Genomic DNA, 225,911 nt, shown 5'->3' on the forward strand with positions numbered 1-225,911 from the left:
GTCCCATCAGGCGCGTCCTCCCGTGCGGGTCCGGGCGGGGCCGGACTGGTCGACGGCACGCTCACCGATGCCGAGGTTGAAGCCCTGCACGACGAAGCCGAGCGTGGACACCAGGATGATCACGACCGAGATCGCGTACCAGAGGCGGCGTCGGCCGACGAAGTCGACCGACACGCGGCCGGTGTAGAGGTGCTGTCCGAAGCTGCTGAGACGTCCCATCAGGCGCGTCCTCCCGTGCGGGTCCGGGCGGGGCCGGACTGGTCGACGGCACGCTCACCGATGCCGAGGTGGGCGGCGTCGAAGCCGGAGAGCTTGTGCCCCTTGCCGAAGAACCGCGTGCTCGCGAGCAGCGACATCAGCGGCTTGGTGAAGAGGAACACGACGATGACGTCGATGATCGTCGTCAGGCCGAGCGCGAAGGCGAACCCGCGCACCACGCCGATCGCGAAGATGAACAGGATCACGGCGGCGAGCAGCGAGACGCCGTCGGCCGCCAGGATCGTGCGCCGGGCGCGCTCCCATCCGGACTCCACCGCCAGCCGGAGCGACTTGCCGTCGCGTACCTCGTCGCGGATGCGTTCGAACAGGACGATGAAGGAGTCGGCGGTGATGCCGATGGCGACGATGAGGCCCGCGATGCCGGGCAGCGTCAACGTGAACCCGAGCGACTGCCCGAGCAGCAGCACCATGGCGTAGCTGACGGCCGCGGCCATGAGCAGCGAGCCGATGGCCACGAGGCCGAGACCCCGGTAGTAGAGCAGCAGGTATCCCATGACCAGCACCAGGCCCACGCCGCCGGCGAGCAGACCCGCCTGCAGCTGGCTGCCGGCGAGCGAGGGACCCTCCACGGAGACGCCGTTGACTTTGAAGGTCAGGGGCAGCGCACCGTAGGTGAGCTGGTTGGCGAGCACCTTGGACGACGTCGAGGTGAAGGTGCCCTGGATCTGGGACTGCCCGTTGCGGATGACTGCCTGCGACGTCGGCGCGCTGAGCACCTCGCCGTCGAGGACGATCGCGAAGCTCTTCTGCTGCGGGGTGAGCGCCGTGGTGACGGCCTCGAACGCCTTGGAGCCGGCGTCGCGCATCGCGATGGAGACGACCCACTGCGACCGCTGGCTGTCGTAGACCTGCTCGGCCTTCTTGACCTGCGACCCCTCGATCACCGAGGGGCTGAGGACGAAGACCTGCCCGTTGGTCGGGTCGCACGTGACGAGCGGGCGGCTCGGCACGTCCTCGACCTGGTTGCCGTCCGGGGAGCACTGGAACCCGGCGGCCAGCTGCTGCAGCGCGGCGACGCCGTCGGCGTACTGCTTGGGCAGCGTGGCGGGCGAGTCGGTCTCGGCGGCGATCATCTGGTCGAGCGAGAGCTTCGTCCAGTCGACGTCGGCCACCGCCTTCTCCGCCTTGGCGCGTGCGGCCTCGTCCAGCGGCTGGCCGGTGGCACCCTGCGCCTGGCCCCAGACGAGCCGGAAGCGCAGCTGGGCGGTCTTGCCGACCTGGTCGACGATGTTGCCGCGCCGCTCGCCGGGGATCTCGATGATCACCTGGTTGCCGCCCTGCGTCGTGACCTCCGCCTCGGAGACGCCGGTGGCGTTGACGCGCTGGTCGATGATGTCGCGCGCCTCGCGCAGCTTCTCCGGGGTCACGTCGCCGGACGACGCCTCGGCCTGCAGGGTGATGCGGGTGCCGCCCTGCAGGTCGAGGCCGAGGCGCGGCTTCCAGACGCCGCCGTCGTCGTGCTTCAGGTCGACGCCGACGAGCAGCCCGTAGAGGGCGACGACGAGGGCGAGGAACAGCAGGAGGGTGCGACGAGGACGCGGGGTCCCGGGTCGGTGCGCGGGCTTGGCCATCAGTCGTTCGGGCTCTCGGGTTCGGGGGTCGGGCTCAGGTCGACGACCTTCGCGACGGCCTGGCGGTTGACGGTGATCACGGTGTCCGGGGCGATGCGCAGCTGTGCCTCGAGGTCGCCGAGGGAGACGAGCTCGCCGTAGATGCCGCTGGCGAGCATGACACGACGGCCGGGCTCGAGGGCGTCCTGGGTGGCCTGGTAGTCCTTCTGCCGGGCCCGGGCCGGTCGCATGACCAGCAGGTAGAAGATCACGAGCAGGAGGACGATCGGCAGGAGGCTGTAGAGGTCGGTCACGGGAGATGCTCCGTCAGGGTGGGATGTCGTCCGCAGGGCGGACCTGGCTCAGGGCCAGGAGGAAGTTTAGACACGCAACCAAGCACCGTGGCCCTTCCCATGCTTCCACGAGGGCGTGTCGGGACGGACGTCTGCCCCGCCGTGGGGATGCCCTACGCGTCGTCGAGCGGGAGCTGCTCGGGGTCGGCCGGTGCGGCCAGCCCGAGGTGGCGCCACGCGGCCGGTGTCGCGATGCGCCCGCGCGGGGTGCGCGCGAGGAAGCCCAGCCGGACGAGAAACGGCTCGGCCAGCTCCTCGACGGTCTCGCGCTCCTCACCGACGGCGACGGCGAGCGTGCTGATGCCGACCGGCCCCCCACCGAAGCTGCCGCAGAGCGCCTGCAGCACGGCACGGTCGAGCCGGTCGAGGCCGAGGTCGTCGACCTCGTACAGGGCGAGGGCCTTGCGGGCCTCGGGGTGGCCGACGGTGCCGTCGCCGCGGACCTGGGCGTAGTCGCGGACGCGTCGCAGCAGCCGGTTGGCGATGCGCGGGGTCCCTCGGGAGCGTGAGGCGATCTCGCGGGCGCCGTCGTCGGAGATGGTGAGGTCGAGCAGCCGGGCCGACCGTTCGACGATGCGTTGCAGCTCGGCCGCCTCGTAGTAGTCGAGCTGGGCGGTGAAGCCGAACCGGTCGCGCAGCGGTCCGGGCAGGAGCCCGGCGCGGGTGGTGGCGCCGACGACGGTGAACGGCGGGATCTCGAGGGGGATCGCCGTCGCGCCCGGGCCCTTGCCGACGACGACGTCGACCCGGAAGTCCTCCATCGCCATGTACAGCAGCTCCTCCGCGGGCCGCGACATGCGGTGGATCTCGTCGATGAAGAGGACGTCGCCCTCGTCGACCCCGGACAGGATGGCGGCGAGATCGCCGGCGTGCTGGATGGCGGGACCGCTGGTGAGCCGCAGGTGCGCGCCGAGCTGGTGGGCGATGATCATCGCGATCGTGGTCTTGCCCAGGCCCGGAGGACCGGAGAGCAGGACGTGGTCGGGCGTGCGCCCTCGCTGCTGCGCCGCCTCGAGCACGAGCGAGAGCTGCTCGCGGACCCGCTCCTGGCCGACCAGCTCCTCGAGGGTGCGCGGCCGCAGCGCGGCGTCGAAGGCGCGGTCGTCGGGCGTGGCCTCGGCGAGGACGGCGTCGAGGTCGGTGAAGGAGTCGCGGTACTCGTCGTGCACGCCGCTCACGCCTTCGACAGGGATCGCAGGGCGAGGCGCAGCAGCTGCCCGACGTCGGGCTCGTCGCCTGCGGAGTCGGCCACGGCGTCGATGGCTCGCTCGGCGTCGCGCGCGGACCAGCCGAGGCTCTGCAGCGCCTCGAGCACCTGGGCCCGCCACGGCTCACCGCCACCGGTGCCGCCGGACGTCGCGACGGGTGCGGGGCCGACGCGGTCCTTGAGCTCGACGACGATCCGCTCGGCGCCCTTGCGGCCGATGCCCGGAACCGACGTGAGCACCGCGTGGTCGGACTCGGCGATGGCGCGACGCAGCCGGTCGGGGGCGAGGACGGCGAGCATGGCGAGGGCGACCTTGGGCCCGATGCCGCTGGCGGTCTGCACCAGCAGGAACATGTCGCGCTCGTCGGCGTCGGCGAACCCGTAGAGGGTCAGGGAGTCCTCGCGGACGACCAGCGTGGTGGCGAGCTGGGCCTGCTCCCCCAGCCGCAGCCGGGCGATGGTGCCGGGCGTGCAGTGCACGAGGTGCCCGAGCCCGCCGACGTCGATGACGGCGGAGTCGAGCGAGAGGGCGGCCACCTGGCCGCGGACGTGGGCGATCACCGGAGGGACTCCTTGCGCTGGGCGGCGGCGTGGGCCTGCTGCAGACGGTTCTGCGCCCCGCCACGCCAGATCTGGCAGATCGCGAGCGCGAGCGCGTCGGTGGCGTCGACCGGCTTGGGCGCCTCCGCGAGGCGCAGCAGCCGCACCACCATGGCCGCCACCTGCGCCTTGTCGGCGCGGCCGCTGCCCGTGACGGCGGCCTTGACCTCGCTGGGCGTGTGCAGCTTGACGTCGACACCGTGCCGCGCGGCCACGAGCATCGCGACCGCGCTCGCCTGCGCGGTGCCCATGACGGTGCTGACGTTGTTCTGGCTGAACACCCGCTCGACGGCCACGACGTGCGGCCGGTGCAGACGCACCGCCTCCTCCAACCCCTGCTCGAGCCGGTGCAGACGACGAGCGGTGTCGAGGTCGGCCGGTGTGCGCAGCACGTCGACGTGCACCATCTCCAGCGGCCGACCGACGGAGCCCTGCACCACACCGAGACCGAGCCGCGTCAGCCCGGGATCGACCGCGAGCACGCGCGTGGGGGAACGCATGTTCGAACGATAACGCGCCGCCGCCGCGCCGGCTCGGACGCCACGCCGGGGTGGGTCGGGTGTGGCTGCAGTCGGCGGTGCTGCTGGTGCGCTGGGCGCGGGGGGCGTGCTGGTGGGCTGCCTGCGGGGGCTTTGTGCTTGCTGGTGCGCTGCCTTAGTGGGTCTGGTCGTGCTGGTGCGCTGCCTGCGGGGGTCTGTGCTTGCTGGTGCGCTGCCTCGGCTTTCGCTGTGCCTGGTCTCCGAAAGGGCCTCGACCGGGCAGCTGGCGACGGCGCTGGTCTGGGGTCTCGGGCTGTGGCTCGCGCTGTGGGACGCAAGATGCTGCGTTCGTGCGCTGGGACTCGAAGGGTTCTGCGTTTGCGACGGGATCCCGTCGCGAACGCAGAAGCGTTCGACCTGGTTCGCGTGAATGCAGAATCTTGGGTGCCCTTTGCGTTGGGGAGACGAAGGATTCTTCCTTCTCGTGGACCGTTCCACGAGAAGGAAGCATCGTTCACACGTCTGGCCCCCTCGTCGGTGGATGCGCCACCTGTAGAGCGCTCAGAAGGTGGCAGATCCACCGACGGGACTCTCAAACGAAGAATCCTGGCCCGAGAACGCGGAGAAGAAGAATCGTGCGTCACCCACGGGCCCAGGCCAGACCCCGCGACCCGAAACCATCTCCAGGCCCGCTGCCGGTCGAGGCCCTTTCGGAGACCACCTCCAGCGAACGCCGAGGCAGCGCACCAGCAACGTCACGACGACCGCAGGCGACGCAGCAGCAGGTCGAGACCCCCTGCGCCAGCGCAGCAGCAAGGTCACGACCCCCGCAGGCAGCGCAGCACCGAGCCACGCCCCCGCAAGAAGACCCCCGACGTCAGTCCTCGTCGAGCTCCGCGAGCACGTCGTCGCTGATGTCGACGTTGGAGAAGACGTTCTGCACGTCGTCCAGGTCCTCGAGGGCGTCGACGAGCTTGATCACCTTCTTGGCGCCGTCGACGTCGACGGGCACCTCGACCGAGGGGACGAACGAGGCCTCGGCGGAGTCGTAGTCGAGGCCGGCGTCCTGGAGGGCGCTGCGGACGGCGACCAGGTCGGACGCCTCGCTGATCACCTCGAAGCTCTCGCCGTGGTCCTTGACCTCCTCGGCGCCGGCGTCGAGCACGGCCATCAGGATGTCGTCCTCGCTGGTGTCCTGCGCGGGCACCTGCACAACGCCCTTGCGGTGGAACAGGTAGGCGACGGAGCCGGGGTCGGCGAGGGTCCCGCCGTTGCGCGACACCGCGGTGCGCACCTCCATCGCGGCCCGGTTCTTGTTGTCGGTGAGGCACTCCACGAGCAGCGCGACGCCGCTCGGCCCGTAGACCTCGTACATGATCGTGGTGTAGTCGACCGCGTCGCCGCCGATGCCACCACCGCGCTTGACCGCGCGGTCGATGTTGTCGTTCGGGACCGACGACTTCTTCGCCTTCTGGATGGCGTCGTACAGGGTCGGGTTGCCGTCGGGGTCGGGCCCGCCGGTGCGCGCCGCCACCTCGATCGTCTTGATCAGCTTGGCGAACATCTTGCCGCGCTTGGCGTCGATCGCGGCCTTCTTGTGCTTGGTCGTCGCCCACTTGGAGTGGCCTGACATCCCGTGCCCCTTTCCGCGCCACCTCGGCAGGTGGCGGATCCCTACATGTCCACGAGGTCCAGGAACAGGCGGTGCAGGCGCAGGTCGTCCCCCACCTCCGGGTGGAACGACGTCGCCAGCAGGGCACCCTGCCGGACCGCGACGATCCTATCGGCTCGCTCGTCGGTGTCGTCCGTCGCCGCGTCCAGCACGACCGGGACGCGGGCGAGCACCTCGACGTCGGGGCCGGTCTGCTCCACCCACGGCGCCCGGATGAACACGGCGTGGACGGGGTCCGGGAACGTCGTGAACGGCACCTGCGCCTCGAAGGAGTCGACCTGGCGACCGAAGGCGTTGCGGCGCACGGTGACGTCGAGCCCGCCGAACGTGGTCTGGCCGTCGGCACCGTCGACGATGCGGTCGGCGAGCATGATCATGCCCGCGCACGTGCCGAACGTCGGCAGTCCCTCGGCGATCCGGCGGCGGAACGCGTCGGCCACGCCGAACACGTCGGCCAGCTTGATCATCGTGGTCGACTCACCTCCCGGGATGACGAGGCCGTCGACCCGGTCGAGCTCCTCCTCGCGGCGCACGGCGACGACGTCCGCCCCCAACGCCTGGAGAGCCTGCACGTGCTCGCGGACGTCGCCCTGGAGGGCGAAGACGCCGATGGTCGGGGAGGTCACTGGGACAGCCTAGTGACGCCGGCGCTCGGGACGTCGGAGAGGACCCAGCAGGCGGGGGCGGGCGCTGAGCGCCTCACACCCCCGCCGCTCCCTCACGGCATCCCTCCCGATCGGGTCTGGGGTCGGGAGCCCGCGCACCGGCAGATGTCGCGCTCCCTCGCTCCACGCCGGACACTCCAGCCGAGCGGAACGCCATGAGTCTACCCAGGGGACCCGCCGAGGTGACCAGCGGTCGGCGTCCCTCGTCAGAACAGCGCGACGTAGAAGGAGGTGGCGACCGGCGACCATGCGACGTTGCCCGCCTCGTCCGTCGCCTGCGCGACCCGCAGCGTGTACGTCCGCAGCAGGCCGCTGTAGACGAGGCTGGGACTGCGCACCCCGGCGGTCCATCGGTCGCCCGAGAGCTGCGCGTCGTGCAGTGTCTCGGGCGAGGCGAACGTCGCGCCCGTCGTGTCGCGCAACCAGCCGCTCCACAGCCCAGACCGCTCCAGGCTCCAGCGGACCTGAGCGACCCCGCTCGCGTCGTCCTCGACGGTCCCGCAGCCGACGGAGCCGCTGCCGCAGACCGAGCCGAGACCGGCGAGCAACGTCCCGCTGAGCAGCGTGCCCCCGCCGTTCGGGTAGGAGAGGGTGACGCGCGGCGGCGTCCCGTCCAGCCAGGTGCGGTCTTCAGCCGTCGCCTCGTTACCGGCGCGGTCGGTCGCCCGCACGCGGACCGCGCGGCCAGCGCCCTCGCGCAGGTCGAGTCCGCCGTCGTACCGGTGCCACGCCCCGTCGCCCTCGGAGACCTGGACGGCGTCGGTCGGCACCCCGCTGCCGGGGTCGTCGACCTCCACGGTCCACCGCAGCGACGTCGCCCGGCACCACCGGACTCCGTCCGCGCCGACGACCGGGTTGCCGACGGTCGGGCAGGCCGCGATGCTGGTCGTGAGCCTCGGCGCCACCGTGTCGAGCACGACGGTGCGCGAGGCCGACGCCGCGTTGCCGGCCTCGTCGGTAGCCGTGACCTGCAGGGACTGCGAACCCTCGGCGAGGTCGAAGCGCGGGCTCGTCCAGGAGCCCGCGCGGTCCGCGGTCGTCGTCGCGAGCACGGTGCCGCCGCGCCGTACCACCACGACCGCTCTCGCCTCCGCCGTGCCCCGCAGAGCGTTGGACCGGACGTTGGTGACGTCGTCGCCCACGAGGCCGGAGTCGTCGACGACCCCCGTGGTCGTGACGGACGTGGTGGTGTCGTGGCCGCACCGGAGCGCGCCGCGGTCGCGGGTGGCGTGCACAGCGACGTCGACGGACCGCGGCGAGACCCAGGTCGACCCGGCAGCCGCAGGCAGCGCCTCCACCCGCACCACGGCGTTGAGCACGCCGTCGCTCGGCAGACCGCCGAACGTGCCCGCGCCGAACCTGTGGGTCGCACGACTCCCACCGGACGGCGGGAGGTCGACGACCGAGCCCAGCCGCGCCTCGTCTCCGACCCGCAGCAGCGAGGCGCGGTACCGGTACCGGACGCCCACGTCCGCCCAGCTCGCGTCGACGCCCGAGCCAGCGGCGGCGCACGTCGGCTGTGTCGGCGAAGGCACGGCGCCGAGCGTCGCGACCTCCCCCGACGTCAGCATGGCCGAGTCCGTCCAGGCGGCCGCGGTCGGCGCCGCGGTGGCGGCGACCAGCGCGAGCAGCACCGTGACCGTCGTACCGGCGGACGCCGACGCGGGCACGTGGCCGGCGCGTCCGCGGCGGTGCCGCGGGCGACGACGCACGACGACGGCGGTGAGCAGCAGCGCGGCCGCCACGGCGGCCCACGCCTTCCGGGCGTCGCCCATCCCCGGCACCATGACGAGCACGGTGTCGACGTGGTGCACCACGTACGGTGCCGGGTCGGTGCTGCGGTTCGCGTCGCCGCGCAGCTCGAGGGCTACCGCACCGCGCGTGGCGGGGCGGGTCGCCACCACGCGGTGGGTCACGTTCCCACCGTCGGGCAGGCCCACCCGCACGACGTCGCCCACGTCGACGCCCGTGGCGCGCACCTCCCGAGTGACGGCGAGCGTCCCGGCAGGCGCCGACGGTGCCATCGAGCCTGATGTCAGGCGAGCGACACCAAGTCCCCCGAGCTGCGCGGCCAGCACGAGCACGGCCGACGTCACGAGCGCTACGAGCAGCAGGCGCACGACGACCGCGCGGACCGCGACCGACGCCCTCATCGGCGCACCGACCGGGCGTCGACGGTGAGCACGAGACGACCGGCGGCGCCCTGGGCCGAGGTCGGCGCGTCCGCGGGGACGAAGACCCGCAGGCAGAGACGTCGCGTGCCGCCAGGGGCGAGGGGGCCCACGACCGACGACGACAGCGAGGCGTCGGTGACGCCGAGCGCGGTCTCCGCGGCCAGCGGCGCGCCCGCATCGCACGAGCCCGTCCACCCGGTCGCGCTGCTGCCGGACGTGCGCGCGGTGGCGTCCGCCCACACCCGCACGCGCAGGGCGTCGCGCAGCTGCGTGGTAGTGGCGCGACCACGGACCGTGAACACGAACGGGGCGCTCGCCGACGCGTTGCGCACCGTGACCTGCACGGCACGGCTGTCGCCGGGCAGCAGGTCGGAGACGCCCAGGGCGCCCGCGGTGACGGACGTGCCGTCCGGGCCTGTCCCGGCAGCCACTGTGACGTCGAGGCGACCCGACACGAGGCGACCTGCGTCCACCTCGGCGTCCGCCGTCCACGAGGCCCCGGTGGGCCGCAGCAGCCCGACGACCACGAGCAGCAGGCAGGCGGCTCCGGCGAGCAGCCGCAACGGGCTCCGCCGGCCGCGGTGCGTGCGGTCGAGCTCAGCCATGGTGGCCCCTCCTGCGGCGTCGGAGGAGGAGGGCACCCGCGAGCAGCGACGCGGCCGCCGACACGAGCAGCCAGGCCGGCACGGTCGTGCCGGTGGCCGGCAACGGGGCCCCTTCGTCCACACGGTCGGCCGTGAGGGTGATGTCGACGCCGAGCTCGACCTGCTCCTCCTGCGTCTGGTTCGTGGCGGCCGGGTCGAACGTCGCCTCGACGTCGACCCGGGTGCTCCCACTACGCCCGACCCCGGGTCCTCGGTCCGCGGTGGAGACGGGCCCGCCGAGCTCGACCCAGCCGGTCCGCGCCGTCCGCGCCCGGAGGATGACGTCGCCCCGGTGCACGAGGTCGCCGACGACCTCGGCGCGCACACGCATGACCGCCCCGGCGGGACCGCCGTTGCGCACCCAGAAGCTCGCCACGCGGCGGTCTCCGGGAACCCATCGCATCTCGGGGTCGAAGAGCGGTGCCGTCAGCTGAGGCGCCCACGTTCGACCATCGCGGCTGAAGTCGATGTCGCGGCCGGCGTGGGCCGGGCCCCCTGGGACGCCGACGAGGAGGACCGTGGTGAGGAGAGCCGTCGCGCGCCTCGTCGTCGCCGCCCTCACGCCAGCACCTCGTCCCGGCGGCGACGGCTGTCGCGGAACGCGGTCATGAAGGTCGACCCGGCGTAGAGCACGAGCCCCGCGGCCACCAGCTGGATGCCGTGCTGCCGCTGCTGCGGGTCCAGGGTCCCGCTGAGCCGGCCGAGCTCGGGCACCGCGTACCAGAGGCGACCGCGAATCTGCTCGGGACGTCGCAGGTCGAGGTCGGCCGTCCGGTTGGCGTCTCCCTGCGTGCGAAAGAGCATCTCGCCCTTGAGGGTGTGCTCGACCTGCACGACGCGGTGGGTGACGTACCCGCTCCGGCCGGACTCGAGCTGCACGGTGACGACGTCACCGACGCGCACGTCGGCCGGGTCGACCGGCCGGGCGACGACGAGCGTGCCCGGGGGGAGGTGCGGCTCCATGGATCCGGTCAGCACCGTGTAGGGCGTCGCACCCCCGAGTCGCGGCACCAGGACGGCAGCAGCAACCGCAAGCAGGGCGGCGAGCATGACGATCCAGGCGACGAGCCGGACCGACCAGGACAGCAGCATGCGCACGTGGATCACCTCCTCGGTGCGTCCCGACCGAGGACGGGCAGGGCGTGGCCCGGTGCCCGCCCCGCCTGTCGGGACGCGTGCGCCTCGGGGTCAGCGGACCTGGGTCACGTAGACCTGGAGGTTGTCGAGCGCGGCGGTCGTCGCGTCCTGCGAGTCGTCGTTGACGCCCGACCCGTACGGGTAGGTCACCGTCAGGTCGAAGGACACGTCCGTGGGGCTCGAACCGACCGGCACGCGGTCGGCGCCGCTGGGGCTGGTCAGCACGGCGGCGACGTCGAGCGTGTCGGCAGTCCCGCCTTCGGCACCGAGGAGGCTCAGCGTGCGAGCGACGGAGTCCTGGTTGATCTCGACCTTCGCGAGCAGGTTCTCGCCCTCGCCGGTGAGCGTGCCGCTGCACGACTTCGTGACGACGTCACCAGGGACCACGGCGGTGACGACCGCTCCGTCGGCGGTCTTCCAGGAGTCACTGCAGGACATGCCGCTCATGACGATACGACCGGAGCTGATCGCACCGGCGTCGACCTTGCCGTCGGCACTCCAGTAGGCCAGCGTGCCGGCTCCTCCGGCGAGCAGGACAGCAGCAGCACTCAGCGCCAGGGCGCCCTTGACAGACGTCTTCATTGAAGTTCTCCCTCTTCGATCTCACCACTACCGGTCGGTAACGGCGCTCCCGTGGAAGATCATCCAAGTTTCAACAATCGGTCGCAACGAGTTGAGATATGTGCGCAACTTTTGAGGAGGAATGTCCCCGCCCGACAACGACGAACGCCCCTCGAGATCGAGGGACGTTCGTCCTTCTCGCTGGAATGCCGGTGACGCAGGTCACCAGCCGCGCTCGGCGAGTCGGTGCGGCTCGGGGATGTCGTCGACGTTGATGCCGACCATGGCCTCGCCGAGGCCGCGGGAGACCTTGGCGACCACGTCGGGATCGTCGTAGAAGGTGGTGGCCTTGACGATGGCCTCGGCGCGCTGCTGCGGGTTGCCGGACTTGAAGATGCCCGAGCCGACGAACACGCCCTCCGAGCCGAGCTGCATGACGAGCGCGGCGTCGGCGGGCGTGGCGATGCCGCCGGCGGTGAACAGCGTGACGGGCAGCTTGCCGAGCTCGGCGACCTCCTTGACCAGCTCGAAGGGCGCCTGCAGCTCCTTGGCGGCGACGTACAGCTCGTCCTCGCGCAGCGACTGCAGGCGGCGGATCTCGCCGGTGATCTTGCGGATGTGCGTGACGGCGTTCGACACGTCACCGGTGCCGGCCTCGCCCTTGGAGCGGATGAACGCCGCGCCCTCGGTGAGCCGGCGCAGCGCCTCGCCGAGGTTGGTCGCACCGCACACGAACGGGACGTTGAAGGCCCACTTGTCGATGTGGTTGGCGTAGTCGGACGGGGTGAGGACCTCGGACTCGTCGATGTAGTCGACGCCGAGACTCTGGAGCACCTGCGCCTCGGCGAAGTGGCCGATCCGCGCCTTCGCCATGACCGGGATCGAGACGGCCTCGATGATGCCGTCGATGAGGTCGGGGTCGCTCATGCGCGCGACACCACCCTGGGCACGGATGTCGGCCGGGACGCGCTCGAGCGCCATGACGGCCACGGCGCCGGCGTCCTCGGCGATGCGCGCCTGGTCGGCGTCGACGACGTCCATGATGACGCCGCCCTTCAGCATCTCGGCCATGCCGCGCTTCACGCGGGCCGTGCCCACGCTCGGGGTGCTGGTGCCGTCGGGGGTCGGGGAGGTCTGCGGGGTGCTCACCGTCCCAGTCTATCGAGCGCGCGCGGCGCCGTTCACGACGTCCAGCATCCGTGCGCGGTCGACGACCTTGCGGCGCGGACGGCCCTGCTCGCGTCCCGCGGCGCGCTCGTGCGCGTCGAGGCGTCGCCAGGCGTCGAGGTCGAGCCCCGCTCGGGTCTGCACCGACGGCTCGGAGGCGGGTGCGGCGTCGAGCCGGCCCAGCGCGACGTCGGCGAGGAGGTGGTTGACGGTCTCCAGCGAGCACGACTTGTTGGTGCCGATGAAGCCGGTCGGGCCGCGCTTGGCCCACCCGACCACGTACGTGCGCGGCAGCAGCGCCCCACCGGGGGCCTGGAGCACGCGACCGCCGACGTTCGGGATGCGGTGGGCGACCGGGTCGAAGGGCACTCCGGGCACGGGCGTGGAGCGGTAGCCGACCGAGCGCAGGACCGTCGTGGTGGCGACGTCCTCCAGCTCACCCGTGGGCACCGCGACGACGGTGCCGTCTGCTGTGGTCTCCAGACGGGTGCGCGCGAGGCGCAGCCCGGTAACCGCACGCTCGCCGAGCACCTCGACGGGGGCGGCGAGGAAGCGCAGGAGCACGTGACGTCGTCCCTCGACCGGCTCGGCCGTGGTCCCTTCGCGGAGCAGTCGGCTCTTCACGTCGTCGCCGTCGAGCAGGTCGCGCTGCGGCACGACGACGTCGACGTCGGGGTGGTGCAGCAGCCCGACGAGCTCGGGCACGGTGAACGCCGCCTGGGCGGGTCCGCGTCGGGCGACCAGCTCGACGCAACGCAGATGGCTGGTCCGCAGCGCCTCGAGGGCGTGGTCGGCGATGTCGGTGCCGGCCAGCTCCGCGGGGTCGCTGAGCAGCACGCGGGCGACGTCGAGGGCGACGTTGCCGTTGCCGACGACCACGGTGCGTCCGGCGTCGAGGTCGATCGGGGTGGCCACGTGGTCGGGGTGGCCGTTGTACCAGGCGACGACGGCCGTCGCGGTGGTGTTGCCCGGCAGGTCCTCCCCCGGGATCCCGAGGCGACGGTCGGCGGACGCGCCCGTGGCGTAGACGACCGCGTCGTGGCGCTGCAGGAGCTGCTCGTGCGTGACGTCGACACCCACCTCCAGCCCGAGGGCGTAGGAGAAGCCGGGCTGCGCCTCGATGCGCGCGAAGAGGTCGGTGATGGCCTTCGTGTGCTGGTGGTCGGGCGCGACGCCGGCACGCACCAGGCCGTGAGGGGTGGGGAGCCGGTCGACGACCGTGACCCGCACACCACGCTGCTTCAGCAGCTCGTCGGCGGCGTACAGCGCGGCAGGCCCTGCGCCGACCACGGCGACGTCGAGCCGGCGCTCGGGCGGCAGCCGGACGACCGGCGGCACGGGTGCCTGCGCCGGACGGGTGGGCGACTCGAGCCCGTTGCCGACGTCGGAGCCGGCGTGGAACAGCGCGTTCAGCTCGACGAAGACCTGCTCGTCGGGCGTGAGCCTCGACGCCGGCTTGATCGCGCCGACGGGGCAGGCCCTGACGCACGCACCGCAGTCGACGCACGCCTGGGGGTCGATGTAGACCATGTCCGACGTGGCGAAGTCGGGCTCGTCGGGCGTCGGGTGGATGCAGTTGACCGGGCAGGCGAAGGCGCAGGCGGCGTCGCCGCAGCACGCCTGGGTGACGACGTGCGGCACGTCAGGACGGACCGACCGGGGACGGGTCGGTCAGCCGCGCCGGCGGCTCGCTGCGGTAGCGCGAGGGCCGGCCGTCGATCTTCAGCCAGCGCCAGACGCGGCGCGACGAGCGCGTCATGAGCGTCGACTCCTCGGCCAGCATGCGCACGTCGCTGAACAGCTCGGCGAGGAACTCGCGGGACTCGGGCGCGTCCCAGTACAGCTCGTCGATGACCTCCTGAGGCACGCCCATCTGGGTGCGCAGCTCCTTCGGGGGCACGAGGATGAGGTCGCCCGCGACGCGCATGATGATCGGGAACATCATCGACATGATCCAGCGGTCGACCTTCCCGAGGTGGGGGCCGCTGCGCATCACGTAGGCGTGGGCGAAGGAGATGTGGCGCGCCTCCTCCGCGACGTGGATCTGCATGATGCGTCGCATGACCGGCGGCAGGTTCGCGCCCTCGCGCAGCATCCGCTTCTGCGTGTGGTCGATCGGCTCCTCGCCGGCCAGGACCGCGATGAAGAAGCCGAGCGGGTAGCGGGACGCGAACAGCGGGATGACACCGTGCAGCGCCCGCATCCAGCGCGGCATGCCCGGGACGTCGGCGCCGATGCGGTTGACGCACTCCTGGAACATCTGCGTGTGGTGGCACTCCTCCGTGGCCTCGTGGGTGAGGTAGCGGAACTCGGCCGACCCGTTCGGGCGGGTGAAGACGTACTGCATGATGCCGCGGATCAGCAGGTTCTCGAACTGCAGACCCACCTTGAAGATGTTGGCGTAGCGCCACATCCCGATCTCGATCTGCCGCTCGACGGGCAGGTTCTGGTACCAGGGGTGGCGACCGAGCGGGTCGGCCTCGGTGAGCACCCAGTGCCGGTCGTGGGGGTCGATGCGGAAGTCGGGGTCGTCCCACGGGACGTCGACGAATGCGTCGAAGTTCCGGTCGACCGACGCCTGCGACAGGGCCCGGAGCGTCGCCTCGTACTCCGGCGTCGCGAGCGACGCGAGGCTCTCCTGGGTGCGGTCGAGATCCTGCTCGTCCATGAGGGTCATACCGCGAGTATGTGACGGCGGTCGCTATGTGTCAAGACCAATGTCACATTAGTAGTGTCATGGTTTCGCGGAGCATCTTGGGCCTCTCGGCGACCTGCGGCTGCGGGTCAGGTTCTCGTGCGGGGGGTGCGGGTTGGAGGTCGGGTGGGGCTGCGCTGGCGTGGCTTCCCCTTGGGGTGGGGCTGCGCTGCTGCGGCTTCTCGCTCGGGTGGGGGGTGCGCTGGCGCGGCTTCTCGTTCGGGTGGGGCTGCGCTGGCGCGGCTTTGACTCGTCCTGCGCTCCGAAAGGGCCTCGACCGGGCAGCTGGGCGGGAGCCGGCTTCGGGTCTCGGGCTGTGGCACGCGTGGGACGCAAGAATCTGCGTTCGTGCGCTGGGACTCCAAGGATGCTGCGTTTGCTACGGGATCCCGTAGCAAACGCAGGAGCGTTTGGTCTCAATCGCGCGAATGCAGAATCTTGGGTGCCCTTTGCGTTGGGGGGACGAAGGATTCTTCCTTTTCGTGGACCGTTCCACGAAAAGGAAGAATCCTTCACACGCCTGGCCTCCGCGTCGGTGGATCTGCCACCTGTAGAGCGCCCAGAAGGTGGCAGATCCACCGCCGGCACGCGCAAACGCAGAATCTTGCGTCCAACGCGAGCCGTAGCCCGAGAACCCAGGTCAGCACCGCTGCCAGCCGGCCGGTCGAGGCCTTTCGGAGACCACACCCACGAGAAGCCGCGCCAGCGCAGCCCCACCCGACCACGAAGCCACGCCAGCGCAGCCCCACCCGATATCGAACCCACACCAGCGCAGCCGCAGGTCGACGGGAAGCCACGCCAGCGCACCCCCACCCGCCCGAGAAGCCACACGACGCAGCCCCCGGGCGGCGGGACGTCAGGCGTCGAGGCCCGGTTGCTGCACGGCCTGTCGGTGGACGATCGCCATGCGCTGGAAGACGGTGACGAGGCTGGCGAGGGCGAGCGCCCAGAGCGTCACCTCACGCAGCACGGGGAGGTCGAAGAGGCCGGAGAAGCCGGTCATGACGAGGATGGCGACGAGGCGGTCGGCGCGCTCGGCGATGCCGCCCTTGGCCTGCATGCCGAGGCTCTCGGCGCGGGCGCGGGCGTAGGACGTAAGGCTGCCGAGCACGAGGCAGGCGAGGCTGAGGCCGAGGTACAGCTCGGCCGGGCCGAGCGTCGACTCCGCGTCGGGGCGCGTGTAGTAGAGCAGCAGGCCGCCGAAGACGGCCGCGTCGCCGACCCGGTCGAGCGTGGAGTCCAGGAACGCCCCCCACTTCGACGACTGCCCGGACTTGCGGGCCATGTAGCCGTCCATGAGGTCGCTGAACACGAAGGCCGTGACCACCATGACGCCGATGAAGAACTGCCCGCGCGGGAAGAACCACAGGGCGCCGGCGGTGACGCCGAGCGTGCCGACGATGGTCACGTGGTCGGGCTTCACGCCGAGGCGCAGCAGGAGGTCTGCCAGTGGGGACCACACGTTGGTCCAGAACTGGCGGAAGCGTTCGAGCATCAGACGTCCCCAAGGGTGGTCGTAGTGGTGGTGGGGGCTGCAGGCCAGGCCTCGGCCAGCAGGTCGCGGGTGTCCTCGAGCAGCTGCGGCAGCGTCTTGGTGCGGCCCAGCACGGTCATGAAGTTGGCGTCGCCCGACCAGCGCGGCACGACGTGCTGGTGCAGGTGCTGCGACAGCGAGCCACCAGCCACTCCCCCGAGGTTCAGCCCGACGTTGAACCCCTGCGGTGCCGACACGGCGCGGATGGTGCGCAGCGCCGTCTGCGTCAGGGCCGCCACCTCGGCGGTCTCGTCGGCGGTCAGGTCGGTGTAGTCGGCGACGTGCCGGTTCGGCACGACCATGAGGTGTCCCGGGTTGTACGGGTAGAGGTTGAGCACGACGAAGCAGGTGGCCCCGCGATGCACGACGAGCTCGGACTGCGCTCCCCCGGCCGCGATGCGGCAGAAGGGGCACGTGTCGTCGGGCTCGGGCTCCTCGCCCCGCACGTAGGACATGCGGTACGGCACCCAGAGACGCTCCAGGCGGTCGTCGAGGCTCACCCGACCACCCTAGACGAGGGGTTCGCTGCGCCTGCCGGGACCGACGCGGTGGTGCGATGTCACCGGTTCTGGATGGTCCAACGACCGCGCGCCACCATGATCTGCTCCAGTCCGCCGTCATAGGACGGAGCCCAGATGGTGAGTCGGTACTGACGCGTGCGTCGAGTGTCGTTATCCAGGCGGAGGCGGACCCGACCGTCCTTGCCGATCGTGCGCTCCCGCCCGGCGGGCGACCAGCCGTCCCGGGTCCTCAGCTCGAGCCACGCCTTCAGTCCCGCTCCGTCCTTCACCGTCACGGTGCGGGTGACGGGATGGTAGGCCCGCGCTCGCGTGGTGCGTGAGGGAAACGACGGGCGGGGCAGCAGTCGGACGTCCGCACCGACCCGACCCGCCGACTCGGTCGCGGTAGCGGCGGAGGCGAGCTCGACGTGGCCACCTCCGCGCATGACCTGATTCTGTCGCCCGATGCGGAAGTCGGTGCCACGAGTCAGCACGATGTCGGACAGGGTCGTGGCCGCCCGCGCACCCCACGCCCTGAAGCGCGCGGTGACGATCCTCGAGGGGCCGTCGAGCTCGACCGGACGCCAGTACTGCTGCTGCTGCGTCACCACGAGCGTGAAGCGCGTCCCGCGGGGCATCCACCACACGTCCTGGCGGCGACGACCCAGCGAGTGGGCTCGTGTTTCCGGCACCGTGACGCCCAGCCGCGTGTCGTCGGGAACGAGGGTGACGTTCGCGGTGTCGGCGACCTGGCGCCGTTGCCCGGCTCGGACCTGCTCGACGGTGAGGGAGAAGGGGCCGGTGGTCGGCGGATAGGTCATGAGGCTCCAGACGCGACGATTCACGTCCACCCGGCCGAGCAGCGTGCGCTGACCCGTGATCCCGTGAGTTGCCCAGACCTCCAGCTGCACGTCGCGAGCTGGCGCCTCGGCGCAGGCTCCGGACTCGTCGGCCACCTCGTAGAGCGGCGAGAGCCCCAGCACGTCGACGCCGTGAGACCACTTCTTGGTCGTTGGTTCGCTGATCTGCACCGAGGCCTCACGCAGCAGGGCGGCGCGGGAAGGATGGTAGAAGACGGACGCGTCGAGGTAGTACCACGTGTCTTTGACCAGGACGAGGAACCGGACGTGGCCTCGCCCCGCCTCACCCAACGATGCCTCTACGGGCGGCGGGACGGCGAGGCCGTCCTGCCCCACGGCAACGGCGTCTGTGGAGACGTACGGACCATTCGAGGTGGTGCGGTACTCCCACCGAATCAACTGGCCGGTGCGAGGCCCGTCAGCCCCGACAGAGCGCACGACGGGTAGCTGCAACGGCTCGGTCCCCTCGACGCATCGGGTCCGCGGTCCGATCGGGCCGATGTAGGCATCCCCCGCGGCCGCGGGCGCAGCCGCAGGCCCGAGAAGGCCGACGGCGAGCAGGAGGGCGACGCCAAGAACGATCGAGCGTGACCGCGCCGAGCCGATCACCGACGACGCACTTTCCAGGAGCCTGAGACGACGAGCGATCCTCGGACGGCCCTCGCGCGGACCAGCTCTCGATCGACGACGGCGGCGAAACTGCATCTGATCACGGCGCGACCCTAGGGCACCGGCGACGCCCCCGTCCCCGGATCACCGGGAACGAGGGCGAAAGCCGTCCGGACGTGTCGGTGCCGCTCAGACCTGCTCGCGCGAGGCGACGGCCTCGAGGATGCGGCGCACCGCGTCGTCGACGGGCACCCCGTTCTCCTGCTCGCCGTTGCGGTAGCGGAACGACACGGCGTCAGCCTCGACGTCGCGGTCGCCGACGAGCAGCATGAAGGGCACCTTCTGCGTCTGGGCGGTGCGGATCTTCTTCTGCATGCGCTCGTCGGAGTCGTCGACCTCGAAGCGGATGCCCGCCCCGCGGAGCCGCTGGCCCAGCGTGTGCAGGTAGTCCGCGTGCCGCTCCGCGACGGGGATGCCGACCGCCTGGACGGGCGCGAGCCACGGAGGGAAGGCGCCGGCGTAGTGCTCCACGAGCACGCCGAGGAACCGCTCGATCGAGCCGAACTTCGCGGAGTGGATCATCACCGGCTGCTTGCGGGTGCCGTCGGCCGCGACGTACTCCAGGCCGAAGCGCTCGGGCGACGGCTGGTTGAAGTCGTACTGGATGGTCGACATCTGCCACGACCGGCCGATCGCGTCGCGCGCCTGCACCGAGATCTTCGGGCCGTAGTAGGCGGCACCGCCCGGGTCGGGCACGAGCTCGAGACCGGTCTCGGCGGCCACGTCGGCCAGGACCTGGGTGGCGACCTCCCAGTCCTCGTCGGAGCCGATGAACTTGTCCTTGCGGTCGTCGCGCGTCGACAGCTCGAGGTAGAAGTCGTCGAGGCCGAAGTCGCGGAGCAGGCTGAGCACGAAGTTCAGCAGGTGCCGGATCTCGTCGGGCGCCTGCTCGGGGGTGACGTAGGAGTGCGAGTCGTCCTGCGCGAAGCCGCGCACGCGGGTGAGGCCGTGGATGACGCCCGACTTCTCGTTCCGGTACACGTGGCCGAACTCGAACAGCCGCAGCGGCAGCTCACGGTAGGACCGCTGCCGCGACCGGTAGATGATGTTGTGCATCGGGCAGTTCATCGCCTTGAGGCGGTAGTCCTGACCGTCGACGTCGAGCGCCGGGAACATGCCCTCGCCGTAGTACGGCAGGTGGCCCGACGTGTGGAACAGGCCCTCCTTGGCGATGTGCGGGGTGCCGACGTACTCGAAACCCTCCTCGATGTGCCGACGGCGGACGTAGTCCTCCATCTCCCGCTTGATCACGCCACCGCGCGGGTGAAAGACGGGCAGGCCGGAGCCGATCTCGTCCGGGAAGCTGTAGAGATCGAGCTCGGTCCCGAGACGTCGGTGGTCGCGACGCTGCGCCTCCTCGAGGCGGTGCAGATACTCCTCCTGCGCCTCCTTGGTGGGCCAGGCGGTGCCGTAGATGCGCTGCAGCTGCTTGTTCTTCTCATCGCCACGCCAGTACGCGGCGGCCGAGCGCATGAGCCGGAAGGCCGGGATGCGCTTGGTGGTCGGCAGGTGCGGGCCGCGGCACAGGTCCTTCCAGGCCAGCGACCCGTCACGCTTGACGTTGTCGTAGATGCTGAGGCCACCGTCGCCGACCTCGACGCTCGCGCCCTCGGTGGAGCCCGCGCTCGACTTCAGGCCGATGAGCTCGAGCTTGTACGGCTCGTCGGCGAGCTCCTCGCGCGCCGCGTCGTCGCTGAGCTCGCGCCGGTCGAAGCGCTGGCCCTCCTTGACGATCTTCTTCATCCGCGACTCGATGGCCTGGAGGTCCTCGGGCTTGAAGGGCTCGGCGACGTCGAAGTCGTAGTAGAAGCCGTCGGTGATCGGCGGGCCGATGCCGAGCTTGGCCTCGGGGAACAGCTCCTGCACGGCCTGGGCCATGACGTGGGCCGTGGAGTGGCGCAGGATGTCGAGGCCGTCGGCGCTGTCCAGCGCGACCGGGACCACGGTCTGGCCCTCGACGAGCAGCGTCGAGAGGTCACGCAGCTCACCGTCGATGCGGGCGGCGACGACGTCGGGCTGCTCGGCGAAGAGCTGCCACGCCTTCGTCCCCTCGTCGACGGTCTGGGGTGCGGCCTCGGCCCCCGCCTCGACGGCGACGTGCACGGTGACGGACATGGCGGTGCTCCATTCTGGTCCCGACGACCCCTACGGCTGGGCCGTTCTGCTTGCCCACACCCTAGGGCCTGCGCGGGATCAGGAGTCCCGCTGGCCCCACGGGGAGCCGTAGGCGGTGAGCAGCTCCAGGAAGGGGACGGCGTCGAAGGCCTCCGGCCCCAGCACGCCCGACCCGCTCCACGTGCCGTTCGCGAGCAGCTCGAGGGCGACGACGGGGTTGACGGCGGTCTGCCACACGACGCACTGGTGCCCGTACTCCCGCATGGCCCACTCGTTGTCGACGACGTGGTACAGGTACGTCTCGCGCTCCTCCCCGTCCTTGCCCGTGCCGGTGACCCAGAGCCCGGCGCAGGTCTTGCCGGTCATGCGCGGACCGATGGTCGCCGGGTCCGGCAGGCAGGCGGCGACGACGTCGCGCGGCGACACCTCGACGGGCCCGCCCGCCGACGGCACGCGGACGGGGGTCGTGCTGTCGAGGCCGACGTCGTGCAGGGCCTTGAGCACGTTGATGAAGTCCTCCCCCAGCCCGTACTTGAACGTCACCCGCTCAGCGTCGACCCAGCGCGGCATGAGGAGCACCTCCTCGTGCTCGACGTTGACGCACTCGACGGGGCCGATTCCCTCGGGGAAGTCGAACACCTCCGGCTCGGAGAACGGCGGCGTGACGAACCAGCCGCCGTCGGGCTCGTCGGCGCGCGCCTTCTCCCAGACGACGGGCGGGTTGAGGCACTCCTCGATCGTCGTCCAGATCGAGAAGGACGGCGCGAACACCTCGTTCCCGTGCTCGTCGTGCACCGCCAGGTTGGCGCCGTCGCGGGTGCCGAGGTCGCGGATCTCGCTGAACAGGTGGTCGGCCGCGTAGCGGGCGAAGACGTCGGAGAGACCGGGCTCCACGCCCATGCCGACGAGCGCCAGACGCCCCGCGGACTCCCACTGGTCGGCGACGGCGAACTGGTCGTCGCCGAGCTTCTTCCCGACCTTCGCGTAGGGCTCCTCGGGGTGCCGGGTCGACAGCGACATCGCCATGTCGAGGTAGTCGGCACCGGCGGCGAACGCCCCGTCGAAGATCGACATGACGAACCTCGGGTCGACGGCGTTCATGACGTGGGTGACGTCGTGCTCGCGGCACAGGGCGGCGACGTCGTCGGCTGACGACGCGTCGACACGCGCGGCCACGAAGCGGTCGTCGTCGAGCGCGTCGACGGCGGCGCGGGCGCGCGTCTCGTCGTAGTCGGCGACGACGACGAGCTCGAAGAAGTCGCGACGTGCGGCGATGGCGGTGAAGGCGGCGCCGACGCCGCCGGAGCCGACCAGCAGGATCCTCATGTCTCTCCTCAGGGGTGTCCCGGGGTCGGGACGGTGCACGTGGGTGGGGGCAGGGTGATGGGGGCAGGGTGGTGGGGGCGGCGACGGCTCAGTCGAGGGCAGCGCCCGGACGCGTCGGGCCGAGCGCCGCCAGCGCCACCTCGTCGGAGACGGTCTCGAAGCCCTTGCGGGTGAAGAACGTCGCGCCGACGGTGAGGCGCCAGAGGAGCATCAGCACCAGGCCGAGCACGAGGAAGACGACGGCGATCGCGAGCGGCAGACCGACACCCAGCACCGAGGAGCCGCTGTAGGAGGCGCCCGGGTCGGAGAGGTCGATCACGGACTCGTAGAGCAGGTAGAACAGGGTGCCGGCGCCGACCAGCGGACCCACGCCGATGAACAGGAACGCCTTGACCGACGTGAACAGCCGCCGACGCCAGTAGATGGCGCACGCGAGCCCGGTCAGGCCGTAGTAGAAGGCGATCATCAGCGACAGCGCGGAGATCGAGTCGAACAGGAAGTTGTCGCTGATCGCGCTCGCGCCGACGTACCAGGCGATGGCGACGCCGCCGATGAACCAGGTGCTGAACGAGGGCGTCCCGTAGCGCTCGTGGATGCGGGCGAACACCTTCGGGAACGCCCCCGCGCTGGCCATCGAGAGCGACACGCGGGACGCGGGGAGGATCGTCGTCTGGGTCGAGGCGATGCCCGAGGTGATGATCGAGAGCAGCAGCACGAACGCGAACGGCCCCATGACCAGGTCGCCGACGGCACCGAAGAGCGCGTCGTCGTCCTCGTACCCGGTGACGAAGTCGACGCCGCCCGCGGCGATGGTCACGATGCCGACGCCGAGGTAGGTCGCGACGAGGATGACGGTGCTCCAGATGCCGGCGCGTCCCGGCGTGGTGTCGCCGTCGGTCGACTCCTCGGAGAGGTTGACCGCGCTCTCCCAGCCCCAGTAGATGAAGACGCCGATGAGCAGGCCGCTGACGAGCTCGTGGGAGTCGAGCCCGGCGGGGCTGAGCCAGCTCCAGCTCGGGGTCGTCGCGCCGGCCGGGAGCGACCCGGTCGCGAGGCGCACGGCCGCGACGCCGACGAAGAGCAGCAGCGCGCCGACCTGCGCGAAGACCAGCCAGACCTGGAACTTCGCCGACGCCTCGGTGCCGCGGACGCACAGCCAGGTCATGACGACGACGATGGCGACGGCGATCGTCACGACGACGGGGCGGTTGGACGCGAGCGAGTCGGCACCGACCATGACGAACAGGTAGCGCGCGGCGACGTCGGCGAGGGAGCCGATGACGAGCACGCCGGTGGTGAAGACGGCCCAGCCGCCCATCCAGCCGATCCACGGGCCCATCGCGCGGGTCACCCACGAGAACGTGGTGCCGCAGTCGGTGTCGGCGCGGTTCATGTAGAGGAACGCACCGGCGATGAGGAACATCGGCACGAACGAGAGCCACAGCACGGCCGGGGCGTGGATGCCCGCCACGACCACCATCGAGCCGAGCACGGCCGCGATGGAGTAGGCCGGCGCGGTGGCGTCGAGCCCGATCGACAGACCTTCCCAGAAGCCGATCGCGTTGGCCTTCAGCCCCTTGCCGCCCGTGGGGGCCACGTCGGCGGCTCCCGGTCCCACGTCCTGCGTCATGGATGCTCCTCTCCCGTCGGCTCGTTGCAGGAACTCTGCACCGGCTCGACGGAATCCACAAGAGACGTCACATGATCGTTACGCGTTCAGTGGCATTGACGCTTGCATTCGACGCATTCCGTCGCGAATACTCGCGGTGATCGGAGGAACCATGACCCACCCCACGCTCGACCCCCACCGCGCACAGAGCATCGACGAGCAGCTCGCGCGACGCCAGAAGGCCGCACGCGACCACCTCTGGATGCACTTCGCACCGCTGAAGGACGCCGACGCCGCCGACGTGCCCGTGATCGTCCGCGGCGAGGGCTGCTACGTCTGGGACGACCGGGGGCGTCGCTACCTCGACGGCCTCGCCGGCCTCTTCGTCGTCCAGGCCGGTCACGGCCGTCGCGAGCTCGCCGAGGCGGCCGCGCGCCAGGCGCAGGACCTCGCGTTCTTCCCGCTCTGGTCCTACGCGCACCCCACCGCGATCGACCTCGCGGAGCGGATCGCCTCGCTCGCGCCGGGCGACTTGAACCGCGTGTTCTTCTCCAGCGGCGGAGGCGAGGCCGTCGAGACCGCGTGGAAGCTCGCGAAGAACTACTTCAAGCTCGTCGGCAAGCCGATGAAGCACAAGGTGATCAGCCGGTCCGTCGCCTACCACGGCACGACGCACGGAGCCCTCTCGATCACGGGCCTCCCGACGCTCAAGCAGCAGTTCGAGCCGCTCGTGCCCTCGACGTTCCGCGTGCCCAACACCAACCACTACCGCGCCCCGCAGCACGGCGACGACCTCGAGGCGTTCGGGCGCTGGGCCGCGGACCAGATCGAGGTGGCGATCGAGGCGGAGGGCCCCGAGACCGTCGCCGCGGTGTTCCTGGAGCCGGTGCAGAACGCCGGCGGGTGCTTCCCGCCGCCGCCCGGCTACTTCCAGCGGGTGCGCGAGATCTGCGACCGCCACGACGTGCTGCTCGTCTCCGACGAGGTGATCTGCGCGTTCGGCCGCCTCGGCACCATCTTCGGGGCCGAGCGGTACGGCTACGTGCCCGACATGATCACCTGCGCGAAGGGTCTGACGTCGGGCTACTCCCCCCTCGGCGCGACGATCGTCAGCGACCGTGTCGCCGAGCCCTTCCAGCGCACGGGCGAGATGTTCGCGCACGGGTACACGTTCGGCGGGCACCCGGTGTCGTGCGCGGTGGCCCTGGCCAACCTCGACCTCTTCGAGCGCGAGGGGCTGCTCGAGCACGTGCGGTCCACGGAGGGAGCCTTCCGCAGCACCCTGGAGCGGCTGGGCGACCTGCCGATCGTCGGGGACGTCCGCGGCGACGGCTTCTTCTACGGCATCGAGCTGGTCAAGGACAAGGACACGAAGGAGACCTTCACGTCCGAGGAGTGCGACCGGCTCCTGCGCGGCTTCATGTCGCACGCGCTGCTCGACGCCGGTCTGTACTGCCGGGCCGACGACCGGGGCGACCCGGTGGTGCAGCTCGCGCCGCCGCTGGTGGCCGACCAGGCCCAGTTCGACGAGATCGAGCAGGTGCTGCGTGGCGTCCTGACGGAGGCGTGGGCCAAGATCTCCGCATGAACGTTCGCCAGTCCCCGTCCGCCTCCGGAGCGACCCCGTGAGCGCGCCGGTGCTCGACGAGGTCGCCAAGCGCATCATCGCGCTGCTGCAGGTCGACGGTCGCATGTCGTACGCGGCCATCGGCAAGGAGGTCGGGCTGTCCGAGGCCGCGGTGCGCCAGCGCGTGCAGAAGCTGACGGACTCCGGCGTCATCAACATCGTCGCGGTCACCGACCCGATGCAGCTCGGCTTCGCCCGGGAGGCGCTGATCGGCGTCCGCGGCAAGGGTCCGCTCGAGCCGCTGGCCGAGAGTCTCGCCGAGATCCCCGAGGTCGACTACGTGGTCATCACGGCGGGCTCGTTCGACATCATCCTCGAGCTGGTGTGCGAGACCGACGAGCACCTGCTGCAGGTGCTGTCGGAGAACATCCGCGCCCGTGAGGACGTCGTCAGCACCGAGACGTTCACGTACCTCAAGCTGGTCAAGCAGACCTACACCTGGGGCGTCCCCGACTGAGCCGCGGACCGAGGGGGCCTCAGGAGGCCCCGACGCGCAGGCGGGGCGTCGGCAGGAGCAGCGCGCCCGGCGCACCGTCGGGCACGACCGGCCGGTGCGGGGCGACGGCGTCGATCCGCCGGTACGCCGAGCCGAGCGGCGGGCGCGGGTCGGGCTCGCCCCGGTTGGGCCAGAACGACATCGCCCGCTCCGCCTGCGCGGTGATCGTCAGCGACGGGTTGACGCCGAGGTTCGCGCTGATGGCCGAGCCGTCGGCGACGTGCAGGCCCTCGTGCCCGAACAGCCGCTGGTAGGGGTCGATGACGCCCTCCTGCGGCGTGCTGCCGATCGGGCAGCCGCCGATGAAGTGGGCGGTGAGCGGGATGCCCACGAGCTCCCCGACGGAGCCGCCGGGCACGCCGTCGAGCTTCTCGGCGATCTCGCGGGCCACGTGGTCGGCCACGGGGATGTGCGACGGGTTCGGCGCGCCCGTGCCCTGCCGGCTGCTCATCCGCAGGCCGAACGGACCGCGCTTGAGGAACGTCGTGACGGAGTTGTCGAGCGACTGCATGACGAGGACGACGACCGACTGCTCGGCCCAGCGGCGCGGGTCGTGCAGGCGCAGCGCGCCGCGCAGCCCGAGGCCGCGATAGCCGCGCAGCACCTTGCGCAGCTGCGAGCCGCCGCCGCGGTGGTCGGCCAGCGCCATGTTCATCAGGCTCAGCGCTCCTGAGCCCCGTCCGTAGCGGACGGGCTCGACGTGCGTCTGCGGGTCCGGGTGGAACGACGACGTGATCGCGACGCCGGGCGTGACGTCGGCGTCCTTCGCGCTCGCGCGGGCCGAGAGCACCGCCTCGGAGTTCGTGCGGCTCAGCTCGCCCAGCCGCTCGGAGATGCCGGGGAGCGAGCGGCGACGGAGCCGGTGCAGCAGGTCCTGCGTGTTGAGCGCGTTGCCCGCGAACACCACCTGGTCGGCGCTGAACCGACGTCGGCGCAGCCGGTTCCCCGTGCGGCGGGTGTGCACGACGTAGCCGCCGCCTCGCCGCGGACGCACGTCGGTCACGGTGGTGAGCGGGTGGACCTGCGCGCCGCCGCGCTCCGCGAGGTGCAGGTAGTTCTTGACGAGCGTGTTCTTGGCGTTGTGCCGGCACCCGGTCATGCAGGCGCCGCAGTCCGTGCAGGTGCGGCGTCGGGGGCCGGCGCCGCCGAAGTACGGGTCGTCGACCTCCTCGCCGGGTCGGTCGCCGAAGAGCACTCCGACGTCGGCGGCGTGGACCGTGTCGCCGACGCCGAGGCCCTCGGCGACCTCGGCCATCAGCCGGTCCGGGAGGGTCGTGCGCGGGTAGGTCGCGACGCCGAGCATGCGGCGGGCCTGGTCGTAGTGGGCGGCGAGCTCGTCGCGCCAGTCGGTGACGTGGGCCCACTGCGGGTCGTCGTAGAAGCCGTCGAGCGGCTGGTAGAGCGTGTTGGCGTACACGAGGGAGCCGCCGCCGACGCCGGTGCCGCTCGCGATGAGGACGTCCTTGAGCGGTGTGATGCGCATGATGCCGAAGCAGCGCGCCCACGGCGCCCACAGGTAGCGGCGCAGGCGCCACGACGTCTCGGGCAGCTCGTCGTCCGCGAAGCGCCGCCCCGCCTCCATGACCCCGACCGCGTAGCCCTTCTCGGTGAGCCTGAGCGCCGACACGCTGCCGCCGAACCCGGAGCCGACCACCAGGACGTCGTAGTGCTTCATGTCGCGCACCGTACCCGCTTGTTGACACTTTGCCAATAGCGTTGTTCACTCGTCGCGTGACCGCCCTGAACCGACACCGGCTCGAGCCCGACGCGCGCCGTCGCCAGATCCTCGAGGCCGCCCGCACGCTCTACGCCGAGCGCGCCTACGACGACGTCTCGCTGGCCGAGCTCGCGAGCGCCGCCGGCGTCACGCGGGGTCTGCTGCACCACTACTTCGGCTCCAAGCGCGAGATCTTCCTCGCCGTCATGCGCGACTCGACCTTCATGCCCGAGTCCGAGCTGCCCGAACTGCTGCACCTGCCGCTGGAGGAGCGGGTGCGGGTGACGATGGACTGGATCCTCGACGCCGCGCAGACGTACGGCCAGGCCTGGGTCGCCGCGTCCGGCGCCGCCGAGCTGCATGGCGAGTCGGACCTGCAGGTCGTGGTCGACGAGGCCGACGACCGCGCCGCCCGTCTCGTCCTCGACGCCGTCGGGCTCCCCGACTCCCCCGTCCTGCGGGCCCGGCTGCGAGCCTCCGCGGCGTACGTCAAGGCGCTCTGCCGCGAGTGGCTCCAGCGGGGCACCCTCACCCGTGACGACGTCCTCGACCTGCTCACCACCCACCTCGTCCACGTCCTGGAGGGCTCATGACGTCCGTCGGCATCATCGGCTCCGGCTTCGGCGGCATCGCCGTGGCGGCCGAGCTCCTGGGGCACGGCCACACCGACGTCCGGCTGTGGGAGCGCGGCGACGACGTCGGCGGGGTGTGGCGCGACAACACCTACCCCGGCGCCGGCTGCGACGTCCCCTCGCCGCTGTACTCGTTCTCCTTCGCCGTGAACACCGACTGGTCGCGCCGGTACGCGCTGCAGCCGGAGATCCTCGCCTACCTGCGGCGCACGGCCGACGACCTCGGCATCACCCCACTCGTGCAGCTGGGCCGTGAGGTCGTCTCGGCCCACTGGCACGAGACCGACCGGCAGTGGGAGGTGGGGTTCGCCGACGGGTCCGTGGAGCGGGTGCAGGTGCTCGTGAGCGCCGTGGGGCAGCTGTCGGAGCCACGGCTGCCCTCCATCCCCGGCATCGACGACTTCGAGGGGGATGCGTTCCACTCGGCGCGCTGGGACCACGACCTCGACCTGCGCGGCAAGCGGGTCGCGGCGGTCGGCGTCGGGGCGAGCGCCATCCAGTACGTGCCGCACCTGGCCGACGTGGCCGGCGAGCTGACCTTGTTCCAGCGCTCCCCGAACTACATCCTGCCCAAGCCCGACGGGCCGCTCCCCCGCTGGTGGCGGCCGGGGATCCGGCTCGAGCGTCCGCTGTGGTGGACGTTCGGCGAGCAGTTCTCCCGCGGTCTCGACGAGGGGACGGTCGTCGGTGCGATCGAGAAGCGCGTGGCCCTCGCGCACCTGCACCGCCAGGTGCGCGACCCGCGCCTGCGCGAGGTCCTCACCCCCGACTACCCGATCGGCTGCAAGCGGATCCTGTTCTCCAACACCTTCTACCCGACGCTGGAGCGCGACCACGTCGACGTCGTCGCCGAGCGCATCGTGCGGGTCGTCCCCGAGGGGCTGGAGACCGCCGACGGCACCGTGCACCCGGCCGACGTCATCGTCTACGGGACCGGCTTCGCCACCCAGGACTTCCTCGACACGATCGACGTGCGCGGCGTGGACGGCGAGGCCCTCGCCCAGCGCTGGGTCGACGGCGCGCACGCGCACCTCGGCATGTACGTGCCCGGCTTCCCGAACCTGTTCGTCTCCTACGGCCCGAACACGAACCTCGGCGGCGGGTCGATCATCTACATGCTGGAGGCGCAGGCCCGGCACATGCGCCAGGTGCTCGACCGGATGCGCGACGGGTCCCACGCCACGGTCGACGTGCGCCCCGAGGTGGAGGCGGCGTACGACCGGCAGGTGCAGGAGCGGCTGGAGAGGTCCGTCTGGGGCAGCTGCGACAGCTGGTACCGCCACCCGTCGGGCCGCATCACGTCGAACTGGCCCGGCTCGACGTATCCGTACCACCGCCGGGTGCGCTCCCTCGACGTCGAGGACTTCGCGTGGGCGTGACGTATCCGCCGCAGCCGTGGGACCTGCACGGCCAGGCGGTCGCGTCGGTGTTCCTCGTCCCCGTCCGCACCCTGCCCCCGCCGCCGTCCGGGACCCGTGTCGTGTCCGTGGCCGGTCGCGCGGTCGTGACGGCCGCGTTCTTCCGGTACGAGGAGCCGAGCCCGCTCGTATACGACGAGGTCATGGCCGCGGTGCTCGTGCGGCGCGGCCTGAGGCCTCGCGTGTGGATCCCGTGGATCTGGGTCGACAGCGAGGCGTCGCGCGATGGTGGGCGCGCCCTGTGGGCCATCCCGAAGGACCTCGCCCGGTTCGACGTCGAGCCGGGGCGTCGGCACCGGGGCGCCGGGCTGGCGACGGTCGAGCTGCGTCGTCGGGTGGCCCTGCCGGGGCGCTGGCCGCTCGCCTTCCGCGCGGTGCAGCGACGCGGTGGACGCTCCGTCGTCACGCCCGTGCGCGGGCGGCTGCGGGTCCAGCTGCTGCGCACGTCGTGGACGTTCTCCGGCCCGCTGTCGCTGCTCGCGGGACGGCGTCCGCTGTTGTCGGTGCGGGCGTCGAGGTTCCGGCTGCTGTTCGGGCGGTCCTGACCTCGGCTCGCACGTCGTCGCGTTCCACGGCACGGTGGACCCATGGCTGAGTACCGACTGACCACGGAGGACGGCGACGTCGTCGCCGAGGAGACGCTCGAGCACGACCAGGCAGCCGTCGCCTGGCGCTCGAGCCGGCCGTTCGAGGCGCCCACCCCCGGCGAGGGCCGCGGGCTGCGCCTCGAGCGCCACACCGACCGCGGGTGGGTGCGTCTCGACCCGCTCGGCACCGCCGAGACCACCTGACGCTCCCCCGGCCTCAGCCTGTGGCCTCAGTCTGCGGGAGGAGGCTGCTTCGTGACACTCACCCAGCCGACGGGCTCGGCGACGACCTCGAGCTCATCGGGGGTGAGCTCGATCGCCGACGCCGCGTTGCCGACGGCAGGGAACACCGACGCGAAGCGGCGCAGCGACTCGTCGAGATGCACCGCAGCCGCGTCGGGGTTGGCGAACGGGCACACGCCGCCCGCCGGGTGGCCCGTGAGCGCCTCGACGTCGTCGGGCTTGAGCATGCGCGCCTTGATGCCGAAGGTGGCCTTGAACGCGGCGTTGTCGACCCGGGCGTCGCCGGCCGCGACGACGAGGATGCTCGTGCCGGGCTCCCGGCCGTAGAAGCCGAGGGTCTTCGCGATGCGCGCCGGCTCGACGCCGAGCTCAGCGGCCGCCAGCTCGACCGTCGCGCTCGACCCGGACGTCTCGACGACGTCGCCGTCGCGTCCGAAGCGGGCGAGGTGGGCGCGAGCGCTCTCGATCGACATGACCGTCATCGTAGGGGGCCTACGACGACGACCCTAGAAACATGGAGGCTGCGGCAATACCGCCAAGAGTGAACAGGTGGCTCTGAGGAACCGAGCGTTCGTAGACGCAGAGGACGCCAGGCCCCGTCCCTGCCCGCAACCACCCGAACCTCTGGTTCGAGATGGCTCTATCCGCGCGAGTCTGGGGTTTCCTGATCCGATCCGGGTCCGCCGCCTTCGGCGGGCCAAGGACTACCGCGCTATTACCAAAGGATGAGTGCGCCCCGCCCGCGCAGGAAGACAGTCGCTTGCCCCCCGGGGCTGCATCACGGATGCGATCTAAAAGACCCAGCCCTGCGCACGGAACCAGCCCAGCCGATCGATGCATGGCGCACCGAACTCGTCGGCGACGTTCGGCACCTTGGCGACACCCGGTCCACCAGGTCGCTCGTCAGAAACGATCGTTCGACCGTGGTGTACACCGTAAGCGACCACCCAGGGGTCAGCTTCGTTTTTCTGATCTTGGACCCAACTTGGATGCGCCGCTCCGACGGCACTCACCGTTTCGAACTCCGGAGCTTCCGGGAGGCAGCAGAAGCCCTGCTGCTCCTTAGCCCACTCGTGTAGATCATCACCTCCCCGTTCGAGCTCGGTGAGCACCGCGTCGCAGATGCACACCTCACCAGCAGCAATGGCCGCCTCGAGCGCCTCCCAGGGGGTGACGAAGACGTCGCGAGCCATCTGCCTCTGGAACCAGATCAGCACGTTCGAGTCGAGCGTGTAGGACGTCACGCGATCCCCTGCCGCCGCAGCTCGTCGGCAATCCTGTCGACCGTGGGAAGTCTTGTCTCCAGCAAGTAGGCGGCGTCCATCGGGCTGATTCGCTGGGTGTTCATGGCCTCGATCACGGCACCGGCGTAAGGCGTCCCCACGTCACGCAGACGTAGACGCCAGCCCGGGACGAATCCGTCAGACTCTCGCTGAGCGCGACGGGCGCGCTCCCAGCGCTCGTCGGACTCCCTGCGAACTTCATCGACCTCGTCCTGAGTGATGTGATCGAGCGAACGAAGACGGACTGCTGCGGCCAGTTCGCTGATCCCGCACGAGGCAGCGAGGCGCTGGACCCACAACTGCCTGTCATAATCACTCACGATGGCGTCGACTCGATCGACTGGCGCGAGAAAACTGGCGCTGAACCTATTGCAGAGGACTTCCTCGTGCTCCGCCTCTCGATTGAGACACATTCCCGAGGAGCGGTTGGCGAGATGGCCGAGTTCGTGGAAGAGCGAGAACACGCGTCCCGGGTTGGAGTCAGCGCCGTTCAGGACGATGAACGGCAGAGACTCGTGATACACGGATGCACCCCGGAACTCCGCCAGGTCGATGCCGGTTGTCTGAAACACCAGAATGCCGGCAGCCTCGAGAAGATGAACCCAATCATTCAGCTCACGGCGAGTGAAACCCCCGTCGCCTTCGAGCGAGGCGCGCGCTGCCTTCGCGGCCTCCGCGTAATTCTCCCAGGTAAATGGACGCAACGCGACGCTCCGGTCGGGAACCCCGACTAGAGCCCGGAAGTTCTCGCGGTGTCGCTCGGCGCGCTTCAATTCCCGCGCCAACTTCGGCGAAACCGAATGCGTACTGCCGCGGAAATCGGGAGTGCTCGGGACACCGGACTTTTCCGGGGGCGGAATGAGAAGGGACGCGACGGTTCGGTCGAGAAACTTCGCCGCCTTCTGCAACTGGCGAAGAGTCGGCTTCGCTTCTCCACTCTCCCAGAGCGCGACGCGCTCAGGCTTCGTGCCAGCAGCTCTCGCGACGTCTTCGAAAGTGGCGTGCAGAGCGGCGCGGGCACTAGCGAGCGAGCGCGGGTGGGCCGGAACCTCTATCCGTGGTGGCACTTGTCACCCTCCCGCTCCTGCACTCTTCGCAGCATAGGCGCTACCAACCCACACCGATGTCGAACTCCTACGACCTGGACAGAGTGTTCAAAGGCCGAGGACTGCCAAGCCAGACAGTCGGTCCGCGCCATCGTCTCCAGTTCTTTATCGCACGCATGTTGCACGGACAACACAAAAAGAACGGCCCCTGTCTGCGTCTCCGCAGGTCAGGGGCCGTCCGGTGTCGGTGGGCGATACTGGGTTCGAACCAGTGACCTCTTCGGTGTGAACGAAGCGCGCTACCACTGCGCCAATCGCCCGGGGACGTCAGAACCTTACTCCACCCCGTCTCAACGTCGAGCTACGGGTCCGACGTCTTCGCGGCCTCGCGCGCCCAGATGGCCTGCGCACGCTGTGTGACGGGGCCAGGAGCCGCGGTGACGGGTCGTCCGTCGACGTGCGAGATGGCCTGGATGTCGCGCGTGGTGCCGACGAGGACGACCTCCTCGGCGTCGGCGAGCACCTCGATCGGCGCGTCGCGCTCGACGACGTCGAGCTCGTCGGCGAGCCACTCGAGCGCCAGCGCCCGCGTGATGCCGGCCAGGCAGCCCGACGCGAGCGTGGGGGTGACGAGCGTGCCGTCGAGGACGTACATGATGTTGGAGCCCGTGCCCTCACAGAGGTGGCCCTGCGTGTTGGGCATGACGGCCTCCGAGGCGCCCGCGGCGCGCGCCGCCTCGACCATCCTGGCGTTCTCGGCGTACGACGTCGTCTTGAGACCGGAGAGCGCCCCACGCTCGTTGCGCGGCCACGGCACCGTGACGATCGTCGCGACCGACGGCGGCTTGTCGGCCGGCTCGGTGACGACGACGTGGGTGAGCCCGTGGTCGCCGCGGGGCGAGCCGAGCGGCCCGCGGCCCGACGTCACTGTGATGCGCACGCGCCCGAAGGCGAGGTCCTGGCCCTCGATGGTCGCCGCGATCCCCTCGCGCAGGAGGCCGAGGTCGGGCCGGCCGATGCCGAGCCCTTCGGCGGAGCGCGCGAGCCGGTCGAGGTGGCGGGTGAGCGCGAACGGCTCCCCGTCGTTCACGGCGACGGTCTCGAAGACGCCGTCGCCCACGACGAGCCCGTGGTCGAGCACGCTGAGGGCGGGTTCGTCCGGTGATTCCAGCAGTTTTCCATTCAGCCAGGCACGCATGGACCCACCCTAACGCGCCCGCCAGGACCCCCCTGTTTGGCCGCCGCAGGGGCATGTACTAATGTTTCTTCTCGCGCCGGGAACGGTGCGAATGCGGACATAGCTCAGTGGTAGAGCATCACCTTGCCAAGGTGAGGGTCGCGAGTTCGAATCTCGTTGTCCGCTCGGAGAGGGTCCCCATACCCATCCAGCGGTGGGTTGGCCGAGAGGCGAGGCAACGGACTGCAAATCCGTGTACACGGGTTCAAATCCCGTACCCACCTCGATCCCCCAACAGAACAGCACCACCCACGGGCGATTGGCGCAGCGGTAGCGCGCTTCCCTGACACGGAAGAGGTCACTGGTTCAAACCCAGTATCGCCCACCACCAGAAGGCCCCGGAATCCTGAGGATTCCGGGGCCTTCTGCCGTTGTCGGGCCTCACACGGAGCCACCCTCGCCACTCCAACGGGGCAGCGCAGCGTCGTCGCCGTCGACGTCGTCGTCGTCGAACGTCGCCATCATCTGGCGCGCCACGTCCGCCGAGGCACTCGAGGCGATGACGGCGACGATGTGGTCACTGCGGTCCGCCATGCAGACCGTGAGGACGTGGGTGTCCTCCCTCGGGAACGTCCCGGTCTTGACCCGTCGGCCCGGCACGGTCACCGAGTGCGGGTGGTCGTCCCAGTCGGGCGATGAGTAGAGGATCCGTTGGATCCGGCCGCGCTCAGGCGGCCAGGCGTCGAAGAAGCCAGGCAGCTCCTCGGCGAGCGAGCGGCTGCGTGGCCACCACGCGCCGTCGGGCTCGGGGGCCGGACGGGCGGAGACCAGCGGGGCGAAGGTCGTACGGGCACGGAGGGCCATGTGGCCACCACCTGTGATTGCCGTCGGCGTCAGCATCGCGAGTGACCTGACGTTCACGGTCGTGCTTCCACTCTATCCCGGAGCGCGCGACACGGTCCCCTCGCTCGGACCCCGCCGACCGGCCAGGGGACACGACCGACGGGGCTGTCTCGAGCGTAGACCTCACACCGTTCGCGCGTGCGGCGAGGCACCCAGAGGACGAGCGTCGGTTCGCGCGCCCTCGGAGATCGCGACGAAGCCCTGCGGGCCCCGGGTCGGGCCCCCCGACGCTCCACCCCTGGGCGTGGTCGAGGGACCCTGTCGTGCAGCGGCGCCATGGGAGTGGGTTGCCGACTTCATCACGGTACGTCGCATCGGTCCGGAACGCGAACGCACGTCTCGACGTCTCAGGATCACCTGGTCCCCGTAGCCCCGAAGACGCAGGATGAGGAGATGGGCCCGCGCGGCGACGAGGACCACCGGACGCCGCACGGGCCGCATCAGACGGGGCTCGACCTCGGGAATCGGACCCACCGCCAGATCCGGCCGCCATGCGCTGCGGACCGGGCCGGCGATCAATCTAGAGGTCCCGAGGTCGTTGCGGGACGAAACCACGCAATGTTCATCCGACGTGCCGCACGGACGATGAGAGCGGCGCGGACGGCCTCGGTCACGCAGTGGACGTGCGACCCCCTGCGACCTCTGCTTCAGTAGGCGACGTCGACGTCGTTCGGTGCGCTCACGGCGCACCCGGCCTCGACACCGGGAGCGCGTCGACCAGGGGCGACGCTGACCGACTCGGGGCGCGACGCGAGGGAGCCGTCGCGTCCCGAGTCGTCCTCGACCGGCCGGCGCCTCAGCAGTCGTCGTTGCGCCAGCCGCCGTCCTCGTGCACCCAGGGCTCGTCCCGCTCCGACCACGACTCGACGTCCAGCCGGTACGACACCGAGCCGCGCCCGCCGTCGGTCACCACCTCGACGTCGCGCAACGGGTCGTCGCCGTCGAGCTCGGTGGCCTGGCTCGTCATCCGCTGGAACTCGGTGAACGGCAGCCCCTGGCGGCACCGTGCGGACAGGAGCGCGTACGCGTCGTCGGCTCGACCGCCGTGGAAGGCGTCGACGTAGCGGACGACGGCCTGCTCGAGCGCGTCGCCCTGCGCACCCGACGCCGACTCCGCCGGTCCCGGCTCGGACGCCGGTCGCGCCGGCCCGCCGTCGGACCCGCCGCACGCGGCCAGGAGCACCAGCGGCAGCACCGCGACCGCGACCAGACGACGCCTCATGCGGGGAGCGTACGTCGACCACGGTCACCACGGCACGCACGAGGTCGTCGGCGACAGGTCCCGCACGACAGCGGCCCCGCCGCCGGCGGGGCCGCTCGTCGTCACACCGACATGCGTGATGCGGGGCTGGTGTGAGGCTGGCCCGGTCCGGGACACTCACCGAACCGGTGCACCTGACGGTACGCGGATCCGCCGCGTCCGCATCTCGGCGACGTTCCCGTTCCCACCGCATTCGACCACGCGTTCGACTAGCATCGACCGGGTGAGCGCCGACCCCCAGCACGTGCCGCGCTCCACGGCAGCCCGACCGACCCCGGAGCCGTCGTCCGTCGAGCGGGCACGTCACGTGTGGGTGGCGCCGTCCGCGCGCCAGGTGGACCTCCGGCCGTATCCCGGCCTGCTGGTCACGTGGCAGCGCCGCGACGACGGCTGGTGGGCTTACGTCGTCATGCTGCTGCCGACCGGCGCCCTGGTGGCGAACTGGGTGCCGGCGTTGCTGCTGCGTCCCGTCCTGGGCCTGGCGTCGTCCTGACGCGATACCGCCGGGCGGCCGTCGAGCTGCGCAAGCCGACGGCCGGTCCCGGCGTACCTCCAACCTAGGCGCGTGTGCCCGAACCGCAACCGGAGCGACGTCAGGTGCGCGAGACGGACCGCCAGCTGAACGTGCCGTCGGCCGACGTGATCTGCACGAGCGCGTCGGCCACGACGACCGACGGCTGTGCGGCGTACGCGACGGCGCAGCTGAACCGGGTGCCGACCGCGGCGGGGACCGAGCGGGGGCACGAGACGACCGTGGGACGACCCCGGGCGTCGAGCGCGGCCTTCACCTGCGCGGACACCGCCGCCGTCGACCGGACGGTTCGCGGCGCCGCGGGGGCGGGGCGGGCAGGACGAGGAGCGGTCGACCGGGTCGGCGTGGGCGACGCGGAGGGGGTGGGCGAGGCCGTCGGCGAGGGGCTCACGGACGGGCTCGCCGACGGAGACGGGCTCGCGGAGGGCGTCGGGGAGACCGAGACGGACGGCTCGGCGGCCGGCGAACGCGTGGGCATGACCCTCTCCCCCGCGGCTCGCTGGTCGCCTCCCTCGGTGGTGTCGGTCCCCAGCCAGGACCGCAGCCCGAACACGCCACCCGCGAGCACGAGGACGGTCAGCACCAGGGCGGTCAGGACCTTCTTCGACGCGCTCACGTCACTGCTCCTGCGAGACGGGCTTGGAGTTCCAGGTGAAGTGACCGTCAGGGCCGTCGATCTTGACCGCCGCCACCGCGACGGCCGCCGTGTTCGGCTGGTTGGCGAAGAACACCTGGCAGTCGAAGGCGGTGCCGATCTTCTGCAGCACCCGGTCGGGGCACTCCACGCGGGTGGGCTGGCCGGCGTTCTGGTCCAGACGCGTCTTGATCGACTGCTCGATCCGCGTGGTCGTCATCCTGGTCGGCGCGAGCGACGGGCTCGCCGACGCCGACGGCGTCGGGTCGGCACCGGGGTCGGATCCGCCGTCGTCGTCCGAGCTGCACGACCGCAGGGCGAACAGCAGCGCCGCGACGCCGAGGAGCACCACGACGAGGGCCGCGACCTTCCGCATCTTCTTCACGGGCGACGATTCTAGCGGTCGACGCGGGGGTGGCGGTCCTCGTCGAAGGAGGCGTTGATCGCAGCCCCGATCAGCACCGCGATGGAGATGACGTAGAGCCACAGCAGGACGGCGATCGGCGCGGCCAGCGGACCGTAGATGGAGGTGCCGCCCGTCGAGAAGCCGAGCGCCCAGCGCACGAGCAGGCTGCCGCCGATCCAGAGCCCCATCGTGAAGAAGGCGCCCGGCAGGCCCGACCGCCAGGACACCTTGACCGGGACAGCCAGGTGGTACAGCGAGGCGAGGAACCCGACGGAGACGAGCAGCACGGCCGGCCAGTACAGCGGCTGCAGCACGGCCAGCTGCGAGGGCACGACCGACGCGGCCACCTCCGGCCCGGCGAGCACGAGCGGCACGACCACGATGGCGATCGCCAGTGCCACGACGTAGAGGGAGAACGACAACGCCCTCGTCTTGACGATGCCTCGCACGCCACCCAGCCCGTACAGGATGGAGATGGTGTCGAGGAAGACGTTCAGGGCCCGCGAGCCCGACCACAGCGCCAGCACGAACCCGATGGAGACGACGTCGATGCGTCCGGACCTCAGGACCTCGTCGAGCGTGGGGGCGATGACCTGGTCGACGGTCCCCTGCGTGAGCGCCTGGGAGGAGAGCTCGAGGACCCGGTCCTTCAGGACGTCGACCTGGGCCACGTCGTAGCGCTCGGCGACGAACCCGATGGTGCCGGCGAGTCCGAACACGAGCGGCGGGAGCGACAGGATCGCGAAGAACGCCGCCTCGGCCGCGAGGCCGGTGACCCGGTGCTGGATGCAGCGGGAGACCGTGCGTGCCGTGACTCGCGCCAGCCGGTCCACAGCCGCCGGGCGTCCTACCCGTTCAGCCGCCATGCCCCTACGGTATCGACATGGATCCCTTCCGCCGCGCACCCTCGACCCGGGCGGTCCCGCTCGTCGCCCCCCACGTCGGGGCTGGCGCACGACGCCTCACGGTGGTCGCGCCCACCGTGGCAGGAGCGGCCGGGTGAAGCCGCTCGCGCTGGCCGCGGTCACCTCGGCGCTGACGACGGCCGTCGCGGCGTGGGCGCTGCGGGCCACGGACGCCACCACGGCGGTGGCCGTGGTCGCCGCCGTGGCGGTCGCCACGGCCTGGCTCGCCCGCTTCCACGACGGGACGGACGGCTCGGGAGTCGCCCTCACCGGTCCAGCCCAGCTCGGGACGCTCACGCTCGTCGGGCGCGCCTCCGCGGCCGGAGCCCTGCCCGTGGTCGCCGCGCAGGTCGTCGGCGCGGTCGCGGCCGGCGCGGCCGTCGCCGCCGTCGACCTGCCGGGCGGCACGCTGGTGTGGGACGAGCCGACAGTGCTCGCCGGCGGGGTCCTCGCCGCCGTCGTGGGCCTGCTCACCGCCTGGGCCACGCTGGCCGGCGACGCCGGGAGCCCCGCCTGGCAGGCGGTCGGTCCGGTCGCCGCCGGCGGCCTGCTCGGGGTCGGCCTGGCTGCCGCGGCGCAGCCGGCCGCCGTCCTCGGACTGGCCACGGCCGGCGTCGTGGCGTGGCCGCTGGCGCTGGTGGTGGCCGCCGCCACCCTGGTCGGCGCCCTCCTCGGCACCTTCGTCGTCTCGTGGGTGTCGCCGCACGCCGAGTGACGCCGGTCACGCAGCATCCCGCCACCGCACCGGTTTCACCGCGTCGATCTCACCATGTGGATGCAGGGTCCACATCATGAGATCAGCAGTTGTGACGCGTCCACGGGCTGGCAAGACTGTCCGCATGCTGATCGCGCACCCGCTCTGGCTCGTGGGACGTCTCCACGTGGACCTCGGTCGTGCGCGCACCATGGCGTGTCGCTGATCCACCGCGCCCGCACCCACCTGCCGCGACGCGCGACGCCCGTCCGTCCCCGACCGGCCGTCGCGCGTCCTCCCCGAGGACACCCATGACGTCGAGCACCACCACGCCCGCCTCCCGTCCGGCCCGCCGCCGTCGCGGTGAGGGTCAGTGGGCGCTGGGCTACCGCGAGCCGCTCAACGCGAACGAGCAGTCCAAGAAGGACGACAACCCGCTCAACGTGCGCGCCCGCATCGAGAACATCTACGCGCACCGCGGCTTCGACAGCATCGACCCCGGCGACCTGCGTGGACGCTTCCGCTGGTGGGGCCTGTACACGCAGCGCAAGGCGGGCATCGACGGCGGCAAGACGGCGACGCTCGAGCCGGAGGAGCTCGACGACCGCTACTTCATGCTCCGCGTGCGGATCGACGGCGGACAGCTCAACCTCGCGCAGCTGCGCACCATCGCCGACATCTCCGTGGAGCACGCGCGCGACACCGCTGACCTGACGGACCGGCAGAACGTGCAGTACCACTGGATCGACGTGCGTGACATGCCCACGATCTGGGAGCGGCTCGAGGGTGTCGGGCTGTCCACGCAGGAGGCCTGCGGCGACTGCCCGCGCGTCATCCTCGGCTCCCCCGTCGCGGGGATCAGCGCCGAGGAGATCATCGACGCCCGGCCGGCGATCGACGCCATCGAGAGCCGCTACATCGGCGACCGTGCCTTCTCGAACCTGCCGCGCAAGTTCAAGTCGGCGATCAGCGGGCACCCCGGCCACGACGTCGTCCCGCAGATCAACGACATCGCGTTCATCGGCGCCGAGCACCCCGAGCACGGGCCGGGCTTCGACCTCTGGGTCGGCGGAGGCCTGTCCACCAACCCCATGCTCGCCCAGCGGGTCGGGGTCTGGGTGCCGATCGACGAGGTGCCCGAGGTCTGGGAGGGCGTCGTCAGCATCTTCCGCGACTACGGCTACCGCCGGCTCCGCTCCCGCGCCCGCCTCAAGTTCCTGGTGGCCGACTGGGGCATCGAGAAGTTCCGGGAGGTGCTCGAGAACGAGTACCTCGAGCGCACCCTCGTCGACCTCGACGCCCCCGAGGTGCCGGCCACGCCCGTCGACCACGTCGGCGTGCACCGCCAGACCGACGGCCGCTACTACGTCGGCGTCGCCGCGACGGTGGGTCGCATCTCCGGCACGCTGCTGAACCAGGTGGCCGACGTCGTCGAGGCGCACGGCTCCGACCGCGTCGCGACCACGCCCATGCAGAAGCTCGTCGTGCTCGACGTCGAGGAGGACCGCGTCGAGTCGCTCGTCGAGGCGCTGGCCGAGCTCGGTCTGCACGCGCGGCCGTCGCAGTGGCGTCGCAACACGATGGCCTGCACCGGCATCGAGTACTGCAAGCTCGCCATCGTCGAGACCAAGGCTCGGGCCGCCCAGCTGATCGGCGAGCTGGAGGAGCGAGTCCCCGAGCTCGACACCCCGATCACGGTGAACGTCAACGGCTGCCCGAACTCGTGCGCCCGCATCCAGACGGCCGACATCGGCCTCAAGGGGCAGCTCGTGCTCGACGAGGACGGCAACCAGGTGGAGGGCTTCCAGGTGCACCTCGGCGGCGCCCTCGGGCTCGACGCCGGGTTCGGCCGCAAGCTCCGCGCCCACAAGGTGACCGGCGACCAGCTGCCCGACTACGTCGAGAAGCTGTCGCGCACGTTCCTGGAGCAGCGCGACGAGGACGAGTCGTTCGCGCAGTGGGTCGCCCGCGCCGACGAGGCGGTGTTGCGATGAGGGCGACGCCGTTCCACTGCCCGTACTGCGCCGACGAGGACCTGCGTCCTCACGGGGAGACGCATGGCGAGTGGGAGTGTCGCGCCTGTCAGCGGGCCTTCCGCCTCGGATTCATCGGGATCCTCTCCCCCACGACCACCACCCCCGGCACCACACCCAGCACCACACCCAGCACCACCGACCCCTCTGGAAGGAGGACAGCATGACTGCACCAGCGTTGATCGCCCTGGCGCACGGCAGCCGCGACCCGCGGTCCGCCGAGACCATCACTGCCCTGACGGAGCGCGTGGCGTGCATGCGTCCCGACCTCCGGGTGGCCACCGCGTTCCTCGACCACTCCGAGCCCGACCTCGACGCCGTGGTCGACCGCCTGGTCGCCGAGGGGCACAGCGAGATCGTCCTCGTCCCCCTCCTGCTCACCGAGGCGTACCACGCGAAGGTCGACGTGCCGGAGGCCGCGAAGGCGGCCCGCGCCCGGCACGAGGGCCTGCAGATCGAGGTGACCGACGTGCTCGGCATCGAGAACGCGTTCTTCCACGTCCTCGACCGTCGACTGCGCGAGGTGCTGCGCGAGAAGCGGGTCCGCGAGCTCGACGCGCTGGTGCTCGCGGGTGCCGGCTCGTCCGACGCGGTCGCGAACGCCACCATCGCCCGGGCCGCCCGGGCGTGGGGTGCGCACCACAAGCTGCCGACGATCGCGGCGTTCGCGTCGAGCGCGCCGCCCGCCGCGGGCGAGGCCGTGCGGGCGCACCGCGCGGACGGACGTCGCAACATCGCGGTCGGTCAGCTCATGCTCGCGCCGGGCTTCCTGCCCGACCGGGTCAAGGAGCTGGCGTACGAGGCCGGAGCCGTCGCGGTCGCCGAGCCGCTGGGCGTGTCCGACGAGGTGGCCGAGGTCATCCTCGCCCGCTACGCGGTCGGGGCCGTCGAGCTGGTCTCGCTCGACGCGCTCTTCGCCTGAGCACGACCCCGCACGACCCGCGGCCGGACCATCCGCCGCACCTGGCCCGCACCCCGGGGACTAGCGTTCCCCGGGTGCGGGCCTGGTCGCGTCTCGGGATCTTCGTCGTCGTCGCGTCGACGGCGCTGGTCCTCGCCCGGGTGCCGTCGGCTCTGCTCTTCGGCGGGCTGCTGGGTGCCCTGGCCTACGCGCTGCTCGCACCGGGACGGCTCGCTCCCCGAGCTCTCGACGCGCCCCGCTGGGTGTCGCTCGCCGGGCAGGGCGTCGTGGGGACGATCGTCGGGGCGTCCGTCGACTGGGGGACGTTCACGTCGCTGGGCTGGTCGTGGCCCGTGGTGGTGGCGGTCTCGGCGTCGACGATCGTCGTGAGCGTCCTGGCCGGACAGCTGCTGCGCCTGCACCGGGACGTGACGCCGGTGACGGCGGCCTTCGCCTCGATCGCCGGCGGGGCGTCGGGCATGACGGCCCTCTCGCGTGACCTCGGCGCCGACGACCGGGTCGTGACGGTGCTGCAGTACCTGCGCGTGCTGGTGGTGCTGTTCAGCCTGCCCCTCGTGGTCGGCCTGGTCTTCCACGAGCGCGGTGGGGCAGCCTCCGGTGGGTTCGTCCTCGGCAGCGGACGCGACCTGCTGTACTGCGCCGTGGCGGTCGGGTCAGGACTGCTGCTGGGCCGCGTCGCGCACCTGCCGTCGCCGGCCATCCTCGGCCCGGTGGTCACCGCGGCGGCACTGCACGCCGTGCCGGGGTTCACCGACGCAGTGGTGCCGACCTGGGTGGAAGGCCTCGGCTACCTGGCGATCGGCCTCCAGGTCGGGCTGCGGTTCACGCTCGACAGCCTGCGGTCGATCGCCCGGATGCTCCCGACCGCTGCCGTCTCCATCGCGCTCACCATGGTGACGTGCGCGGGACTGGGCCTCGCCCTCGCATCGGCGACCGGGACGAGCCGGCTCGACGCGTACCTGGCGACGACGCCCGGTGGTCTCTACGCCGTGCTCGCGACATCGACCTCCACCGGCGGCAACGTCACCTTCGTGACGGCCGTGCAGCTGCTCCGGCTGCTGCTGGTGCTGCTGCTCGCGCCGGCCCTGGCCCGGCTGCTGCGCCGGGGCTGACGTCAGCTGGAGCCTGCGAGCCGGGCGCGCTGCTCGTCGACGTCGTAGTCGGCCTCGGGCCACGTCAGGTCCAGCGCGCGCAGGTGCTCCAGGAGCAGCCTGCCGACGGCCCAGTTGCGGTACCACTTGCGTCCGCTGGGCACCACGTGCCACGGCGCGACGTCGGTCGAGGTGCGCTGGAGCACCAGGTCGTACGCGTGCTGGTAGTCGTCCCACAGCTCGCGCTCGTCGATGTCGCCCGGGTTGAACTTCCAGTGCTTCGTCGGGTCGTCGAGGCGGGCGAGGAGCCGGGCGGCCTGGTCGTCGGGGCTGATGTGCAGCAGGCACTTGAGGACCGTCCCGCCGGACTCCACGTAGCGCCGCTCGAAGGCGTTGATCGCGTCGTAGCGTCGCTCGATCTCCTCCGCGTCGGCCAGCCGGCGCACGCGCCCGATCAGCACGTCCTCGTAGTGGGAGCGGTCGAAGACGCCGAGCTCACCGGCGGAGGGCAGCTGCCGCTCGATGCGCCAGAGGAAGTCGTGGGCGAGCTCCTCGGGCGTCGGCTTCTTGAAGGAGGCGATGCGGACCCCGAGCGGGCTGACCAGGCCGACGACCTTCTCGATCGTGCCGCCCTTGCCGGAGGTGTCCATGCCCTGGAGCACGAGCAGCACGGAACGGGGGTCGCCCGTCGTGCCGTGGGCGTGCAGCCGCTCCTGCAGGTCGGCCAGCTCGGCCCCGAGCTCCGCGAGCGCGGCCTTGCCTGCCGCCTTGTCGCCGTCGAAGCCGGGGGTCGAGCGGGAGTCGACCTCGGCGAGGCTGGTCACGGTGGACAGCGTGCTGCTCAGGCTCTGCGACATGTCGCCACCGTACCTAGGGTGGGCGTCATGGCCGCGCCGACGATCGACCCTGCTCTCTACGCCTACCCCGACCTCGAGGAGGGCCGCGCCTGGGTGCGGGTCAACTTCGTCAGCAGCGTCGACGGCTCGGCCGAGGGGGCGGACGGCCGGTCGGGCTCGCTGGGCACCGACGCCGACCAGGCCGTGTTCGGGCTCCTGCGCGAGCTGTGCGACGTCGTGCTCGTGTCGGCCGGCACCGCCCGGTCGGAGGACTACGGACCGGTCGACGACGGCGTGCTCGCGCTCGTCAGCCGGAGCCTCGACGTGCCCGACCGGCTGCGGGTGCCCGGCGTGTTCGTGGTCGCCCCCGGGTCGGCCGACCAGGAGCAGGTGGTCGCGCTGGAGGGTGCGGGGGTGGAGGTGCTGCTCACGGGCGAGGAGGAGGTCGACTGGCCGGCGGCGCTCGCCGAGCTCGGCCGCCGCGGCCTGCAGCGCGTGCTGTGCGAGGGCGGCCCGTCGCTGCTCGCCGGGCTCACCGCGCTCGACCTGGTGGACGAGCTGTGCCTGACCGTCTCCCCCGTCCTCGTGGCGGGTGACGGTCAGCGCATCTCGACCGGCGGGGAGGCGGCGGAGGTTCCCCTGCGGCTGGCGCACGCCGTCGACGTCGACGGCACGCTGCTCACCCGGTGGGTGCGGCAGGGACGCTGACCCGGTCGTCCGGCACGACCGCGAGGTCGGGGGCGAGGTGGCCGAACGGCACCTCGTCGTGCTCCCCCAGCGCGGCGAGCACCGACGGCAGCATGGCCTTCGCCGTCCGCTTGTAGCCGAGCGAGCTGGGGTGGAAGCGGTCGAGGCTGAACATCTCGTCAGGGTTCGTGATGAAGAACGGCCCCACGACGTCCGCGAGCGAGACGACGTACGCGCCGTGGCGCAGCGCCGCCTCCTGCTGGGCGGCGGCGAGCTGGCGGGAGGCCCGCGACCCGAGCGCGCGCAGTGGCTGCGGCACGGGGGTGAGCGCGCCGAGGTCGGGGCAGGTGCCGACGACCACGGCGCTGCCCCGGCTTCGCAGTGCGGAGACGCAGGCCTCGAGGTGGCTCACCGACTCGACCACCGGCACCCGGTGCGTCACGTCGTTGCCCCCCACGACGACGACCGCCACGTCGGGCGTGTAGTCGGCCGGCAGGGAGGCGAGCTGCTCGGCGAGCCGGCTGCTCTCGGACCCGACGACGGCGGCGGTACGCAGCCGCACGGCGCGCTCGGTGCGCTTGGACACCTGGCGGGCGAGCCGCGCACCCAGCGTCCCCCGCGGCCCGTCGGCCCCCAGTCCCGCGGCGATGGAGTCACCCAGCACCAGCAGGTCGATGGTGCCGCCGTGCCGCTTCTTGTACACGCGGTCGGCCCTGGGCGCGTCCTCGCCGAGCGGCTTGCCGATCGCCTCGCGCGCGAGCGCGGCCTGGTGCTGCAGGACGGCCCGCGCACCCCACGCGGCGGCGACCCCCGCCGTCGCGGTCACCAGCAGGCCCGTCGCCACCGTCCTCGTCACTCCCACGAGGACGTTCCTCCCACACCCGCGTGAACAGGTGGTCTCTTGCACCTGAACGTAGGCTGGAGACATGAGCGACCAGGCGGGGAAGACCAGCTACGACGTCGAGAAGACCAACGAGGAGTGGCGCGCCGAGCTGAGCGCCGCCGAGTACCACGTGCTCCGCGAGGCCGGCACCGAGCGGCCGTTCAGCTCCCCGTTCGAGACGGACCCGACCGAGGCCGTCTACGCCTGCCGCGCCTGCGGCTCCGAGCTGTTCCGCAGCGACACCAAGTTCGACGCCCACTGCGGCTGGCCGGCGTTCTACGCCCCGCTCGCGGAGGACCGCGTCGAGTACATCGAGGACCGCTCGATGGGCATGCGTCGCGTCGAGGTCCGCTGCGCCACCTGCGGCTCCCACCTGGGCCACGTCTTCGAGGGCGAGGGCTTCCCGACCCCCACCGACCAGCGGTTCTGCATCAACGGCATCAGCCTGACCCAGGTCCCCGTCTGACCCCTTCGCGGTCGACGGGAGATTCCCAGGTGGACCTGGGAATCGCAGCCACGCACGGCTTGCTTTCCGTGCGTGGCTGAGTTTTCCGTGCCCCGCTCAAGATTCCCAGGTCGACCTGGGAATCCCTGATCAGGGCCAGAGGGCGGTGAGGTCGCTCGGGTCGTGGCGGCGGCCGGTGTAGAAGGGGATCTCCTCGCGCACGTGGCGGCGGGCGGTGCTGGCGCGCAGGTCGCGCATGAGGTCGACGATGCGGTGCAGCTCGTCGGCCTCGAAGGCCAGGATCCACTCGTAGTCGCCGAGCGCGAACGACGCGACGGTGTTGGCGCGGACGTCCGGGTAGGGGCGGGCCTGCATGCCGTGCTCCTTGAGCATCGCGCGGCGCTCCTCGTCGGGCAGCAGGTACCACTCGTAGGAGCGGACGAAGGGGTACACGCAGACCCAGTCGCGCACGGTCTCGTCGGCCATGAACGCGGGCACGTGCGACTTGTTGAACTCCGCGGGACGGTGCAGCGCGGTCTGCGACCACACCGGCGTCATCCGCGAGCCCAGCGCCGTCCGACGGAACGCGTTGTAGGCGGCCTGCAGAGCGTCGGCGGACGACGCGTGCCACCAGACCATGAGGTCCGCGTCGGCGCGCATGCCGCTGACGTCGTAGAAGCCCCGCACCACGACGTCGTCGTCGGCGAGGCGCTTCACCAGGTCGTCGACCTCGGCGGCCTCCGCGGCGCGGTCGGCGTCACCGAGCACGCGCTCGAGCTTGAAGACCGACCACATCGTGTAGCGGATGGTCTCGTTGATCTCCTTGGCCAGCTTTCCCTGGTTCGGCACGCTCATGCGCCCATTCTCCCCCCGTGGCTCAGCGCGCGAGGAGGCGGGCGGCCGCCGCCCGCGCCGAGGCGACGACGGCCGGGATGCCGACACCCTGGTAGGCCGCACCGCACACCTCGAGGCCGTCCACGAGCGCCACCGCCGCCTCGACCGTCGCCACACGATCCAGGTGGCCCACGTCGTACTGCGGCAGGCCACCGCCCCACCGCTGGACGTGCGTCGCCAGCACCGACGGCAGCGGCCCGTAGGCGGCCGTCAGGTCGGCGAGCGCCAGCGCGGCCACCTCGGCGTCGTCGCGGTGCAGCACGGCGGTGTCGCCGGCCCTGCCGATCGACGCGCGCACGACCGTGCGGTCGCCCGCGCGCTCCCCCAGCCAGGCCCACTTCTGCGACGAGATCGTCGACCCCTTCACGACCGTGCCGTCCACCGGTGGCACGAGGAATCCGGAGCCCTCCACCTCGATGGCCCCGTCGAGCACGAACGTCACCAGCGCCATCGAGGCGTAGTCGACCGCGGCGAGCGCGAAGGCGGCCGGCGGAGCGACCTCGGCGAGCAGGCGTGCGGTGGCCGGAGCCGGCGTCGCGACGACGACGGCGTCGACCTCGAAGGTCTCGATCGCGGACACCGGTCCCGCCGAGACCGTCCAGACGCCGCCGTCGACCCGCACGGCCCGCACGGTCGACCGGAGCCGCACGTCGAGGTCGCCGTGCTCGACGACGCGCTGCGGGAGCGTGCCCACCCCGCCGACGACGCCCGCGAACACGGGCGTGGCGAGGGTGCGCGTCGCGGCCCGGGTCGCAGCAGCCCCCGCGAGTGGATCGGCACCCAGCGCCAGCACCTGCGGCGCCGCAGCACGCAGGGACAGGCGATCCGCATGACCCGCGTAGACGCCACCGAGCAGCGGCTCGACGAGCCGGTCGACCACCTCGCGGCCGACCCGCGGCTCGAGGAAGGCGGCGACGGACACGTCGTCCTCGGGCACGGGCTCGGCGTGTCCCGTCGGACGCTCCGCGAGGATGCCCGACGCGTCGAGCGCGTCCAGGTCGGCGGGCACGCCCATGACGGTCGGCGGCAGCGGACGCAGCGCCCCACGCGTCCAGATCGACGCCGACGTCGTCGCGGGGTGGGTCAGCTCGGCCCCGACCCGGGTGGCGAGGTCGACGGCCTCGGGCCGTCGGGCCAGCATCGACTCCGCGCCGACGTCGACGCGCAGGTCGCCCACGTCGTCCACGCGCAGCTTGCCGCCCACCTGGTCCGCACCCTCGAGCACGACGACGTCGCACCCCGCCTCACGTAGGTCGAGGGCGGCGACCAGACCCGCGATGCCGGCCCCGACGACGGCGACGCGCATCAGACGCGCTCGTAGCCGTGCACGAAGTCGACGAGACCCTTCACCGCGTCGGGATCGGTCTGCGGCAGCACGCCGTGGCCCAGGTTGAACACGTGCCCCCGGGCGCCTCGGCCCCGCTCGATCGCGGCGGCCGCCTTCGTGTGCAGCACGTCCGCCGGGGCGAACAGCAGCGTCGGGTCGAGGTTGCCCTGCACGGAACGGTGCGGTCCGACCTTCTCGATCGCGCGGTCCAGCGGCACGCGCCAGTCGACGCCGACCACCTCGGCCCCGACGTCGCCCATCTGGTCGAGCAGCTCGCCCGTGCCGACACCGAAGTGGATGCGCGGCACGCCGAGGTCGGCGACCGACTCGAGCACGCGCCGCGAGTGCGGGGCGACGTAGGTCTCGTAGTCCGACGGCGACAGCGCACCCGCCCACGAGTCGAACAGCTGCACTGCGGAGGCGCCGGCCTCGACCTGCACCCGCAGGAAGTCGGCCGCCAGGTGCGAGAGCCGCTCGAGCAGGTCGTTCCAGAGTCCGGTCTGCGAGTACATCAGCTGCTTGGTGACGCGGTGGTCGCGCGACGGTCCGCCCTCGACCAGGTACGACGCGAGCGTGAACGGGGCGCCGGCGAAGCCGATGAGCGGCGTGCCGCCCAGCTCGCCCACGAGCGCCCGGGCCGCCGCGGCGATGCTCTCGACGTCGTCGGGCTCGAGCCGGCGCAGCTGGTCGAGCTGTCCGCGCCGACGGATCGGGTCGGCGATCACCGGTCCCGTGCCGGGCACGATGTCGAGGTCCACCCCGATCGCCTTGAGCGGCACGACGATGTCGGAGAAGAAGATCGCCGCGTCGACGCCGTAGCGACGCACCGGCTGCATCGTGATCTCGACCACGAGGTCGGTCGTGAAGCACGAGTCGAGCATCGCGACGCCCTCGCGCACCTTCAGGTACTCCGGCAGGTGACGACCTGCCTGACGCATGAACCAGACGGGCGTGCGGCTCGTGGGCTCGCCACGGCACGCGCGCAGGAAGTCGCTGTCGGCGAGAAGGGCGGAGGGGGAGGTGGTCACCGAGGGATTCTCTCAGGGGTGGGATCACCGTCTGCGTGTCGGGACCCGGTCGGCGCCCGGAGTGCCTACCATCGGCCTGTGGGCGCCCGCAGCGAGTTCGATCACACCCCTCCAGCATTCGCCGCTGCCCTGGAGCAGCTGCTGGCCGCACCGGTGCGTCCCGAGGTGGTCGTCGACGAGATCCCCGCACCCCAGCGGATCGCGCCCTTCGCCCACGCCCTGAGCGGCGACCTGGAGGTCGGCGGCGACGACGTCGCCACCGGACGCTTCATCCTGCTGCACGACCCCGCCGGCAACGACGCGTGGGACGGCACGTTCCGCTGCGTCACGTTCGCGCGGGCCGAGGTCGAGCGCGAGATGGCCGAGGACCCCGCCCTGGCGACCGTCGGGTGGAGCTGGCTGGTCGACGCGCTCGAGGCGCAGGGCGGCACGCACACCGCGGCCAGCGGCAGCGTCACGGTCGTCAGCACCGAGACCTTCGGCGAGATGGCCGGCGACACCGGCTCGGCCCAGGTCGAGATCCGCGCGTCTTGGACGCCCACCTCCGAGGCCGGTGCGCACGTCGCCGCGTGGACCGAGCTGCTCTGCACGCTGGCCGGTCTGCCTCCGCTCGCGCCGGGGGTCGTCCCGCTGCAGCGTCGCCGAGGTCGCCGTTGACCTCCGTGCCCGAGGAGACGGGGAGCCCGGAGGAGCAGGCTCCTCCGCTTCCACGTCTGCAGCTGCGTGACCCCCTCCCTCCCGTCATCGACACGGTCGACGACTACGTGGCCTACTGCGCGCGCGTCGCGCTCGGCCACGGCCCGGTCGCCCTCGACGCCGAGCGGGCGTCGGGCTACCGCTACTCCCAGCGGGCCTACCTCGTGCAGGTGCGCCGCGACGGGAGCGGCACCGGCCTGGTCGACCCCATCGCCTTCGACGACCTCGTCGACCTCGACGAGGCGATCGGCGACGCGGAGTGGATCCTGCACGCCGCGACGCAGGACCTGCCGTGCCTCGCGGAGGTCGGGCTCCACCCCAGCGCGCTGTTCGACACCGAGCTCGCCGGCCGGCTGCTCAACCTGCCGCGCGTCGGGCTGGCCTCCCTCGTCGAGCACTACCTCGGACTGAGCCTGGCCAAGGAGCACTCGGCCGCCGACTGGTCCACGCGACCGCTGCCCGAGCCCTGGCTCGAGTACGCCGCCCTCGACGTCGAGGTGCTCATCGAGCTGCGCAACCTGATCGAGGCCGACCTCGAGCGCACCGGCAAGCGGGAGTGGGCCGCGCAGGACTTCGAGGCGCTGCTGTCCTTCACCGGCGCGCCGGCCAAGGAGGAGCGCTGGCGGCGTACGTCCGGCATCCACCGGGCCCGCGGCCGACGCACCCTCGCCCTGGTGCGCGCCCTCTGGGAGGCGCGCGACCGGATCGCCGAGCAGCGCGACACGACACCGGGGCGGATCCTGCCCGACGCCTCCATCCTCGAGATCGCGCGGGAGGCACCGCGCGACGCCTCGACGCTGCGCAACCTGCCGGTCATGCGCTCCCGCGGTCCGCGACGCTTCCTGCAGCAGTGGCTCGACGCCGTGGAGGAGGGCCTCGCACTCCCGGACGACGCCCTGCCGCTCTCCACGCAGCACCGCGAGGGTCCGCCCCCGCCGCGCGCGTGGGCCGACAAGCACCCCGAGGCCGCGGCCCGGCTGACGGCGGCCCGCGAGGCGGTCACCCGCATCGCCGAGCAGCACGACCTGCCGCCGGAGAACCTCATCTCCCCCGGCCTCGTCCGCGGTCTGGCCTGGGACCCGCCGACCGTCGTCGACGTCGTCCACGTCGGTGACGCGCTCGCCGAGGGTGGAGCCCGTCCGTGGCAGGTCGACCTCGTCGCCGCCGACCTCGTCGACGCCCTGACGCCCTGACTCCCCGGACGCACCCGGCTCGGGTCCTGCGCGGGATCACCCACTGAGGCAAGGCGAACCTGAGTAGCATGTCGGTGTGCTCGCCAACTTCCTGATCGGTCTGCGCGAGGGGCTGGAGGCCAGCCTCGTCGTCAGCATCCTGCTGGCCTACCTCGTGCGCACGGACCGCCGCCGCGACGTCCGCTACATCTGGATCGGCGTGGGCGCCGCCCTGGCGCTGGTCGTGCTGGTCTTCACGGCCGTGACCCTCGCCTTCGAACAGCTCCCGTTCGTCTGGCAGGAGGCGGTCGGCGGGACGCTCTCGATCCTCGCCGCCGGCCTGGTCACGTGGATGATCTTCTGGATGCGCCGCACCGCGCGCGGGCTGAAGCGCGAGCTGGAGGGCGAGCTGGCCACGGCCGTCGAGCTCGGACCCGTCGCCATCGCCACGGTGGCGTTCCTGACCGTCGGACGCGAGGGCCTGGAGACCGCGGCCATCATCTGGGCGACGATCTCGGGCAGCTACACCGCCTCGCCGTTCGTCGGCGCGACCACCGGCATCCTCGTCGCGGTGCTCCTGGGCTACCTCATCTACCGCGGCGCCCTGCGCATCAACCTGTCCACGTTCTTCCAGGTCACGGGCGCCCTGCTCATCGTGGTCGCCGCGGGCGTGCTGGCCTACGGCGTGCACGACCTGCAGGAGGCCGGCATCCTGCCCGGCCTCACGAACCTCGCGTTCGACGTCTCCGGCGCGGTCCCGCCCGACAGCTGGTACGGCACGCTCCTCAAGGGCACGGTGAACTTCCAGCCCGACCCGACCTGGCTGCAGACGATCGCCTGGGTGGTCTACGTGGTGCCGGTGTTGTGGCTCTACCTGCGCCCGCAGGCGAGTGCGGCCCCCGCCGCGCCGCGACCCGACGCGCACGTCTGACGCTCTCGATCTGGGTGCCGGACGACCGGCCCCCGGATACGGTGGGGCCCATGCCCGGACGGTCCGCAGGATGAGCGACTTCCACCGCCCGTCCCTGCCCGGACAGGGACTCTTCGAGGCGCTCGCGCACGACACCGACCCGGCCGAGGTCGCCGCCGCAGGGCACCGGATCGCCCACCTGCTGGTGCGGGGCCCGATCGACCGCGGGGACCGCGACCTCGTCGACCGGGTGCTGCACCTGTCCGACGTCGAGGGGCTCGGCGTCATCGCCGAGCTCTGGTCGCACGCCCCGCCGGACACGCTCTCGGGCGCCCTGTGGCGGCTCTACCTGCTGCGCGAGTGGGTCCACCGCCAGCCGCGTCAGGCCGCCGCCGAGTTCGCCGCCGGACGCGGCTTCGCACCCGTGCACGAGGTGCTCGCCGGCGTCGTCGACCCTCCCGGCGCCGACGAGGTGGTCGACCTCGTCGACACCGTCGTGCGCGGCATCGTCGTCACCGACCTCGACGTCGTGCTCGACCGCGCCGCAGCGTTCGCGCACATCGTCGGCGTCGGCCGCGGGCAGCTCGACGACGTCGACGCGCACAGCGGCGCGCGCCTGCTCGACATGGCGCTGCACCTGCGTCGGGCCGCGGCGCTCGAGCGGTCCGGCTCGCTGCACTGAGCCGTCCGCGGGGCGTCGTGCGACGGTCGATCGCGGCCCGCTGAAGGCGGTATCGCAGGCCACGCGACCACAGCGCTTGTGTGCGCCCGGAGGCCGGTTAGGCTGGTCATCGCGCCGGGCCGCGGTAAGCCCCGGGTCCCAAAAATAGCCGCTACGAGCGGCCACGCGCCGTGAGGCGCTTCCCGGCCCGGCGCGTCACCCGTCCCCTGCCGTGCGCCGGCTCATGCCGGCGCGAAGGTCGTGTACGACTGCGCCGGCCGCCCGATCGACGCGAGCTCCGCGAGGTCCTCCTCGGTCGGCTGCCACGAGACGGCGTCGGCGTTCGCCGCGACCTGCTCCGGACGGGAGACGCCCGCGATGACGCTGCTGACCGCAGGCTGGGCCGCGAGCCCGCCCATCGCCAGCTCCAGGAGCGAGATGCCCCGCGCGTCGGCGAAGGTCTGGAGGGCGTCGATGCGCTCCCAGTCGGCCGTGGCGAGCCGCTCGGACTGCGTCGCGAGCCGGGTCCCCTCGGGAGCGTCCTCCCCGCGCCGGTACTTGCCGGTCAGCAACCCGTAGGCGAGCGGGAAGTACGGGAGGATCCCGACCTCGAGGTGCTCGCAGGCGGGCGCCAGCTCGACCTCGGCGGTGCGGTTGTACAGCGAGTACTCGTTCTGCGCCGTGGTGAACCGCGTGAGTCCGGCCGTCCGGGCGCGCCAGTCGGCGTCGACCAGCTGCCAGGACTGGAAGTTCGAGCAACCCACGGCCCGCACGGTGCCGGCCTGCACGAGGGCGTCGAGCGCCTCGAGCGTCTCGTCGAGCGGCGTGGCGGGGTCCGGCGTGTGCAGCTGGTAGAGGTCGACGTGGTCGGTGCCCAGGCGCCGCAGGCTCGCCTCGACGGCGGTGCGGACGTACGCGGCACTCCCCCGTCGGCCGCCGTCGTCGCCGTTGCGTCCCTGCATGTCCATGCCGAACTTCGTGGCGACGACCACCTCGTCACGACGCGACCCGAGCGCCGCTCCCAGCAGCTCCTCGCTCGCGCCGAAGCCGTAGACGTCGGCGGTGTCGAAGAAGGTGACACCGCGCTCCAGCGCGGCGTCGACGACGGCGCGCACCTGCGCAGCGTCGATGCGCGTTCCGAACGCGTTGCAGCCGACGCCGACGACGGGCACCTGGATGCCGGAGTGGCCGAGGGGACGGTGGAGGAGGTCGTGGCTCATGCCCCCGAGCCTAGGCCGACCGTCCCGCGGTGCACGTCACCTAGACTGCTTCCCATGCCCGGACCCCGCCGCACGCTGGCCGCCGCCCTGAGCGCGGCCGTCGTCGGGCTCTTCCTCGTGGCCGGGATCGGCGTCACCCACGCGGGAGCGCACCAGCGGGCCACCACGACGCACACCTCCGCCGCGTCGAGCCACCAGTCGGCGCACGTGAAGGCATCGGGCCAGCACGTCGACCAGCACCACCTCGACCTCTGGGCGCTGCCGCCCGAGAGCACCCCGGCCGCCCCGACGTTCGAGGACGACCTGGTCGTCGACGTGAGCGCCGCGGTCGTGGAGCCCGAGGCACCCCACGCCGCTGGACGTGGACCGCCGACGGCCTGACGCACCCTCGTCAGCCGTCCCGTCGTCCATCCCGAAAGTCATCCATGCACCAGCGCGCCCCTCTGTGGCGTGCGATCGCGGCGTTCGCCGTGCTCGCCGCCTCCCTCGCCTTCGCCTACTTCAAGCCCGCCAACCTCGGCCTCGACCTCGAGGGCGGCACGCAGATCGTCCTCGAGACCCAGGACACCGACCGCGTCAAGGCCGACGCCGAGTCAACGTCCCGGGCCCTGGAGGTCATCCGCGGCCGAGTCGACGCCCTCGGCGTCGCCGAGCCCACGCTCGCCCAGTCCGGCGACCGTCGCATCATCGTCGAGCTCCCGGGCGTCACCGACCCGCGCGAGGCCGCCGAGGTCATCGGCCAGACCGCCCAGCTCTCCTTCCACGAGGTCCTGCGCCCCGCACAGGAGGGCCAGGAGCCGGAGGAGGGCCAGGTCGTCGCGAACGACGAGCAGGGCCAGCCGCTGCTCCTCGGCCCCACGCTCGTCGACGGCGAGGGGGTCTCCGACGCGGAGGCCGCCACGCCCCAGCAGGGCGTGGGCCAGTGGGTGGTGAACGTCAACTTCGCCGGCGAGGGTCGCACCGGCTGGCGCGACCTCGTCGCCGCCGCCTGCGCCAACACCGAGGGCGGCAACCGCGTCGCCATCCTGCTCGACCAGGACATCATCTCCTCCCCGGCCGTCCAGCCCGACCTGTGCCGCTCCGGCGGTGGCAACAGCACGAGCATCACCGGCACGTTCACGCAGACCCAGGCCAACGACCTCGCCGTCCTCATCAAGGGCGGCGCGCTCCCGGTGCCCGTCGAGGTCATCGAGCAGCGCACCGTCGGCGCCACGCTGGGCGACGCGGCGATCGACGCGTCCATCGAGGCCGGCATCATCGGCATCATCCTGACCGGCCTCTTCATCGTGCTCGTGTACCGCGTGGTCGGGCTCATGGCCACGTTCGCGCTGGCCACCTACGCCGCCATCTCCTACGGCCTGCTCGTCTGGCTCGGCGCGACCCTGACGCTGCCCGGCCTGGCGGGCTTCGTGCTCGCCATCGGCCTGGCCATCGACGCCAACGTGCTCGTGTTCGAACGAGCACGCGAGGAGTACGAGAAGAACGGCAACCTGCACACCTCGCTCACGACCGGCTTCAACAAGGCGTGGTCGGCCATCCTCGACTCCAACGTCACCACGGTGCTGGCCGCCGCGCTGCTGTTCTTCCTGGCGTCCGGCCCGGTCAAGGGCTTCGGCGTCACCCTCACCATCGGCACCATCGCGTCGATGTTCTCGGCGCTCGTGGTCGCACGCGTGCTCACCGAGTTCGCGGTGAAGCGGTCGTTCCTGAAGAAGCGGCCCGGTCTCACCGGTGTGGCCTCGACCGGCCCGGTGCGCAAGTGGCTGAACCAGCGTGGCCCGAACCTGATGCGGCGCAGCGGGCTCTGGATCGGTCTGACGCTCGTCGTCGCCGGCGTGTCCGTCAGCGGCATCCTGCTGCGCGGGCTGAACCTCGGCGTCGAGTTCACCGGTGGCCGCATCCTCGAGTTCTCCACCGCCCAGGCCGTCGACGTCCAGGACGTGCGCGAGGCGGTGTCCGACGCCGGCTTCCCGCGCGCGGTCGTGCAGGAGTCGTCCGGCGACGGACAGAGCGAGAACGTCAGCGTCCGCCTCGACGACATCACCAACGACGAGGCCGTCGAGGTCGAGGAGGCCGTCGAGTCGGTGGCGGGCGAGGCCACCAAGGAGCGCGACGAGCTGATCGGTCCGAGCCTCGGCAAGGAGCTCCGGGACAAGGCGCTGATCGCCTTCGCGATCGCCATCGCGGCGCAGATGGCCTACCTCGCCTGGCGGTTCCGCTGGACGTTCGCCGTGTCGGCCCAGCTGTCCATGGCGTCGGTCGTGCTCACCGTGGTCGGCATCTTCGCCTGGTGGGGCAAGCCGATCGACGGCGTGTTCCTGGCGGCGGTGCTGTCGATCATCGGCCTCGCGGTCAACGACACGATCGTCGTCTTCGACCGCATCCGCGAGCACACCGGCGAGAACCGCGGCCGACGACTGCGGGACGTCGTGAACGAGGCGATCCTGCAGACGATCCCGCGTACGGTGAACACCGGCCTCGGCGCCATGTTCATCCTCGCGGCGCTCGCGTTCCTCGGCGGCGACTCGCTGACCGACTTCGCGATCGCCCTGCTGCTCGGGCTCTCGATCGGCATCCTGTCGACGATCTTCACGGCGTCCGCCCTCGCCGTGAAGCTCGAGGAGCGCTGGCCCCACGACCCGGACAAGAAGCCCAAGGTCGTCGACAAGTACGCCCAGATCGACGACGGACGCAGCACCGACGGCGCCGTCGTCTGACGGTCCGCACCCGAGGGCGTCGTCGACACTCCCCCGCGCGGGAGGGTCGGCGACGCCTCGGCGGTTCCACGCTCGACACGGGTGGCAGGATGAACGTCATGCGTATCGCGAACCACGTGGTCGACCTCGTGGGCGGCACCCCGCTCGTGAAGTTGTCCAGCGTCGTCCCGGCAGGATCTGCCCTGGTGGCGGCCAAGATCGAGTACCTCAACCCCGGCGGCAGCTCCAAGGACCGCATCGCCGTCAAGATGGTCGACGAGGCCGAGGCGTCCGGTGCGCTCAAGCCCGGCGGCGTCATCGTCGAGCCCACCTCCGGCAACACCGGGGTGGGGCTCGCGCTGGTGGCCCAGCAGCGCGGCTACTCGTGCATCTTCGTCTGCCCCGACAAGGTCAGCGAGGACAAGCGCAACACCCTGCGTGCCTACGGCGCCGAGGTCGTGGTCTGCCCGACCGCCGTGCCGCCGGAGCACCCCGACAGCTACTACAACGTCTCCGACCGGCTCGTCCGGGAGACCCCGAACGCCTGGAAGCCCGACCAGTACTCCAACCCCGCCGGACCCGCCTCGCACTACGAGACGACGGGACCGGAGATCTGGGCCGACACCGACGGCACGATCACGCACTTCGTGGCCGGCGTCGGCACGGGCGGCACCATCACCGGCACCGGTCGCTACCTCAAGGAGGTCTCCGGCGGCCGGGTCAAGATCATCGGCGCCGACCCCGAGGGCTCGGTGTACTCCGGCGGCACCGGCCGCCCGTACCTGGTGGAGGGGGTCGGCGAGGACTTCTGGCCGAGCGCCTACGACCCCGAGATCGCCGACGAGATCATCGCGGTCTCCGACGCCGACGCCTTCGAGATGACCCGCCGGCTCGCCCGCGAGGACGGCCTGCTCGTCGGCGGGTCCTGCGGCATGGCCGTCGTCGCGGCGCTCGAGGTGGCCGAGCGCGAGGGACCTGACGCCGTCGTCGTGGTCCTCCTGCCCGACGGTGGGCGCGGCTATCTCTCCAAGATCTTCAACGACGACTGGATGTCCTCCTACGGCTTCCTGCGCGAGCCGCTGGACGGCCACACCGACCGGCCCAGCGTCGGCGCGGTGCTGCGCCGCAAGTCCGGCGACCTGCCCGCGCTCGTGCACACCCACCCGTCGGAGACGATCCGCGACGCCATCGAGATCCTGCGCGAGTACAACGTCTCCCAGATGCCCGTCGTCGGGGCCGAGCCGCCCGTCGTCATCGGCGAGGTCGCCGGCAGCGTCAGCGAGCGCACCCTCATCAGCGCCGTCTTCGAGGGCCGGGCCTCCCTCACCGACCCGGTGTCCAAGCACATGGAGGCGCCGCTGCCCCTCATCGGCGCCCACGAGGACCTCGACGCCGCCCTCGACGCCCTCAGCGCCAGCGACGCGCTCATGGTGATCGAGGACGGCAAGCCGCTGGGCGTCCTGACCCGCCACGACCTCCTGGGGGTGCACGTATGAGCGACCAGAGCCACGAGCGTCGGGACGAGACGCTCGGCTTCGCGACCCGCGCGATCCACGCCGGCTTCGAGCCCGACCCGCAGACCGGGGCGGTCAACGTCCCGATCTACGCCTCCTCGACCTTCGCCCAGGACGGCGTGGGAGGGATGCGCGGGGGCTACGAGTACGCCCGCACCGGCAACCCGACCAGGGCCGCGCTCGAGGCGAACCTGGCGGCCCTCGAGACCGGCGCACACGGTCGCGCGTTCTCGTCGGGCATGGCGGCGACCGACGCCGCCCTCCGCACGCTCCTGCGGCCCGGCGACCACCTCGTGATCCCCGACGACGCCTACGGCGGCACCTTCCGCCTCATCGACAAGGTGTTCACCCACTGGGGCATCTCCTACACGCCCGTCGCCGTCAACGACGTCGACGCCGTCCGCGCCGCGATCCGTCCCGAGACGAAGGTCGTGTGGGTCGAGACCCCGACCAACCCCCTGCTCAACGTCGCCGACGTCGAGCAGGTGGCCGAGGTCGCCCACGCGGCAGGAGCGCGGTTCGTCGTCGACAACACGTTCGCCTCGCCCTACCTGCAGCAGCCGCTCGCCCTGGGCGCCGACGTCGTGCTGCACTCCACGACGAAGTACCTCGGCGGCCACTCCGACGTCGTGGGCGGTGCGCTCGTCACCGACGACGCCGAGCTCGACGCCGGGTTCGCGTTCCTGCAGAACGGCGCCGGTGGCGTGCCGGGACCGTTCGACGCCTACCTGACGTTCCGCGGCGCGAAGACGCTCGCGGTGCGGATGGAGCAGCACTGCACCAACGCGGAGGCGGTCGTCGACCTCCTCGTCGGCCACCCCGCCGTCTCCTCGGTGCTCTACCCCGGCCTGCCCGAGCACCCGGGGCACGCCGTCGCCGCCCGGCAGATGCGTCGCTTCGGCGGCATGGTCTCGCTGCGCCTGGCGGGAGGGCGTCAGGCCGCGCTCGACCTGTGCGCACGCACCCGCATCTTCACGCTCGCCGAGAGCCTCGGCGGCATCGAGTCGCTCATCGAGCACCCGGGCGCCATGACGCACGCGTCCACCGCCGGCTCGGTGCTGGAGGTGCCGGACGACCTCGTGCGGCTCAGCGTCGGCATCGAGGACACGGCCGACCTGCTGGCCGACCTCGAGCAGGCGCTCGGCTGACGGACCCCGACACCGGGAGCGGGCGGGTCAGCCCGCCTGCTCCTGCTCGTCGTCGACGGTCTCGCCCTCGACCAGCGTCGCGTCGATCTCCGGCCGCTCCAGGTCCTCGAACAACGCGAACTCCTGTGCCGCCGGCGCCTGCGTGAGCTCGCTCGCCGTGAGGCTGCGCGGGTCGACGTCGAGCTCCTGCACGTCGCCGAGCAGCGCCGTGTCGTCGACCCGGTCGAGCTTGCGCGCGGTGACGAGCACGCCGCGCTCCAGCGAGCCGACGAAGGTGTTGTAGTCCTTGACCGACCGCTCGAGCGAGCGACCGAGCTTGGACACGTGCGAGGACAGGGTGCCCAGCCGCTTGTAGAGCTCACGACCGAGGTCGACGAGCTCCTGCGCGTTCTCGGCGAGGTCCTCCTGGCGCCAGGTGAACGCCACGGTCTTGAGCACCGCCCAGAGGTTGACCGGCGTGGCCAGCACGATGCCCCGGGAGAACGCGTGCTCCATGAGCGACGGGTCGGCGTCGAGCGCCGCGTTGAGGATCGCGTCGTTCGGGATGAACGCCACCGTGAACTCGGGGCTGGTCGGCAGGCCCGTCCAGTACTCCTTCTGGGCCAGGGCGTCGACGTGCGCCCGCACGGCCTTCGCGTGCTGGACGAACATCCGCTTGCGCTCGGCGTCGTCGAGGTCGGGACGGTTCGCGTCGATGAAGACCGCGTAGGGCACCTTCGCGTCGACCGCCATCTGCTTGCGGCCCGGCAGCTTGATGACCATGTCGGGACGCCGGGCGCCGGAGTCGGCCGTGATCGACTCCTGGGTGGAGAAGTCGATGCGGTTGAGCAGGCCGGCCGACTCCACGAGCGACGTCAGCTGCGTCTCCCCGTAGGCGCCGCGGACGGCGTTGTTGCGCAGGGCACCGGACAGCGTCTCCGCAGCCTGCTGGGAGCGCGCCGCCGACTCCTGCGTGGCGCGGATCTGCTCGGCGAGGTGGCCGTGCTGACGGGCACGCTTCTCCTCGATCTCCTCGACCTTGCGCTGCATCTGCTGGAGCTGGGTGGCCACCGGGGCGAGCTTCTGCAGGACGCGGCTCTCGCTCTGCTCCTTCGCCTGGCGCTCCTTGGCCTCACGCTCGTGCCGCGCCACCAGCTCGCGGGTCTGGCGGTGGGCCGCCTCGACCTGCTCGCGCAGCGCGTCGGCCTCGGCCCGCGTGGCGGCCAGCCGCGCCTCGACCTCGGCCTTCGCGGCCGCGAGCTCGCGCTCGACCTGCACGCGCTGCGCCTCGGCCGCGCGCTCGACCTCGGACGCGCGGACCTGGCCCTCGTGGCGCAGCGCGGTCACCTCGGCGTCGTGCCGGGCCCGCACCACGGCAGGGTCCTCGTGCCCGCAGTCGGCCTCGACCTGGCGCGTCCGCGCGACCAGCACGCCGACCACCGCGCCGAGCGCGACACCGACGAGCAGAGCCAGGAGCAGAGCGATCGAGGAAGCCATGACCCGAGTCTCGCAAGAGTGACCGACAGAACCGTGCAGGCGTGCCGGGCCCCGTGCGGCGCGTGACGTGGAACGCGTTCCACGCGGCTCGAACGGCTGGCGTGACCCCCCTACGCTGGAATTCATGCCTGACTCCCCCGACACCCGAGAACGTTCCTCGGTCCTGGGCGGCCTGTCGTGGTTCCAGGTGGTGGCCGGTGCTCTCGCCGCGATGACGTCGGCGTGGATCGCCTCCGCGCTCGGCGTGGCCGGCACCATCGTCGGGGCCGCGCTCGGCAGCCTCGTCGTCACCATCACGTCCTCGCTCTACGCCAGCACGCTCGACAAGGGCCGCACGCTCATCGTGCAGACCGACGGCGGCCAGGTCGTCGAGACCGAGGCCGAGCCCGGCCACACCGCCGAGGCCCTGGCCGCGGTCCGCCGCGCCACCCACCAGGAGGTGACCGGCGCCGAGGTCGTCGACGCGCCCCGCCGCACCATCCGGTGGAGGGCCGTGGCCGTGTCCACCGTGGTCGTCCTGCTCGTCGCGGGCGTGGCCATGGGCAGCTACGAGCTCGTCACCGGCAAGGCCTACGGCTCGAACCCCGACAACCCCCGCATCGGCCACTTCTCCGGCGGCGGGGGCGGATCCACGCCGCGCGAGAACCAGCCCACGCCCACCGACACCGCCACCCCGGACCCGACGGCGTCGGCAACGCCCGACGAGGAGCCGACCCCCGACCCCACGCCCACCCCGACCCCGACACCGAGCGCCGACCCCGCCCCGACGCCCACCCCGAGCGCCACGCCCGGCGACCAGCAGGACCCCGCACCGGCCCCGTGAGCGCGGGAATGAACCGGACGACGCCGCCGTTGACGAGCCCGACCAGCACGCCCCGGGAGGAGGAGCCCCATGACCATCTACCTGACCCCGAACATCTCCGACGACCAGATCGCGGCGATGGACGTCTTCGACGCCTTCCGCCTCGGCGAGGAGCTGCTGGAGTCGCGCTACCCCCGTGACGCCGCGCGCGTCCTGCGTCGGGTGGTCGAGGACTCCCCCGGCAACGCCTCGGCCTGGGAGCTGCTGGCCCGTGCGCACTTCGCCGCCGCCCAGCTGCGCCCCGCGGAGGAGGCGTTCCGCCGGCTCGTCGAGCTCGAGCCCACGAGCGGCTGGGCGCACACCGCGCTCGGCCTGACGCTCGACCGGCAGAGCCGGCACCGCGAGGGTGCGCTCATGCACCGCGTGGCGGCCGCGATGGGCGAGTCGGCCCGCGACGCCTCGCGCGTGCAGCTCGTCGACCGACCGGTCGTCTGAGACCGATCCGCACGATGAGCCCCTACGTCCCCGCGGCAGTCGGCGCCGCCCTGGCGCTGCTGCCGTGGGGATGGGGCGCCGGTCGGCACGTCGTCACCCTCGTGCACGAGGCGGGCCACGCCCTGGTCGCCGTGCTGACCGGCCGACGGCTGAACGGGGTGCGGCTGCACCGCGACACGTCCGGTCTGACCACCTCGGTCGGCCGGCCCACCGGCCCCGGCATGGTGGCCACGGCGGCCGCGGGCTACCTCGCACCGAGCGCCCTCGGCCTCGGACTGCTCGCCCTCGTGTCCCTCGACCGCACCGCCTGGGCGCTGTGGACGGCCCTCGCCGTCGTCGCGGGCATGCTCGTCCTCATCCGCAACGCGTTCGGCCTCGTCGTCGTGGGGCTCGCCGGAGCGGGCGTCGCGCTGCTCGTGTGGCGCACCGACCCGTCGGCGCAGGGGTTCGCGGCGGTCGCGCTCTCCGCGTTCCTGCTCGTCGGCGGACCGCGCACCACCGTCGAGCTGTGGTCGTCGCGGCGCACCTCCCGTTCGCGGACCAGCGACGCCGACGTGCTCGCCCGACTCACCCCCGTGCCCGCTGCCGTCTGGAACACGCTGTTCGTCGCCGTCACGGTGGGCGCCCTCGTCCCCGCCTGGACGCTCCTGCGCGACCTCGCCGTGCTGCGCTGAACGACCGGCGCCCCAGCCCCTCGCCGAGGATGGTTGGATGACGCCGTGACCGACGCGCCTGCTCCCCTGTTCGAGGTCGGGTCACGGCTCGAGGGGCGCGCCGGCCGTACCGGCACCCTCACCACGGCGCACGGCACGATCCGCACGCCCGCGTTCGTGCCCGTCGGCACCAAGGCGACCGTCAAGGCCGTGCTCCCCGAGGCCATGGCCGACCTCGGCGCCCAGGCGCTGCTCGCCAACGCCTACCACCTGTACCTCCAGCCCGGCGACGACGTCGTGGAGGAGGCCGGCGGTCTCGGCGCGTTCATGGGCTGGACCGGCCCGACCTTCACCGACTCCGGCGGCTTCCAGGTCATGAGCCTCGGCGCCGGGTTCCGCAAGACGCTGTCGATGGACTCCACCTCCGACGCCGCCGACGTCATCGCCACCGACAAGGAGCGCCTCGCGCACGTCGACGACGACGGCGTCACGTTCCGCAGCCACCTCGACGGGTCGACCCACCGGTTCACCCCCGAGGTGTCGATGGGCATCCAGCACCGTCTGGGCGCCGACGTCATCTTCGCGTTCGACGAGCTCACCACCCTCCTCGACAGCCGTGCCTACCAGGAGGAGTCGCTCGCCCGCACCGAGGCGTGGGCCGCCCGCTGCCTCGCCGAGCACCGCCGGCTCTGTCTTGTTCGCCGCCCGCAGCCCGGCACCCCCGCCGGCGCCCTGCGCCGCCCGCAGCCCGGCACCCCCGCCGGCGCCCTGCGCCGCCCGGAGCCCGGCACCCCCGCCGGCGCCCAGCGCCGCCCACAGCCCGGCACGCCCACGGGACCTGCCCTGTTCGGGGTGGTGCAGGGCGCGCAGCACGAGGACCTGCGTCGTCGCGCCGCCCGGCACCTGGCCGACCTCGAGGTCGACGGCACCCGGTTCGACGGGTTCGGCATCGGCGGGGCCATCGAGAAGGAGAACCTGTCGACGATCGTCGGCTGGGTCACCGACGAGCTCCCCGACGACAAGCCCCGGCACCTGCTCGGCATCGGCGAGCCCGACGACCTCTTCGCCGCGGTCGAGGCCGGCGCGGACACCTTCGACTGCGTCGGCCCCTCGCGGGTGGCCCGCTCCTCGCGCGTGTACACCGCCGACGGACGCGAGAACCTCCTGGTCGCGAGGTCGCGTCGCCGCTTCGAGCCGATCGAGGACGACTGCGACTGCTACACCTGCGCGCACTACACCCGCGCCTACCTGCACCACCTGTTCAAGGCCAAGGAGTACCTGGCCGCGACCCTGACCACCATCCACAACGAGCGCTACGTGGTGCGTCTGGTCGACCGGATGCGGGCCGCGATCGAGGACGGCACGTTCGACGAGCTGCGCGCCGACACGATGGGCCGGATCCGCGCCTCCCGCTGACACCGACCCGCAGGTCAGGGGGTCGCGGGTCAGTAGGTGGGCTCGGCGGCCTTCAGCCGGCCGATCACGAGCACCGTCACCGGCATGACGAGCAGCTCGACCGCGATCTTGAACAGCACGCCGACGACGAAGTAGTTGAGGAACCCGCCCACGCCGGTGATGCCGATCGCGGTCGCCGCGATGGCGCAGAACAGGAAGGTGTCGACGAGCTCGCCGAGGCCGGTCGACGACGCGAGCCGGGCCACCAGTGCCCGCTCCGCCGTCCGCGCCTTCATGCGGGTGAGCACCCAGGCGTTGGTCAGCTGCCCGCACACGTAGCCGACGACGCTCGCCAGCACGATCTGCCCCACCGGCCCCAGCACCGTCGAGAACGCCTCGTCGTTGCCGTAGAACGAGGCACCAGGGATGCGGGCGACCACGGTGAACGTCAGCACGGCCAGCAGGGCGCACGCGAAGCCGGTGAGCACGGCCCGACGTGCCGCGCGGAAGCCGTAGACCTCCGAGATCACGTCGCCGAGCACGTAGGCGAGGGGGAACAGCACCGCTCCCCCGTCGATGATGAGCGGCCACAGCTGCACGGGGCCGAGCGTCAGCGACCCGGAGCCGACCTCGATCGGCTTCGTGGCCACGACGTTCGAGACGACCACGATGGTGGCGAACAGCGCGAGCACGACGGCGTAGGACGACGAGCCCGAGGACGCGAAACGGACCTCGCGGCCTGGTTCCTGCGAGCGCGTGGAGGACGACGAGGTCATGAGCGTCATCCTGGCACGGGATGGGATGATCGCCCCATGAGCCTGCCCGACCGCACCGACGTCCTCGTGGTGGGCGCCGGTCCCGCCGGTGCTGCCGCAGCAGCCTGGTCGGCCCGGACGGGCGCGGACGTCCTGCTCGCCGACGCAGCGGCGTTCCCTCGCGACAAGACGTGCGGCGACGGGCTGACCCCGCGGGCCGTGGCCGAGCTCGACCGGCTCGGCCTCGGCGACTGGACCCGCTCGTTCGGGACCAACCGCGGTCTGCGTGCCGCCGGGTTCGGCCAGGAGCTCCTGCTCCCCTGGCCGGGCGGCTCGCTGCCCGACCACGGCTCGGCGGTGCCCCGCACGCAGCTCGACGCGCGCATCCGCGACGTCGCGCTCGCCGACGGCGTCCAGCCGCTCGACCGCGCGCGGGCCGTCGACGTCGAGCGTGACGGCTCCGGCCGGGTCAGCGCCGTCGTGTTCGCCGTCGGACCCGAGAAGCAGCGACACGTCGTGCGCTGCGAGCGCCTGGTCGTCGCCGACGGCGTGCGGTCGCCGCTGGGCAAAGTGCTCGGGCGGGAGTGGCACCGCGACACCGCCTACGGGGTGGCCGGCCGCTCGTACGTGAAGTCGGGCCGCGCCGACGACCCCTGGATCTCCTCGCACCTGGAGCTGAGGGACGCGGACCACTCGCTGCTGCCCGGCTACGGCTGGATCTTTCCGCTGGGCTCGGCCGGGGAGGGCGACGAGGTCAACCTCGGGGTCGGCGCGCTGGCCACGGCCAAGCGGCCGGCGGCGCTGCAGATCCGTCCGCTGATGGAGTACTACGCCGAGCTGCGGCGCGAGGAGTGGGAGCTCGGGCCCGATCTGCGCCTGCCGACGTCGGCGCTGCTGCCGATGGGTGGCGCGGTGTCCGGGGTCGCGGGACCCAACTGGATCCTCGTCGGGGACGCTGCGGGGTGCGTCAACCCGTTGAACGGCGAGGGCATCGACTACGGGCTGGAGACGGGCCGCGTCGGCGCGGAGCTCCTCGCCTCACGCACGGACGTCGCGGAGGCGTGGCCCCAGCTGCTGACGGGCCACTACGGCGAGGCGTTCTCGATCGCGCGTCGCCTGGCCGGTCTGCTCACGGTCCCGCGGCTGCTGCCGACGTTCGGACCGCTGGGCATGCGCTCGCACACCCTCATGACGGTGGCGCTGCGGGTCATGGGCAACCTCGTCACCGACGAGGACCGCGACATGACCGCGCGCCTGTGGAGGTGGGCGGGACGGCGGTCGGTCGCACTCGACGACCGACCGCCGTTCACCGCCTGACCGGTCCGCTCAGGAGGCGGCCGGCGGGTCGGACTTCTTGTTGACCTCGGGCAGCTTCTCGCCCGAGTCCTTGAACGCCAGCGCCGTGAAGACGGTCAGCGCGATCGCGGCGACCCAGACGATGTAGCCGGACCAGCCCGGGCCGACGCTGACGCTGACGCTGCTGAGTCCGGACGGGACGTCGCCGCCCTCGGTGAGCGGACGCAGCACGAGCAGGATCGTGCCGAGCGCGGCCGTCGCGAGCGCCACCAGGCGCCACGGGACGCCGTCGGGCAGGTTCTGCGCGGCGAAGGCCTTCACCGCGACCACGGCGACCGCGACGATGACGAGCAGGATGCCCACCGTCGCGAAGCTGTACCAGGCGTTGCGGCCGGCCGAGGAGTTGACGGCGAAGTCACCGCTGCTCTTGACCGAGGCGGTGACGAAGGCGTCGAAGAACGAGAACACGATCGCGACAGCGCCCGCGACCAGGGCACCCTGGTCGAACTTGGAGAGCGCCTTGAAGTCGGCTGCCATGGAGGGACCTTCCGTTGCTGAGAAGAGGATGAAGAACGGGAACAACCTAGTCCCTCGTCCCACTTGAGGGGAACAGGCTCGCGGTGTGAGACCGTGCGCACCCGCGCGGACGCGGTCCGGTCGCCGGGAGGATGCCCTGAGACCCCGGCGAACACCTGCCAAGAAGAGGCTGAGAGTGGAATCCCCCGTGTGTCCGGTGCGTTGCACTGGTACAGACACGATGGGAGGCGTATTCACATGACGTCAACGAGGCACGAGAGCGCCGAGGGCAAGGACAGCGTCGGCATGTACCTGGCCGAGATCGCCCGGACGCCGCTGCTGGACGCCGCCCGCGAGGTCGAGCTCAGCCGCAGCATCGAGGCGGGCCTCTACGCCCAGCACCTGCTCGACGAGGGTCGCGTCGGCCGCGCGAAGGGCGGCGCCCCCAAGCGGGCCACCCGCGAGGAGCTCGAGTTCATCGCGGCGGAGGGCGAGCGTGCCCAGCAGGAGTTCATCAACGCCAACCTGCGTCTGGTCGTCTCGATCGCGCGCAAGTACGGACGCTCCGCGATGCCGATGCTCGACCTGGTGCAGGAGGGCAACACCGGCCTGATCCGCGCCGTCGAGAAGTTCGACTACGCGAAGGGCTTCAAGTTCTCCACCTACGCCACCTGGTGGGTGCGCCAGGCGATCACCCGCGGCATCGCGCAGCAGGCGCGGGTCGTGCGGCTGCCGGTGCACGTGGTGGAGGAGCTGAACCAGGTCACGGCGGCACGCCGGACGCTGGAGCGCACCCTCGGCTACGACCCCGAGCCGCAGGAGATCGCCGACGAGCTCGGCATGGACGTCGACCGCGTCATCGACCTGCTGTCCTGGGGCCGCGACCACGTCAGCCTGGACACCCCGGTCGACGAGGACGGCGACACGTCGCTCGGCGACCTCATCGCCCGCGAGACCCAGCCAGGCCCCGACCTGGCGGTCCTGGACGACGAGACCAAGCACCTGATCAGCTCGCTGATCGACCACCTCGGCGACCGCGAGGCCGACATCGTGCGAGCCCGCTACGGCCTGCTCGACGGACGTCAGCAGAAGCTCGCCGACATCGGCAAGCGCCACGGCATCTCCGCCGAGCGCGTGCGCCAGCTCGAGCGCCAGGCGCTCGTCACGCTGCGCAAGATCGCCGACCCCGACCTGGCGGCCTGACACCCCCTCGGACCGCCAGCCCGAAGCCGCCCTGCCACCCCCGTCAGGGCGGCTTCGTCGTGCCCAGAGCTTCCGTCGTGCCCAGAGCCGGTGGGTCGCTCAGCGGACGGACGTCAGGCGCGTCCAGAGCGCGTCGACCGCCGCGAGCAGCTCCTCGCGGCTGCCCCGGTTGTCGAGCACCTCGTCGGCCGCGGCGAGGCGCTGCTCGCGGCTCGTCTGGGCCGCCAGCCGGGCCCGGGCGTCGGTCTCGGTCATCCCACGCTGCTCGACGAGCCGCCGCACCTGCAGCTCGGGTGGCAGGTCGACGACCACGACGACGTCGCACGCGGCGGCCATGCCCATGTCCACGAGCAGCGGGTGGTCGTGGACGACGACGGCGTCGTCGGGCGCCGCCCCGATGCGGGCTGCGGCGAGGTCGCGGATCGCCGGGTGGGTGATGGCCTCGAGGTCGCGCCGCGCGGTCTCGTCGGCGAACACGACGGCACCGAGCGCCGGGCGGTCGAGGGAGCCGTCCGCCGCGACCACGGCGTCGCCGAAGCGCTCCCGGATGGCCGCGAGGGCCGGCGTGCCCGGCTCGACCGCCTCGCGCGCGAGGAGGTCGTAGTCGACGACGACGGCGCCGAGCTCGGCGAGCCGTGCGCTGACCGTGCTCTTGCCCGAGCCGATGCCCCCGGTGAGACCGACCTGCAGGGCCATCTCAGCCCGTCGCCGCGCTGCCGTAGGTGGTCACGTGGACGTGGTCGACGTGGTTGGCGGTGTCGCCGCCGCGGTTGCTCATGGGACGCCAGCTCGCGGAGGTCGCGGGTCGCCAGATCCGCTGCTCCCAGATCAGGTACTCGATGCCGAGCTCGCTGCGGTGCTGCTGCAGGAACGCGGCGATCTCGTCGCCGAGCGGGCCCCGCACCATGATGTCGAGCGCCTGTCCGGTCGCGTGCTCACCACGGCCTGCGATGCCGCCGTACTCGGAGACCTGGGGGAACCGCTCGCACACCGCGCGGAAGACCTTGACGGTGTCGGGCTGCAGACCGGCCTCCGACATCTTGGGGCACGGCTGCGTCCCGAGCGGGAGGTCGTCGGCGACCTGCCGCGACGGCACCCAGCGGGGCAGGTCGGCGAGGACCACCTCGGTCCAGCCGCCGCGGGTCCGGCCCGTGACGTCGATCTTCTGCCCCCGCTCGAGCCGCTTCAGGACCGGCGACGCAGGGTCGGCGTCGGCGTGCACGGCCACGCCGTCGGCCAGGGCGACCTGCTGGCCCTTGACGACGACCTGCACCGTGCCCTCGACCGGAAGCTCGGGGCGCTCGGCACTGCGGTTGACCTCGGGCGCATCCTCGAACGCCTCGGCGATGACGTCGTCCTGCACGGGCGCGGCAGCGGCACGTGGCGCCGTCGTCGGCGCATCCGGGCCCTGGGCCTGCACGACGGAGACGGCGGCACCGAGCACCGCCACGACACCGACGGCGGGCAGGACGACCGTGACGGCACGCCGCTGCCAGGACGTCGCGACGTGACGGCTGCTGCGTCGGGCCCCGCCCTGCGTCCGGGGTCCGCTCGACCCGCGTCCGGCACGCCGCGGAACGGCGTGCTTGTGGCGCGAGGAAGCCACAGACGATCACCTTCAGGTGGTGGGGAACAGGACCGACCAGCCCCTGCAGCATACTGGGACGGTGGACGTGCGCGCAGGGGACGGCCCCCACGGCCTGGAGGTCCTGACCGCGGAGCGCAGCGAGCAGGACCAGCGTCGTGTGGCCGGCGCGCTGCGATCGCGGGGCCTGGACGCGGGAGACCGGCTCGTGCTGCTGTGCCCTGGCGAACCGGCCTACGCGAGCGTCGTGCTCGGCGCGGCGCGGTCGGGGGTCGTGCCCGTGCCGCTGGACCCGCGACTCACCGCGTGGGAGCGCGAGCGGGTCCTCGGCGACCTCGACGCCGCCCTCGTCGTGGACGACCCGGCCGCCCTGCGGGCACTGCTGGACGGACCACCGGTCGACCTCGCGCCCCACCCGCTGTGCCGACCGATGCACTTCACGTCCGGCACGACCGGTCGCCCCAAGGGCGTGTGGTCGGGCCTGCTCGAGCCCGACGACGCGCGCAGCCTCGTGGTCGAGGAGCGCGAGCTCTGGGGCTTCCGGGCTGACGACGTCGACCTCGTCGTCTCACCGATCTACCACTCCGCTCCCTTGCGCTTCGCCACCGGGACGCTGCTGGCAGGCGGCAGCATCGCGGTGCTGCCGCACTTCGACGCGACCGCGTTCGTCGACGCCGTCGCGCAGGTGCGCCCGACCACCATGTTCTGCGTGCCGGCGCACCTGCAGCGCCTGCAGCAGCACCTCGAGGAGACGGGCGAGGAGCCCGACCTGTCGTGCTTCCGGCTCGTGGCGCACGCCGGCGCGCCGTGCCCGGAGCCCGTCCGCCGCCGTGCGCACGCGCAGCTCGGCGAGCGGACCGTGTGGGAGTTCTACGGGTCGACGGAGGGCCAGTGGACGGCCTGCCGCGGTGACGCGTGGCACGAGCGTCCCGGCAGCGTGGGCCGGGCCAGGCCGGGCCGCGTGGTCACCGTGGACGACGAGGGGCAGCTCTGGTGCGTCGTGCCGCGCTGGGGCCGCTTCACCTACTGGCGCGACGAGGAGAAGACCGCCGAGGCGTGGCGCGACACCCCGGACGGCCCGGCGTTCACGGTCGGCGACCTCGGCCGGGTCGAGGACGGCTGGGTGTACCTCGACGCGCGGCGCAGCGACCTCGTCATCAGCGGTGGCGTCAACGTCTACCCCGCCGAGGTCGAGGCCGCCCTGGAGGACCTGCCGGGTGTGCTCGAGGTGGCCGTGTTCGGCCGGCCGGACGAGCGGTGGGGCCAGCGGGTCGTGGCGGCCTACGTCGGCGACGCGGACGAGGAGACCCTGCGGGCGCGCGCCCTCGAACGCCTCGCACCGCCGAAGCGCCCGAAGGAGTACCTGCGCCTCGACGCCCTCCCCCGCACCGCCACCGGCAAGGTGCGCCGGACCGAGCTCTGACCTCCCAGCCCTATCCGTCCCACGATTCCCATCACGTGATGGGAATCGTGCACTCACCTGCGGATGATCCCGCAGGTGGGTGGAGGAAACCGTGGTGAGTGCCACCGGGCGCGACGGGCTCTGGCGCGTCTCGAAGGACGGACGACACCAGTCCACTCACCACGGTTCTCGCCCGCTCACCTGGGGAAGCATCCGCAGGTGAGTGAGGCAGAACCATGGCGAGTTGCTGATTCCCATCAAGTGATGGGAATCAGCAACAGGCGATGGTCCGGTCAGCCGGCGTCGGCGCAGGCGAAGGTGCGGCGGAACTCCTGCGGTGTCGTGCCGAGCGCCTGGGTGAAGTGGTGGCGCAGCGTGGCGGCGTTGCCGAAGCCGACCCGGGACGCGATCTGCTCGACCGAGAGCGTGGACCCCTCGAGCAGCTGCTCGGCCAGCGCGATGCGCTGGCTGGTGAGCCACTGCAACGGGGTGGTGCCGGTCTCGTCGCGGAAGCGTCGGGCGAAGGTGCGCGGTGACATGTGCGCGACGGCGGCGAGCCGGTCGACGGGCAGCGGCTCGTCGACGTGCTCGAGCGCCCACTCGAGCACCGGCGACAACGTCTCCGCCTCGACCTGGCCGACGGGGGTGCGCACGAACTGCGCCTGCCCGCCGGTGCGGTGCGGCGGCATGACGATGCGTCGGGCCGTCGTCGCCGCCGTCCGCGCCCCGAACACCCGGCGCACGAGGTGCAGCGAGGCGTCGATGCCGGCCGCCGACCCCGCCCCGGTCAGCACGTTCCCGTCGAGCACGTAGAGCACCTCCGGGCGGACGACGGCCGCGGGGAACGCCTCCTGCAGCTCCGTGCCGTAGCGCCAGTGCGTCGTGCACTCGCGTCCGTCGAGCAGCCCCGCCTCGCCCAGCAGCCACGCGCCCGTGCAGTGCGCCGACACGTAGGCTCCCCGCTCGCCCGCCGCGCGGACGGCCTCGACGGCGGCCGGGTGGTGCTGGCGGTAGCCGCGCTTCGGCGCGACGCAGACGAGGTCGGCGTCGGCGGTGGCGTCGAGCGAGGCCTCCACGTGCAGGTCGACGCTGGAGCCACGGACCCGGCCCGGCTCGGGCGTGCAGATGGTGAAGTCGAAGACGGGGTTGTCGTCGTCGGGGTGGTAGGGCTCGTTCCAGACCTCGCAGATGGCTCCGAGGCCGAACGCCTCGACTCCGTCCTGCACGACGACCGCGACCTTCTTCATGCCCCTAGCCTGCCACAGATGTGGCGGTTTATCGACGATGACTGACATTTCTGCCACTGGTGGCAGGATCAGGCGGAGACGAGACTTTCTGCCATGTTCCTGTTGCTCATCCTCCTGGCCCTGTCCGCCCTCGTCATCGCCCTGGCGATCTGCGTGTCCCTCGACGGCTACGGCAGCCGTCCAGGGCCGCGCAGCCGTCCGCGCGACCTCTTCGAGCCCTCCCGACCCGGCGACCACGACCTGCCCGTCCGGTGACCCGGCGCCCGACACGACGAGACCCCCGACCATCGGCCGGGGGTCTCGTCGTGCGTCGTTCAGCGGGTGAGGATCACTCGCCGCCCGTCAGCTTCTCGCGCAGCGCCTGCAGGGCCTCGTCGGACGCGAGCGAACCCTCGCTCGTGTCGGCGTCGCCACCGGCGGAGTAGTTGCTGACCTCGCCGGCCTCGATGTTGGCCTTCTCGGCCTCCTCGATCTGCTTCTTGTGCGCCTCCCAGCGCTCGTGAGCCTCGGCGTACTGCTTCTCCCAGGCAGCGCGGGCCTCCTCGAAGCCCTCCTGCCACTCGCCGGTCTCCGGGTCGAAGCCGTCGGGGTAGATGTAGTTGCCCTGCTCGTCGTAGGAGGACGTCATGCCGTACAGCGTCGGGTCGAAGTCGTCGGCCGCGGCAGCCTGCGTCTCGTTGGCCTGCTTGAGCGACAGCGAGATGCGACGACGCTCGAGGTCGATGTCGATGATCTTGACCATGACCGAGTCGCCGATCTGGACGACCTGCTCGGGGATCTCGACGTGACGCTCGGCGAGCTCGGAGATGTGCACGAGGCCCTCGATGCCCTCCTCGACGCGCACGAACGCACCGAACGGGACGAGCTTGGTGGCCTTGCCGGGCACGATCTGGCCGATCTGGTGGGTCCGGGCGAAGTGCTGCCACGGATCCTCCTGCGTCGCCTTGAGCGACAGCGACACGCGCTCGCGCTCGAGGTCGACGTCGAGCACCTCGACGGTGACCTCGTCGCCGACCTGGACGACCTCGTTCGGGTGGTCGATGTGCTTCCAGGAGAGCTCGGAGACGTGGACCAGGCCGTCGACGCCGCCGAGGTCGACGAACGCACCGAAGTTGACGATCGAGGAGATGACGCCCTTGCGGACCTGCCCCTTCTTGAGCTCGTCGAGGAACTTCTGGCGCACGGCCGACTGGGTCTGCTCGAGCCAGGCACGGCGCGACAGGACCACGTTGTTGCGGTTCTTGTCGAGCTCGATGATCTTCGCCTCGAGCTTCTGGCCGATGTACGGGTCGAGGTCGCGCACGCGGCGCATCTCGACCAGCGACGCGGGCAGGAAGCCACGGAGTCCGATGTCCATGATGAGGCCGCCCTTGACGACCTCGATGACGGTGCCCTCGACGACGCCGTCCTCGGCCTTGATCTTCTCGATGTCGCCCCAGGCGCGCTCGTACTGCGCGCGCTTCTTGGACAGGATCAGACGGCCTTCCTTGTCCTCCTTCTGGAGGACGAGGGCCTCGACGCTGTCGCCGACGGCGACGACCTCGTGCGGGTCGACGTCGTGCTTGATGCTCAGCTCGCGCGAGGGGATGACGCCCTCGGTCTTGTAGCCGATGTCGAGGAGGACCTCGTCACGGTCCACCTTGACGATGGTGCCGTCGACGATGTCGCCGTCGTTGAAGTACTTGATGGTCGAGTCGATGGCCGCGAGGAAGTCTTCCTCGGTGCCGATGTCGTTGACCGCAACCTGCGGTGCCGCAGAGGGTGCGATGCTCATAGGTAGATGGACTCCGATGGATGGATGATGGAGGGATATCGGCCGGCGGACGTGCCTCGACCGCCCCAGGAGGGCGCGCGAGGAGCGCTCCTGCTCGGTCCGAGGAACGCACAGGTCACCAGCGCACCTCTCAGGGTACGCGATCCCCGTCGTTCCCGGACCACCGGGGGCGCAGGGTCGTACGGACGGACGGCGGTCAGGCGGGCAGGGCGAAGAACGCGGTCAGCGCCCTCACGTAGTGGTCGACGTCGGCGGCCGCCATCGTCTCGCGCGCGGAGTGCATGGCGAGCTGCGCGGCACCGAAGTCGACGGTCGTGATGCCGGTGCGGGCGGCGCTGATCGGCCCGATGGTCGAGCCGCACGGCAGGTCGGCCCGGTGCACGTAACGCTGCAGCGGCACGCCGGCGTGCTCGCAGGCGCGCGCGAACACCGCCGCACCGACCGCGTCGGTGGCGTAGCGCAGGTTCTGGTTGACCTTCAGGACCGGTCCGCCGCCGAGCCGCACGTGGTGCAGCGGCTCGTGGCGCTCCGCGTGGTTGGGGTGCGTCGCGTGCGCCATGTCGCCGGACGCGCAGACCGAGCCCGCGACCACGCGGTGCAGGTCGTCGCGGTCTCCGCCGGCGGCCAGGACGATGCGCTCGATGACCGTGAGCAGCAGGTCCGAGGCAGCGCCCCGCTCCGAGGAGCTGCCCACCTCCTCGTGGTCGAAGAGCACGAGGACCGACCGCCGGCCGGGCACCGGCGCGCGTCCGTCGGCACCGGAGTCGAGCAGCGCCCGCAGCCCGGCGAAGCAGGTGGCCTGGTTGTCCAGACGGGGTGCCGCGACGAGCCAGCCGTCGGCGCCGACGCGCGCGCTGGGCACGACGTCGGTCGTCATCAGCTCGAAGCCGAGCACCTCGTCGGCCGCGAAGCCCTCCCGCTCCCCCAGCCAGGCGAGGAACGGGGTGCCGCGCTGCGCCCAGATCGCGTCGAGGTGACGCTGGCGGTCGGGCGCGCCGGCCGCGTCGCGGTCGAGGTGGATCGCGAGGTTCGGCACCCGGAGCACCGGCTCGTCGACGTGGACGAGCCGCTCCTCGCCGTCGCGCAGCACCACGCGGCCGGCGACGCCGAGGTCGCGGTCGAGCCACGTCGTGAGCAGGGGTCCGCCGTAGGGCTCCAGGGCGAGCACGTCGGTGCCCTCGAAGCGCCGGTCGTGGTGCTGCTTCAGGCGCAGGGTGGGGCTGTCGGTGTGCGCGCCGACGATCCTGAAGGGGTCGGAGGGAGCGGACGACGCGGTGTCGTCCCAGGCCACGAGCGACCCGCCGCGCACGACGTAGCCGCGACCGCCCGGCGCGGGCCAGGCGTCGCGCTCGTCGAACCGCGACCATCCCGCCGACTCCAGCGCGGCAGCCGCGGTCGCGACGGCGTGGAACGGGGACGGCGAGGCGTCCACGAAGCGGCAGAGGTCGTCGGCGGCACCCATGGCCCCACCGTAGCGACCTGCGGACGCACGTCCGGCGCGCCACCCGGGGGTGACGCGCCGGACGGGTGCCTGTGGCTCAGGCGGTGTGCGTGCCGCCGTCCTGGCGACCCTCGGCCTTGCGACCGCGGGCCAGGCCCGCCACGCCGAGCACCAGGAGCACGAGCCCGACGATGCCGCCGACGATCGGGAACGTGGTGTCCACGGCCTTCAGCAGCGTCGCCTTGCCCTTGTACTCGTCGACGGTGTCCTGGATGTACGCGTCGGTGTAGCCGAGCGTCGCCTTCGTCGTGGTGAGCTTGCGCTCTCCGTCGACCTCCAGGTAGGAGTCCTGCGCCTCCCCGCCCTTGATGATGACGCCGGTGACGGGCTCGACGAGGAACGTCCGCGTGTTCGCGTAGATCCGGTCGGCCGTGACCTGCGGGGCGTCCTCGCCGACGAGCGAGCCGGGCACGTCGATCGTGCCGGTCTTCGTCGGCTCGATGACCTGCTCGAACTCGTAGACGTCGAGACCCTTGATGGTGGTCTCGCCCTTGTAGACGGCCGGGGTGGCCTTCTTCAGGGTGCCGTCCCAGAAGTCGTACGTCTTCTTCTCGGTCCCGAACGGGAACTTGAAGTACAGGCCCTTGAAGGCGCCCTCGGACTCCTCGCCACCGGTCTCGGTGGTCGAGCCGCTCCACGAGACGGTCTCGCCGGTGTGGGCGTCGAACGCCACCCGGTCCTTCGTGCTGCTGAGCGGCGTCTGGCCGCTCGCGCAGTCGAAGTCGGGCGTGTCGGTGCACGTGTAGGTGTCCCACACGGCCACGTCGCGGCCGAGCTCGTCGGAGGCCTTCTCGCTCAGCTCGACGTCGCCCTGGACGATGCGCGTGGACTTCAGGGGTCCGGTCTCGACCGCGGGTCCGCCCTCGGCGCCGACGTTGAGGTACTCAGCGTCCTCTCCCGGCGCCGTCTGCGAGATGCTCGTGGTCTCGTTGTTGTCGGGCACCACGGCCAGACGGTCGTACATGTAGAACTTGCTCAGTCCTGCCAGAAGAACCAGGAAGGCGCCCAGCACGAGCGCCACCAGTCCCAGCTTCTTACCCACAGTCGGGCTCCCTCCGCTGTTGTGATCAGGCGCACGTTACCAGTCCGTAGGGTCATCGGAGCCGCACCCGGCGTGTGTGAGGATGAGCCGTGGTCGAACCCGTGACGCGCCGGCTGCTCGGCGCCCTGCGCGACGAGGGCGTCGGCACCCGTGAGCTGGTCGCCGGCGCCGCCCTCGTGCTCTTCCTCGCCCAGCTCGCGTGGCGTGCCTGGATCGTGGTCCCCGGCTGGTTCTACTCCGACGACCTGCTGCTGCTCGAGGACGCGGCCCGACCGCTCCACACGGTCCTGCTGGAGCCGAACGACAGCCAGCTGATGCCGCTCGGCCGCGTCGTGGCCGCTCTCGTCGCCGCAGCCGGTCCATACACCTGGTGGGCCGCCGCGACCTCGGTGCTCGTGCTGTCGGCCGCCGCGACGGCCGCCTGCTGGCTCATGCTGCGCACGGTCTTCGGTCCACGACCGTTCGTCCTGGTGCCCTTCGCGCTCTTCTGCTTCCTCCCGCTCGCGGCCGACGCGAGCTCCTGGTGGGCCGTCGCGCTCAACGCGCTCCCTGCCCAGGTGGCGTTCTTCCTGGTGGTCACGGGGTTCGTGCTCTGGAGCCGTGAACGGCGTCCGCGCTGGGCCGTGCTCGTCGTGCTGGCGTACCTGCTCGGCGCGGCGAGCGGGCCACGTGCGCTGCTGATGGCCCTCCCGGTCGGCGCGTTCGTGGTGCTGTTCTGCTCCGGGACGGGACGGGGCGCGCTCGCCCGGGTCGTGCGTCGGCACGGACCCGTGGTCGCACCGCTGGCGGCGCTCGGCGTCGCCTACCTCGTGATCTACCGCGCCACCACGCCCGCGCCGGTGCAGGTCACCGGCGCCACGCCGTGGGTGGACGTCGCCGACCGGCTCCTCCTGTCCTCCGTGCTGCCCGGGCTGGTGGGCGGGCCCTGGCGCTGGGAGGTCGCTGCGGACCCGCTGTCGGTGCCCGACCCCGCGCTCGCGGTGCGCGTGCTCGCCCCCCTCGCCGTCCTGGCGGTCGTCGCCGTCGCGTGGCGGCGGCGTCCGAGCACCACGTGGCGCGCCGTGGTCGTGGTGCTCGTGCAGGTGGCCGGCACCTACGTCGCGATCGCGCTCGGCCGTGGGCTCCAGGTCGGGGCCGTCGCCGGTCAGTTCACCCGCTACCTGCCCGACCTCGCCGCGGTCCTGCCCCTGGCGCTGGCCGCGGCCGTGCTGCCGGTGCGCGTGCCCGACGCACCGCTCGTGCGCGAGCGCCCGCTGCTCCCCCGTCTGCCCTCGGTGCCGCGCGCCGCGCTGGGAGCCGCGCTCGGCGCCGTGCTCGTCGCGTCGCTGGTGAACGCGGCCGCCTACGCACGACCGTGGCACGAGGACTTCCCCGCGCGTCGCTACGTCGAGAACGCGCGCGCGTCGCTGCTCGCCGACCCGCGCCCGGTCGCCGACCTCGAGGTCCCGGAGCTGGTGCAGCTCGGCCTGCACTACCCGCGGAACCTGCCGTCGCACGTGCTCGCGCCGTACGGTGACCTCGTGGACGCACGCAGGCAGGGCAACGACCTCGCGGTGCTCGACACCGACGGCACGGCCCGCCAGCCGCTCGTACGCGGCGCCGAGAGCGCCCCCGGCCCCGTGGCCGGGTGCGGGACGAAGGTCGTGCCGGGCGAGCCGGGACGCATCACGCTCGACCGCGCGGAGATGCCCGACTTCCCGTGGACCACGATCAACTACGCCGCGTCCGTCGACGGCGAGGCCGTCCTGCGCTTCGACGGCCGCGAGCCCGTGCGGATGCAGGTGCTCAGCGGACCGCACACCTACCTCGTCAACGGCGACGGCGCCTACACGACGCTCGAGGTCGACGTCACGACGCCGGGCCTGACGGTCTGCGTCGACCGCGTCGCGGCCGGCACGCTGGAGGCCCTGCGATGACGGCGACCGCTCCCCTCTCCCCCGTCGACCCGGGGTCCGCCCGGCGCGCTGCCGCGCCGGTGTACCCGGGTCTGGACACGCTGCGCGCGGTCGCGTCGCTCGCGGTCGTGCTCACCCACTGCGCCTTCTGGGCGGGGTTCTACGACGCGGGACTGCTCGGTGCCGCGACGCAGCGGCTGGAGGTCGGGGTCGCGGTCTTCTTCGTGCTCTCGGGCTTCCTCCTCGCGCACCCCTGGCTCACCGCCGCCCGGACCCGCCGGCGTCACGACTCCGTGCCGCGGTACGCGTGGAAGCGCGCGCTGCGCGTCCTGCCCGTCTACTGGGTCACCGCCGTGCTGGCGCTGCTGGTCGTGCGGCAGAACCGCGAGCTGGGCCTGGACCGCTGGCTGCAGAACCTGGCGCTGGTCGACCTCTACCGGGAGCCTGCGCTCCCCGAGGGCCTCTCGCAGATGTGGAGCCTCGCGACGGAGGTCGCGTTCTACGCCACCCTGCCGCTGCTCCTCGTCCTGCTGCTCGGCCGACGCAGCCACGGACTGCGCGTCGCGCGGGTGCTCACGCTGCTCGCCCTCGTCGCCGCACTGTCGCTCGTCTGGACCTCCGCCGCCTCGGTCGGCGGTCCTCTCGTGCCGCTGGGCCCCTGGACCACGCAGGCCCTCCCGGCCTTCCTGGGCTGGTTCGCGGTCGGCATCGCGTTCGCCGTCGTCGACGTCGACCGGCGGCACCCGCTCGCCGGACGCCCGTCCCGCGCGGCGCGCCACCTGGAGTCCGTGGCGTCGGCACCGGGCGCCTGCTGGCTCCTGGCGGCGGCCGTGCTCGTCGTCGCCTCGACACCGCTCGGCGGAGCGGCCGGCCTGTTCGCCCGCACGTCGTCGGAGTCGCTGGTGCGCGCGGTGGCCTACGCCGTCGTCGCCGCGCTCGTGGTGCTCCCGAGCGTGTTCGGCGACCCCGACACGCGCTACGCGCGCTGGATGGCTCACCCGTGGCTGCGTCACCTCGGCCACGTGTCCTACAGCCTCTTCTGCTGCCACGTGATCGTGCTGTGGGTGCTGTTCGACCGGCTCGACCTCACGCTCTTCGACGCGTCGTTCCCGCTCGTCGTGGTGCTCGTGCTCGCCGTGTCGCTGCCCGTCTCGGAGCTGCTCTACCGGCTGGTCGAGCGTCCGTTCCTGCGGCTCAAGAACGCCGGTCGACGCACGCCGGCTGCCACCACGACCGACACGGCGGCGAGCGCCGCGAGCTGAGGCAGCACGAGGTCGCCCGACCACGTGCTGAACTGGCCCCACGGCCGCAGGACCGCGATGCCGCCGGCCACCGCGGCGAGCAGGCCGACGAGGGCGGCGGGCGGGACGCGCCGGCGGACCACCCACGTGGCCCCCACGGCCACGAGCGCGGTCAGCACGCCCACCCCGCCGGCCAGCCAGGCGGCGGCCAGCACCCAGCCGCCCAGGACGACGAGCTCGCCGGACGCTCCCTCGACGCGGCGTCTCGCCGGCGGGCCGGGGCGTGCGGGGAGGGCCGCGAGGAGCGCGACGGCCAGGAACGCGAGGACACTGACCCCGAGGCCGGTCGTGTAGAGCGACTGCGGCGCGAACCGGGTGCTGACCTCGGCCGCGGCACCCGCCGGCACGAACCAGGCCTGCCGCCAGCCGTCGACCACCGTGGGCCGCAGCGCCGTCCCGTCGGGACCGGTGGCCTCCCAGCCGGCGTTGGTGTTCGACCTCTCGGCGAGCACCACGGTGCGCGAGTCGGGGGTGGCGACCTGGCGCTGCAGCAGCAGGTCGGCCGGGCGCAACGCCGTCGTGCCCGCGGCCACCACCCGGTGCTCGCCCGACGTCAGCACGACGTCGTCGTCGGAGCAGAGCTGCACCGGGACCGCCTGCGCCGACAGCAGCGTGCGGGCGTCGACCTCCAGACGGGTGCGGCGCACCGTGCCGTCGACGACGACGGTCGGCCCGTCGGCGCAGCGCACGGTGACGTCGATCGTGTCGAGCCGCACCGGGAGCCCGGCGACGCCCGGCGTCGAGACCTCGCTGAGTCCCACCGGGAGCGCGCGCGCCGTGCCCGAGAAGTCGAGGTCGGTCCGCGGCGCCTGCGGCGACAGGTGCAGCTCGACCGACGTCGTGCGCACGCGCGGCAGCCGCAGCACCCCGTCGCGCACCTGCACCGTGCGGGTGGTGCCGTCGGCGAGCACCGTCCGCACCGACCGGACGGGCGTGGCGGCCAGGTCGACGGACGTCTGCAGGCGGACGCGGTCCAGTCGGACCGGGCGCGCCCAGCGCAGCGTCACGGTCGGGTCGGGGTCGTCGGCCGCGGCGACCCACCCGGTCGAGCGGTCGCCGTCGGCGAGCGCCAGCGCGCCGCCCCTCCCCGACGTGCCCTGCTGCGACGAGACCTCCACGGTGGCGAGCCGTCCGCGCTGGACGAGGGCGTCGAGAGCCTTCCCGCCGCGACCCGTCACCGTCATCGACGGCCGGTAGCGCGCCGCGGTGCGCATCGGGACGAGCCGGTCGAGCGCCCCGGCGTCCTCCACCTCGCGGACGTGACGGTCGGAGCAGTTCTGCACGCCCTCGACGACGGAGCAGCCGTCGGCCGCCCCCACGTCGGCCTGCAGGAGGATCGTGGCCGGCGCGGCCCACCCACGCGGCAGGAGCGGAAGCCGCAACGGCCGCGCGAGACCCACCGCGTCGGAGATCGCGACGTCCTGCAGCGCGAGGGGACGTTCGGCGCTCGAGGCGCCGGAGATCCGCAGGTGCGAGACCCGGCCGACCTCGACGAGGACGGCCCGCCCGTCGCGCAGCACCACGTCACGCGGTCCGTCCTGCGTGGTGACCCGGACCCGGCGCTCCTCGCCGTCACGGCCGGCGGCGGTGATCGACACGATGCCGAGGTCGACCTCGCGGCCGAGGTCGAGGTCGAGCCAGGCCTCCCGGTCGAACCGTCCGGGGTCGGCGCTCCACGCGGTCGTCGGGTCGCGGTCGAACGCGGCCCAGGGGCTCGCGGACGGATCGGTCCACGGTGCGGCGCCGGCGTCCGAGCGCGACGACGACGCCGTGAGCGCCTTGGCGCCGCGCAGGACGGGCACCGTCGACCAGGGCTCGACGGCGTCCTGGGAGTAGCGGTGGACGGGCCGGTCGGCGCGCCACGGCTCCTGACGGGTCAGCGACGCCGAGCGGTTGTCGCGGACGGCCGCGAAGTCGGCCTCCCGGCGCCGGTTGCCGTCGGTGAGCACGACCGGGGCGTCGTCGAGCTCGTCGCCCGTCACGTCCTGCGCCATGACCGTCATCGGCGGCGCGGCCCCGCGCTGCTCCAGGCGCAGCAGCGACCGGGCGTCGCCGACCAGGACGCCGGTGCGCGACGTCGACGTCGCGGTGCGCGGGGGGTCGACGCCGTCGAGGACGAAGACCTCGACCGCCTGCCGCGGCGCCTGGAGGCCGGCGTCGACGAACGGTCCCGCCCCGCCGGCGGCGCCCTCCAGCCTCGGGCCGCCGCCGACGACCGGGCCGAAGCCGGCCGCGCGCCGCACGCCCGGCGTGCTGAGCAACGTCGACCGCACGGTCTCGGGCGACAGCACGTCGCCGGAGCGGGAGACGTCGAAGCGGACCACGAACGTGCGCACGCCGGCGCGTCGCAGGGTCGCCGCGAGGCCGGCGTCGCCACGACCGGACTCGAGGGCGGCCGAGACCGCGTCCATCCACTCGATCGTGCCGCCCGGGGTGAGCGGGATGACGTTGCGGACCGCCCACGGCGAGCGGGCGAGCGGCTGCAGCGGCTCGTCGTTCGTGCGACCCCACGCGTACTCGCCGAACGTCGTCGCCGGCAGCAGCAGCGCCCGACCCGGGGCGTGGTCGGCGAGCCAGTCGGCCGTCTGCGTCCAGTACTGCGGCACGTCGACGTAGCTGCCCCGCGGCGCGACGTGACCCGTCCACGCCGGTGCCGTCGCACCCGCGAGGGCCGCGCAGGCCAGCACGGCCACGCCCACGGCGTTCGTCCGTCGCACGGCCCCCGACCCACGGGCCAGGAGCACCCCGAGCAGGTGCGCCAGCCCCAGCACGAGCGGGAGGCGCACGAGCACGTCGAACTTGTGCGTGTTGCGCACCGGCGACAGCACGCCGTCGAGCAGCGCCTGCACGTCGGTCGCACCGACGCCCCGCGTGGCCCCGACGTGCCCGGCCGTGACCGCGACGAGGCCCAGCACCAGCCCGGTGACGAGGTAGCGGCGGTGCGGCAGGTCGCGGCGCACGAGCCCCACGAGGCCCAGCGCCAGCACGAGCATGCCGTTGAGGATGAGCAGCCGGTCGGTCACGAGGAGCCGGCCGGCGTCGGACCAGAGGTCGACGTAGGGCACCCAGTTGGTCGTGCCGCGCAGCGCGTCGAGCACCGTCGCCGCGAACGTCGTGGTCGGGGCGGACTCGATGTAGTCGAGGAAGGGCGGGCTGTAGCGGCCCAGCAGGAGGAGCGGCAGGATCCACCAGCAGGTGACGGCCAGCACGAGCGGCGGCCACCACAGCAGCATGGCGCGGCGGCGCGGGCCGCTCGCACCGACGAGCAGGTACCAGCCGGCGAGCGGCACGACCGCGAACGTGGCGACCGCGTTGACGCCGCCGACCGCTCCCACGGCGAGCGCGCTGAGCGCCGCGTACCGGCGGGGGTCACCGCGGCGCGCGCCGAGGACGAGCGGGAGGATCACCCACGGGGCCACGGCCGACGGCCACACCTCGATGGACGACGGCCCGAGCACCGACAGCATGCGCGGCGACAGGGCGAACGCGAGCGCCGCGACGATGCGCGAGGCGTCCGAGCCGATCCCGAGCGCCTCGGCCAGCTTCACGACCCCGACGAACGCGACGACCAGCACCACGGCCCACCAGGCGCGCTGCACGACCCACGGCGGCAGCTGCGCCAGGTCACCCAGGCCGAAGAACGGGCCCATCGGGAACAGGTACCCGTAGGCCTGGTTCTGCACCTGGCCGAACGCGCCCGACGGGTCCCAGAGCGTCAGGGCGCGGCCGAGGAAGCCCCACGGGTCGACCGTGAGGTCGAGCTTGGTGTCGGTGACGACCCGACCCGGCGCCTGCGCGAACGCGAGCGCCACGAGCACCGCGGACCACGCGACCAGGCGCGTGCGTCGGCGACCGTCCCCCCTCAGCGCCTGCGCAGCACGATCGCGAGGTTCCACGTCACCACCTCACGCACGACGGGGACGCGCAGGACCCACCACGCCCAGCGCGGGAGATAGCGCGGCACGAGCGCGAGCACCTCCACGTCGGGACGCGACCGCGCCCAGCGCAGACCGGCCGTCGCGGTCACCGCGAACAACGAGGTGCCGAACACGTTCTTCGGCGGGTGCCCCTCCCGCCGGGCGTAGCGCCGGGCGGCGCGGTGGCCGCCGAGGTAGTGCCAGGGCGCGGTCTCGTGCCCGCCCCACGGCCCCCACCACAGCGTGTAGGAGCAGAAGACCAGCCCGCCGGGACGGGTGACGCGGACCATCTCGTCGGCCATGAGCCACGGGTCGGGGACGTGCTCGAGGACGTTCGAGGAGTACGTGACGTCGAAGCTCCCGTCGGCGAACGGCAGCTGCATCCCGCTGCCGAGCACGGTGCCCGGCTCCGGCGAGCCGAGACCGGAGAGCTCACCGAGGTCGGCGTCGAGCGGCGTGTACCGGGCGCCCGCCCCGCGGAACGCACGGGCGAAGTAGCCCGGTCCGCCGCCCACGTCGAGCACCCAGGCGCCGTCGAGGTCGGCGAAGTGCTGCACGTGCGCGACCGAGTCGGCCGCCAGGGCACCGTAGAAGCGGTCCGGGTCGGTCTGCTCCACCTGGAACGCCCGGAAGAGCCGCCAGGAGCGGCGCAGCGTGGGACGGAACGGCGCAGGCACCAGCGCACGATACCCTCCACGGAGGTCCATTCCTGACGTAGACTGCGATCACCGTGTTGAGGGACACGGCCGGCGCCCCGGCGTCGAGGGAGCGTCGGCCGCGGCCGGCACGAGGAGGGACCGGCTAACCACGCCGGGGCACACGTGCACATTCTTTTCTGCAACTGGCGCGACACGCGCAACCCCGAGGGCGGCGGCTCCGAGCGCTACGTCGAGACGATGGCGCGCGGTCTCGTCGAGCGCGGCCACCAGGTCACGATCGCCTGCGCACGCCACGACGGCGCCCCCGACGACGAGGTCGTCGACGGCGTCCGCTTCGTGCGGCGCGGCAGCAAGCTCGACATCTACGTCCTCACCTTCCTGCGGCTGCTGACCCGCCGCTACGGTCGCGTCGACCTCGTCGTCGACGTGCAGAACGGGCTGCCGTTCTTCACCCGCTGGGCCACCCGTGCCCGTGTCGTCGTGCTGGTGCACCACGTGCACCGCGAGCAGTGGCCCGTGGTCTACCCGGGCCTCGTCGGTCGCGTCGGCTGGTGGATCGAGAGCCGCCTCGCGCCGCGCCTGTACCGCCGCAGCCGGTACGTGACGGTCTCCGCCGCCAGCAAGGCCGAGCTGGTCGAGCTCGGTGTCGACCGCGACCGCATCCGCATCGTCCACAACGGCAACGACCCCGCGCCGCGCGTCGACGTCGAGCGTTCCGACGTCCCGCGCCTCGTCGTCCTCGGCCGGCTGGTCCCGCACAAGCAGGTCGAGCACGCGATCGACGCCCTGGTGGCCGTGCGACGCACCCACCCGGGCGCCGTGCTCGACGTCGTCGGGTCCGGCTGGTGGGACGAGCAGCTGCACGCGTACGCCCACGAGGCCGGCGTCGCCGACGCCGTGGTCTTCCACGGCCACGTCGACGACACCACCAAGCACACCCTGCTCGCGCAGGCCTGGGTCATGCTGCTGCCCTCCCTGAAGGAGGGCTGGGGCATCGTCGTCGGCGAGGCCGGCGCCCACGGCACGCCCACCGTCGCCTACGCCTCGGCCGGGGGCACCACCGAGTCCATCGACCACAAGGACTCCGGTCTGCTGGTCGAGGACCGCGACGAGCTCGTGCAGGTCACGTGCGACCTGGTCACCGACCACGAGTGGCGCGCGTTCCTCGGCGAGGGCGCCCGCACGAAGGCGGCCACGTTCACGTGGGAGGCCTCGCAGGCGGCCTTCGCGGCGGCCCTGGACGACTGACCGTCGACTCCGCACCGACGACGCAGCAGACACGACGAGGGGCCCGGTCCGAAGACCGGGCCCCTCGTCGTTGCTGTGCTGGATGCGTCAGTTGCCGTAGCTGACCGTGCTGGTCTGCACGGGCTCGGTGCCCGCGCTCTCCTGCGACTGCACGACACCGACGGCCGTGGCTGCGGCAAGTCCGCATCCGACGAAGAAGGCGACGACGCCGCCCACGATTGAAGTTCCCACGTTTGTCCTCCCTCGAGACCACGTCAGGATACCAGGCACCGGGACCACGCGGGGCCGGACACGTGGCACAGGTCTCGTCGCGTCGGCGTCGTGTGGGCGTGCTCAGCCGCGCGGGCGGGTGCCGGGCCCACGAGTGCTGGGCGTACCAGTGTGGGACCTGCGCGCCGCACCGGCAGCCGCGCCGACCGTGGCGGCGAGCGCCACGACGAAGGCGGCGCCCCACACGACCCAGGCGGCCGTGGTCGCGATCCGGTCGGTGTCGTCGACCTGGCGCACCCGCGCGTCCCGGACCGCCAGGACGCGCAGGTCGGTGCCGCCGACCCGCTGCAGGCCGCGGACCTGACGAGCCGCGCGGTCCGCGTCGGGTGCGGTGGTGTCGAGCACCACGAGTCCGACGCCCAGGCGGGCGAGCGCACGCGGCACGTCGCGTGAGCGCAGCGCGCGCCGGACCTCCGCGGCCTTCCGGTCCTCCCCCGCCACCGTGCGTCCGGCCACCACGAGCCGGTCGTCGGTGAGGGTCGTGCGGTCGAAGTACCGGCCTGCGGGGTCGAGGACGGGGCGTCCGTCGTTCCATGCGGGCGCACGGTAGGCGGTGAACGGGAGGACGAGGACGTCGCCGCGCACCTGCGCCCGGGCGACGAGCTCGCGCGCCGTCTCCCAGGACGCCGGGTAGCGCACCGGCTCCAGCCGACCGCCGAGGCCGTTCGCGAGGGCCGGCAGCAGCGCCAGCGGGAGCAGGACCCCCACGACGGCGGGCACCGCGGCCAAACGTCGTCGAGCGGCGACCCGGACGAGCGCGTCGACGCCGACCGCGAAGGCCGCCACGAGCAGCGGCGCGACGAGCGCGAGGTACCGCGAGCCGTCGCGGAGCAGGGCCACCGCGCCCGAGCGTCGCACCAGGTCCTCGAGGACGTCCTGCGCAGCCCAGCCGAGGAGGGCGACCACGAGACCGACGACCGCGACGGGCGCGAGCACGGCCAGCGTCGCGCGGTCGGTCCGGGCGAGGACGACCAGCCCCGCGAGGGCGACCGCCCAGAGCACGACGGTCAGCACGAGCGAGAGGCCCGTCCCGCGACCGTCGGGCACGACGTCGCCGTTCCAGATGCCGCCGAGCGACAGCGCCGTGCCCACGTGCCCGAGCGCACCCTCGGCCCGCAGCGCGAACGCCGCGACGCCGAGCGGGTCGGCGTCGACCGGGCCGCGCAGCGCCGACGTGACCACCCACGGAGCGTTGAGGACCGCCGCCAGCACCACGACCCGCAGGTAGCCGAAGCGTCGTCCGGCGAGCAGACCCGCCACCAGACCCATCACTCCCCCGGCCGGCGTCAGGGCAGCACCGGCCAGCGCCAGCACCACCACCCGCGGGCGGGGGTCGTCGCGTCGCAGCTCGCCGACGAGCCAGAGCAGGCCCGCGTAGCCGAGCAGCATCGGCCACTGCCCGATCGCGAGCCGCTCCAGCACGTACGGGTTCCAGACGGCCAGGGTCGCGGCGGCGAGCCGACCGGCCGTCCCGAGCGTCGGGACGAGTCGCGCACCTCCGACGCCGGCCAGCACGAGCGCGCCGAGCAGCACGAGCCGTTGGACCAGCTGGGGGTCGATCGCGGCACCCAGCATCGCGACCACGGCGTCGGACGGGACGGCGCGCGGCAGCGCACTGCCGAGACCCCACAGGTCGTCGCGGTCGAGCGCGAGGTGCGGCACCCAGACCATGTCGTAGGAGAGGACGTAGCCGGGACGGAACCAGGGCAGGCCGACCAGCACCGCCAGCAGAGCGCTCCACTGCAGGACGATCGCGTCGCGCCACCGGCTCATGGTCCTCCTCGTTCGAGGCTCACCCTAGAGGTCGGGGGTGCCCCTCGCCGACGCTTCCGTCGGGCGACGGCACCAGGGCCTGGCTAGGGTGAGCCGGTGACGAGCACCAGCCACCGCCTCTCGAGCGGCTCGACGGTCGCGCTCGGCATGGTCGGCATGAACGTCGCCATCTACGGGTTCACCGTGGCGGCCGCACGGACCATGGTGCCGGCCGAGCTGGGTGCTCTCGTGGCCCTGCTCGGCGTCCTGCTCATGGGCAACGTCGTCTCGCTCGGCATCCAGGCCGTCACCGCGCGGCGGATCGCCGTCGCGCCGCAGGACAGTGCCGACGTGATCGGCGTGGTCCTGCGCGTGACGGCTGCCGCAGCGCTCGCGGTGGGTGCCGTCGTGGCCCTCGCCTCGGTGGCGCTGGTGCCCCTGCTGCGGCTCGACTCGGCCTGGCCCGTCGTCCTCGCCGGTGCGACGTTGGTGCCCCTGACCATCATGGGCGCCCAGGCGGGCATCGCGCAGGGGTCGGAACGCTGGCGCACCCTCACCGGCATCTACCTCGCCAACGGCTTCGGGCGGCTGCTGTGCGGCACGGTCGCGGTGCTCGTCGTCCCGTCGGCGACGTCGGCGATGGTCGGGATCGCCGTGGGCGCCTGGGCTCCCGTGCTGGTGGGCCTGCCGCTGCTGCGCGGGCACCTGCGTCGCGCGCAGGGGGTGAGCCGCAGGCCGCTGGTCCGGGAGACGGTCCTCGGCTCGCACGCCCTGCTCGCCTACTTCGTGCTGAGCAGCCTCGACGCGCTCGTGGCGCGCAACCGGTTCGAGGCGCACGAGGCGGGCCTGTACGCGGCCGGCCTCATCCTCTCGAAGGCCGCCCTGTTCGCACCCCAGTTCGTCAGCGTCGTGCTCTTCCCCGACCTCGCGCGCGACGAGACCCGCCGCGCGCGGGCGCAGGCCGTCCTCGCCGTCGTCGGCCTCGGGGCCGTCGCCGTCGCCGCCACGGCCCTGCTCCCCCGGCTCGCCCTCGTGCTCGTCGGAGGCGCGCAGTACGAGGAGATCGCCGGCCGCCTGTGGCTGTTCGCCCTGGCCGGGTCGTGTCTCGCCGTCGTCCACCTCCTCGTGTTCGACGCCCTCGCCCGCCACGCACACGGTGTCGTCGTCCTCGTGTGGATCGCCGCCGCCCTCGTCATCGCCATCGCCTACGGCTTCGACGTCCACCTCACCGGCCTCGTCACCACCGTCGCCACCGTCTCCGCCACCCTCGCCCTCGTGGTCTGGTTCGTCCCGGGCCGCACCACCACTCCTCGCTGAGGCGACGGGTCCGGGGTTCCCTGGGCCCTCGTGGGGCTGCGGCTGCGTGGGCGTGGCTTCTCGTTCGGGTGGGGGTGCGTCGGCGTGGCTTCTCGGTCGGGTGGGGGTGCGTCGGCGTGGCTCCACGGTCGGGTGGGGGTGCGTCGGCGTGGCTCCACGGTCGGGTAGGGCTGCGCTGGCGCGACTCTGACTCGTCCTGGGCTCCGAAAGGGCCTCGACCGGGCGGCTGGGCGAGAGCCGGCTTCGGGTCTCGGGCTGTGGCCCGCGTTGGACGCAAGAATCTGCGTTCGTGCGCTGGGACTCCAAGGATTCTGCATTCGTGTCGGGATCCCGTCGTGAATGCAGAAGCGTTCCGATCTCAACGCGCGAAGGCAGCATCTTGGGTGCCCTTGGCGTTGGGGAGACGAAGGATTCTTCCTTCTCGTAGAACGGTCCACGAGAAGGAAGAATCCTTCACACCCCTCGCCCCCTCAGCGGTGGATCTGCCACCTGAACAGCGCCCATAAGGTGGCAGATCCACCGCCGGACCGCGCAAACGCAGCATCTTGGGCCAGTCACGCACGAAGGAAGAATCTTGCGTCCCACAGCGGGACCCGCAGCCCGAGAACCCAGCCCAGCACCGTTGCCAGCCGCCCGGTCGAGGCCCTTTCGGAGACCACCTCCACGAGAAGCCGCGCCAGCGCAGCCCCACCCGAACGAGAAGCTGCGCCCTCGCGCGCCGCGCGACCGCCGAGCCAGCCGCCCGAGGACGGAGGCCGCTCGATCAGTGGGCCGCCTCGTGCCACGTGCGGCCGGTGCCGACGGAGACGTCGAGAGGGACGGAGAGCTGCGCGGCGGAGGCCATCTGCTCGCGCACGAGCGACTCGAGGGTGGCGCGCTCGCCCTCGGCGACCTCCAGGACCAGCTCGTCGTGCACCTGCAGCAGCAGACGCGACTGCAGTCCCTGCTCGCGCAGCGCCGCGTCGACGCCCAGCATCGCCACCTTGATGATGTCGGCAGCGGACCCCTGGATGGGAGCGTTGAGCGCCATCCGCTCGGCCATCTCCCGCCGCTGGCGGTTGTCGCTCAGCAGGTCGGGCAGGTAGCGGCGGCGGCCCAGGATCGTGGCGGTGAACCCGGTCTGACGGGCCTCCTCGACCACGCCGTGCAGGTACGTGCGCACACCGCCGAACGTCTCGAAGTAGTCGTCCATGAGGCCCTGCGCCTCACCCGTGGAGATCTGCAGCTGCTGGCTCAGCCCGTACGCCGACAGCCCGTACGCGAGTCCGTAGTTCATGGCCTTGATCCGGGCGCGCAGGCCACCGTCGATGTCGGTGGGCTCGCGCTCGAACACCTTCGCGGCCATCACCGTGTGGAAGTCGTGGCCGGAGCGGAACGCCTCGATGAGGTCGGCGTCCTCGGACAGGTCGGCCATGATCCGCATCTCGATCTGGCTGTAGTCCGCGGTCAGCAGGGTCTCGTACCCCTCGCCGACGACGAACGCCTCACGGATCCGCCGGCCCGACTCGGTGCGGATGGGGATGTTCTGCAGGTTCGGGTCGGCCGAGCTGAGCCGTCCGGTCGCCGCGATGGTCTGGTAGTAGGTCGTGTGGATCCGGCCGTCGGGCTGCACCGTCTTCTGCAGACCTTCCACGGTCTGCCGCAGCCGCGTCACGTCGCGGTGCGCGAGCAGGTGCTCCAGGAACGGGTGACCGGTCTTGACGAACAGCTGCTGCAGCGCCTCGGCGTCGGTCGTGTAGCCCGTCTTGGTCCGCTTGGTCTTCGGCATGTCGAGCTGGTCGAAGAGCACCTCCTGCAGCTGCTTGGGCGACCCGAGGTTCACCTCGCGGCCGATCGCCTCGTACGCCTCCTCCGCCGCAGCGGTCATGCGACCGGTGAACTCCTCGTGCAGCGCGTCGAGGTGCTCGGAGTCGACGGCGATGCCGGCGGTCTCGGCGGCGGCGAGGACGTGCACGAGCGGCAGCTCGACGTCGCGCAGCAGCGTGATCGCCTCCTGCTGCTCCAGCTCCTCCGCGAGCACGCCCCAGAGGTCGAGCGCGGCGCGCGCACGCTGGGCGGCACCCTCGACGCCGGCGGTGTCGTCGTCGAAGGCGAGCTGACCGGAGTCGTCGGCGGGGCTGAGGTCGCGCTTCAGGGCACGCAGGGCGAGGTCGGCGAGGTCGTAGGAGCGCTGGTCCGGACGCACCAGGTACGCGGCGAGCGCCGTGTCGGCCACCAGACCGCCCAGCGTCCAGCCCTGCGCCGCCAGCGCGTGCCGCTGCCCCTTCGCGTCGTGCATGACCTTCGGCCGCTCGGCGTCGGCCAGCCACGAGGCGAGCACCGCCTCGTCGGCCGGGTCGAGCGACTCGGGTGCGAGACTCACGGCCCGGCCCGCTGCCGTGGCGACGGTGAGGGTGTCGACGCGCGCACCGACCGGACGCAGCACACCGGTCACCTCCACGCCGACCGGCTCGCGACCCGCGTGCTCGTCGAGCCATGCGGCCAGCGACCCGGCAGCGGGACGGTCGACGACGACCTCGACCGACGCCTCGTCGCTGCTCGACTCGTCGCCGCCACCCAGGTACTCGAACAACCGGGTGCGCAGGGCGGCGAACTCCAGCGCGTCGAAGACCTCGTGGATGGCGTCGCGGTTCCACTCGGTGCTGAACGCGAGGTCGGTGGGCTTGGCCGGGAGGTCGAGGTCGCGCACGAGCGCGTTGATGCGTCGGTTGCGCAGCACGTCGTCGAGGTGCGCGCGCAGCGACTCGCCGGCCTTGCCCTTGATGGCGTCGACGTCGGCGACGAGCGCCTCGAGCGACCCGTACTGGTTGATCCACTTGGCCGCCGTCTTCGGCCCGACCCCGGGCACGCCGGGAAGGTTGTCGCTCGTCTCGCCGACGAGTGCCGCGATCTCCGGGTAGTGCTCCGGCGTGACCCCGTACTTCTCCTCGACCGCGGCCGGCGTCATCCGCGCGAGGTCGGAGACCCCCTTGCGCGGGTAGAGCACGGTGGTGGTGTCGGTGACGAGCTGGAGCGCGTCGCGGTCGCCGGTGCAGATCAGCACCTCCATGCCGGCCGCCTGAGCCTGCGTGGTCAGCGTGCCGATCACGTCGTCGGCCTCGAAGCCGTCCTTCTCGAACGCGGTGATGCCGAGCGCCGCGACGACGTCCTTGATCAACCCGACCTGGCCCTTGAACTCGTCAGGGCTCTTGCTGCGGTTGCCCTTGTACTCCGCGTACTCCTGCGTGCGGAACGTCTGCCGGGACACGTCGAACGCCACGCCGACGTGCGTGGGCCGCTCGTCGCGCAGCACGTTGATGAGCATCGAGGTGAAGCCGAACACCGCGTTGGTGTGCTGCCCCGTGGTGGTGGAGAAGTTCTCCACGGGCAGGGCGAAGAAGGCACGGTAGGCGACGGAGTGACCGTCGATCAGCAGCAGTCGATCCACGTCGTCGACTCTAGACGCACCGGCTGACAGGGGCCTGGGGCGTGGGGGTATGGGCTGTGCTTGCTGGTGCGCTGCTTCCGGGGGGCTTGTCGTGCTGGTGCGCTTTCTGTGTATGTGGGGGGTTGTCCTGCTGCTGCGCTGCCGCAGGGGGTCTTGTCGTGCTGGTGCGCTGCCGCAGGGGGTCTGGGGTTGCTGGTGCGCTGCCGCAGGGGGTCTCGTCCTGCTGGTGCGCTGCCGTAGGTCGTCTGTGGTTACTGGTGCGCTGCCTCGGCCTTCGCTGGGGGTGGTCTCCGAAAGGGCCTCGACCGGGCGGCTGGGTGGGGGTCGGCTTCGGGTCTCGGGCTGCGGCTCGCGCTGTGGGACGCAAGTATCTGCGTTCGCGCGCTGGGACTCGAAGGATGCTGCGTTGGCTACGGGATCCCGTGGTGAACGCAGAAGCGTTCGGTCTCGTTCGCGTGAATGCAGAATCTTGGGTGTCCTTTGCGTTGGGGGGATGAAGGATTCTTCCTTCTCGTGGACCGTTCCACGAGAAGGAAGAATCCTTCAGAGCCTGGCGCCCGCGTCGGTGTATCTGCCACCTGAACAGCGCCCAGAAGGTGGCAGATCCACCGTCGGCACGCGCAAACGCAGAATCTTGCGTCTAACGCGGGCCGCAGCCCGAGAACCCAGCCCGGCACCGTTGCCAACCGCCCGGTCGAGGCCCTTTCGGAGACCACACCCAGCGTGGGCCGAGGCAGCGCACCAGCAAGCGCAGACCCCCGCAGGCAGCGCACCAGCAACCCCAGACCACCGCAGCCAGCGCAGCGGCAAGCACACGACCACCGCAGCCAGCGCAGCGGCAAGCACACGACGCGCCCGGCGACGAAGGAGCGCCGACCTCAGACCCGCCCGGAGCGGCGGTCGTCCTGGCGACGACGCAGGGTGCGACGGACGGCGATGAGCTTGCCGGTGTCGCGCGAGTGGGTGGCCTTGGAGCTGAGCCGGGAACGCAGGCGGCTGGCCTGGATCGCGCGGACGGCGGCGACCTGGGTGAACCCGATCTTGGTCAGGTAGCGGTGCGGCTCGCGCGCCATGAGCGGGATGGCGGCGACCACGATCTCGCAGGCGTTCTCCTCGCCGTACGTCGCGGCCGCCGACAGCAGCGTCGCGGCGACGTTGCGACGACGGTGGCGCGGGGACACCTGGATGTCGGTGACGATGAGGATGGGGGTGAGCGTGATCGGTGTGAGGGTGCTCAGGTCGCACACCGTCGCGCCGACGATCTCGCCCTCGACGAGCGCGACGATGATGCGCTTGCCGGGCTTGGCGAGGGTCTGCTCGATCGCCGAGGCCGCCTCCGTGGCGCTCGGCTCACGGAACAGCGACTGGTAGGAGAACGCCTCCGCGCCCTCCTCGTCGCTCACCGCGGCCGACTCCGCCCACAGGGCGACGAGCTCCGCCGCGTCCTCGGGCACCGCGTCGCGCATCACGATCGGCGAGCGAGTGGCCATGACGTCCTCGGCGGGTGTCGGGCGCGACCCGGGTGGACGGCTGTCACCATGGCCCGGTCGGGTCGTGCGATGTTCAACGAGCGAGAGGAGCCTACATGTTCGTGGGTGGCGGCACGCTCACCAACGTGGCCACCGTGCTCGTCGGCTCCGGGTTGGGCCTGCTGGTCGGCCACCGCCTGCCCGAACGCGTCCGCACCACGGTCACCTCGGCCCTCGGTCTCGTCACCCTGCTCATCGCCGCCGACGCCGCCCTCGCGGTCCGCAGCGACGCCCTCGTTGACGCGACGCCACGAGGCGCACCGACGCTGATCGTCCTCGGCTCGCTGCTCGTCGGCGGGGTCGTCGGCTCCCTGCTGCGCCTGGAGGACCGGCTGGAGTCGTTCGGCGGAGTGCTCCAGCGCGCCCTGTCGCGGGGCGACGGCGGCGACCGCGACCGGTTCGTCCAGGGGTTCGTCGTCGCCTCGCTCGTGTTCTGCGTAGGGCCCCTCACGATCCTCGGATCGATCAACGAGGGGCTCGGCCGCGGAGCGGACCAGCTGCTCCTGAAGTCAGCCCTCGACGGCTTCGCGGCGCTCGCCTTCGCCGCCGCGCTGGGCGTCGGGGTGATGGCCTCCGCCCTCGCCGTGCTGGTCGTCCAGGGGTCGCTGACACTGGTCGGGCTGGCGCTCGGCGAGGCGCTGCCGGCCGCCCATCTCGACGCGCTGGGCGCCACCGGCGGGCTGGTCCTCGTGGGGGTCGCGCTGCGCCTGCTCGACCTCAAGGCCCTGCCCGTCGCCGACCTGCTGCCCGCCCTCCTCGTGGCGCCGCTGCTCACGCAGCTCGCTGTCTCGCTGGCCTGAGCGGACTTCACAGAACTGTTACCTGTGGACTCTCACGAAGGGGCCACCTCGGACCCTGGCGGGGATATAGTCCCCGGGACGACGGCGCCACAAGCGCTGCCCGAACTCCAGGAGTCCTGCGTGCGACTGACATCCAAGGTCCTCGTGTCGGCGTTCCTGGCGTGTCTGGTCGTCCTGGTGCCTCTCGGCGCCTCGGCCACCAGCACGCCCACGCCCAGCGCGAGCCCGACGGCGCCCACGGCGCCGGCCACCCCGCCGGACGGCGCCTACATCGGCGTCACGCTGCAGAACAGCGGTGACGACAAGGCCCCGATCCCCGGAGCGACGCTGAGCGTCGCGTCCGCCTCCGGCACCGAGGTCGGCGAGGCGGTGACCGACCCGAACGGACGCGCCTTCATCGCGATCCCGGAGCGCGGCAGCTACGTCGTCACCCTCGACACCGACACGCTGCCGGCGGGGATCCAGTTCGGCGGCAGCAACAAGCGCACCGTCGACGCGCTCCTGGACGGCGGCAACTTCGCCCAGTTCCAGATCGGCGTCGTCGAGCAGGCGGGTCCGTCGCTCGGCGAGCGCTTCTCCGGCGCCATGGTCAACGGCGTCAAGTTCGGGCTGATCATCGCGCTCGCCGCGCTCGGCCTCTCGCTGATCTTCGGCACGACGAAGCTCACCAACTTCGCGCACGGCGAGATCATCACCTTCGGCGCGATCGCCACCTACGTCGCCAACCGCGCGTTCGGGCTGCCGGTCATCCTCGCCATCGTCGTGGCGGTGCTCGCCTCGGCCGCGTTCGGCTGGCTGCAGGACAAGTTCCTGTGGAAGCCGCTGCGCAGCAAGGGCATCGGCATCATCGCGATGATGATCGTCTCGATCGGCTTCGGTCTGCTGCTGCGCAACCTGTTCCAGTACTTCTTCGGCGGCTCGCGCGAGTCGCTCTCGCAGTACGTCAACCAGACGCGCCAGTCCTACGGACCGTTCCAGCTGGCCGACAAGGAGATCGCGATCATGGCGGTCTCGATCGTCGTGCTCACCATCACCTGCGTCGTCCTCATGCGCACGCGGCTGGGCAAGTCGATGCGTGCGGTGGCCGACAACCCGGCGCTCTCGGCGTCCTCCGGCCTGCGGGTCGACGGCGTCGTCCGCTCCGTCTGGGTGCTCGGCTGCGCGCTCACCGGGCTCTCCGGCGGTCTGCTGGCCGTCAACAGCCAGGTCAACTTCCTCATGGGCTTCAAGCTGCTGCTGCTCGTGTTCGCCGCGGTGACCCTCGGCGGTCTCGGCACCATCTGGGGCGCGCTGATCGGGTCGATGATCATCGGCATCATGGTCGAGGTCGGCACCCTGCAGATCGGCATCTGGCCCGGTGTCCCCTCGTCCATCAAGGAGGTCGGCGCCCTCGTGGTGCTCATCCTCATCCTGCTGATCAGGCCCCAGGGCATCCTGGGCCGCGCCGAGCGGATCGGCTGAAAGGGACTCCCATGGACTTCGGAAGCATCCTCAGCGCGGCACTCTCCTCGGCCCTCGGGCCGCAGGCGATCGTGTTCGCCCTGGCCGCCATCGGCCTCAACATCCACTTCGGCTACACCGGCCTGCTGAACTTCGGCCAGGCCGGGTTCATGGCGGTCGGTGCCTACGGCCTCGCCGTCACCGTCGTCACCTACGACCAGTCGTTCTGGCTCGGCGTGGTCGTCGCGCTCATCGCACCGGTCGTCCTCGCGCTGGTGCTCGGCGTGCCGACCCTGCGCCTGCGGGCCGACTACCTGGCCATCGCGACGATCGCGACGGCCGAGATCCTGCGTCTCGTCTTCGGTGCCGTGGAGACCCGCGAGGTCTTCGGCGGATCCAACGGCCTCACCGGCTTCGCCAAGACGTTCCAGGACCTCAACCCCTACAGCGGCCCCCTGGACCTCGGCATCATCCGGTTCCGTCCCGACGACCTCTGGTCGCTCACGGTCGGCTGGATCCTCGTCGCCCTCGGCTGCCTCTTCGTGTGGCTGCTCATGCGCAGCCCGTGGGGCCGCGTGCTGCGCTCCATCCGCGAGGACGAGGACGCTGTGCGCTCGCTCGGCAAGAACGTGTTCGCCTACAAGATGCAGGCGCTGATCCTCGGCGGTGTCTTCGGTGGCCTCGCCGGTCTGTTCTTCGCCGTGAAGCAGGCCTCGGTGGTCCCGAGCGACTACTCCACCAACATCACGTTCTACGCGTACACCGCCCTGCTCATCGGTGGTGCGGCCCGCGTCCTGGGCCCGGTCGTCGGCGCGATGATCTTCTGGTTCCTCATGGCCGGCATCGGCGCGTTCTTCAGCCAGGCGACCGCCGGCAGCGACCCGCTCATCCCCACCTGGGCGATGAGCGACATCCAGGCCAGCCTGGTCCGACTCATCCTCGTCGGCCTGGGCCTCATGCTCCTGATGATCTACCGACCGCAGGGGATCTTCGGCGACCGGAAGGAGCTGGCGATCGATGCCCGCTGACACCACCCCCACGACCGACCCGCTCGCAGGGGTCGCGAACACGCCCGGCGTGAAGAAGCCCGACGCGATCCTCGTCGGCTCCTCGATCACCCGGCAGTTCGGCGGCCTGAAGGCCGTCGACGTCGAGCACGTCGAGATCCAGCGGGGTGTCATCACCGCGCTGATCGGCCCGAACGGCGCCGGCAAGACGACGCTGTTCAACCTGCTCACGGGCTTCGACGCCCCGGACACCGGCGAGTGGTCGTTCAACGGCCAGTCGCTGCAGAAGGTTCCGGCCTACAAGGTCGCCCGTCGCGGCATGGTGCGCACGTTCCAGCTGACGAAGGTGCTGTCGCGCCTCACCGTCATCGAGAACATGCGGCTCGGCGCGACGGGCCAGCGAGGCGAGCGCTTCTGGTCCGCCCCGTTCCGCGCGCTCTGGTCCGGCCAGGAGGACTCGATCACCGAGCGCGCCGACGAGCTGCTCGCGCGATTCAAGCTCGACGCCAAGCGCGAGGACTTCGCCGGCTCCCTCTCCGGCGGCCAGCGCAAGCTGCTCGAGATGGCCCGCTCGCTCATGGTCGACCCCGAGCTGATCATGCTCGACGAGCCGATGGCCGGCGTGAACCCGGCCCTCAAGCAGTCGCTGCTCGGTCACGTGAAGTCGCTGCGCGACGAGGGCCGCACGGTGCTCTTCGTCGAGCACGACATGGACATGGTGCGCGACATCTCCGACTGGGTCATCGTCATGGCCCAGGGCAAGATCGTCGCGGAGGGCACCCCGGACCAGGTGATGTCCGACCAGGCCGTCATCGACGCCTACCTGGGCGCCCACCACGACACCGACATCACCGAGCTGGACGAGACCGAGCTCGAGCAGGCCACCGAGGCCGAGCTCGACCAGGAGGCCTGACATGTCAGAGATCCACGAGTCGGGCCAGGACGTCGGCCGCGAGGCGGCCCGCGACGCGAACTTCGCCGAGGAGCGCGCGAAGCACGAGCAGGGCGCCGACGGTGCGATCCTGCGCGCCGACGGCCTCGTCGCCGGCTACCTGCCGGGCGTCAACATCCTCAACAGCGCCGACCTGTACTGCCAGCCCGGCGAGCTCGTCGGCATCATCGGCCCGAACGGCGCCGGCAAGTCGACGCTGCTCAAGTCGCTCTTCGGACTGGTGACGATCCACGAGGGCAGCGTGACGCTGAAGGGTGAGAAGATCACCAACCAGCGCGCGGACCAGCTGGTCACGAAGGGCATCGGGTTCGTCCCGCAGACGAACAACGTGTTCCCGAGCCTGACCATCGAGGAGAACCTCGAGATGGGCTGCTACCAGGCGCCGAAGACGTTCACGGAGCGGTTCGCGTTCGTGACCGACCTGTTCCCCCGCCTCGGCGAACGTCGCAAGCAGCGCGCCGGGTCGCTGTCCGGTGGTGAGCGCCAGATGGTCGCCATGGGTCGCGCCCTGATGATGGACCCGCAGGTGCTGCTGCTCGACGAGCCGTCCGCCGGCCTCTCCCCCGTCCTCCAGGACGAGGTGTTCGTGCAGACGCGCAACATCAACAAGGCCGGCGTCTCGGTGATCATGGTCGAGCAGAACGCCAAGCGCTGCCTGCAGATCTGCGACCGCGGCTACGTGCTCGACCAGGGCCGCTCCGCCTACTCCGGCACCGGCCGCTCGCTCGGCAACGACCCGAAGGTCGTCGAGCTGTACCTCGGCACGCTGGGCAAGAAGGCGAGCTGACCGCTCCGCACCTGCTCGACCCCGAAGGCCCCCGACGTGAGCGTCGGGGGCCTTCGCACGTGTGCGAGGAGAGATTCCCAGGTCGACCTGGGAATCCCCCGCGAGACACGGTTCTTTGCCCGGCTGCCCGGTTTCCTCCCACGAGGCACGGTTCTCCCAGCCACGCACGGAGACCTTTCCGTGCCTGGCTGAGGAAACCGGGCCTGGCGACCGCGCCGCGCTGCCTACGCGGCGTCCGGCGGTCCTGCGGCGGTGAGATTCCCAGGTCGACCTGGGAATCCCTGACCCACCCCAGGAGTCATCCGCAGGTGAGTGAGGGAGAACCAGGGTGGGCTGCTGGTTCCCATCAGCTCATGGGAACCAGCGAGGTGGTGCCAGACGTGACGAGGCCCCCGGGCGGAACCCGGGGGCCTCGTGCGGGACGTGCTCGACGTCAGTGGCTCAGATCGTGCCGCTGATGTAGTCGACCGCCTTGTAGGTGTTGTCGGCGCCGTACTCGTAGATGCCGATGGAGGCGGCCGTCGGGCTGCCCGTCTCACCCAGCTCGATCGGACCGGAGACACCGTCGTAGTCGATGTCCTTGCCGTCCTTCAGGAGCGCGGCGCAGTCCTTGAACGTCGTGCACTTCTCGCCGCCCTCGGTGATGCCGGGGATCTCCTTGGCGATCTTGTCGCCCGCGTCGCTGTCGGCCTTGATGGCCGCGAGCGCCGACACGACGACCGCGTCGTAGGACTCGGCCGCGTAGGAGTAGTCCTTCAGCTTCGGGTCGACCTCGAGGAGGCGCTTCTTGAAGTCACCGGAGGTCTCGGCGCCGGGGATGGTGCCCTTGGTGCCCTTGAGCGTGCCCTCGGGCAGCTTGCCGCTGTAGTCGGCCGTGTTGCCGTCGACGAAGTAGGTCGGGACCTTCTGCGGGCCGACGTCGGCCTGCACCAGCTGCGGGATGATCGTCGTCGTCTCCTCGAAGGCGACCAGCACGATCGCGTCCGGCTTGCTGTCGGCGACCTCCTGGACCTGCGAGTCGTAGGACTGGGCGTTCTCGCCGTAGAAGACGGTCGCGGCGACCTTGGAGCCGGCGCTCTCGAGACCCTTCTTGATCTCCGCGGCGAGCGTCTGGCCGTAGGCGTCCTGGCGGGCCAGGATGGCGACGTTCTGACGACCGTCCTGGACGAGCAGGTTCGCCATCACGGCACCCTGCAGGATGTCCGAGGGCGCGGTGCGGAAGTAGAGGTCGGGCTTCGCGTAGTCGCCCTTGTCGAAGTCGGTCGACGTGTTGGCGGGCGAGAACATGACCGTGCCCGCCGACATGATCTTGTCGATGACCGTCATGGAGACGCCCGAGGAGGCGGCGCCGACGATGACGTCGGATCCGGCGTCGAGCAGCTTGTCGGTCTCGGCCGGTGCGATGCCCGAGTCGGTGTCGCCCGAGTCGCCCTTGACGCCCTTGACGGGCTTGCCCAGCACGCCGCCGTCGGCGTTGATGTCCTTGATCGCGAGGTCGACGCCCGCGAACTCCGGCGGGCCGAGGAACGCGAGGCTGCCGGTCTGCGGGAGCAGGGTACCGATCGTCAGCGTGCCGTCGGCCTTGGAGGCCGAGGCCTTGTCGCCGCTGTCGCTGCTGTCGTCGTCGCTGCCGCTGCCTCCACCACAGGCGGCGAGCACGAGCGCGCCGGCCGCGGCGACCGCGGCGAGCCGCATGGTCCTGGTACTGCGCTTCATTGATCCTCCGGGAACTCTGGTCCGACCCCCGACGGGTCGAGCCGTAGGACGAAACTAGTCGCCGCGGGGGTCGCGCAGGTCGGGCTCGTGTGAAAGTCCTGTTTCGTAGTCAACTTGTAATACGGATCGCTCACTCAGGTGAGGGATCGGTGCCCGGGACCCCGTGCTCCACGACCCGTTCGGCGACGGTGCGCATCGGCATCCGCAGGTCCATCGCGGTGCGCTGGATCCAGCCGAAGGCCTCCGGCTCGCTGAGCCCGAGGGCCGCCTGGAGCTGGGCCTTGGCGCGCTCGACGACCTTGCGGGTGGCGAGCTGGTCGGTGAGGTCCTCGACCTCGGCCTCCAGCGCCGCGAGCTCGGCGAAGCGGCTGCGGGCCATCTCGATCGCCGGGACGAGGTCGGAGGCCGTGAACGGCTTGACCAGGTAGGCCATCGCGCCGGACTCCCGCGCCCGGTCGACGAGGTCGCGCTGGCTGAACGCGGTCAGCATCACGACGGGCGCGATCCGCTCCCCCGCGATGCGGCTCGCCGCGGCGATCCCGTCGAGCCGCGGCATCTTGACGTCCATGACGACCAGGTCGGGCCGCAGCGACGTGGCGAGCTCGACGGCCTCGACACCGTCGGCAGCCTGCCCGACGACGTCGTAGCCCTCCTCCGCGAGCATCTCGGCGAGGTCGAGGCGGATGAGCGCCTCGTCCTCGGCGATGACGACGCGAGGACGGTCGGCGGGCTCGCCCGTCGCAGGGGTCTCGTCGGTGCGGGGCGTCTCGGTCGGTCGGCTGGTCACGTGAGAAGGTTAGCGGGCACGCGCGGCGCGCCGACTTGGCGGAATGGTAGACGCGACGGTCTCAAAAACCGTTGTCCGAGAGGGCGTGCGGGTTCGAGTCCCGCAGTCGGCACCAGCGCGCCCACCGCCCGTCAGTCGGCCCCGCGACCCGTCTGCTCCTGCAGCCGCTCGATGTGCTCGGAGGCCTCGGCCTTGGTGAGGTCCGCCGACAGCGTCTCGCCGGCGTCGCGGGCGAGCGTGTCGAGGTAGGAGCGCTGCGCACCGGTCATCGGCTCGTCGCCGGTGACCCAGTCCTGCGGGTCCTTCTCGGTGGTGCCACCGGCGTCCGCGCCGATGACGTCGGCGTCCTGCCCGGTGGCCTGCCCAGTCTCCCGCGCAGCGTTCTGCCCAGTCTCCGACGGGGTGTTCGACGACGTGTTCGATTCAGTCATGTCCCCACCGTACGTCTGGGCGCCGACACCCGCTCGTCGAGCGTCGGCGGGACGCTCAGCCCTCCTCGGCGGGGTGCTCGTACGCGGGCACCACGCGGTTGATGGCGTCGCCCATGCGGTGGATCCGCAGCGCGTTCGTGGAGCCGGGAATGCCGGGCGGGGCGCCCGCGACGATGACGACCTCGTCGCCGTGGGAGCACCGCGCCACCTCGAGCAGACGCTTGTCGACCTGCAGGACCATCTCGTCGGTGTGCTTGACCTCGGGCACGAGGAACGTCTCGACGCCCCAGGTGAGCGCCAGCTGGTTGCGCGTCATCGGGTCGGGCGTGAACGCGATCACCGGGATGTGGGAGCGGTAGCGCGACATGCGGCGGGCGGACCCGCCGATGGTCGTGAACGCGACGACGTAGCGTGCGTCGATGGCCTCGGCGACCTGCGAGGCGCCGCGGCAGATGATGCCCGTGCGGGTCTTCGCCTGCCACGTGTAGGCGGCCATGCGCGGCAGCCCGTGGTCCTCGGTGGACTCGATGATGCGCGCCATGGTGCGCACCGTCTGGATCGGGTACTCCCCCACGCTGGTCTCGCCCGACAGCATCACCGCGTCGGCGCCGTCGAGCACCGCGTTGGCGACGTCCGACGCCTCCGCACGCGTGGGCCGCGGCGCGGAGATCATCGACTCCAGCATCTGGGTGGCGACGATGACCGGCTTGGCGTTGCGCCGGGCCTTCTCGACGATCAGCTTCTGCACGATCGGCACGTCCTCGAGCGGCAGCTCCACGCCGAGGTCGCCGCGCGCGACCATGAAGCCGTCGAAGGAGTCCATGATCTCATCGAGGTTGTCGACGGCCTGCGGCTTCTCGATCTTGGCGATGACCGGACGGTGGATGTCGAGCTCGTGCATGACGCGGCGGACGTCGTCGGCGTCGCGGGCGTTGCGCACGAACGACAGGGCGACGAAGTCGACGCCCTGGCGCAGCGCGAACCGCAGGTCCTCGACGTCCTTCTCGCTCATGGCGGGCACGCTGACCGCCACGCCGGGCAGGTTGATGCCCTTGTTGTTGCTGAGCCGCCCCGCGGTCTCGCAGATGGTGACGACGTCGTGCCCGGTGACCTCGAGGGCACGCAGGCGCACGCGGCCGTCGTCGACGAGGATCTCGTCGCCGGGCGAGACGTCGCCAGGCAGGCCGGAGTAGGTGGTGGAGGCACGCTCGGCGTCGCCGGGGACGTCGTCGGTGGTGATGGTGAAGCGGTCGCCGACGGCGAGGTCGACGGGACCGTCGGCGAAGCGGCCGAGCCGGATCTTCGGACCCTGCAGGTCGGCGAGCACGGCGATCGCCTTGCCGGTGCGCTCCGCGGCAGCCCGCACGTACCCGAGGTTCGCCTCGTGGTCGGCATGGTCGCCGTGGCTCATGTTGAGCCGGGCGACGTCCATGCCCGCCTCGGCCAGCTGGAGGATACGCTCGGCGGTCGCGACGGCCGGTCCGAGCGTGCAGACGATCTTGGCTCTACGCACCCCCCGACCCTATCGACCGCGGGGTGTACCGGCGAGTCACTTTGTCGTTCCGCGCAACAAAAGACGCTGAGAGTTCACCCGACCCCGGAGGCCCCGCACGCGGGCCCTCCAGGGCCGGAACGACGGAGGGGCCGGGAGCACCCGCTCCCGGCCCCTGCGTGCGACGACCTGGGTCGCCGGCACCACGCGTCGCTCAGACCATCAGCGGACGGTCGTTCGGCTTGATCGGCCGCGGCAGCGGGCTGCGCCCACCCGTCAGGTAGGCGTCGACCCCGGCAGCGGCGGAACGCCCCTCGGCGATGGCCCAGACGATGAGCGACTGGCCACGACCGGCGTCGCCGGCCACGAACACGCCCGGCACGGACGACATGAAGTCGCGGTCGCGCACGATGTTGCCGCGCTCGTCGAGGTCGACGCCGAGCTGCTCGACGAGGCCCTCGCGCTGGGGGCCGGTGAAGCCCATCGCGAACAGGACGAGCTGCGCGGGGATGACCTGCTCGGAGCCGGGCACCTCCTCGAAGCGACCGTCCTTCATCTCCACCTCGACGATCCGCAGACCGGCGACGTGGCCGTCGTCGTCGCCCACGAACTCCTTGGTCGAGACGGCGTACTTGCGGTCGCCGCCCTCCTCGTGCGCCGACGCGACGCGGTAGACCATCGGGTACGTCGGCCACGGCTGCGTCTCGGGCCGGTCCTCGCCGGGCTGCGGCATGATCTCCAGGCTGGTGACCGAGCGTGCGCCCTGGCGGATCGAGGTGCCGAGGCAGTCCGCGCCGGTGTCGCCGCCACCGATGATGACGACGTCCTTGTCGGTGGCGAGGATCTGTCCCTCCACCTCCTCGCCGACCGCGACGCGGTTGGCCTGGGGCAGGAACTCCATGGCCTGGTGGATGCCGGCGAGCTCACGTCCCGGGGCGGGGAGGTCGCGGCGCACGGTCGAGCCGATGGCGAGCACGACGGCGTCGTAGCGGTCGCGCAGCTGGCTGCCGGTGAGCGTGTCGCCCACCTGCACTCCGGTGCGGAACACGGTGCCCTCGCGCTGCATCTGCTCGATGCGGCGGTCGACGTGCACCTTCTCCATCTTGAACTCCGGGATGCCGTACCGGAGCAGGCCGCCCGCCTTGTCGTCGCGCTCGTACACCGCGACCGTGTGACCGGCGCGGGTCAGCTGCTGCGCGACGGCGAGACCTGCGGGCCCGGAGCCGACGACCGCGACCGTCTTGCCGGTCAGGTACTCCGGCGGCTCGGGGCGCACGTTCCGCCACTCCCACGCGCGGTCGATGATCGAGACCTCGACGTTCTTGATCGTGACCGGCTCCCGGTTGATCCCGACGACGCAGGCCGTCTCGCACGGTGCCGGGCAGAGCCGGCCCGTGAACTCCGGGAAGTTGTTGGTCGCGTGCAGCCGGTCGATCGCCTCGATCCAGTCGTCGCGCCAGACCAGGTCGTTCCACTCCGGGATCAGGTTGCCGAGCGGGCAGCCCTGGTGGCAGAACGGGATGCCGCAGTCCATGCAGCGTCCGGCCTGCTCCGTGATGATCGGGAGCAGCGCCTTGCCGGGCCCACCGGGGTAGACCTCGTTCCAGTCGTTCACCCGCTCCTCGACGGGGCGGCGCGGGGCCACCTGGCGGGGGGTCGTGATGAAACCTCGGGGATCAGCCACGTGCGGCCACCTCCATCATGCGTGCGGTCGTGTCGTCCTCGGACAGGCCCTCGGCCTCGGCCTCGGCCTTGGCGTCGAGCACCTTGCGGTAGTTGACGGGCATGACCTCGGTGAAGCGGGCGAGCGACTGCTCCCACGCGCCGAGCAGCTGCTCGGCCACGGCCGATCCCGTCTCCTCGTGGTGCTTGACCACCAGGGCGTGCAGCGCCTCGGCCGCCTCCGACCCTGCCTCGACGCCGTTCAGCGCGACCATGTCGGGGTTGACGAGGGAGTGGTCGAGGTCCAGGACGTAGGCCTGACCACCGCTCATGCCGGCCGCGACGTTGCGACCGGTCGGTCCGAGGATCACCACGGTGCCTCCGGTCATGTACTCGAGCGCGTGGTCGCCCACGCCCTCGACGACGGCCGACGCACCGGAGTTGCGCACGCAGAACCGCTCGCCGACCTTGCCGCGCAGGAAGATCTCGCCGCTCGTCGCGCCGAAGCCGATGACGTTGCCGGCCACGATCTGCGCCTCCGCCGCGAACGTCGCGTCGCGCGGGGGTCGGACGACGAGCCGTCCGCCCGAGAGGCCCTTGCCGACGTAGTCGTTGCCGTCGCCCTCGAGCCGCAGCGTGATGCCGCGCGGCACGAACGCGCCGAAGGACTGGCCCGCCGACCCGAGGAAGGTCAGGTCGATGGTGTTCTCCGGCAGGCCCTCGCCGCGGTAACGCTTCGTCAGCTCGTGGCCGAGCATGGTGCCGACCGTGCGGTTGACGTTGCGGATGGGCAGCTGGGCCCGCACCGGCTCGCCCCGCTCGAGCGCGTCGGCGCTGATGCGGATGAGCTCCGCGTCGAGCGCCACGTCGAGACCGTGCTCCTGGCCGGTGGTGTTGCGCAGCGACGCGCCCTCGGGCAGCTCGGGCACGTAGAGGATGGGCGACAGGTCGAGGTGCTGGGCCTTCCAGTGGTCGACGGCCTGGCGGACGTCGAGCACCTCGGCGTGGCCGACGGCCTCGTCGATCGAGCGGAAGCCCAGCTCCGCGAGGTACTCGCGCACCTCCTGCGCCAGGAACTCGAAGAAGTTCACGACGTACTCCGCCTTGCCCGAGAACTTCTCGCGCAGCTGACGGTTCTGGGTCGCGACGCCGACCGGGCAGGTGTCGAGGTGGCAGACGCGCATCATGATGCAGCCGCTGACGACCAGCGGTGCGGTCGCGAACCCGAACTCCTCGGCCCCGAGCAGCGCCGCCACGACGACGTCGCGCCCGGTCTTGAGCTGGCCGTCGCACTGCACGACGATGCGGTCGCGCAGCCCGTTGACGAGCAGGGTCTGCTGGGTCTCGGCCAGGCCGAGCTCCCAGGGGCCGCCGGCGTGCTTGAGCGACGTCAGGGGCGACGCACCCGTCCCGCCGTCGTGGCCCGAGATCAGCACGACGTCGGCCTTGGCCTTCGAGACGCCCGCCGCGACCGTGCCGACGCCGACCTCGGAGACCAGCTTGACGTGCACGCGGGCCGACGGGTTGGCGTTCTTCAGGTCGTGGATGAGCTGCTTGAGGTCCTCGATCGAGTAGATGTCGTGGTGCGGCGGCGGCGAGATGAGGCCCACGCCCGGCGTCGAGTGACGCGTCTTGGCCACCCACGGGTACACCTTGGGTCCGGGCAGCTGGCCGCCCTCGCCGGGCTTCGCGCCCTGCGCCATCTTGATCTGGATGTCGTCGGCGTTCGACAGGTACTCGCTCGTGACGCCGAAGCGTCCCGACGCGACCTGCTTGATCGACGAGCGACGCTCCGGGTCGTAGAGCCGCTCGGGGTCCTCGCCGCCCTCGCCGGTGTTGGACTTGCCACCGAGGCGGTTCATCGCGATGGCGAGGGTCTCGTGCGCCTCCTGGCTGATGGAGCCGTAGCTCATCGCGCCGGTAGAGAACCGCTTGACGATCTCGCTGACCGGCTCCACCTCCTCGATCGGCACGGGCGGGCGCACGCCCGCCTTGAAGGTGAACAGGCCGCGCAGCGTCATGAGCCGCTCGGACTGCTCGTCGACGCGCTCGGTGTACTTCTTGAAGATGTCGTAGCGGCCCGAGCGGGTGGAGTGCTGCAGGCGGAACACCGTCTCGGGGTCGAACAGGTGCTCCGGCCCCTCGCGACGCCACTGGTACTCGCCGCCCACCTCGAGGACGCGACGGCGACCGACGATGCCCTGGGTCGGGTACGCGCGGGCGTGCCGCGACGCGACCTCGTCGGCGATGACGTCGAGGCCGATGCCGCCGAGCTTGCTCGACGTGCCCGTGAAGTAGGCGTCGACCACCTCGTGCGACAGACCGACGCACTCGAAGATCTGCGCACCGGTGTACGACGCGACGGTCGAGACGCCGATCTTGCTCATGACCTTGAGGACGCCCTTGCCGAGGCCGTAGACGACGTTGCGCACGGCCTGCTCCGGCTTGACGTCGCGCACGAAGTTCGCCTCGCGGGCGAGGTCCTCGGCCGACTCCAGCGCCAGGTAGGGGTTGACGGCCGTCGCGCCGTAGCCGATGAGGAGCGCGACGTGGTGCACCTCGCGCACGTCGCCGGTCTCGACGAGCAGACCGGCCTGCGAGCGCAGCTTCTCGCGCACCATGTGATGGTGCACGGCGGCCGTGAGCAGCAGCGACGGGATCGGCGCGCGCTCGGAGTCGGAGTGCCGGTCCGAGAGCACGATGATGCGGGCGCCGTCGGCGACCGCACGCGACACGTCGGCGCAGATCTCGTCGAGCTTCGCCTTGAGCGCCGCACCGCCGCCGTTGACGTCGTAGAGGCCGCGGACCACGTGCACGCTGAACCCCGGCATGTCGCCGTCCTTGTTCATGTGCCGGATCTTGGCGAGCTCGTCGTTGTCGATCACCGGGAACGGCAGCTGCAGCATGCGGCAGGAGGCCGGGCTCGGCTCGAGCAGGTTCGCCTCCGGGCCCATCGTGCCCGCGAGGGACGTGACGACCTCCTCGCGGATCGCGTCGAGCGGCGGGTTGGTGACCTGCGCGAACAGCTGGCTGAAGTAGTCGAACAGCATGCGCGGGCGCTCGGAGATGGCGGCGATGGGCGTGTCGGTGCCCATAGAGCCGATCGCCTCCGCGCCGGTGCGGGCCAGCGGGGCGAGCAGGATCCGCAGGTCCTCCTCGCTGTAGCCGAAGACCTGCTGACGACGCGTCACGGACGCGTGAGTGTGGATGATGTGCTCCAGGTCGGGCAGGTCCTCGAAGCGGACGAGACCGGAGTAGAGCCACTCGTCGTAGGGGTGCTCGTTGGCGAGCCGCGACTTGATCTCCTCGTCCTCGACGACGCGGTGCTCGTCGAGGTCGAGCAGGAACATCCTGCCCGGCTCGAGACGGCCCTTGCGGGTGATCGTGGCGGGGTCGAGGTCGAGCACGCCGGCCTCGGACGCGAGCACGACGAGGCCGTCGTCGGTGATCCAGAAGCGACCGGGGCGCAGGCCGTTGCGGTCGAGGACCGCGCCGATCTGGGTGCCGTCGGTGAAGCACACGCAGGCGGGTCCGTCCCAGGGCTCCATGATCGAGGAGTGGAACTCGTAGAACGCCCGGCGGGCGGGGTCCATGACGTCGTTGTTCTCCCACGCCTCGGGGATCATCATCATCACGGCGTGCGGCAGCTCGCGGCCGCCGAGGTGCAGCAGCTCGAGCACCTCGTCGAGCGAGGCGGTGTCGCTGCCCTCGGGGTCGCAGATGGGGTACAGGCGCGAGAGGTCGCCGGGGATCAGCTCGCTCTCGAGGGTCGCCTCACGGGCGCGCATCCAGTTGCGGTTGCCGCGCGCGGTGTTGATCTCACCGTTGTGCGCGACGAACCGGAAGGGGTGCGCGAGCGGCCAGCTGGGGAACGTGTTGGTCGAGAAGCGGCTGTGCACGATCGCCAGGGCCGACTCCATGCGCACGTCGAGCAGGTCGGGGAAGAACGCGTCGAGCTGCTCGGTCGTGAGCATGCCCTTGTAGACGAGCGTACGAGCCGACAGCGACGGGAAGTACACGCCGGTCTCGTGCTCGGCGCGCTTGCGCAGGCAGAACGCGAGCCGGTCGAGCTCGAGGCCGGTGCGGGGCTGGCCGGCCGACTCGACGTAGAGCAGCTCGAACGACGGCATCGCGCCACGGGCCATGGAGCCGAGGATGTCGGGCTGGACGGGCACGGGCCGCCAGCCGAGGACGGTCAGCGACTCCTCGGCCGCGATGGCCTCGACCCGCTGCTTGGCCCCGGCGGCCGCGTCGGGCTCGGCCGGGAGGAACGCCAGGCCGACCGCGTAGCTGCCGGCCTCCGGCAGGTCGAAGCCCTGCTCCTGCGCGACGCCGCGGACGAACCGGTCGGGGACCTGCAGCAGGATCCCGGCGCCGTCGCCGGTGTTCTCCTCGGCGCCGACGGCGCCGCGGTGGTCGAGGTTGCGCAGCGCGGTGAGACCGTGCTGGACGATCTCGTTGCTCGGCACGCCCGAGAGGGTCGCGACGAACGCCACGCCACAGGCGTCGCGCTCGTGCATCGGGTCGTAGAGGCCCTGCGCGGCCGGGAGGGCCGAGAACTTCGGGCCGGTCGTCCGCTGCAGCTCAGGAGGGGTGGATGCGCTCACCGAGAGTCCCTTCTCGCGTCATCATGATCGGGTGCTGGACCACCGCGGGGGCGGTCCGACCCTGGGACGACGTTGGCCCAGGACAGCATCCCCACTGTACAGGGCTCGGCCGCCGGGCGACGAGGAAGGCGACCCTGTGCAGCAGGCGTGCGTGCGGAGGGTCAGCCGACGCCGGTGCCCACCGCGTGGCCGATGAGGTACGTGACGCCGGCGGCCGCGCCGCCCAGGACGAGCTGACGCAGACCGCCGTACCACCACGGCCTGCTGGTGACGCGCGTGACGACGGCGCCGCACGCGAAGAGCGCCAGGAGCGAGAGCACGATCGTCGGCACCGACGACGTGGCGCCCAGCACGAGCGGCAGCAGGGGCACGACGGCGCCGGCCGTGAACGCGAGGAACGACGACACCGCGGCGACGACGGGCGACGGGAGGTCGTCGGGGTCGATGCCCATCTCCTCGGCCGCGTGCACCGCGACGGCGTGGTCGAGGTCGCGGTGCACCTGCTGCGCCACGTCGCGGGCGGTGTCCTCGTCGATGCCCTTGGCGACGAACGCGGCGGCGAGCTCGGCCTGCTCGGCCGGGCCGTTGCGCACGATCTCGTCGCGCTCGATGGCCACCTGGGCCTGCGCGAGCTCGCGCTGGCTGGCGACGGACGTGTACTCCCCCGCCGCCATGGAGAAGGCTCCGGCGGCGAGTCCGGCCAGGCCGGCGACGATCACCGGCGTGCGGTCGCTGCTGCCGCCGGTGACGCCCATGATGAGCGCGAAGTTGGAGACGAGGCCGTCCATGGCACCGAAGACGGCCGGTCGCAGCCAGCCTCCGGTGACGTCGGGGTGCTCGTGGGTGACGGCGCCCGGGTCGGGCAGCGGCTCAGGGGTGCTCACGGCACGAACCTAGGCCGGGATCACGGTCCTGTCACGGCAGCGCAGGCTGCCCTGCCCGTGCTCAGGACGCGGTGGCGTCCTCGTCGGCGGGCGTGCCGTCCTGGGCGCCGCGGTCGCGACGCCGGCTCCACAGGAAGTACGCCAGGGCCGCCACGAAGACGATGACGGCGGTGAACACGTTCAGCCGGACGCCGAGGACGTGGTTGGCGGTGTCGATGCGCAGCTGCTCGATCCAGAACCGGCCCGCGGTGTAGAGCATGACGTAGAGCGCGAACGCCCGACCGCCCGTGAACCGCAGCCGACGGTCGAGCAGCACGAGCAGCGCCGCGGCAGCCAGGTTCCAGAGCAGCTCGTAGAGGAACGTCGGGTGGAACGTCGCGAACTGCTCGTACCCGGCCGGACGGTGCTGGGGGGCGATCTCGAGCGCCCAGGGCAGGTCGGTGGGGCGACCGAACAGCTCGGAGTTGAAGTAGTTGCCGATGCGACCCACGGCCTGCGCGACGAGCAGCCCGGGGGCGAGGGCGTCGGCGACGGCCAGGAACGAGACGTCGTGGCGGCGGCAGGCGATGTACGCGCCCACGGCGCCACCGGCGATGGCGCCCCAGATGCCGAGCCCGCCGTTCCAGATGTAGAGCGCCTCGATCGCGCGCCGGCCCTCGCCGAAGTAGAGCTCGGGGTCGGTGGCGACGTGGTAGATCCGCGCCCCGACGATGCCGAACGGGATCGCCCAGATGGCGACGTCGCTGATGAGTCCCTCGCGTCCGCCGCGGGCGACGAAACGTCGCTCGCCGATCCAGATCGCGAGCAGCGCGCCGACGATGATGCCGAGCGCGTAGGCCCGCAGCGGGAAGGGCCCGAGGTGCCAGACGCCCGTGGAGGGGCTGGGGATGTAGATGGCCAGACCGGCGCTCGTCACCAGGCTCATCGGACGACTCCTTCTCGCAGCTCGCGGGCGAGCTCACGGACCGACTCGACACCGCCGGCCGTGTCGGGCGCGTCGAGCAGACGGCGCACGAACGCGGACCCGACGATGACGGCGTCGGCGTACTGGGCGATCTCGTGCGCCTGGGCACCGTTGCTGACACCGAGACCGACGCCGACGGGCTTGTCGGTCACCTTCCGCAGCCGGGCGACGAGCTCGGGGGCCAGCGAGCTGGTCTCCTGCCGGGCTCCCGTGACGCCCATGACGGCCGTCGCGTAGATGAACCCGCTCGCGGCGTCGGCGGTCATCGCGAGCCGGCGGTCGGTCGAGGACGGCGCGACGAGGTACGTGCGGTCGAGCCCGTGCGCGCGCGACGCCTCCTCCCACTCCTGGGCCTCGTCGGGGATGAGGTCGGGCGTGATGAGCCCCGCTCCCCCGGCCTCGGCGAGGTCGGCGGCGAAGCGGTCGACGCCGTAGCGCTCGACCGGGTTCCAGTAGGTCATGACGACGACGGGTGCGCCGGCGTCGGCGACCCGACGCACGACGTCGAACGTGTGGCTCGTGCGGAACCCGTGGGCGAGGGCCGTCTCGGCGGCCTCCTGGATGGTGGGGCCGTCCATGACCGGGTCGCTGTACGGCAGTCCGATCTCGACGAGGTCGCAGCCGCCCTCGATCATCGCGGTGAGGGCCGCGACGGACGTCTCGACGTCGGGGAAGCCCGCGGGCAGGTAGCCGACGAGCGCGGCGCGCCCCTCGGCGCGGGTGCGCTCGAAGAGCGCGTCGATGCTGCTGCTCACTCCTCGACGCCTTCCTCGAGCACGACCGGGCCGTCGATCAGGCCGAAGTACTCGGCCGCGGTGTGCACGTCCTTGTCGCCGCGGCCGGACAGGTTGACGAGGATCGTGGCGTCGGGGCCGAGCTCCTTCGCGAGCTCCACGGCACCGGCCAGCGCGTGCGCCGACTCGATCGCCGGGATGATGCCCTCCGTCTTGCAGAGGAGGTCGAACGCCGACATCGCCTGCGCGTCGGTGGCGGGCACGTACCGGGCCCGACCGATCGACGCGAGGTAGGAGTGCTCCGGGCCGACGCCGGGGTAGTCGAGCCCGGCGGAGATGGAGTGCGACTCCATGGTCTGGCCGTCCTCGTCCTGGAGGAGGTAGGAGCGGGCTCCGTGCAGCACACCGACCTCGCCCGCGGTGATGGGCGACGCGTGCCGACCCGTCTCGTAGCCGTCGCCCCCGGCCTCCACGCCGAGCAGCTGCACGTCGGCGTCGTCGATGAACGCGGTGAACAGCCCGATGGCGTTGGACCCGCCGCCCACGCAGGCGACGGCGGCGTCGGGCAGGCTGCCGGTCAGCTCGAGCACCTGGCGACGGGCCTCGTCGCCGATGCCGCGCGTGAGGTCGCGCACCATCGTCGGGAACGGGTGCGGACCCGCGGCGGTGCCGAACAGGTAGGAGGTGTGGTCGACGCTGGCCACCCAGTCGCGCAGCGCCTCGTTGATGGCGTCCTTCAGCGTGCGGCTGCCGGTGGTGACCGGCACGACCTCCGCGCCGAGCATCTTCATGCGCGCGACGTTGAGCGCCTGGCGCTCGGTGTCGACCTCGCCCATGTAGACGGTGCAGTCGAGGTCGAGGTACGCGCACGCGGTGGCCGAGGCGACGCCGTGCTGCCCGGCGCCGGTCTCGGCGATGGCCCGGGGCTTGCCGATGCGCTTGGCGAGCAGCGCCTGGCCGAGCACGTTGCGGATCTTGTGCGCGCCGGTGTGGTTCAGGTCCTCGCGCTTGAGCAGCACGCGCGCGCCGACCGCCTCGGAGAACCGGGTCGCGTCGTAGAGCGGGCTGGGCACGTTCGCGTACTCGCGGAACATGCGGTCGAGCTCGCCGAGGAAGGACGGGTCGGCCTGTGCGTCGGCCCAGGCCTCCGCGAGCTCGTCGAGCGGGGCGACGAGCGCCTCGGGCATGAAGCGGCCGCCGAAGCGGCCGAAGTGGCCGGTGGCGTCCGGCTGGGCGTAGACGGTCATGGGTGTCTCCCTGGCGTGGCGGGGTGCAGAGGGGTCGGTGGGGCGGGCGCGACCGTCACCATCGCCGCGGGGCCGTGGCGACCACGTCAGGGCCTCTGCTGCAGCGCGGGGTGGGCCCCGGCCGCGACCAGGTCGGCCACGCTGGCGCGCGGGTCGTCACCGCGGACGAGCGTCTCGCCGACGAGCACGACGTGGGCCCCGGCGCGCGCGTACTCCAGCACGTCGTGCGGGCCGCGGACGCCGGACTCGGCCACCCGGACGACGCCGTCGGGGATGCGCGGCGCGAGCCGCTCGAAGGTGTCGCGCTTGACCTCGAGCGTCTTCAGGTCGCGGGCGTTGACGCCGATCAGCTCGGCGCCGGCGTCGAGGGCGCGGTCGACCTCGTCCTCGTCGTGGACCTCCACGAGCGGGGTGAGGCCGATCGACCGGGCGCGCTCGATGAGGCTGACGAGCGCCTCCTGGTCGAGCGCCGCGACGATGAGCAGCGCCATGTCGGCGCCGGCCGCACGCGCCTCCCAGAGCTCGTAGGAGGTCGTGATGAAGTCCTTGCGCAGCACCGGCACGTCGACCTGCGCGCGGACGGCGCGCAGGTCGTCGAGGCTGCCGTCGAAGCGACGACGCTCGGTGAGCACGCTGATCGTGGCGGCACCGCCGGCCGCGTAGTCGCGGGCCAGGCCCGCGGGGTCCTTGATCGCCGCCAGGGCGCCCTTGCTGGGGCTCGCCCGCTTGACCTCGGCGATCACGCTCACGCCGTCGGCGCGGAACGTCGGCATCGGGTCGAGGGCGGGCGGCTGCAGCCGCGCCTGCTCCTTGAGGTCCTCGAGGGAGCAGGTCGCCTGTCGGGCGGCGCGGTCCTCCGCGACGCCCGCGAGGATGTCGTCGAGCACCGTCATGGCCACCTCCTCGTCAGGGTTCGAGCTGCTGCACCGAGGGTACCCGCGCTGCGGGCGGTCGGCGGCCCTGGGTCCTGGGGTCCGCACGCATGACCGCCCCGGTCCGACCGCGCAGGGTCGGACCGGGGCGGTGAGCGTCCGGCTCAGGCCTTCTTCTTGAAGTACTCGTTCGAGTCGGGGCGGTAGAGGAACACGACGATGGCGATGCCGATCGCGAGGCTGACGAGCGACAGCACCAGCAGGACGGGCGGCTGGTTGCCGAGGCTCGTCAGCGACCCGATCACGCCGATGACGATGAGGACCGTGTAGACGATGCGCGCCCAGTTGGCCCCCTTGCCGATGAAGTAGGCGAACAGGGCGGCGAAGGCCACGCCGAGGACGATCGAGAAGAGGACCGCGCCGATCGCGGAGACCCGCGCGGTGTCACGGTCGATGGTCGAACCGGCCGGGGCGTTCGCGACGACCTGGTCGATGATGTCGTCCAGGAAGGCGAAGGACAGCGCGGCCGTCACGACGCTGAGGGCCACGTTGGCCCAGATGAGCTTGACGGCGGTGGCGACCGACGCCGGACGCGGGCCCTTGCCCTCGGGTCGGTACTCCGGCTCGGGACTGGCGGGGAACGGCTCCATGGATATCTTCCTCCGGTCGGGCCGGGTGCTGCCCCGGCTCTGCACCCATCCAAGCGTGGTCGGGACGGCCCCGTCCAGCCGAGCCGTGCGTGGCGCGTCGACGTGTCGGGTGTCCCCCGCCGGTCAGGTCCGGATCGGGAAGGTGCCGACGGCGAGGTCGTGGATCGTCTGCTTCGCATCGTTGCCCAGCGGCCACAGCAGGTCGACGAGCAGGCCGACGAACGTCCACTGCAGGAACAGGCTGATCATCCACCGGAAGAAGCCCTCGAGGGCTCCGGTGACGGTGCCGTCGCGGCGCACGATGCGCACCCCGACGAGCTGCTTGCCGAGGCTCTCGCCGCGGTACCCCACCCGCAGGCCCCGGTTCCAGGCGTCGAGGGCGAGGAACGCGACGACGGCGAGCCCGGTGATCACGAAGCCGCCCGGCTCGACGTCGGTGAAGGTCTCGGTGGCCTCGTCGTACCGCGAGCCCGAGAAGGCGACCACGAACCCCGCGACGAAGGGCACGCACGTGAGGGCGAACGGGACGAGGAAGTCCACGAACGCCGCGGCCACCCGGATCCACCACCCGGCTGGCTCGGCCACCGGTGCCACCGGCGGGGCGATCGGCAGGGCCGGGGACGGACCGGACGGGACGGGGGCCGCGTGCTGCTGCCCGCCACGGGCAGTGGCCTCGGGCGCCTGGCCCGGGTACGTGGGGTACCGCGGAGCAGGGGCCGCGGCCGGCGGCGGCTCGTCCGGCTCGGGCCGCTCGCCCCAGGCGGGCCCGTCGCTGCTCACGTCGTGGTCAGTCCGTGACGCCGCGGTGCTCGTCGACACCCTGCGCCGTCGCACCGTGGCCGGCGGCACGCTCGGCGCCGAAGCCCATGCGCGACATCACCAGGCCGAGGGGTCCGGCGAGCACGGCGAGCGCAGCGCCGATCGTGAAGGGCACCCAGTGCGGCTCGGGGATCAGAGCGATCCCGCCGATGGTGAAGCCGGCGAGGCAGACCAGGACGGCGGTCCAGGACGCGGGCGACGATCCGTGCGACATGCAGCTCTCTTCTCCTGCGAGGGGGACGACTCCGACAGCCTACCGGGGGGCGGCGGCGCCCCTGGCGCGACCTCCCGCGGAGCGTGCCGAGCCGGCCGGCGCGAGCGCGTAGGAGCGCGAGCGGCCGGAGTGGCGGGCGATGAGCGCGTGCACGGCGCGGGCGTCGCGGTCACGGCCGATGCCCAGCACGCCGAGGATCGTGGCGGCGAGGATGACGACGTCGAGACGCGCCTGGTAGCCGTTGAGGCAGGCGCGGCAGTAGGCAGCCTCGAGGTCGAGGCGCTCCGCGTCGCCGAGCGCCTCGCGACCGACCAGCTGCGCCGGCCCGGTCAGCCCCGCGCGGGTGAGGAAGCGCTCGGAGACCTGCGGGAACTCCTCGCGCAGGCAGTCGATGACGTTCTGCGGGAGCGGGCGGTTGCCGACCACGCTCATGTCACCGCGCACCACGTGCCACAGCTGCGGCAGCTCGGTGAGCGCGAAGCGCTCCACGAACCGGCCGATGCGGGTGTACAGCGGCGAGTCCGCGGGGATGTTGAGGAAGCGGGTGGTGTCGTCGACCGGGACGGTGTCACGGTTCACGAGCTTGTCGGCGTTGCGCACCATCGTGCGGAACTTGGTGAGCAGCACGACCTCGTCGCTGCTGACCCGACGGCGGGAGCGGTAGAACACCGGACGCCCCTCCGCGAGCAGGATGCCGGCCGCGACGGTGAGGACCACCGGCACCCAGACGATCGCGCCGGCGACAGTGAGGAACAGGTCGAGTGCGCGCTTCTTCCACATCAGGGGGCCACCTTCTGGTCGACGAGCTCGGGGGACGGATCGACGCGTCCGGGCCGGACGGCCTGGACGACGAGGGAGAGTGACCGCACCAGCAGCCACAGGCGGGCGTCGAGGCCGACGACGCGACGGCGGCCGACCGGCTGCGACGACCGCAGGGCCTGCTCGACGAGGGCCGCGACGCGGTCGAACCGCGCGTGCAGCCGGTGCCAGGGTCGCGTGCGCTCCCCCACGGCCAGGAGCCGCCCGGGGTAGAGCACGTCGAGGCGGGCGTGCGGGTGCGCGGCGACGAGCTCGAGGAGCAGCTGCTCGACGAGGCTCTTCGCGCCGCCGTAGTAGCGCCGGTCGGGCGTGGGAGCCAGGGCGACCACCGAGGACACGAGGACGATGCGGACGGGGCGTCCGTCGGCGGCGCCGAGCACCCGCCGCAGAAGGCCGAGGTCGCGACGCAGGCCCGCGACGTCGCGGTCGTGGTCGGGGACGCCCGGGTGCACCGGGCCCAGCGCGCACACCGCGACGTCGACGGCGGGCGCGCCGGCCAGCCGCGCGTCGACGTCGTCACCGGCGACGTCCAGCACGTCGGCGCCCTGGAGTGCCGCCGTGTCGGCGGCGTCGCGCGAGACGGCGAGCACGGGTCCCTCGCGGAGGGCCAGCAGGCTGCGGCCGACCCGCGTGCGTGGGCCGACGAGCACCAGCGGCACGGTGCTGGCGAGGTCGGTGCCGGGGTCGGTGTCGGGGAGGTCGGGAGAGGCGTCCGTTCGCAGGGCGGCACTGCTGGAGGTGGCGGTCATCGCGCAGCTCGCTGCAGGACGGCCTCGAACCGGTCGGCGCAGCCCGCCAGGGAGAACTCCTGCTCGGCGAGCTCGCGCGCCTGGGCACGCACCGCGTCGCGTCGCTCGTCGTCGCCGAGCAGGGCGTCGACCCAGTCCGCCGCCGCGGGCAGCGAGGCCGCCTCGGGGCGGCCGACGTGGCCCCCGGCGCGCTCGACCAGGTCGGAGGCGGCGTTCTCCTCCGGCATCAGGCCGACGACGGGGCGGCCGGCGCACAGGTACGACAGCGTCTTGGACGGCACCGAGAACGCCCCGGCCTGCTGGTCGAGCAGCACGACGAGGACGTCGCCGCTGCCGAGCACCTCGGGGAGACGCTCGTAGGGCTGGAAGGGCAGCAGGGTGAGCGGGACGTCGAGGCGGTCGGCCTCGGCGCGGATCACGTCGGCCGCGGGGCCCTCGTTCACGACGACGAGCCGCACGGGACGACCGAGCTCGCGCACGGCGGCCGTCAGCCGCACGAGCAGGGCCGGGTCGTGCTTGAGGCCGAGGGTCCCGGAGTACAGGAGGGTCTGGACGTCGTCGAGCTCGTGCTCCACGGCCCAGTCGTTCTTGCGCTGGACGGGCACGATCTCATCGAGCGGGGCCCAGTTGGCGATGACGGTCGTCTTGTCCGCCGTGCCCCACCGCTCGTGCACCGGGACGAAGGAGTCGGCGATGACGACCACCTGGCTGGCACGCCGCGACGTCCAGCGCTCCGCCAGGTCGAACGCGAGCGCGACGGCACGGAAGGAGCGCGACAGCTTGGCGCCCGCGAAGGACCGGACGGCCACGGAGTAGACGTCCTGGTGCCATAGCACCCAGGGCTGGCGGAACAGCGCCATGGCGGCGGCGAAGACGACGAGCGTCGGGATCTGCACGTTCGACATGAGCGCGACGTCGGGGCGGACGCGGCGCACGTGGCGCACGAGCTCGACACCGAGGCGCACCTCCAGCAGCAGCCGCTGCACGAAGCGACCCTTGTCGAAGACGATGCCGTCGCCGACGGTCTCGAAGCGGATCGTCTCGCCGGGCTGCGCCTCCAGGCGGCCCTTGCCGGAGACGTAGGCGTTGCAGGTGGAGTGCGTCACGTCGTGCCCGCGCCGGGCGAGCTCGCGGCTGAGCTGGGCCTGGAACGGGTGCCCGCTGTAGTCGTGCACGAGGACGCGCATTCGACCTCCACTCGTGGTCACCGCTTCTCGGTGTCGCACGGGTCAACGAGGCGCGGCACCCGGGGTTACGTCCGCGACGGCTCGTGGAGGGACTTTCGTCACACGGTCGGGTCGCGTCCCTCGTCGAGCGCCTTCCAGGGGTCCTCGACGACCGGGCGGCGCGACGGCGCGTCGTAGCGTCCGCTCATCCCGGGCCAGGCGCGTCCGTGCCGCACCACCACGGCGCCGAGCAGCGCCGCGACCGCGAAGCCGCCGGCCGCGACGAACGGCCACGGCGACGTCGCGACGCGGCCGAGGCCCCCGCCGGTGAACGCGGGCGACTGCTCCGCCGCGGCCACGAGGGCGTCGCGCGAGCCGTCGCCCGTGCCGCCGAGCACGCTGAGGACCGCCCCGCCGACGCCCAGGAGCACGACCAGCACGCCCACGACCCACCGCCCCCGGCCGCGCGTCGCGAGCACGGCGAGCGCCGCGGTGACGACGACGACGGCCAGCGCGGCGGCCAGCGGCGCGACGTCGCGACCCGTGACCACCACGTCGGCGGGCGGGAGGCCCTGCGGCGCGAGCCGGGTGCTGGCCCACGTGCGCCCGAGGGCGACCCAGGCGACGCCGCCCGCGACCAGCAGGCCGAGCACCGACGGGGCGTACAGCCGACGGCCGCGGGTGGGCGCGGCAGCGGGTGAGGTCACAGCAGCCGGTCCGCGTCGAAGCAGGTGGTGGCACCGGTGTGGCAGGCGGGACCTTCCTGGTCGACGACCACGAGCAGCGTGTCGCCGTCGCAGTCGAGCCGGACCTCGCGCACGTGCTGGACGTGGCCGGAGGTCTCGCCCTTCACCCAGTACTCCTGGCGGCTGCGGCTCCAGTAGGTCCCGCGGCCGGTGGTGAGCGTGCGGTGCAGCGCCTCGTCGTCCATCCAGCCGACCATCAGGACGGCGTGCGTGCCGGCGTCCTGGACGACGGCCGGCACGAGGCCGGCAGGATCGCGCTTCAGCCGTGCGGCGACGGCAGGGTCGAGGGAGCTCACGGGTCCATCCTCCCAGAGGGTCAGTCGGCGACCGGCGCGATGCCCAGCGACGCCTGTGCCACCCAGCTGGCGTGCAGGCGGGCGTACACGCCGCCGGCCTCGACGAGCTCGGCGTGCGACCCGTCCTCCACCAGCCGGCCGGCGTCGAACACGAGCACCCGGTCGGCGTTCTCGGCGGTGGTCAGACGGTGCGCGATGGTGACGCTCGTGCGCCCGTCGAGCAGCGTCTCCAGGGCGCGCGTGGCGCGCAGCTCGGTCTGCGGGTCGACGGCGCTGGTGGCCTCGTCGAGCACGAGGAAGTCGGGGTCGGCGAGCGCCGAGCGCACCAGCGCCACCAGCTGCCGCTCCCCCGCCGACAGCGACTCGCCCCGCTGGCCGACCGGCGTGTCCAGGCCTCGCGGCAGGGTCGCGAACCAGTCGGTGAGCCCCAGGTCGGCCACCGTCGCCAGGAGGTCCTCGTCGGACGCGTCCCGCCGGCCGTACCGCAGGTTCTCCCGCAGCGTGGCGTCGAACAGGAAGCCCTCCTGCGGCACCATCAGCACGTGCCGGCGGAGGTCGTCGAAGGCGACCTGCGTGATGTCGGTGTCGCCCAGCCGCACGGTGCCGCGGGTGGGGTCCATGAGGCGCGTCAGCAGCTTCGCGAACGTCGTCTTGCCCGACCCCGTCTCGCCCACGACGGCGATCCGCTGCCGCGGCTCGATCACGACGTCGACGTCGGAGAGCACCTCCGGGCCGCCGGGGTAGGCGAACCCGACGCCCTCGAACCGCGCACCGAGCACCTCGTCGGGCAGCGCGAGCCCGTCGGGGCCGGGGTCGACGACGTCGGCGGGCGTGTCGAGCAGCTCGATGACGCGCCGCCACGACGCGATCGCGTTCTGCGCCTCCGTGAGCACCTGGGTGGCCATCTGCGCCGGCCCGACGAGCAGCCCGACGAGGAAGGCGAAGGCGATGACGGTGCCCATCGACAGCCCGCCGGCCACGCCGATCACGACACCGGCCGCGATGGCGCCGGCGTTCGCCAGGCCTCCGGCGAGCCCCGCCGACGCGAACGTGACGGCGACCAGCCTCTGCGCGCGGACGTTGGCGTCGAGGTTGCGCTGGATGCCGTCGTCGACGCGCTGCTGCGTGCGCTCCTCGATGGCGTGCGCCTTGACGACCGACGCGCCCACGACCGGCTCGGCGACGACGGCCAGCATCTCGCCGACCGTCCGGCGGACGGTGTCGTAGGCGCGGCTCAGCCGTCCGGCGAAGAACTTCAGGCTCACGACGAGCGGCAGGAAGCAGACCCACACGACCAGCGTGAGCTGCCAGGAGTAGAACGCCATGATGATCGTCGCGACCAGCATCTGGCCGATGCTGATGACGATGGTGATGCCGGTGAACTGCAGGAACAGCGACACCTGGTCGACGTCGGACGTGACCCGCGAGACGAGGGCGCCGCGCCGCTCGGCGTTCTGCGTGAGCATCGACAGGTCGTGGACGTGCCGGAACGCGGTGACCCGCAGCTCGGCCAGGCCGCGCTCGCTCGCGACGAACAGCCGCACGCGCATCCAGTAGGCGACGACGGCTGTCAGCAGCACGAGGACGAGCGCCCCGAGGAGGTAGGGCCCGATCGCGGACAGCGACGTCGTGCCGCCGTCGCCGAGACCGGAGTCGATCGTGCGCTGGATGACGACGGGCACCACGGAGCCGCCGACGGTGCTGAGCACGGCCAGCAGGAGGGTCAGCCACAGGCCGTCGCGGATGGCCGGCGAGAGCGCGAGCCCGCGGCGCACGATCTGGGCGCCGGTGGCACGCACCGGCGTGACACCGGGAAGCGCGGTGTCGCTGCTCACGCGCTCGCCTCCCTCGCCTGGTCGTAGGCGTCGACGAGGTCGCGGTAGACGCTCGACCTCTCCAGCAGCTCCTCGTGGGTCCCCCGCTCGACCACGCGGCCGCCGTCGAGCAGCACGACCTCGTCGGCAAGGGAGATGGTGGCCTTGCGGTAGGCGACGACCAGCACGGTCGGGCCGCTGCCGTCGGACGTGCGCTCCGCGAGCGCCCGCAGGATCCGCTGCTCGACCTCCGGGTCGACCGCGCTCGTCGCGTCGTCCATGACGAGCAGACGGGGCCTGCGCACCAGGGCGCGGGCGAGCGCGAGGCGCTGGCGCTGGCCGCCCGACAGAGTCGTGCCACGCTCGCCGAGCTGGGTGTCGAGCCCGGCGGCGAGACGTGCCACGAACCCGTCGGCCTGCACGGTGCGCAACGCCTCCCACACGTCCTCGTCGGGGACGTCGAGGCCGAGGGTCACGTTCTCGCGGACGGAGTCGTCGAACAGGAACGTGCCCTGCGGGACGACCGCGACGGTGCCCGTGAGAGCCCCGTGGTCGAGCGTGCGCAGGTCGAGACCGTCGACCTCGACGGTGCCGCGGCGCGGGTCGACGAGCCGGGACAGAAGGGTCGTGAGCGTGCTCTTGCCGCTGCCCGTCGCGCCGACGAGCGCGGTGACGCTGCCTCGGGGCACGTGGAGGTCGACGCCCTGGAGCACGTCGTGCTCGGCGTCGTCGAAGCGGTGGGCCACGCCGCGCAGGCGCAGGTCGACCGCGCCGCTGCCCGGGACCGTGCCGTCGCCGTAGGCCATGGAGCCGGTCGCCTGCAGCACGTTGTCGACGCGGTCCCAGCCGACCACGCTGCGCGGCAGCTCGCCGAGGACCCAGCCGATCGCGCGCACCGGGAAGGCGACGACCGTGAACAGGTAGGCCACCTGCACGACGTCGCCCGGCTCGGCGGCGCCGCCGGCGACCCGGCCGACGCCGAGCACCAGGACGAGGAGGATGCCGAGGTTCGGCAGCGCCTCCAGCAGCGGGTCGAAGACGCTGCGGATGCGCCCCACCGCGATGTTCGCGTCGCGCAGCTCGTGCGTGGCCCGTGTGAAGCGCTCGGTCTCCTCGGCCTCCCGGCCGAGCGACTTGACGACCAGCGCGCCGTCGAAGGACTCGTGCGCGACCGCGCTGAGGTCGCCGCGCAGCGCCTGCGCGCGGGCCACGCGCGGCGACAGCCAGCGCTGGTAGAAGACGTTGATGCCGAACAGGGCCGGGAAGACGACGAGGCCGACGATGGTCAGCACCCAGTCGGCCTCGACCATCGCGACGAGCGCGGCCGCGAGCATCGCGACCACGCCCACCGCCATCGGCAGCGGCATGAACACCGCCCAGGCAGCCTCGACGTCGGCGTTGGCGTTGGAGAGCAGCTGCCCCGTGGGGTGGCGGTGGTGCCACGACATCGGCAGCGCGAGGTACTGGCGGGTGACCTTGCGGCGGTAGGCGGCGACGAGGCGGTAGTAGACGATGCCGCCGATCAGCCGACGGGCGATGACGCCCAGGGCGCGCAGGGTCGCGACGGCCAGGAACAGGCCGATGGCCGTCCACAGCGCCCCCTGGACCACCTCGCCCCGCGCGAAGGAGGGCCGGATGACGTGGTCGGTGGCCCAGCCGAGCACCCAGGCGTCGGCGACGGTCATCGCGCCGAACAGGACGCTCCCGACCGCCGAGACGGTGAACAGCGCCTTCTGCTCGACGATGCCGCGCCCGAGGAGGCCGAAGCCCCGGCGCATCATCCGGTCCTGCTGGGCCGACCCGAGGTCGCTACCTGACACGGTGTCCAGCTGCTCGCAAGGTGTCCTTCACCTGTCCGATCGTGAGCTCGCCGAAGTGGAACACGCTCGCGGCGAGCAGGGCGTCGGCACCGGCCTCGACCGCGGGAGCGAAGTGCTCGAGCCGTCCGGCGCCACCACTGGCGATCAGTGGCACCTGGGTAACGCTGCGGACCGCCCGAATCATTTCCAGGTCGTAGCCGGCCTTCGTCCCGTCGGCGTCCATGGAGTTCAGCAGCACCTCGCCGACGCCCAGCTCCTCCGCATGACGCACCCACTCCACGGCGTCGAGACCCGCGCTGCGCCGACCGCCGTGCGTGGTCACCTCGTAGCCGCTCGGTTGAGCACCGTCGCCGCTCGTCGGGCTGCGTCGCGCGTCGACGCTCAGCACGAGCACCTGGTTGCCGAAGCGGTGCGCGATCTCGGCGATCACCTCCGGTCGCGCGATGGCGGCCGTGTTGATCCCGACCTTGTCGGCGCCGGCGCGCAGCAGCCGGTCGACGTCGTCGACGGTGCGCACCCCTCCCCCGACGGTCAGCGGGATGAACACCTGCTCGGCCGTGCTGCCGACGATGTCGAAGGTCGTGGCACGGTCGCCGCTGGAGGCGGTGATGTCGAGGAACGTCAGCTCGTCCGCGCCCTCGGCGTCGTAGACGCGGGCCATCTCGACCGGGTCGCCGGCGTCGACCAGGTCGACGAAGTTGACGCCCTTCACGACGCGCCCGGCGTCGACGTCGAGGCAGGGGATGACACGGACGGCGAGGCTCACCCGCCGAGCCTACCGATGGCTATGCTTCGCCGGTGCCTGCGACCTACCAGTGCTTCCTCTGCCGCGGCACGATCGACGTGACGTCCGACGACGCGATGGTCGTGAACGTCCACCGCCGCATCTGCGAGGACGAGTGGGGCGACGACTGGTTCGTCGACGCCGCGAAGGACACGTTCCGGTTCTGCTCCCAGGCGCACCTCGCGGAGTACATGGAGCGGTTCCCGCTGCCGCCGCCGAACGCCGGGGTGGTCGACGACGACGAGATGTCGTTCGGCGACTGGGTCGGCTGCCTCGTCCTCGCGCTGCTCCTGCTCGCCCTGCTCGTGGGCGCCGTGTCCGGGCTGGTCGGCCTGGTGTCGCGCCTGGCCTGATCTCAGTCCTCGCGGCGTCGACGGCGCCTGCGGGCGATCTTCTCCTCGATCTCCTCGACGTGCTTCTCGGGGTTGAGCCGATGGGACAGGTACCCGACCCCGACGGCCAGCACGGGGAACACCGGCCAGAAGAACAGCGGCTCCCCCGCTGCCACCGACGTCGCGCCCCAGATGCCGACGAGCAGGACCGACAGTGCGATCCAGCCGGTGCGCATGTCGCGCAGGTCGCGCTCGAAGGTGGCCAGGGCCTCCTCGCGCACGGAGGCCCCCTCGGGAGCGCGGCGTGCCCGTCGGGCCGGCGACCGGGTCGAGGCGAGGTCCTCGAGCAGCGGCAGCACCTGCCCGAGGCGGACGACCTCCAGGGCCGCGTCGACGCGGCGCTCGTACTCGGCGGTGTCGACCTTCCCGGCGGCGTACGCGTCGCGCAGCACACCGAGGACGACGTCGCGGTCGGCGTCGGAGGCGCGCAGCGTGGTGTGCGCGGGATCGCGCGGGTCCGCCTCGAAGCGGTCCCACACCGATCCCGCGGGCACGGTCAGGCCTCCGGTCGGGCCTGGCCGCGGGTCAGGGCGAGCGCGTCCTCGAGCGTGAACTGTCCGGTGTACAGCGCGGTGCCGGCGATGGCGCCCTCCACGCCGATGTCGACGAGGCCCATGAGCGCCTCGATGTCGGCGAGGGTGGTGACGCCGCCGGACGCGACGACGGGCCGGTCGGTGCGGGAGCAGACGTCGCGCAGCAGGTCGAGGTTCGGTCCCTGCAGCATGCCGTCCTTGTTGACGTCGGTGACGACGTAGCGCGCGCAGCCCTCGGCGTCGAGGCGGGCGAGCGTCTCGTACAGGTCGCCGCCGTCGCGGGTCCAGCCGCGCGCGGCGAGCGTCGTGCCGCGGACGTCGAGCCCGATGGCGACCCGGTCGCCCCACTCGGCGATGACCTTGGCGCACCACTCGGGGTTCTCCAGGGCGGCGGTGCCGATGTTGACCCGGCGGCACCCGGCCTCCATGGCGGCCGCGAGCGACTCGTCGTCGCGCATGCCGCCGGACATCTCGACGTCGATGTCGAGGGTGCCGACGATCCGTGCGAGCAGGTCGCGGTTGTGCCCGTGGCCGAACGCGGCGTCGAGGTCGACGAGGTGGATCCACTCCGCGCCTGCGGACTGCCAGCGCAGGGCGGCCTCGACGGGGTCGCCGAACCGCTTCTCGGAGCCGTCGACCCCCTGCACCAGCTGGACGGCCTGGCCGCCCTTGACGTCGACGGCGGGCAGCAGCTCCAGGTAGTCACTCACGCGGGCGATGCTATCGACGCCCGCTCGCGCACGGCCGCGCACCGGGTCATCGGGGTCGGTACTCGATGTGTGCGGGGCGGGTGTGGTGGATCTCGACGAGCTGGAGGGTGCGGGGTCGCTGGTTCCAGGCGCGGGTGAACGCGGTCTGGGCGGGGATGGTGCGGGTGGGTAGGTGCCAGTGGGCGTTGCCGTGCTCGTCGTGGGTGACCGACAGGGCTCCTCGGGTCTTGAGGCCGTGGTGGGGTGGGCACCGGTGGTGCAGGTTGCTTGCGGTGGTGGGTCCGCGCTGTTGGCCGGGTGGTGGGTCGGGGTCGTGGGGGATCTGGTGGTCGAGGTCGCAGGCGATGGCGGGGCGGGTGCAGCCGGGCACGTCGCAGGTGCCGTCCACCAGGTTGAGCGCCCGGCGGAGGGGCTGGGTGGGGAAGCGGCCGAGCTCGGTGACGTCGAGGATCCCGCCGTTCTCGTCGGTCAACAGCCGCGAGAACAGGGTCCCCTCTTGGGTGGCGAGCTCGGCGAGCAGGGCGGGGTCGAGGACGTGCTGCCCATCGGCCGACACAGCCGGCTCGCTCGAGACACCGAGCAGGGTGGCGAGCGGGACGGTGATGCCGATGTGGAAGCGGCCCCGCCCTGACGTGGTCGCGGTGTCGTCCTTGCGCAGGAGGGTGTCGGTGAGGGCGTCGGCGCGGGCCTGCGCCAACGTCCGGTCGTCGTCGGGGCTCTGGCTGCGGGAGGCTTTCGCTGCGAGGGTCAGGTCACGGTCGATCAGCACCGCGTCAGCGGTGGGGATGAGGGCCTGGAGCAGGCTCATCCCGTCATCGAGCGCGGTGATGGTGACGGTGCGATCCTCCTGCGCAGCCTGGCGGCGGGCGGTGGCGTGGTCGGGTTCGACCCGGACCAGGAACCTGCGTAGCCAGCCCTTGAGCTGGCCCAGGGTGTGGGTGGTGGCGTAGGCGAGCACGGTCTCGTCCAGCCTGGTGATGTTCTCCGGCGCGTGGAGCTTCCATGCGGTCGAGGCGATCTCCCGCGCCTTGGCCCGGTCGACCTCACCCCGCAGATGCGCAGCCCACACGGTGGGCAGGTCCATCACGAGGGTCCGGGTCGCGGAGACCAGGTTCGCGACCAGGGCGGTGGCGACGTTGAGCTCGACCGCGGCTTCGAGGATCGCGACCTGACGGGCGTCCTCCACCTGCCGGGCACTCAATCCTTGGGTGAGGGCGTCGGTGCGGCGGGTCTCCACGAACCGCAGCACCGCCCGAGCCTGCTCCGCCTCCGCCGCCCACACCCGACGCGACGCGGTCATCGCGTCGGCCAGGAGGGTGTCGGTGGGGTTCATAGTTCCAACCTAGGCACCCCCTCCGACACCACCCTCCACCCCAGAAAACCCCTGTGGACGCGGGGGTCTCGGCTGATTCACGCGGGACTGTTGCCGGGTGGTCTCGATACGTCCGACCGAGCTCCTCCGTCGCCGGTCGGCCTACTCGACCAGCGGAACCCTCCGCTGGTCGAGTGCCTCGACGAGCGCCAGCGAGGAGAGGTGTATCGAGACCACTCTGGGCTGACGCTGGGAGCCGGTCCACGCTGATCCGTTGCCGGGTGGTCTCGCTCCGTCGCGGCTACGCCCTCCGCTGCGACGGCTCCATCGCACCGACGAGCTCGCTGGCGCTCGCCGTCGCTACTACTCGACCAGCGGAACAGCTGCCACTCGACCGGCGGAACAGCGGCTCCTCGACCAGCGGGGGCGGGTCAGAAGGTGGCGAGCCAGTTCTCGAGGAGGCGGCGGCCGGCGTCGCTGGACTTCTCCGGGTGGAACTGCGTCGCCCAGAGCGGACCGTTCTCGACGGCGGCCACGAAACGGTCGCCGCCGTACTCCGTCCACGTCACCCGCGGTGCGGCGAACGAGGTGCCCTGCACGTCGAGCTCCCAGCGGCGCACGCCGTAGGAGTGCACGAAGTAGAACCGCTCGTCCTCGAGGCCCGCGAACATCCTCGAGCCGTCGGGCACCTGGACCGTGTCCCAGCCCATGTGCGGGACGATCGGCGCCTGGATCCGCTCGACCGTGCCGGGCCACTCTCCGCAGCCGACGGAGCGGACACCGTGCTCGATGCCCTCGCCGAAGAGGATCTGCATGCCCACGCAGATGCCGAGCACGGGACGGTTCGCGATGAGCCGACGCTCGATGATGCGCTCGCCGTCGACCGCCCGCAGGCCCTCCATGCACGCAGCGAACGCACCGACGCCCGGCACGAGCAGGCCGTCGGCGGACTCGGCGACCGCCGGGTCGGCCGTCAGCGTGACGTCGGCGCCGGCGCGCTCGACCGCGCGGACGGCCGAGCGCAGGTTGCCGGAGCCGTAGTCGAGCACCGCGACCGTGGGCCGCGACGTCGCGGTCGGCACTACAGCGCCCCCTTGGTCGACGGGATGCCCGTCTCCCGAGGGTCGATCGCGACGGCCTCGCGCAGCGCCCGCGCGAGCGCCTTGAACTGGCACTCGGCGATGTGGTGCGGGTCGCGGCCGGCAGCGAGCGTCATGTGCATCGTCAGGCCTGCGTGGTGGGCGATCGACTCGAACACGTGCGAGGTCAGCGAGCCGGAGTAGTCACCGCCGATGACGACGGTGATCTGCCGCTCGGGCTCGCCGGTGTGCACGAAGTAGGGCCGACCGGACACGTCGACCGTGCAGGTGGCGATGGCCTCGTCGAGCGGGACGGTCGCGGTGCCGTAGCGGGTGATGCCGGCCTTGTCGCCCAGGGCCTCGCGCAGCGCGTCGCCGATGCCGATGGCGGTGTCCTCGACCGTGTGGTGGGCGTCGATGTGCAGGTCGCCCTCCGTGCGGACCGTGAGGTCGATGAGCGAGTGCCGCGACAGCGCCGTGAGCATGTGGTCGTAGAAGCCGACGCCCGTGGAGATGTCGTGCTTCCCGGTGCCGTCGAGGTCGAGCTCGACGACGACGTGCGACTCCGAGGTCTTCCGCTCGATGCGGGCAGTCCTGCTGCTCATGCGATGACCTCCTGGAGTGCCGTGAAGAACGCGTCCATCTCGGACGGCGTCCCGATGGAGACGCGCAGCCATCCTAGGGGTCCGGTCTCGCGGATGAGCACGCCACGGTCGACGAGGGCCTGCCAGGTGGCGTGCCGGTCCTCGAAGGTGCCGAAGAGGACGAAGTTGGCGTCGGAGTCGGCGACGGTGAGGCCCAGCTCGCGCAGCCGGTCGGCGGTGCGGTCGCGCTCGACCCTCAGCGCGTCGACGTTGGCGAGCAGCTCGTCGGTGTGCTGGAGCGCCGCCAGCGCGGTGGCCTGCGTGACCGACGACAGGTGGTACGGCAGCCGGACGATGCGCAGCGCGTCGACGACGTCGGCGTGCGCGGCGAGGTAGCCGAGGCGGCCGCCGGCGAGGGCGAACGCCTTGCTCATGGTGCGCGTGACGATCAACCGTCGGTGGCCGGCGAGCAGCTCGAGCGCGCTGGGCGTGCCCGCGCGCCGGAACTCGGCGTACGCCTCGTCGACGACGACCATGCCGGGTGCGGCGTCGAGCACGGCCCGGGTGTGGGCCGGGTCGAGCGCGGTGCCCGTCGGGTTGTTCGGCGACGTCAGGAACACGACGTCGGGCTGCTCGGCGTCGATGAGCGCGACCGCGGCGTCGACGTCGATGCCGAAGTCGTCACGCCGACGTCCGGCGACCCAGCGGGTGTGGGTGTTGCGCGCGTACTCGGGGTACATCGAGTAGGTCGGCGCGAAGCTGAGCGCGGTGCGCCCCGGCCCCCCGAAGGCCTGCAGGACCTGCTGCATGATCTCGTTCGAGCCGTTCGCGGCCCACACGCGCGACGCGTCGAGGTCGACACCGGGCGTGTCCCGCGACAGGTACGCGGCGAGCCCCTCGCGCAACGCAGTGGCCTCGCGGTCGGGGTAGCGGTTGAGCTCGAGCGCAGCGGCGCGCACGGCCCCGGCGACGTCGGCGGCAGCCGTCTCGCTCGGTCCGTACGGGTTCTCGTTGGTGTTGAGCCGCACCGGCACGTCGATCTGCGGCGCGCCGTACGGCTCCTCGTCGCGCAGCTCGTCGCGGATCGGCAGCCACTCGGCGGGGGTGCCGGGCCGTGGGCGGCGATCGGGCTCCGGGACGCTCATCGCGCGTCGGTCGCGTCGCGCGACGTCCTGACGCTCACGGCGGCACCGTGGGACGGCAGGTCCTCGGCGGCGGCCAGCACCTCGACGTGCTGCCCGACCTCGCGCAGGGCGGCCTCGGTGTAGGTGACGACGTGCACGTTCTTGCAGAACGCGCGCACCGAGAGGCCGGAGGAGTGGCAGGCGCAGCCGGCCGTGGGCAGCACGTGGTTGGAGCCGGCGGCGTAGTCGCCGAGGGAGACCGGCGTCCACGCGCCGACAAAGATCGCGCCGGCGTTGACGATGCGTGCCGCGACGCCCGCGGCGTCGGCGGTCTGGATCTCGAGGTGCTCGGCGGCGTAGGCGTTGGCGACGTCGACGGCCTGGTCGAGGTCGGCGACCAGCACGATCGCCGACTGCGGTCCGGCGAGCGACGTGCTGATGCGCGCCTGGTGCGTGGCGGTCGGGACCTGGCGCTCCAGCTCGGCGGTCACCGCGTCGGCGAGCGCGTCGCTGGGCGTGACGAGCACGCTGGCCGCCATCGGGTCGTGCTCGGACTGGCTGATGAGGTCGGCCGCGACGAAGGCGGGGTCGGCGGTGTCGTCGGCGATGACGGCGATCTCGGTGGGGCCGGCCTCGGAGTCGATGGCAACCGTGCCCTGCAGGTAGCGCTTGGCAGCGGCCACGTAGATGTTGCCCGGTCCGGTCACGAGGTCGACGGGCTGCACGCTGCCGCCGGTGGTGACGCTGCCGTAGGCGAGCAGTGCGAGGGCCTGCGCTCCCCCGGCCGCGTACACCTCGTCGATGCCGAGCAGCGCGCACGCCGCGAGGATCGTGGGGTGCGGGAGGCCGTCGAACTCCGCCTGCGGGGGCGACGTGAGGGCGATCGAGCCGACACCGGCCACCTGGGCCGGGACGGTGTTCATGACGACGGTGCTGACGAGCGGGGCGAGCCCCCCGGGCACGTAGAGACCCACGCGCTGCATGGGCACGATGCGGCGCTCGACCGTGGCGCCCGGGGCGACGGTCGTGACGACCGTCTGCTCGAGCTCGGCCTCGCAGGTGGTGCGCAGACGCGCGATCGACTCCTCCAGACCGGCGCGGATCGCGGGGTCGAGGTCGGCCAGCGCCTTCTCGAGGTACTCCGGCGCGACGCGCAGCGACGCGGGACGGACGCCGTCGAAGCGCTCGCCGTACTCGAGCACGGCCTCCTCGCCGCGCGCCCGGACGTCGTCGCACAGCGGCCCGACCACGTGCAGCGCGTGCTCGACGTCCTGCTGCGCGCGGGGCAGCTCGGCGGTCGGGTCGGTGCGGAGGTCGAGGCGTCTGATCACGCACTGATTCTAGGGACTGCGCCTGCGCCTAGGATCAGGCCCCGTGACGTCCCGCGACCTGCAGCAGCCGATCGTGGCCGGCGTGGTCACCGCGGTGGTCGGGTTCACGTCGTCGTTCGCGGTCGTGCTCGCGGGTCTGCGCGCCGTCGGCGCCTCGCCCGACGAGGCGGCCAGCGGGCTCCTGGCGCTCACGGTCGCGTTCGGTCTGCTCATGTCGGGACTCGCGCTGTGGACCCGCCTGCCGGTCACGCTGGCGTGGTCGACGCCGGGCGCGGCGCTGCTGGTGAGCACGGGACCGGTCGAGGGTGGCTGGCCCGCCGCCGTCGGCGCATTCGTGCTGACCGGCGTGCTGCTCGCCCTCACCGGGCTCGTCCCTTGGCTCGGCCGGCTGGCAGCCGCGATCCCGGTGCCGCTGGCGCAGGCGATGCTGGCGGGCGTGCTGCTGCAGCTGTGCCTGGCGCCGTTCACCGCCCTCGCGGACGCGCCCGCCGCGGTCGGTCCCGTCGTGCTGGTCTGGCTGCTCGCCACGCGCTGGGCGCCCCGCTGGGCGGTCCCGCTGGCGCTGCTCGCCGCCTTCGTCGTCATCGGCGTCTCCCTGGCCACGACGGGCACCTCGGTGCCCACCGGGCACCTCCTCCCGCGCCTCGAGCTCACGACCCCGACGCTCACCGTCGCGGCAGTGGTCGGCATCGCCGTGCCACTGACCGTCGTCACCCTGGCCTCGCAGAACGTGCCGGGCGTCGCCGTGATGCGCAGCTTCGGCTTCACGGTGCCGTGGCGCGCGTCGATGGTCACGACCGGGGCGGGGACGTCGACGGCGGCCGTGTTCGGCGGTCACGCCATCAACCTGGCCGCGATCTCGGCCGCGCTCGCGGCGGGCGACAGCGCAGGGCCACGCGAGCGGCGCTGGGTGGCGGCGTTCACGGCGGGTCTCGTCGCCCTGCTCCTCGCCCTCACCTCCGGTGCACTGGTCGCGGTCACCGAGGCCGCGCCGGCCGGCATCGTCGAGACGGTCGCCGGCCTGGCGCTGCTCTCGACGTTCGCCGCATCGATGGTCGCGGCGCTCGCCACCGACACCGGACGCACGAGCGCCACCGTCACGTTCCTCGTCGCCGCGTCGGGTCTGCAGCTGTTCGGCGTCGGGGCGGCGTTCTGGGCCCTCGTCGTCGGTCTCGTGGTGCGGGCGACGCTGGAACGTCGCACCGCACCGCCCACGGAGCAGGAGGAGGCCGCCGATGGCGCGGAAGACGTCCGACGCTGAGGCGACGCCGGCGCTCGCTGCCGTGCTGCGCGCCGGGGTCGAGCACCAGGTGCACCGCTACGTCCACGACCCTCGCTCGACGTCGTACGGCTGGGAGGCGGCCGAGGCGCTGGGCGTCGAGCCCGACCGCATCTTCAAGACCCTGCTCGCCGACGTCGACGGTGAGCTCTGCGTCGCGGTGGTGCCCGTGACCCTCCAGCTCGACCTCAAGGCGTTCGCGTCGGCGCTCGGCGGCAAGCGGGCCGCGATGGCCGACCCGGCGCGGGCCGAGCGGGCCACCGGCTACGTCGTCGGCGGCATCTCGCCGCTCGGCCAGAAGCGCACGCACCGCACGGTCGTCGACGAGACCGCGGAGCTGTGGGACACGCTGCACGTGTCGGGTGGGCGGCGCGGACTCGAGATCGAGCTCTCCCCCGCCGACCTGCTGCGGCTCACGGGTGGAGTGCCGGGGCCGATCGCTCGCTGACGTCGGGGCGTCGTCCGGCCGCCCAGGTGACGACGAAGACGCCGACCAGCCCCGCGATCGCCCACACCACGAAGGACGCCGGCGAATCCACGGCCAGGCGGGCCGAGATGCTGTCGCCGAGCTGCGGCGACCGGACCGCCTCGGGCCCGTCGGGACCGAGCAGCACACCGAGGCGCCAGGTGAGCACCGACGCGGCCAGCGTGGCGGCGACGGTCAGCGGCACGACGACCCAGCCGAGACGGCGCAGGACGAAGCCGGCGACGAGACCCCAGAGGACCGCCACGGCCGCTCCGAGGGCGACGAACAACAGCTCGACACCGACCTGGGCACCCGAGGCCTCCTCGGTGAGCACGACGCCCTGCTGCGTGACCTGCCACTGCGGCGGCGACGCAAGGGCGACCCACAGCACCGCGGCGCCCGCGGCGAGCACGAGCAGGACCACCACCAGGGCGACCACCTGCGCGACCGTGCGCCTCATTCCTGATCCCTTCATCCCAGGCAATGCGGCCCCAGGAGCTCCTTGAGGTCGGCGATGAGCGACGAGGACGGCTTGACCCGCAGGCTGTCGTCGAGACGCATGACCTTCGTGGTGCCGGTGCCGACGAGACGCAGGTGCACCTCGGTCATGCCGGGGTGGCTGCCCAGCACCTGCTTGAACGTGCCGATGGTGTCGCTCGTGCACCGCGCGACCGGCAGCGTGACGACGACCGGGGCGTCGGCCTGCCCGCCCGAGCCCATGGCCGGCATGGTCACCTCGAGCGCGTTGAGCTCGACGCTGTCGTCCTTGCGGCGCAGGCGTCCCTTGACGACCACGACGGTGTCGGGCACGAGCACGGGCGCCGCGAGGTTGTACGCGCCGGGGAAGACCATCACGTCGATGCTGCCGTCGAGGTCCTCGACCGTCACGAGCGCCCAGGTGTCGCCCTTCTTGCTGAGCCGGCGCTGGACGGCGGTGATGAGCCCGCACACCCGCACGGTCGTGCCGTCGGGACGCTCGGCGTCGGCGATGAGGTCGCCGATCGAGCAGTCGCTGCTGGCCTTCAGCACGTGCTCCAGCCCCATGAGCGGGTGGTCGGAGACGTAGAGGCCGAGCATGTCGCGCTCGAACGCCAGGAGCTGCGTCTTCTCCCACTCCGGCATGTCCGGCACGCTGACGGTGACGCCGGTGAACGCGTCGTCCATCCCGCCGAACAGCGAGTCCTGGCCGATCGCGGCGTTGCGCTTGAGGTCGATGTACTGGTCGACCGCGTCCTCGGCGATCGTCGTCAACGCGCGACGACGGTGGCCGAGCGAGTCGAAGGCGCCCGCCTTGATGAGGGAGTCGAGGACCCGCTTGTTGCAGACGTGCGTGGGCACCTTGTCGAGGAAGTCGGTGAAGTCCTTGTACGGCCCGTTCTCCTCCCGGCCCGCGACGATGCCGGCCACGACGTTCTCGCCGACGTTGCGCACGGCGCTGAGGCCGAAGCGGATGTCCTCGCCCACCGAGGCGAAGTTCGAGACGGAGTCGTTGACGTCCGGTGGCAGCACCTGGATGCCGAGCCGGCGGCACTCCGCGAGGTAGATGGCCGACTTGTCCTTGTCGCCACGGGTGCTCGTGAGCAGCGCCGCCATGTACTCGGCCGGGTAGTTGGCCTTGAGGTAGGCGGTCCAGTAGGAGATGACCCCGTACGCGGCGGAGTGCGCCTTGTTGAAGGCGTAGTCGGAGAACGGGAGCAGGATCTCCCATAGCGCGGTGATGGCCGCCTGGGAGTAGCCGCGCTCGAGCATGCCGGCCTGGAAGCCCGCGTACTGCTTGTCGAGCTCCTCCTTCTTCTTCTTGCCCATCGCGCGACGCAGGTTGTCGGCCTGTCCGAGGCTGAACCCGGCCAGGACCTGGGCGATCTCCATCACCTGCTCCTGGTAGACGATCAGGCCGTACGTCTCCCCCAGGACGTCCTTGAGCGGCTCCTCCAGCTCGGGGTGGATCGGCTCGATCGCCTCGCGGCCGTTCTTGCGCCGTGCGTACTTGTTGTGCGAGTCCGCGCCCATCGGACCGGGGCGGTACAGCGCGCCCACGGCCGAGATGTCCTCGAACTTGTCCGGACGCATGCTGCGCAGCAGGGCCCGCATCGGGCCGCCGTCGAGCTGGAACACGCCGAGCGTGTCACCACGCGACAGCAGGTCGTACGTGGCCGGGTCGTCGAAGGTGAGGTCCTCCAGGACGACCTCCTCGCCCCGGTTGGCCTTGATGTTGAGCAGGGCGTCGTCGAGGACGGTCAGGTTGCGCAGACCCAGGAAGTCCATCTTGACCAGCCCGAGCGACTCGCACATCGGGTAGTCGAACTGGGTGATGATCGCGCCGTCCTGCTCGCGCCGCATGATCGGCACGATGTCGACGAGCGGCTCGCTGCTCATGATGACGCCGGCCGCGTGCACGCCCCAGTTGCGGATCTGGCCCTCGAGGCCGAGCGCCGTCTCGTAGATCTTGCGGACCTCGGCGTCGCTCTCGTGGAGCTCGCGGAACTCCTTGCCGTCGTTGAAGCGCTTGTGGCCCGGGTCGAACAGCTGCTTGAGCGGCACGCCCTTGCCCATGATGTCGGCCGGGAGTGCCTTGCTGATCCGCTCGCCCATGCTGAACGGGTAGTCGAGGACGCGGTTGGCGTCCTTGATGGCGGCCTTGGACTTCAGCCGTCCGAAGGTGGCGATGTAGGCGACGCGGTCGTTGCCGTACTTCTCGCTGACGTAGCGGATGACCTCCGCACGCCGACGCTCGTCGAAGTCGATGTCGAAGTCGGGCATCGACGGACGCTCGGGGTTGAGGAAGCGCTCGAAGATCAGGCCGTGGGTGAGGGGGCACAGGTCGGTGATGCGCAGCGCGTACGCGGCGATCGAGCCCGCGCCGGAGCCACGACCCGGGCCGACCCGGATGCCGTTGTCCTTCGACCAGTTGATGAAGTCGGCGACCACGAGGTAGTAGCCGCAGTAGCCCTTGGTCTTGATGACCTCGAGCTCCATCTCGACCCGGTCGCGCACCTCCTGCGTGAGCGCGTCGCCCGGGTAGCGCGACTCGATCCCGCGCCACACCTCCTTGACGAACCAGCTCTCCTCGGTCTCGCCCTCGGGGACGTCGGCCCGTGCCATGTAGCCGCCGGTGTTCTCGGAGAACTCGACGTCGCAGCGCTCGGCGATGAGCAGCGTGTTGTCGCACGCCTCCTTCATGCCGTAGCGGTCCTCCCACAGCTCGCGCATCTCGGCCGCGGACTTCACGTAGTAGCCGCCGCCGTCGAACTTGAGCCGCTTCGGGTCGGCGATCGACTTGCCCGACGCGACGCAGATGAGCGCGTCGTGCGCGTCGGCGTCCTCGGGGTGCGTGTAGTGGCAGTCGTTGGTGGCCACCGGGGGCAGCCCGAGCTGCTTGCCCAGGCGCAGCAGGTCGTCGCGGACCTCACGCTCGATCGGGATGCCGTGGTCCATCAGCTCGAGGAAGAAGTTCCCCTTGCCGAAGATGTCCTGGAAGTCCGACGCCGCCTGGACGGCCTCGTCGTACTGCCCGAGCCGCAGCCGGGTCTGGACCTCGCCCGACGGGCAGCCCGTGGTGGCGATCAGCCCGGAGCTGTACTCGGCGAGCAGCTCGCGGTCGGCGCGGGGCTTGTAGTAGTAGCCCTCGAGGCTCGAGCGCGACGACAGCCGGAAGAGGTTGTGCATGCCCTCCGTCGTGGAGGCCAGCATCGTCATGTGCGTGTAGGCGCCGCCACCGGCGACGTCCTTGCCGCCCTCCTCCTCGTCGCCCGTGAGACCACGGCCCCACTTGACCTTGCGCCGCTCGCTGCGGTGCGTGCCGGGCGTCAGGTAGGCCTCGATGCCGATGATCGGCTTGACGCCGTGCTTGCGGGCCTTGGACCAGAAGTCGTAGGCGCCGTGCACGTTGCCGTGGTCGGTCATCGCGATGGCCGGCATGCCGAGCTCGGCGGTGCGCGCGAACATGCCGTCGAGCAGTGCGTGACCGTCGAGCATCGAGTACTCCGTGTGGTTGTGCAGGTGCACGAAGGACGAGTCGCTCGGCATCGGGTGATGCGCCTCCAGACATGGCGGACGGACGGCCCCGAGGGGCGGTGGAGGGGAAGGAGGCCAGCCTACGCGAGGGTCCCGACCCGTCCCGCCAGCACACGCGGGGACGGGTCGGGATCGGGCCTCAGCGCGCGGCGGAGACCCGGTAGCGGCGGATCGAGAGCGGCACGAAGACCACGAGGATCAGCGCCACCCAGAGCAGCGTGTACGGCACCGGGTGCTGCAGGCTCCACGCCGTGCTGTCGACCGGGCCCGCGGGCACGTTGCCGAACAGCTCGCGGCACGCCTGGGTGACCGCGGAGACCGGGTTCCACTCCACGAACGGGCGCAGGAAGGAGTTGAAGCTGTCGGTCGGGACGAAGGCGTTCGACACGAAGGTGAGCGGCATGATGACGATGAACGAGGCGTTGTTGATCACCTCGACGCTCGGCACGATCAGCCCCACCCAGGCCATGACCCAGCTGACCGCGTAGGCGAACAGCAGGAGCAGCAGGAACCCGGCCAGCATGTCGAGGACGCCCTCGCGCGCCCGCCAGCCGACGAGCAGGCCGGTGAGCGCCATGATGACGAGCGACAGGACGTTGTAGATGATGTCGGACGTCGTGCGGCCGACGAGCACCGCCGACGGCGACATCGGCAGCGACCGGAAGCGGTCGATGATGCCCTTCTGCATGTCCTCGGCCAGGCCGGCGCCCGTGAACGTCGCGCCGAACACGACGGTCTGGGCGAAGATGCCGCCGATGAGGAACTCGCGGTAGTTCAGGCCCTCGCCGGCGTCGATCGCCCCACCGAAGACGAACGCGAACAGCAGGACGAACATGATCGGCGAGATCAGGACGAACACGAGGATCTCGGGGACCCGCTTGATCTTGATGACGTTGCGCTTGGCGACGACCCAGCCGTCGCTCACGACCCGGGTGGCGTTCATGCGGTGGCCTCGTCCTTCTGGTCGGTGGCGGCGTCCGACGCGGTCGCGTGACCGGTCAGGCTGAGGAAGACGTCGTCGAGCGTCGGGCGGCGCAGTCCGACGTCGACGACGGCGAGCTGCTGCTCCTGCAGGGCCTGCAGGACGGTGGCGAGCCGCGCGACGCCGTCGGTGACGGGAGCCGACAGGCCGCGGCCGTTCGCGTCGACCTGCACCTCGCCCGTGGTGACGGTCGCGAGGAGCCGGGCGGCGGCGTCGCGGTCGGCGGGGTCGGCGACGACGACCTCGACCCGCTCGCCACCCGTCCGGGCCTTGAGCTCGTCGGCGGTGCCACGGGCGATGGCGCGACCGGAGTCGATGACGACGATCTCGTCGGCGAGCACGTCGGCCTCCTCCAGGTACTGCGTGGTGAGCAGGAGGGTGGCGCCCGAGCGGACGAGCTCCTGGATGACGCCCCACATCTGCTGCCGCGCGCGGACGTCGAGCCCGGTGGTCGGCTCGTCGAGGATGATCACCGGCGGGGCCGCCACGAGCGCGCCGGCGAGGTCGAGCCGACGTCGCATGCCGCCGGAGTAGGTCTTGGAGGGCCGGTCCCCCGCGTCGGCGAGGTCGAAGCGCTCGAGCAGCTCGCGCGCGCGGTCGCGGGCCTGGGTGCGACCCATGCCGTACAGCCGGCCGATCATGTCGAGGTTCTCGAAGCCGGTGAGGTACTCGTCGACCGCGGCGTACTGGCCGGAGAGGCCGATCCGCGCCTTGACGCCCTCGGGATCGCGCGCGACGTCGACGCCCGCGACCTCCGCGGTGCCGCCGTCGGCCTTGAGCAGGGTCGCGAGGATGCGCACCGCGGTGGTCTTCCCCGCCCCGTTGGGGCCCAGCAGGCCCAGCACGGTGCCCTCGGGCACCGACAGGTCGAGACCGGAGAGGGCCTCGACCCCCTTGTAGCGCTTGACGAGCCCGGTGGCCCGGATCATGTCGGCCATCAGCCACTTCTCCGCCCTGGTGTTCCGGGGTGGAACACCTCGCGACGATCATGCCCTGTCGCGCCGACAGAACTCATCGTCCGAAGGGATGAGATCCGACCGCCGTCCGGTCTCAGTGCTGGCGGTAGCTCGCGAGGAAGTTGCCCAGGCGCTGGATCGCGTCGCGCAGGTCCTGCGCCCACGGGAGGGTGACGATGCGCAGGTGGTCGGGGTCGGGCCAGTTGAAGCCCGTGCCCTGCGTCAGCAGGATCTTCTCCTTCAGGAGCAGGTCGAGCACGAGCTGCTGGTCGTCGCGGATCTCGTGCACCTCGGGGTCGAGCCGCGGGAACACGTAGAGGGCGCCCTTGGGCTCGACGACGGACACGCCGGGGATCGCGTTGAGCTCCTTGACGGCGGTGTCGCGCTGCTCGACGAGACGGCCGCCGGGGAGCACGAGGTCCTTGATGCTCTGGTACCCGCCGAGCGCCACCTGGATGGCGTTCTGGGCCGGGACGTTGGGGCACAGGCGCATCGAGGCGAGCAACGTGATGCCCTCGAGGTAGTCGCGCGCGCCCTCCAGCGGGCCGGTGACCACGAGCCACGCCGCCCGGTAGCCGCACACGCGGTACGCCTTGGACAGGCCGTTGAAGGTCAGGGTGAGGACGTCCGGTGCGAGCGTCGCGAGGGAGACGTGCTCGGCGTCGTCGTAGAGGATCTTGTCGTAGATCTCGTCGGCCATGAGGACGAGCCCGTGCCGGCGCGCGAGGTCGGCGATGCCGGCGAGCGTCTCCCGCGAGTAGACCGCACCCGTCGGGTTGTTCGGGTTGATGACGACGATGACCTTGGTGCGCTCGGTGATCTTGGACTCGAGGTCCTCGAGGTCGGGGTTCCACTCGTTCTGCTCGTCGCACCGGTAGTGCACGGGCGTCCCGCCGGCGAGGTTCGTCACGGCCGTCCACAGCGGGTAGTCCGGGATCGGGATGAGCACCTCGTCGCCGTTGTCGAGCAACGCCTGCAGGGCCATCTGGATGAGCTCGGAGACGCCGTTGCCGATCCACACGTCGTCGACGTCGAGCGCCGGGAAGCCGTCGACGAGCTGGTAGTGGTGCACGACCGCGCGGCGGGCCGACTGGATGCCGCGCGAGTCGGAGTAGCCCGCGGAGTCGGGCAGGGCGGCGATGACGTCCTGCAGGATCTCCGCCGGCGCGTCGAACCCGAACGGCTGCGGGTTGCCGATGTTGAGCTTGAGGATCCGGTGCCCCTCGGCCTCCAGGGCGGCGGCGCGGGCGCTCACGGGTCCGCGGATGTCGTAGAGGACGTCCCTCAGCTTCTCGGACTGGCGAACACGCTGGCTGGGCATGGCGTCATCCTCCCAGACGCCCCTCCCCTCCCCGCTGAGTGTGACGCCCCCTCCCCGCTGAGTGTGACGTTTGCGGGCCGAGATCCGGAAGATCGGCCCGCAAACGTCACGCTCAGCGGGGTGTGGACGGGCGGATGACCGCCCGCCCCGTCGACGCGACGGTGATGCCATGCACGCACGTCGCACCGCGCACCACCTCCGGGCGGGCCTCACCCCCGACGTGGCCCGGGGGCCGACGATGGAACGCCGGGCCCACGGCCTGCTGCGACCGACCGGTCTCGATGCTCCCGCGCACGTCCAACGGGTCGACGACGCCGTCGGGCTCCTCCTTCCCGGCACCGCCCTCGGCGGCTGGGCCTCGTTGTTCCTCCAGGGCAACGACTGGTTCGACGGGTGGGCCGGCGACGGGGTGCGACCTGCGCTGGTCCACTGCTCGCCCGGCACCCAGCTGCGCCGTCGCGACGGGATCGAGCCGTTCCGTGGACGGGTCCTGCCCGAGGAGCTCACGACGGTCGACGTCGGGGAGCGCATCGACACCACGACCCTCGCTCGAGCCGTCTTCGACGAGGCCAGGACGGCACCGGACCTGCGCGCCGCCGTGGTCGCGCTCGACATGGCGGTCAGCAGCACCCACCGCCTGCCCCGCACCACGCTGGACGCCGTGCGGCGGGTCGAGGCCCGTCACGTCAAGGTCCGCGGAGTCGTGCAGGTCCGCAAGGCCCTGCTCCTCGCGTCGGAGCGCTCCGCCAGCCCCGCCGAGACCCGCACCCGACTGGTCGCGCAGCTCGACGCGGGGCTGACCGGCCTGCGCGTGAACGCGCCGCTCTTCGACCTGGACGGTGCACTGCTCGGGGTCGCCGACCTCGTCGAGCCGGGCACCGGGCTCGTCATCGAGACCGACGGGGCTGGGCACCGCGAGATCGAGCAGCACACGCTCGACAACCGCCGGGAGGAGTCCTTCGAGCGCGCCGGGTGCGTGGTGGTGCGGGCCACGGCCCTCGACCATCGCGACCGGTGGGCGCTGAGCGCACGCATCGTCCGAGCGCAGCTCGACGCGACCAGGACGTCTCGACGTCGCTGGACGCTCGACCCTCCCCCGTGGTGGTCCACCTGGCCCGGTGCTCGACCCTGGCTCTGACCCGCTGAGTGTGACGTTTGCGGGCTACGAAGGGCTCAACTACCCCGCAAACGTCACACTCAGCGGGGTGGGGGCGACGGGGGGGTGGGTGGGGTGGGGCTTAGTGGGCGTCGCGGACGGCGTCGAGGGCGCGGGCGAGGTCGGCCGGGTAGGGGCTCTCGAAGTCGACGCGCTCGCCCGTCGTCGGGTGGTCGAAGCCGAGGTGGACGGCGTGCAGCCACTGCCGGTCGAGCCCGACCCGGGCCGCGAGCGTCGGGTCGGCGCCGTACTGCAGGTCGCCGACGCAGGGGTGGTGCAGCGCGCTCATGTGCACACGGATCTGGTGCGTGCGGCCCGTCTCGAGCTTGATCGTCAGCAGCGACGCGAAGCGGTGCGCCTCGAGCGTGTCGTAGTGCGTGACGCTGGGCCGGCCGTCGGCGCGCACCGTGAACTTGAAGTCGTGCTTCGGGTGCCGGGCGATGGGCGCGTCGATCGTGCCGGTGTGCGGGTCGGGGTGTCCCTGCACGAGCGCGTGGTACGTCTTCTCGACCGTGCGGTCGCGGAACGCCTGCTTGAGGACGCTGTACGCGCGCTCGGACTTCGCGATCGTCATGAGACCGCTCGTGCCGACGTCGAGCCGCTGCACGATGCCCTGCCGCTCGGGCGCGCCCGACGTGGAGATGCGGACGCCCGCACCGGCCAGGTGGCCCACGACGGTCGGCCCCTCCCACCCGACGCTGGGGTGGGCCGCGACGCCGACGGGCTTGTCGACGACGACGATGTCGTCGTCCTGGTAGACGATGCTCATGCCCTCGACCTGCTCGGCGACGACGGTCGCGACGCGGGGGGCGGGGATGGTGGCCTCGAGCAGCGCACCGGGCTCGACGCGCTCGGACTTCTGCGGCACCTGGCCGTCGAGCAGCACGTGGCCCTCGGCGACCAGCTCGCTCGCGCGGGTGCGCGACAGTCCCAGCAGGCGTGCGAGGGCGGAGTCGACGCGCTCGCCGGCGAGACCCTCGGGCACGGAGATCACGCGGTGCTCCTGGCCGACCTCGGCACTCATGCGGGGTCCTTCGCGCCGGACTCGTCCGCCTCGGCGCGGGTGCCGTCGATGCCGACGCCCTGCCAGGTGCGGATGACGACGAGGACGGCCGCCACGGTCAGGTAGATGTCGGCGACGTTGCCGACGAAGAAGCCCCCGTAGTCGATGAAGTCGACGACGTGGCCGCGGAAGGGTCCGGGCTCGCGGAAGACGCGGTCGGTGAGGTTGCCGAGCGCACCGGCGAGCAGCAGCACCAGCGCGACGGTCCAGACCCGGTCGCGCAGCCGGGCCGCCAGCCGCACGACCGCCACGCAGACCGCGACGGCGACCAGGCTGAGCAGCACCGTCATGGAGGCGCCCATGCCGAACGCCGCGCCGGGGTTGCGCAGGAACGTCAGCTCGAGCACGCCGGGGACGAGCCGGATCGGCTCGGCGCGGTCGGCGAGGCGGTCGACGGCGAGCACCTTGGTGAGCTGGTCGAGGGCCCAGGCGACGGCGACGACGGCGAGGAACAGCGGCACGACCCGACGACGGGGCGCGGGCCCGGAGGCCGCTTCGGAGGATTCAGGCATCGCCGCCATCGTCCCACGGGGGCCCACGCGCAGGGTCAGCGACGCTCCTCGCGCTGCTTGCACGACTTGCAGAGGGTGGCGCGCGGGAACGCCTGCAGGCGCAGCTTCCCGATGGGCTCGCCGCACGTCTCGCAGACCCCGTAGGTGCCCTTGCCGAGCCGCTCGAGCGCCTTCTCGGTCTGCAGGAGGAGCACGCGCTGGTTCGCGGCGAGCGACATCTCCGCGTCCCGCTCGAGGCTCGTGGAGCCGACGTCGGCCTGGTCGTTGCCGGCGCCGTCGACGCCGTCGCGCAACAGGTCCTGCAGCTCCTTGGCGGAGAGGTCGAGCTCCTTGCGGAGCCGGACGAGGTCGTCCTCCAGCTCGGCGCGGACGGCCGCGGTCTCGTCGGAGGTCCAGGGATCCTCGTCGCCCCGCACGGCCAGCGTGGTCTCGGTCATGCGGGAACAGTAGACCCGGGCCCCTAGCGACACAACCTCGCCCACGGCGCGGTCGGGCCGGCGGGCGGAGTACGCTGGCCCCAGCAGCGTCCGAGCCGTCATCAGCGGCGAGCTTCCGGAAGAACCGGCCTCCTCGGAGGCCTCAGTAGAACCGGACGGGTGGCCCGTCACAGCCGTTCGACGAGTGGTCGCGGTCGGCAGGTCCGGCGGCGGCAACCGAGGTGGTACCGCGGTCCTCACCAGGGTCGTCCTCGAGGCAGAGAACGATCCCTCCAGGAGCAGCCGCATGACGTACCCCAAGGCGCAGACGGGCCTCGACCAGCCCGCCGGCGACGTCCCCTCCACGCCACGCTTCCCCGACATCGAGGAGCGCGTCCTGGCGTACTGGAAGCAGGACGGCACCTTCCGCGCGAGCGTCGACGCGCGCGACGCCGGCGAGGACGGCTCGAACGAGTTCGTGTTCTACGACGGTCCCCCGTTCGCCAACGGCCTGCCCCACTACGGGCACCTGCTGACGGGCTACGTGAAGGACCTCGTGCCCCGCTACCAGACGATGCGCGGCCGCAAGGTCGAGCGTCGGTTCGGCTGGGACACCCACGGCCTCCCGGCCGAGCTCGAGGCGATGCGCCTCAACGGCATCAAGACGACCGACGAGATCGTCGAGATGGGCATCGACCGGTTCAACGAGGCGTGCCGCGCGTCGGTGCTGAAGTACACGGGCGAGTGGGAGGCGTACGTGACGCGCCAGGCCCGCTGGGTCGACTTCGAGCACGACTACCGGACGCTGAACCCGGAGTACATGGAGTCGGTGATCTGGGCGTTCAAGCAGCTGCACGAGAAGGGCCTCGTGTACGAGGACTTCCGGGTGCTGCCGTACTGCTGGAACGACGAGACGCCGCTGTCGAACCACGAGCTGCGGATGGACGACGACGTCTACCAGAACCGTCAGGACCCGGCAGTCACGGTCGGCTTCGAGATCACGACGCCGGGCGAGCTGCGGGGCGCGCGGCTGATGATCTGGACCACCACGCCCTGGACGCTCCCGAGCAACCTGGCCGTGATGGTCGGCACCGACATCGACTACGTCGCAGTCGAGCACGAGCCCGGCGGAGGTGCCGGGCCGCGGGCGGCGGGCGACACCGCGCGCCTCGTCCTGGCCGAGGCGCGCCTCGGCGCGTACGCCCGCGAGCTCGGCGAGGAGCCGACCGTCGTCTGGCGGGGCACGGGCGCCGACCTGGTCGGCCTGGTCTACGCGCCGCCGTTCTCCTACTACGCCGACCACGCGAACGCGTTCCGGGTGGTCGCGGCCGACGAGGCCGTCACGACCACCGACGGCACGGGGCTGGTGCACAGCGCCGGCGCGTTCGGCGAGGTCGACAAGGAGGTCACCGACCGCGAGGGCATCGCGCCGGTCATGCCGGTGGCGAAGGACGGCCGGTTCACGGAGCCGGTCAGCCACTACGCCGGCATGCAGGTCTTCGACGCGAACCCGCACGTGATCGACGACCTCAAGAACGGCACGGGCGCGGTCACGTCGGGCACGCTGCTGCTGCGTCGCGAGACCTACGACCACTCGTACCCGCACTGCTGGCGCTGCCGCCAGCCGCTGATCTACAAGGGCGTGGAGTCCTGGTTCGTCCGCGTGACGGCCTTCAAGGACCGCATGGTCGAGCTGAACCAGCAGATCCGCTGGGTGCCCGACCACATCCGCGACGGCCAGTTCGGCAAGTGGCTGGAGAACGCCCGCGACTGGTCGATCACCCGCAACCGGTTCTGGGGCTCCCCCGTGCCGGTGTGGAAGAGCGACGACCCGGCCTACCCGCGGATCGACGTGTACGGCTCGTTCGAGGAGATCGAGCGCGACTTCGGGACGCTGCCCCTCAAGGACGGCGTGCCCGACCTGCACCGTCCGTACGTCGACGACCTGGTGCGTCCGAACCCCGACGACCCGACCGGCCGGTCGATGATGCGCCGGGTGCCCGACGTGCTCGACGTCTGGTTCGACTCCGGCTCGATGTCGTTCGCGCAGAACCACTACCCGTTCGAGAACGGCGAGTGGTTCGAGGGGCACTTCCCGGCCGACTTCATCGTCGAGTACATCGGGCAGACGCGTGGCTGGTTCTACACGCTGCACGTGCTCGCGACGGCGCTGTTCGACCGCCCGGCGTTCGAGGCGTGCGTCAGCCACGGCATCGTCCTCGGCTCCGACGGCAACAAGATGAGCAAGTCGCTGCGCAACTACCCCGACGTCTCGGAGGTCTTCGACCGCGACGGCGCCGACGCGATGCGCTGGTTCCTCATGGCGTCGCCGATCCTGCGGGGCGGCAACCTGGTCGTCACCGAGCAGGGCATCCGCGACAGCGTGCGCCAGGTGATGATCCCGCTGTGGAACAGCTGGTCGTTCCTCGGGCTGTACGCGAACGCGGCCGGGTACGACGCCCGCCCGCTGGACGCGGCTCCGGCGGACCCGCTCGACCGCTACGTGGTCGCGAAGCTGGGCCGCTGGGTGCGCGAGATGACGGCGTACCTCGACGACTACGCGATCGCGGAGGCGTGCGAGTCGACGCGCGAGTTCCTCGACGTGCTGACGAACTGGTACATCCGGCGCTCGCGCGAGCGGTTCTGGCTGTCCGACGCCGAGGGCGAGCTCACCGACGAGCAGCGTGCGCCGTTCGACACGCTCTACACGGTGCTCGAGACGGTGTGCCGGGTCGTGGCGCCGCTGCTGCCGCTGGTCAGCGAGGAGATCTGGCGCGGCCTCACGGGTGGGCGCTCGGTGCACCTGACCGACTGGCCCGACGCCGACGCGTTCGTCGTCGACGACGCCCTCGTCGACGCGATGGACCAGGTGCGCGAGGTCTGCTCCGCGGGCTCGGCGCTGCGCAAGGCCGCGGCGCTGCGCGTGCGGCTGCCGCTGCCGCTGCTCGAGGTCGCGGTGCCCGACCCCGCGGGACTGTCGGGCTTCGAGGACGTGGTCGCCCGCGAGCTGAACGTGCGCGAGGTGCGCTTCGTCGCGGCCGACTCCGAGGAGGCCGCCGCGCACGGGCTGACGTCGCGGCTCACCGTCCACGCGCGCGTCGCCGGTCCGCGACTCGGCAAGGACGTGCAGCAGGCGATCAAGGGGTCCAAGTCGGGTGACTGGTCGGTGGCCGACGACGGCACGGTGACCGCCGGCGGCATCGCGTTGCAGGACGGCGAGTTCACCTTGGAGCAGGTGGCGGGCGGGTCCGGTGGGACGGAGATCGCGGTGCTCCCGCGCGGCGGCTTCGTCGCGCTGGACACGACGGTCACCCCCGAGCTGGAGGCCGAGGGGCTGGCGCGCGACGTCGTCCGCGGCGTGCAGCAGGCCCGCCGTGACGCCGGCCTGTCGGTCTCGGACCGGATCGTCCTGCACGTCGACGGCGACCCGGCCGTCCTCGACGCGGTCCGTGCCCACGAGGCGCTCGTGGCGGGCGAGACGCTCGCGACCGCGGTGCACCTGGGCGACCTGGCCGAGGGCACGAGCATCGACGTCACCGGCGCCACCGGCCGCGTCGCCGTGGCCCGGGCCTGACGCCCCTGGCAGCGAGGTGGGGAGATTCCCAGGTCGACCTGGGAATCTCCCCACCAGGCACGGGAATCTCCGCCAAGCACGGCTTGCTCTCCGCGCTTGGCTGAGCTTCCCGTGCTCCGCGGAGGTTCCCAGGTCGACCTGGGAATCTCTCGTCCGAGACGACGAAGGCCCCCACCGTGACGGTGGGGGCCTTCGTCGTGCTGGTCTCAGAGCGAGGCGTTGCTGTCCTCGTCGCCGAGCAGGGAGCGCAGGCGGCGGGGCGACCCGTCGTTCTGGCCCTGGTTGGCGGCAGCCGGCGTGTTCTCGTTCGCGGCGAGCTGGTCGAGCTGGCTCTGGAAGTAGTTCTTGAGCCGGGCCCGGTACTCGCGCTCGTAGGCCCGCAGGTGCTCGACCTCGCGCTGGAGCTCGTAGCGCTCCCGCTCGATGGCGGCGACGGCCTGCTGGCGACGCTCGTTGGTCTCCTCGTCGAGCTTCTGCGCGCGGATGCGGGCGTCGGTCTCGAGGCGGTCGGCCTTGCCGCGCGACTCGTTGGTCAGACGCTCGGCCTTGGTGCGGGCCTCGCCGACGATGCGGTCGGCCTCCTCCTTCGCCTGCTCCATGAGCTGGTCGGCGTTGGTGGACGCGATCTCGAGCAGGCGCGCGGCGGCGGTCGACGCCTCGCCGATGCTGCTCGCGCGGGTGGTGACGGGCTCGGGCGTGGCGGCCACGACCGGCGCGGGGGCCGGGGCGGGAGCGGGCTCGGGCGCCTTCTCGACGACCGGCTCGGGCTCCGGCTCGGGCTCGGGCTCCGGCTCGGGGGTCGGCGTCGGCGCGGGCTCCGCCTTGACGGCAGGGATCAGACCGGTGGGCTCGCCGGTCGAGGCCGCGGCGACCTTGGCGCGCAGCTCCTCGTTCTCGACGGTGAGTCGCTCCAGCTCGGCCTCGACCTCGTCGAGGAACTGGTCCACCTCGCCCATGTCGTAACCCTCGCGGAGACGTACCGGAGTGAAGCGCTTGTTGCGCACGTCCTCTGGCGTCAGGGGCATGAGTTCACCTCGTGTCGTGGTTTCGTCTCGAAGACTGTGGTTCTGACCCACCGTACTCGGTCACCGTTCACTGCTGCCACACGCGTCCCGTCCACGGACGCCGTGTGCTGTTCACCGACCGACGAGCGTGTTGTTCACGATCGCCTGGAGGATGTAGATCCCGATCAGGAGCACCATCGGCGAGAGGTCGAGCATGGCCGAGCCGAGGCGGACCGGAGGGATCACGCGACGCACGGCGCGCAGCGGCGGGTCGGTGACGGTGTAGATGCCCTCGCACAGCACGGCGACGAACCCGGTCGGTCGCCAGGACCGCGCCAGGAGCTGGACCCAGTCGAGGATGAGCCGTGCGATGAGCACGAGGATGCAGACGAGCAGGACGAAGCTGAGGACCTGCCCGATGGTGGAGAGCGCCATCAGACGTTGTTGTAGAAACCGCCCGCGGCGATGCGCTGCTTGTCCTCGTCGGTCACCTCGATGTTCTCCGGCGAGAGCAGGAACACCTTGGACGTGACCCGGTTGATCGTGCCGCGCACCGCGAACACGAGACCGGCCGCGAAGTCGACCAGGCGCTTGGCGTCGTCGTCGTCGATCTCGGAGAGGTTCATGATGACCGGCACGCCGGAGCGGTAGTGCTCGCCGACCGTGCGCGCGTCGTTGTAGGTGCGCGGCGTGACGGTCTCGATGCGGGCGAGCATCGACGGCGCCGGCTCGACGGCGCGGGGCGTGCGACGGTGGTCGTCGATCGACGCGACCTGCGCCCGACGCTCGGGGGCGCGCACCGCGGGTGCCCGCTCCTCCTCGCGACGGACGGCCGGCACCGGACCGGTGGGCTCGTCGTCGTACTCGTCGAAGTCAGCCTGCTCGACGAGGCCGAGGTACTCGCCTACTTTTCGCATTGCGCCAGCCATGATGTCTCCGTCGGGTGCGGGTGAGCGGGGGCTCGGAGGAAGAAGAAGGTGTCGGTGAACGACACTGGTGAGATTACCGGAGCGGAGGCCGCTCGCCGAGCACCGCGCGCCCGATCCGCAGGTGTGTCGCGCCCGCGGCGACCGCGTCCTCGAAGTCGCCGCTCATCCCGGCCGAGACGACACGGGCGTCGGGGTGCTGCGCGCGGACCTGCTCGGACAGCTCGCGCAGACGCTCGAAGACGGGCCGGGGCGCGACGCCGAGCGGGGCGACCGTCATGAGGCCGCCGAGACGCACCCGGGGCAGGTCGGCCACGAGGTCGGCGAGGGCGGGCACGTCGGCGGGGGCGGCACCGGAGCGTCCGGGGTCCTGCAGGTCGAAGTCGACCTGCACGAGCAGCACGAGGTCGCGGTCGGCCGCCTCGGCGCCCCGGGACAGCGACCGGGCGAGCTTCGCGCGGTCGACGCTCTGGACGACGTCGGCGTAGCGCGCCACGGCGCCCGCCTTGTTGGTCTGCAGACCGCCGACGAAGTGCAGACGCGGTGCGGCGACGCCGTCGGCCAGCAGCGACGGCAGCTCGGCGGCCTTGTCGCCGGCCTCCGGGTGGCGGTTCTCCCCCACGTCGGTGACCCCCAGCCCGGCGAGCGTGGCGACGTCAGAGGCGGGGTAGGTCTTGGTGACGACGATGGTGGTGACGTCCTCGACCTCGCGGCCGGCGGCTGCGCAGGCCTGCTCGACCCGGGCCCGCACCTCGGCGAGGTGGGCGGCGAGCTCGTCGCGGCGGCTCACCGGTCACCCCCTGCGGCCAGGACGACGACGCCGCCCATGCGACCTGCCCGCTCCCTCTGGCGACGGTGCGACCAGAACCGGTCGTCCTCGATCGTGCAGGCCCCGGCGCCGACGTCGTGGACGGTGACGCCGAGCGCCTCCAGCTGCGCGACCACCCCGGCACCGACGTCGACCGCCGGGGTGCCCCAGGAGGTCGTCGACCGGGTGCCCGGGACGGCGGCGGCGACCGCGTCGGCCAGGTCGGCCGGCAGCTCGTAGCAGCGACCGCACGCCCGCGGTCCGACCCAGGCGTGCAGCGGCGCGGTCGGCCCGTCGGCCACGACACGCTCGACCGCTCGGGGCACGATGCCGCGCACCAGCCCCTCCCGGCCGGCGTGCACCGCGGCGGCGACGGCTCCGTCCTCGCTGGCGAGCAGCACGGGCGTGCAGTCGGCGACCCGCACCACGAGCGCGACCTCGGGCGTCCGGGTCACGAGCGCGTCGGCGGTGGGGGTCGGCGTGCCACGGCCGACGAGCACCGCCTCGGGTCCGTGGACCTGGTGCATCGACACGACGTCCAGCCGGTCGTCGGTCCCTGCATCGGGTCCTCCGGCCACCGACAGCGCGGCCCGACGTCGTGCCTGTACCGACTCGACCGCGTCGGTGCGGCCGAGGTCGGTGGTGGCGTCCGTGAAGCCGACCTGCGCCCAGCCGAGGTCCTGGTGGAAGAACACGTCGTCGACGGTAGCGCGGGCGGGTGACGCCGGGCTCAGCGCAGGAAGTCGGGGATGTCGAGGTCGTCGCCGTAGGGCACCTCGCGCGGCTCGCGCGTGGGGACCGAGCGCGGGTCGCCCGAGGGCAGCGGGTCGGCCTGCGTCGACGAGGAGTACTTCTGCCCCGAGTAGGTCTCGGCGGTCGGCGGCGGCGTGCTCGGCGTGGCCGGCTCCTGTGCCGCCTGCTCCTTGAGCAGCGCAGGCTGCGAGGCGTCGCGCGCCTTGGGCTCGCCGCCGTCGAAGCCTGCCGCGATGACCGTCACCCGCACCTCGTCACCCAGGGCGTCGTCGATGACGGCACCGAAGATGATGTTGGCCTCGGGGTGGACCGCGTCGGCGACGAGACCCGCGGCCTCGTTGATCTCGAACAGGCCGAGGTCGGAGCCACCTGCGATCGACAGCAGGACACCGCGCGCGCCCTCGATGGACGCCTCGAGGAGCGGGCTGGAGACGGCCATCTCGGCGGCCACGGCCGCACGCTGCTCGCCCCGGGCCGAGCCGATGCCCATGAGGGCGGACCCGGCGTCGGACATGACGGACTTGACGTCGGCGAAGTCGAGGTTGATCAGGCCGGGGGTCGTGATGAGGTCGGTGATGCCCGAGACGCCCTGGTGCAGCACCTGGTCGGCCTGGCGGAAGGAGTCGAGGAGGCTGACGTTCGGGTCGCTGATCGACAGCAGGCGGTCGTTCGGGATGACGATGAGGGTGTCGACCTCCTCGCGCAGCGCCTGGATGCCCGCGTCGGCCTGGCCGGAGCGGTTGCGACCCTCGAACGTGAACGGACGGGTCACGACGCCGATGGTCAGGGCGCCGAGCGACCGCGCGATGCGCGCGACGACGGGTGCGCCGCCGGTGCCGGTGCCGCCGCCCTCGCCGGCGGTGACGAAGACCATGTCGGCGCCCTTGATGGCCTGCTCGATCTCCTCGGCGTGGTCCTCTGCGGCGCGCTTGCCGATCTCCGGGTTGGCCCCGGCGCCGAGGCCGCGCGTCGAGTCGCGGCCGACGTCGAGCTTGACGTCGGCGTCGCTCATGAGCAGCGCCTGTGCGTCGGTGTTGATGGCGATGAACTCGACGCCCTTGAGGCCGACCTCGATCATCCTGTTCACGGCATTGACGCCGCCGCCGCCGATGCCGACGACCTTGATCACGGCGAGGTAGTTCTGGACCGCCATGTGCGATGCCTTTCAGGAGGAGGGCTGGAGGGGGTCTCCCTCAAGTCTGAACGTGAACGTCAGGGTTATAGTTATGTCAACCTGCTGTCCGAGGATCACGCTACGCGGCGCGCGGACGCCGCCGCGGACGACACGCCGCGCGTCACGCCGCTCCTGGCTCACGCTCGTCGCTCGCCGCAGGCCCGGCGCGTCCGAGCAGGTCGGGGCGGCCGTCGGCGCTACTGGCGCGTGGTGGGCTGCTCGGGCGCGCTGACGTCGTAGCCCCGCGCGCGGATGCGCAGCAGCGCCCGCAGGACCTTGAGCTTCTGCTCGGGCTTGGCAGCACTCCCCCACGTGACCGTGCGGTCGCGCGAGAGCCGCAGGGTCACCGCGTCGCGGCTGGGCGCCTCGACCGCGCGGACGGCCTTCACCAGGTCGGGATCGTCCTTCTCGAGCCGGGCCACGACCGCGGCCGCGGCGACGACCGCCAGCTGGCGCTGCCGCGGGTCCGTGGCCGTGGTGCTGACCTCGACCAGGCCCCGGGGCGGCCGGCGCAGGGTCCGGTAGTCGATGCCGAAGCGGTCGAGGGCGCGCACGTCGCCGTCGACCCGGGTCCAGGCCACGGCCGTCCGCTCGGTGACCTCGACCCGGACGGTGCGCGGCCAGCTGCGCCGGACCTCGACCCGCTCCACCGCCGGCAGGCCCGCCACCCGCGCCTCGACGGCCGCGGTGTCGAGCCTCGCCAGGGGCGTGCCGAGACGGACGTCCGCGACCGCACGCACCTGCTTGACCCCGAGGGTCCTCGTGCCCTCCACCTCGACGTCGCGGACGCCGAGCACGTGCGAGAACCAGACGAGCCAGACGAGCACGCCGACGAGGACGACGGTGCCGACGCCCCCGGCCCAGCGGAGCAGCCGCTTCCGGCGGTCGCGTCGACGCCGCTCGTGGAAGCGCTGCTCGGTCATGCCCCGCCCGTCCCGCGGGAGCGCAGCGCGTCGAGCAGCCGCGGACCGACCACGGTCACGTCGCCGGCCCCGAGCGTCAGGACGAGGTCGCCGGGCCGCACCTGCGGGAGGAGGACCTCGTGGAGGTCGGCCACCGGTCCGCCGACGGAGGCGGGCGGGCCGTCGACCGCCTCGACCACGAGGGCCGACGTGACGGCGGGGTCGGGGTCCTCGCGGGCGAGGTACAGATCGGCCACCAGGACGAGGTCGGCGGCCGACAGCGCCCGGCCCATCTCCGCCCCGTACAGGCGGGTGCGGCTCACCAGGTGCGGCTGGTAGGCCACGACGAGCCGCCCCTCCCCCGCGATCGACCGGGCCGCCGCGAGGTCGGCGCGGATCTCGGTCGGGTGGTGGGCGTAGGAGTCGTAGACGACCACGCCGTCGACCTCGCCGAGCCGCTCCATCCGTCGCCGGGCGCCGCCGTAGGCGGCCAGCCCCTCCACGAGGGACTCGGCCGGGTGCCCGAGGCGCAGGCCCACGGCCAGCGCGAGGAGCGCGTCCTGGGCGTAGTGGGCACCGGGCACGGCCAGGCGGACCGGCAGGCCGGCGAGACCGAGCCCGTCAACGACGAAGGTCGTCGCCCCCGCGACCACCTGCACGTCGCGGGCCCGCAGGTCGTGACCCTCCCCCAGTCCCGTGGTCACGACGTCGAGCCCGCGGGCGGACCCGGCAGCGGCCAGGTCAGCGGCGCCCGGGTCATCGGCCCCGAGCACGAGCACCTCGTCGACCGTGCCGACGAACTGCTCGAACGCGGCTGCGTAGGCCTCCTCGGTGCCCCAGGTGTCGAGGTGGTCGGCGTCGACGTTGGTCACCACCGCGAACGCGGGGTCGTAGTGCAGGAACGCGCCGTCGCTCTCGTCGGCCTCCGCCACGAGGACGTCGCCGGTGCCCAACCGCGCGTTGGTGCCGAGGCTCGCGACCTCCGCGCCGATCGCGAACGACGGCTCGGCTCCGGCGGCCACGAGGGCGCAGGTCAGCATGGCGGTGGTGGTGGTCTTGCCGTGCGTGCCCGCGACCGCGACCGTGCGGCGGTCGGTCATGACCGACCGCAGGCCGGCCGACCGCGGCCAGAGCCGCGCGCCCGACGCCGCCGCGGCCACGACCTCGGGGTTGTCCTCGCGCACCGCGGTGGACACGATCACGGTGTCGGCGCCCTCGACGTGCTCCGCCGCGTGCCCGACGTGGACCGTGATGCCCTCCTCGCGCAAGGCCCGCACCACGGCGCCGTCCGCGGCGTCGCTGCCGCTGACGGTCACGCCCTGCTGGGCGAGCAGGCGCGCGATGGCGGACAGCCCCGCCCCGCCGATGCCGACGAGGTGGACCCGGCCGAGGCCCTGCGGGCCGGGCACGTGGTCGGGTACGGGAACCCTCATCGGGCGAGCTCTCGACCCGCGGCGGCCAGGACCATGCGAGCGAGCCGGGCGTCGGCGTCGCGCGGCACCAGGTCGGTCGCCGCCGCCGACATGACGGCCAGGCGCTCGGCGTCCTGCACGAGCGGTACGACGACCTGGTCGACCCAGGCGGGCGTCATGGCCTCGTCGTCGATGAGCAGCCCGCCGCCCGCCTGCACGACGGGGTGCGCGTTGAGCGCCTGCTCGCCGTTGCCGATCGGCAGCGGGACGAACGCGGCGGGCAGGCCGACCGCTGCCACCTCGGTGACGGTGTTGGCCCCGGCGCGGCAGACGACGAGGTCGGCCGCGGCGTAGGCGAGGTCGATGCGGTCGATGTACTGCTCCACGACGTACGGCGGGGCGTCGTCGGGGCGGTCGAGCACGACCTCCTCGGGGCGTCCGGCGGCGTGGAGCACCTGGACGCCGGCCTCGGCGAGGTCACGTGCCGCACCGCTGACCGCCTGGTTGATGCGGCGGGCCCCCTGCGAGCCGCCCGTGACGAGCAGCGTGGGCCGGTCGGGGTCGAGCCCGAAGTGCGCGCGGCCCTCGGCGCGCGCGGCGGCCCGGTCGAGCCCGGAGATCTGGCGCCGGATCGGCAGGCCGACGTACTGGCCGTGCCGCAGCGGCGTGTCGGGGAAGCTGGTGGCGACGTGGTCGGTGAAGCGCGCACCCAGTCGGTTGGCGATGCCCGGCTTGGCGTTGCCCTCGTGCACGACCAGCGGCACGCCACGACGTCGGGCCACGAGGTAGGCCGGGACCGAGACGTAGCCGCCGAAGCCGACCACCACGTCGGGCTGGACGCGCTCGAAGACGTCGTGGGTGGCCCGCACCGCTGCGCGGAGGCGTCCCGGCACGCGCAGCAGCGCGACGCCGGGGCGTCGGGGCAGCGGGACCGGCGGCACCAGCTCGAGCGGGAACCCGGCCTCGGGGATGAGGGTGGTCTCCAGGCCCCGTGGGGTGCCCAGACAGGTCACGTCGACCCCCTCGTCGCGCAGCACGGCGGCCGTCGCGAGGAGCGGGGAGGTGTGGCCGGCGGTGCCACCGCCGGCGAGGAGTGCACGCACGGTCAACGCCTCCGGGCGGCGCTGCTGCGCGCGCGGCGCGCCTTGCCGGCGGCCAGCGCGCGGGCGGCGCCTGGTTCGGTGGTGGCGCAGCGCAGGAGCACGCCGCAGCCCACCAGGGTCACGAGGACGCTCGAGCCGCCGTAGGACAGCAGCGGGAGCGGGATGCCGATGACGGGCAGCAGCCCGAGCACCATGGCGATGTTGATGGCCGCCTGCGCGGTGATCCACACCGTGACGCCGGCCGCGGCGTAGCGCGCGAACGGGTCGCGGCTGCGCGTGGCGATGCGGACGCCCGCGACGGCCAGCAGCACGAAGAGGACCAGCACGACGAGGCTGCCGAGCAGCCCGAGCTCCTCGCCGACGACGGCGAGGATGAAGTCGGTGTGCGCCTCGGGGAGCGAGCCCCACTTCTGCCGGCTGCCACCCAGCCCGACACCGCCGAAGCCGCCGCGCGCGAAGCCCATCATCGCGTGGACGGCCTGGTAGCCGTCCTTGTCGGGGTCGGCCAGCGGGTTCAGGAAGCTCAGCATGCGCGCCACGCGGTGCGGCGCGGTGGCCACGAAGAACACGAGCAGCACGCCCACGAACGCGACGATCGCGCCCAGGAAGCGTCCCGGCAGGCCGACGACCCAGAGCATGCCGACGATCACGGCGAACAGCACGAGGGCGGTGCCGAGGTCGTTCTGGGCGACGACCAGAGCGGCGCAGAAGCCGGCGACGAGCGTCATCGGCAGCAGCACGAGCCGCGGGTTGTCGAGGTGCTTCTGGCGGCGCGCGTAGTGGTCGGCGATCCAGAGCACGAGGGTCAGCTTGAGGAACTCCGACGGCTGCAGGCGGAACCCGGCTGCGACGGGGATCCAGTTGGTGTTGCCGTTGACCTCGACGCCGACCCCGGGGATGAAGGTGGCGAGCGTGAGGGCGATGGAGACCAGGAGCCCCGGCAGGATCAGGCGACGCAGCAGCGTCATGGGCATGCGCGTGACCGCGTAGGCACCGGCCAGACCTGCGGCCGCGAGCACGAGCTGGCGCTGCACGATCGCGAAGGAGCTGCCGTAGACCTGCAGCGAGAGCACCGAGCTGGCACTGAGCACCATGATCAGGCCGAGGCCGAGGAGCAGCGCCGTGGTGCCGAGGACGAGCTGGTAGGACGCGAGCGGGCGGTCGAGCAGGCGCTGCGCGCCGGCGACCGCGCTGCCGGACGAGCGCGGCGACTTGTCGGTGGTGCTCATCGCAGGCTCACGCGGTGGGCAGCCGGCGCACCGACGCGGCGAAGGCGTCGCCCCGCGCGGCGTAGTCGCGGAACTGGTCCATGGACGCGCACCCGGGCGCCAGCAGCACCGTGTCACCCGTGCGCGCGAGGGCGGCCGCTGCCGCGACGACGTCGTCCATGAGGCCATCCTCCCCGCCGACGACCTCCGTCACGGGCACATCCGGCGCGTGTCGGGCGAGCGCCTCCGCGACCACGGCGCGGTCGGTGCCGATGAGCACCACGCCGCGCAGCCGCTCGCGGGCGGCCTCGACGAGCTCGTCGAAGCGGGCGCCCTTGGCGAGTCCTCCCGCGATCCACACGGCCGACTCGACGCCGCGCAGCGAGGCGAGCGCCGCGTGGGGGTTCGTGGCCTTGGAGTCGTCGACGTAGCGCACGCCGTCGACCTCGGCGACGAGGTCGGCGCGGTGCGGGCCTCGTCGGAAGCCGCGCAGGCCGTCGCGCACGGCCTTCGGCTCGACCCCGTGCGCGCGGGCGAGCGCCGCGGCGGCGAGCGCGTTGGCGACGGTGTGCGGCGCGTCGTCGGGCAGGTCGGCGACCGAGCCGAGCTCGGCGGCGCTGGTCTGGCGGTCCGGCGCGAAGGCACGGTCGGCGAGCAGGCCGTCGACGACGCCGAGCATGCCGGGTGCCGGCACCCCGAGGGTGAACCCGATCGCCCGCGCACCCTCCTGCACGTCGGCGTCGCGCACGAGCTGCTCGGTGCGGGGGTCCTCCACGTTGTAGACGCACGCCCGCTCGACGTGCTCGTACACGCGACCCTTGGCGTGGGCGTAGGCGTCGAGCGTGCCGTGCCAGTCGAGGTGGTCGTCGGCGATGTTGAGCACGGCCGACGCCTCGGCGGCGAGCGAGGAGCTCCAGTGCAGCTGGAAGCTGGAGAGCTCGACGGCGAGGACGTCGAGCGGCTCGGGGTCCATCACGGCCTCGACGACGGGTCGTCCGACGTTGCCGACCGCGGCGCTGCGCAGGCCGGCGGCACGCAGGATCGCGTCGAGCATCTGCACGGTGGTCGTCTTGCCGTTGGTGCCGGTGACGCACAGCCACGGCGGCGCGTCGGGGCCGCGCAGGCGCCACGCGAGCTCGACCTCGCCCCACACGGGGACGCCGCGCTCGGCGGCGGCGCGCAGCGCGGGCGACTCCGGACGCCAGCCCGGCGAGGTGACGACGAGGTCGACGTCCTCGGGCAGCGTGGCCGTGGCGCCCGGCTCGAGACGCAGCGTGACGCCGAGCGTCTCGAGCAGCGTGGCCTGCTCGGCGCGGGCCGACCCGTCGTCCGGGACGCGCTCGTCGACGACCGTGACGCTCGCCCCGAGGTGCTGCAGGGTGTCGGCCGCGGCGAAGCCGCTGACGCCGAAGCCGGTGACGACGGCGCGCACACCCGTCCAGTCGTCGCCGACGCCGAGGGTCTCGACGTCGCGACGCGGCTGCTCCGTGCTCATCGGAAGGCGAGCCATTCCCAGTAGAAGACGCCCAGACCGGCGGCCACGCACAGCCCGCTGATGATCCAGAACCGGACGACGATGGTGATCTCGGCCCAGCCGAGCAGCTCGAAGTGGTGCTGCAGGGGGGCCATGCGGAAGATCCGCTTGCCGCCGGTGGCCTTGAAGTACGCGACCTGCAGGATGACCGAGAACGTGATGGCGACGAACAGGCCGCCGATGATGACGAGCAGGAGCTCGGTGCGGGTCATCAGCGCGAACCCGGCCATCGCGCCACCGAGGGAGAGCGACCCGGTGTCGCCCATGAAGATCTTCGCCGGCGAGGCGTTCCACCACAGGAAGCCGAAGCAGGCCCCGGTGATGGCCGCGGCCACCACCGCGAGGTCGAGCGGGTCCCTCACCTCGTAGCAGCGGCTGACCTGCTCGGTGGCGCAGCTCTGGTTGTACTGCCAGACGTTGATCACGACGAACGCGCCGAAGACCATCACCGAGGCGCCGGTGGCCAGGCCGTCGAGGCCGTCGGCGAGGTTCACGCCGTTGCTGGCGCCCGCGATCATCAGCAGCACCCAGACGACGAGCAGGACGGTGGGCAGCTGCGTGCCCGGGATGTCGCGCACGAAGGAGATCGCGTGCGAGATGGGGGTGCGTCCGTTCTCGTCCTCCCAGCCGATGGCCAGCACCGCGAACACGAGCCCGACGAGCACCTGGCCGATCATCTTGGCCTTGCTGCGCAGCCCGAGGCTGCGCTGCTTGGAGATCTTGATGTAGTCGTCGAGGAAGCCGATGAGCCCGAGCCCCGCGAAGAGGAACAGCAGCAGCAGGGCCGAGGCGCTGGGCGGGTAGCCGGTGACCAGCTTCGCGATCGCGTAGGCGAGCAGCGACGCGAGGATGATGACCGTGCCGCCCATGGTCGGCGTGCCGCGCTTCACGTGGTGCGAGGTGGGGCCGTCGTCGCGGATCAGCTGCCCGTAGCCCTTCTTGACCAGCACGTTGATGGCCACGCGCGTGCCCAGCAGGGTGCCCACGAGGGCGAGGGCTGAGGCGATCAGGACGGCGAGCATGCGGGCGGTGGTCCTCTCGGGGGGGTCGGGGCTGGGCGCGAGCGGGCTGGTCGGGCGGGGCTGGTCGGGCTGGGGTGGTCCGGGTCGAGTATGCCGGTCAGGGCTCGAGCAGGCGCGTCGTGACCCGCTCGAGGCGGGCACCTCTCGATGCTTTCACGAGGACCGCGTCGCCCGGCGAGAGCCACGCCCGGAGCGTGTCGAGGGCCACGTCGACGTCGGGCACGGCGAGGCCGACGTCGCCGGCACCCTCCGCGATGCCGCGCGCCCCGTCGCCGACCGCGACGACGAGCGACGTCCCGAGCTCCGCCGCGGCACGCCCGACCTCGACGTGCCGGGCGTGGGCGTCGGCGCCGAGCTCGAGCATCTCCCCCAGCACCGCCACGCGGCGCTGCGCACCGAGCCCCGCGAGCGCCTCCAGCGCCGCACGCACCGACTCGGGATTGGCGTTGTAGGAGTCGTCGAGCACGACGACGCCGTCGGCGCGCTCGTGCCGCTCGAGGCGCTGCGCGGTGGCGGGTGCGTAGTCCTCGAGCGAGGTGCCTGCCACGGGCAGCCCGAGCCCGGAGAGCAGCGCGAGCGCGGCTGCGGCGTTCGACGCCTGGTGCACCCCGAGGAGCGGCACGTGCGTGGTCCAGCGCTCGGCCCCGTGCTCGAGCACGACGTCGGGCTCGCCGCGGTCGTCGAGCGTCACGTCGACGATGCGCACGTCGTCCGGTCCCTGGGCGGCGCGGCCGAACCGGACGACCTCGCAGCCCGCCGGAACGCGAGGCTCCATGGCGTCGACGCGCACGTCGTCGGCGTTGAGCACGGCGGTGCCACCAGGTCGCAGCCCTTCGACGATCTCGCCCTTGCCGATCGCGATGTTGTCGACCGACCCGAACTCCCCCACGTGGGCGCTGCCGACGTTGAGCACGGTCGAGACGTGCGGCGGCGCGACGCGACACAGGCGTGCGACGTGCCCGATCCCCCTGGCCCCCATCTCGACCACCAGGTAGCGGGTGGCCAGGTCGGCCCGCAGGACGGTTAGCGGGACGCCGAGCTCGTTGTTGTAGTTGCCGGCCGTGGCGACCGTGGGCCCGACCCGGCCGAGGAGGTGGGCCAGGAGGTCCTTGACGCTGGTCTTGCCCTGGGAGCCGGTGAGCGCGACGACCTGGACGTCGAGCAGGTCGAGGACGTGCCGGGCGAGCCGACCGAGGGCGTCGGTGACGTCGTCGACGACCACGGCCGGTGCCTCGACGGGTCGCGAGGCGAGCACGGCGACCGCGCCGCCCTGCAGGGCGGCGCCGACGAAGTCGTGCCCGTCGACCCGCTCCCCCGCCAGCGCGACGAAGAGCCCGCCGGGCGTCACGGCACGCGAGTCGAGGGTGGCGGGTCCGGTGACGACGACGTCGCCGTCGCCGTGCACGACGCCGCCGACGGCCTGGGCGATCGCGGCGAGGCTGAGGGGGATCATGCGTGCTCCTCGATCAGGCGACGCAGCACCTGGCGGTCGTCGAACGGGTGGACGACGTCGCCGATCTCCTGACCCTGCTCGTGCCCCTTGCCGGCCACCACGACCGTGTCCCCGCGTCGTGCGGCGGCGACCGCGTGGGCGATGGCGTCGCGTCGACCGGCGACCTCCACGACCTCGGCGGCCCCGCCCTCCGCACCGGCGAGGACGGCCCGCCGGATGGCCGCGGGGTCCTCGGTGCGCGGGTTGTCGTCGGTGACGACGACGAGGTCGGCGTACCGGGCGGCGACCTCGCCCATGAGAGGGCGCTTGCCGAGGTCGCGGTCGCCACCGGCGCCGATGACCACGACGAGCCGGCCGGGGGTGACCGGACGCAGCGCGGTGAGGACGGCCTCGACGGCGTCGGGCTTGTGCGCGTAGTCGACGACGGCGGTCCACTCCTGCCCGGCGTCGACGCGCTCCATCCGGCCGGGGACGCCGGGGCTGGTCGCGATGCCGGCGGCGAGGTCGGCCGGGTCGTGGCCGACCGTGGCGAGGGAGGCGATGACGGCGAGCGCGTTGGCGACGTTGAACACGCCGGGCAGCGGCACGTGCAGGTCGAGCTCGAGCCCGTCGGGGCCGAGGACCTCCAGGTCGGTGCCGAGCCGGTGGGGGCGGACGTTGGCGGCGCGCCAGTCGGCGACGCGGCCGGCGGTGGAGAATGTGGTGACGGGGAGCGGGGTGAGGTCGACGAGGCGCCGGCCGTGCTCGTCGTCGACGTTGACGACGGCCCGCTGGGCGTGCTCGGGGGTGAAGAGGCTGGCCTTCGCCGCGAAGTAGTCCTCGAGGTCGCGGTGGAAGTCGAGGTGGTCGCGCCCGAGGTTGAGGAACGCGGCGACGTCGAAGGCGAACCCGTCGACGCGGCCCTGCACCAGGGCGTGGCTCGAGACCTCCATGGCGCAGAGCCCGACCTGCTCCTCGCGCATGACCGCGAACAGCGCCTGGAGGTCGGGCGCCTCGGGGGTGGTGAGCGCGGAGGCGGCGGGGACGCCCTTGACGCGGGTGCCGATGGTGCCGACGACGGCGCTGCGGGTGCTGCCGACGGCGGACTCGGCGAGGTAGGTGGTGGTGGTCTTGCCCTGGGTGCCGGTGATGCCGAAGGTGGTGAACGCCCGCGTGGGGTGGTCGTGGAACCAGGCGCTGAGCTCGGCGAGCCGCGCGCGGGGGCGGTCGACGACGACGGTGGGCAGGCCTGCGGTGCGGGTGGCACCGTCGGCGTCGGTGAGCACGGCGACCGCGCCGGCGGACGCGGCCGCGGCGGCGAAGTCGGCGCCGTGGACCCGGCTGCCGGGCAGGGCGGCGTAGAGGTCACCCGGCTGCAGGGTGCGGGTGCTGAGGCTGATGCCGGTGACGACGGGGTCCTCCCCCGTCGCCGGCGGGACGTCGAGGTGTCGCGCGACATCGCCGAGCGTGCGCCGCGCCACCTCGCGTGGCCGGGTCCGCATGGTCGTCGGGAGGTCCTCGCTGTCGGTCACCGGTCCAACGTAGCGACTCCGCGCCATCCCCTCACCCCACCCCGGAACCCGTTCCACAGCCACCCTGTGCAAACCGTGCCGACCATGGACCCACCTCAACGGCGAACGAGCGCCAGCGAGCGAGCCGAGCCGGGCAGCGGCGAGGGAGCGCCAGCGACCAAGCCGCTCAGGAGCGCGAGGAACGAGCGCGATCCGGCTCCTACCATTCCTGCGCCACCTTCGGCGACCGCGACCCGGTGGGCGCGACGCCGAAGCGCTCGAGGGCCATCGACATGATGTCGTGGAAGACGGGCGCGGCGGTCGAGCCGCCTCCGGCGTTGGCGAACGGCTTGTCGAGCACGACGTAGGTGATGAACCGGGGCTCGTCGGCGGGTGCGAAGCCGATGAAGGAGACGGTGTTCTGGCCGCGGACGTAGCGTCCGGTGACGGGGTTGACGCGCCAGGCGGTGCCGGTCTTGCCGGCGACCCGGTAGCCGGGGATCTGCGCGGCGGGTGCGGTGCCGTCGTCGGCGGTGACGGCCTCCATCATGCGGGTGACCTCGGCGGCGGCCTTCTTGGAGACGACGCGGCGGGAGGGGACCTCCTTGGCGTCGGTGCGGTGTCCGTCGGCGTCGACGAAGCCGCTGACGACGGACGGGTCGACCATGACGCCGCCGTTGGCGATGGCGCCGACGGCGCGGACGACCTGCAGGGCGGTGACGGAGATGCCCTGGCCGAAGGAGATGGTGGCGTGGTTGGCCTTGGTCCAGCTGGCGGCGGGCGCGAGGATGCCGCGCGACTCGCCGGGGAGCTGGACGCCGGAGCCGACGCCGAAGCCGAACTTGCGCAGGTAGTCGTGCATCGTCTGGTTGCTCATCTGCTGCGCGGCGACGATGGTGCCCAGGTTCGACGACTTGGCGATGACGCCGGCGGCGGTGAGGTTGAGGGTGCCGTGCTGCCAGTAGTCGCCGATGGGGAACTTGTCGATGACCATCTTCCCGGGCACGCTGATCTGCGTGTCGGGGGTGATCTTGCCCTGGTCGGCGAGCGCGGCCATGGTGATCGTCTTGAGCACGGAGCCGGGCTCGTAGACCGTCTGCACGAACCGCGAGACGGTGTTGGAGTCCTGCATGGTGGCCTTGGAGCCAGGGTCGAAGGTGGGGGCCTGCGAGAGCTGGACGACCTGTCCGGTGCGCACGTCCATCGTGATGGCGAGGCCCCAGTCGGACCCGGAGGAGCGCACGGCGTCGGCGAGGCGCTGGTCGGCGTACCACTGCAGGTCGCGGTCGATGGTGGTCTGGACGTCCTGGCCGGGCTTCATCGGCACGACGGTGCTGTCCGCCATGGGGATCCGCTGGCCGGTCGGTGACACCTCGTAGGTGGCGGAGCCGTCCTTGCCGGTGAGGAGGGAGTCGTACTGGCGCTCGATGCCCTGCACGCCGACGGGGGTGTCGGAGTCCTTGGTCTGGCTCATGTAGCCGACGAGGTTGGCGGCGAGACGGCCGCCGGGGTACGTGCGCATCGTGGTCTTCTGGCTGAAGACGCCGGCGGCGCCGGCCTTGCGGAGCGCCTGGAGCGCCTTCTGGCCCTTCGCGGCGGGGAGGTTCTTCTCGAGGACGACGAACCGGGTGTCGGGGGTGCGCAGCTTCTCGATGAGGTCGAAGTAGTCGACGCGGTCCTCGCCGAGGCTCGAGACGAGGATCCGGGCGATCTGCGGTGCCTTCTTGGTGGTCAGGGTGGGGTCGGCGGTGAGGGTGAGCGAGTCGACGCTGGTCGCGATGACCTCGCCGTTGCGGTCGAGGATGTCGCCGCGCGGCGCGGGCACGGTCACGGGCTGCGTGCTGGCGTTGCGCGCCATGGCGGCGTACGCCTGGGCGTCGAGGCCCTGGATCCAGAAGAGGCGGACGCCGAAGAGCATGAAGAGGCTGACGACGAGCAGGAGGCTGACCCGCAGCCGGGTGCGGGAGAGGCGCTGGCGCTTCATCGGTCGACCCTCTCGACGTTGCTGCGGGGCTCGGCGGGCACGGGGTCGCCGACGACCTTGCCGTCGCTCGAGCGCAGGAAGACGGGGTTGGTGTTGGGCACCATGCCGAGACGGACGGCCCGTTGGGCGAGGTCGGCGGGCGCCTGGAGCCCCTCGACCTCGCGACGCAGGTCCTGCTCCTGCACGGTGAGCGCGTCGGCCCTGGTCTGCAGCCGCGCGATCTCGAAGGCCTGCGCCTGCAGGACGGTGCTGAGGAGGATCAGCCCGACGAGGCCGATGCCGAGCACGGTGAGCACGACGACCACGAACGGGGCGCGGCCGGCGCGGCTGCGCACGGGCGCGACGAGCCGCAGCGGGAGCGTCGCGGGGCGGGCCTGGCGCGCCTGCCTCTGCCGTGGACGCGCGGCGTGCATGGTGCTCATGCGGCGACCCTCTCGACGGCGCGCAGCCGGACGGACCGGGCGCGGGGGTTCTCGGTGGACTCGGCCGGGCCGGCCTGCTCGGCGCCACGCGTGAGCAGACGGAACCGCGGCTCGAGCTCGGCGGGCACGACCGGCAGCCCGTGCGGGACGTCGAGGGTGGTGACCTCGGCGAGCGCCCGCTTGGTGATGCGGTCCTCGAGCGAGTGGTAGGAGAGGACGACGACCCGTCCGCCGACGGCGAGGGCGTCGAGCGCGGCGGGCAGGGCGCGGGCGTAGACCGCGAGCTCGTCGTTGACCTCGATGCGCAGCGCCTGGAAGGTCCGCTTGGCCGGGTGTCCCCCGGTGCGCCGGGCGGCGGCGGGGATGCTGTCGCGGACGAGCTCCACCAGGCGGGCGCTGCGGGTGAACGGCTCGCTCTCGCGTGCAGCGACGACGGCGTCGGCGATCCTGCGCGCGAACTTCTCCTCGCCGTGCACGCGCAGGACGCGCGCCAGCCGGTCGGCCGGGTACGTGTTGAGGACGTCGGCGGCGGTCGGTCCCACGCCGGGCGTCATGCGCATGTCGAGGGGGGCGTCCTGCGCGTAGGCGAACCCGCGGTCGGCGAGGTCGAGCTGCATCGAGGAGACGCCGAGGTCGAACAGCACGCCGTCGACGCGGCGCAGCCCGGCGTCGGCGAGGACGTCGGGCAGCTCGTCGTACACGGCGTGGGCGTAGGTGACGCGGTCGCCGAAGGGTTCGAGGCGTTCCCGTGCCCGGGCGAGAGCCTCGGTGTCGCGGTCGATGCCGACGACGTGCACGTCGGGGAAGCGTCGGAGCATCGCCTCGGTGTGTCCGCCCAGGCCGAGCGTGGCGTCGACGACGACGCGGTGGCGCTCGCCAGGAGCGGTCAGCGCGGGCTCGAGCAGCTCCAGGCACCGGTCGAGGAGGACCGGCACGTGCCGGGCGTCGGGGGTGCCCACCCCGTCGTCCTGCGTCACGCGGCACCGGCCACGATGGTGACGGCCAGGCCGATGAGCAGGGCGAGGGCGACGGAGACGCCGGCGGAGAACGCCATCAGGACGGCGGCGTCGGCGAGCTCGTGCCGGACGCGTCGGGGCTGGTGCATCGCACCTCCTCGGGTGCTCGGGGCTCGGTGGGAGCGGGCTGTGGGGGTGGACGGTGGTGCGGGGGGCGACCGTGCGGCCTGATCCCCGTCCGTACGGCTCTGGCACCGGGGAAGTGATGCCAGGACCGGACAGGCGGAGGTCGGACCTCGCGGGCTCAGAAGATGCCGGGCATCACCTCGTCGGACATGTCGGCGAACTGCTCCTCCTGGCCGGCGGAGTACTCGTCCCAGCGGCGGGCGTCCCAGATCTCGATGCGGTCCATCGCGCCGACGACGGCGACGTCACGCTCGAGCCCGGCCCAGGTGCGCAGCACCGGCGGGATGGAGATGCGGCCCTGCTTGTCCGGGACCTCCGAGGAGGCGCCCGAGTAGAGCATGCGCACGAAGTTGCGGGCCTCGCGGTTGGTGAACGGCGTCTCGCGGATGCGGTCGGTGAACGCGCCGAAGGCCTCCGTCGTCCAGCCGTAGATGCAGTTCTCCTGCCCGCGGGTCAGCACGATGCCGCCCTCGAGCCGTGGACGGAACTTGGCCGGGAGGAAGAGCCGGGACTTGTCGTCGAGGCGGGGCGTGTAGGTGCCGAAGAAGTTGTCCGCATCGATGCCCACCTCCCCTCACCTCGTCTCCCGCGTCGGGTCCCCCACCGTCGCGGAAGGATCCCTGTGTGCTCCATTTCGCACCACACTACCCCACCTTCCCCCACCGTCAATGCGACACCGCCGAAGTTCCGGCGATTTCCTGACGTGTCGCAGCGCGCCGCGAGCGGCGTCCAGCCCCGTCGTTGCAGGACTCAGCACCCCTGGAGCCGCCGCGGTGGGGCGAAGTGGAGCGCCCTCCCGCTCCTTTCCTGCGTGGTGGGGCTCGTGGCGGTGAGGCGGACCGTGCGTCGCGGCGTCCGCAAGCACGGGGCTGCCCGCGGACGGAGGGATGGAAGGGGTGCGTGGAACGAGGACACCGGGTCCCGCTGCTGCGGAACCCGGTGTGGGGAGGTGTGGGGGGGGCGGACCTCAGGGGGTCCGCGGGAGGGTCAGCGGTCGTCGCCGTCCTGGCGTCGCTGCCAACGCTCCTCCATGCGGTCCACGAACGAGCCGGACGGCTTGGGGCCCTTGGTACCGGAGGAGCGGACCGGGCCGGCGTCGGGCGTGGCGGTCAGGCCGTGGCGCCACGCGGTGACGAAGAAGTAGCCGCCGGCGAGCATCACCACGAAGCCGAGCACGCCGAGCCAGGTCAGCGCGGAGACCGCGCCGGCGAACAGGATGCCGAGACCGACGACGAGCCCGAGCCCGGACAGCACGGCGACCTTGCGGTTGCGCGCGGCCTGCTTGGAGCCCCGGAGGGTCGACGCGAAGTCGGGATCCTCGGCCGCGAGAGACTGCTCGAGCTGCTGGAGCAGGCGGGCTTCTTCGTCGGAGAGTGGCACCGGAGGCCTCCTGTGGGTGGGTCTAGACCAAGTCTAGGCGGGCGATGGTGTGCAGACCAGCCGAGATCCCTGAGAACTCGCTGGACGTCCGGACCAGACGCTCCAGAGCGTACAAGCGTTCGCGGGCTCCCGGTTCCGTGTCCACGACGGCGCTCGGCACGAGGTCGGCGAACGTGCGCAGCCCGGCGTGCGCCAGCACCCCGAAGCCCGCCGCCGCGAGCTGCTCGTGCAGCTCCTCCGGCACGTACCGGCGCGGGCCGTGCGTGCGCAGGTCCCAGCCCTCCACGCGTGCCTGCGCGAGTGCGGACGCCGCCTCGAAGTCGCCGGCGAGGGTGCGGGCGAGGACGGCAGCGGGCCGCCCCGCGACGACGACGCTCAGCACGCCGTCGGGTCGCAGCGTGGCCGCGACGGTGCGCAGCGCCTCGACGGGGTCGTCGACGTGCTCGAGCACCCCGTGCAGCAGCGCGAGGTCGGTGCCTGCAGCGACGACCTCCTCCCCCAGGTCGCCGGTGTCGCCGAGGACGCCCACCACCTGGCCCTGCACGCCCGCCTCGGCGGCGCGACGGTCCAGCGACGCCAGCGCGTCGGGACTCGGGTCGACCACCGTGACGCGGTGCCCCAGCCCCGCCAGGCGCACGGCGTCGCCCCCCGTGCCGCCGCCGACGTCGAGCACGTCGAGCGGACCGCTGCGCTCGAGGGCCGCGACCGCGTCGAGCACGGCCTGCCACATGATCTCCTGACGCACGGGACGCATGGCGTCACTGTGTCACAGCGTGGCCGCCGGGCCGGACGCTCCCGGCCCTCGCCGCCGCTCGCTAGGGTCGGCACATGGTGCGCGTCGTGGTGGTGGGCGGTGGATTCGCCGGTACGTCGCTCGCGGCGCGGCTCGCGAAGCTGCGGCACGAGGTGGTGCTGCTCGAGGCCGGCGACCGGCTCGGAGGTCGCCTCCGCGGCCACCGGGCGGGCGACGGGCTCTGGCAGCTCGACCTCGACACGTTCACCCTGCCCGGCGTCCTGCGCGACCTCTTCCGCAAGTCCGGGCGGCCGCTCGACGCGGCCCTCACGCTGCGCACGCTCCCCGGGCGTCGGCACGTGTTCGCCGACCGGACCGTGATGGACCTGCCGATGGGCCGACGCTCCGGCCAGGTCGACACCGTCCTCGAGACGTTCGGCGAGGACCCCTGGAGCCCCTGGCTCGACCCGATGACCGAGCCCTGGGACCTCGTCCGACGACGTCTGCTCAACCAGGTGCCCAGACCCGACTCGCTCGACCGGGCCACCCGCCGCGCGCTCCGCGCGAGACGTCCCCTCAGCCGCGAGGTCGCGCGGACGTTCGACGACGACCGGATGCGCCGCATGGTGCTCGACGACGTCGTGCTCGGCGGCGACGACCCGCGCGCCGTCCCCGCGGCGACCGCGGTACGCCACCAGGTCGAGCGGAACTTCGGGCGCTGGGAGGTCGAGGGCGGGATGCCGGCGCTCGCCGACGCACTCACCCGGCGTCTCGAGGAGCGCCGCGTCGACGTGCGCACCGGGTGCTCCGCGTGGGGCGTCGAGCGCGACACGTCCGGCGTCACCGGCGTCCGCACCGACGACGGGGTGGTCCCGGCCGACGTCGTGGCCTGGTGCGCGCCGACCTGGCCCGACGGACTCCCGGAGCCGGCCCTCCTGCCGTGCATCCCGGCCCACCGCACGCTCGTGCGCCTGTCGCCGGACGCACCCGCTCCCGACCTCGCGCGCGACGTCGCGGTGCACGCCGACCCGCCGCTGCACCTGTGGGAGGGCTCCCCCGGCTGCTGGACGATCGCGCACCACAAGGCGGAGAACCCGCTGGTGGCGCTCGTGCGCGTGGGGATCGACCTGCGCGACCTGGTCGTGGAGCGCCACGACCTCGCCCCGGCCGACCTCGTGCGCCTGGGTCACTGGGGCTGGCAGTGGCGCGGCTGGCGCACGGTGCTGCAGCGCCCGGGCCCGGCGCTGCCGCCCGGCGTGGTCATGGCCGGCGCGCACGCGCATCCCGGACCCTCGCTCGAGGGGATCGGCCTCGCCACCGAGGCGCTCGCCGAACGTCTCGGCGCGGTCCCGCGTCGCCCGGCGACCCCCGCGTGAGCCGGACCGGCGCGACCCCGGGTCAGACCAGACCCTCGCCCCGCAGCGTCTCGAAGATCTCGCGCGTCGCCTTGGAGCGGTTGAGCGTGATGAAGTGCAGGCCCGGCGCGCCCTGGGCGAGCAGGTCGCGGCACAGCTGCGTGGCCAGCGCGATGCCGCGCTCACGGACGGCCGCCGGGTCGTCCTGGACCGGCTCGACGACGTCGAGCACCTCGCGCGGGATCGCCGCGCCCGACAGCTCCGCCATGCGGGCGACCTGCGAGAAGTTCAGGATCGGCATGATGCCCGGGACGATCGGCAGGTCGCTGCCGCGGGAGCGCACGCGCTCCACGAGGTCCACGTAGTCCTGCGCGCGGAAGAACAGCTGGGTGATCGCGAACTCCGCGCCGGCCCGGTGCTTGGCGACGAGCACGTCGGCATCGGGCTCCAGGCCCCCGGCGTCGGGATGGCCCTCGGGGAACGCCGCCACGCCGACCGTGAAGTCGCCCAGGTCGCGGGCGAGCTCGACCAGCTCGACGGCGTGGTCCATGCCGTCGGGATGGGTCTCCCACGGGGCGCGGGGTCCGCCCTTCGGGTCGCCGCGCAGGGCCAGGACGTGCCGGATGCCGGAGGCCGCGTACTGCTTGAGGACGGTCTCGATCTCGCTGCGGCTCTGCCCGACCAGGGTCAGGTGGCCGACGGCGCGGATGCGGGACTCCTCGGCGATCCGCGACGTCACGCGGACCGTCCGGTCCTGGCTCGTGCCGCCGGCGCCGTAGGTGACGGACACGAACGACGGCCGCAGCGGCTCGAGGTCGGCGATGGTGCGCCACAGGACCTCCTCCCCCGCGTCGTCCTTGGGCGGGAAGAACTCGAAGGAGACGCAGGGACGCTGTTCGCGGAGGTCCTCCACGATGGAGCGCGAGGGCACGGGCGCGGGGGCGTCGGTCACGGGCCAACGGTATCGTCCGCGACGTGGTAGCCGCCGAGCTTGTCGAGTTCCGAGACGCCGTCGCCGACGAGCTCGACCGCTTCGCGCGTCGACGCCGCGCCGAGCTCGCCGACGTCGGCACCGACCTGGCCCCGTTCCTCGACAGTGCCGTGGCCTTCGTCGCCGGCGGGAAGCGGCTGCGACCGCTCTTCTGCCGCGCGGGCTGGCTCGTGGCCGGCGGCGACCCGGACGACCCCGCGATCGTCACGGCCGCGGCGTCGCTCGAGTGGCTGCAGGGCAGCGCCCTCGTCCACGACGACCTGATGGACGGCTCGGACACCCGGCGCGGGCACCCGAGCGTGCACCGCGACTTCGAGGCACGGCACCGGGCGGTCGAGGGATCAGTGGGCGACGCGGCGCGCTTCGGCCAGGCCGCCGCGGTGCTGCTCGGCGACCTCATGCTCTCGTGGGCCGACGAGCAGCTGCGCTCCTCCGGGCTGCCGCGGGTGCCCGAGGCGCTGCACTACCTCGACCTCTGCCGCTCGGAGGTCGTCGCGGGCCAGTACCTCGACGTCCTCGCGCAGACCCGCGCCAGCGTGACCGTCGACGAGGCGATGACGATCGTGCGGTTCAAGGCCGCCTCCTACACGGTCGAGCGCCCGCTGCACATCGGCGCCGCGCTGGCGGGCGCCGACGACGCACTGGTGGCGGGGCTCAGCGCCGTGGCCGTGCCGCTCGGCCAGGCGTTCCAGCTGCGCGACGACGTGCTGGGCGTCTTCGGCGACCCGGCCGCGACCGGCAAGCCCGCGGGCGACGACCTGCGCGAGGGCAAGCGCACGGTGCTGGTGGCCCGGGCCCTCGAGCTGGGCTCGGACGAGGACCGCGCGCTGCTCACCCGTCTGCTGGGCACGCGCGAGGGCGTGGAACAGCTCACGGACCTCATGACCCGCACCGGCGCGCTCGCCGCCGTCGAGCGCGACATCGCCCGGCTCGAGGACGAGGTCGACGAGGCGATCGACGCGCTCGGCCCGGCCGCACGCGAGGTGCTGGCACCGCTCGCGCTCAGTGCGACGCGCCGCTCCTCGTGACCGCCGCGCCCTGACGCCTCGCAGGCAACTCCCGACGAGGACACGGCCGCGCAGCGCCGTCCGCGCGAGGCTGTTCTCTACACTCGTCCCAGGGTCAGCCGGCCTGTGGAGCCGACGTGAGGAGGTCCGGCGTGACGGTCACGCGTGATGATGCGCTCGTCGGTCGCGTCCTCGACGGTCGGTACCGGGTGGCGGAGCGGATCGCGCGGGGCGGCATGGCCAGCGTCTTCCTCGGGCACGACGAACGACTCGACCGCCCGGTGGCCGTGAAGGTCATGCACGCCGGACTCGGCGACGACGAGGAGTTCTCGCAGCGGTTCGAGCGGGAGGCGCGTGCAGCGGCCAAGCTCAACCACCGCGGGGTCGTGGCCGTCTTCGACCAGGGCCGCGACGGTGACATCACCTACCTGGTCATGGAGTACGTGCCCGGGCGCACCTTGCGCGACGTCATGCGCGAGGAGGCACCCATGCGTCCGCTCCGGGCGCTGCGTCTCCTGGCCGACGTGCTGACGGCGCTGTCCGCGGCGCACCGTGCGCACCTGGTGCACCGCGACGTGAAGCCCGAGAACGTGCTCATCACGCCCGACGGCGAGGTGAAGGTCGCCGACTTCGGCCTCGCCCGCGCCGTCAGCGCCGCGACCACCGCCACGGGCGGCACGCTGATCGGCACGGTCTCCTACCTCGCCCCCGAGATCGTCGTCAACGAGGGCGCCGACGCCCGTTCCGACGTGTACGCGTGCGGAGCCCTGCTGTACGAGATGCTCACCGGCGTCAAGCCGCACACCGGCGACTCGCCCATCCAGGTGGCCTACAAGCACGTCCACGAGGACGTCGCGCCGCCGTCGCTGCTGCGCCCGGAGCTGCCGCCCTACGTCGACGCGCTCGTCGCACGCGCCACCGTCCGCGACCGCACGCAGCGCTCGCAGGACGCCGGGGTGCTGCTGCGGCAGGTCCGGCTCGTCGAGCGGGCCCTCGTGGAGGGCCTGGCCGACGACCCCGACCTCACCGCCGACCTGCTGCCGCGCACCACGGCCCCCGACGACGAGCCGACCCGTCCGGTCGTCCTCGAGCACGAGTACCCCGACGGTGCGCTGTCGGGGCCGATGTCGCCGGCGGCGGCCACGGCCCTCGACGACGACGGTGGCGAGACCGTCCTCGTCGACCGCGAGACCGGCGAGGTCGTCGCCCGCGCGGAGCCGACGATGCGCTGGAGCAGCGACACGTGGTCGCGCACCCCCGCCGCCGCAGCGGCTCCCCCGCCGCAGGAGCCGCCGGTCCGCACGCGCGACGACCGCGCGCGGCGACGCGGCCGGCTGCTGCTGGTGGCCACGCTCCTCGCGGCGCTCGTCGCGGCCGGTGCCGGCTACTGGCTGGGCTTCGGCCGCTACGAGACCGTGCCGCAGCTGGTCGGCCAGGCCGAGGCGCAGGCGGCCGAGGAGGCCAAGGACGCGGGCTTCAAGCTCGACGTCACGCGACGCGCCTTCTCCGAGACGAAGCCGCTCGGCACCGTCATCTCCACCAAGCCGGCCGTCGGCGAACGGCTGCTGCCCGGAGAGACGATCACCGCGGTCGTGTCCAAGGGCAAGGAGCGCTACGCCGTGCCCGACCTGTCGGGTCGGACCCTCGACGACGCCCGCGCCGCGCTCGAGCGACGCAACCTGCAGGCGGGCGACGTCACCGAGCGGTACGACGAGACCGTGCCCCAGGGGCAGGTCGTCGCCGTCTCCGGCGTCAAGGTCGGCCAGCAGGTCCGGCGCGGCACCGTCGTCGACCTCGTGGTCAGCCGGGGCCGCGAGCCGATCCAGGTGCCCGACCAGACCGGCCGCACCCGTCAGGAGGCGCGTGCGGCTCTGGAGGAGGCGTCGTTCGCCGTCACGGTGCGCGAGTCCTTCTCCGACGACGTCCCGAAGGACCGCGTCATCAGCCAGTCGCCGAAGGACGGGACCCTGTTCCGCGGCGACACCGTCACGATCGAGGTCTCCAAGGGCCCGGAGTCGGTCGACGTGCCCGACGTCCTCGGTCGGCCGCGCGACGAGGCCGTGAAGGCCCTCGAGGAGGCCGGCTTCGAGGTCGACGTGCGCAACCGCATCCCCGGCTCCGACCGCGTGGTCTTCCAGGACCCGGGCTCGGGCAAGGCCAAGGTCGGCTCGACCGTCGTCATCTACGTCTGAACGACCGACGCCCCCGGACCTCGTCCGGGGGCGTCGGTGTCGGCAGCAGCCGCGGGATCAGCGCTGGTGCAGCATGTCGGCCACGAGGAAGGCCAGCTCGAGCGACTGCTCCCGGTTGAGGCGCGGGTCGCACAGCGTCTCGTAGCGCGTGGCGAGGTCCTCGGCCGAGACCCGTCGGCCGCCGCCGACGCACTCGGTGACGTCGTCGCCCGTCAGCTCCACGTGGATGCCGCCGGGCCACGTGCCGAGCGCGCGGTGCACCTCGAAGAAGCCGCGGGTCTCGTCGATGACGTCGTCGAACTCGCGGGTCTTGTAGCCCGTGGAGGCCTCGAAGGTGTTGCCGTGCATGGGGTCGCAGACCCACGCGACCTCGAGCCCGGCGGCGGTCACCTTCTCGACCAGCGGCGGGAGGAGGTCGCGGATCTTGTCGGCACCGAAGCGGGTGATGAACGTGATCCGACCCGGCTCGCGCTCGGGGTTGAGCTTCTCGTACAGCGCGATCGCGTCGTCGGCCGACGTGGTCGGGCCGAGCTTGACCCCGATCGGGTTCGCGATGTGGCTCAGCAGCTCCACGTGCGCACCGTCGAGCTGACGCGTGCGCTCGCCGATCCAGACGAAGTGGCTGGACACGTCGTACGAGCGCTGGGTGCGCGAGTCGACACGCGTGAGCGCGTGCTCGTACTCGAGGATGAGCGCCTCGTGGGAGGAGTAGAAGTCGACGGAGCGGAACGCGTCGGGCTCCACGCCGATGGCGTCCATGAACGCGAGGGCGCGGTCGATCTCGCCGCCCACCTGCTCGTAGCTGACGCCCACCGGGCTGTTCTTGACGAAGTCCTTGTTCCACTCGTGCATCTGCCGCAGGTCGGCGTAGCCGCCCGTGGTGAAGGCGCGCGCGAGGTTCAGCGTGGCGCTCGACGCGTGGTAGACGTCGACGAGACGCTGCGGGTCGTGCACGCGCGACTCCGGCGTGAAGTCGAACCCGTTCACGGCGTCGCCGCGGTAGGCCGGCAGCGTGACGCCGTCGCGGGTCTCGGTGTCGCGGGAGCGCGGCTTGGCGTACTGCCCGGCGAGCCGGCCGACCTTGACCACGGGGACGCTGGCGGCGTACGTCAGGACGACGGCCATCGACAGCAGCACCCGCAGCTTGTTGCGCACGTTCTCCGCGGTGACGCCCTCGAAGGTCTCGGCGCAGTCACCACCCTGGAGCAGGAACGCCTCGCCGCGGGCCACCGCAGCCATGCGGTCGCGCAGGTCGTCGCACTCGCCGGCAAAGACCAGCGGCGGCATCCGGCGCAGCTGCTCGAGCGCGCGCTCGCGGGCAGCGGGGTCGGCGTAGGTGGGCTGCTGGGCAGCTCCCATCGCGTGCAGGTCGTCGAGGCTCGGAATGCTCACCAGGAGAGTCTAGTGCGGCTCCCCTGCCGCCTCGAAACCCGTCCAGCGAGAGGCGCCCGGGACACGGGCGCTCGGCACGGGCTGTCCGGCACAGGCCGGCTCACCAGTGCAGCGTGCCGGGCGCGCCCTTGAACGGTCCGCCGACGCGCGAGGTGATCCAGCCACCGTAGAAGTCGCCGTCCTGGGCCTGCACGACCTCGCCGTCGACGGTGCAGCGGTCCATCCGCGCGGGGTACAGCGCCACGTGGTCCAGCAGCACCTCGTACCCCGCGGTCGGCGCGGGGTAGGTCCACGCGCCCGCGGGCACCACCCGGTCGCCGGCCACGAGGTCGAAGTACGCCGCCTCTCCCTTGTACTCGCACCACGTCCGACGGGCGACAGGTCTCAGGACGCCGTCACGCACGTCGGCGACCGGCAGGTAGTACGTGGGCGGGTGGCTCGTCTCCAGCACGCGGAGGGCCGACGTGGTCCGCACGACCTCGACGCCGCCGAGCTCGACCACCACCGTCTCGGAGCTGGGGACGACGGCGGGCGGGCGCGGGTAGGACCAGACGTCCTCGACGTCGGGCCGCCGACCCTCCTGCCGGTCCCCTGGGTGACCCTCGTGGGCGCTCATGCCGGTCGTCCTCCCGTGGTCGCGGACCCGACACGTCCCGGGCCCTGCCCCCATCGTCCTCGGCAGGCACCCGTCCTGCACGACGAGCGCAGGGCGGCGGCGACGGGCGTCACTCCGGCTTGATCTCGTCCCAGACCTCGTCGGACTCCGCACGCTCGGCCGTCCTCGCCGCCTCGCGCTCGGCCTCGCGGTCACGCTTCTTGGCGTCCTGCGCGTACAGATCGACGTACTCCTGGCCGGAGAGCCGCATGATCTCGTACATGATCTCGTCGGTGACGGCCCGCAGGATGAACCGGTCGCCCTCGAGCCCCTCGTAGCGGCTGAAGTCGAGCGGCTCCCCGAAGCGGACGCCCGGCCGTGCCATGCGGCCGAACACCTTGCCGGGCGGGGCCACGACGTCGGTGTTGATGACCGCCAGCGGGATCACCGGCACACCGGACTCGAGCGCGATGCGCGCCACGCCCGTGCGCCCGCGGTAGAGCCTGCCGTCGTGGGAGCGGGTCCCCTCGGGGTAGATCCCGCAGACCTCCCCCTCCGACAGCAGCCGCAGCTGCGTGGCGATCGCCCCCGCCGCGGCCGACCCGCTCGAACGGTCGATGGGGACCTGCCCGGCGCCGGAGAAGAACTTCTTCTGGAACCACCCCTTGATGCCGGGGGTCTCGAAGTACTCCGCCTTCGCCACGAAGGTCACCCGACGCGGGATCACCAGCGGCATGAACAGCCAGTCGCTGTAGGAGAGGTGGTTGCTCGCGAGGATGACCGCACCCTCCTTGGGCACGTTCTCGGTGCCCTCGGCCCACGGCCTGAAGATCAGCTTCAGCAGCGGACCCAGGGCCAGGAACTTCAGGAACCAGTAGAACAACGTCGCCTCCTCAGCGTCACCCGGACACTACCGCGATCCGGGGGGTGTGCGGCGGCGACACCGTGGGAGAGGATGGTTCCATGAGCCCGTCCCCCTCCGTCGTGCCCGGAGCCGAGCCCTTCGCCCACGACGCCGGCCGAGTCGGTGTCCTGCTCAGCCACGGCTTCACGGGTTCGCCCGCGTCGATGGTCGACTGGGGCCGCGACCTCGCCGACCGCGGGTACACCGTGCGGGTGCCGCGGCTGCCGGGGCACGGCACCACCTGGCAGGAGATGAACCGCACCACCTGGCGCGACTGGTACGGCGCGCTCGACCGCGAGCTCGACGTCCTGCGGGAGCGGTGCGACGCCGTCGTCGTGGCCGGACTGTCGATGGGCGGCTGCCTGGCACTGCGCCTGGCGGAGCAGCGCCCCGCCGACGTCGCCGGCGTCGTGCTCGTCAACCCGGCCGTCGCGTCGCGCGACCCCCGGCTCAAGGCCGTGCCGGTGCTCAAGCACGTGCTGCCGTCGATGGCCGCGATCGGCGGCGACATCAAGAAGCCCGGCGTCAGCGAGGGCGCCTACGACCGCACGCCGCTGCGCGCGCTGCACTCGATGATGCAGCTGTGGGACGACGTCCGCGGCGGCCTCGACCGCGTGCAGTCCCCCGTGCTGTTCTTCCGCTCCGTCGAGGACCACGTCGTCGACGACAGCACCCTGGCCCTCGTGCGCGAGGGCGTGCGCCCCGACCTCCTGACGGTGGTCGAGCTGACCGACAGCTACCACGTCGCGACCGTCGACCACGACGCCCCGCTGATCCGGGAGCGGTCGGCCGCGTTCGTCGCGGAGGTCACGGGCGGGGTCACGGGTGGGGTCACGGGTGGGGACACGGGTGGGGACACCGGCGGGGACACCGGCGGGGCCGGCCGTGGCTGAGCGCGACGACCGCACTCCCGACGACGACGGCGAGGCACGGCGCGGCAGCGACCGCGACGCCTTCGACGCGATCGTCGAGCGTCTCGACCTCGACCTGCCCTTCCCTCTCGGGGTGGAGCGGCCGGTCGAGCCTGAGCCCGAGCCCGTCGAGCTCGACGACCAGCCCGACCCCGTCGACGAGCAGTTCTACCGGAACGTGCGGCCGGGGCCCGCACGTCCGCTGCACCGCGGGCGTGCCGCCGCCTGGGCGGGCCTGGCGGGCTCGCCGCTGCTGCTCGTGCTCGCGACGGTCGGCGGCAGCTGGTTGTCGCGCCCGGTGCTGCTGGGCGCGGCGCTCACCTTCGTCGCTTCGGCGATCTACCTGATCGCGCAGCTGCCCGAACACGGACCCGGGCAGCAGGATTGGCCGGACGACGGCGCCGCGCTGTGAGGCGGGCCATGTCGGCCGCACCGATGAGCCCCGCCTCGGGTCCGAGGTGGGCGCGGACGATCCGCGCCTCCGAGCGGTAGCCGCGGCCCGTCAGGGTCCGCGAGTACGCCTCGCGCGCCGGGCCGAGGAGCATCTCGCCCGCGTCGCTCACGCCGCCACCGACCACGAAGAGGCCGGGGTCGAGCGCGGCGGCGAGGTTCGCCATGCCGACGCCGAGCCAGTCGCCGACCTCGGCGATCCAGGCGACCGCCTCCTCGTCGCCGGACTCCGCCAGGGGCGTGACGTGGGCGCCCTCGACCCGCTCCGGGCCGCCGGCCGCCTCGGCCAGCCGCCGGCCGATCGGCGTGCCCTCCGCCACGGCGGCGGTGGCGCGTCGACCGAGCACGCGACCGCTCGCGTACTGCTCCCAGCAGCCGAGGTTGCCGCACTCGCAGGCGTTGCCACCCGGGACGACCTGCATGTGCCCGAACTCCCCGGCGATCCCGAAGTGTCCGCGGTAGGGCAGGCCGTCGATGACGAGCGCCCCGCCGATGCCGGTGCCGAGCGTGATGAGGACCAGGTCGGGCTCGTTCTGGGCCGCCCCGAAGCGCCACTCCGCCCAGCCGCTCGTGTTGGCGTCGTTGTCGACCATCACGGGCAGCATCGTGCGACGTGCGACCCGGTCACGCAGCGGCTCGTGCCGCCAGGCGAGGTGGGGCGCGAAGAGCACGGTCGACTGCGACGCGTCGACGAAGCCGGCAGCGCCGATGCCGACGGCCTTGACCGGCAGCTCGGCACGGAACTCGGACGTGATCTCGACGATCGCGTCGAGCACCGCCTCGGGCTCCGTCGTCGGGGTCTCGCGCCGTGTGCGGGCGATGACCCGGCCGTCCTCGTCGACCACGCCGGCCGCGATCTTGGTGCCGCCGATGTCGATGCCGACGGCCAGCCTGTCCGCCACGTCAGTCTCCTGTCCGGTCGGCCGAGGCCGACGTCCTGGTGGTGCGGTCGGACGCGGCGCGACCGAGGTCGGCCGCGCCCACGATGCCGGCCTCGTTGCCGAGGGTCGCGAGCCGGACCTGCGCCACACGTCGGTGGAACCGCGCGGGCAGGTGCTCCTCGAAGGCCGCCTTCACCGGACCCAGCACCAGGTCGCCGGCCGCGCCCACGCCCCCGCCGATCACGATGACGGTCGGGTCGAGGACCGCCGCGAGCGAGGCGCACCCCTCGCCGATCCAGGTGCCGAGGTCGTGCAGCAGGTCCACGCACAGGGCGTCGCCCTGCTGGGCGAGGTCGGTGACCATCGGACCGGTGATCGCCTCGACGCCGCCCGCCCGCGACACCAGGGCCGCCGCCGCGGGGTCGTCGGACGCCGCGCGCTCCCGCGCGTCGTGCACGAGGGCGCTGCCGCTCGCGTACTGCTCGAAGCAGCCGTGCTGGCCGCAGCCGCACAGCCGGCCGTCGCGTACGAGCCGCAGGTGGCCCACCTCGGCGGCGGCACCGAAGCCGCCGCGCACGAGGTCGCCGTCCTGGATCACGCCGCCCCCGACGCCGGTGCCGATGGTCACGAGCAGCAGGTCGTCGGAGTCCGCGCCTGCGCCGAACCGGTACTCGCCCCACGCGGCGGCGTTGGCGTCGTTCTCGACGACCACCGGCAGGTCGAGCAACCGCGCGATGTCGGCGCCGAGCGGCTCGTCGCGCCAGTCGATGTTCGGCGCGAACGTCACCGTCGAGCGGTCGGCGGAGACGAAGCCCGCCGCACCCACGCCGATGCCGGCCACCGGCGCGACGGCGCGGTCGCGCAGCCGGTCGACGAGGTCGGCCACGAGGGCCGCGATCTTGCCGCCGGCCGGGGTGGGCTCGGAGACGCTGTCGAGGATCGTGCCGTCCGCGTCGACGAGGCCGGCGGCGACCTTCGTGCCGCCGATGTCGACGCCCACGCCGAGGGTCGGCGGGCGGTCCGTGCTGCGCTGACCCGTCATGGGCGCGTCTCCTCCTCGTCGTCGGCCGATGCGGCCGTGCGGGTGGCGGCCTCGAAGGCGTCGCGCACCGTCCGGGCGAGGTGGAGGGCCGCCAGGGCGACCTCCTCCACCACCTCGGGGTTGTCCTTCACGAACCCGACCACCTGGCACACCGGGCACCAGCTCGTCGTGCAGACGTGCTGCGACCCACGCCCGGCATCGGTGTGCGGGCTGTCGGTGTCGGGGGCGTCGGCGTCGGGGGCGTCGGCGTCGGGGACGTCGCGCGCGGCGCCGGCGACCGCCTCGGTGTCGACCGCGAGCGCGCGCAGCAGCTTCAGGGTCTCCTGCCCGAGGGACCCGACCTCGTCCTCAGGCAAGGCTCTCGACCCGCTGCTTCAACCCGCTCAGCGCCGCGTCGATGATGACCTTCTCCGCCTTGCGCTTCAGCGTGCCGAGCAGGGGCACGGCCACGTCGACGGCGAGCTGGTAGGTGACCCGCGTCCCGCCGTCGACCACGGCGAGCGCGTAGGTGCCGTCCAAGGCGGTGAGGACCGTGGCCTTCTCGGCGAGACGCCACGACACGGACCGGTCGCCGTCCCAGGTGTAGAGCAGCTCGTAGGTGTCGCGGATCGGGGCCGCGTCGAGCGTGAAGCGCACGTGGTCGGCGCGCCCGTCGGCCCCCGTGGCCAGCACGTCGGCCTGGCGCACGCCCGTGGCCCACACGGGATACGCGTCGAAGTCCGCGATGACCGCCATGACGGCGGAGGGCGCGGCATCGATGACGATGTCGCTGGTCGTGCGCGCCATGCAGCCCTCCTCGGTCGGTCGGATCCTCATCGTAGTGGGACGGTGCGTCGCCGCCGCCCCACGCCTCCGGTGCGGCGCCGACCGCGAGTAGCCTGCACTACGTGACTGCTGCGGACGATGCCACTCGAGTCCCCGCCGCCTCGCCGGCGTCGACCGACCAGGGCAACCTGACCGACGACGTCCTCGACCGGCTCGCCCGCGACCCCGACGCGGTCGCCCTCGCACGGCGCGGGCCCGACGGGTGGTCCGACGTGAGCATCGGCGCGTTCCACGCCGACGTCGTCGAGGTCGCCAAGGGCCTGCTCGCCGCCGGTGTGCGCCCCGGGGACCGTGTGGCACTGCTGTCGCGCACCCGGTACGAGTGGACCCTCGTCGACTACGCGATCTGGTGGGCCGGTGCCGTCACGGTGCCGATCTACGAGACGTCCTCGGCCGAGCAGATCTCGTGGATCCTGTCCGACTCCGGCGCCGTCGCCGCCGTCGTCGAGAGCCCGCGCCACCGCGAGCGCGTCGACTCCGTGCGTGACGCGGCGGCGGCCCTGCAGCACGTCTGGTGCCTGGACGACGGCGGCCTCGAGGCCGTGCGCGCGCAGGCGTCGCAGGTCGACGACGCACGGCTCGAGGAGGCGCGCGCGACGGTGACGTCCGACTCGCTCGCCACCCTCATCTACACGTCGGGCACCACCGGCCGACCCAAGGGCTGCCGTCTCACCCACGGCAACTTCCGCGCCGAGCTGGGCCGCGCCCTCGAGCGGTTGCCGGAGCTCTTCGGCCGCGAGGGGGCCTCGACCCTGCTGTTCCTCCCGCTCGCCCACGTCTTCGCCCGCATCATCCAGGTCGGCGCCATCCGGTCCGGCGCACGCCTCGGGCACACCGCCGACGTCAAGGACCTCGTGGCCGACCTCGGGGAGTACCAGCCCACGTTCGTGCTCGCCGTGCCGCGCGTCTTCGAGAAGGTCTTCAACTCGGCCAGCACCAAGGCGTACGCGGACGGCAAGGGGCGCATCTTCGACCGTGCGGTGGCGACCGCCATCGCGTACAGCAAGGCGCAGGACGCGACCACGCGTCGCGGTGCACCGAAGCGCGTCGGGCCGGTCCTCGCGGCGCGGCACGCGCTCTTCGACCGCCTCGTCTACGGCAAGCTGCGGGCCGCGCTCGGCGGCCACGCCGAGTGGGCCATCTCCGGCGGCGCGCCCCTCGGCGACCGGCTCGCACACTTCTACCGCGGCATCGGGGTGACCGTCCTGGAGGGCTACGGCCTGACCGAGACCACCGCCGCCCTGTGCGTCAACACCCCGACTGCGCAGCGCGTCGGGACCGTCGGCCGGCCGTTCCCGGACACCGAGGTGCGGGTCGCCGACGACGGCGAGCTGCTGTTCCGTGGCCCGCAGGTCTTCCGCGGGTACTGGGAGAACGACGAGGCCACGGCCGCCGCCCTCGACGCCGACGGCTGGTTCGCCACGGGCGACCTCGGTGACGTCGACGACGACGGGTACGTGCGCGTCACCGGCCGCAAGAAGGAGATCATCGTCACCGCCGGCGGCAAGAACGTCGCCCCGGCGGTGCTCGAGGACCGGGTCCGGGCACACCCCGTCGTCAGCCAGTGCCTCGTCGTCGGCGACGGCAAGCCGTTCATCGCCGCGCTCGTCACCATCGACCGCGAGGCGTGGGACGGCCCGCTGGACTCCCCCGAGCTGGAGGCCGCCGTGCAGTCGGCGGTCGACGACGCGAACTCGCTGGTCTCCCAGGCCGAGTCGATCCGCAAGTTCGTGGTCCTCGACGAGGACTGGACCGAGGAGAACGGATACCTCACGCCGTCGTTCAAGGTGAAGCGCACCGCCGTGCTGCGCGACCTTCACGACACCGTCGAGGCGCTCTTCTCCAGGTAGTCCCGCCACTGCTCGGTGATCTGCGCGACGCTGAGCCCCAGGTGACGCCGGGCGGCGTCGTCGACGTCGGCGCCGTCGCGCACGGACTCGTAGAACGCCACGATGCGCGCGTTCGAGCGCTCCTGCGCGAGCATGCGGAACACGAGCCACGCCGACTCGTACACAGCGCCCAGTCCGTGCCCGCCCGCGGCGGCGAACGTGTCGGCGTCGGGCAGGGCGCGCGGTGGACCGTCGGCGCGCACCTGGGCGAGCGCCTGCCCCGCACTGACGGCGAGCGGGGCGTCGTCGCCGCGCAGGGCCACGTAGTCGGCGAAGCCCTCGGCCACCCAGGTGACCATCGACGTCCCGACCGCCCCGGTGAGCAGGTGGGCCGCCTCGTGGGTGATGACGACCTGCCGGGCACGGGGGTCCATGTCGGCGAAGAGGTCGGGGTTGAGCACGATGACCCGCGCGGTGCCGGTCGTGCCGTCCACGGTCGTCGTCACGCCGGCGATCGGGGCCACCTGGTCCTGGGTCTCCCCCACCAGCGCCGCGGTGGTGGCCCGTGAGCGGGGCGCGACCACGGTCAGGCGTCCGTCGGCGTCGGCGACGGTCTCGCGCACGGCCCGGTCGGCGCGCGTGGCGGCGGCGAGGGCGTCGAGGTCCGGCACGCCGCCGTCGACGCTGACGACCCGCACGTCGTCGGGCCCCTCGCTGACCCGCACGTCACCGGCCAGCCACAACGGCAGCCGGTCCTGCCCGACGTTGGTGGCGCTGCGGACCGCGAACGTCCCGTCGCGCTGCGGGTCCAGCCGCAGGCCTACGCGGCTCGACCGCACGGCGGTCCCGGCCACGGGCGAGTCGTCTCCCGCGCGCCAGGACACCTCGACGGTGGCCAGCGTCGAGCCGTCGGCACGGTCGGCGACGTCGCCTCCGGACAGGTAGCGCAAGGACACCGACTCCACGCCGAGGTCGCGGCGGGCGTCCCACGCCTCCTGCGCGAAGGTGCGCGCCCGTGGGGTGGACCCCGCGGCGTCGGCGAAGGCCTGCTCCGTGGAGGCGTCGGACAGCGCCTGCAGCTGGTCGGCCAGCACGGCACGCGCGTCGGCGGGCACCGCGGCCGGTCCTGACCCGGCCACCGGGTCCCCGGCCCACGGTCGCTGCCACAGCAGGACCACTGCGGCGACGGCCACGAGGACGGCGACGGCCACGACGTTGGCCGACGGCCTCCTCATGGCCGACGCGGGTGGGTCATCAGAGAGGTCAGCCGACGCGGCCGGCCATGGTGAAGCCGATGGACAGCGTCGTGATCTCGACCGTCTTGCCGGGTCGCGGCGCGTGGATGACCTTGCCGTCGCCCAGGTAGATGCCGTCGTGCGACATGTCGGGGAAGAACACGATGTCGCCGGGCTGGACCTGGTCGATCGGGACGGGCTGCGACGCCTGGTACTGCGGGCCGACGACGCGCGGGAGCGACGCACCGGCGGCCTCGAAGGACTTCATGACCAGCCCGGAGCAGTCGTAGCCCTCGGGGCCGACGCCACCGTAGATGTACGGCTTGCCGAGCTGCGCCATCGCGAACTGGATGGCGGCGGCCCCGCGTCCGCTGGCCTCGACCTTGAAGTCGACGGTGGTGTCGCTCTTCGTGAGCGTCTTCTGCTGCGGGGCGGACAGTCGCGACAGGGCCGTCTTGGCCTCCTGGTAGCGGCTCTCGATCTCGTCACGCTTCGCGTCGGCGCGCTCGCGGTCGCGGTCGAGCTCGGCCTTGCGCTCCTTGAGCAGCGTGCGGCGGTTCTTGAGCTCCTGCGCGGTCGCGGCGAACGCCTCGACCGCATCGGCGCGGGTGCTGTTGAGGGCCTGGACGGCGCCGAGCCCCTCGAGGAACTGCTGCGGGTCCTTGCTGCCGAAGAGGCTCGCTGTCGGGCCGAGCGGGTTGTCGAGCTGCTGCTGGACGACGGACGCGCCGAGGGCCTTGCGCTGACGCTCGTACACGGCGAGCTGGTCGGCGATGTCGGCGTCGAGGTCGGCGATCTCGGCGCGCGCCTCCTTGACGTCCTCCTCGAGCTGGTTCGCCTGCTCGTTCGCGACCTCGGCCTCGTGGAACGCCTTCTCCACGTCGGCGGGCGTGACGCGGTCGGCCTGCGCGGGGCCGACGACGCCGAGCGTCGCGCCGACCGTCAGGACGGCGACCGCGGCGGCGGTGCGATGGGTGCGGGTCGTCCGGGGCATACCTCGTCGGTGCACGTGTGCTCTCTCCAGTGTCCTCGTCGCCTACCGGGTGAGCTGACGGGTTCGGGCCAAGGTCTGCCCTACACGGCACCGTGCGGGACGGCGTCGCGATTCACCCCAGGAACATGGTTCCCCGGTCCGGCCTGGACGTCTTCCCCACGTCCGGGCCAGTTCGGCGGTGCGTCCGATGCCGCTCAGGGTGAGCAGCATGCTCCGGACGCACAGTGGCCGAGTCTAGCCGACGGGAGGTCGCGTCGAGGAGGGGTTCCCACGGCGAGCCGCGTCACCCCGCCTGCACGTCGGGACCCGACAGCGGGGTCACCAGCCGCAGCGGCGGCACGAGCCCTTCGTCGGCGAGGGCCGTGAGCGCCGCCATCTCCTCCGGCGCCACCTCGACGCCCTGCGGCGGCCCGCCGAGCAGGACGCTCACCACGCAGTCGCCGCACGCGCTGGCACTGCGCACCAGGCAGCTGTCGCAGTCGATGACGACGGATTCACTGTTCATGCCGACGACGCTAGACAGCAGTCCCGACAGAAACCCGCCGTCCCGGAGCTGTCCGCCCGCGCCGGCCCGGTCCGACGCGTCGTCGGCCTGCGGGGGCGGGGGGCTTCTATCTCGGGTGGGGCTGCGTCGGTGCGGTTTCTCGTTCGGGTGGGGCTGCGTCGGTGCGGCTCACTGCTCGGGTAGGGCTGCGCTGGCGCGGCTTACTGCTCGGGTGGGGCTGCGCTGGCGCGGCTTGACTCGTCCTGCGCTCCGAAAGGGCCTCGACCGGGCGGTTGGGCGGGGGTCGGTTTCGGGTCTCGGGCTGTGGTCCGCGTGGGACGCAAGATGCTGCGTTCGTGCGCTGGGACTCGAAGGATTCTGCGTTTGCTACGGGATCCCGTCGCGAACGCAGAAGCGTTCCGATCTCAACGCGTGAATGCAGAATCTTGGGTGCCCTTTGCGTTGGGGGGACGAACGATTCTTCCTTCTCGTGGACCGTTCCACGAGAAGGAAGAACCCTTCACACGCCTCGCCCCCTGAGCGGTGGATGCGCCACCTGAACAGCGCTCAGAAGGTGGCAGATCCACCGACGGCACGCGCAAACGCAGCATCTTGGGCCAATCGCGCACAAAGGAAGAATCTTGGGTGCAACGCGGGCCACAGCCCGAGAACCCAGTCCAGCGCGCCCGCCAGCCGCCCGGTCGAGGCCCTTTCGGAGACCACACCCACGACAAGCCGCGCCAGCGCAGCCCCACCCGACCACGAGACCGCACCAGCGCAGCCCCACCCGACCACGAGACCGCAGCAGCGCAGCCCCACCCGACCGAGAAGCCGCGCCGACGCAGCCCCCCTCACCGCAGAACCCCCCGACTCTGTCCGACCCGACGCCTACGGTCGCCTCCGTGACCAGCCAGCCTTCCCGACCCGTGCACCACCAGGCCAGCTTCGAGGAGCTGGGGCGGCCGTTGAGCGACGTCACGTTCTGTGTGGTCGACCTGGAGACGACGGGCGGGTCGCCGAAGGCGGGGGCGAGGATCACGGAGATCGGTGCGGTCAAGGTGCGCGGCGGCGAGGTGCTGGGCGAGCTGCAGACGCTCGTGAACCCGGAGGAGAGCATCCCGGCGTTCATCACCGTCCTCACGGGCATCACCGACGCGATGGTGGTGCAGGCCCCGCGGATCGCGGAGGCGCTGCCGAGCTTCCTCGAGCTCGCCGCGGGCAGCGTGCTGGTGGCCCACAACGCGCCGTTCGACGTCGGCTTCCTCAAGCACAACGCGCGCGAGCTCGGCATCCCGTGGCCCCGCTTCGAGGTGCTCGACACCGCCGTCCTCGCCCGCCGGGCGCTGCTGCGCGAGGAGGTGCGCAACGTGAAGCTGTCCACGCTCGCAGCGCACTTCGGCGCCGGCACCACCCCCGACCACCGGGCCCTGCACGACGCCCGCGCCACTGTCGACGTGCTGCACGGGCTGTTCGAGCGGCTCGGCTCGCTCGGCGTGCACACCCTCGAGGACGCGGTCACCTTCACGTCCAAGGTGACGCCGGAGCAGCGGCGCAAGCGTCACCTCGCGCAGCACCTGCCCCATGAGCCGGGCGTCTACCTCTTCCGCGACGCGCGCGACGACGTGCTGTACGTCGGCACGTCACGCGACCTGCGCAAACGGGTCGGCAGCTACTTCACCGCGGCCGAGACGCGCACCCGCATGGGCGAGATGGTCAAGCTCGCCGAGCGTGTCGACGCCGTCGTCTGCGCCACCCCGCTCGAGGCGCGGGTGCGCGAGCTGCGGCTCATCGCCGCGCACCGCCCGCCCTACAACCGACGCTCTCGCTTCCCCGAGCGCCAGTCGTGGATCAAGCTGACCCGCGAGCCCTGGCCGCGGCTGTCGATAGTGCGTCGCGTGCTCGACGACGACGCCGTCTACGTGGGCCCCTTCGGCCACCGCAGCCAGGGAGAGCTGGCCCTGGCCGCGCTGCACGAGACGTTCCGGGTGCGTCAGTGCACCACCCGCATGGGACGCCGACCACGCGGCAGCACGTGCGCGCTCGCCGACCTCGGCCGCTGCCTCGCGCCCTGCACCGGCGACCTCGACCCCGACGTCTACGCGACCGAGGTGGCCCGTCTCGACGCCGCGCTCACGGGCGACCCTGCCGAGGTCGTCGACCGGTTGCGCGCACGCATGGGCGAGCTCGGGGCGCAGCAGCGCTACGAGGAGGCGGCCCAGGTGCGCGACCGGCTGGCCGCGTCGCTGCGGGCCGTCGACCGCACGCAACGGCTGCGGCAGCTCACCGACGTCGCCGAGCTCGTGGCGGCCGCGCCCGCCGAGAGGGGCTGGGAGGTGCACGTCGTCCGCCACGGCCGGCTCGCCGCGGCCGGGCTGCTCCCCCGGCACGTCCACCCGACCGCCTGGGTCGACACCCTCCTCGCCACCGCCGAGGACGTCCCCACGCCCGGCAACGGCACCCACCCGGCGCCGGCGGCGTCGGTCGAGGAGACCGAGACGCTGCTGCGCTGGCTGGAGTCCCCGGGTGTCCGCATGGTGCGGGGGTCCTGGCAGGTCCCGACCGCGGGCGCCGCGCGGCACGTCGCCGCCCTGCCGTCGGAGTCCGACGACCAGCGCGCCACGCGGTCTAGGCTGTCGGCGTGATCACCGCCATCGTCTTCATCCAGGCCGAGGTGTCCCGGCTGTCCGAGACCGCCGCGCAGATCGCCGACCTCGACGGGGTGAGCGAGGTGTACTCCGTCACGGGCGACCTCGACCTCGTCGCGATGGTCCGGGTGCCGCGCATCGACGACGTCTCCGCGGTCGTCGCCGACCGGCTCAACAAGGTCGACGGCGTCCTGTCGACGCAGACGCAGATCGCGTTCCAGACCTTCAGCCGGCACGACCTCGAGGACGCGTTCAGCATCGGGCTGTGAACCGACGGCTCAGTCGGCTGGTGCCAGCTCCTGCGTGACGGCGGCCCACCGGGCGAGCACGTCACGCGCGGCGCCGGAGTCGATCGACGCCCGCGCACGCTCGATGCCCGCGGCGAGCCGCTCCAGCAGCGGACCGCTGACGCCTTCATGCGCTGCCAGGGCGGCACCCGCGTTCAGCAGCACGGCGTCGCGCACCGGCGAGACCTCGCCGTCGAGGATGCGTCGGAACACGTCGGCGTTGTGCACGGGGTCGCCGCCGCGCAGAGCCTCGGGCGACGACAGCGTGAACCCGAGGTCGCGGGGGTCGAGCACCTCCTCGACGACGTCGGCCCCCACGACCGTCCACACGCGGGTGGTGGTCGTCGTGGTGATCTCGTCGAGACCGTCGTCACCGCGGAAGACGAACGCGTCGTCGCCGCGGTCGGCGAAGACCTGCGCCATGAGCGGCGCCGTGCGCAGGTCGGAGCAGCCGACGGCCGACGCCTGCGGCCGCGCCGGGTTGACGAGCGGCCCGAGCACGTTGAACGGGGTGGCGATGCCGATCTCGCGGCGCGGGGGGCCGGTGAAGCGCAGCCCTGGGTGGAACAGCGGGGCGAAGCAGAAGGTGATGCCGGCACGCTCGAGCACCGCGGGCACCGACGCGGCGGGCACGTCGAGCCGCACGCCCAGCACCTGGAACACGTCGGCCGTGCCGCTCTGGCTCGACGCGGCCCGGTTGCCGTGCTTGACGACGGGGACGCCCGCCCCGGCCGCCGTGACGGCCGACATGGACGAGATGTTGACCGTCTTGGCCCGGTCGCCACCGGTGCCGACGATGTCGACCGCACGCCCGGGGACCTCCACGAGCACCGCGTGCGACAGCAGCGCGTCGACCAGGCCCTGCAGCTCGGCCTGGGAGATGCCCTTCGCGCGCAGCGCCACCGCGAACGCGGCGATCTGCGCCGGGGTGCTCTCGCCCTCGAGGATCGCCGCCATCGCCCAGGCGGTCGACGCGGCGTCCAGGTCGCGGCCGCCGACGAGCTCGTCGAGCACGTCGGGCCAGGTGCGCGCGCTCACCCGGGCTGGAGCACGGACCGCGCGAGGTCGACGAACACCTCGGCGAGACGCAGCGGGTCGATCGGGTGGGACACGGCGGCGTCGGCACGCGACCACGTCGCCAGCCAGGCGTCCTGGGGGCGACCGGTGAGCACGAGCACCGGCGGAGCCTGGAACACCTCGTCCTTCATCTGCCGCGCCACGCCGAGCCCGCCGACCGGGGTCGACTCGCCGTCGAGGACGACGAGGTCCGGGCGACGGCGCGTGTCGTCGAGGTGCTGCCAGACGACCGGCTCCGTCGCGCACTCGACGAACTCGAGCTCGGGAAGGTCCGGGTGCGGGCGCGTGCCCAGCGCTGCCATGACGGCGTTCCGCACGTCTCGGTCGTCGCTGTAGACCAGGACTCGGAACCTGCTGCGCTCGGTCACGTGGGAATCGTACATAATGAGCGCGTGGCCACTACTTCCGTGATCCCCGCGTCCCGACTCCACGGCACCGAGGGACGTCCCTCCATGGTGACGGTGGGCACGATCGTCTGGCTCTCCAGCGAGCTGATGTTCTTCGCCGGTCTCTTCGCCGCGTACTTCACGGTCAAGAACGTCACGCCGGAGCTGTGGGACCAGGAGACGCAGTTGCTGAACGTGCCGTTCGCGGCCGTCAACACGTCGATCCTCGTGCTGTCGTCGCTGACCTGCCAGTTCGGCGTGTTCGCCGCGGAGCGCGGTCGCCCCGGACGTACGGGCACCCTGCTGCAGTTCCGCAAGTGGGGCATGCGCGAGTGGTTCATCCTCACCTACGTCATGGGCGCGATCTTCATCGGCGGCCAGGCGTTCGAGTACGCCGAGCTGGTCCACGAGGGCGTGACGATCCCGTCCTCGGCCTACGGCTCCCTCTTCTACCTCGCCACGGGTTTCCACGGCATCCACGTCGTCGGCGGTCTGCTGGCCTTCCTGCTCGTGATCGGCCGCACCTTCGTCGCCCGCCGCTTCACCCACGAGCAGGCCATCTCCGCGATCGTCGTGTCGTACTACTGGCACTTCGTCGACATCGTCTGGGTCGCCCTGTTCGCGACCATCTACCTGATCCGCTGACGCCTGCCGCACAGCACGGCGTTAGGCCAACCTAAGCCAGCGGACCTGGCAGAACGCTAGGTACGCTGGTTACCCCTGACAGGAATGAGGTTCTCGGTGCGCACTCTGTCGACCCGCCGCCGTCACCCCCTCGCCGGACTCGTCGTCCTGCTGCTCGGTCTCGTGGCCGCTGCCGGACTCTGGTCCGCGCTCGCCCCGAAGCCCGCGCAGGCGGAGCAGTACACGGCACGCGACGTCGAGGCAGGGCGCGAGCTCTTCCTCATCGGCTGCGCGAGCTGCCACGGGCAGAACGCCGAGGGCATCACGACGAAGGACGGCGGCAACTACGGTCCGTCGCTGATCGGCGTCGGCGCCGCCGCCGTCGACTTCCAGGTCGGCACCGGCCGCATGCCGATGGCGCAGAGCGCGCCGCAGGCACCGCGCAAGGCACCCGAGTACGACGCCGAGGAGACCCGCCAGCTGTCCGCGTACATCGCGTCGCTGGCCCCCGGACCGGCCATCCCGGCCGAGGAGTACCTCAACTACCAGAACGTCGACGACGAGGCGCTGCGCGAGGGCGGCGAGTTCTTCCGCACCAACTGCACCGCGTGCCACAACTCGGTCGGCGCCGGCGGTGCGCTCCCGAACGGCCGCTACGCCCCGACGCTCAAGGGCGTCAGCGCCAAGCACATCTACGAGGCGATGGTCACCGGACCGCAGCAGATGCCGGTCTTCAACGACGACCTCATCACCCCCGAGGACAAGCGCAACGTCATCGCCTACATCAAGCGCGTCCAGGACCAGCCGAACTACGGCGGTCTCGGCGGCGGCGGCCTCGGCCCGGTCGTCGACGGCGTGTTCGTCTGGGTCCTCGGCATCGGCGGTCTGATCGGCTTCGCGATCTGGATCGGTGCCCACGGAGCGCGATCGAAGAAGAAGAAGGCCTGAACGAGATGAGTGACGAGATCCAGTCCCACGACAGCAGCACCCCGGTCCGCACCGAGCCGGTGCAGGACCCGGGCCTGCAGCCGCACCAGTGGCGTCCCACCGACGTCGACCCGGCGCAGGAGCGCCGCGCCGAGCGTCAGATCTCCGGCATGTTCGCGGTCGCGGCGCTGCTGTTCGTCCTCTTCGCCGTCTCCTACTTCGCGATCGACTCCGACCAGACGTTCCTGAACTGGTCGGCGTCGAACTTCGCCCTCGGCGCGACGCTCGGCGGCGGTCTGCTGCTGATCGGCGTCGGGATCATCCAGTGGGCCAAGAAGCTCATGGGCGACCACGAGATGGTCGAGATGCGCCACCCGGCCCGCTCCTCCGCCGAGGACCGCGAGGCCGTCATGGCCGACATCAACGCGGGTCTGCAGGAGTCGGGCGTCGGTCGCCGGCCGCTCATCCGCAACAGCCTCTTCCTCTCCGTGGGCGCGCTCGCCGTGCCGTCGGTCGTGCTGCTGCGCGACCTCGGCCCGCTCCCCCACAGCCAGGACGAGACGGTCTGGAAGAAGGGCATGCGCGTCGTCAACGACGTCTCGGGCCTGCCTATCCGCCCCGAGGAGATCGAGGTCGGTCAGCTCATCAACGCCGAGCCGGCCGTCTTCTTCCCCGCCGAGGGCGAGGAGGAGGCCGAGGTCCACGGCCACGAGCTCCTCGCGGCGAAGTCGAAGGCCGCCATCATCGTCGTGCGCATGCGCCCGGAGGACATCACGCCCTCCGAGGGTCGCGAGAACTGGGGCATCGACGGCATCCTCTGCTACTCCAAGATCTGCACCCACGTGGGCTGCCCGATCTCGCTGTGGGAGCAGCAGACGCACCACCTGCTGTGCCCCTGCCACCAGTCGACGTTCGACCTCGCCGACAACGGCAAGGTCATCTTCGGCCCCGCCCACCGACCGCTCCCGCAGCTGCCGCTCGGCGTGGACTCCGAGGGCTACATCATCGCGATGAGCGACTTCCCCGAGATCGTGGCGCCGAGCTATCCCGAGCTTGCGCGCGACCAGAAGAGACTGGATGGTGAGTCATGAGCACCGACACCTACACCCCGGTCGAGGACACGGGCTTCGGCAAGAAGGCCGCTGGTCCCGTCGGCTGGCTCGACGACCGTCTCGGGCTCGCCGGCGTCGCGAAGAAGAACCTGCGCAAGGTCTTCCCGGAGCACTGGTCGTTCATGCTGGGCGAGATCGCCCTGTGGAGCTTCGTCGTGCTGCTGCTCACCGGCGTCTTCCTGACGTTCTGGTTCCAGCCGAGCATGGCCGAGGTCGTCTATGACGGCTCCTACGCCCCGTTCCGCGGGCTGGAGATGTCGCAGGCGTACGCCTCGACGCTGCACATCTCCTTCGACATCCGCGGTGGTCTGCTCATGCGGCAGATCCACCACTGGGCGGCCGCGCTGTTCGTCGGCGCGATGCTCGCCCACATGCTGCGCGTCTTCTTCACGGGTGCGTACCGCAAGCCGCGTGAGATCAACTGGCTCATCGGCGTCGGCCTGCTCGCGCTGGGCATGGTCGAGGGCTTCGCCGGCTACTCGCTGCCCGACGACCTGCTCTCGGGCACGGGCCTGCGCTTCGTCGACGGCCTGATCCGTTCGATCCCGCTGGTCGGCTCGTACCTGGAGTTCTTCATCTTCGGTGGCGAGTTCCCCGGCGAGGAGATCATCCCCCGCCTGTACATGGCGCACATCCTGCTGATCCCGGCGCTGCTGCTCGGCCTGATCGCGGCGCACATGCTGCTGCTCGTCTACCACAAGCACACGCAGTGGCCGGGCGCCGGACGGACCAACGACAACGTCGTCGGCTACCCGATGCTCCCGGTGTACGCGGCCAAGGCCGGCGGCTTCTTCTTCGTCGTCTTCGGCTTCACCGCCCTCATGGGCGCGCTGGTGCAGATCAACCCGGTGTGGGCGTACGGTCCGTACAACCCGTCGGAGGTCACGGCCGGCTCGCAGCCCGACTGGTACATGGGCTTCTCCGAGGGCCTCGTGCGCATCATGCCGAACTGGGAGAGCACCTTCCTCGGTCACACGTGGAGCTGGAACGTCTTCATCCCGGGCGTCGGCGGACTGGGCCTGCTGTTCACGACCCTCGCGCTGTGGCCTTTCGTGGAGCGTTGGATCACCGGCGACCAGCGTGAGCACCACCTGCTGGAGCGTCCGCGCAACGCCCCGACCCGCACGGGTCTCGGCGTCGCCGGCATGACGTTCTACGGCGTCGGCTGGGCTGCGGGCGGCAACGACATCATCGCCACGCAGTTCCACCTGAGCATCAACGCGCTGACGCACATCTTCCGGGTCGGCATCTTCCTGTTCCCGGTGATCGCGTTCATCATCACGCGCCGGATCTGCATCGGTCTGCAGCGTGCCGACCAGAACAAGATCCTGCACGGCTACGAGACCGGCGTCATCGAGCGCTCGCCCGACGGCAGCTACGCGGAGCGTCACGCCCCGCTGCCGGTCACGGAGCAGTACCGCCTCACGGCCCACGACCGCCTCCCCGCCCTCGAGGCTCCGGCCGAGACGGACGAGAACGGCGTCGCGGTGCCGCACGGCCGGGTCGCGAAGCTGCGCCACCGGGTCCGCTCGTTCTACTACAAGGGTGCGATCGACAAGCCCACCCAGGCCGAGGTCGAGCACGCCGACGAGCACCTGGCCGAGATCGAGGGCCACCCGGTCCAGCTCGGTGAGGACTTCCAGGGCGTGTCGGAGACCGGCATCCCGAAGTCGCACTGACGACCGCGCGCACGACCTGAAGGGCCCCGGAGCACCGCTCCGGGCCCTTCGTCGTCCCCTCCCCCACGCTCCTCTGTGCGGCGGGTACGGCTTCTCGTCGTCCTGCGGGTTGTGGTGGTGCGGCTTACTGCTCGGGTGGGGCTGCGCTGGCGCGGCTTGTCGTGGGTGTGGTCTCCGAAAGGGCCTCGACCGGGTAGCTGGGCGGGGGCCGGCTTCGGGTCTCGGGCTGTGGCCCGCGTGGGACGCAAGAATCTGCGTTCGTGCGCTGGGACTCGAAGGCTTCTGCGTTTGCTACGGGATCCCGTCGTGAACGCAGAAGCGTTCGGTCTCGAGCGCAGGAATGCAGAATCGTGGGTGCCCTTTGTGTTGGGGAGACGAACGATTCTTCTTTCTCGTGGACCGTTCCACGAAAAGGAAGAACCCTTCACACCCCTAGACCCGTCAGCGGTGGATCTGCCACCTGAAGAGCGCTCACAAGGTGGCAGATCCACCGCCGGCTGGCACAAAGGCAGCATCTTGCGTCCCACAGCGGGAGCCACAGCCCGAGTACCCAGCCCAGCGCGCCCGCCAGCCGCCCGGTCGAGGCCCTTTCGGAGACCACACCCACGACAAGCCGCACCAGCGCACCCCCACCCGAGTAGCGAGCCGCACCAGCGCACCCCCACCCGAGCAGGAAGCCGCACCAACGCACCCCCACCCGAGCAGCAAGCCGCACCAGCACCGCCCCAACTATCCCAAGCCCCAGCACAGCCCAAGAGAGCCGCCCTGGAGAGAAGCTCAGGAAGCGCGCTTCAGCGCCGAGCCCTGGAGCCAGTCGCTCCAGCGGGTGTTCCAGTCGGTCCAGCCGTTGTTCTGCTCGAGGGCGCGGCCGCTGTTGACGAACTTCACGACGTCGCCGCGGCGGGACCGGTCGTAGATCCACTGGGCGTCGGCGTCGCTCATGCCGACGCAGCCGTGGCTCACGTTCTCCCGACCCTGCGAACCGACCGACCACGGGGCGGCGTGCAGGAACTCACCGGAGTTCGTCACCCGCATCGCCCACCGGACGTCGCTGATGTCGTAGTAGTCGGGGTCGGACTCCGAGACGCCGGTCGACGCTGCGTCCATGTCGACGGACGGGAACTTCTCCATGATGACCTTCGTGCCGCCACGGGTCTCGTGGCCCGGCTTGCCGGTCGACACGGGGATCGTGCGGACGTCGCGTCCGTCGATGTTCATCGTCAGCGTGTGCCGGGCGACGTCGACCGTCGACACGATGCGACGGCCCACCGTGAACGGGACGTGCTGGTCCTGCTGGCCGTACACGCCGTTGCCCGCGGGCAGGCTGTTCAGGTCCAGGTCGACCGACACCTTGGTGCCGGCGGGCCAGAACTCCTTGGGCCGGTAGTGCACGACCGTGTCGCTGATCCAGTGCCAGGCGCCCTCGACCTTCGGAGTCGACGTGACGTGCATGTGCTGCTCGAAGAGCTTCTTGTTCTCCACCGGCAGGTCGAAGGTGACGATGACTGGCATGCCCACGCCCACCGTCTCGTTCGCGAGCGGAGCCACCGCGGGGTACGTCTGCTGGTCCAGCGTCAGGGCCCGGGTCGTGAACGTGCGCACCAGATTGGCCGGCTTGCCGTCGGTGCCCTCCGCCTGCGCGGTCAGCGTGTAGGCGGTGCCGGGCTCGAGCCGCGACGTGGCCGCCCAGCGACCCTCGCTGCCCTCGCCCTTCACGACCTGCTTGCCGTCCGACGACGTCAGGGACGCCTCCGTGACCGTGCCGTGCTCGACCTCCACCGAGACGACGGTGTCGACGGGGACGTCGGACGCCTGGTCCTCGACGTTCGCGGTCACCGTGGCCGGCTGCTGCGTCGGCGAGGCCGACGGCTGCTCGGACCGGGCTGCCGTGCAGGCGCCCAGCGTCACCAGGAGGACGGCACCCAGCAGGAGGCGCAGGGAACGGTTCGTCGTGCTCACCGCGTCATCTTACGCGGTGAGCACGAACGCACCGACCAGTCAGTGCGCGTGCACGCCCCGGTAGTACTCGTAGACCCAGCCGCAGACCGTCACCGCACCGATGGTGGCGCCGATGATGAACAGCCACCAGCCGACGACGACGCCCAGGACGATCGTCGCGAGCGCCAGGGCGCAGTAGAGCGGCCACCAGCTGTACGGCGGGAAGAAGCCCAGCTCACCGGCTCCGTCGGCGATCTCGGCGTCGTCGAGGTCCTCCGGTCGGGCCGGGATCTGCTTGGCCACCACGTAGAGGTAGAAGCCGAGCAGTGCGCACAGCAGGAAGGTCATGACGAGCGCCGTGGTGCCCGTCGGGTCCTCCGTCAGCACCCAGTACACGGGCGCGATGAAGACGAAGAAGATCCCGCAGGAGATGATGACCCAGTACTCGGCCTTCATGCCCTTCATCGGTCACTCACCGTCCTTCTGCTGCTTGGCGTCCTTGATGGCCGATCCCTTGCCGTTCGTGTTCGGCGCGTCCGCGAACGTGCCACCCTCGTCCGGGTTGTGCAGCAGCTCGAGCTCGGCGATCTCCGGGTGGTGCAGGTCGAACGCGGGGCTCTCGCTGCGGACCCGGGGCAGGGAGTGGAAGTTGTGCCGCGGCGGGGGCGAGCTCGTGGCCCACTCCAGCGAGCGACCCCAGCCCCACGGGTCGTCGAGCTTGACCAGCGGGCTCTTGCGCGACTTCCACACGTTCCACAGGAACGGCAGCGTGGACGCGCCGAGCAGGAAGGCACCGATCGAGGAGATCTCGTTCAGCGTGGTGAAGCCGTCGTTCGGGCCGTAGTCGGCGTAGCGGCGCGGCATGCCCTCGACACCCAGCCAGTGCTGGACGAGGAAGGTCATGTGGAAGCCGATGAACAGCAGCCAGAAGTGGATCTTGCCGAGCTTCTCGTCGAGCATCCGCCCGGTCAGCTTCGGCCACCAGTAGTAGAAGCCGGCGAACATCGCGAACACCACGGTGCCGAAGACCACGTAGTGGAAGTGCGCCACCACGAAGTAGGAGTCCGACAGTGGGAAGTCCAGCGTCGGCGACGCGAGGATGACGCCGGTCAGACCGCCGAAGAGGAAGGTCACGAGGAAGCCGAGCGAGAACACCATCGGGGTGTCGAAGGAGATGCTCCCGCCCCAGATCGTGCCGATCCAGTTGAAGAACTTCACGCCCGTCGGGACCGCGATGAGGAACGTCATGAAGCTGAAGAACGCGAGGTCGACCGCACCCGTGACGAACATGTGGTGCGCCCACACCGCGACCGACAGCGCGGCGATCAGCAGCGTCGCGGCCACGAGGCCGACGTAGCCGAAGATCGGCTTGCGGCTGAAGACCGGGAGGATCTCGGAGATGATGCCGAAGAACGGCAGCGCGATGATGTAGACCTCGGGGTGCCCGAAGAACCAGAACAGGTGCTGCCACAGGATCGGCCCGCCGTTCGCGGCGTCGAACACGTGGGCCCCGAGCATGCGGTCCGCGGCCAGCGTGAGGAGCGCGGCGGCGAAGATCGGGAACGCGATGAGCACCAGCAGGCTGGTGACCAGCGTGTTCCACACGAAGATCGGCATGCGGAACATGGTCATGCCGGGCACGCGCATGCAGAAGATCGTGGTGATGAAGTTGACCGCGCCGAGGATCGTGCCGAGGCCCGACATCCACAGGCCCATGACCCAGAGGTCACCGCCGATACCGGGCGAGTTCACGCCGTCCGACAGCGGCGCGTACGCGAACCAGCCGAAGCTCGCCGCGCCACCGGGCACGAACAGCCCGGAGACCACGATCGTGGAGCCGAACAGGTACAGCCAGTAGCTGAACATGTTCAGACGCGGGAACGCGACGTCGGGCGCACCGATCTGCAGCGGCATGATCGCGTTGCCGAAGCCGAAGAACAGCGGCGTCGCGAACATCAGCAGCATGATCGTGCCGTGCATGGTGAAGGCCTGGTTGTAGGCCTCGTCCGACAGCAGGTTCGAGCCCGGCTGCATGAGGTTCGCGCGGATCGCCAGCGCGAGCACGCCGCCGATCAGGAAGAAGACGAACGACGTGACGAGGTACATGTTGCCGATCACCTTGTGATCGGTGGTCGTCATGATCGTGACGACCTTCTGGCCGAGCGTCGTCTCGCGACGGACGGTCGTGGTCTCCCGACCGTCGTCGAATGCGGCAGTGGTGGCCATCAGTTACCCGCTCCGTCCTGGACGTCCTGGTCGTCCTCCGTGTCGGCGCCGCGCAGACCGGCGACGGCGTCGGCCTCCTTCTGGCCCGCGGGGGCACCGATCTGACCGATCCTGACGAGGTCCTGGAGGTGGGCCTCGTACTCCTCGGGCGAGACCACGTTGACCTTGAAGATCATCCGCGAGTGGTACAGCCCGCACAGCTCGGCGCAGCGGCCCGTGAAGGTGCCCTCGCGCGTCGGCGTCATGTCGAACGTGTTCTCGCGGCCGGGGACGACGTCCATCTTGAAGTAGAACTCGGGGATCCAGAAGGAGTGGATCACGTCGGGGCTGCGCAGGTTGAAGCGCACCGACTCGCCCTTCGGGAGCCACAGCTCGGCCGGCTGGTCGGGCGTGCCGAAGTCGTACACGTCCTCGCCCTGCGTGGCGTCCTCGTCGAGGTAGTTGAAGGCCCACTGCCACTTGGAGCCGACGACCTCGATCGTGTGGTCGGGGTTGTCGACCTTCTCGAGCACCTCGTTCTGGCTCGTGACGGTGTGGAAGAAGAACACCGCGACGACGACGACCGGGGCGATCGTGTAGAGCGCCTCGAGCGGCAGGTTGTAGCGCACCTGCGTGGGCACCTCGTCGTCGCTGCGACGGCGGTAGCGCACGGAGGCGTACACGATGAGCCCGAAGACGAGCACGAACACGACCAGCACGGCGATCCAGGCACCGAGCCACAGGTCCCAGACGGGCTGCGACCGGTCACTGGCGGCGACAGGAAGCGCGAGGCGCTTGATGTCGTGGTCCGCCACGGGCGAGCATCCACTCAGGAGAACTGCGACGACGACAGCAGCCGCCAGCTTCATCCGACCCACGAGGCGCCTTTCTTGTCCACACCACTCATGCGATGACCTGTTCACAGTACCCTCACTCGTCGCTCGTCGAGCAGGTAAGGGCACCCTTGCCCCGACGCGTGTCGGGGTCGTTCACGCAAGGTCGAGCGCGGCGGACACCTCGGCCCGCGCCTCGTCGCCGTAGGCCGAGCCCAGGCGGTCCAGGAACGCCTCCCGCGTCAGCGCGTACTCCTGCGTGCCCGTGGTCTCCACGACGCTCGCCGCGATCGTGCAGCCGATCTGCGCCGCCCGCTCCAGGTCCAGGCCGGCAGCGACACCCGCGAGGAACCCGCCGCGGAACGAGTCGCCGACACCCGTCGGGTCGACCGCGTCGACATCGGGGATCGCCGCGACCTCGATCGGTGCGCCGTCGGACGGGTAGACGGTCACGCCGTCCTTGCCGCGGGTGACGACCCGCGTGCCGACGTGCGCCTGCACCTCCGCCTCGCTCCACCCGGTCTTCGTCTGGATCAGCGCCGACTCGTAGTCGTTGCTGAACAGGTAGGCCGCACCGTCGACGAGATCGCGGATCAGGTCGCCGTCGGCCCACGCCAGCTGCTGCGACGGGTCGGCCGCGAACGGCACGCCCGCCTCGCGGCAGGCCGCCGTGTGCCGGTTCATCGCCTCGGGGTCGTCAGGACCGATGAGGACGAGGTCGAAGTCGCCGAGCTCCAGCACGTCGATCGTGCGGGCGTCGGCCATGGCACCGGCGTAGAACGTGACGATCTGCGCATGCGCGTCGTCGGTCGTGATCGTGCACAGCGCCGTGTGCTTGTCCGGCGAGACGTGGACGCGCGAGCAGTCGACGCCCGCGTCCTCCAGCCACTGCTGGTAGCCCTGGTCGGCGAAGTCACGACCCACCGACGCCACCAGCGTCGGCCGCAGACCCAGCGCCGCCAGGCCGAACGCGATGTTCGCGGCGCACCCGCCGCGGCGGACGTCCAGGTCCTCCACCAGGAACGACACGGACAGCTTGTCGAGCTGGTCCGGGACCAGGGAGTCCGAGAACTTCCCCGAGAAGACCTGCAGATGGTCGGTGGCCACAGAGCCGGCGATCGCGAGATGCACCCGACGAGACTAGACGACGGCCCCCTGCGTCCGCAGGGGGCCGTCGTGTGAGGAAGTCGCGCGTGACGTCGCGCAGCGCCGCTCGTGCCCACTTCCCGCTGGTCGAGTAGTCGAGGTCGCGAGGCACGAGCTGGCCTCGACGTATCGAGATCACTCGCGCCACCGCTGGTCGAGTAGTCGAGGCGCGCTGGGGGCACCTCCCGCTTGCGGGGGCGGCACGAGCTGGTCTCGACGTATCGAGACCACTCTGGTGGGTCAGGGTCGGCTGCCCACCTCGTGGCGGGGTCTGGACCGCTCAGAGGTCTCGATACAGTCCGACGCCTTCGGCGTGCACCACTCGACCTCTCGCCACCGTCGCTCGCAGGGCTCGCGAGGTGGCTCGATCGCACTGCTCCCGAGGTGGCTCGATCAGTGGAAGCTGTCGCCGCAGGCGCAGGAGCCCGTCGCCATCGGGTTGTCGATGGTGAAGCCCTGCTTCTCGATCGTGTCGACAAAGTCGATCGACGCGCCGTGCAGGTACGGCAGGCTCATCCGGTCGACGACCACGTTCACGCCGTCGAAGTCGCGGACCTCGTCGCCGTCGAGCGTCCGCTCGTCGAAGAACAGCTGGTAGCGCAGGCCCGAGCAGCCGCCCGGCTGCACCGCGATGCGCAGGGCGAGGTCGTCGCGACCCTCCTGGGCGAGCAGGCTCCGCACCTTCTCCGCGGCGTTCGCGGACAGGTTCACACCGTCGGCCGGGGCGGCGGTCTCGGTGGTCTCGGGGGTGGTGCTGCTGTCGACGCTCATGTCATCTCCGTCGGTCTCGGGTGCTCTCCTGGTGGACAACCAGGAGGAAGCCGGTTCCATTCCATCGTACGCGCCGATCCTCAGGAGATCCCTCGCCGGGCGCGGACTCGCGGGCGCCGATCAGCGCGACCAGGTGCGCGCCACACGCTCCGCGACGTCGGCGAGCGAGCCCGACGGGTCGGCGAACGAGCGCTCCTCCCCCACCAGGTCGAGCATGGCGTAGGCGGACTCGACCCCCATGGCCCGCATCTCGCGCGACCCGACGCTCACCCGTCCGGCGATCGCCACGCAGGGCCGCGCGTGCCGCGCCGCCACCTGCGCGACCCCGTGCACGACCTTGCCGCTGCGCGACGTGTGGTCGTACGAGCCCTCGCCGGAGACCACCAGGTCGGCGTCCGCGCAGGCGGCGTCCAGCCCGACCGCGTCCGCCACGACCGCGACGCCGGCCCGACGGTCCGCACCGAGGAGCAGCAGTCCCAGGCCGAGGCCGCCTGCAGCCCCGGCACCTGGCGCGTCCGCCACCCGTCGTTCGGCAGGGGTGGGACCGCACACGGCGTCGACCCAGGCGTCCAGCAGTCCGTCGACCTCCAGCAGATCGGAGTCGTCCAGGCCCTTCTGCGGACCGAACGTCTTGGTGGCGCCGAACAGGCCCAGCAGGGGCACGTCCACGTCGCTCGCGGCGACGAGGTCGACTCCCTCGACGGCCCGCCGGGCCGCGGCGAGGTCGACGGACGTGATGCCGCGCAGACCGTCCGGACCGGCGTCGAGCGGCCGGTCGGCGGTCGCCCCGAGGGCGCCCAAAAGGCCCGCTCCCCCGTCGTTCGTCGCGCTGCCACCCAGCCCCACGACGACCGACGACACCCCGAGGTCGACGGCGGCGCGCACCGCCTCGCCCACGCCCCAGGTGGAGGCGGTGCGGGCGGAGGGGGGACCGAGCTGCAGCCCGCAGGCCTGCGCCGACTCGAGGTAGGCGACGTCGTCGACGACGAGCAGCGTCACGGGGACCTCGGCCCCCGTCGACCCGCGCACGGGAACCACGTGCAGCCGTCCGCCGAGCGCGTCGTGCAGCGCGTCGACGAAGCCGGGGCCACCGTCGGCCATGGGCAGCCGCACGACCTCGTCGTCCGGCGACGTCCGTGCCCAGCCGCGGGCGATGGCCCGGGCCGCCTCGGGCGCGCTCAGCGTGCCGGCGAACTTGTCCGGCGCCACGAGCACGCGCACGGGCTCAGGCCAGCCGCTGCTCGGTGGCCGCGAGCAGCACGCACGTGGCCAGGCCCTCCATCGCGGTGCGCAGCTCCTCGATCGGCGGGAACGACGGCGCGATGCGGATGTTGCGGTCGCGCGGGTCCTTGCCGTACGGGAACGACGCGCCCGCCGGGGTGAGCGCGATGCCCGCCTCCTTCGCGAGCTGCACGACCCGGGTGGCGCAGCCGTCGGGGACGTCGAGGCTGACGAAGTAGCCGCCCCGCGGCTCGGTCCACGTGGCCACGTCCAGGCCGCCGAGGCGCGCCGAGAGCACCTCCTGCACGACCGCGAACTTCGGCGCGAGGATCTCGCGGTGCTGGTCCATGAGCGCGTGCACGCCGTCGACGTCGCCGAGCAGCCGGACGTGGCGCAGCTGGTTGAGCTTGTCGGGGCCGATGGTCCGCTTGCCGACGAGCCCGGTGTACCAGGCGATGTTGTCGGGAGAGGAGGCGAAGAAGCTCACGCCGGCGCCCGCGAAGGTGATCTTCGAGGTCGACGCGAGCACGAAGGGACGGTCGGGGTGGCCGGACGCCGCGCACAGCCCCACGATGTCGGCGGTCTTCGTGCGCTCCTCGGTGAGGTGGTGCACCGCGTAGGCGTTGTCCCAGAAGATGCGGAAGTCCGGGGCAGCGGTCTCGAGGGCGGCCAGCTCGGCGGCGACGGCCTCGCTGACGACGGCGCCGGTGGGGTTGGCGTAGGTCGGGACGATCCAGATGCCCTTGACGGCGGGGTCGGTGACCGCCTCGCGCACGGCGACCATGTCGGGGCCGTCGTCGAGCATGTCGATCGTGCGCATGGTGATGCCGTACTGCTCGCAGATCGCGAAGTGCCGGTCGTAGCCGGGCGACGGGCAGAGGAACACGATCTCCTCCTCCTGCGCCCACGGCCGCTGGGACCCGACCGTGCCCTTGAGCATCGCGAAGACGACGAGGTCGTGCATGATCGCGAGGCTGGCGTTGTCGCCCGTCACGAGCTGGTCCACCGGGACGTGCAGGAGCTCGGCGAAGATCTCGCGCAGCTGCACGTTGCCGACGCCGCCGCCGTAGTTGCGGGTGTCGGTGCCGGCCGCGTCCTTGTAGTCCTGGCCGGGGAGGTCGAGGAGCGCGTTGGAGAGGTCGAGCTGCGCCGCCGACGGCTTGCCGCGCGTGATGTCGAGCGCGAGACCAGCCTGCTTCAGCTGCTCGTAGGCGGTCTGCTGCTCGGCGTGGAGGGCGCGGATCTCGTCGGGAGAGAGGGTGTCGAGGCTCACGGGCCCAACCTACCGAAGGCGGTGGGACCCGACGTGGTCAGACGGACAGTCCGGGCGCGTCCCACAGCGCAAGCCAGCGCTCCAGCGCCTTCTCCACGGGCACGTCGCCCTCGACGAGGGCCCGCACCTGCAGCTCGACCGCGTTGTCGCGACGTCGACCGGCCTGCGGCGCGAACGGGTAGAAGGTGCCCTGCTTGAACAGGTAGACCAGCCCGAGCGGACCGCCCGACGGCGTCGTGAACAGGACCGTGGAGCACAGGAGCTGCGGTCCGAAGCCGGCGTCGGCCATCGAGGAGTTGGCGGCGTGCAGGTCGCTCACCAGACCCTGCAGGTCGCCCGGCGCCCGCGTGACCTGCAGCCAGCGGAACCCCTGGCCGTCGTCGGAGACGGTGACCGTGGCGGTGGTGTCGGTGCCGATGACCTGCTGCACCTCGGCCATGACGCGGTCGTCGCTGACCCCGTCGACGTCGCGGAAGCACACCGCGCCCGCACCGGTGGCCGCGAACCCCGCGGCCTCGAGCGTCAGCGCCGCCTGGGGCACGCCGAACAGGACGTCGAGGTCGGCCTCCGGCGGCTTGGACCGACCGAGGATGCCGTCGAGCCAGCCCATCAGATCGGGCCCATCAGATCGGGTCCGACAGCTCGGCGCCGACCTTGGCCAGCTGCGCGAGACGCTGCTCCAGGGGCGGGTGGGTGGCCATGACGGCGTTCACCGACGCGCGGTTGATGGCGGGCGCGAAGAAGAAGGCGCTGAGCGCCTGGGCGCCGCGCAGGTCCTCGTTGGGGATGCGGCTCATGTCGCCGGAGATCTTGACCAGCGCCGACGCCAGCTTCGAGGGCCGGCCCGTCAGGTAGGCGCCGCTGCGGTCGGCGCTCAGCTCGCGGTAGCGCGACAGCGCGCGGGTGAGCAGGAAGCTGACGAAGTAGACGACCATGCTCACGAGGAAGACGACGATGAACGGCACGCCGTTGCCGTTGCGGTTGTCGCGGTTGTTCCCTCCGCCGCCGAGGTAGAGGCCCCAGCGGGTGATGAACCCGGCCAGCAGGCCGAGCGACGAGGCCACGGTCATGACGGAGACGTCGCGGTTGGCCACGTGGGACAGCTCGTGCGCGAGCACGCCCTCGAGCTCGTCGGCGTCGAGGCGCTGCATGATGCCCGTGGTCACGCAGACGGCGGAGTGGCGTGGCGTGCGGCCGGTCGCGAACGCGTTGGGCAGGTCGGTGACGGCCACCGCGACGGTCGGCTTCGGCATGTCGGCCATGACGCACAGCCGGTCGATCATGGCGTGCAGCTCGGGCGCCTGCTCGGGGCTCACGACCCGCGCACCCATCGACTTCAGCGCGAGCGTGTCGGAGAAGTACCACTGCCCCCACGCCAGCGCGACGGTGATGACCAGGCCGACCACCGCGCTGCCGGAGAAGGAGATGAGGACGGCACCGAACGCGACGTAGAGCGCGCCCAGCCCGAGGCTCACCCCGCCCATGCGGAGCGTGAGCCCCCGGTCAGCCCTGAACCTGCTGCGGGCCACGGCCCTCTCCCTCCACCTCGGTGCTCTGCGGGACGTCGAGGCCCAGCTCGCGGTCGAAGCGCCGCGCCGCGAGGTCGTCGGTGCTCTCCCCCGGTCGCGCGACGATGCCGTCGGCAACCAGCTCGTCGACCGCGTCGGCGCGGGCCTCCAGCTCGCGGGTGTGCCGCTCGGCGGCCTCCATCTGCTGGTTGACGCTGCTCAGCGACGACGCGATGCCGGTGTCGGCGCTGGTGAGCTGCGAGCGGGCCTCGGCCGCCGACGCGCGGGCCGTCAGCGTGTCCTTGCGGAGCCGGAAGTCCTCGATGCTGTCCTCCAGCCGGGTGGCGGCGTCGGTGATGGTCGCCTCCTCCTGCTGCAGCGCGGCGTGCCGCTCCCGCAGGTCGGCGAGGGACTCCTCGAGCCCGACCTTGCGGCCCAGCGCGGTGCGGGCGGCGGTGTCGTCGCCGCGCTCGACGGCCTCCCGCGCCTGCGCGTCGAACGTCGCGGCCTGCTGCTCCAGCTGGCGCAGCCGCACCTCGACGCGCTTGCGGCTGGTCGTGACGTCGGCGACGCCGCGTCGCACCTTCTGCAGGTGCGCGAGCTGTGCGCGGTAGGTGTCGTCGAGGGAGCTGCGCAGCCCCTCGCCGTCGAGCTCACGGTGCGAGCGCGACCGCCAGATGTCGCGAATCCTGCGTCCGATCCCCATGACGTCAGCGTACGGGGCTGCGGCACGTGGGCCTCCGGACCGCGTGGGCGCGCTGTGTAGGGTGACGCCGTGACGCAGGAGAACGCCGCCCCCGACGACCGCACCCAGGCCGCCAAGAAGGGCCGTGCGACGCCGAGCCGCAAGGAGGCCGAGGCGGCGCGCAAGAAGGCGATGAAGACGCCGATGACGCGCAAGGAGCAGATGCAGCGCGAGCGTCAGGCGCGCGCCGACCTGCGCCGTCGTCAGCAGGAGGCCCTGCGGGCCGGCAAGGGCGACGCCCTCCCGCCGCGCGACCGAGGACCGGTGCGCGCGTTCGCGCGCGACTACGTCGACCGGCGTCGCAACGTCGCGGAGTACCTGCTGCCCATCCTGCTCGCGGTGCTCGTCCTCAGCTTCGTGCAGGCGCCTCTCGCGCAGCTCGTGGTCGTGTACGCCTGGGGCGTGATGATCCTGCTGACCATCCTCGACGAGATCCTGCTCGTCAGCGGGCTGCGCAAGCAGCTGAAGCTGCGCTTCCCGGGCGAGTCGACGCGCGGCGCGACCGGCTACGCCGTGCTGCGCAGCACGCAGCTGCGCCGCTTCCGCCTGCCGAAGCCGGCGATCGCCCGCGGCCAGGAGCCGCGCGAGCGCGTCTGACCCGGCGCTCGTCGAGCGGGGGAGCCGGCCGGGGCTACTCCCCGTGCAGCGACATCGGTCCGTAGACCTCGGTGTCGCCGTCCAGCAGCCGCGCCTGGTCGACCCCCTGGTCGAGCAGCTCGGCGAAGGTCTCGCCGATCCACGTCTCGGCGTCGCCGCGGCTGTCGAACGCGTCGGAACGACCCTTCTCCTGCCCGTCGGCGGTCTCCAGCAGCCAGGTCCAGCTCATCGACGTCCTCCTGATCGGTCGTGCGTGGTCGGTCGTGCCATCCTCGCCCCGACGAGGTCGGGGCTCAGGTCGAGGGGGCGACGAACGGGGGCTTGGTCACCGTGAACGGCTCGGCGCGACGCCGCACCTCGACGAGCACGTCGTCGCCGTCCCCGACGCTGCGGTCGAGCAGGGCCAGGCCGATCCCCTGGCGCAGCGTGGGCGAGAAGGTCCCGGACGTCACCTCGCCGACGACGTCGCCGGGGGCGCCGTCGGGTCCGACCGCCCGCACCACCATGCCGGGTCGCGGGATGCCGCGGCCGGCGGACACGATGCCGCGCACCAGGGGGACGCTCTTCTCCTCGCGCTGACGCACGAGGGCGTCCTTGCCGGTGAACGCCGGCTTGTCCCAGCCGACGGCCCAGCCGGCCCGCGCCATGACGGGCGAGATCTCGGCGGACAGCTCGTGGCCGTGCAGCGGGTAGCCCATCTCGGTACGCAGCGTGTCGCGCGCACCGAGACCGCACGGACGCAGGCCGTGCGGCTCGCCGGCCGTCAGCAGCGCCTCCCAGACGGCGGGGGCGTCGTCGGCGCGGACGACCAGCTCGTACCCCTTCTCCCCCGTGTAGCCGGTGCGGCACACGATCGCCTCGGCACCGCCGACGGGCGCCTCGACGAACGACATGTAGGCGTGGTCGGTGGGCACCCCCACCCCGGCCAGCACCGCGTCGGCCGCGGGGCCCTGCACGGCGAGGACGGCCAGCTCACGGTGGCGGTCGACGACCTCGACGCCCGCCGGCGCTGCGGCTCGCAGCCGCTCCACGACCGCGGCCGTGTTGGCGGCGTTGGGCACGAGGAAGACGTCGAAGTCGCTGCGCACGTAGGCGATGAGGTCGTCGACGGTGCCGCCGTCCTCGTCGCAGCAGAGGGTGTACTGCGCCTGGCCGGGGCGGATGCGGCGCAGGTCGTTCGTGAGGTGCGCGTTCACGTGGTCGACGGCGCCCGCGCCGCGGACGCTGGCCTTGCCCAGGTGGCTCACGTCGAACAGGCCCGCCGCCTCACGCACGGCCGCGTGCTCGGCGAGGACGCCGCCACCGGACTCCGACGGGTACTCCAGGGGCATCGACCACCCCCCGAACTCGGCCATCTTGGCGCCGAGGGCCACGTGGTGGTCGTGCAGCGGCGAACGGAGCAGGTCCATGTCGGCCAACGTAGCGGGCTGCGTGATTACATGGGCGACATGGCCCCTTCGACGCCCGTCCGCTCGTCCGCCTCCTCCCTGCCTGACGTCTCCGTCAGCACCGCCAAGCCCTCGACGGTCAAGACCGACGTCCTCGTGCTGGGTGTGCGGACCGACGACGACGCGGCCGACCTCGCCCCGACGCTGGCACTGCTCGGCTTCACCGGGGAGAAGGGCCAGGTCGTCGTGGCGCCCGGCGGCGAGGCCACCAAGGCGAACGCCGTCGTCGCGGTCGGCCTCAGCGAGGAGCCCGACGCCGAGGAGCTGCGCCGCGCCGCCGCCTCGGGCGTGCGCGCCGCCGTCAAGCTCAAGGCCTCCACCGCCGCGCTGGCGCTGCAGCCGGCCGGCGCGGACGACGTCGTCGCCGTCGCGGAGGGCGCACTGCTCGGCGCCTACCGGTACGAGGCGTACAAGACGAAGGCCTCCGACGACGACGCGCGGCTGGGCGCGGTCACGGTCCTGTCCGCCTTCGGGCGCCAGAGCACGGTCGTCGACGCCGTCGAGCACGCCGCCGTCGTCGCCCGCGCCACCGCCCTCGCCCGCGACTGGGTCAACACCCCGCCCGGGGACCTGCGACCGCCGGCCTTCGCCGACCAGATCGCCGAGGTCGCCGGACGCCAGCCGGTCAAGGTCTCGGTCTGGGACGAGAAGCGGCTCGAGAAGGAGGGTTGTGGCGGCATCCTCGGCGTCGGCGCCGGCTCGGAGGCCCCGCCGCGCCTCGTCCGCCTCTCCTACGAGCCGCGCAAGGCCGTGACCCACCTCGCCCTCGTCGGCAAGGGCATCACGTTCGACTCCGGCGGCCTGTCGATCAAGAGCGGCTCCGGCATGCAGACCATGAAGATCGACATGGCGGGCGCCGCGGCGGTGGTCGCCGCCACGCTCGCGATCGCCGAGCTCGGCCTGCCGGTCAAGGTGACCGCCTTCGCCTGCCTCGCCGAGAACATGCCCAGCGGCTCGGCCACGCGCCCGGGCGACGTCCTGACCATGCGGTCGGGCTCCACGGTCGAGGTGCACAACACCGACGCCGAGGGTCGCCTCGTCCTCGCCGACGGCCTCTCCCTCGCGGTCGAGGCCGGTGCCGACCGCATCGTCGACGTCGCCACGCTCACGGGCGCCTGCGTCGTCGCGCTCGGCGAGCGCACCACCGGCGTGCTGGGCAACGATGACGCCCTCAGCGACGCGATCCTCGACGCCGCACGGACGACGGGCGAGTCGATGTGGCCGCTGCCGATCGTCGAGGAGATGAAGTCGGCGGTCACGTCGTCGAAGATCGCCGACATCCGCCAGCACAACCCCAAGCCGTACGGCGGGACCCTGTTCGCCGCGGCGTTCCTGCGCGAGTTCGTCGGGGAGACGCCCTGGGCGCACCTCGACATCGCCGGCCCGTCGTTCAACGACGGCGGGGAGCACGGCTACACGCCGTCCGGCGGCACCGGCGTCTCGGTCCGCACCCTCGTGCGCCTCGCGTCGGACCTCGCGTCCGGTGACTGAGCCGGCCGGCGGGCTGCAGGAGCGCACGCGGGCTCTCCTCTCGGCCCGGGTGGCCGAGGAGCAGCGCACGCGGCGCGTCCCGTCGGTCGCGGCTGCCGTCGTCCGCGACGGCCAGGTCGTGTGGAGCGACGCGGCCGGTCACCTCGACGGCACCGACGCCTCCGCGCCGGCGACGCCGCGCACCGCGTACCGGATCGGGTCGATCACCAAGACGTTCGTCGCGACCCAGGTGCTGCAGCTGCGTGACGAGGGACGCCTCGACCTCAACGACCGCATCGGCGAGCACCTGGCCGAGCTCGAGCTCCCCGTCACCGTCGCCCAGCTGCTCAGCCACACGTCCGGGCTGCAGGCCGAGACGAACGGCCCGTGGTGGGAGCGCACGCCCGGTGACCCGTGGGACGCCCTCGTGGCGTCACGACCACGCCTGCTGTTCACGCCCGGCACCCGCTTCCACTACTCGAACACCGGCTTCGGCGTGCTCGGCGAGCTGGTCGCGCGGCTGCGCGGCACCTCGTGGCACGAGGCCGTGCACGCCGACCTGCTGCGCCCGCTCGGGATGACGGCCACGCGGCACCGACCCGACGACGCCGCCGCACCCGGCCTCGCCGTGCACCCCTTCGCGGACCTCGCCCACGTCGAGCCCGAGCACGACGCGGTGGCGCTCGCCCCCGCCGGCCAGCTCTGGTCGAGCGCCGAGGACCTCGCCCGCTGGGCGGCGTTCGCGGCCGGGCACACCGGCGGCCTGCTCGCTCCCGAGACGCTGCGCGAGATGCACCGGCCCGTCGCCGTCGTCGACCGCCCCGGTCAGCCCTGGACCGGGGCGCACGCCCTCGGCTGGCAGGTGTGGAACGAGCAGGGCCGACGGTTCGTGGGCCACGGGGGCTCGATGCCCGGGTTCCTGGCGTCGCTGCACGTGGACGTCGACTCCGGCGACGGCGTGGTGGTGCTCGCCAACGTCACGTCCGGTCTCGGCACGCTCGACACCGACCTGCTCGAGCTCGTGCGCAGCCACGAGCCGCGGACCCCGACACCGTGGGTCCGCCGACCCGGGCAGCGCGACCACCTCGACCTCGTGGGCGACTGGTTCTGGGGCACCAGCCGCTCCACGGCACGGCTCGACGGGGACCACCTCGTGCTCGGCACGCCCGGCGTCGGCCGCGGGGCCCGGTTCCGTCCCGACGGTGACGGCTGGGTCGGCCTCGGCGGCTACTACGAGAACGAGCGGCTCACGGTCCGCCGCGACGCCGACGGGCGGCCGGTCCAGCTCGACCTCGCCACCTTCGCGTTCACGCGCACGCCCTACGACCCGTCGCCCGACGTCGAGGTGCCCGGCGGTCTCGACGAGGCCGGATGGTCGTGACCGACGACCTCTGGGCCGACTACGTCGCAGCCCGTCCCGAGGCGGCCGATGTCGAGCCCGCGGTGGAGCCGTTCGGCGACTCCCCCGCGATGGCCGACGAGCTCCTGGCCCTGGTGCTGGCCGGCGGCAAACGGGCGACGGCCGGGCCGGTGTGCCCCGACGACCACCCCGTCAGGGTCGGCGACCACTGGGTCGTGCTCGACGGCTCCGGGCGGTCGCGGGTCGTGCTGCGGACCGTCGACGTGCGCGTCGGACGCCTCGACTCCGTCGACGACGCGTTCGCCCGTGACGAGGGCGAGGGCGACCTCACCCGCGACTGGTGGCTGCAGGCGCACCGCGACTTCGCGCGTCGCGTCCTGGGGCTCGCGGACGACGTCGACGTCGACGCCATGGAGACCAGGTTCGAGCGCTTCGCCGTGGTCTGGCCCCCGGAGCACGCCGACCCCCACCCCTGAACATTCCCACGATTCGGTACGTCATCGCCCACTTCCGGCTCCGGAACGGGCGATGACGTACCGAATCGTGGGGACTGCTGCGTCCTGGGGATTGGGGTCAGGAGAGGTTGAGGGTCTGGGCGGCCTGCTCGACCTCGTCCCACTCCGTGCGGTCGCCACCGCGACGGTCGGGGTGCGAACGGGCCCGCGCCTGCTTCCACCAGCGGCGGAGCACCTCGTCGTCGGGGCGGACGGTGACGTCACCGCCGGCGACGTCGGCCGAGACCTGGAGGGTCGCGATCGCGTCGCGCTCGCTCGGCGACAGCGGTCGCGGACCGGCCGCAGGACGCGTCGGTCCGCCGCCAGGGGTGGAGCGACGCGGGTCGCGGCTGGTGGCCGACGCGGTGTGCCCGGTCGAGCGACCCTGCTGGCGCACCGCGTAGTCGCGCATCCGCTGCGGGTAGCCCACGCGGTTCGCGTCGTAGACCGGGATCCCGAGCTTGCGTGCCAGCTCGGCGGCCGCCTTGTAGGACTCCACCCGACGGCGGATCGACTCGCCGTCGGACGCGACCAGCACGACCGTCGGCTCGTTGAAGGAGGTGCGGGGCTCCACGTACGCCTCGACGCCGTGCCGGATGGTCGCCCAGTCGCGCAGCGCCGCCATGTCGTCACGCACGGTGCGCCGGTCGGAGCTGCCGCGTCGGCGGCCGAACAGTGCCATGGCGACATTCTGCCCGACCACTGGTGGCGCCGGGCCCGGTCCGAACCGAGAGCTCCCCCGGAGGATCCCCTCGACGAGCCACAGCACGCGCCCCTGCGACGGGCCCCGCGAACGAGGCCCACCGACGAGTCCGGAGAACCTACTCACCGGTCGCTCCCCCCGTGGTGCGGCGTGGGCCGAGGGTGACAAGATGGCTGGCGAACGACCATTCCACGCGGGAGGACACTGTGGCGGACAGCCCGGGCGACCAGAGCACGAACACCTTCGACATCGTCATCCTGGGCGGCGGCAGCGGCGGTTACGCCTGTGCCCTCCGTGCGGTGCAGCTCGGCCTCAGCGTCGCGCTCGTCGAGAAGGGCAAGCTCGGCGGCACCTGCCTGCACAACGGCTGCATCCCGACCAAGGCGCTGCTGCACGCCGCCGAGGTCGCCGACGAGACCCGCCACAGCGAGACCTACGGCGTCAAGGCGACGTTCGAGGGCATCGACATGGCGCAGGTCAACAGCTACAAGGCCGGCGTCATCGACCGTCTCTACAAGGGCCTGCAGGGCCTCATCAAGTCCGGCGGCATCACGGTCGTCGAGGGCGAGGGTCGCCTCGTCTCCACCGACGCCGACGGCGGCGGCACGGTCGAGGTCGACGGCCAGCAGTACACCGGCCGCAACGTCGTGCTCGCGACCGGCTCCTACGCCCGCAGCCTGCCCGGCCTCGAGATCGGCGGCCGCGTGGTGACGAGCGAGGAGGCCCTCACGATGAGCGAGGTCCCCGAGAAGGTCGTCATCATCGGCGGCAGCGTCATCGGCGTGGAGTTCGCGTCCGTCTGGCGCTCGTTCGGCGCCGAGGTCACCATCATCGAGGCGCTCCCGTCGCTGGTCCCCCTGGAGGACCCGACGCTGTCGAAGAACCTCGAGCGCGCGTTCCGCAAGCGCAAGATCGCCTTCAAGACCGGCACCAAGTTCTCCGGCGTCGAGCAGACCGACAGCGGCGTCAAGGTGTCGCTCGAGGACGGCTCGACCATCGAGACCGACCTCGTCCTCGTCGCGGTGGGTCGCGGCCCGAACGGCAACGGCAACGGCTTCGAGGAGGCCGGCGTCACGGTCGACCGCGGCTGGGTCCCCACCGACGAGCGGCTGCGCACGAACCAGCCGGGCGTCTTCGCCGTCGGCGACCTCGTGCCCGGCCTGCAGCTCGCGCACCGCGGCTTCGCCCACGGCATCTTCGTGGCCGAGGAGATCGCGGGCCTCTCGCCGCAGCCCGTCCTCGACCCGGGCATCCCGCGCGTCACCTACTGCGACCCCGAGCTCGCGTCGGTCGGCATCACCGAGCCGCAGGCCAAGGAGAAGTACGGCGACGACAACGTCGAGACGGTCGAGTACAACCTCGGCGGCAACGGCAAGAGCCAGATCCTGGGCACGGCCGGCGTCATCAAGCTCGTCCGCGAGAAGGACGGTCCGATCGTCGGCGTCCACATGATCGGCGCCCGCTACGGCGAGCAGGTCGGCGAGGCCTCCCTCATCGTCAACTGGGAGGCCTACCCCGAGGACGTCGCGCAGCTGATCCACGCGCACCCCACCCAGAACGAGGCTCTCGGCGAGGCTGCCCTCGCCCTGGCCGGCAAGCCCCTCCACTCGCACGCCTGACCCGAACGAGGACGACATCATGGCAACGACCGTCACCCTTCCCGAGCTCGGCGAGAGCGTCACCGAGGGCACCGTCACCACCTGGCTCAAGAACGTCGGCGACACCGTCGAGGTCGACGAGCCGCTGCTCGAGATCTCCACCGACAAGGTCGACACCGAGATCCCCTCCCCCGTCGCGGGCACCATCCTCGAGATCAAGGTCGAGGAGGACGAGACCGTCGAGGTCGGCGCCGACCTCGCCGTGATCGGCGACGCCGACGAGAGCCCGTCCGACGGCGGCTCCGAGGCGCCGGCCGAGCCGGAGGAGACCGAGGACGCCGACGTCGAGGAGTCCTCCTCCGACGAGGCCTCCGCCGAGCAGCCCGGTGAGGAGCCGGCGCGCGAGGACGACGGCACGCCCGTCAACCAGCACGGCGAGGAGCCGCACCTGGAGACGAAGTCCACCGGCGAGGGCACCGAGGTCACGCTGCCCGAGCTCGGCGAGAGCGTCACCGAGGGCACCGTCACCACCTGGCTCAAGAACGTCGGCGACACCGTCGAGGTCGACGAGCCGCTGCTCGAGATCTCCACCGACAAGGTCGACACCGAGATCCCCTCCCCCGTCGCGGGCACCATCCTCGAGATCAAGGTCGAGGAGGACGAGACCGTCGAGGTCGGCGCCGTGCTGGCCGTCGTCGGCGACGCGTCCGCCGCGGGCTCCTCCTCGGGCGGCTCGTCCGACGAGGCCCCGTCGCTCGACAGCGACCCCGCCGAGGAGCCGGCGCAGGCCGAGGAGCTCGAGGAGGCCGCCGAGGCCGAGAAGAGCCAGCCGGAGAAGGCCGAGGAGGTCTCGAAGAGCGAGTCCGCTCCCGCCCCGACGGCGCAGCCGGAGAAGCAGGCTCACCCGGAGAACGAGGCGCGCCCCGAGCCGAAGCAGGAGGCCCCGCAGACGTCGGGCGCCTCGACGCAGAGCGGCGGCGACACCTACGTGACGCCGATCGTGCGCAAGCTCGCCAAGGAGCACGGCGTCGACCTCGCCACCATCACGGGCAGCGGCGTCGGCGGTCGCATCCGCAAGCAGGACGTCCTCGACGCGGCCAAGAAGGCCGAGCAGGCCGCGGCCCCCGCCCCGGCTGCGTCGGCCCCGTCCGCGCCCGCCCCGGCCGCCTCCTCGGAGCCGTCGCCGCTGCGCGGCAAGACCGAGAAGCTCAGCCGGCTGCGCAAGGTGGTCGCCTCGCGGCTCACCGAGTCGCTGCAGATCTCGGCCCAGCTCACGCAGGTGCACGAGGTCGACGTCACCGAGATCGCCCGACTGCGCGCCAAGCACAAGGACGCGTTCCTGGAGCGCGAGGGCGTCAAGCTGACGTACCTGCCGTTCTTCGCGAAGGCGGCGGTCGAGGCGCTCAAGCAGTACCCGACGCTCAACGCGGCGCTCGACCTCGAGGCCGGCACGGTCACGTACCCGGCCGGTGAGCACCTCGGCATCGCGGTGGACACCGAGCGCGGTCTGCTCGTGCCGACGATCAAGGACGCCGGCGACCTCTCGATCGCCGGGCTGGCGCGCAAGATCGCCGACGCGGCCGAGCGCACCCGCACGAACAAGATCAAGCCGGACGAGCTGTCCGGTGGCACGTTCTCGATCACCAACCTCGGCAGCAACGGCGCGCTCTTCGACACGCCGATCATCAACCAGCCGCAGGTCGCGATCCTGGGTGTCGGTGCCGTCGTCAAGCGTCCGGTCGTCATCACCGACGCGCACGGCAGCGACAGCATCGCGGTGCGCAGCATGGCGTACCTGGCGCTGACCTACGACCACCGCCTCATCGACGGTGCCGACGCCGGTCGATTCCTGACGGCGGTCAAGGAGCGACTGCAGAGCGGCTCCTTCGAGGGCGAGCTCTGACCCGCTGATGCACGTCGTCGTCGGCGGCGCGTCCGGCTTCCTGGGCTCGGCCCTGGTCTCGCACCTGCGGGACCAGGGCCACCAGGTGACGCGGCTGGTGCGTTCCGGCACCCCCGGTCCTGACGCCTCCCTGTGGGACCCCGCCGCCGGCCGGATCGACCAGGTGCTCATCGACCGCGCCGACGCCGTCGTCAACCTGTCGGGCGCGACCATCGCCCGGTGGCCGCGGACGAAGGCCTACAAGAAGCAGCTCTGGTCGTCGCGGGTCGACTCGACCACCACCATCGCCCGTGCGGTGGCGGCGTCGAGCTCCCCGACGGTGCTGCTGTCGGGCTCGGCGATGGGCATCTACGGCGCCGACCGCGGCCAGGACCGGCTCACGGAGTCGGCCGGACGTGGCGACGGCTTCCTCGCCGACCTGTGCGTCGCGTGGGAGGGCGCCACGGTCGAGGCCGAGCAGGCCGGCCAGCGCGTGGTGCGCCTGCGCACGGGCCTCCCCCTCGACGACGAGGGCGGTCTGCTGGGACCCATGCTGCTGCCGTTCAAGCTCGGCCTGGGTCCTCGGCTGGGCAACGGTCGTCAGCGCATGTCGGTCATGTCGCGCCGCGACTGGGTGCGCGCCGTGGCGTTCCTGCTGGAGCGCGACAGCATCACCGGCCCGGTGAACCTGTCGCTGCCCGAGGCACCCACGAACGCCGAGTTCACGAAGGCGCTCGGCGACGTGCTGGGCCGGCCGACCGTGCTCGTCGCCCCGGCTCCCGTGCTGCGCGTGGCGCTGGGCGCGCTCTCGGACGACCTGCTCGGGTCGCTGCGCATGGTGCCGCAGGTCCTGCTCGACAACGGCTTCGTCTTCGAGGACGCCGACCTGCCGTCGGCCCTCCGCTCGGCCCTGGCCTGACGATCACCGGACGGCGCCGACGCGCCAGCCGTCCACCGTCCACGTGAGCACGACCGTGCGTCGCGTCGGCTGGTCGCTGGGCAGCCGGTGCACCCGCTGGTCACCCAGGGCCCGGGTGGGTCCGAGCCGGTCGACGACGTCGAGCACGACCTCGCGGCTCGACCGCTCCACCACGCGGCACGAGGTGCGCTGCTGCGCCATGCCCTCGAGCCGCAACCCCCGATCGGTCCAGCCGCGCAGGACCCGCGCGTCGGCCTCGCGCAGCGTCCGCGACGCGTAGACGTCGTGCAGCCCGGCCGGGTCGGCGCTCGCGAACGCCTCTGCCCGCAGGGCGTCGAGGCGGCCGAGATCCAGGCAGGCGGGGTCGGCGTCGCCGGTGCCGAGCAGCGTGCTGCACCACGTCACGAGCGCTGCGAGCCAGCTGGTCATGACGTCAGCCTCGACGGCCCACACGCTCGCGTCGAACCGTCGTCCACACCGGGGCTACGGTAGGAGCGTGAGCCTGCAGATCATCGACGACTGGTACGGCGACCGCGCCCTCGACTACGAGACGGCCTGGGAGCTGCAGCGCGAGCTGCACGCGCAGCGGGTGGCCGACGAGGTCGCCGACACCGCGCTTCTGCTGGAGCACCCGCCCGTCTACACGGCCGGCAAGCGCACCGAGCCGCACGAGCGCCCGTTCGACGGCACGCCCGTCGTCGACGTCGACCGCGGCGGCAAGATCACGTTCCACGGTCCGGGTCAGCTGGTCGGGTACCCGATCACGCGGCTGCCGTCGCACGTCCTCGTCGTCGACTACGTCCGCCGCGTCGAGGAGGCGCTGATCCGCGCCGTCGCCGACCTCGGGGTCGCGACGGGTCGGGTGCCGGGACGCTCCGGCGTCTGGGTCGCGGCCGACGACCGCGGTCCGGAGCGCAAGGTCGCGGCGATCGGCATCCGCGTCACCCGTGGCGTGACGATGCACGGCTTCTCGCTGAACGCCGACGTGGACCTCTCCTGGTACGACCGTTTCGTGCCCTGCGGCATCGCCGATGCCGGCGTGACGACCCTGACCGCCGAGCTGGGACGCCGGGTCAGCGTGCCCGAGGCGGCCGACGCCGTGCGTCCGCACCTCGTCGACCTGCTGGGCTGGGAGCCGTACACGTCGTCGCCCGACCTGGTCCACGACGACGCGCACCCCCAGGTGCCCGTGCTGGGGCTCCCGGGGGCGGCGCGCGCCTGACGCGGACCTACTCGGCCAGGGAGAGCGCCTCGCGGTAGCCGATCTTGCCGCCGGTGCGCAGCAGGGTCCGCTCGAACACGCGGGCTCCGACCCGCACCAGCAGCACCGCCGCGAGCAGCGTGCCGCCGAGCGCGACCGCGACCTGCCAGGCGGGCACGGATCCCTCGACGAGGCGCGCCGGCATCATCATCGACGAGACGACCGGGATCATCGACACGACCGTCTTGATGCCCTCCCCGCCGAGGACGGCGAGGAAGTACGGCACGAGCAGGAGCATCTGCGCGGGCATGGTCGTCGACTGCAGGTCCTGCGTGCGCGACGCCAGCGACCCGGCGACCGACCACAGGCTGGCGAGGGCGACGAACCCGACCAGGAAGAACAGGACGTACCAGAGCATCGGCGGGCCGACCACGTCGAGCGCGCCGGCCTGGTCGGTGACCAGCAGACCGACGACCCCAGCGGCCGCGTAGGCGACGATCTGCACGACGGCGAGCACCGTGTTGCCGACGACCTTGCCCCACAGCAGCTGTCGGATCGGCACGGCGGCGGCGAGGATCTCCACGACCCGGCTCTCCTTCTCCTGCGTCACGCTGCCCGCGATGCCCATGCCCAGCCCGAGCGCCGTCAGGAAGAAGAGCAGCACGAAGACGAACGATGTCGCCTGGCGAAGGCCGGCGTTCTCGGCGGCCGGGTCGAGCAGACGCTCCGAGGTGACGGTGCCGGCGTCGAGCGCAGACAGGTCGACGTCCTGGGCGGCGGCGTTGTCCTGCAGGGCCGTCGCGCGCACTGCCGCGGTGACGGACTGCCGCACGGTCGCGTCGACGTCGCGCTCCCCCACCAGCTCGTAGCCGTCGTCGGTGGCGAGCAGGGCGGCGTCGGCGTCGCCGTCCTTCACGGCCCGCTCGGCAGCGGCGGTGTCGGCGACGTCCTTCGAGCGGATGGTGAGGGTGTCGTCGCCGGCGAGCTGGTCGGCAGCCTTGACGACTGCGGCGGCCGCGGGCTCGACGACGGCGACCGTCTGCGTCGTGTCGCGGTTCTGGAACCAGTGGACGCCGACGATCGTGGCGACGATGCCGATCACCGTCACGAGCAGACCGATGCGGAACGACTTGCTCCGCACCTGCACGTCGATCTCGCGTCGCGCGACGACCTTCCACGCATCACGCGGCGCGGGCGTGCCGCTGCTCTGGTCGGGGTGCGGGCTGTGGGTGCTCATCGGACGGACTCCCGGAAGATGTCGGACAGGGGCTGGTGCACGCGGGCGACCTCGACGACCGGGCCGCGCTCGAAGGCGGCACGCGTCAGCTCGGCGGGCTTGAGTCCGTCGAGCTCGACGAGCGCCTCGTCGCCGTCGACGTCGAGGGTGCGCACCCCGCGCAGGTCGCGCAGCCAGGCGGCGTCGGTGCCGTCCATGACGACGCGGTAGCGGACGGCACCGCTGTCGCGCAGCTCGTCGACGGGGCCGGCGGCCACGACGCGACCGCCGGACAGGATGACGAGGTCGTCGCAGAGCCGCTCGACGAGGTCGAGTTGGTGGCTGGAGAACAGCAGCGGCAGGTCGGCGGCCTCCTGCTGGAGCAGGTCGACCATCGAGTCGACGGCGAGCGGGTCGAGGCCCGAGAACGGCTCGTCGAGGACGAGGGCGCTCGGGCGGTGCACGAGCGACGCGGCGATCTGGACGCGCTGCTGGTTGCCGAGCGACAGGGTGTCGAGCAGGTCGCCGCCGCGGTCGGCGAGGTCGAAGTGCTCGAGGAGCTCGTCGACGCGGGAGCGCGCGTCGCGGGCGTCGAGCCCGTGCAGCCGCGCGAAGTAGACGAGCTGGTCGACGAGGTTCATCCGCGGGTAGAGCCCGCGCTCCTCGGGCATGTAGCCGAAGGACCGACGCACGTCGGCGGTGATGGGCTCCCCGTTCCAGCGCACCTCTCCCGAGCTGGCCCCGAGCACCCCCATGATCATCCGCATGGTGGTGGTCTTGCCCGCACCGTTCGCGCCCACGAAGCCCGTGGTGCGTCCCGGCCGGACCTCGAAGGACACGTCGTCGACGACCGTGACGTCCCCGTAGCGTCTGCTGAGCTTCTCGACGGTGATCATGCGTCCACGCTAGGGATCCGTCCAGGTTCGCCGCATCGGCCGCGCGGCCACGCCTCCCTCCCCCGCACGGCTAGGTCGAGCCCACCCCACCGCTGGTCGAGCAGCCGATGCACGCGAGGAACGAGCGTTCGCATCGGCGTATCGAGACCACTCGGCGCGGACCAGCGTCGAGCGGGCCTTCACATCGGTGGTCGAGTGGCGGCCGCGGCGAGCGCCAGCGAGCTCGGGCCGCGTATCGGGACCACCCCGCACAGATGAGCGCAGAGCGAGCAGCCGCCCCGACCGCTGGTCGAGTAGTCGATGCGCGCGAGGCACGAGCGCCGCATCGACGTATCGAGACCACCCGGGGCGGATCAGCGTCGAGCGGGCACGCACCACCGCTGGTCGAGTAGCGGTCGCGGCGAGCGCCAGCGAGCTCGAGGCCGCGTATCGAGACCACTCGACGCGGATCAGCGCAGAGCGGGCACACACCCGAGCCTGACCACTGCCGAGGTCCCGATACAGCGAGACGCCTTCGGCGTGCACCACTCGACCTGCCCTCACCGCTCCTTCGCTGCGCTCAGTCGGGTTCGGGCATCGGGTTCAGTCATCCATCAAGCCGGACTCGAACGCGACGATGACGGCCTGCACCCGGTCGCGCGCGCCGAGCTTGGTGAGGATGCGCGACACGTGCGACTTCACCGTCGCGCTGCTGACGTACATCTCGGCCGCGATCTCAGCGTTGCTGAGCCCGCGGGCGAGCGCACGGAGCACGTCGCGCTCGCGGTCGGTGAGGTCGTCGAGGACGGTCGCGTCGCCGCGGGCGCGGCCGGTGGAGCGGGCGATGACGCGACGCGTGACCTCGGGCGCGAGCAGCCCGTGACCCTGGGCCGCGAGGCCGATGGCGCTCACGAGGTCCTCGGGCGGGCAGTTCTTCAGCAGGAACCCGCTCGCGCCGGCCTGCAGGGCCGCGAACAGGTACTCGTCGTCGTCGAAGGTCGTCAGGATGAGCACCCGGGTGTCGGGGTGCTCCGCGACGATGCGCTCGGTGGCGGTGATGCCGTCCGTGCCGGGCATCTGCACGTCCATGAGCACGACGTCGGGCGTGAGCGTGGCGACCTGGCGCTGCGCCTCGTCGCCGTCGCGGGCCTCCCCCACGACCTCGATGTGGTCCTCGATCTCCAGGATCATCGAGAACCCGGCGCGGATGAGCTCCTGGTCGTCGACGAGCAGCACGCGGATGGGGGCCTGGTCGCTCATCCGTCCTCCCGGTCGACGGGGATGCGCACCCGCACGCGGAAGCCGCCCGTGGGTCGGGGGCCGATGTCGGCGAGGCCGCCGTGCATGGCGACGCGCTCACGGATGCCGTCGAGCCCGAACCCGCCGCCGTCCTCGCGGGGCGTGGAGCGGACCGGACCGTCGTCGAGCACCTCGACCTCGACCGCGGCACGCTCCCCCGGCTCGCTGAGGTGGCGCAGGGTCACCCGCGCCGACGTCGCCGCGGAGTGGCGTCGCACGTTGCTGAGCGCCTCCTGCGCGACGCGGTAGAGCGACAGCCCGACCGTGTCGGGGACGGTGAACGTCTCGCCGACGCAGTGCACCTCGACGGACGGGCGATCGGTGGTCACGGCGAGCTGTCGGACGTCGTCGAGGCCCGGCTGCGGACCACGGCCGGTGGGCGCGGTCTCGTCGTCGGAGCGGAGCAGCCCGACGATCTGGTGCATCTGCGCGACGGCCTGGCGCGACGACGTCTCGATCGCCCCGAGCGCCTCGCGGGCTCGTTCGGGCCGGGCCTCGAGGAGCCGGCTGGCACCCGCCGCCTGCACGCCGATGCCGCTGACGTGGTGCGCGACGACGTCGTGCAGGTCGCGGGCGATGCGCACCCGCTCGGCCTGCACGGCCTGCTGCTGCTCGACGTCCTGCACGGCCCGTTCGCGTTCGCGCTGGTCCTCGACGAGCGCGCTGCGGCGGGCGCTCAGGTAGGCGGCCTGCCCCCAGGCGATGGCGCCGAAGAAGTACATGACGTTCAGCGCGACGCTGTAGACGATGAGCGCGATCTTGGGCGGCAGCAGCCCGGTCTGCTCCCCCAGCGGCGGCATGAGGTCGCGGCCGAACGACCACAGCAGCCAGCCGAACATGCCGACGAGCACCACGACGGTGACGACCATCAGCGATCTCGGACGCCGCGACCACGCCCACGCGGCGTAGAGCGCGGCGAAGAGCACCATCTGGATCGTGAACACGGCGCCCAGCTCGAGCAGCCGCTCGCCGACGACGACGAAGACGGCGGAGACCAGCACGAGGACGGTCAGCGGGTACCGACGGCGCCAGCACAGGGCGAGCCCGCCGAGTGCGAACCACAGGTACGCCTCGACGCCCCTCCAGCCCGTCGAGACGCCCGAGGCGCTGGCATAGACCTGCACGGACGCGACGCTCACGAGGGCGGCGACGACCCCCAGGACGACGTCGGTCGCCAGCTGGGCGCGCGTGGGCCGAGGTCGGGTCCAGGAGCGGTCGAGGATGCTCACGCCTCGACCCTAGCGAGGCTACGCCCGGGTAGGCGTGCGCCCGTGGCGACGCTGGGACGGCGGCGTACGCTGGACGGCGTGACGATCGCACCGGACGGCCGCAAGATGCTTCGACTCGAGGTCCGCAACAGCCAGACCCCGATCGAGAAGAAGCCCGAGTGGATCAAGACCCGCGCGAAGATGGGTCCTGAGTACAACGAGCTGATGAAGCTCGTGAAGGGCGAGGGTCTGCACACGGTCTGCCAGGAGGCCGGCTGCCCCAACATCTTCGAGTGCTGGGAGGACCGCGAGGCCACCTTCCTCATCGGCGGCGAGCAGTGCACCCGTCGCTGCGACTTCTGCCAGATCGACACCGGCAAGCCGGCCCCGCTCGACCGCGACGAGCCGCGCCGCGTGGCCGAGAGCGTGCAGAAGATGGAGCTGCGCTACTCGACGATCACCGGCGTCGCCCGCGACGACCTGCCCGACGGTGGCGCATGGCTGTACGCCGAGACGGTCCGCAAGATCCACGAGCTCAACCCGGGCACCGGCGTCGAGAACCTCATCCCCGACTTCAACGGCAAGCCCGACCTGCTCGAGGAGGTCTTCAGCTCCCGGCCGGAGGTCCTCGCGCACAACGTTGAGACCGTGCCGCGCATCTTCAAGCGCATCCGTCCGGCGTTCACGTACGAGCGCTCGCTCGACGTCATCACGCAGGCGCGCGACTACGGACTGGTCACCAAGAGCAACCTCATCCTCGGCATGGGCGAGACCCGCGAGGAGGTCTCGCAGGCGCTGCGCGACCTGCACGAGGCGGGCTGCGACCTCATCACCATCACGCAGTACCTGCGCCCCTCCCCGCGCCACCACCCCGTCGAGCGCTGGGTGAAGCCCGAGGAGTTCGTCGAGCTCAAGGACGAGGCCGACGAGATCGGCTTCGCGGGCGTCATGTCGGGCCCGCTCGTGCGTTCGTCGTACCGCGCCGGACGCCTCTACCAGCAGGCCGTCGAGAAGCGTGAGTCCACGGGCGAGGTCGTGCTCCGCCACACGGACGGCGCCGCCTGAGGCACCCGTAGGATGGACGGCATGTCCACCCCTGCCGCCCCGCCCGAGGGACGTCTGCGCCAGCTGCGCCAGGCGTACAAGATCACCAAGCAGTCCGACCGCAACGTCGGACTGTTCATGCTGCTGGCCTTCGTGCTGGGTGCCGGCATCCCGGCCGTCCTGCTGCTGACGTTCGTCGGCACGGGCGTGCTCGCGATCGTCCTCACGGTCATCATCTCGGTGCTGTTCGGCATCCTCGGTGCGCTGTTCGTGCTGGGACGGCGCGCGGAGAAGGCGGCCTACTCGCAGGTCGAGGGCCAGACGGGCGCCGCCGCGGGCGCGCTGCAGATGCTGCGTCGTGGATACCACGTCAAGCAGGCGGCCGCGTTCAACAAGAACCAGGACGTCGTGCACCGCGTCGTCGGGCGTCCGGGCATCATCCTCGTCGGCGAGGGCAACTCCACGCGCGTGCGCAGCCTGATCGCCTCCGAGCGCAAGAAGCATGCACGCATCGTCGGCGACGAGGTGCCGGTGCTCGAGGTCGTCGTCGGTCGCGGCGAGGGCGAGGTGCCGCTGCCGAAGCTGATCAAGCACGTGCGCAAGCTGCCGAACGCGATCAAGCCGGCGGAGCAGACCGCCATCCTCAACAAGCTGAAGGCGCTCGACGCGATGCGTCCGGCGGCGCCCATGCCGCGCGGCCCCGTGCCGACGAGCATGAAGGGCGCCCGGCGCCAGATGCGGGGCTGATGTCCCGCACGTGGACGAGCTTGGCGCTCGCGGCGGCCCTGGGGACCGGCGCGTGCCAGGCGGCGACGCCGGGCGAGATGACGGGCCAGACGTACCGCTCGCTCGACGCGCGCGGCGACGCGCTCACGACCGACGACGTCCGCGAGGCCGGTGGAACGGACGACCCCGACCTGGCGCGCACGTTCGTCCGGGAGGGCGGTTCGGCGGAGCCGTCGGGCGCGTCGTGCCTGTACGCGCGGACGACGTACCGCGACTCCTACCGCGGCGTCGCGCGCTTCTGCTTCGACGGCGCGACGGTCGTGTCGGTGGAGCGCAACCGCGCCGACCTCGACCGCTGAGCGGCGTCAGATCCCGAGGCGGGCGACACGCGACCCGGACAGGATGTCGTGCAGCCCGCGGTGGTCCTCGTTCTGGATGATGGCGGGGATCACGAGGCACAGCAGCGCCGTGCGCAGCGCCGCGCGCGGGAGACCGATCGGCTGTCCCTCGGGCGAGACGACCTGCAGGCTCAGCACGCGCTTGCCGATCGAGTAGCCGAGCACGCCGGTCAGGAGCGTGACCTCGACGAAGAACACCCCGAGGGTCACGAAGGAGCTGACGGCCCCCTCCCCCGCCAGCGGCGTCCGGGTGACCGCGACGACGCTGAGCATCGCCACCGCCCAGTCGATGAAGAGGGCCAGCAGGCGGCGACCGAGCGAGACGTCGTACACGCCGTGAGCCTAGCGGGCCGCTCACCGCCGACACGTGGCGTTCATTCTCGAGCGAGACTTGTAACATGCCCGAAACAATGGAGTGACGGTAGGGAAACTGCCTCTGCCTAGCGTCGGTGACGCGGCCGCCGAGGCGTCCGCTCCCGCCACATCGACGACCAGGCCACCATCGCGTGGCTGAGGAGGCCCCATGTTCGGCAATGCCGACGAGTTCTTCAAGTACGTCAAGGACGAGGGCGTCGAGTACCTCGACGTCCGCTTCACCGACCTGCCCGGCATCCAGCAGCAGGTGACGCTGCCGGCGTGGACGTTCGACGCCGACGCCGCCGAGAACGGTGTGGCCTTCGACGGCTCGTCGATCCGCGGCTTCCAGAGCATCGACCAGTCCGACATGGTGCTCTACCCCGACTTCGGCACGGCCTACGTCGACCCGTTCAAGCGTCGCAAGACGATCGCGATGGACTTCTTCGTCCACGACCCGATCACCGGCGAGGCGTACTCGCGCGACCCCCGCAACATCGCCCGCAAGGCCGAGGCGTACCTCGCCACCACTGGCATCGGCGACACCGCGTTCTTCGCCCCCGAGGCCGAGTTCTACATCTTCGACCGCGTCAACTACGGCACGAGCGCCAACAAGTCGTTCTACGAGATCACGTCGCTGGAGTCGGCGTGGTCGACGGGTGACGACCTGACCGACAACCGTGGCTACAAGGTCCGCTACAAGGGCGGCTACTTCCCCGTCGCGCCGACCGACCAGACGGCCGACCTGCGCAACGACATGATGACGAACCTCGCGAACGCGGGCCTCGTCCTCGAGCGTGGTCACCACGAGGTCGGCACGGCCGGCCAGGCGGAGATCAACTACAAGTTCGACACGCTGCTCAAGGCGGCGGACGACATCATGAAGTTCAAGTACATCGTCCGGAACACGGCGTGGGCCGCGGACAAGACGGTGACCTTCATGCCGAAGCCGATCTTCGGCGACAACGGCTCGGGCATGCACGTGCACCAGTCGGTCTGGAAGGACGGCTCGCCGCTGTTCTACGACGAGGCCGGCTACGGCGGACTGTCCGACACCGCCCGTCACTACATCGGCGGCATCTTGAAGCACGCGCCGTCGCTGCTGGCGTTCACGAACCCCTCCGTGAACTCCTACCACCGTCTGGTCCCGGGCTTCGAGGCCCCGATCGCGCTGGTCTACTCCGCCCGCAACCGTTCGGCCTGCGTCCGCATCCCGATCACGGGCTCGAACCCGAAGGCCAAGCGCATCGAGTTCCGCTGCCCCGACCCGTCGAGCAACCCCTACCTGGCCTTCTCGGCCCTGCTGCTCGCCGGCATCGACGGCATCAAGAACAAGATCGAGCCGCCGGCCCCGATCGACAAGAACATCTACGAGCTCCCGCCGGAGGAGTACGCCGAGATCGACATGGTCCCGACGTCGCTGAACGCGGTCCTCGACAACCTCGAGGCTGACCACGAGTTCCTCACCCAGGGCGACGTGTTCACCCCCGACCTCATCGAGACGTGGATCGACTACAAGCGCACCGAGGAGATCCTCCCGGTCCAGCTCCGTCCGCACCCGCACGAGTTCGAGCTGTACTACGACATCTAACCGGGCCGCCGGCTGCGGTCGTTCAGGAACGCTGAACAACCGCAACAAACAGCCGCTGACCTGCAGAAACGCCGCTGAGCGACCCTTTGGTCGCTCGGCGGCGTTTGCTGTTGCTAGCCGCTCGCCTGTTACAAATCCAGTACAAATCTCGGGAGCGCCACCTTCCGCCAGGCTCGTCTCTTGGCGCTCCCCGGGCGGTCCACCCTGGGGGTCTCGGCGTAACTCGGTCGCCCGAATCGTCGCCGTCGCATCGCATGAGCTGACAACCGTCGTAGCGGATGCTCGGCGAGCGCGTTGCCAGATCATTTCCACCTGCGTGATCGCTCCCGCGCGGTTGTCGGACATAGGTGCCCGTAGACCAAACGTTCGTCAACGCCGCGAGGAGGGGCTTGATGATGGCAACAAACTCGAACGTGCCGACTGCGGAACCGGGAGTCTTCGGTCCGCGGCGTCGCGGAAACGCCAGCAGCCGGTCACCCAGGCTGGTCGATGCGCAGGAACTGTGGGACATCGACGATGTCGCGTCTTACCTCGGCGTCACCAAGCAGACCATCTACTCGTGGCGGACGACAGG

General features: G+C 72.1%; 212 protein-coding genes, 5 tRNA genes and 1 riboswitch (1 of these 218 only partly in view). Of the genes, 72 read left to right on the forward strand and 145 right to left on the reverse strand.

The features are described from left to right. Positions 1–6 precede the first annotated feature (6 nt). From AC3WRM_RS02585 to AC3WRM_RS02690, 22 genes are all read right to left on the reverse strand, one after another. A complete protein-coding gene (locus AC3WRM_RS02585; protein ID WP_492247271.1) occupies positions 7–219 on the reverse strand; it encodes a hypothetical protein in 213 nt (70 codons plus the stop codon). Further along, entirely contained in the window at positions 219–1,850 is a 1,632-nt protein-coding gene (gene secD, locus AC3WRM_RS02590) for a protein translocase subunit SecD (protein ID WP_492247270.1), read from the reverse strand. The genes AC3WRM_RS02585 and secD (AC3WRM_RS02590) overlap by 1 nt, the downstream gene beginning before the upstream one ends. Next, a complete protein-coding gene (yajC, locus tag AC3WRM_RS02595; protein ID WP_492247269.1) occupies positions 1,850–2,143 on the reverse strand; it encodes a preprotein translocase subunit YajC in 294 nt (97 codons plus the stop codon). Before yajC ends, secD (AC3WRM_RS02590) begins: the two co-directional genes overlap by 1 nt. A 152-nt stretch (positions 2,144–2,295) precedes the next feature. Further along, positions 2,296–3,351, reverse strand: a complete 1,056-nt coding sequence (gene ruvB, locus AC3WRM_RS02600; RefSeq protein WP_492247325.1) for a Holliday junction branch migration DNA helicase RuvB — start codon at positions 3,349–3,351, stop codon at positions 2,296–2,298. Positions 3,352–3,356: 5 nt separating this feature from the next. Continuing rightward, complete coding sequence (ruvA, locus tag AC3WRM_RS02605; RefSeq protein ID WP_492247268.1) at positions 3,357–3,950, reverse strand: Holliday junction branch migration protein RuvA; 594 nt, start codon at positions 3,948–3,950, stop codon at positions 3,357–3,359. Continuing rightward, positions 3,947–4,489 carry a crossover junction endodeoxyribonuclease RuvC gene (locus tag AC3WRM_RS02610; RefSeq protein WP_067857930.1) on the reverse strand — a complete coding sequence of 181 codons (543 nt, stop codon included), beginning with the start codon at positions 4,487–4,489 and terminating at the stop codon, positions 3,947–3,949. The genes ruvA and AC3WRM_RS02610 overlap by 4 nt, the downstream gene beginning before the upstream one ends. 856 nt (positions 4,490–5,345) lie before the next feature. Continuing rightward, positions 5,346–6,101 (reverse strand): YebC/PmpR family DNA-binding transcriptional regulator, encoded by a 756-nt coding sequence (locus tag AC3WRM_RS02615; RefSeq protein WP_492247267.1) that lies wholly within the window; start codon positions 6,099–6,101, stop codon positions 5,346–5,348. A 41-nt stretch (positions 6,102–6,142) separates the two neighbouring features. Then, on the reverse strand, positions 6,143–6,766 hold the full coding sequence (gene pdxT, locus AC3WRM_RS02620) for a pyridoxal 5'-phosphate synthase glutaminase subunit PdxT (protein ID WP_492247266.1): 624 nt from the start codon (positions 6,764–6,766) through the stop codon (positions 6,143–6,145). 245 nt (positions 6,767–7,011) lie between these two features. Next, positions 7,012–8,958, reverse strand: a complete 1,947-nt coding sequence (locus AC3WRM_RS02625) for an Ig-like domain-containing protein (protein WP_492247265.1) — start codon at positions 8,956–8,958, stop codon at positions 7,012–7,014. Then, positions 8,955–9,584, reverse strand: coding sequence for a hypothetical protein (locus tag AC3WRM_RS02630; protein WP_492247264.1), 630 nt, complete (start codon positions 9,582–9,584; stop codon positions 8,955–8,957). The genes AC3WRM_RS02625 and AC3WRM_RS02630 overlap by 4 nt, the downstream gene beginning before the upstream one ends. Continuing rightward, positions 9,577–9,999: an LAVTG motif-containing sortase-dependent surface protein gene (locus AC3WRM_RS02635; RefSeq protein ID WP_492247263.1), complete on the reverse strand. Its 423-nt coding sequence runs from the start codon at positions 9,997–9,999 to the stop codon at positions 9,577–9,579. Before AC3WRM_RS02635 ends, AC3WRM_RS02630 begins: the two co-directional genes overlap by 8 nt. A 182-nt stretch (positions 10,000–10,181) precedes the next feature. Further along, positions 10,182–10,715, reverse strand: coding sequence for a signal peptidase I (locus AC3WRM_RS02640; protein ID WP_492247324.1), 534 nt, complete (start codon positions 10,713–10,715; stop codon positions 10,182–10,184). Positions 10,716–10,811: 96 nt separating this feature from the next. Then, on the reverse strand, positions 10,812–11,342 hold the full coding sequence (locus tag AC3WRM_RS02645) for an alternate-type signal peptide domain-containing protein (protein WP_492247262.1): 531 nt from the start codon (positions 11,340–11,342) through the stop codon (positions 10,812–10,814). A 201-nt stretch (positions 11,343–11,543) separates the two neighbouring features. After that, positions 11,544–12,470, reverse strand: a complete 927-nt coding sequence (gene pdxS / locus AC3WRM_RS02650) for a pyridoxal 5'-phosphate synthase lyase subunit PdxS (protein WP_067857939.1) — start codon at positions 12,468–12,470, stop codon at positions 11,544–11,546. Between the two features lie 9 nt (positions 12,471–12,479). Beyond that, the gene (locus AC3WRM_RS02655) at positions 12,480–14,129 is read right to left on the reverse strand and encodes an FAD-dependent oxidoreductase (protein ID WP_492247261.1); all 1,650 of its coding nucleotides are present in this window, start codon (positions 14,127–14,129) and stop codon (positions 12,480–12,482) included. A gap of 1 nt (position 14,130) precedes the next feature. Then, positions 14,131–15,165 (reverse strand): AurF N-oxygenase family protein, encoded by a 1,035-nt coding sequence (locus AC3WRM_RS02660; RefSeq protein WP_492247260.1) that lies wholly within the window; start codon positions 15,163–15,165, stop codon positions 14,131–14,133. Between the two features lie 874 nt (positions 15,166–16,039). Continuing rightward, positions 16,040–16,678, reverse strand: coding sequence for a phosphatidylinositol phosphate synthase (gene pgsA, locus AC3WRM_RS02665; RefSeq protein ID WP_492247259.1), 639 nt, complete (start codon positions 16,676–16,678; stop codon positions 16,040–16,042). Then, positions 16,678–17,217 carry an HIT family protein gene (locus AC3WRM_RS02670; RefSeq protein ID WP_492247258.1) on the reverse strand — a complete coding sequence of 180 codons (540 nt, stop codon included), beginning with the start codon at positions 17,215–17,217 and terminating at the stop codon, positions 16,678–16,680. Before AC3WRM_RS02670 ends, pgsA begins: the two co-directional genes overlap by 1 nt. A gap of 59 nt (positions 17,218–17,276) precedes the next feature. Continuing rightward, positions 17,277–18,368 (reverse strand): hypothetical protein, encoded by a 1,092-nt coding sequence (locus AC3WRM_RS02675; protein ID WP_492270907.1) that lies wholly within the window; start codon positions 18,366–18,368, stop codon positions 17,277–17,279. Between the two features lie 507 nt (positions 18,369–18,875). Beyond that, positions 18,876–20,861, reverse strand: coding sequence for a threonine--tRNA ligase (gene thrS, locus AC3WRM_RS02680; protein ID WP_492247256.1), 1,986 nt, complete (start codon positions 20,859–20,861; stop codon positions 18,876–18,878). 78 nt (positions 20,862–20,939) lie between these two features. Next, positions 20,940–22,187, reverse strand: coding sequence for a saccharopine dehydrogenase family protein (locus tag AC3WRM_RS02685; protein ID WP_492247255.1), 1,248 nt, complete (start codon positions 22,185–22,187; stop codon positions 20,940–20,942). An 88-nt stretch (positions 22,188–22,275) separates the two neighbouring features. Beyond that, the gene (locus AC3WRM_RS02690) at positions 22,276–23,817 is read right to left on the reverse strand and encodes an APC family permease (RefSeq protein ID WP_492247254.1); all 1,542 of its coding nucleotides are present in this window, start codon (positions 23,815–23,817) and stop codon (positions 22,276–22,278) included. A 151-nt stretch (positions 23,818–23,968) separates the two neighbouring features. On the opposite strand from AC3WRM_RS02690, the gene AC3WRM_RS02695 reads away from it, so the two are divergent. Together AC3WRM_RS02695 and AC3WRM_RS02700 are read left to right on the forward strand one after the other, a co-directional pair. Beyond that, positions 23,969–25,384 carry an aspartate aminotransferase family protein gene (locus tag AC3WRM_RS02695; RefSeq protein WP_492247253.1) on the forward strand — a complete coding sequence of 472 codons (1,416 nt, stop codon included), beginning with the start codon at positions 23,969–23,971 and terminating at the stop codon, positions 25,382–25,384. Positions 25,385–25,421: 37 nt separating this feature from the next. After that, positions 25,422–25,880 (forward strand): Lrp/AsnC family transcriptional regulator, encoded by a 459-nt coding sequence (locus AC3WRM_RS02700; protein ID WP_492247252.1) that lies wholly within the window; start codon positions 25,422–25,424, stop codon positions 25,878–25,880. Between the two features lie 19 nt (positions 25,881–25,899). Here AC3WRM_RS02700 and AC3WRM_RS02705 read toward each other — a convergent pair whose 3' ends face one another. Beyond that, complete coding sequence (locus tag AC3WRM_RS02705; RefSeq protein WP_492247251.1) at positions 25,900–27,594, reverse strand: FAD-dependent oxidoreductase; 1,695 nt, start codon at positions 27,592–27,594, stop codon at positions 25,900–25,902. A gap of 56 nt (positions 27,595–27,650) precedes the next feature. Between AC3WRM_RS02705 and AC3WRM_RS02710 the strand changes: the two genes are divergently transcribed. Genes AC3WRM_RS02710 through AC3WRM_RS02725 form a run of 4 tightly spaced genes read left to right on the forward strand, consistent with a single transcriptional unit; the run spans position 27,651 to position 30,477 of the window. Then, positions 27,651–28,229, forward strand: coding sequence for a TetR/AcrR family transcriptional regulator (locus AC3WRM_RS02710; RefSeq protein ID WP_492247250.1), 579 nt, complete (start codon positions 27,651–27,653; stop codon positions 28,227–28,229). Further along, entirely contained in the window at positions 28,226–29,647 is a 1,422-nt protein-coding gene (locus AC3WRM_RS02715) for a flavin-containing monooxygenase (RefSeq protein ID WP_492247249.1), read from the forward strand. The genes AC3WRM_RS02710 and AC3WRM_RS02715 overlap by 4 nt, the downstream gene beginning before the upstream one ends. Beyond that, positions 29,638–30,231, forward strand: a complete 594-nt coding sequence (locus tag AC3WRM_RS02720) for an acetoacetate decarboxylase family protein (RefSeq protein ID WP_492247248.1) — start codon at positions 29,638–29,640, stop codon at positions 30,229–30,231. Before AC3WRM_RS02715 ends, AC3WRM_RS02720 begins: the two co-directional genes overlap by 10 nt. Positions 30,232–30,273: 42 nt before the next feature. Continuing rightward, positions 30,274–30,477, forward strand: coding sequence for a hypothetical protein (locus AC3WRM_RS02725; RefSeq protein ID WP_067857982.1), 204 nt, complete (start codon positions 30,274–30,276; stop codon positions 30,475–30,477). Positions 30,478–30,503: 26 nt separating this feature from the next. Here AC3WRM_RS02725 and AC3WRM_RS02730 read toward each other — a convergent pair whose 3' ends face one another. The 5 genes from AC3WRM_RS02730 to AC3WRM_RS02750 all read right to left on the reverse strand — a co-directional run bounded on the left by AC3WRM_RS02730 (position 30,504) and on the right by AC3WRM_RS02750 (position 34,043). Continuing rightward, the gene (locus tag AC3WRM_RS02730) at positions 30,504–30,989 is read right to left on the reverse strand and encodes a YbaK/EbsC family protein (RefSeq protein WP_492247247.1); all 486 of its coding nucleotides are present in this window, start codon (positions 30,987–30,989) and stop codon (positions 30,504–30,506) included. 318 nt (positions 30,990–31,307) lie between these two features. Beyond that, positions 31,308–31,760 carry a DUF4411 family protein gene (locus AC3WRM_RS02735; RefSeq protein WP_492247246.1) on the reverse strand — a complete coding sequence of 151 codons (453 nt, stop codon included), beginning with the start codon at positions 31,758–31,760 and terminating at the stop codon, positions 31,308–31,310. Further along, on the reverse strand, positions 31,757–32,866 hold the full coding sequence (locus tag AC3WRM_RS02740) for a helix-turn-helix domain-containing protein (protein ID WP_492247245.1): 1,110 nt from the start codon (positions 32,864–32,866) through the stop codon (positions 31,757–31,759). Before AC3WRM_RS02740 ends, AC3WRM_RS02735 begins: the two co-directional genes overlap by 4 nt. Before the next feature lie 227 nt (positions 32,867–33,093). Then, positions 33,094–33,165: transfer RNA gene (locus AC3WRM_RS02745), tRNA-Val, on the reverse strand. Positions 33,166–33,206: 41 nt separating this feature from the next. Then, complete coding sequence (locus AC3WRM_RS02750) at positions 33,207–34,043, reverse strand: aminotransferase class IV (RefSeq protein ID WP_492247244.1); 837 nt, start codon at positions 34,041–34,043, stop codon at positions 33,207–33,209. 93 nt (positions 34,044–34,136) lie between these two features. On the opposite strand from AC3WRM_RS02750, the gene AC3WRM_RS02755 reads away from it, so the two are divergent. The 3 genes from AC3WRM_RS02755 to AC3WRM_RS02765 all read left to right on the forward strand — a co-directional run bounded on the left by AC3WRM_RS02755 (position 34,137) and on the right by AC3WRM_RS02765 (position 34,410). After that, a tRNA-Gly gene (locus AC3WRM_RS02755) sits at positions 34,137–34,208 on the forward strand. Between the two features lie 27 nt (positions 34,209–34,235). Continuing rightward, positions 34,236–34,306: transfer RNA gene (locus AC3WRM_RS02760), tRNA-Cys, on the forward strand. A gap of 29 nt (positions 34,307–34,335) precedes the next feature. Continuing rightward, a tRNA-Val gene (locus AC3WRM_RS02765) sits at positions 34,336–34,410 on the forward strand. A 53-nt stretch (positions 34,411–34,463) separates the two neighbouring features. Here the strand turns inward: AC3WRM_RS02765 and AC3WRM_RS02770 are convergent. Next, entirely contained in the window at positions 34,464–34,886 is a 423-nt protein-coding gene (locus tag AC3WRM_RS02770; RefSeq protein ID WP_492247243.1) for a DUF5994 family protein, read from the reverse strand. Between the two features lie 835 nt (positions 34,887–35,721). Beyond that, complete coding sequence (locus AC3WRM_RS02775) at positions 35,722–36,147, reverse strand: hypothetical protein (protein ID WP_492247242.1); 426 nt, start codon at positions 36,145–36,147, stop codon at positions 35,722–35,724. 262 nt (positions 36,148–36,409) lie between these two features. Here AC3WRM_RS02775 and AC3WRM_RS02780 point away from each other — a divergent pair, with 262 nt between their 5' ends. Further along, positions 36,410–36,679 carry a hypothetical protein gene (locus tag AC3WRM_RS02780; protein ID WP_492247241.1) on the forward strand — a complete coding sequence of 90 codons (270 nt, stop codon included), beginning with the start codon at positions 36,410–36,412 and terminating at the stop codon, positions 36,677–36,679. Between the two features lie 100 nt (positions 36,680–36,779). On the opposite strand, the gene AC3WRM_RS02785 is transcribed toward AC3WRM_RS02780, so the two are convergent. Genes AC3WRM_RS02785 through AC3WRM_RS02795 form a run of 3 tightly spaced genes read right to left on the reverse strand, consistent with a single transcriptional unit; the run spans position 36,780 to position 38,624 of the window. Further along, complete coding sequence (locus AC3WRM_RS02785; RefSeq protein WP_492247240.1) at positions 36,780–37,334, reverse strand: hypothetical protein; 555 nt, start codon at positions 37,332–37,334, stop codon at positions 36,780–36,782. Between the two features lies 1 nt (position 37,335). Continuing rightward, positions 37,336–37,737, reverse strand: a complete 402-nt coding sequence (locus AC3WRM_RS02790) for a DUF4333 domain-containing protein (protein WP_492247239.1) — start codon at positions 37,735–37,737, stop codon at positions 37,336–37,338. An 11-nt stretch (positions 37,738–37,748) separates the two neighbouring features. After that, positions 37,749–38,624: a YihY/virulence factor BrkB family protein gene (locus AC3WRM_RS02795; RefSeq protein ID WP_492247238.1), complete on the reverse strand. Its 876-nt coding sequence runs from the start codon at positions 38,622–38,624 to the stop codon at positions 37,749–37,751. A gap of 133 nt (positions 38,625–38,757) precedes the next feature. On the opposite strand from AC3WRM_RS02795, the gene AC3WRM_RS02800 reads away from it, so the two are divergent. The 4 genes from AC3WRM_RS02800 to AC3WRM_RS02815 all read left to right on the forward strand — a co-directional run bounded on the left by AC3WRM_RS02800 (position 38,758) and on the right by AC3WRM_RS02815 (position 43,424). Next, positions 38,758–39,378 carry a hypothetical protein gene (locus tag AC3WRM_RS02800; protein ID WP_492247237.1) on the forward strand — a complete coding sequence of 207 codons (621 nt, stop codon included), beginning with the start codon at positions 38,758–38,760 and terminating at the stop codon, positions 39,376–39,378. A 290-nt stretch (positions 39,379–39,668) separates the two neighbouring features. Next, positions 39,669–41,351, forward strand: a complete 1,683-nt coding sequence (locus tag AC3WRM_RS02805) for a nitrite/sulfite reductase (protein ID WP_492247236.1) — start codon at positions 39,669–39,671, stop codon at positions 41,349–41,351. A 202-nt stretch (positions 41,352–41,553) separates the two neighbouring features. Further along, on the forward strand, positions 41,554–42,312 hold the full coding sequence (locus AC3WRM_RS02810; protein ID WP_492247235.1) for a sirohydrochlorin chelatase: 759 nt from the start codon (positions 41,554–41,556) through the stop codon (positions 42,310–42,312). A gap of 74 nt (positions 42,313–42,386) precedes the next feature. Then, positions 42,387–43,424 (forward strand): AbrB family transcriptional regulator, encoded by a 1,038-nt coding sequence (locus AC3WRM_RS02815; protein WP_492247234.1) that lies wholly within the window; start codon positions 42,387–42,389, stop codon positions 43,422–43,424. A gap of 2 nt (positions 43,425–43,426) precedes the next feature. On the opposite strand, the gene AC3WRM_RS02820 is transcribed toward AC3WRM_RS02815, so the two are convergent. Further along, positions 43,427–44,260: a PPK2 family polyphosphate kinase gene (locus tag AC3WRM_RS02820; protein ID WP_492247233.1), complete on the reverse strand. Its 834-nt coding sequence runs from the start codon at positions 44,258–44,260 to the stop codon at positions 43,427–43,429. A 27-nt stretch (positions 44,261–44,287) separates the two neighbouring features. Here AC3WRM_RS02820 and AC3WRM_RS02825 point away from each other — a divergent pair, with 27 nt between their 5' ends. Further along, positions 44,288–44,947, forward strand: coding sequence for a dihydrofolate reductase family protein (locus AC3WRM_RS02825; RefSeq protein WP_492247232.1), 660 nt, complete (start codon positions 44,288–44,290; stop codon positions 44,945–44,947). On the opposite strand, the gene AC3WRM_RS02830 is transcribed toward AC3WRM_RS02825, so the two are convergent. Further along, positions 44,919–45,788, reverse strand: a complete 870-nt coding sequence (locus tag AC3WRM_RS02830; RefSeq protein ID WP_492247231.1) for an SGNH/GDSL hydrolase family protein — start codon at positions 45,786–45,788, stop codon at positions 44,919–44,921. The two genes, AC3WRM_RS02825 and AC3WRM_RS02830, sit on opposite strands and share 29 nt — an antisense overlap. 64 nt (positions 45,789–45,852) lie before the next feature. Between AC3WRM_RS02830 and msrB the strand changes: the two genes are divergently transcribed. Then, the gene (gene msrB / locus AC3WRM_RS02835; RefSeq protein WP_492247230.1) at positions 45,853–46,275 is read left to right on the forward strand and encodes a peptide-methionine (R)-S-oxide reductase MsrB; all 423 of its coding nucleotides are present in this window, start codon (positions 45,853–45,855) and stop codon (positions 46,273–46,275) included. 129 nt (positions 46,276–46,404) lie between these two features. Here msrB and hemQ read toward each other — a convergent pair whose 3' ends face one another. The 3 genes from hemQ to hemE are packed head-to-tail and all read right to left on the reverse strand — an operon-like array spanning position 46,405 to position 49,503. Further along, positions 46,405–47,109, reverse strand: coding sequence for a hydrogen peroxide-dependent heme synthase (gene hemQ, locus AC3WRM_RS02840; protein ID WP_492247229.1), 705 nt, complete (start codon positions 47,107–47,109; stop codon positions 46,405–46,407). Between the two features lie 22 nt (positions 47,110–47,131). Further along, positions 47,132–48,454, reverse strand: coding sequence for a protoporphyrinogen oxidase (gene hemG, locus AC3WRM_RS02845; RefSeq protein WP_492247228.1), 1,323 nt, complete (start codon positions 48,452–48,454; stop codon positions 47,132–47,134). Next, the gene (gene hemE / locus AC3WRM_RS02850) at positions 48,454–49,503 is read right to left on the reverse strand and encodes a uroporphyrinogen decarboxylase (protein WP_492247227.1); all 1,050 of its coding nucleotides are present in this window, start codon (positions 49,501–49,503) and stop codon (positions 48,454–48,456) included. The genes hemG and hemE overlap by 1 nt, the downstream gene beginning before the upstream one ends. 78 nt (positions 49,504–49,581) lie before the next feature. Here hemE and AC3WRM_RS02855 point away from each other — a divergent pair, with 78 nt between their 5' ends. The 4 genes from AC3WRM_RS02855 (at position 49,582) to AC3WRM_RS02870 (ending at position 52,963) form a co-directional block, all read left to right on the forward strand. Then, complete coding sequence (locus tag AC3WRM_RS02855; protein ID WP_067858047.1) at positions 49,582–50,160, forward strand: DUF3000 domain-containing protein; 579 nt, start codon at positions 49,582–49,584, stop codon at positions 50,158–50,160. Positions 50,161–50,165: 5 nt separating this feature from the next. Further along, the gene (locus tag AC3WRM_RS02860) at positions 50,166–51,392 is read left to right on the forward strand and encodes a ribonuclease D (protein WP_492247323.1); all 1,227 of its coding nucleotides are present in this window, start codon (positions 50,166–50,168) and stop codon (positions 51,390–51,392) included. Positions 51,393–51,468: 76 nt separating this feature from the next. Next, entirely contained in the window at positions 51,469–52,302 is an 834-nt protein-coding gene (gene efeU, locus AC3WRM_RS02865; RefSeq protein WP_492247226.1) for an iron uptake transporter permease EfeU, read from the forward strand. 70 nt (positions 52,303–52,372) lie between these two features. After that, positions 52,373–52,963 carry a hypothetical protein gene (locus tag AC3WRM_RS02870; protein ID WP_492247225.1) on the forward strand — a complete coding sequence of 197 codons (591 nt, stop codon included), beginning with the start codon at positions 52,373–52,375 and terminating at the stop codon, positions 52,961–52,963. 221 nt (positions 52,964–53,184) lie between these two features. On the opposite strand, the gene AC3WRM_RS02875 is transcribed toward AC3WRM_RS02870, so the two are convergent. Continuing rightward, entirely contained in the window at positions 53,185–54,162 is a 978-nt protein-coding gene (locus AC3WRM_RS02875; protein ID WP_492247224.1) for an aldo/keto reductase, read from the reverse strand. A gap of 54 nt (positions 54,163–54,216) precedes the next feature. Here AC3WRM_RS02875 and AC3WRM_RS02880 point away from each other — a divergent pair, with 54 nt between their 5' ends. The 4 genes from AC3WRM_RS02880 (at position 54,217) to AC3WRM_RS02895 (ending at position 59,520) form a co-directional block, all read left to right on the forward strand. Beyond that, positions 54,217–54,543 (forward strand): hypothetical protein, encoded by a 327-nt coding sequence (locus AC3WRM_RS02880; protein WP_492247223.1) that lies wholly within the window; start codon positions 54,217–54,219, stop codon positions 54,541–54,543. Between the two features lie 44 nt (positions 54,544–54,587). Then, complete coding sequence (gene secD, locus AC3WRM_RS02885; protein WP_492247222.1) at positions 54,588–56,879, forward strand: protein translocase subunit SecD; 2,292 nt, start codon at positions 54,588–54,590, stop codon at positions 56,877–56,879. Between the two features lie 98 nt (positions 56,880–56,977). After that, positions 56,978–58,354, forward strand: coding sequence for a cystathionine beta-synthase (locus tag AC3WRM_RS02890; protein ID WP_492247221.1), 1,377 nt, complete (start codon positions 56,978–56,980; stop codon positions 58,352–58,354). Then, positions 58,351–59,520 (forward strand): cystathionine gamma-synthase, encoded by a 1,170-nt coding sequence (locus AC3WRM_RS02895; protein ID WP_492247220.1) that lies wholly within the window; start codon positions 58,351–58,353, stop codon positions 59,518–59,520. Before AC3WRM_RS02890 ends, AC3WRM_RS02895 begins: the two co-directional genes overlap by 4 nt. A gap of 27 nt (positions 59,521–59,547) precedes the next feature. Here AC3WRM_RS02895 and AC3WRM_RS02900 read toward each other — a convergent pair whose 3' ends face one another. Then, complete coding sequence (locus AC3WRM_RS02900) at positions 59,548–60,996, reverse strand: DNA recombination protein RmuC (RefSeq protein WP_492247219.1); 1,449 nt, start codon at positions 60,994–60,996, stop codon at positions 59,548–59,550. Positions 60,997–61,120: 124 nt separating this feature from the next. Here AC3WRM_RS02900 and AC3WRM_RS02905 point away from each other — a divergent pair, with 124 nt between their 5' ends. From AC3WRM_RS02905 to AC3WRM_RS02920, 4 genes are all read left to right on the forward strand, one after another. Beyond that, on the forward strand, positions 61,121–61,819 hold the full coding sequence (locus AC3WRM_RS02905; protein WP_492247218.1) for a hypothetical protein: 699 nt from the start codon (positions 61,121–61,123) through the stop codon (positions 61,817–61,819). A gap of 69 nt (positions 61,820–61,888) precedes the next feature. Next, complete coding sequence (locus tag AC3WRM_RS02910; protein ID WP_492247217.1) at positions 61,889–62,293, forward strand: tetratricopeptide repeat protein; 405 nt, start codon at positions 61,889–61,891, stop codon at positions 62,291–62,293. A 14-nt stretch (positions 62,294–62,307) separates the two neighbouring features. Next, the gene (locus AC3WRM_RS02915) at positions 62,308–62,967 is read left to right on the forward strand and encodes a M50 family metallopeptidase (protein WP_492247216.1); all 660 of its coding nucleotides are present in this window, start codon (positions 62,308–62,310) and stop codon (positions 62,965–62,967) included. 66 nt (positions 62,968–63,033) lie between these two features. Next, entirely contained in the window at positions 63,034–64,362 is a 1,329-nt protein-coding gene (locus AC3WRM_RS02920; RefSeq protein ID WP_492247322.1) for a tRNA-guanine transglycosylase, read from the forward strand. Between the two features lie 29 nt (positions 64,363–64,391). On the opposite strand, the gene AC3WRM_RS02925 is transcribed toward AC3WRM_RS02920, so the two are convergent. Further along, a complete protein-coding gene (locus AC3WRM_RS02925; RefSeq protein ID WP_492247215.1) occupies positions 64,392–65,117 on the reverse strand; it encodes a queuosine precursor transporter in 726 nt (241 codons plus the stop codon). Positions 65,118–65,153: 36 nt separating this feature from the next. Here AC3WRM_RS02925 and AC3WRM_RS02930 point away from each other — a divergent pair, with 36 nt between their 5' ends. Then, positions 65,154–66,413, forward strand: coding sequence for a geranylgeranyl reductase family protein (locus AC3WRM_RS02930; protein WP_492247214.1), 1,260 nt, complete (start codon positions 65,154–65,156; stop codon positions 66,411–66,413). A 9-nt stretch (positions 66,414–66,422) separates the two neighbouring features. Here the strand turns inward: AC3WRM_RS02930 and AC3WRM_RS02935 are convergent, their stop codons facing one another. After that, positions 66,423–66,929: a hypothetical protein gene (locus AC3WRM_RS02935; RefSeq protein ID WP_492247213.1), complete on the reverse strand. Its 507-nt coding sequence runs from the start codon at positions 66,927–66,929 to the stop codon at positions 66,423–66,425. A gap of 237 nt (positions 66,930–67,166) precedes the next feature. Between AC3WRM_RS02935 and AC3WRM_RS02940 the strand changes: the two genes are divergently transcribed. Continuing rightward, the gene (locus AC3WRM_RS02940; RefSeq protein ID WP_492247212.1) at positions 67,167–68,111 is read left to right on the forward strand and encodes a sigma-70 family RNA polymerase sigma factor; all 945 of its coding nucleotides are present in this window, start codon (positions 67,167–67,169) and stop codon (positions 68,109–68,111) included. Between the two features lie 99 nt (positions 68,112–68,210). Here AC3WRM_RS02940 and coaE read toward each other — a convergent pair whose 3' ends face one another. Together coaE and AC3WRM_RS02950 are read right to left on the reverse strand one after the other, a co-directional pair. After that, on the reverse strand, positions 68,211–68,807 hold the full coding sequence (gene coaE, locus AC3WRM_RS02945) for a dephospho-CoA kinase (RefSeq protein ID WP_492247211.1): 597 nt from the start codon (positions 68,805–68,807) through the stop codon (positions 68,211–68,213). A 1-nt stretch (position 68,808) separates the two neighbouring features. Beyond that, a complete protein-coding gene (locus AC3WRM_RS02950; protein WP_492247210.1) occupies positions 68,809–69,717 on the reverse strand; it encodes a VldE C-terminal domain-containing protein in 909 nt (302 codons plus the stop codon). A gap of 61 nt (positions 69,718–69,778) precedes the next feature. On the opposite strand from AC3WRM_RS02950, the gene AC3WRM_RS02955 reads away from it, so the two are divergent. Further along, on the forward strand, positions 69,779–71,119 hold the full coding sequence (locus AC3WRM_RS02955; protein WP_492247209.1) for a class I adenylate-forming enzyme family protein: 1,341 nt from the start codon (positions 69,779–69,781) through the stop codon (positions 71,117–71,119). A 272-nt stretch (positions 71,120–71,391) separates the two neighbouring features. Here the strand turns inward: AC3WRM_RS02955 and AC3WRM_RS02960 are convergent, their stop codons facing one another. After that, positions 71,392–72,345 (reverse strand): GlxA family transcriptional regulator, encoded by a 954-nt coding sequence (locus tag AC3WRM_RS02960; RefSeq protein WP_492247208.1) that lies wholly within the window; start codon positions 72,343–72,345, stop codon positions 71,392–71,394. A 93-nt stretch (positions 72,346–72,438) separates the two neighbouring features. Here AC3WRM_RS02960 and AC3WRM_RS02965 point away from each other — a divergent pair, with 93 nt between their 5' ends. Further along, positions 72,439–72,600, forward strand: a complete 162-nt coding sequence (locus AC3WRM_RS02965) for a hypothetical protein (RefSeq protein ID WP_492247207.1) — start codon at positions 72,439–72,441, stop codon at positions 72,598–72,600. Positions 72,601–72,673: 73 nt separating this feature from the next. Here AC3WRM_RS02965 and rpsA read toward each other — a convergent pair whose 3' ends face one another. The 3 genes from rpsA to pgfA all read right to left on the reverse strand — a co-directional run bounded on the left by rpsA (position 72,674) and on the right by pgfA (position 76,662). Continuing rightward, positions 72,674–74,119 (reverse strand): 30S ribosomal protein S1, encoded by a 1,446-nt coding sequence (rpsA, locus tag AC3WRM_RS02970; protein WP_492247206.1) that lies wholly within the window; start codon positions 74,117–74,119, stop codon positions 72,674–72,676. Positions 74,120–74,315: 196 nt separating this feature from the next. Next, entirely contained in the window at positions 74,316–75,581 is a 1,266-nt protein-coding gene (locus tag AC3WRM_RS02975; protein ID WP_492247205.1) for a M18 family aminopeptidase, read from the reverse strand. A gap of 76 nt (positions 75,582–75,657) precedes the next feature. After that, positions 75,658–76,662 carry a cell envelope lipid trafficking protein PgfA gene (pgfA, locus tag AC3WRM_RS02980; protein WP_492247204.1) on the reverse strand — a complete coding sequence of 335 codons (1,005 nt, stop codon included), beginning with the start codon at positions 76,660–76,662 and terminating at the stop codon, positions 75,658–75,660. 89 nt (positions 76,663–76,751) lie between these two features. On the opposite strand from pgfA, the gene AC3WRM_RS02985 reads away from it, so the two are divergent. Together AC3WRM_RS02985 and AC3WRM_RS02990 are read left to right on the forward strand one after the other, a co-directional pair. Further along, positions 76,752–78,578, forward strand: coding sequence for a hypothetical protein (locus tag AC3WRM_RS02985; protein ID WP_492247203.1), 1,827 nt, complete (start codon positions 76,752–76,754; stop codon positions 78,576–78,578). Beyond that, entirely contained in the window at positions 78,575–79,819 is a 1,245-nt protein-coding gene (locus AC3WRM_RS02990) for an acyltransferase family protein (protein WP_492247202.1), read from the forward strand. The genes AC3WRM_RS02985 and AC3WRM_RS02990 overlap by 4 nt, the downstream gene beginning before the upstream one ends. On the opposite strand, the gene AC3WRM_RS02995 is transcribed toward AC3WRM_RS02990, so the two are convergent. Together AC3WRM_RS02995 and AC3WRM_RS03000 are read right to left on the reverse strand one after the other, a co-directional pair. After that, on the reverse strand, positions 79,720–83,754 hold the full coding sequence (locus AC3WRM_RS02995; protein WP_492247201.1) for an alpha-(1->3)-arabinofuranosyltransferase domain-containing protein: 4,035 nt from the start codon (positions 83,752–83,754) through the stop codon (positions 79,720–79,722). The two genes, AC3WRM_RS02990 and AC3WRM_RS02995, sit on opposite strands and share 100 nt — an antisense overlap. After that, the gene (locus AC3WRM_RS03000; protein ID WP_492247200.1) at positions 83,721–84,452 is read right to left on the reverse strand and encodes a class I SAM-dependent methyltransferase; all 732 of its coding nucleotides are present in this window, start codon (positions 84,450–84,452) and stop codon (positions 83,721–83,723) included. Before AC3WRM_RS03000 ends, AC3WRM_RS02995 begins: the two co-directional genes overlap by 34 nt. A gap of 144 nt (positions 84,453–84,596) precedes the next feature. Here AC3WRM_RS03000 and AC3WRM_RS03005 point away from each other — a divergent pair, with 144 nt between their 5' ends. Further along, positions 84,597–85,682: a glycosyltransferase family 4 protein gene (locus AC3WRM_RS03005; protein ID WP_492247199.1), complete on the forward strand. Its 1,086-nt coding sequence runs from the start codon at positions 84,597–84,599 to the stop codon at positions 85,680–85,682. Positions 85,683–85,769: 87 nt separating this feature from the next. Here AC3WRM_RS03005 and AC3WRM_RS03010 read toward each other — a convergent pair whose 3' ends face one another. Together AC3WRM_RS03010 and AC3WRM_RS03015 are read right to left on the reverse strand one after the other, a co-directional pair. Then, positions 85,770–85,913, reverse strand: a complete 144-nt coding sequence (locus AC3WRM_RS03010) for a hypothetical protein (protein WP_492247198.1) — start codon at positions 85,911–85,913, stop codon at positions 85,770–85,772. Between the two features lie 102 nt (positions 85,914–86,015). Beyond that, positions 86,016–87,725, reverse strand: a complete 1,710-nt coding sequence (locus tag AC3WRM_RS03015) for an MmpA family trehalose lipid delivery protein (RefSeq protein WP_492247197.1) — start codon at positions 87,723–87,725, stop codon at positions 86,016–86,018. A gap of 96 nt (positions 87,726–87,821) precedes the next feature. On the opposite strand from AC3WRM_RS03015, the gene AC3WRM_RS03020 reads away from it, so the two are divergent. Next, complete coding sequence (locus AC3WRM_RS03020; RefSeq protein WP_492247196.1) at positions 87,822–89,021, forward strand: lipopolysaccharide biosynthesis protein; 1,200 nt, start codon at positions 87,822–87,824, stop codon at positions 89,019–89,021. 763 nt (positions 89,022–89,784) lie between these two features. Here the strand turns inward: AC3WRM_RS03020 and polA are convergent. Beyond that, complete coding sequence (gene polA / locus AC3WRM_RS03025) at positions 89,785–92,448, reverse strand: DNA polymerase I (protein ID WP_492247195.1); 2,664 nt, start codon at positions 92,446–92,448, stop codon at positions 89,785–89,787. An 878-nt stretch (positions 92,449–93,326) separates the two neighbouring features. Beyond that, the gene (locus AC3WRM_RS03030) at positions 93,327–93,938 is read right to left on the reverse strand and encodes a GNAT family N-acetyltransferase (protein WP_492247194.1); all 612 of its coding nucleotides are present in this window, start codon (positions 93,936–93,938) and stop codon (positions 93,327–93,329) included. Positions 93,939–94,033: 95 nt separating this feature from the next. Between AC3WRM_RS03030 and AC3WRM_RS03035 the strand changes: the two genes are divergently transcribed. From AC3WRM_RS03035 to AC3WRM_RS03055, 5 genes are all read left to right on the forward strand, one after another. Continuing rightward, the gene (locus AC3WRM_RS03035) at positions 94,034–94,777 is read left to right on the forward strand and encodes a DUF554 domain-containing protein (protein ID WP_492247193.1); all 744 of its coding nucleotides are present in this window, start codon (positions 94,034–94,036) and stop codon (positions 94,775–94,777) included. 120 nt (positions 94,778–94,897) lie between these two features. After that, positions 94,898–96,238, forward strand: coding sequence for a branched-chain amino acid ABC transporter permease (locus tag AC3WRM_RS03040; RefSeq protein WP_492247192.1), 1,341 nt, complete (start codon positions 94,898–94,900; stop codon positions 96,236–96,238). An 11-nt stretch (positions 96,239–96,249) separates the two neighbouring features. Continuing rightward, complete coding sequence (locus AC3WRM_RS03045; protein WP_492247191.1) at positions 96,250–97,245, forward strand: branched-chain amino acid ABC transporter permease; 996 nt, start codon at positions 96,250–96,252, stop codon at positions 97,243–97,245. Continuing rightward, positions 97,235–98,137, forward strand: coding sequence for an ABC transporter ATP-binding protein (locus AC3WRM_RS03050; protein WP_492247190.1), 903 nt, complete (start codon positions 97,235–97,237; stop codon positions 98,135–98,137). Before AC3WRM_RS03045 ends, AC3WRM_RS03050 begins: the two co-directional genes overlap by 11 nt. A gap of 1 nt (position 98,138) precedes the next feature. Next, positions 98,139–98,963, forward strand: a complete 825-nt coding sequence (locus AC3WRM_RS03055) for an ABC transporter ATP-binding protein (RefSeq protein WP_492247189.1) — start codon at positions 98,139–98,141, stop codon at positions 98,961–98,963. A gap of 441 nt (positions 98,964–99,404) precedes the next feature. Here AC3WRM_RS03055 and AC3WRM_RS03060 read toward each other — a convergent pair whose 3' ends face one another. Both AC3WRM_RS03060 and AC3WRM_RS03065 read right to left on the reverse strand, forming a co-directional pair. Then, complete coding sequence (locus AC3WRM_RS03060; protein ID WP_492247188.1) at positions 99,405–100,679, reverse strand: ABC transporter substrate-binding protein; 1,275 nt, start codon at positions 100,677–100,679, stop codon at positions 99,405–99,407. Between the two features lie 130 nt (positions 100,680–100,809). Continuing rightward, positions 100,810–101,466 (reverse strand): ANTAR domain-containing response regulator, encoded by a 657-nt coding sequence (locus tag AC3WRM_RS03065; protein ID WP_492247187.1) that lies wholly within the window; start codon positions 101,464–101,466, stop codon positions 100,810–100,812. 29 nt (positions 101,467–101,495) lie between these two features. Between AC3WRM_RS03065 and AC3WRM_RS03070 the strand changes: the two genes are divergently transcribed. Then, positions 101,496–101,581, forward strand: a tRNA-Leu gene (locus AC3WRM_RS03070). A 16-nt stretch (positions 101,582–101,597) separates the two neighbouring features. On the opposite strand, the gene AC3WRM_RS03075 is transcribed toward AC3WRM_RS03070, so the two are convergent. From AC3WRM_RS03075 to hisF, 20 genes are all read right to left on the reverse strand, one after another. Continuing rightward, complete coding sequence (locus tag AC3WRM_RS03075; protein ID WP_492247186.1) at positions 101,598–101,897, reverse strand: DUF3072 domain-containing protein; 300 nt, start codon at positions 101,895–101,897, stop codon at positions 101,598–101,600. Between the two features lie 55 nt (positions 101,898–101,952). Next, a complete protein-coding gene (gene pyk, locus AC3WRM_RS03080; protein ID WP_370188385.1) occupies positions 101,953–103,410 on the reverse strand; it encodes a pyruvate kinase in 1,458 nt (485 codons plus the stop codon). A gap of 193 nt (positions 103,411–103,603) precedes the next feature. After that, positions 103,604–105,073, reverse strand: coding sequence for a glutamate synthase subunit beta (locus tag AC3WRM_RS03085; RefSeq protein ID WP_492247185.1), 1,470 nt, complete (start codon positions 105,071–105,073; stop codon positions 103,604–103,606). Next, entirely contained in the window at positions 105,066–109,634 is a 4,569-nt protein-coding gene (gltB, locus tag AC3WRM_RS03090) for a glutamate synthase large subunit (RefSeq protein ID WP_492247321.1), read from the reverse strand. Before gltB ends, AC3WRM_RS03085 begins: the two co-directional genes overlap by 8 nt. A gap of 185 nt (positions 109,635–109,819) precedes the next feature. Continuing rightward, complete coding sequence (locus tag AC3WRM_RS03095; RefSeq protein ID WP_492247184.1) at positions 109,820–110,542, reverse strand: VIT1/CCC1 transporter family protein; 723 nt, start codon at positions 110,540–110,542, stop codon at positions 109,820–109,822. 61 nt (positions 110,543–110,603) lie between these two features. Then, positions 110,604–111,467: a prolipoprotein diacylglyceryl transferase gene (lgt, locus tag AC3WRM_RS03100; RefSeq protein ID WP_492247183.1), complete on the reverse strand. Its 864-nt coding sequence runs from the start codon at positions 111,465–111,467 to the stop codon at positions 110,604–110,606. Continuing rightward, complete coding sequence (gene trpA, locus AC3WRM_RS03105; RefSeq protein WP_492247182.1) at positions 111,464–112,261, reverse strand: tryptophan synthase subunit alpha; 798 nt, start codon at positions 112,259–112,261, stop codon at positions 111,464–111,466. The genes lgt and trpA overlap by 4 nt, the downstream gene beginning before the upstream one ends. Next, complete coding sequence (gene trpB, locus AC3WRM_RS03110) at positions 112,258–113,487, reverse strand: tryptophan synthase subunit beta (RefSeq protein ID WP_067858163.1); 1,230 nt, start codon at positions 113,485–113,487, stop codon at positions 112,258–112,260. Before trpB ends, trpA begins: the two co-directional genes overlap by 4 nt. A gap of 86 nt (positions 113,488–113,573) precedes the next feature. Then, positions 113,574–114,380: an indole-3-glycerol phosphate synthase TrpC gene (trpC, locus tag AC3WRM_RS03115; RefSeq protein WP_492247181.1), complete on the reverse strand. Its 807-nt coding sequence runs from the start codon at positions 114,378–114,380 to the stop codon at positions 113,574–113,576. Between the two features lie 143 nt (positions 114,381–114,523). Continuing rightward, positions 114,524–115,009 (reverse strand): hypothetical protein, encoded by a 486-nt coding sequence (locus AC3WRM_RS03120; RefSeq protein WP_492247180.1) that lies wholly within the window; start codon positions 115,007–115,009, stop codon positions 114,524–114,526. A gap of 123 nt (positions 115,010–115,132) precedes the next feature. Continuing rightward, positions 115,133–115,789 (reverse strand): RDD family protein, encoded by a 657-nt coding sequence (locus AC3WRM_RS03125; protein WP_492247179.1) that lies wholly within the window; start codon positions 115,787–115,789, stop codon positions 115,133–115,135. Positions 115,790–115,796: 7 nt separating this feature from the next. Then, entirely contained in the window at positions 115,797–116,042 is a 246-nt protein-coding gene (locus tag AC3WRM_RS03130) for an HGxxPAAW family protein (RefSeq protein WP_492247178.1), read from the reverse strand. Between the two features lie 39 nt (positions 116,043–116,081). Beyond that, the gene (locus tag AC3WRM_RS03135; protein WP_492247177.1) at positions 116,082–116,822 is read right to left on the reverse strand and encodes a sugar transferase; all 741 of its coding nucleotides are present in this window, start codon (positions 116,820–116,822) and stop codon (positions 116,082–116,084) included. Further along, entirely contained in the window at positions 116,822–117,610 is a 789-nt protein-coding gene (locus tag AC3WRM_RS03140; protein ID WP_492247176.1) for a hypothetical protein, read from the reverse strand. Before AC3WRM_RS03140 ends, AC3WRM_RS03135 begins: the two co-directional genes overlap by 1 nt. Next, on the reverse strand, positions 117,607–118,797 hold the full coding sequence (locus tag AC3WRM_RS03145; protein WP_492247175.1) for a glycosyltransferase family 4 protein: 1,191 nt from the start codon (positions 118,795–118,797) through the stop codon (positions 117,607–117,609). The genes AC3WRM_RS03140 and AC3WRM_RS03145 overlap by 4 nt, the downstream gene beginning before the upstream one ends. Positions 118,798–118,895: 98 nt before the next feature. Further along, positions 118,896–119,483 carry a Trp biosynthesis-associated membrane protein gene (locus tag AC3WRM_RS03150; RefSeq protein WP_492247174.1) on the reverse strand — a complete coding sequence of 196 codons (588 nt, stop codon included), beginning with the start codon at positions 119,481–119,483 and terminating at the stop codon, positions 118,896–118,898. Continuing rightward, a complete protein-coding gene (gene hisI, locus AC3WRM_RS03155) occupies positions 119,480–119,818 on the reverse strand; it encodes a phosphoribosyl-AMP cyclohydrolase (RefSeq protein WP_202967660.1) in 339 nt (112 codons plus the stop codon). The genes AC3WRM_RS03150 and hisI overlap by 4 nt, the downstream gene beginning before the upstream one ends. A 20-nt stretch (positions 119,819–119,838) precedes the next feature. After that, the gene (locus AC3WRM_RS03160; RefSeq protein ID WP_492247173.1) at positions 119,839–121,653 is read right to left on the reverse strand and encodes an ABC transporter ATP-binding protein; all 1,815 of its coding nucleotides are present in this window, start codon (positions 121,651–121,653) and stop codon (positions 119,839–119,841) included. Beyond that, positions 121,650–123,452: an ABC transporter ATP-binding protein gene (locus AC3WRM_RS03165; protein ID WP_492247172.1), complete on the reverse strand. Its 1,803-nt coding sequence runs from the start codon at positions 123,450–123,452 to the stop codon at positions 121,650–121,652. Before AC3WRM_RS03165 ends, AC3WRM_RS03160 begins: the two co-directional genes overlap by 4 nt. After that, entirely contained in the window at positions 123,442–124,218 is a 777-nt protein-coding gene (gene hisF, locus AC3WRM_RS03170) for an imidazole glycerol phosphate synthase subunit HisF (RefSeq protein WP_492247171.1), read from the reverse strand. Before hisF ends, AC3WRM_RS03165 begins: the two co-directional genes overlap by 11 nt. Before the next feature lie 32 nt (positions 124,219–124,250). Here hisF and AC3WRM_RS03175 point away from each other — a divergent pair, with 32 nt between their 5' ends. Then, a complete protein-coding gene (locus AC3WRM_RS03175) occupies positions 124,251–124,589 on the forward strand; it encodes a hypothetical protein (RefSeq protein ID WP_492247170.1) in 339 nt (112 codons plus the stop codon). A 2-nt stretch (positions 124,590–124,591) separates the two neighbouring features. On the opposite strand, the gene AC3WRM_RS03180 is transcribed toward AC3WRM_RS03175, so the two are convergent. From AC3WRM_RS03180 to hisD, 7 genes are all read right to left on the reverse strand, one after another. After that, complete coding sequence (locus AC3WRM_RS03180; protein WP_370199415.1) at positions 124,592–125,122, reverse strand: DUF1707 SHOCT-like domain-containing protein; 531 nt, start codon at positions 125,120–125,122, stop codon at positions 124,592–124,594. Between the two features lie 2 nt (positions 125,123–125,124). After that, complete coding sequence (priA, locus tag AC3WRM_RS03185) at positions 125,125–125,871, reverse strand: bifunctional 1-(5-phosphoribosyl)-5-((5-phosphoribosylamino)methylideneamino)imidazole-4-carboxamide isomerase/phosphoribosylanthranilate isomerase PriA (protein ID WP_253024488.1); 747 nt, start codon at positions 125,869–125,871, stop codon at positions 125,125–125,127. 46 nt (positions 125,872–125,917) lie between these two features. Continuing rightward, positions 125,918–127,204 carry an HNH endonuclease signature motif containing protein gene (locus AC3WRM_RS03190; protein WP_492247169.1) on the reverse strand — a complete coding sequence of 429 codons (1,287 nt, stop codon included), beginning with the start codon at positions 127,202–127,204 and terminating at the stop codon, positions 125,918–125,920. A gap of 410 nt (positions 127,205–127,614) precedes the next feature. Next, on the reverse strand, positions 127,615–128,265 hold the full coding sequence (gene hisH, locus AC3WRM_RS03195; RefSeq protein WP_492247168.1) for an imidazole glycerol phosphate synthase subunit HisH: 651 nt from the start codon (positions 128,263–128,265) through the stop codon (positions 127,615–127,617). Continuing rightward, on the reverse strand, positions 128,265–128,867 hold the full coding sequence (hisB, locus tag AC3WRM_RS03200) for an imidazoleglycerol-phosphate dehydratase HisB (protein ID WP_370186332.1): 603 nt from the start codon (positions 128,865–128,867) through the stop codon (positions 128,265–128,267). Before hisB ends, hisH begins: the two co-directional genes overlap by 1 nt. Next, entirely contained in the window at positions 128,864–129,991 is a 1,128-nt protein-coding gene (locus tag AC3WRM_RS03205; RefSeq protein ID WP_492247167.1) for a histidinol-phosphate transaminase, read from the reverse strand. Before AC3WRM_RS03205 ends, hisB begins: the two co-directional genes overlap by 4 nt. After that, a complete protein-coding gene (gene hisD / locus AC3WRM_RS03210; protein ID WP_370200182.1) occupies positions 129,988–131,301 on the reverse strand; it encodes a histidinol dehydrogenase in 1,314 nt (437 codons plus the stop codon). The genes AC3WRM_RS03205 and hisD overlap by 4 nt, the downstream gene beginning before the upstream one ends. A gap of 43 nt (positions 131,302–131,344) precedes the next feature. Between hisD and AC3WRM_RS03215 the strand changes: the two genes are divergently transcribed. Both AC3WRM_RS03215 and ybaK read left to right on the forward strand, forming a co-directional pair. Next, a complete protein-coding gene (locus AC3WRM_RS03215) occupies positions 131,345–132,562 on the forward strand; it encodes a benzoate/H(+) symporter BenE family transporter (RefSeq protein ID WP_492247166.1) in 1,218 nt (405 codons plus the stop codon). Next, positions 132,537–133,028, forward strand: a complete 492-nt coding sequence (ybaK, locus tag AC3WRM_RS03220) for a Cys-tRNA(Pro) deacylase (RefSeq protein ID WP_370200178.1) — start codon at positions 132,537–132,539, stop codon at positions 133,026–133,028. The genes AC3WRM_RS03215 and ybaK overlap by 26 nt, the downstream gene beginning before the upstream one ends. On the opposite strand, the gene AC3WRM_RS03225 is transcribed toward ybaK, so the two are convergent. From AC3WRM_RS03225 to AC3WRM_RS03245, 5 genes are all read right to left on the reverse strand, one after another. After that, positions 132,994–133,506 carry a hypothetical protein gene (locus tag AC3WRM_RS03225; protein ID WP_492247165.1) on the reverse strand — a complete coding sequence of 171 codons (513 nt, stop codon included), beginning with the start codon at positions 133,504–133,506 and terminating at the stop codon, positions 132,994–132,996. The genes ybaK and AC3WRM_RS03225 overlap by 35 nt on opposite strands. 11 nt (positions 133,507–133,517) lie before the next feature. Beyond that, positions 133,518–137,072 carry a DNA polymerase III subunit alpha gene (gene dnaE, locus AC3WRM_RS03230; protein ID WP_492247164.1) on the reverse strand — a complete coding sequence of 1,185 codons (3,555 nt, stop codon included), beginning with the start codon at positions 137,070–137,072 and terminating at the stop codon, positions 133,518–133,520. A 127-nt stretch (positions 137,073–137,199) separates the two neighbouring features. Continuing rightward, entirely contained in the window at positions 137,200–138,003 is an 804-nt protein-coding gene (locus AC3WRM_RS03235) for an ABC transporter permease (RefSeq protein ID WP_492247163.1), read from the reverse strand. Next, positions 138,000–138,980 carry an ATP-binding cassette domain-containing protein gene (locus tag AC3WRM_RS03240; RefSeq protein ID WP_492247162.1) on the reverse strand — a complete coding sequence of 327 codons (981 nt, stop codon included), beginning with the start codon at positions 138,978–138,980 and terminating at the stop codon, positions 138,000–138,002. The genes AC3WRM_RS03235 and AC3WRM_RS03240 overlap by 4 nt, the downstream gene beginning before the upstream one ends. Positions 138,981–139,092: 112 nt before the next feature. Further along, positions 139,093–140,319, reverse strand: a complete 1,227-nt coding sequence (locus AC3WRM_RS03245) for a pyridoxal phosphate-dependent aminotransferase (RefSeq protein ID WP_492247161.1) — start codon at positions 140,317–140,319, stop codon at positions 139,093–139,095. 169 nt (positions 140,320–140,488) lie between these two features. Here AC3WRM_RS03245 and AC3WRM_RS03250 point away from each other — a divergent pair, with 169 nt between their 5' ends. Beyond that, a complete protein-coding gene (locus AC3WRM_RS03250; protein WP_492247160.1) occupies positions 140,489–141,457 on the forward strand; it encodes a putative endonuclease domain-containing protein in 969 nt (322 codons plus the stop codon). Between the two features lie 100 nt (positions 141,458–141,557). Here the strand turns inward: AC3WRM_RS03250 and AC3WRM_RS03255 are convergent, their stop codons facing one another. The 3 genes from AC3WRM_RS03255 to AC3WRM_RS03265 are packed head-to-tail and all read right to left on the reverse strand — an operon-like array spanning position 141,558 to position 143,487. Continuing rightward, complete coding sequence (locus tag AC3WRM_RS03255; RefSeq protein WP_492247159.1) at positions 141,558–142,499, reverse strand: RluA family pseudouridine synthase; 942 nt, start codon at positions 142,497–142,499, stop codon at positions 141,558–141,560. Beyond that, complete coding sequence (lspA, locus tag AC3WRM_RS03260) at positions 142,496–143,050, reverse strand: signal peptidase II (RefSeq protein ID WP_492247158.1); 555 nt, start codon at positions 143,048–143,050, stop codon at positions 142,496–142,498. The genes AC3WRM_RS03255 and lspA overlap by 4 nt, the downstream gene beginning before the upstream one ends. 35 nt (positions 143,051–143,085) lie before the next feature. Then, positions 143,086–143,487, reverse strand: a complete 402-nt coding sequence (locus AC3WRM_RS03265) for a TraR/DksA family transcriptional regulator (protein ID WP_492247157.1) — start codon at positions 143,485–143,487, stop codon at positions 143,086–143,088. A gap of 286 nt (positions 143,488–143,773) precedes the next feature. On the opposite strand from AC3WRM_RS03265, the gene ileS reads away from it, so the two are divergent. After that, on the forward strand, positions 143,774–147,040 hold the full coding sequence (ileS, locus tag AC3WRM_RS03270; RefSeq protein WP_492247156.1) for an isoleucine--tRNA ligase: 3,267 nt from the start codon (positions 143,774–143,776) through the stop codon (positions 147,038–147,040). A gap of 206 nt (positions 147,041–147,246) precedes the next feature. On the opposite strand, the gene AC3WRM_RS03275 is transcribed toward ileS, so the two are convergent. The 21 genes from AC3WRM_RS03275 to AC3WRM_RS03375 form a co-directional block, all read right to left on the reverse strand. After that, positions 147,247–148,065: a DivIVA domain-containing protein gene (locus AC3WRM_RS03275; RefSeq protein ID WP_492247155.1), complete on the reverse strand. Its 819-nt coding sequence runs from the start codon at positions 148,063–148,065 to the stop codon at positions 147,247–147,249. Between the two features lie 111 nt (positions 148,066–148,176). Next, on the reverse strand, positions 148,177–148,479 hold the full coding sequence (locus AC3WRM_RS03280) for a YggT family protein (RefSeq protein WP_067858255.1): 303 nt from the start codon (positions 148,477–148,479) through the stop codon (positions 148,177–148,179). After that, positions 148,479–148,973 carry a cell division protein SepF gene (locus AC3WRM_RS03285; protein ID WP_492247154.1) on the reverse strand — a complete coding sequence of 165 codons (495 nt, stop codon included), beginning with the start codon at positions 148,971–148,973 and terminating at the stop codon, positions 148,479–148,481. Before AC3WRM_RS03285 ends, AC3WRM_RS03280 begins: the two co-directional genes overlap by 1 nt. 73 nt (positions 148,974–149,046) lie before the next feature. Next, positions 149,047–149,760 carry a YggS family pyridoxal phosphate-dependent enzyme gene (locus AC3WRM_RS03290; RefSeq protein ID WP_492247153.1) on the reverse strand — a complete coding sequence of 238 codons (714 nt, stop codon included), beginning with the start codon at positions 149,758–149,760 and terminating at the stop codon, positions 149,047–149,049. After that, a complete protein-coding gene (locus AC3WRM_RS03295) occupies positions 149,757–150,473 on the reverse strand; it encodes a purine nucleoside phosphorylase YfiH/LACC1 family protein (protein ID WP_492247152.1) in 717 nt (238 codons plus the stop codon). The genes AC3WRM_RS03290 and AC3WRM_RS03295 overlap by 4 nt, the downstream gene beginning before the upstream one ends. 35 nt (positions 150,474–150,508) lie before the next feature. Continuing rightward, on the reverse strand, positions 150,509–151,684 hold the full coding sequence (ftsZ, locus tag AC3WRM_RS03300) for a cell division protein FtsZ (RefSeq protein WP_492247151.1): 1,176 nt from the start codon (positions 151,682–151,684) through the stop codon (positions 150,509–150,511). A 218-nt stretch (positions 151,685–151,902) separates the two neighbouring features. Further along, a complete protein-coding gene (locus AC3WRM_RS03305; protein WP_492247150.1) occupies positions 151,903–152,628 on the reverse strand; it encodes a cell division protein FtsQ/DivIB in 726 nt (241 codons plus the stop codon). Further along, positions 152,625–154,040: a UDP-N-acetylmuramate--L-alanine ligase gene (gene murC, locus AC3WRM_RS03310; RefSeq protein ID WP_492247149.1), complete on the reverse strand. Its 1,416-nt coding sequence runs from the start codon at positions 154,038–154,040 to the stop codon at positions 152,625–152,627. The genes AC3WRM_RS03305 and murC overlap by 4 nt, the downstream gene beginning before the upstream one ends. Continuing rightward, a complete protein-coding gene (murG, locus tag AC3WRM_RS03315) occupies positions 154,037–155,122 on the reverse strand; it encodes an undecaprenyldiphospho-muramoylpentapeptide beta-N-acetylglucosaminyltransferase (protein ID WP_492247148.1) in 1,086 nt (361 codons plus the stop codon). The genes murC and murG overlap by 4 nt, the downstream gene beginning before the upstream one ends. Positions 155,123–155,124: 2 nt before the next feature. After that, positions 155,125–156,351: a putative lipid II flippase FtsW gene (ftsW, locus tag AC3WRM_RS03320; RefSeq protein WP_492247147.1), complete on the reverse strand. Its 1,227-nt coding sequence runs from the start codon at positions 156,349–156,351 to the stop codon at positions 155,125–155,127. 7 nt (positions 156,352–156,358) lie between these two features. Next, positions 156,359–157,825, reverse strand: coding sequence for a UDP-N-acetylmuramoyl-L-alanine--D-glutamate ligase (gene murD, locus AC3WRM_RS03325; protein ID WP_492247146.1), 1,467 nt, complete (start codon positions 157,823–157,825; stop codon positions 156,359–156,361). After that, positions 157,822–158,886 (reverse strand): phospho-N-acetylmuramoyl-pentapeptide-transferase, encoded by a 1,065-nt coding sequence (mraY, locus tag AC3WRM_RS03330; RefSeq protein WP_253026624.1) that lies wholly within the window; start codon positions 158,884–158,886, stop codon positions 157,822–157,824. The genes murD and mraY overlap by 4 nt, the downstream gene beginning before the upstream one ends. Positions 158,887–158,983: 97 nt before the next feature. Continuing rightward, complete coding sequence (locus tag AC3WRM_RS03335; RefSeq protein WP_492247145.1) at positions 158,984–160,339, reverse strand: UDP-N-acetylmuramoyl-tripeptide--D-alanyl-D-alanine ligase; 1,356 nt, start codon at positions 160,337–160,339, stop codon at positions 158,984–158,986. Continuing rightward, positions 160,336–161,850: a UDP-N-acetylmuramoyl-L-alanyl-D-glutamate--2,6-diaminopimelate ligase gene (locus tag AC3WRM_RS03340; RefSeq protein WP_492247144.1), complete on the reverse strand. Its 1,515-nt coding sequence runs from the start codon at positions 161,848–161,850 to the stop codon at positions 160,336–160,338. The genes AC3WRM_RS03335 and AC3WRM_RS03340 overlap by 4 nt, the downstream gene beginning before the upstream one ends. A 199-nt stretch (positions 161,851–162,049) precedes the next feature. Next, positions 162,050–163,813, reverse strand: coding sequence for a peptidoglycan D,D-transpeptidase FtsI family protein (locus AC3WRM_RS03345; protein WP_492247143.1), 1,764 nt, complete (start codon positions 163,811–163,813; stop codon positions 162,050–162,052). Continuing rightward, entirely contained in the window at positions 163,810–164,235 is a 426-nt protein-coding gene (ftsL, locus tag AC3WRM_RS03350) for a cell division protein FtsL (RefSeq protein WP_492247142.1), read from the reverse strand. The genes AC3WRM_RS03345 and ftsL overlap by 4 nt, the downstream gene beginning before the upstream one ends. Next, positions 164,232–165,194: a 16S rRNA (cytosine(1402)-N(4))-methyltransferase RsmH gene (rsmH, locus tag AC3WRM_RS03355; RefSeq protein ID WP_492270908.1), complete on the reverse strand. Its 963-nt coding sequence runs from the start codon at positions 165,192–165,194 to the stop codon at positions 164,232–164,234. Before rsmH ends, ftsL begins: the two co-directional genes overlap by 4 nt. Positions 165,195–165,208: 14 nt before the next feature. Then, entirely contained in the window at positions 165,209–165,340 is a 132-nt protein-coding gene (locus AC3WRM_RS03360; protein WP_492247140.1) for a hypothetical protein, read from the reverse strand. Between the two features lie 155 nt (positions 165,341–165,495). Then, a complete protein-coding gene (mraZ, locus tag AC3WRM_RS03365; protein WP_492247139.1) occupies positions 165,496–165,945 on the reverse strand; it encodes a division/cell wall cluster transcriptional repressor MraZ in 450 nt (149 codons plus the stop codon). A gap of 419 nt (positions 165,946–166,364) precedes the next feature. Further along, positions 166,365–166,757: an SCO2097 family morphological protein gene (locus AC3WRM_RS03370; protein WP_492247138.1), complete on the reverse strand. Its 393-nt coding sequence runs from the start codon at positions 166,755–166,757 to the stop codon at positions 166,365–166,367. 22 nt (positions 166,758–166,779) lie between these two features. After that, positions 166,780–167,511, reverse strand: a complete 732-nt coding sequence (locus tag AC3WRM_RS03375) for a methyltransferase domain-containing protein (RefSeq protein WP_492247137.1) — start codon at positions 167,509–167,511, stop codon at positions 166,780–166,782. Positions 167,512–167,585: 74 nt separating this feature from the next. Here AC3WRM_RS03375 and AC3WRM_RS03380 point away from each other — a divergent pair, with 74 nt between their 5' ends. Next, on the forward strand, positions 167,586–168,866 hold the full coding sequence (locus AC3WRM_RS03380) for a phytoene desaturase family protein (RefSeq protein ID WP_492247136.1): 1,281 nt from the start codon (positions 167,586–167,588) through the stop codon (positions 168,864–168,866). Between the two features lie 22 nt (positions 168,867–168,888). Here the strand turns inward: AC3WRM_RS03380 and metF are convergent, their stop codons facing one another. Continuing rightward, positions 168,889–169,797: a methylenetetrahydrofolate reductase [NAD(P)H] gene (metF, locus tag AC3WRM_RS03385; RefSeq protein ID WP_492247135.1), complete on the reverse strand. Its 909-nt coding sequence runs from the start codon at positions 169,795–169,797 to the stop codon at positions 168,889–168,891. Positions 169,798–169,820: 23 nt separating this feature from the next. On the opposite strand from metF, the gene AC3WRM_RS03390 reads away from it, so the two are divergent. Continuing rightward, positions 169,821–170,864, forward strand: coding sequence for a polyprenyl synthetase family protein (locus AC3WRM_RS03390; RefSeq protein ID WP_492247134.1), 1,044 nt, complete (start codon positions 169,821–169,823; stop codon positions 170,862–170,864). Between the two features lie 131 nt (positions 170,865–170,995). Beyond that, entirely contained in the window at positions 170,996–173,035 is a 2,040-nt protein-coding gene (gene pknB / locus AC3WRM_RS03395; protein WP_492247133.1) for a Stk1 family PASTA domain-containing Ser/Thr kinase, read from the forward strand. Between the two features lie 57 nt (positions 173,036–173,092). Here the strand turns inward: pknB and AC3WRM_RS03400 are convergent, their stop codons facing one another. From AC3WRM_RS03400 to AC3WRM_RS03410, 3 genes are all read right to left on the reverse strand, one after another. Next, positions 173,093–174,430 carry a class II 3-deoxy-7-phosphoheptulonate synthase gene (locus AC3WRM_RS03400; RefSeq protein WP_353681415.1) on the reverse strand — a complete coding sequence of 446 codons (1,338 nt, stop codon included), beginning with the start codon at positions 174,428–174,430 and terminating at the stop codon, positions 173,093–173,095. A 97-nt stretch (positions 174,431–174,527) separates the two neighbouring features. Further along, positions 174,528–175,043 carry a DUF427 domain-containing protein gene (locus AC3WRM_RS03405; protein ID WP_492247132.1) on the reverse strand — a complete coding sequence of 172 codons (516 nt, stop codon included), beginning with the start codon at positions 175,041–175,043 and terminating at the stop codon, positions 174,528–174,530. 109 nt (positions 175,044–175,152) lie between these two features. Then, positions 175,153–175,905 (reverse strand): lysophospholipid acyltransferase family protein, encoded by a 753-nt coding sequence (locus AC3WRM_RS03410; RefSeq protein ID WP_492247131.1) that lies wholly within the window; start codon positions 175,903–175,905, stop codon positions 175,153–175,155. An 80-nt stretch (positions 175,906–175,985) separates the two neighbouring features. Here AC3WRM_RS03410 and AC3WRM_RS03415 point away from each other — a divergent pair, with 80 nt between their 5' ends. Further along, complete coding sequence (locus tag AC3WRM_RS03415; protein WP_492247130.1) at positions 175,986–176,819, forward strand: alpha/beta hydrolase; 834 nt, start codon at positions 175,986–175,988, stop codon at positions 176,817–176,819. Continuing rightward, positions 176,812–177,249 (forward strand): hypothetical protein, encoded by a 438-nt coding sequence (locus AC3WRM_RS03420; protein WP_492247129.1) that lies wholly within the window; start codon positions 176,812–176,814, stop codon positions 177,247–177,249. The genes AC3WRM_RS03415 and AC3WRM_RS03420 overlap by 8 nt, the downstream gene beginning before the upstream one ends. Here the strand turns inward: AC3WRM_RS03420 and AC3WRM_RS03425 are convergent. From AC3WRM_RS03425 to AC3WRM_RS03440, 4 genes are read right to left on the reverse strand one after another with little or no spacing between them, the layout of a single operon-like run. After that, positions 177,155–178,189 (reverse strand): ROK family glucokinase, encoded by a 1,035-nt coding sequence (locus AC3WRM_RS03425; protein WP_492247128.1) that lies wholly within the window; start codon positions 178,187–178,189, stop codon positions 177,155–177,157. The genes AC3WRM_RS03420 and AC3WRM_RS03425 overlap by 95 nt on opposite strands. Before the next feature lies 1 nt (position 178,190). Continuing rightward, a complete protein-coding gene (locus tag AC3WRM_RS03430; protein ID WP_492247127.1) occupies positions 178,191–179,210 on the reverse strand; it encodes an ROK family glucokinase in 1,020 nt (339 codons plus the stop codon). Next, complete coding sequence (locus AC3WRM_RS03435) at positions 179,207–179,566, reverse strand: hypothetical protein (RefSeq protein WP_492247126.1); 360 nt, start codon at positions 179,564–179,566, stop codon at positions 179,207–179,209. The genes AC3WRM_RS03430 and AC3WRM_RS03435 overlap by 4 nt, the downstream gene beginning before the upstream one ends. Continuing rightward, positions 179,559–179,996 (reverse strand): SRPBCC family protein, encoded by a 438-nt coding sequence (locus AC3WRM_RS03440; protein WP_492247125.1) that lies wholly within the window; start codon positions 179,994–179,996, stop codon positions 179,559–179,561. The genes AC3WRM_RS03435 and AC3WRM_RS03440 overlap by 8 nt, the downstream gene beginning before the upstream one ends. Before the next feature lie 101 nt (positions 179,997–180,097). Here AC3WRM_RS03440 and AC3WRM_RS03445 point away from each other — a divergent pair, with 101 nt between their 5' ends. Then, complete coding sequence (locus AC3WRM_RS03445; protein ID WP_492247124.1) at positions 180,098–181,885, forward strand: AMP-dependent synthetase/ligase; 1,788 nt, start codon at positions 180,098–180,100, stop codon at positions 181,883–181,885. Here AC3WRM_RS03445 and AC3WRM_RS03450 read toward each other — a convergent pair. From AC3WRM_RS03450 to AC3WRM_RS03460, 3 genes are all read right to left on the reverse strand, one after another. Then, the gene (locus AC3WRM_RS03450) at positions 181,852–183,099 is read right to left on the reverse strand and encodes a hypothetical protein (RefSeq protein WP_492247123.1); all 1,248 of its coding nucleotides are present in this window, start codon (positions 183,097–183,099) and stop codon (positions 181,852–181,854) included. The genes AC3WRM_RS03445 and AC3WRM_RS03450 overlap by 34 nt on opposite strands. 28 nt (positions 183,100–183,127) lie before the next feature. Beyond that, on the reverse strand, positions 183,128–184,093 hold the full coding sequence (locus AC3WRM_RS03455; protein WP_492247122.1) for a C40 family peptidase: 966 nt from the start codon (positions 184,091–184,093) through the stop codon (positions 183,128–183,130). Between the two features lie 24 nt (positions 184,094–184,117). Then, a riboswitch (cyclic di-AMP (ydaO/yuaA leader) is annotated at positions 184,118–184,281 on the reverse strand. 95 nt (positions 184,282–184,376) lie between these two features. After that, positions 184,377–184,598, reverse strand: a complete 222-nt coding sequence (locus AC3WRM_RS03460) for a hypothetical protein (RefSeq protein WP_067858351.1) — start codon at positions 184,596–184,598, stop codon at positions 184,377–184,379. Positions 184,599–185,479: 881 nt separating this feature from the next. Between AC3WRM_RS03460 and AC3WRM_RS03465 the strand changes: the two genes are divergently transcribed. After that, the gene (locus tag AC3WRM_RS03465) at positions 185,480–187,219 is read left to right on the forward strand and encodes a DEDD exonuclease domain-containing protein (RefSeq protein ID WP_492247121.1); all 1,740 of its coding nucleotides are present in this window, start codon (positions 185,480–185,482) and stop codon (positions 187,217–187,219) included. Further along, the gene (locus tag AC3WRM_RS03470; protein ID WP_067858357.1) at positions 187,216–187,491 is read left to right on the forward strand and encodes an Lrp/AsnC family transcriptional regulator; all 276 of its coding nucleotides are present in this window, start codon (positions 187,216–187,218) and stop codon (positions 187,489–187,491) included. The genes AC3WRM_RS03465 and AC3WRM_RS03470 overlap by 4 nt, the downstream gene beginning before the upstream one ends. A gap of 9 nt (positions 187,492–187,500) precedes the next feature. On the opposite strand, the gene trpD is transcribed toward AC3WRM_RS03470, so the two are convergent. Beyond that, complete coding sequence (trpD, locus tag AC3WRM_RS03475) at positions 187,501–188,547, reverse strand: anthranilate phosphoribosyltransferase (RefSeq protein ID WP_492247120.1); 1,047 nt, start codon at positions 188,545–188,547, stop codon at positions 187,501–187,503. Beyond that, positions 188,544–188,954, reverse strand: coding sequence for a response regulator (locus AC3WRM_RS03480; protein ID WP_492247119.1), 411 nt, complete (start codon positions 188,952–188,954; stop codon positions 188,544–188,546). Before AC3WRM_RS03480 ends, trpD begins: the two co-directional genes overlap by 4 nt. A gap of 24 nt (positions 188,955–188,978) precedes the next feature. Here AC3WRM_RS03480 and ctaE point away from each other — a divergent pair, with 24 nt between their 5' ends. The 4 genes from ctaE (at position 188,979) to qcrB (ending at position 193,314) form a co-directional block, all read left to right on the forward strand. Beyond that, a complete protein-coding gene (gene ctaE / locus AC3WRM_RS03485; protein ID WP_492247118.1) occupies positions 188,979–189,617 on the forward strand; it encodes an aa3-type cytochrome oxidase subunit III in 639 nt (212 codons plus the stop codon). Positions 189,618–189,713: 96 nt separating this feature from the next. Continuing rightward, positions 189,714–190,544, forward strand: a complete 831-nt coding sequence (qcrC, locus tag AC3WRM_RS03490) for a cytochrome bc1 complex diheme cytochrome c subunit (RefSeq protein WP_492247117.1) — start codon at positions 189,714–189,716, stop codon at positions 190,542–190,544. Positions 190,545–190,549: 5 nt separating this feature from the next. Then, entirely contained in the window at positions 190,550–191,614 is a 1,065-nt protein-coding gene (gene qcrA, locus AC3WRM_RS03495; RefSeq protein WP_492247116.1) for a cytochrome bc1 complex Rieske iron-sulfur subunit, read from the forward strand. Continuing rightward, positions 191,611–193,314, forward strand: coding sequence for a cytochrome bc1 complex cytochrome b subunit (qcrB, locus tag AC3WRM_RS03500; protein ID WP_492247115.1), 1,704 nt, complete (start codon positions 191,611–191,613; stop codon positions 193,312–193,314). Before qcrA ends, qcrB begins: the two co-directional genes overlap by 4 nt. Before the next feature lie 777 nt (positions 193,315–194,091). Here the strand turns inward: qcrB and AC3WRM_RS03505 are convergent. The 11 genes from AC3WRM_RS03505 to AC3WRM_RS03555 all read right to left on the reverse strand — a co-directional run bounded on the left by AC3WRM_RS03505 (position 194,092) and on the right by AC3WRM_RS03555 (position 204,915). Next, on the reverse strand, positions 194,092–195,273 hold the full coding sequence (locus AC3WRM_RS03505) for a L,D-transpeptidase (protein ID WP_492247114.1): 1,182 nt from the start codon (positions 195,271–195,273) through the stop codon (positions 194,092–194,094). A 39-nt stretch (positions 195,274–195,312) separates the two neighbouring features. Next, a complete protein-coding gene (locus tag AC3WRM_RS03510; protein WP_317698907.1) occupies positions 195,313–195,717 on the reverse strand; it encodes a cytochrome c oxidase subunit 4 in 405 nt (134 codons plus the stop codon). 3 nt (positions 195,718–195,720) lie between these two features. Next, on the reverse strand, positions 195,721–197,478 hold the full coding sequence (ctaD, locus tag AC3WRM_RS03515; RefSeq protein WP_492247113.1) for an aa3-type cytochrome oxidase subunit I: 1,758 nt from the start codon (positions 197,476–197,478) through the stop codon (positions 195,721–195,723). Beyond that, on the reverse strand, positions 197,478–198,326 hold the full coding sequence (gene ctaC / locus AC3WRM_RS03520) for an aa3-type cytochrome oxidase subunit II (protein WP_492247320.1): 849 nt from the start codon (positions 198,324–198,326) through the stop codon (positions 197,478–197,480). Before ctaC ends, ctaD begins: the two co-directional genes overlap by 1 nt. A gap of 120 nt (positions 198,327–198,446) precedes the next feature. Further along, complete coding sequence (locus AC3WRM_RS03525) at positions 198,447–199,421, reverse strand: carbohydrate kinase family protein (protein WP_492247112.1); 975 nt, start codon at positions 199,419–199,421, stop codon at positions 198,447–198,449. A 408-nt stretch (positions 199,422–199,829) separates the two neighbouring features. Beyond that, complete coding sequence (locus AC3WRM_RS03530) at positions 199,830–200,207, reverse strand: HesB/IscA family protein (protein ID WP_067858379.1); 378 nt, start codon at positions 200,205–200,207, stop codon at positions 199,830–199,832. 120 nt (positions 200,208–200,327) lie between these two features. Beyond that, positions 200,328–201,428 (reverse strand): glycerate kinase family protein, encoded by a 1,101-nt coding sequence (locus AC3WRM_RS03535; RefSeq protein ID WP_492247111.1) that lies wholly within the window; start codon positions 201,426–201,428, stop codon positions 200,328–200,330. A gap of 4 nt (positions 201,429–201,432) precedes the next feature. Continuing rightward, entirely contained in the window at positions 201,433–202,701 is a 1,269-nt protein-coding gene (locus tag AC3WRM_RS03540; RefSeq protein WP_492247110.1) for an aspartate aminotransferase type Ic, read from the reverse strand. 37 nt (positions 202,702–202,738) lie between these two features. After that, on the reverse strand, positions 202,739–203,311 hold the full coding sequence (gene pspAB / locus AC3WRM_RS03545) for a PspA-associated protein PspAB (protein WP_492247109.1): 573 nt from the start codon (positions 203,309–203,311) through the stop codon (positions 202,739–202,741). Positions 203,312–203,324: 13 nt separating this feature from the next. Then, positions 203,325–204,230: a zinc metalloprotease HtpX gene (gene htpX, locus AC3WRM_RS03550; protein ID WP_492247108.1), complete on the reverse strand. Its 906-nt coding sequence runs from the start codon at positions 204,228–204,230 to the stop codon at positions 203,325–203,327. Then, positions 204,205–204,915 (reverse strand): PspA/IM30 family protein, encoded by a 711-nt coding sequence (locus AC3WRM_RS03555; RefSeq protein WP_492247107.1) that lies wholly within the window; start codon positions 204,913–204,915, stop codon positions 204,205–204,207. The genes htpX and AC3WRM_RS03555 overlap by 26 nt, the downstream gene beginning before the upstream one ends. Before the next feature lie 69 nt (positions 204,916–204,984). On the opposite strand from AC3WRM_RS03555, the gene AC3WRM_RS03560 reads away from it, so the two are divergent. After that, positions 204,985–205,551: a DUF3043 domain-containing protein gene (locus tag AC3WRM_RS03560; RefSeq protein ID WP_492247106.1), complete on the forward strand. Its 567-nt coding sequence runs from the start codon at positions 204,985–204,987 to the stop codon at positions 205,549–205,551. A gap of 34 nt (positions 205,552–205,585) precedes the next feature. Here the strand turns inward: AC3WRM_RS03560 and AC3WRM_RS03565 are convergent, their stop codons facing one another. Together AC3WRM_RS03565 and gcvT are read right to left on the reverse strand one after the other, a co-directional pair. Further along, positions 205,586–205,780, reverse strand: coding sequence for a hypothetical protein (locus AC3WRM_RS03565; RefSeq protein ID WP_067858399.1), 195 nt, complete (start codon positions 205,778–205,780; stop codon positions 205,586–205,588). Positions 205,781–205,844: 64 nt separating this feature from the next. After that, on the reverse strand, positions 205,845–206,960 hold the full coding sequence (gene gcvT, locus AC3WRM_RS03570; RefSeq protein WP_492247105.1) for a glycine cleavage system aminomethyltransferase GcvT: 1,116 nt from the start codon (positions 206,958–206,960) through the stop codon (positions 205,845–205,847). Between the two features lie 39 nt (positions 206,961–206,999). Here gcvT and AC3WRM_RS03575 point away from each other — a divergent pair, with 39 nt between their 5' ends. From AC3WRM_RS03575 to AC3WRM_RS03585, 3 genes are read left to right on the forward strand one after another with little or no spacing between them, the layout of a single operon-like run. Next, a complete protein-coding gene (locus AC3WRM_RS03575; protein ID WP_492247104.1) occupies positions 207,000–208,490 on the forward strand; it encodes a leucyl aminopeptidase in 1,491 nt (496 codons plus the stop codon). Further along, a complete protein-coding gene (locus AC3WRM_RS03580; RefSeq protein WP_492247103.1) occupies positions 208,483–209,850 on the forward strand; it encodes a serine hydrolase domain-containing protein in 1,368 nt (455 codons plus the stop codon). Before AC3WRM_RS03575 ends, AC3WRM_RS03580 begins: the two co-directional genes overlap by 8 nt. Beyond that, the gene (locus AC3WRM_RS03585; protein WP_492247102.1) at positions 209,841–210,305 is read left to right on the forward strand and encodes an ASCH domain-containing protein; all 465 of its coding nucleotides are present in this window, start codon (positions 209,841–209,843) and stop codon (positions 210,303–210,305) included. The genes AC3WRM_RS03580 and AC3WRM_RS03585 overlap by 10 nt, the downstream gene beginning before the upstream one ends. Before the next feature lie 97 nt (positions 210,306–210,402). Here AC3WRM_RS03585 and AC3WRM_RS03590 read toward each other — a convergent pair whose 3' ends face one another. Then, positions 210,403–211,005 carry a hypothetical protein gene (locus AC3WRM_RS03590; protein WP_492247101.1) on the reverse strand — a complete coding sequence of 201 codons (603 nt, stop codon included), beginning with the start codon at positions 211,003–211,005 and terminating at the stop codon, positions 210,403–210,405. Positions 211,006–211,232: 227 nt separating this feature from the next. On the opposite strand from AC3WRM_RS03590, the gene lpdA reads away from it, so the two are divergent. The 3 genes from lpdA to AC3WRM_RS03605 are packed head-to-tail and all read left to right on the forward strand — an operon-like array spanning position 211,233 to position 215,425. Next, positions 211,233–212,645, forward strand: coding sequence for a dihydrolipoyl dehydrogenase (gene lpdA / locus AC3WRM_RS03595; RefSeq protein ID WP_492247100.1), 1,413 nt, complete (start codon positions 211,233–211,235; stop codon positions 212,643–212,645). Between the two features lie 19 nt (positions 212,646–212,664). Further along, positions 212,665–214,527: a 2-oxoglutarate dehydrogenase, E2 component, dihydrolipoamide succinyltransferase gene (gene sucB, locus AC3WRM_RS03600; protein ID WP_492270909.1), complete on the forward strand. Its 1,863-nt coding sequence runs from the start codon at positions 212,665–212,667 to the stop codon at positions 214,525–214,527. 7 nt (positions 214,528–214,534) lie between these two features. After that, positions 214,535–215,425, forward strand: coding sequence for a TIGR01777 family oxidoreductase (locus AC3WRM_RS03605; protein WP_492247097.1), 891 nt, complete (start codon positions 214,535–214,537; stop codon positions 215,423–215,425). Between the two features lie 3 nt (positions 215,426–215,428). Here AC3WRM_RS03605 and AC3WRM_RS03610 read toward each other — a convergent pair whose 3' ends face one another. Further along, positions 215,429–215,854, reverse strand: a complete 426-nt coding sequence (locus tag AC3WRM_RS03610) for a hypothetical protein (protein WP_492247096.1) — start codon at positions 215,852–215,854, stop codon at positions 215,429–215,431. A gap of 67 nt (positions 215,855–215,921) precedes the next feature. On the opposite strand from AC3WRM_RS03610, the gene lipB reads away from it, so the two are divergent. Continuing rightward, a complete protein-coding gene (gene lipB, locus AC3WRM_RS03615; RefSeq protein ID WP_492247095.1) occupies positions 215,922–216,647 on the forward strand; it encodes a lipoyl(octanoyl) transferase LipB in 726 nt (241 codons plus the stop codon). 7 nt (positions 216,648–216,654) lie between these two features. Here lipB and AC3WRM_RS03620 read toward each other — a convergent pair whose 3' ends face one another. The 4 genes from AC3WRM_RS03620 to AC3WRM_RS03635 all read right to left on the reverse strand — a co-directional run bounded on the left by AC3WRM_RS03620 (position 216,655) and on the right by AC3WRM_RS03635 (position 221,245). Then, positions 216,655–217,863 carry an ABC transporter permease gene (locus AC3WRM_RS03620; protein ID WP_492247094.1) on the reverse strand — a complete coding sequence of 403 codons (1,209 nt, stop codon included), beginning with the start codon at positions 217,861–217,863 and terminating at the stop codon, positions 216,655–216,657. Beyond that, entirely contained in the window at positions 217,860–218,738 is an 879-nt protein-coding gene (locus AC3WRM_RS03625) for an ABC transporter ATP-binding protein (RefSeq protein ID WP_492247093.1), read from the reverse strand. Before AC3WRM_RS03625 ends, AC3WRM_RS03620 begins: the two co-directional genes overlap by 4 nt. Before the next feature lie 582 nt (positions 218,739–219,320). Beyond that, complete coding sequence (locus AC3WRM_RS03630; protein ID WP_492247092.1) at positions 219,321–219,977, reverse strand: response regulator transcription factor; 657 nt, start codon at positions 219,975–219,977, stop codon at positions 219,321–219,323. After that, positions 219,974–221,245: a sensor histidine kinase gene (locus AC3WRM_RS03635; RefSeq protein WP_492247091.1), complete on the reverse strand. Its 1,272-nt coding sequence runs from the start codon at positions 221,243–221,245 to the stop codon at positions 219,974–219,976. Before AC3WRM_RS03635 ends, AC3WRM_RS03630 begins: the two co-directional genes overlap by 4 nt. Positions 221,246–221,323: 78 nt before the next feature. Between AC3WRM_RS03635 and lipA the strand changes: the two genes are divergently transcribed. Genes lipA through AC3WRM_RS03650 form a run of 3 tightly spaced genes read left to right on the forward strand, consistent with a single transcriptional unit; the run spans position 221,324 to position 223,353 of the window. Beyond that, positions 221,324–222,289, forward strand: coding sequence for a lipoyl synthase (lipA, locus tag AC3WRM_RS03640; RefSeq protein WP_253023217.1), 966 nt, complete (start codon positions 221,324–221,326; stop codon positions 222,287–222,289). A 21-nt stretch (positions 222,290–222,310) separates the two neighbouring features. Then, the gene (locus tag AC3WRM_RS03645) at positions 222,311–223,015 is read left to right on the forward strand and encodes a DUF4191 domain-containing protein (protein ID WP_309634461.1); all 705 of its coding nucleotides are present in this window, start codon (positions 222,311–222,313) and stop codon (positions 223,013–223,015) included. Next, entirely contained in the window at positions 223,015–223,353 is a 339-nt protein-coding gene (locus tag AC3WRM_RS03650) for a hypothetical protein (RefSeq protein ID WP_492247090.1), read from the forward strand. Before AC3WRM_RS03645 ends, AC3WRM_RS03650 begins: the two co-directional genes overlap by 1 nt. Positions 223,354–223,359: 6 nt before the next feature. Here AC3WRM_RS03650 and AC3WRM_RS03655 read toward each other — a convergent pair whose 3' ends face one another. Continuing rightward, positions 223,360–223,725 (reverse strand): RDD family protein, encoded by a 366-nt coding sequence (locus tag AC3WRM_RS03655; protein WP_492247089.1) that lies wholly within the window; start codon positions 223,723–223,725, stop codon positions 223,360–223,362. A gap of 190 nt (positions 223,726–223,915) precedes the next feature. Between AC3WRM_RS03655 and glnA the strand changes: the two genes are divergently transcribed. After that, positions 223,916–225,337, forward strand: a complete 1,422-nt coding sequence (gene glnA / locus AC3WRM_RS03660) for a type I glutamate--ammonia ligase (RefSeq protein WP_492247088.1) — start codon at positions 223,916–223,918, stop codon at positions 225,335–225,337. 392 nt (positions 225,338–225,729) lie between these two features. Further along, positions 225,730–225,911, forward strand: the 5' portion of a protein-coding gene (locus AC3WRM_RS03665; protein WP_370074840.1) for a helix-turn-helix transcriptional regulator. Its footprint extends 94 nt past the window's final position; only the first 182 of its 276 coding nucleotides appear in the window; it begins with the start codon at positions 225,730–225,732; its stop codon lies off the right edge, out of view.

The sequence above is a fragment of the Aeromicrobium sp. EU05-FHT14F07 genome (assembly GCF_058790455.1).

Coding starts and splice junctions, on each gene's coding strand:
- AC3WRM_RS03450 (WP_492247123.1), bottom strand. CDS start 183,099: ATGAGGAGGCCGTCGGCCAACGTCGTGGCCGTCGCCGTCCTCGTGGCC.
- AC3WRM_RS03645 (WP_309634461.1), top strand. CDS start 222,311: ATGTCCACCCCTGCCGCCCCGCCCGAGGGACGTCTGCGCCAGCTGCGC.
- AC3WRM_RS02905 (WP_492247218.1), top strand. CDS start 61,121: ATGCCTGACTCCCCCGACACCCGAGAACGTTCCTCGGTCCTGGGCGGC.
- AC3WRM_RS02965 (WP_492247207.1), top strand. CDS start 72,439: ATGTTCCTGTTGCTCATCCTCCTGGCCCTGTCCGCCCTCGTCATCGCC.
- AC3WRM_RS02585 (WP_492247271.1), bottom strand. CDS start 219: ATGGGACGTCTCAGCAGCTTCGGACAGCACCTCTACACCGGCCGCGTG.
- AC3WRM_RS03190 (WP_492247169.1), bottom strand. CDS start 127,204: ATGAACCCCACCGACACCCTCCTGGCCGACGCGATGACCGCGTCGCGT.
- lgt (WP_492247183.1), bottom strand. CDS start 111,467: ATGAGCCTGGTGACGAGCGCCGGTCTGGCCATCTACATCCCCAGCCCC.
- AC3WRM_RS03415 (WP_492247130.1), top strand. CDS start 175,986: ATGAGCCCGTCCCCCTCCGTCGTGCCCGGAGCCGAGCCCTTCGCCCAC.
- AC3WRM_RS02685 (WP_492247255.1), bottom strand. CDS start 22,187: ATGAGGATCCTGCTGGTCGGCTCCGGCGGCGTCGGCGCCGCCTTCACC.
- AC3WRM_RS02810 (WP_492247235.1), top strand. CDS start 41,554: ATGACTGCACCAGCGTTGATCGCCCTGGCGCACGGCAGCCGCGACCCG.
- ftsZ (WP_492247151.1), bottom strand. CDS start 151,684: ATGGCGGTCCAGAACTACCTCGCCGTGATCAAGGTCGTCGGCATCGGC.
- AC3WRM_RS02910 (WP_492247217.1), top strand. CDS start 61,889: ATGACCATCTACCTGACCCCGAACATCTCCGACGACCAGATCGCGGCG.
- hemQ (WP_492247229.1), bottom strand. CDS start 47,109: ATGAGCGTGCCGAACCAGGGAAAGCTGGCCAAGGAGATCAACGAGACC.
- AC3WRM_RS03455 (WP_492247122.1), bottom strand. CDS start 184,093: ATGCCCCGGACGACCCGCACCCATCGCACCGCCGCCGCGGTCGCCGTC.
- AC3WRM_RS03015 (WP_492247197.1), bottom strand. CDS start 87,725: ATGAGCCGGTGGCGCGACGCGATCGTCCTGCAGTGGAGCGCTCTGCTG.
- AC3WRM_RS02615 (WP_492247267.1), bottom strand. CDS start 6,101: ATGTCAGGCCACTCCAAGTGGGCGACGACCAAGCACAAGAAGGCCGCG.
- thrS (WP_492247256.1), bottom strand. CDS start 20,861: ATGTCCGTCACCGTGCACGTCGCCGTCGAGGCGGGGGCCGAGGCCGCA.
- msrB (WP_492247230.1), top strand. CDS start 45,853: ATGAGCGACCAGGCGGGGAAGACCAGCTACGACGTCGAGAAGACCAAC.
- AC3WRM_RS02640 (WP_492247324.1), bottom strand. CDS start 10,715: ATGCTGCTGTCCTGGTCGGTCCGGCTCGTCGCCTGGATCGTCATGCTC.
- trpC (WP_492247181.1), bottom strand. CDS start 114,380: ATGACGGTGCTCGACGACATCCTCGCGGGCGTCGCGGAGGACCGCGCC.
- AC3WRM_RS03145 (WP_492247175.1), bottom strand. CDS start 118,797: ATGCGCGTCCTCGTGCACGACTACAGCGGGCACCCGTTCCAGGCCCAG.
- AC3WRM_RS02805 (WP_492247236.1), top strand. CDS start 39,669: ATGACGTCGAGCACCACCACGCCCGCCTCCCGTCCGGCCCGCCGCCGT.
- AC3WRM_RS03555 (WP_492247107.1), bottom strand. CDS start 204,915: ATGGGGATCGGACGCAGGATTCGCGACATCTGGCGGTCGCGCTCGCAC.
- pspAB (WP_492247109.1), bottom strand. CDS start 203,311: ATGGGCTGGCTCGACGGCATCCTCGGTCGGTCCAAGCCGCCGGAGGCC.
- AC3WRM_RS03075 (WP_492247186.1), bottom strand. CDS start 101,897: ATGACTGAATCGAACACGTCGTCGAACACCCCGTCGGAGACTGGGCAG.
- qcrB (WP_492247115.1), top strand. CDS start 191,611: ATGAGCACCGACACCTACACCCCGGTCGAGGACACGGGCTTCGGCAAG.
- gcvT (WP_492247105.1), bottom strand. CDS start 206,960: ATGGACCTGCTCCGTTCGCCGCTGCACGACCACCACGTGGCCCTCGGC.
- ctaC (WP_492247320.1), bottom strand. CDS start 198,326: ATGAAGCTGGCGGCTGCTGTCGTCGTCGCAGTTCTCCTGAGTGGATGC.
- AC3WRM_RS03250 (WP_492247160.1), top strand. CDS start 140,489: ATGCACGCACGTCGCACCGCGCACCACCTCCGGGCGGGCCTCACCCCC.
- AC3WRM_RS02890 (WP_492247221.1), top strand. CDS start 56,978: ATGCGTATCGCGAACCACGTGGTCGACCTCGTGGGCGGCACCCCGCTC.
- AC3WRM_RS03380 (WP_492247136.1), top strand. CDS start 167,586: ATGGTGCGCGTCGTGGTGGTGGGCGGTGGATTCGCCGGTACGTCGCTC.
- AC3WRM_RS02870 (WP_492247225.1), top strand. CDS start 52,373: ATGAGCGACTTCCACCGCCCGTCCCTGCCCGGACAGGGACTCTTCGAG.
- AC3WRM_RS03130 (WP_492247178.1), bottom strand. CDS start 116,042: ATGTCGCACGGATCGTCGCCCGCGTCCTGGACCGCCGTCCTGGTCTGC.
- ftsW (WP_492247147.1), bottom strand. CDS start 156,351: ATGAGCACCACCGACAAGTCGCCGCGCTCGTCCGGCAGCGCGGTCGCC.
- AC3WRM_RS02825 (WP_492247232.1), top strand. CDS start 44,288: ATGGCCGCGCCGACGATCGACCCTGCTCTCTACGCCTACCCCGACCTC.
- AC3WRM_RS02895 (WP_492247220.1), top strand. CDS start 58,351: ATGAGCGACCAGAGCCACGAGCGTCGGGACGAGACGCTCGGCTTCGCG.
- AC3WRM_RS03345 (WP_492247143.1), bottom strand. CDS start 163,813: ATGAAGCGCCAGCGCCTCTCCCGCACCCGGCTGCGGGTCAGCCTCCTG.
- AC3WRM_RS02750 (WP_492247244.1), bottom strand. CDS start 34,043: ATGCGTGCCTGGCTGAATGGAAAACTGCTGGAATCACCGGACGAACCC.
- hemG (WP_492247228.1), bottom strand. CDS start 48,454: ATGCGCGTCGCCGTCGTCGGGGCCGGCATCGCGGGTCTGGTCGCCGCC.
- AC3WRM_RS02695 (WP_492247253.1), top strand. CDS start 23,969: ATGACCCACCCCACGCTCGACCCCCACCGCGCACAGAGCATCGACGAG.
- AC3WRM_RS03440 (WP_492247125.1), bottom strand. CDS start 179,996: ATGGCGCGCACGACCAGCGACATCGTCATCGATGCCGCGCCCTCCGCC.
- AC3WRM_RS03610 (WP_492247096.1), bottom strand. CDS start 215,854: ATGACCAGCTGGCTCGCAGCGCTCGTGACGTGGTGCAGCACGCTGCTC.
- murD (WP_492247146.1), bottom strand. CDS start 157,825: ATGAGCACGGAGCAGCCGCGTCGCGACGTCGAGACCCTCGGCGTCGGC.
- AC3WRM_RS03590 (WP_492247101.1), bottom strand. CDS start 211,005: ATGGCACTGTTCGGCCGCCGACGCGGCAGCTCCGACCGGCGCACCGTG.
- AC3WRM_RS03205 (WP_492247167.1), bottom strand. CDS start 129,991: ATGAGCGTCCCGGAGCCCGATCGCCGCCCACGGCCCGGCACCCCCGCC.
- AC3WRM_RS03605 (WP_492247097.1), top strand. CDS start 214,535: ATGCACGTCGTCGTCGGCGGCGCGTCCGGCTTCCTGGGCTCGGCCCTG.
- AC3WRM_RS02975 (WP_492247205.1), bottom strand. CDS start 75,581: ATGGGTGCCGCCGACGACCTCTGCCGCTTCGTGGACGCCTCGCCGTCC.
- AC3WRM_RS02630 (WP_492247264.1), bottom strand. CDS start 9,584: ATGGCTGAGCTCGACCGCACGCACCGCGGCCGGCGGAGCCCGTTGCGG.
- AC3WRM_RS02915 (WP_492247216.1), top strand. CDS start 62,308: ATGAGCCCCTACGTCCCCGCGGCAGTCGGCGCCGCCCTGGCGCTGCTG.
- AC3WRM_RS03050 (WP_492247190.1), top strand. CDS start 97,235: ATGCCCGCTGACACCACCCCCACGACCGACCCGCTCGCAGGGGTCGCG.
- AC3WRM_RS03135 (WP_492247177.1), bottom strand. CDS start 116,822: ATGTGGAAGAAGCGCGCACTCGACCTGTTCCTCACTGTCGCCGGCGCG.
- AC3WRM_RS03305 (WP_492247150.1), bottom strand. CDS start 152,628: ATGACCGAGCAGCGCTTCCACGAGCGGCGTCGACGCGACCGCCGGAAG.
- AC3WRM_RS03245 (WP_492247161.1), bottom strand. CDS start 140,319: ATGCCCAGCCAGCGTGTTCGCCAGTCCGAGAAGCTGAGGGACGTCCTC.
- AC3WRM_RS02725 (WP_067857982.1), top strand. CDS start 30,274: ATGGCTGAGTACCGACTGACCACGGAGGACGGCGACGTCGTCGCCGAG.
- hisB (WP_370186332.1), bottom strand. CDS start 128,867: ATGAGCAGCAGGACTGCCCGCATCGAGCGGAAGACCTCGGAGTCGCAC.
- ftsL (WP_492247142.1), bottom strand. CDS start 164,235: ATGAGCACCATGCACGCCGCGCGTCCACGGCAGAGGCAGGCGCGCCAG.
- AC3WRM_RS02705 (WP_492247251.1), bottom strand. CDS start 27,594: ATGAAGCACTACGACGTCCTGGTGGTCGGCTCCGGGTTCGGCGGCAGC.
- AC3WRM_RS02690 (WP_492247254.1), bottom strand. CDS start 23,817: ATGACGCAGGACGTGGGACCGGGAGCCGCCGACGTGGCCCCCACGGGC.
- AC3WRM_RS03630 (WP_492247092.1), bottom strand. CDS start 219,977: ATGAGCGACCAGGCCCCCATCCGCGTGCTGCTCGTCGACGACCAGGAG.
- AC3WRM_RS03430 (WP_492247127.1), bottom strand. CDS start 179,210: ATGACGGGTCAGCGCAGCACGGACCGCCCGCCGACCCTCGGCGTGGGC.
- AC3WRM_RS02960 (WP_492247208.1), bottom strand. CDS start 72,345: ATGAAGAAGGTCGCGGTCGTCGTGCAGGACGGAGTCGAGGCGTTCGGC.
- secD (WP_492247270.1), bottom strand. CDS start 1,850: ATGGCCAAGCCCGCGCACCGACCCGGGACCCCGCGTCCTCGTCGCACC.
- AC3WRM_RS03055 (WP_492247189.1), top strand. CDS start 98,139: ATGTCAGAGATCCACGAGTCGGGCCAGGACGTCGGCCGCGAGGCGGCC.
- AC3WRM_RS03045 (WP_492247191.1), top strand. CDS start 96,250: ATGGACTTCGGAAGCATCCTCAGCGCGGCACTCTCCTCGGCCCTCGGG.
- AC3WRM_RS03625 (WP_492247093.1), bottom strand. CDS start 218,738: ATGATCACCGTCGAGAAGCTCAGCAGACGCTACGGGGACGTCACGGTC.
- AC3WRM_RS03565 (WP_067858399.1), bottom strand. CDS start 205,780: ATGAGCTGGACCTGGCTGCTGGAGACCGCCGACGGGCAGGAGAAGGGT.
- AC3WRM_RS02660 (WP_492247260.1), bottom strand. CDS start 15,165: ATGACCCTCATGGACGAGCAGGATCTCGACCGCACCCAGGAGAGCCTC.
- AC3WRM_RS02935 (WP_492247213.1), bottom strand. CDS start 66,929: ATGGCAGCCGACTTCAAGGCGCTCTCCAAGTTCGACCAGGGTGCCCTG.
- AC3WRM_RS03620 (WP_492247094.1), bottom strand. CDS start 217,863: ATGAGCACCCACAGCCCGCACCCCGACCAGAGCAGCGGCACGCCCGCG.
- AC3WRM_RS03360 (WP_492247140.1), bottom strand. CDS start 165,340: ATGCACCAGCCCCGACGCGTCCGGCACGAGCTCGCCGACGCCGCCGTC.
- glnA (WP_492247088.1), top strand. CDS start 223,916: ATGTTCGGCAATGCCGACGAGTTCTTCAAGTACGTCAAGGACGAGGGC.
- ybaK (WP_370200178.1), top strand. CDS start 132,537: ATGGCGCGGAAGACGTCCGACGCTGAGGCGACGCCGGCGCTCGCTGCC.
- lspA (WP_492247158.1), bottom strand. CDS start 143,050: ATGCCTGAATCCTCCGAAGCGGCCTCCGGGCCCGCGCCCCGTCGTCGG.
- AC3WRM_RS03275 (WP_492247155.1), bottom strand. CDS start 148,065: ATGCCCCTGACGCCAGAGGACGTGCGCAACAAGCGCTTCACTCCGGTA.
- qcrA (WP_492247116.1), top strand. CDS start 190,550: ATGAGTGACGAGATCCAGTCCCACGACAGCAGCACCCCGGTCCGCACC.
- AC3WRM_RS02610 (WP_067857930.1), bottom strand. CDS start 4,489: ATGCGTTCCCCCACGCGCGTGCTCGCGGTCGATCCCGGGCTGACGCGG.
- pgsA (WP_492247259.1), bottom strand. CDS start 16,678: ATGCTCGAACGCTTCCGCCAGTTCTGGACCAACGTGTGGTCCCCACTG.
- dnaE (WP_492247164.1), bottom strand. CDS start 137,072: ATGCCGAGCGACTCGTCCTTCGTGCACCTGCACAACCACACGGAGTAC.
- ctaD (WP_492247113.1), bottom strand. CDS start 197,478: ATGGCCACCACTGCCGCATTCGACGACGGTCGGGAGACCACGACCGTC.
- AC3WRM_RS02925 (WP_492247215.1), bottom strand. CDS start 65,117: ATGACCTCGTCGTCCTCCACGCGCTCGCAGGAACCAGGCCGCGAGGTC.
- AC3WRM_RS03140 (WP_492247176.1), bottom strand. CDS start 117,610: ATGACCGCCACCTCCAGCAGTGCCGCCCTGCGAACGGACGCCTCTCCC.
- AC3WRM_RS03225 (WP_492247165.1), bottom strand. CDS start 133,506: ATGAGGCGCACGGTCGCGCAGGTGGTCGCCCTGGTGGTGGTCCTGCTC.
- AC3WRM_RS03280 (WP_067858255.1), bottom strand. CDS start 148,479: ATGGCGCTCTCCACCATCGGGCAGGTCCTCAGCTTCGTCCTGCTCGTC.
- trpB (WP_067858163.1), bottom strand. CDS start 113,487: ATGACCGTCTACGCCCAGCCGGACGCCACCGGCCACTTCGGCCGCTTC.
- AC3WRM_RS03510 (WP_317698907.1), bottom strand. CDS start 195,717: ATGAAGGGCATGAAGGCCGAGTACTGGGTCATCATCTCCTGCGGGATC.
- AC3WRM_RS02940 (WP_492247212.1), top strand. CDS start 67,167: ATGACGTCAACGAGGCACGAGAGCGCCGAGGGCAAGGACAGCGTCGGC.
- sucB (WP_492270909.1), top strand. CDS start 212,665: ATGGCAACGACCGTCACCCTTCCCGAGCTCGGCGAGAGCGTCACCGAG.
- AC3WRM_RS02645 (WP_492247262.1), bottom strand. CDS start 11,342: ATGAAGACGTCTGTCAAGGGCGCCCTGGCGCTGAGTGCTGCTGCTGTC.
- AC3WRM_RS03405 (WP_492247132.1), bottom strand. CDS start 175,043: ATGAGCGCCCACGAGGGTCACCCAGGGGACCGGCAGGAGGGTCGGCGG.
- AC3WRM_RS03035 (WP_492247193.1), top strand. CDS start 94,034: ATGTTCGTGGGTGGCGGCACGCTCACCAACGTGGCCACCGTGCTCGTC.
- AC3WRM_RS03375 (WP_492247137.1), bottom strand. CDS start 167,511: ATGCGTCCCGTGCGTCAGGAGATCATGTGGCAGGCCGTGCTCGACGCG.
- secD (WP_492247222.1), top strand. CDS start 54,588: ATGCACCAGCGCGCCCCTCTGTGGCGTGCGATCGCGGCGTTCGCCGTG.
- AC3WRM_RS03530 (WP_067858379.1), bottom strand. CDS start 200,207: ATGAGCGTCGACAGCAGCACCACCCCCGAGACCACCGAGACCGCCGCC.
- AC3WRM_RS02900 (WP_492247219.1), bottom strand. CDS start 60,996: ATGGCTTCCTCGATCGCTCTGCTCCTGGCTCTGCTCGTCGGTGTCGCG.
- AC3WRM_RS03265 (WP_492247157.1), bottom strand. CDS start 143,487: ATGACCGAGACCACGCTGGCCGTGCGGGGCGACGAGGATCCCTGGACC.
- AC3WRM_RS02820 (WP_492247233.1), bottom strand. CDS start 44,260: ATGTCGCAGAGCCTGAGCAGCACGCTGTCCACCGTGACCAGCCTCGCC.
- AC3WRM_RS02730 (WP_492247247.1), bottom strand. CDS start 30,989: ATGTCGATCGAGAGCGCTCGCGCCCACCTCGCCCGCTTCGGACGCGAC.
- AC3WRM_RS03650 (WP_492247090.1), top strand. CDS start 223,015: ATGTCCCGCACGTGGACGAGCTTGGCGCTCGCGGCGGCCCTGGGGACC.
- mraY (WP_253026624.1), bottom strand. CDS start 158,886: ATGCTCGCCGTCCTGATCGCCTCAGCCCTCGCCCTCGTGGGCACCCTG.
- AC3WRM_RS03585 (WP_492247102.1), top strand. CDS start 209,841: ATGGTCGTGACCGACGACCTCTGGGCCGACTACGTCGCAGCCCGTCCC.
- AC3WRM_RS03240 (WP_492247162.1), bottom strand. CDS start 138,980: ATGGCCGACATGATCCGGGCCACCGGGCTCGTCAAGCGCTACAAGGGG.
- AC3WRM_RS03030 (WP_492247194.1), bottom strand. CDS start 93,938: ATGGCCACTCGCTCGCCGATCGTGATGCGCGACGCGGTGCCCGAGGAC.
- AC3WRM_RS03335 (WP_492247145.1), bottom strand. CDS start 160,339: ATGATCCCCCTCAGCCTCGCCGCGATCGCCCAGGCCGTCGGCGGCGTC.
- AC3WRM_RS02770 (WP_492247243.1), bottom strand. CDS start 34,886: ATGGCCCTCCGTGCCCGTACGACCTTCGCCCCGCTGGTCTCCGCCCGT.
- AC3WRM_RS02715 (WP_492247249.1), top strand. CDS start 28,226: ATGACGTCCGTCGGCATCATCGGCTCCGGCTTCGGCGGCATCGCCGTG.
- coaE (WP_492247211.1), bottom strand. CDS start 68,807: ATGGCCCTGCAGGTCGGTCTCACCGGGGGCATCGGCTCGGGCAAGAGC.
- AC3WRM_RS02625 (WP_492247265.1), bottom strand. CDS start 8,958: ATGAGGGCGTCGGTCGCGGTCCGCGCGGTCGTCGTGCGCCTGCTGCTC.
- AC3WRM_RS03460 (WP_067858351.1), bottom strand. CDS start 184,598: ATGAACAGTGAATCCGTCGTCATCGACTGCGACAGCTGCCTGGTGCGC.
- AC3WRM_RS02990 (WP_492247202.1), top strand. CDS start 78,575: ATGACGGCGACCGCTCCCCTCTCCCCCGTCGACCCGGGGTCCGCCCGG.
- murC (WP_492247149.1), bottom strand. CDS start 154,040: ATGAGGGTTCCCGTACCCGACCACGTGCCCGGCCCGCAGGGCCTCGGC.
- AC3WRM_RS03285 (WP_492247154.1), bottom strand. CDS start 148,973: ATGGCTGGCGCAATGCGAAAAGTAGGCGAGTACCTCGGCCTCGTCGAG.
- AC3WRM_RS03120 (WP_492247180.1), bottom strand. CDS start 115,009: ATGGAGCCGTTCCCCGCCAGTCCCGAGCCGGAGTACCGACCCGAGGGC.
- AC3WRM_RS02930 (WP_492247214.1), top strand. CDS start 65,154: ATGAGCCTGCCCGACCGCACCGACGTCCTCGTGGTGGGCGCCGGTCCC.
- AC3WRM_RS03575 (WP_492247104.1), top strand. CDS start 207,000: ATGGCCCCTTCGACGCCCGTCCGCTCGTCCGCCTCCTCCCTGCCTGAC.
- AC3WRM_RS02875 (WP_492247224.1), bottom strand. CDS start 54,162: ATGAGCCACGACCTCCTCCACCGTCCCCTCGGCCACTCCGGCATCCAG.
- AC3WRM_RS03060 (WP_492247188.1), bottom strand. CDS start 100,679: ATGAAGCGCAGTACCAGGACCATGCGGCTCGCCGCGGTCGCCGCGGCC.
- ileS (WP_492247156.1), top strand. CDS start 143,774: ATGACGTACCCCAAGGCGCAGACGGGCCTCGACCAGCCCGCCGGCGAC.
- AC3WRM_RS02775 (WP_492247242.1), bottom strand. CDS start 36,147: ATGAGGCGTCGTCTGGTCGCGGTCGCGGTGCTGCCGCTGGTGCTCCTG.
- AC3WRM_RS02880 (WP_492247223.1), top strand. CDS start 54,217: ATGCCCGGACCCCGCCGCACGCTGGCCGCCGCCCTGAGCGCGGCCGTC.
- rpsA (WP_492247206.1), bottom strand. CDS start 74,119: ATGAGCATCGCACCCTCTGCGGCACCGCAGGTTGCGGTCAACGACATC.
- AC3WRM_RS03235 (WP_492247163.1), bottom strand. CDS start 138,003: ATGAACGCCACCCGGGTCGTGAGCGACGGCTGGGTCGTCGCCAAGCGC.
- AC3WRM_RS03255 (WP_492247159.1), bottom strand. CDS start 142,499: ATGAGTGCCGAGGTCGGCCAGGAGCACCGCGTGATCTCCGTGCCCGAG.
- AC3WRM_RS02795 (WP_492247238.1), bottom strand. CDS start 38,624: ATGGCGGCTGAACGGGTAGGACGCCCGGCGGCTGTGGACCGGCTGGCG.